General features: G+C 71.5%; 212 protein-coding genes and 1 tRNA gene (2 of these 213 cut by a window edge). 111 read left to right on the top strand and 102 right to left on the bottom strand.

What is annotated here, in order from left to right:
• From G3576_RS06660 to G3576_RS06640, 5 genes are all read right to left on the bottom strand, one after another.
• A protein-coding gene (locus G3576_RS06660; protein ID WP_164693570.1) for an ABC transporter ATP-binding protein crosses the window boundary here: on the bottom strand, positions 1-159 show its 5' end (the start). The gene continues 963 nt to the left of window position 1, outside the view; 159 of the gene's 1,122 nt are visible here — the first part of the coding sequence; the start codon lies at positions 157-159; its stop codon lies beyond the left edge, outside the window.
• Between the two features lie 10 nt (positions 160-169).
• Positions 170-1,189 (bottom strand): putative 2-aminoethylphosphonate ABC transporter substrate-binding protein, encoded by a 1,020-nt coding sequence (locus G3576_RS06655; RefSeq protein WP_164693569.1) that lies wholly within the window; start codon positions 1,187-1,189, stop codon positions 170-172.
• Positions 1,190-1,294: 105 nt separating this feature from the next.
• Entirely contained in the window at positions 1,295-2,086 is a 792-nt protein-coding gene (gene phnX, locus G3576_RS06650; RefSeq protein ID WP_235951551.1) for a phosphonoacetaldehyde hydrolase, read from the bottom strand.
• On the bottom strand, positions 2,083-3,192 hold the full coding sequence (locus tag G3576_RS06645; protein ID WP_164693567.1) for a TIGR03364 family FAD-dependent oxidoreductase: 1,110 nt from the start codon (positions 3,190-3,192) through the stop codon (positions 2,083-2,085). The genes phnX and G3576_RS06645 overlap by 4 nt, the downstream gene beginning before the upstream one ends.
• Before the next feature lie 43 nt (positions 3,193-3,235).
• Positions 3,236-6,103, bottom strand: a complete 2,868-nt coding sequence (locus G3576_RS06640; RefSeq protein WP_164693566.1) for an FAD-dependent oxidoreductase — start codon at positions 6,101-6,103, stop codon at positions 3,236-3,238.
• Between the two features lie 68 nt (positions 6,104-6,171).
• Between G3576_RS06640 and G3576_RS06635 the strand changes: the two genes are divergently transcribed.
• From G3576_RS06635 to hydA (G3576_RS06620), 4 genes are all read left to right on the top strand, one after another.
• Positions 6,172-7,083 carry a dihydrodipicolinate synthase family protein gene (locus G3576_RS06635; protein WP_164693565.1) on the top strand — a complete coding sequence of 304 codons (912 nt, stop codon included), beginning with the start codon at positions 6,172-6,174 and terminating at the stop codon, positions 7,081-7,083.
• Between the two features lie 28 nt (positions 7,084-7,111).
• Positions 7,112-7,933, top strand: a complete 822-nt coding sequence (locus G3576_RS06630; RefSeq protein ID WP_164693564.1) for an ABC transporter substrate-binding protein — start codon at positions 7,112-7,114, stop codon at positions 7,931-7,933.
• A 61-nt stretch (positions 7,934-7,994) separates the two neighbouring features.
• Positions 7,995-8,684, top strand: coding sequence for an amino acid ABC transporter permease (locus G3576_RS06625; RefSeq protein WP_164693965.1), 690 nt, complete (start codon positions 7,995-7,997; stop codon positions 8,682-8,684).
• A gap of 10 nt (positions 8,685-8,694) precedes the next feature.
• Positions 8,695-10,161, top strand: a complete 1,467-nt coding sequence (gene hydA, locus G3576_RS06620; protein WP_164693563.1) for a dihydropyrimidinase — start codon at positions 8,695-8,697, stop codon at positions 10,159-10,161.
• A gap of 71 nt (positions 10,162-10,232) precedes the next feature.
• On the opposite strand, the gene G3576_RS06615 is transcribed toward hydA (G3576_RS06620), so the two are convergent.
• From G3576_RS06615 to G3576_RS06595, 5 genes are all read right to left on the bottom strand, one after another.
• Entirely contained in the window at positions 10,233-10,664 is a 432-nt protein-coding gene (locus G3576_RS06615; RefSeq protein WP_207622694.1) for an NUDIX hydrolase, read from the bottom strand.
• A gap of 148 nt (positions 10,665-10,812) precedes the next feature.
• Positions 10,813-12,378: an AMP-binding protein gene (locus tag G3576_RS06610; RefSeq protein WP_164693562.1), complete on the bottom strand. Its 1,566-nt coding sequence runs from the start codon at positions 12,376-12,378 to the stop codon at positions 10,813-10,815.
• The gene (locus G3576_RS06605; RefSeq protein ID WP_164693561.1) at positions 12,375-13,115 is read right to left on the bottom strand and encodes an enoyl-CoA hydratase/isomerase family protein; all 741 of its coding nucleotides are present in this window, start codon (positions 13,113-13,115) and stop codon (positions 12,375-12,377) included. The genes G3576_RS06610 and G3576_RS06605 overlap by 4 nt, the downstream gene beginning before the upstream one ends.
• Complete coding sequence (locus G3576_RS06600; protein ID WP_164693560.1) at positions 13,112-14,293, bottom strand: CaiB/BaiF CoA transferase family protein; 1,182 nt, start codon at positions 14,291-14,293, stop codon at positions 13,112-13,114. Before G3576_RS06600 ends, G3576_RS06605 begins: the two co-directional genes overlap by 4 nt.
• Positions 14,290-15,255: an NAD(P)H-dependent flavin oxidoreductase gene (locus G3576_RS06595; protein WP_207622693.1), complete on the bottom strand. Its 966-nt coding sequence runs from the start codon at positions 15,253-15,255 to the stop codon at positions 14,290-14,292. The genes G3576_RS06600 and G3576_RS06595 overlap by 4 nt, the downstream gene beginning before the upstream one ends.
• Positions 15,256-15,343: 88 nt before the next feature.
• Here G3576_RS06595 and G3576_RS06590 point away from each other — a divergent pair, with 88 nt between their 5' ends.
• Positions 15,344-16,297 (top strand): Bug family tripartite tricarboxylate transporter substrate binding protein, encoded by a 954-nt coding sequence (locus tag G3576_RS06590; RefSeq protein ID WP_164693559.1) that lies wholly within the window; start codon positions 15,344-15,346, stop codon positions 16,295-16,297.
• A gap of 67 nt (positions 16,298-16,364) precedes the next feature.
• On the opposite strand, the gene G3576_RS06585 is transcribed toward G3576_RS06590, so the two are convergent.
• The 7 genes from G3576_RS06585 to G3576_RS06555 are packed head-to-tail and all read right to left on the bottom strand — an operon-like array spanning position 16,365 to position 22,355.
• A complete protein-coding gene (locus G3576_RS06585) occupies positions 16,365-16,988 on the bottom strand; it encodes a carboxymuconolactone decarboxylase family protein (RefSeq protein WP_164693558.1) in 624 nt (207 codons plus the stop codon).
• Positions 16,985-17,887, bottom strand: coding sequence for an amino acid ABC transporter permease (locus tag G3576_RS06580; protein WP_164693557.1), 903 nt, complete (start codon positions 17,885-17,887; stop codon positions 16,985-16,987). The genes G3576_RS06585 and G3576_RS06580 overlap by 4 nt, the downstream gene beginning before the upstream one ends.
• Positions 17,887-18,732, bottom strand: coding sequence for a transporter substrate-binding domain-containing protein (locus G3576_RS06575; protein ID WP_164693556.1), 846 nt, complete (start codon positions 18,730-18,732; stop codon positions 17,887-17,889). Before G3576_RS06575 ends, G3576_RS06580 begins: the two co-directional genes overlap by 1 nt.
• Positions 18,733-18,756: 24 nt before the next feature.
• The gene (locus G3576_RS06570) at positions 18,757-19,569 is read right to left on the bottom strand and encodes an amino acid ABC transporter permease (protein WP_207622692.1); all 813 of its coding nucleotides are present in this window, start codon (positions 19,567-19,569) and stop codon (positions 18,757-18,759) included.
• Entirely contained in the window at positions 19,566-20,177 is a 612-nt protein-coding gene (locus G3576_RS06565) for a phosphohydrolase (protein ID WP_164693555.1), read from the bottom strand. The genes G3576_RS06570 and G3576_RS06565 overlap by 4 nt, the downstream gene beginning before the upstream one ends.
• 8 nt (positions 20,178-20,185) lie before the next feature.
• Positions 20,186-21,169, bottom strand: coding sequence for an isopenicillin N synthase family dioxygenase (locus G3576_RS06560; RefSeq protein ID WP_207622691.1), 984 nt, complete (start codon positions 21,167-21,169; stop codon positions 20,186-20,188).
• A gap of 22 nt (positions 21,170-21,191) precedes the next feature.
• The gene (locus tag G3576_RS06555; RefSeq protein WP_164693554.1) at positions 21,192-22,355 is read right to left on the bottom strand and encodes an NAD(P)/FAD-dependent oxidoreductase; all 1,164 of its coding nucleotides are present in this window, start codon (positions 22,353-22,355) and stop codon (positions 21,192-21,194) included.
• Positions 22,356-22,357: 2 nt separating this feature from the next.
• Between G3576_RS06555 and G3576_RS06550 the strand changes: the two genes are divergently transcribed.
• A complete protein-coding gene (locus G3576_RS06550) occupies positions 22,358-23,146 on the top strand; it encodes a creatininase family protein (RefSeq protein ID WP_164693553.1) in 789 nt (262 codons plus the stop codon).
• Here the strand turns inward: G3576_RS06550 and G3576_RS06545 are convergent.
• The gene (locus tag G3576_RS06545) at positions 23,131-23,523 is read right to left on the bottom strand and encodes a Rid family hydrolase (protein ID WP_164693552.1); all 393 of its coding nucleotides are present in this window, start codon (positions 23,521-23,523) and stop codon (positions 23,131-23,133) included. The genes G3576_RS06550 and G3576_RS06545 overlap by 16 nt on opposite strands.
• Positions 23,520-24,320 carry a transporter substrate-binding domain-containing protein gene (locus G3576_RS06540; protein WP_164693551.1) on the bottom strand — a complete coding sequence of 267 codons (801 nt, stop codon included), beginning with the start codon at positions 24,318-24,320 and terminating at the stop codon, positions 23,520-23,522. Before G3576_RS06540 ends, G3576_RS06545 begins: the two co-directional genes overlap by 4 nt.
• 106 nt (positions 24,321-24,426) lie before the next feature.
• Here G3576_RS06540 and G3576_RS06535 point away from each other — a divergent pair, with 106 nt between their 5' ends.
• Complete coding sequence (locus G3576_RS06535; RefSeq protein ID WP_164693550.1) at positions 24,427-25,191, top strand: amino acid ABC transporter permease; 765 nt, start codon at positions 24,427-24,429, stop codon at positions 25,189-25,191.
• Between the two features lie 111 nt (positions 25,192-25,302).
• Here the strand turns inward: G3576_RS06535 and G3576_RS06530 are convergent, their stop codons facing one another.
• Positions 25,303-26,268, bottom strand: a complete 966-nt coding sequence (locus G3576_RS06530) for a Bug family tripartite tricarboxylate transporter substrate binding protein (protein ID WP_164693549.1) — start codon at positions 26,266-26,268, stop codon at positions 25,303-25,305.
• Positions 26,269-26,360: 92 nt separating this feature from the next.
• Between G3576_RS06530 and G3576_RS06525 the strand changes: the two genes are divergently transcribed.
• Together G3576_RS06525 and G3576_RS06520 are read left to right on the top strand one after the other, a co-directional pair.
• On the top strand, positions 26,361-27,272 hold the full coding sequence (locus G3576_RS06525) for an ABC transporter substrate-binding protein (RefSeq protein ID WP_164693548.1): 912 nt from the start codon (positions 26,361-26,363) through the stop codon (positions 27,270-27,272).
• Positions 27,272-28,231, top strand: a complete 960-nt coding sequence (locus tag G3576_RS06520) for an ABC transporter substrate-binding protein (protein ID WP_164693547.1) — start codon at positions 27,272-27,274, stop codon at positions 28,229-28,231. Before G3576_RS06525 ends, G3576_RS06520 begins: the two co-directional genes overlap by 1 nt.
• On the opposite strand, the gene G3576_RS32520 is transcribed toward G3576_RS06520, so the two are convergent.
• The gene (locus G3576_RS32520; RefSeq protein WP_164693546.1) at positions 28,232-28,984 is read right to left on the bottom strand and encodes an IclR family transcriptional regulator; all 753 of its coding nucleotides are present in this window, start codon (positions 28,982-28,984) and stop codon (positions 28,232-28,234) included.
• A gap of 80 nt (positions 28,985-29,064) precedes the next feature.
• Here G3576_RS32520 and G3576_RS06510 point away from each other — a divergent pair, with 80 nt between their 5' ends.
• From G3576_RS06510 to G3576_RS06490, 5 genes are all read left to right on the top strand, one after another.
• Entirely contained in the window at positions 29,065-31,242 is a 2,178-nt protein-coding gene (locus tag G3576_RS06510; RefSeq protein WP_164693545.1) for an acetate--CoA ligase family protein, read from the top strand.
• Entirely contained in the window at positions 31,239-31,958 is a 720-nt protein-coding gene (locus G3576_RS06505; protein ID WP_164693544.1) for an enoyl-CoA hydratase/isomerase family protein, read from the top strand. The genes G3576_RS06510 and G3576_RS06505 overlap by 4 nt, the downstream gene beginning before the upstream one ends.
• On the top strand, positions 31,942-33,090 hold the full coding sequence (locus G3576_RS06500) for an acyl-CoA dehydrogenase family protein (protein ID WP_164693543.1): 1,149 nt from the start codon (positions 31,942-31,944) through the stop codon (positions 33,088-33,090). The genes G3576_RS06505 and G3576_RS06500 overlap by 17 nt, the downstream gene beginning before the upstream one ends.
• On the top strand, positions 33,087-33,863 hold the full coding sequence (locus G3576_RS06495; protein WP_164693542.1) for an enoyl-CoA hydratase/isomerase family protein: 777 nt from the start codon (positions 33,087-33,089) through the stop codon (positions 33,861-33,863). The genes G3576_RS06500 and G3576_RS06495 overlap by 4 nt, the downstream gene beginning before the upstream one ends.
• A gap of 92 nt (positions 33,864-33,955) precedes the next feature.
• Entirely contained in the window at positions 33,956-34,231 is a 276-nt protein-coding gene (locus G3576_RS06490) for a hypothetical protein (RefSeq protein ID WP_164693541.1), read from the top strand.
• 9 nt (positions 34,232-34,240) lie between these two features.
• Here the strand turns inward: G3576_RS06490 and G3576_RS06485 are convergent, their stop codons facing one another.
• From G3576_RS06485 to G3576_RS06450, 8 genes are all read right to left on the bottom strand, one after another.
• The gene (locus tag G3576_RS06485; RefSeq protein ID WP_164693540.1) at positions 34,241-34,849 is read right to left on the bottom strand and encodes a hypothetical protein; all 609 of its coding nucleotides are present in this window, start codon (positions 34,847-34,849) and stop codon (positions 34,241-34,243) included.
• Positions 34,846-35,766 (bottom strand): NAD-dependent epimerase/dehydratase family protein, encoded by a 921-nt coding sequence (locus G3576_RS06480; protein WP_164693539.1) that lies wholly within the window; start codon positions 35,764-35,766, stop codon positions 34,846-34,848. The genes G3576_RS06485 and G3576_RS06480 overlap by 4 nt, the downstream gene beginning before the upstream one ends.
• Complete coding sequence (locus G3576_RS06475) at positions 35,714-36,691, bottom strand: Bug family tripartite tricarboxylate transporter substrate binding protein (protein WP_164693538.1); 978 nt, start codon at positions 36,689-36,691, stop codon at positions 35,714-35,716. Before G3576_RS06475 ends, G3576_RS06480 begins: the two co-directional genes overlap by 53 nt.
• Positions 36,692-36,754: 63 nt before the next feature.
• Positions 36,755-37,165 carry a GlcG/HbpS family heme-binding protein gene (locus tag G3576_RS06470; protein WP_164693537.1) on the bottom strand — a complete coding sequence of 137 codons (411 nt, stop codon included), beginning with the start codon at positions 37,163-37,165 and terminating at the stop codon, positions 36,755-36,757.
• Between the two features lie 5 nt (positions 37,166-37,170).
• Complete coding sequence (locus G3576_RS06465) at positions 37,171-37,929, bottom strand: D-glutamate cyclase family protein (RefSeq protein WP_164693536.1); 759 nt, start codon at positions 37,927-37,929, stop codon at positions 37,171-37,173.
• Positions 37,922-38,698, bottom strand: coding sequence for an SDR family oxidoreductase (locus tag G3576_RS06460; protein WP_164693535.1), 777 nt, complete (start codon positions 38,696-38,698; stop codon positions 37,922-37,924). Before G3576_RS06460 ends, G3576_RS06465 begins: the two co-directional genes overlap by 8 nt.
• Positions 38,689-40,119: a dihydropyrimidinase gene (gene hydA, locus G3576_RS06455; RefSeq protein ID WP_164693534.1), complete on the bottom strand. Its 1,431-nt coding sequence runs from the start codon at positions 40,117-40,119 to the stop codon at positions 38,689-38,691. The genes G3576_RS06460 and hydA (G3576_RS06455) overlap by 10 nt, the downstream gene beginning before the upstream one ends.
• Before the next feature lie 8 nt (positions 40,120-40,127).
• Positions 40,128-41,144 carry an ABC transporter substrate-binding protein gene (locus G3576_RS06450; protein WP_164693533.1) on the bottom strand — a complete coding sequence of 339 codons (1,017 nt, stop codon included), beginning with the start codon at positions 41,142-41,144 and terminating at the stop codon, positions 40,128-40,130.
• Between the two features lie 118 nt (positions 41,145-41,262).
• Between G3576_RS06450 and G3576_RS06445 the strand changes: the two genes are divergently transcribed.
• Both G3576_RS06445 and maiA read left to right on the top strand, forming a co-directional pair.
• Complete coding sequence (locus G3576_RS06445) at positions 41,263-41,991, top strand: GntR family transcriptional regulator (RefSeq protein WP_164693532.1); 729 nt, start codon at positions 41,263-41,265, stop codon at positions 41,989-41,991.
• A gap of 53 nt (positions 41,992-42,044) precedes the next feature.
• Positions 42,045-42,695: a maleylacetoacetate isomerase gene (gene maiA / locus G3576_RS06440; protein ID WP_407926102.1), complete on the top strand. Its 651-nt coding sequence runs from the start codon at positions 42,045-42,047 to the stop codon at positions 42,693-42,695.
• A 3-nt stretch (positions 42,696-42,698) separates the two neighbouring features.
• On the opposite strand, the gene G3576_RS06435 is transcribed toward maiA, so the two are convergent.
• From G3576_RS06435 to G3576_RS06400, 8 genes are read right to left on the bottom strand one after another with little or no spacing between them, the layout of a single operon-like run.
• Positions 42,699-43,490 (bottom strand): fumarylacetoacetate hydrolase family protein, encoded by a 792-nt coding sequence (locus tag G3576_RS06435; protein WP_164693531.1) that lies wholly within the window; start codon positions 43,488-43,490, stop codon positions 42,699-42,701.
• Between the two features lie 16 nt (positions 43,491-43,506).
• A complete protein-coding gene (locus G3576_RS06430; protein ID WP_164693530.1) occupies positions 43,507-44,298 on the bottom strand; it encodes an ATP-binding cassette domain-containing protein in 792 nt (263 codons plus the stop codon).
• Positions 44,291-45,268: an ABC transporter ATP-binding protein gene (locus G3576_RS06425; protein WP_164693529.1), complete on the bottom strand. Its 978-nt coding sequence runs from the start codon at positions 45,266-45,268 to the stop codon at positions 44,291-44,293. Before G3576_RS06425 ends, G3576_RS06430 begins: the two co-directional genes overlap by 8 nt.
• On the bottom strand, positions 45,265-46,134 hold the full coding sequence (locus G3576_RS06420) for an ABC transporter permease (protein ID WP_164693528.1): 870 nt from the start codon (positions 46,132-46,134) through the stop codon (positions 45,265-45,267). Before G3576_RS06420 ends, G3576_RS06425 begins: the two co-directional genes overlap by 4 nt.
• Positions 46,131-47,138, bottom strand: a complete 1,008-nt coding sequence (locus tag G3576_RS06415) for an ABC transporter permease (RefSeq protein ID WP_164693527.1) — start codon at positions 47,136-47,138, stop codon at positions 46,131-46,133. The genes G3576_RS06420 and G3576_RS06415 overlap by 4 nt, the downstream gene beginning before the upstream one ends.
• A 22-nt stretch (positions 47,139-47,160) precedes the next feature.
• Positions 47,161-48,741 carry an ABC transporter substrate-binding protein gene (locus tag G3576_RS06410; protein WP_164693526.1) on the bottom strand — a complete coding sequence of 527 codons (1,581 nt, stop codon included), beginning with the start codon at positions 48,739-48,741 and terminating at the stop codon, positions 47,161-47,163.
• An 11-nt stretch (positions 48,742-48,752) separates the two neighbouring features.
• A complete protein-coding gene (locus tag G3576_RS06405; protein WP_235951549.1) occupies positions 48,753-52,568 on the bottom strand; it encodes a hydantoinase B/oxoprolinase family protein in 3,816 nt (1,271 codons plus the stop codon).
• Between the two features lie 13 nt (positions 52,569-52,581).
• The gene (locus G3576_RS06400) at positions 52,582-53,352 is read right to left on the bottom strand and encodes an IclR family transcriptional regulator (protein WP_164693524.1); all 771 of its coding nucleotides are present in this window, start codon (positions 53,350-53,352) and stop codon (positions 52,582-52,584) included.
• Between the two features lie 125 nt (positions 53,353-53,477).
• Here G3576_RS06400 and G3576_RS06395 point away from each other — a divergent pair, with 125 nt between their 5' ends.
• The 5 genes from G3576_RS06395 (at position 53,478) to G3576_RS06375 (ending at position 58,510) form a co-directional block, all read left to right on the top strand.
• The gene (locus G3576_RS06395; protein WP_164693523.1) at positions 53,478-54,458 is read left to right on the top strand and encodes a magnesium transporter CorA family protein; all 981 of its coding nucleotides are present in this window, start codon (positions 53,478-53,480) and stop codon (positions 54,456-54,458) included.
• Positions 54,459-54,460: 2 nt separating this feature from the next.
• A complete protein-coding gene (locus G3576_RS06390) occupies positions 54,461-55,291 on the top strand; it encodes a class I SAM-dependent methyltransferase (RefSeq protein ID WP_164693522.1) in 831 nt (276 codons plus the stop codon).
• Positions 55,292-55,322: 31 nt separating this feature from the next.
• A complete protein-coding gene (locus tag G3576_RS06385) occupies positions 55,323-56,687 on the top strand; it encodes an MmgE/PrpD family protein (protein WP_164693521.1) in 1,365 nt (454 codons plus the stop codon).
• A gap of 50 nt (positions 56,688-56,737) precedes the next feature.
• On the top strand, positions 56,738-57,436 hold the full coding sequence (locus G3576_RS06380) for an SDR family oxidoreductase (protein ID WP_164693520.1): 699 nt from the start codon (positions 56,738-56,740) through the stop codon (positions 57,434-57,436).
• A gap of 99 nt (positions 57,437-57,535) precedes the next feature.
• The gene (locus G3576_RS06375; protein ID WP_164693519.1) at positions 57,536-58,510 is read left to right on the top strand and encodes a Bug family tripartite tricarboxylate transporter substrate binding protein; all 975 of its coding nucleotides are present in this window, start codon (positions 57,536-57,538) and stop codon (positions 58,508-58,510) included.
• Between the two features lie 177 nt (positions 58,511-58,687).
• Here the strand turns inward: G3576_RS06375 and G3576_RS32205 are convergent, their stop codons facing one another.
• Together G3576_RS32205 and G3576_RS06365 are read right to left on the bottom strand one after the other, a co-directional pair.
• Positions 58,688-58,903, bottom strand: coding sequence for a DUF1289 domain-containing protein (locus tag G3576_RS32205; RefSeq protein ID WP_164693518.1), 216 nt, complete (start codon positions 58,901-58,903; stop codon positions 58,688-58,690).
• The gene (locus G3576_RS06365) at positions 58,900-60,246 is read right to left on the bottom strand and encodes an FAD-dependent oxidoreductase (protein WP_164693517.1); all 1,347 of its coding nucleotides are present in this window, start codon (positions 60,244-60,246) and stop codon (positions 58,900-58,902) included. The genes G3576_RS32205 and G3576_RS06365 overlap by 4 nt, the downstream gene beginning before the upstream one ends.
• Before the next feature lie 277 nt (positions 60,247-60,523).
• On the opposite strand from G3576_RS06365, the gene G3576_RS06360 reads away from it, so the two are divergent.
• Positions 60,524-61,489, top strand: coding sequence for a Bug family tripartite tricarboxylate transporter substrate binding protein (locus G3576_RS06360; RefSeq protein WP_164693516.1), 966 nt, complete (start codon positions 60,524-60,526; stop codon positions 61,487-61,489).
• A gap of 65 nt (positions 61,490-61,554) precedes the next feature.
• Here G3576_RS06360 and G3576_RS06355 read toward each other — a convergent pair whose 3' ends face one another.
• The 12 genes from G3576_RS06355 to G3576_RS06300 all read right to left on the bottom strand — a co-directional run bounded on the left by G3576_RS06355 (position 61,555) and on the right by G3576_RS06300 (position 74,335).
• Entirely contained in the window at positions 61,555-63,504 is a 1,950-nt protein-coding gene (locus G3576_RS06355) for an oxidoreductase (RefSeq protein WP_164693515.1), read from the bottom strand.
• Between the two features lie 118 nt (positions 63,505-63,622).
• Positions 63,623-64,591: an ABC transporter ATP-binding protein gene (locus G3576_RS06350; RefSeq protein WP_164693514.1), complete on the bottom strand. Its 969-nt coding sequence runs from the start codon at positions 64,589-64,591 to the stop codon at positions 63,623-63,625.
• Positions 64,591-65,472: an ABC transporter permease gene (locus G3576_RS06345; RefSeq protein WP_164693513.1), complete on the bottom strand. Its 882-nt coding sequence runs from the start codon at positions 65,470-65,472 to the stop codon at positions 64,591-64,593. Before G3576_RS06345 ends, G3576_RS06350 begins: the two co-directional genes overlap by 1 nt.
• Positions 65,469-66,410 carry an ABC transporter permease gene (locus G3576_RS06340; RefSeq protein WP_164693512.1) on the bottom strand — a complete coding sequence of 314 codons (942 nt, stop codon included), beginning with the start codon at positions 66,408-66,410 and terminating at the stop codon, positions 65,469-65,471. The genes G3576_RS06345 and G3576_RS06340 overlap by 4 nt, the downstream gene beginning before the upstream one ends.
• Before the next feature lie 112 nt (positions 66,411-66,522).
• A complete protein-coding gene (locus G3576_RS06335) occupies positions 66,523-68,085 on the bottom strand; it encodes an ABC transporter substrate-binding protein (RefSeq protein WP_164693511.1) in 1,563 nt (520 codons plus the stop codon).
• 50 nt (positions 68,086-68,135) lie between these two features.
• The gene (locus tag G3576_RS06330) at positions 68,136-69,257 is read right to left on the bottom strand and encodes an NAD(P)/FAD-dependent oxidoreductase (protein ID WP_164693510.1); all 1,122 of its coding nucleotides are present in this window, start codon (positions 69,255-69,257) and stop codon (positions 68,136-68,138) included.
• A 5-nt stretch (positions 69,258-69,262) separates the two neighbouring features.
• Positions 69,263-70,615 carry an NAD(P)/FAD-dependent oxidoreductase gene (locus tag G3576_RS06325; RefSeq protein WP_164693509.1) on the bottom strand — a complete coding sequence of 451 codons (1,353 nt, stop codon included), beginning with the start codon at positions 70,613-70,615 and terminating at the stop codon, positions 69,263-69,265.
• Positions 70,612-70,887 carry a (2Fe-2S)-binding protein gene (locus G3576_RS06320; protein ID WP_164693508.1) on the bottom strand — a complete coding sequence of 92 codons (276 nt, stop codon included), beginning with the start codon at positions 70,885-70,887 and terminating at the stop codon, positions 70,612-70,614. Before G3576_RS06320 ends, G3576_RS06325 begins: the two co-directional genes overlap by 4 nt.
• The gene (locus tag G3576_RS06315; protein WP_164693507.1) at positions 70,884-71,579 is read right to left on the bottom strand and encodes an SDR family NAD(P)-dependent oxidoreductase; all 696 of its coding nucleotides are present in this window, start codon (positions 71,577-71,579) and stop codon (positions 70,884-70,886) included. Before G3576_RS06315 ends, G3576_RS06320 begins: the two co-directional genes overlap by 4 nt.
• A complete protein-coding gene (locus tag G3576_RS06310; RefSeq protein WP_164693506.1) occupies positions 71,572-72,558 on the bottom strand; it encodes an ABC transporter ATP-binding protein in 987 nt (328 codons plus the stop codon). The genes G3576_RS06315 and G3576_RS06310 overlap by 8 nt, the downstream gene beginning before the upstream one ends.
• A gap of 44 nt (positions 72,559-72,602) precedes the next feature.
• Complete coding sequence (locus G3576_RS06305; protein WP_164693505.1) at positions 72,603-73,610, bottom strand: Gfo/Idh/MocA family protein; 1,008 nt, start codon at positions 73,608-73,610, stop codon at positions 72,603-72,605.
• The gene (locus G3576_RS06300; protein WP_164693504.1) at positions 73,607-74,335 is read right to left on the bottom strand and encodes an enoyl-CoA hydratase/isomerase family protein; all 729 of its coding nucleotides are present in this window, start codon (positions 74,333-74,335) and stop codon (positions 73,607-73,609) included. Before G3576_RS06300 ends, G3576_RS06305 begins: the two co-directional genes overlap by 4 nt.
• A gap of 166 nt (positions 74,336-74,501) precedes the next feature.
• Between G3576_RS06300 and G3576_RS06295 the strand changes: the two genes are divergently transcribed.
• The 6 genes from G3576_RS06295 to G3576_RS06270 all read left to right on the top strand — a co-directional run bounded on the left by G3576_RS06295 (position 74,502) and on the right by G3576_RS06270 (position 81,334).
• A complete protein-coding gene (locus G3576_RS06295) occupies positions 74,502-76,040 on the top strand; it encodes an acyl CoA:acetate/3-ketoacid CoA transferase (RefSeq protein ID WP_164693503.1) in 1,539 nt (512 codons plus the stop codon).
• The gene (locus G3576_RS06290) at positions 76,037-76,474 is read left to right on the top strand and encodes a MaoC/PaaZ C-terminal domain-containing protein (protein WP_164693502.1); all 438 of its coding nucleotides are present in this window, start codon (positions 76,037-76,039) and stop codon (positions 76,472-76,474) included. Before G3576_RS06295 ends, G3576_RS06290 begins: the two co-directional genes overlap by 4 nt.
• A gap of 89 nt (positions 76,475-76,563) precedes the next feature.
• The gene (locus G3576_RS06285; protein WP_164693501.1) at positions 76,564-77,562 is read left to right on the top strand and encodes a TRAP transporter substrate-binding protein; all 999 of its coding nucleotides are present in this window, start codon (positions 76,564-76,566) and stop codon (positions 77,560-77,562) included.
• Positions 77,563-77,626: 64 nt separating this feature from the next.
• Complete coding sequence (locus G3576_RS06280) at positions 77,627-78,145, top strand: TRAP transporter small permease (protein WP_164693500.1); 519 nt, start codon at positions 77,627-77,629, stop codon at positions 78,143-78,145.
• Complete coding sequence (locus G3576_RS06275) at positions 78,142-79,461, top strand: TRAP transporter large permease (protein WP_164693499.1); 1,320 nt, start codon at positions 78,142-78,144, stop codon at positions 79,459-79,461. Before G3576_RS06280 ends, G3576_RS06275 begins: the two co-directional genes overlap by 4 nt.
• A gap of 112 nt (positions 79,462-79,573) precedes the next feature.
• Positions 79,574-81,334, top strand: a complete 1,761-nt coding sequence (locus G3576_RS06270; RefSeq protein WP_164693498.1) for an ABC transporter transmembrane domain-containing protein — start codon at positions 79,574-79,576, stop codon at positions 81,332-81,334.
• Between the two features lie 6 nt (positions 81,335-81,340).
• Here G3576_RS06270 and cysK read toward each other — a convergent pair whose 3' ends face one another.
• On the bottom strand, positions 81,341-82,339 hold the full coding sequence (gene cysK, locus G3576_RS06265; protein WP_164693497.1) for a cysteine synthase A: 999 nt from the start codon (positions 82,337-82,339) through the stop codon (positions 81,341-81,343).
• Positions 82,340-82,477: 138 nt separating this feature from the next.
• Between cysK and G3576_RS06260 the strand changes: the two genes are divergently transcribed.
• Positions 82,478-82,930: an RrF2 family transcriptional regulator gene (locus G3576_RS06260; protein WP_164693496.1), complete on the top strand. Its 453-nt coding sequence runs from the start codon at positions 82,478-82,480 to the stop codon at positions 82,928-82,930.
• On the opposite strand, the gene cobA is transcribed toward G3576_RS06260, so the two are convergent.
• Positions 82,890-83,714, bottom strand: coding sequence for a uroporphyrinogen-III C-methyltransferase (gene cobA / locus G3576_RS06255; RefSeq protein ID WP_328728550.1), 825 nt, complete (start codon positions 83,712-83,714; stop codon positions 82,890-82,892). The genes G3576_RS06260 and cobA overlap by 41 nt on opposite strands.
• A gap of 231 nt (positions 83,715-83,945) precedes the next feature.
• Here cobA and G3576_RS06250 point away from each other — a divergent pair, with 231 nt between their 5' ends.
• Genes G3576_RS06250 through G3576_RS06240 form a run of 3 tightly spaced genes read left to right on the top strand, consistent with a single transcriptional unit; the run spans position 83,946 to position 86,447 of the window.
• Positions 83,946-84,263, top strand: a complete 318-nt coding sequence (locus G3576_RS06250) for a DUF2849 domain-containing protein (protein WP_164693495.1) — start codon at positions 83,946-83,948, stop codon at positions 84,261-84,263.
• 5 nt (positions 84,264-84,268) lie between these two features.
• The gene (locus tag G3576_RS06245; RefSeq protein ID WP_164693494.1) at positions 84,269-85,960 is read left to right on the top strand and encodes a nitrite/sulfite reductase; all 1,692 of its coding nucleotides are present in this window, start codon (positions 84,269-84,271) and stop codon (positions 85,958-85,960) included.
• Complete coding sequence (locus G3576_RS06240; RefSeq protein WP_164693493.1) at positions 85,947-86,447, top strand: DUF934 domain-containing protein; 501 nt, start codon at positions 85,947-85,949, stop codon at positions 86,445-86,447. Before G3576_RS06245 ends, G3576_RS06240 begins: the two co-directional genes overlap by 14 nt.
• Before the next feature lie 233 nt (positions 86,448-86,680).
• On the opposite strand, the gene G3576_RS06235 is transcribed toward G3576_RS06240, so the two are convergent.
• Both G3576_RS06235 and G3576_RS06230 read right to left on the bottom strand, forming a co-directional pair.
• On the bottom strand, positions 86,681-88,645 hold the full coding sequence (locus G3576_RS06235; RefSeq protein ID WP_164693492.1) for a methyl-accepting chemotaxis protein: 1,965 nt from the start codon (positions 88,643-88,645) through the stop codon (positions 86,681-86,683).
• A 68-nt stretch (positions 88,646-88,713) separates the two neighbouring features.
• Positions 88,714-89,445 carry a GntR family transcriptional regulator gene (locus tag G3576_RS06230; RefSeq protein ID WP_207622688.1) on the bottom strand — a complete coding sequence of 244 codons (732 nt, stop codon included), beginning with the start codon at positions 89,443-89,445 and terminating at the stop codon, positions 88,714-88,716.
• A gap of 52 nt (positions 89,446-89,497) precedes the next feature.
• Here G3576_RS06230 and tcuA point away from each other — a divergent pair, with 52 nt between their 5' ends.
• Positions 89,498-90,895, top strand: a complete 1,398-nt coding sequence (tcuA, locus tag G3576_RS06225) for an FAD-dependent tricarballylate dehydrogenase TcuA (RefSeq protein ID WP_164693491.1) — start codon at positions 89,498-89,500, stop codon at positions 90,893-90,895.
• Positions 90,882-92,027, top strand: coding sequence for a tricarballylate utilization 4Fe-4S protein TcuB (gene tcuB, locus G3576_RS06220; protein ID WP_207622687.1), 1,146 nt, complete (start codon positions 90,882-90,884; stop codon positions 92,025-92,027). Before tcuA ends, tcuB begins: the two co-directional genes overlap by 14 nt.
• Here the strand turns inward: tcuB and G3576_RS06215 are convergent.
• The 5 genes from G3576_RS06215 to G3576_RS06195 are packed head-to-tail and all read right to left on the bottom strand — an operon-like array spanning position 92,024 to position 96,471.
• A complete protein-coding gene (locus tag G3576_RS06215; RefSeq protein WP_164693490.1) occupies positions 92,024-92,740 on the bottom strand; it encodes a hypothetical protein in 717 nt (238 codons plus the stop codon). The two genes, tcuB and G3576_RS06215, sit on opposite strands and share 4 nt — an antisense overlap.
• Before the next feature lie 4 nt (positions 92,741-92,744).
• On the bottom strand, positions 92,745-93,377 hold the full coding sequence (locus G3576_RS06210; protein WP_164693489.1) for a biliverdin-producing heme oxygenase: 633 nt from the start codon (positions 93,375-93,377) through the stop codon (positions 92,745-92,747).
• The gene (locus G3576_RS06205; RefSeq protein WP_164693488.1) at positions 93,374-94,291 is read right to left on the bottom strand and encodes a methyl-accepting chemotaxis protein; all 918 of its coding nucleotides are present in this window, start codon (positions 94,289-94,291) and stop codon (positions 93,374-93,376) included. The genes G3576_RS06210 and G3576_RS06205 overlap by 4 nt, the downstream gene beginning before the upstream one ends.
• An 18-nt stretch (positions 94,292-94,309) precedes the next feature.
• Complete coding sequence (locus G3576_RS06200) at positions 94,310-94,621, bottom strand: STAS domain-containing protein (RefSeq protein WP_164693487.1); 312 nt, start codon at positions 94,619-94,621, stop codon at positions 94,310-94,312.
• Between the two features lie 11 nt (positions 94,622-94,632).
• Positions 94,633-96,471 carry a GAF domain-containing protein gene (locus tag G3576_RS06195; RefSeq protein ID WP_164693486.1) on the bottom strand — a complete coding sequence of 613 codons (1,839 nt, stop codon included), beginning with the start codon at positions 96,469-96,471 and terminating at the stop codon, positions 94,633-94,635.
• Between the two features lie 261 nt (positions 96,472-96,732).
• Between G3576_RS06195 and G3576_RS06190 the strand changes: the two genes are divergently transcribed.
• The 21 genes from G3576_RS06190 to G3576_RS06090 all read left to right on the top strand — a co-directional run bounded on the left by G3576_RS06190 (position 96,733) and on the right by G3576_RS06090 (position 113,084).
• Positions 96,733-97,506, top strand: coding sequence for a hypothetical protein (locus tag G3576_RS06190; RefSeq protein ID WP_164693485.1), 774 nt, complete (start codon positions 96,733-96,735; stop codon positions 97,504-97,506).
• Positions 97,507-97,511: 5 nt separating this feature from the next.
• The gene (gene gvpN, locus G3576_RS06185) at positions 97,512-98,483 is read left to right on the top strand and encodes a gas vesicle protein GvpN (RefSeq protein WP_235951547.1); all 972 of its coding nucleotides are present in this window, start codon (positions 97,512-97,514) and stop codon (positions 98,481-98,483) included.
• Positions 98,483-98,821: a hypothetical protein gene (locus G3576_RS06180; RefSeq protein ID WP_164693483.1), complete on the top strand. Its 339-nt coding sequence runs from the start codon at positions 98,483-98,485 to the stop codon at positions 98,819-98,821. The genes gvpN and G3576_RS06180 overlap by 1 nt, the downstream gene beginning before the upstream one ends.
• A gap of 12 nt (positions 98,822-98,833) precedes the next feature.
• The gene (gene gvpO / locus G3576_RS06175; protein ID WP_164693482.1) at positions 98,834-99,091 is read left to right on the top strand and encodes a gas vesicle protein GvpO; all 258 of its coding nucleotides are present in this window, start codon (positions 98,834-98,836) and stop codon (positions 99,089-99,091) included.
• A 4-nt stretch (positions 99,092-99,095) separates the two neighbouring features.
• The gene (gvpJ, locus tag G3576_RS32770; protein WP_164693481.1) at positions 99,096-99,386 is read left to right on the top strand and encodes a gas vesicle protein GvpJ; all 291 of its coding nucleotides are present in this window, start codon (positions 99,096-99,098) and stop codon (positions 99,384-99,386) included.
• On the top strand, positions 99,383-99,916 hold the full coding sequence (locus tag G3576_RS06165; protein WP_164693480.1) for an Hsp20/alpha crystallin family protein: 534 nt from the start codon (positions 99,383-99,385) through the stop codon (positions 99,914-99,916). The genes gvpJ and G3576_RS06165 overlap by 4 nt, the downstream gene beginning before the upstream one ends.
• Entirely contained in the window at positions 99,913-100,677 is a 765-nt protein-coding gene (locus G3576_RS06160; RefSeq protein WP_164693479.1) for a GvpL/GvpF family gas vesicle protein, read from the top strand. Before G3576_RS06165 ends, G3576_RS06160 begins: the two co-directional genes overlap by 4 nt.
• A 7-nt stretch (positions 100,678-100,684) precedes the next feature.
• On the top strand, positions 100,685-100,927 hold the full coding sequence (locus tag G3576_RS06155) for a gas vesicle protein GvpG (RefSeq protein WP_164693478.1): 243 nt from the start codon (positions 100,685-100,687) through the stop codon (positions 100,925-100,927).
• On the top strand, positions 100,924-102,990 hold the full coding sequence (locus tag G3576_RS06150) for an AAA family ATPase (RefSeq protein WP_164693477.1): 2,067 nt from the start codon (positions 100,924-100,926) through the stop codon (positions 102,988-102,990). Before G3576_RS06155 ends, G3576_RS06150 begins: the two co-directional genes overlap by 4 nt.
• On the top strand, positions 102,987-103,967 hold the full coding sequence (locus G3576_RS06145) for a J domain-containing protein (RefSeq protein WP_164693476.1): 981 nt from the start codon (positions 102,987-102,989) through the stop codon (positions 103,965-103,967). The genes G3576_RS06150 and G3576_RS06145 overlap by 4 nt, the downstream gene beginning before the upstream one ends.
• Positions 103,967-104,710: a GvpL/GvpF family gas vesicle protein gene (locus G3576_RS06140; RefSeq protein ID WP_164693475.1), complete on the top strand. Its 744-nt coding sequence runs from the start codon at positions 103,967-103,969 to the stop codon at positions 104,708-104,710. The genes G3576_RS06145 and G3576_RS06140 overlap by 1 nt, the downstream gene beginning before the upstream one ends.
• The gene (locus G3576_RS06135; RefSeq protein ID WP_207622686.1) at positions 104,703-104,924 is read left to right on the top strand and encodes a gas vesicle protein; all 222 of its coding nucleotides are present in this window, start codon (positions 104,703-104,705) and stop codon (positions 104,922-104,924) included. The genes G3576_RS06140 and G3576_RS06135 overlap by 8 nt, the downstream gene beginning before the upstream one ends.
• Positions 104,921-105,226 (top strand): gas vesicle protein K, encoded by a 306-nt coding sequence (locus G3576_RS06130; RefSeq protein WP_207622685.1) that lies wholly within the window; start codon positions 104,921-104,923, stop codon positions 105,224-105,226. Before G3576_RS06135 ends, G3576_RS06130 begins: the two co-directional genes overlap by 4 nt.
• A gap of 12 nt (positions 105,227-105,238) precedes the next feature.
• The gene (locus tag G3576_RS06125; protein WP_164693474.1) at positions 105,239-108,046 is read left to right on the top strand and encodes a hypothetical protein; all 2,808 of its coding nucleotides are present in this window, start codon (positions 105,239-105,241) and stop codon (positions 108,044-108,046) included.
• A 100-nt stretch (positions 108,047-108,146) separates the two neighbouring features.
• Positions 108,147-108,623: a hypothetical protein gene (locus G3576_RS06120; RefSeq protein ID WP_164693473.1), complete on the top strand. Its 477-nt coding sequence runs from the start codon at positions 108,147-108,149 to the stop codon at positions 108,621-108,623.
• Positions 108,623-109,132, top strand: coding sequence for a hypothetical protein (locus tag G3576_RS06115; protein ID WP_164693472.1), 510 nt, complete (start codon positions 108,623-108,625; stop codon positions 109,130-109,132). Before G3576_RS06120 ends, G3576_RS06115 begins: the two co-directional genes overlap by 1 nt.
• Positions 109,110-109,652, top strand: a complete 543-nt coding sequence (locus tag G3576_RS06110) for a hypothetical protein (protein ID WP_164693471.1) — start codon at positions 109,110-109,112, stop codon at positions 109,650-109,652. Before G3576_RS06115 ends, G3576_RS06110 begins: the two co-directional genes overlap by 23 nt.
• Positions 109,653-109,808: 156 nt before the next feature.
• On the top strand, positions 109,809-110,027 hold the full coding sequence (gene gvpA, locus G3576_RS06105) for a gas vesicle structural protein GvpA (protein ID WP_164693470.1): 219 nt from the start codon (positions 109,809-109,811) through the stop codon (positions 110,025-110,027).
• 17 nt (positions 110,028-110,044) lie between these two features.
• Positions 110,045-110,803, top strand: coding sequence for a hypothetical protein (locus G3576_RS06100; RefSeq protein ID WP_164693469.1), 759 nt, complete (start codon positions 110,045-110,047; stop codon positions 110,801-110,803).
• A 66-nt stretch (positions 110,804-110,869) separates the two neighbouring features.
• Positions 110,870-111,478, top strand: coding sequence for a glutathione S-transferase family protein (locus tag G3576_RS06095; RefSeq protein ID WP_164693468.1), 609 nt, complete (start codon positions 110,870-110,872; stop codon positions 111,476-111,478).
• 19 nt (positions 111,479-111,497) lie between these two features.
• On the top strand, positions 111,498-113,084 hold the full coding sequence (locus G3576_RS06090) for an ABC transporter substrate-binding protein (protein ID WP_164693467.1): 1,587 nt from the start codon (positions 111,498-111,500) through the stop codon (positions 113,082-113,084).
• 7 nt (positions 113,085-113,091) lie between these two features.
• Here the strand turns inward: G3576_RS06090 and G3576_RS06085 are convergent, their stop codons facing one another.
• From G3576_RS06085 to G3576_RS06050, 8 genes are all read right to left on the bottom strand, one after another.
• A complete protein-coding gene (locus tag G3576_RS06085; protein WP_164693466.1) occupies positions 113,092-113,550 on the bottom strand; it encodes a MaoC family dehydratase in 459 nt (152 codons plus the stop codon).
• 124 nt (positions 113,551-113,674) lie between these two features.
• Positions 113,675-114,442 carry a 3-ketoacyl-ACP reductase gene (locus G3576_RS06080; RefSeq protein WP_164693465.1) on the bottom strand — a complete coding sequence of 256 codons (768 nt, stop codon included), beginning with the start codon at positions 114,440-114,442 and terminating at the stop codon, positions 113,675-113,677.
• The gene (locus G3576_RS06075) at positions 114,439-115,569 is read right to left on the bottom strand and encodes an acyl-CoA dehydrogenase family protein (protein WP_164693464.1); all 1,131 of its coding nucleotides are present in this window, start codon (positions 115,567-115,569) and stop codon (positions 114,439-114,441) included. Before G3576_RS06075 ends, G3576_RS06080 begins: the two co-directional genes overlap by 4 nt.
• Positions 115,570-115,614: 45 nt before the next feature.
• Positions 115,615-116,913 (bottom strand): MATE family efflux transporter, encoded by a 1,299-nt coding sequence (locus G3576_RS06070; RefSeq protein WP_328728533.1) that lies wholly within the window; start codon positions 116,911-116,913, stop codon positions 115,615-115,617.
• A gap of 55 nt (positions 116,914-116,968) precedes the next feature.
• On the bottom strand, positions 116,969-117,943 hold the full coding sequence (locus G3576_RS06065) for a Bug family tripartite tricarboxylate transporter substrate binding protein (protein ID WP_164693463.1): 975 nt from the start codon (positions 117,941-117,943) through the stop codon (positions 116,969-116,971).
• Positions 117,944-118,034: 91 nt separating this feature from the next.
• Complete coding sequence (locus G3576_RS06060; protein ID WP_164693462.1) at positions 118,035-119,015, bottom strand: Bug family tripartite tricarboxylate transporter substrate binding protein; 981 nt, start codon at positions 119,013-119,015, stop codon at positions 118,035-118,037.
• 52 nt (positions 119,016-119,067) lie between these two features.
• The gene (locus tag G3576_RS06055; protein ID WP_164693461.1) at positions 119,068-119,796 is read right to left on the bottom strand and encodes an aspartate/glutamate racemase family protein; all 729 of its coding nucleotides are present in this window, start codon (positions 119,794-119,796) and stop codon (positions 119,068-119,070) included.
• 19 nt (positions 119,797-119,815) lie between these two features.
• Positions 119,816-120,175 carry a hydroxyisourate hydrolase gene (locus G3576_RS06050; RefSeq protein ID WP_164693460.1) on the bottom strand — a complete coding sequence of 120 codons (360 nt, stop codon included), beginning with the start codon at positions 120,173-120,175 and terminating at the stop codon, positions 119,816-119,818.
• A 370-nt stretch (positions 120,176-120,545) separates the two neighbouring features.
• On the opposite strand from G3576_RS06050, the gene G3576_RS06045 reads away from it, so the two are divergent.
• Together G3576_RS06045 and G3576_RS06040 are read left to right on the top strand one after the other, a co-directional pair.
• Positions 120,546-121,376 (top strand): Bug family tripartite tricarboxylate transporter substrate binding protein, encoded by an 831-nt coding sequence (locus G3576_RS06045; protein ID WP_164693459.1) that lies wholly within the window; start codon positions 120,546-120,548, stop codon positions 121,374-121,376.
• A 19-nt stretch (positions 121,377-121,395) separates the two neighbouring features.
• A complete protein-coding gene (locus G3576_RS06040) occupies positions 121,396-122,298 on the top strand; it encodes a BMP family ABC transporter substrate-binding protein (protein WP_164693458.1) in 903 nt (300 codons plus the stop codon).
• On the opposite strand, the gene mscL is transcribed toward G3576_RS06040, so the two are convergent.
• Together mscL and G3576_RS06030 are read right to left on the bottom strand one after the other, a co-directional pair.
• Positions 122,299-122,739: a large conductance mechanosensitive channel protein MscL gene (gene mscL / locus G3576_RS06035; RefSeq protein ID WP_164693457.1), complete on the bottom strand. Its 441-nt coding sequence runs from the start codon at positions 122,737-122,739 to the stop codon at positions 122,299-122,301.
• A gap of 68 nt (positions 122,740-122,807) precedes the next feature.
• Positions 122,808-124,118: a M20 family metallopeptidase gene (locus G3576_RS06030; RefSeq protein ID WP_164693456.1), complete on the bottom strand. Its 1,311-nt coding sequence runs from the start codon at positions 124,116-124,118 to the stop codon at positions 122,808-122,810.
• 205 nt (positions 124,119-124,323) lie between these two features.
• On the opposite strand from G3576_RS06030, the gene G3576_RS06025 reads away from it, so the two are divergent.
• From G3576_RS06025 to G3576_RS06000, 6 genes are read left to right on the top strand one after another with little or no spacing between them, the layout of a single operon-like run.
• Positions 124,324-125,871, top strand: a complete 1,548-nt coding sequence (locus G3576_RS06025; RefSeq protein WP_164693455.1) for an ABC transporter substrate-binding protein — start codon at positions 124,324-124,326, stop codon at positions 125,869-125,871.
• Between the two features lie 7 nt (positions 125,872-125,878).
• The gene (locus tag G3576_RS06020; RefSeq protein ID WP_164693454.1) at positions 125,879-126,820 is read left to right on the top strand and encodes an ABC transporter permease; all 942 of its coding nucleotides are present in this window, start codon (positions 125,879-125,881) and stop codon (positions 126,818-126,820) included.
• Entirely contained in the window at positions 126,817-127,698 is an 882-nt protein-coding gene (locus G3576_RS06015; protein ID WP_164693453.1) for an ABC transporter permease, read from the top strand. Before G3576_RS06020 ends, G3576_RS06015 begins: the two co-directional genes overlap by 4 nt.
• Positions 127,691-128,653 carry an ABC transporter ATP-binding protein gene (locus tag G3576_RS06010; protein ID WP_164693452.1) on the top strand — a complete coding sequence of 321 codons (963 nt, stop codon included), beginning with the start codon at positions 127,691-127,693 and terminating at the stop codon, positions 128,651-128,653. The genes G3576_RS06015 and G3576_RS06010 overlap by 8 nt, the downstream gene beginning before the upstream one ends.
• Positions 128,650-129,615 (top strand): ABC transporter ATP-binding protein, encoded by a 966-nt coding sequence (locus G3576_RS06005; RefSeq protein WP_164693451.1) that lies wholly within the window; start codon positions 128,650-128,652, stop codon positions 129,613-129,615. Before G3576_RS06010 ends, G3576_RS06005 begins: the two co-directional genes overlap by 4 nt.
• Positions 129,612-130,301: a glutathione S-transferase gene (locus G3576_RS06000; protein ID WP_164693450.1), complete on the top strand. Its 690-nt coding sequence runs from the start codon at positions 129,612-129,614 to the stop codon at positions 130,299-130,301. Before G3576_RS06005 ends, G3576_RS06000 begins: the two co-directional genes overlap by 4 nt.
• A gap of 163 nt (positions 130,302-130,464) precedes the next feature.
• Here the strand turns inward: G3576_RS06000 and G3576_RS05995 are convergent, their stop codons facing one another.
• Positions 130,465-131,982: an ABC transporter substrate-binding protein gene (locus G3576_RS05995; RefSeq protein ID WP_328728529.1), complete on the bottom strand. Its 1,518-nt coding sequence runs from the start codon at positions 131,980-131,982 to the stop codon at positions 130,465-130,467.
• A gap of 40 nt (positions 131,983-132,022) precedes the next feature.
• Between G3576_RS05995 and G3576_RS05990 the strand changes: the two genes are divergently transcribed.
• From G3576_RS05990 to G3576_RS05925, 14 genes are all read left to right on the top strand, one after another.
• The gene (locus G3576_RS05990; RefSeq protein WP_207622684.1) at positions 132,023-133,171 is read left to right on the top strand and encodes an NAD(P)/FAD-dependent oxidoreductase; all 1,149 of its coding nucleotides are present in this window, start codon (positions 132,023-132,025) and stop codon (positions 133,169-133,171) included.
• Positions 133,155-133,457 carry a (2Fe-2S)-binding protein gene (locus G3576_RS05985; protein WP_164693448.1) on the top strand — a complete coding sequence of 101 codons (303 nt, stop codon included), beginning with the start codon at positions 133,155-133,157 and terminating at the stop codon, positions 133,455-133,457. Before G3576_RS05990 ends, G3576_RS05985 begins: the two co-directional genes overlap by 17 nt.
• Positions 133,454-134,803, top strand: a complete 1,350-nt coding sequence (locus G3576_RS05980; protein WP_328728528.1) for an FAD/NAD(P)-dependent oxidoreductase — start codon at positions 133,454-133,456, stop codon at positions 134,801-134,803. The genes G3576_RS05985 and G3576_RS05980 overlap by 4 nt, the downstream gene beginning before the upstream one ends.
• Positions 134,800-135,915: an NAD(P)/FAD-dependent oxidoreductase gene (locus G3576_RS05975; protein ID WP_164693447.1), complete on the top strand. Its 1,116-nt coding sequence runs from the start codon at positions 134,800-134,802 to the stop codon at positions 135,913-135,915. Before G3576_RS05980 ends, G3576_RS05975 begins: the two co-directional genes overlap by 4 nt.
• 149 nt (positions 135,916-136,064) lie before the next feature.
• A complete protein-coding gene (locus tag G3576_RS05970; protein WP_164693446.1) occupies positions 136,065-138,425 on the top strand; it encodes a DUF3141 domain-containing protein in 2,361 nt (786 codons plus the stop codon).
• Positions 138,426-138,541: 116 nt separating this feature from the next.
• Positions 138,542-138,754 (top strand): hypothetical protein, encoded by a 213-nt coding sequence (locus G3576_RS05965; protein WP_164693445.1) that lies wholly within the window; start codon positions 138,542-138,544, stop codon positions 138,752-138,754.
• Positions 138,755-138,837: 83 nt separating this feature from the next.
• Entirely contained in the window at positions 138,838-139,767 is a 930-nt protein-coding gene (locus G3576_RS05960) for an ABC transporter substrate-binding protein (protein WP_207622683.1), read from the top strand.
• Entirely contained in the window at positions 139,764-140,846 is a 1,083-nt protein-coding gene (locus tag G3576_RS05955) for an ABC transporter permease subunit (RefSeq protein WP_164693444.1), read from the top strand. The genes G3576_RS05960 and G3576_RS05955 overlap by 4 nt, the downstream gene beginning before the upstream one ends.
• A complete protein-coding gene (locus G3576_RS05950; RefSeq protein ID WP_164693443.1) occupies positions 140,843-141,778 on the top strand; it encodes an ABC transporter ATP-binding protein in 936 nt (311 codons plus the stop codon). Before G3576_RS05955 ends, G3576_RS05950 begins: the two co-directional genes overlap by 4 nt.
• The gene (locus G3576_RS05945) at positions 141,775-142,482 is read left to right on the top strand and encodes an ABC transporter permease subunit (RefSeq protein WP_164693442.1); all 708 of its coding nucleotides are present in this window, start codon (positions 141,775-141,777) and stop codon (positions 142,480-142,482) included. Before G3576_RS05950 ends, G3576_RS05945 begins: the two co-directional genes overlap by 4 nt.
• A gap of 59 nt (positions 142,483-142,541) precedes the next feature.
• Positions 142,542-143,480 carry a 3-hydroxyacyl-CoA dehydrogenase gene (locus G3576_RS05940; protein WP_164693441.1) on the top strand — a complete coding sequence of 313 codons (939 nt, stop codon included), beginning with the start codon at positions 142,542-142,544 and terminating at the stop codon, positions 143,478-143,480.
• A gap of 127 nt (positions 143,481-143,607) precedes the next feature.
• A complete protein-coding gene (locus G3576_RS05935; RefSeq protein ID WP_164693440.1) occupies positions 143,608-144,531 on the top strand; it encodes a BKACE family enzyme in 924 nt (307 codons plus the stop codon).
• A 9-nt stretch (positions 144,532-144,540) separates the two neighbouring features.
• Positions 144,541-144,936, top strand: a complete 396-nt coding sequence (locus tag G3576_RS05930) for a hypothetical protein (protein ID WP_164693439.1) — start codon at positions 144,541-144,543, stop codon at positions 144,934-144,936.
• On the top strand, positions 144,933-145,727 hold the full coding sequence (locus G3576_RS05925) for a hypothetical protein (RefSeq protein ID WP_164693438.1): 795 nt from the start codon (positions 144,933-144,935) through the stop codon (positions 145,725-145,727). The genes G3576_RS05930 and G3576_RS05925 overlap by 4 nt, the downstream gene beginning before the upstream one ends.
• Positions 145,728-145,733: 6 nt before the next feature.
• Here G3576_RS05925 and G3576_RS05920 read toward each other — a convergent pair whose 3' ends face one another.
• Genes G3576_RS05920 through G3576_RS31215 form a run of 5 tightly spaced genes read right to left on the bottom strand, consistent with a single transcriptional unit; the run spans position 145,734 to position 150,009 of the window.
• Positions 145,734-146,198, bottom strand: coding sequence for a GNAT family N-acetyltransferase (locus G3576_RS05920; protein WP_164693437.1), 465 nt, complete (start codon positions 146,196-146,198; stop codon positions 145,734-145,736).
• A gap of 43 nt (positions 146,199-146,241) precedes the next feature.
• Positions 146,242-147,219: an ABC transporter ATP-binding protein gene (locus G3576_RS05915; RefSeq protein ID WP_164693436.1), complete on the bottom strand. Its 978-nt coding sequence runs from the start codon at positions 147,217-147,219 to the stop codon at positions 146,242-146,244.
• Positions 147,216-148,178, bottom strand: a complete 963-nt coding sequence (locus tag G3576_RS05910; protein ID WP_164693435.1) for an ABC transporter ATP-binding protein — start codon at positions 148,176-148,178, stop codon at positions 147,216-147,218. Before G3576_RS05910 ends, G3576_RS05915 begins: the two co-directional genes overlap by 4 nt.
• Complete coding sequence (locus G3576_RS32515; RefSeq protein WP_328728523.1) at positions 148,175-149,035, bottom strand: ABC transporter permease; 861 nt, start codon at positions 149,033-149,035, stop codon at positions 148,175-148,177. Before G3576_RS32515 ends, G3576_RS05910 begins: the two co-directional genes overlap by 4 nt.
• Entirely contained in the window at positions 149,032-150,009 is a 978-nt protein-coding gene (locus tag G3576_RS31215) for an ABC transporter permease (protein ID WP_207622682.1), read from the bottom strand. The genes G3576_RS32515 and G3576_RS31215 overlap by 4 nt, the downstream gene beginning before the upstream one ends.
• 83 nt (positions 150,010-150,092) lie before the next feature.
• Between G3576_RS31215 and G3576_RS05900 the strand changes: the two genes are divergently transcribed.
• From G3576_RS05900 to G3576_RS05885, 4 genes are read left to right on the top strand one after another with little or no spacing between them, the layout of a single operon-like run.
• Positions 150,093-151,682, top strand: coding sequence for an ABC transporter substrate-binding protein (locus tag G3576_RS05900; protein ID WP_164693433.1), 1,590 nt, complete (start codon positions 150,093-150,095; stop codon positions 151,680-151,682).
• The gene (locus G3576_RS05895; RefSeq protein WP_164693432.1) at positions 151,679-152,386 is read left to right on the top strand and encodes a creatininase family protein; all 708 of its coding nucleotides are present in this window, start codon (positions 151,679-151,681) and stop codon (positions 152,384-152,386) included. Before G3576_RS05900 ends, G3576_RS05895 begins: the two co-directional genes overlap by 4 nt.
• Positions 152,371-153,390, top strand: coding sequence for a ketopantoate reductase family protein (locus G3576_RS05890; protein WP_164693431.1), 1,020 nt, complete (start codon positions 152,371-152,373; stop codon positions 153,388-153,390). The genes G3576_RS05895 and G3576_RS05890 overlap by 16 nt, the downstream gene beginning before the upstream one ends.
• Positions 153,387-154,763, top strand: a complete 1,377-nt coding sequence (locus G3576_RS05885) for a M20/M25/M40 family metallo-hydrolase (protein WP_164693430.1) — start codon at positions 153,387-153,389, stop codon at positions 154,761-154,763. Before G3576_RS05890 ends, G3576_RS05885 begins: the two co-directional genes overlap by 4 nt.
• On the opposite strand, the gene G3576_RS05880 is transcribed toward G3576_RS05885, so the two are convergent.
• The 12 genes from G3576_RS05880 to G3576_RS05825 form a co-directional block, all read right to left on the bottom strand.
• The gene (locus tag G3576_RS05880; protein ID WP_328728522.1) at positions 154,760-156,145 is read right to left on the bottom strand and encodes a bifunctional serine/threonine-protein kinase/universal stress protein; all 1,386 of its coding nucleotides are present in this window, start codon (positions 156,143-156,145) and stop codon (positions 154,760-154,762) included. The genes G3576_RS05885 and G3576_RS05880 overlap by 4 nt on opposite strands.
• Before the next feature lies 1 nt (position 156,146).
• A complete protein-coding gene (locus G3576_RS05875) occupies positions 156,147-156,887 on the bottom strand; it encodes a metallophosphoesterase family protein (RefSeq protein WP_164693428.1) in 741 nt (246 codons plus the stop codon).
• Positions 156,888-156,970: 83 nt separating this feature from the next.
• Positions 156,971-157,870: a dihydrodipicolinate synthase family protein gene (locus G3576_RS05870; protein WP_164693427.1), complete on the bottom strand. Its 900-nt coding sequence runs from the start codon at positions 157,868-157,870 to the stop codon at positions 156,971-156,973.
• Positions 157,867-158,373, bottom strand: a complete 507-nt coding sequence (locus tag G3576_RS05865; protein ID WP_164693426.1) for a gluconokinase — start codon at positions 158,371-158,373, stop codon at positions 157,867-157,869. Before G3576_RS05865 ends, G3576_RS05870 begins: the two co-directional genes overlap by 4 nt.
• Positions 158,370-159,347, bottom strand: coding sequence for a phosphogluconate dehydrogenase (NAD(+)-dependent, decarboxylating) (gene gnd, locus G3576_RS05860; RefSeq protein WP_164693425.1), 978 nt, complete (start codon positions 159,345-159,347; stop codon positions 158,370-158,372). Before gnd ends, G3576_RS05865 begins: the two co-directional genes overlap by 4 nt.
• A gap of 65 nt (positions 159,348-159,412) precedes the next feature.
• Positions 159,413-160,333, bottom strand: coding sequence for an MBL fold metallo-hydrolase (locus G3576_RS05855; protein WP_164693424.1), 921 nt, complete (start codon positions 160,331-160,333; stop codon positions 159,413-159,415).
• A gap of 54 nt (positions 160,334-160,387) precedes the next feature.
• Positions 160,388-162,682, bottom strand: coding sequence for a xanthine dehydrogenase molybdopterin binding subunit (gene xdhB, locus G3576_RS05850; protein ID WP_164693422.1), 2,295 nt, complete (start codon positions 162,680-162,682; stop codon positions 160,388-160,390).
• Positions 162,682-164,079, bottom strand: a complete 1,398-nt coding sequence (locus tag G3576_RS05845) for a xanthine dehydrogenase small subunit (RefSeq protein WP_207622681.1) — start codon at positions 164,077-164,079, stop codon at positions 162,682-162,684. The genes xdhB and G3576_RS05845 overlap by 1 nt, the downstream gene beginning before the upstream one ends.
• 39 nt (positions 164,080-164,118) lie before the next feature.
• Positions 164,119-166,491, bottom strand: a complete 2,373-nt coding sequence (locus G3576_RS32190; RefSeq protein WP_164693421.1) for a calcium-binding protein — start codon at positions 166,489-166,491, stop codon at positions 164,119-164,121.
• A gap of 123 nt (positions 166,492-166,614) precedes the next feature.
• Positions 166,615-169,086: a calcium-binding protein gene (locus G3576_RS05835; protein WP_164693420.1), complete on the bottom strand. Its 2,472-nt coding sequence runs from the start codon at positions 169,084-169,086 to the stop codon at positions 166,615-166,617.
• Positions 169,087-169,197: 111 nt separating this feature from the next.
• Positions 169,198-172,500: a maltose alpha-D-glucosyltransferase gene (treS, locus tag G3576_RS05830; protein WP_164693419.1), complete on the bottom strand. Its 3,303-nt coding sequence runs from the start codon at positions 172,498-172,500 to the stop codon at positions 169,198-169,200.
• Between the two features lie 337 nt (positions 172,501-172,837).
• On the bottom strand, positions 172,838-173,638 hold the full coding sequence (locus tag G3576_RS05825) for a response regulator transcription factor (RefSeq protein WP_164693418.1): 801 nt from the start codon (positions 173,636-173,638) through the stop codon (positions 172,838-172,840).
• A gap of 229 nt (positions 173,639-173,867) precedes the next feature.
• On the opposite strand from G3576_RS05825, the gene G3576_RS05820 reads away from it, so the two are divergent.
• The 3 genes from G3576_RS05820 to G3576_RS05810 all read left to right on the top strand — a co-directional run bounded on the left by G3576_RS05820 (position 173,868) and on the right by G3576_RS05810 (position 177,174).
• Positions 173,868-175,016 (top strand): response regulator, encoded by a 1,149-nt coding sequence (locus tag G3576_RS05820; protein ID WP_164693417.1) that lies wholly within the window; start codon positions 173,868-173,870, stop codon positions 175,014-175,016.
• A gap of 72 nt (positions 175,017-175,088) precedes the next feature.
• Positions 175,089-175,904, top strand: coding sequence for a hypothetical protein (locus G3576_RS05815; RefSeq protein ID WP_164693416.1), 816 nt, complete (start codon positions 175,089-175,091; stop codon positions 175,902-175,904).
• 37 nt (positions 175,905-175,941) lie between these two features.
• Entirely contained in the window at positions 175,942-177,174 is a 1,233-nt protein-coding gene (locus G3576_RS05810) for a glycosyl hydrolase family 8 (protein WP_164693415.1), read from the top strand.
• A 28-nt stretch (positions 177,175-177,202) separates the two neighbouring features.
• Here the strand turns inward: G3576_RS05810 and araD are convergent, their stop codons facing one another.
• Positions 177,203-178,933: an L-arabinonate dehydratase gene (gene araD / locus G3576_RS05805; RefSeq protein ID WP_164693414.1), complete on the bottom strand. Its 1,731-nt coding sequence runs from the start codon at positions 178,931-178,933 to the stop codon at positions 177,203-177,205.
• 145 nt (positions 178,934-179,078) lie between these two features.
• On the opposite strand from araD, the gene G3576_RS05800 reads away from it, so the two are divergent.
• The 21 genes from G3576_RS05800 (at position 179,079) to hemN (ending at position 209,747) form a co-directional block, all read left to right on the top strand.
• The gene (locus G3576_RS05800) at positions 179,079-180,362 is read left to right on the top strand and encodes a glycosyltransferase family 4 protein (RefSeq protein ID WP_164693413.1); all 1,284 of its coding nucleotides are present in this window, start codon (positions 179,079-179,081) and stop codon (positions 180,360-180,362) included.
• A 150-nt stretch (positions 180,363-180,512) separates the two neighbouring features.
• A complete protein-coding gene (rfbC, locus tag G3576_RS05795) occupies positions 180,513-181,115 on the top strand; it encodes a dTDP-4-dehydrorhamnose 3,5-epimerase (protein WP_164693412.1) in 603 nt (200 codons plus the stop codon).
• Entirely contained in the window at positions 181,115-182,023 is a 909-nt protein-coding gene (gene rfbD / locus G3576_RS05790; RefSeq protein ID WP_164693411.1) for a dTDP-4-dehydrorhamnose reductase, read from the top strand. Before rfbC ends, rfbD begins: the two co-directional genes overlap by 1 nt.
• Positions 182,020-182,898, top strand: a complete 879-nt coding sequence (gene rfbA / locus G3576_RS05785) for a glucose-1-phosphate thymidylyltransferase RfbA (RefSeq protein WP_164693410.1) — start codon at positions 182,020-182,022, stop codon at positions 182,896-182,898. The genes rfbD and rfbA overlap by 4 nt, the downstream gene beginning before the upstream one ends.
• On the top strand, positions 182,898-186,362 hold the full coding sequence (locus tag G3576_RS05780; protein ID WP_164693409.1) for a glycoside hydrolase family 99-like domain-containing protein: 3,465 nt from the start codon (positions 182,898-182,900) through the stop codon (positions 186,360-186,362). Before rfbA ends, G3576_RS05780 begins: the two co-directional genes overlap by 1 nt.
• A 576-nt stretch (positions 186,363-186,938) precedes the next feature.
• The gene (locus G3576_RS05775) at positions 186,939-187,502 is read left to right on the top strand and encodes a calcium-binding protein (RefSeq protein ID WP_164693408.1); all 564 of its coding nucleotides are present in this window, start codon (positions 186,939-186,941) and stop codon (positions 187,500-187,502) included.
• A gap of 171 nt (positions 187,503-187,673) precedes the next feature.
• Positions 187,674-189,767: a glycosyltransferase gene (locus G3576_RS05770; RefSeq protein ID WP_164693407.1), complete on the top strand. Its 2,094-nt coding sequence runs from the start codon at positions 187,674-187,676 to the stop codon at positions 189,765-189,767.
• Positions 189,768-190,091: 324 nt separating this feature from the next.
• Complete coding sequence (locus G3576_RS05765) at positions 190,092-191,414, top strand: glycosyltransferase family 4 protein (RefSeq protein WP_164693405.1); 1,323 nt, start codon at positions 190,092-190,094, stop codon at positions 191,412-191,414.
• A 10-nt stretch (positions 191,415-191,424) separates the two neighbouring features.
• Positions 191,425-192,087, top strand: a complete 663-nt coding sequence (locus tag G3576_RS05760) for a hypothetical protein (RefSeq protein WP_164693404.1) — start codon at positions 191,425-191,427, stop codon at positions 192,085-192,087.
• Positions 192,087-193,826 (top strand): ATP-binding cassette domain-containing protein, encoded by a 1,740-nt coding sequence (locus G3576_RS05755; RefSeq protein WP_164693403.1) that lies wholly within the window; start codon positions 192,087-192,089, stop codon positions 193,824-193,826. The genes G3576_RS05760 and G3576_RS05755 overlap by 1 nt, the downstream gene beginning before the upstream one ends.
• Positions 193,823-195,508, top strand: coding sequence for an ATP-binding cassette domain-containing protein (locus G3576_RS05750; RefSeq protein ID WP_164693402.1), 1,686 nt, complete (start codon positions 193,823-193,825; stop codon positions 195,506-195,508). The genes G3576_RS05755 and G3576_RS05750 overlap by 4 nt, the downstream gene beginning before the upstream one ends.
• A complete protein-coding gene (locus G3576_RS05745; protein WP_164693401.1) occupies positions 195,505-196,857 on the top strand; it encodes an HlyD family type I secretion periplasmic adaptor subunit in 1,353 nt (450 codons plus the stop codon). Before G3576_RS05750 ends, G3576_RS05745 begins: the two co-directional genes overlap by 4 nt.
• Before the next feature lie 25 nt (positions 196,858-196,882).
• Positions 196,883-198,082 carry an FAD-dependent oxidoreductase gene (locus tag G3576_RS05740; RefSeq protein ID WP_164693399.1) on the top strand — a complete coding sequence of 400 codons (1,200 nt, stop codon included), beginning with the start codon at positions 196,883-196,885 and terminating at the stop codon, positions 198,080-198,082.
• A 101-nt stretch (positions 198,083-198,183) separates the two neighbouring features.
• A complete protein-coding gene (ugpB, locus tag G3576_RS05735; protein WP_164693398.1) occupies positions 198,184-199,530 on the top strand; it encodes a sn-glycerol-3-phosphate ABC transporter substrate-binding protein UgpB in 1,347 nt (448 codons plus the stop codon).
• Between the two features lie 83 nt (positions 199,531-199,613).
• The gene (gene ugpA, locus G3576_RS05730) at positions 199,614-200,495 is read left to right on the top strand and encodes a sn-glycerol-3-phosphate ABC transporter permease UgpA (protein ID WP_164693397.1); all 882 of its coding nucleotides are present in this window, start codon (positions 199,614-199,616) and stop codon (positions 200,493-200,495) included.
• Between the two features lie 160 nt (positions 200,496-200,655).
• The gene (gene ugpE, locus G3576_RS05725; protein WP_164693396.1) at positions 200,656-201,552 is read left to right on the top strand and encodes a sn-glycerol-3-phosphate ABC transporter permease UgpE; all 897 of its coding nucleotides are present in this window, start codon (positions 200,656-200,658) and stop codon (positions 201,550-201,552) included.
• Positions 201,552-202,616, top strand: a complete 1,065-nt coding sequence (gene ugpC / locus G3576_RS05720) for a sn-glycerol-3-phosphate ABC transporter ATP-binding protein UgpC (protein WP_164693395.1) — start codon at positions 201,552-201,554, stop codon at positions 202,614-202,616. The genes ugpE and ugpC overlap by 1 nt, the downstream gene beginning before the upstream one ends.
• A gap of 37 nt (positions 202,617-202,653) precedes the next feature.
• Positions 202,654-203,613 carry a bifunctional helix-turn-helix transcriptional regulator/GNAT family N-acetyltransferase gene (locus G3576_RS05715; RefSeq protein WP_164693394.1) on the top strand — a complete coding sequence of 320 codons (960 nt, stop codon included), beginning with the start codon at positions 202,654-202,656 and terminating at the stop codon, positions 203,611-203,613.
• A gap of 11 nt (positions 203,614-203,624) precedes the next feature.
• On the top strand, positions 203,625-205,802 hold the full coding sequence (locus G3576_RS05710; protein ID WP_164693393.1) for a glycosyltransferase: 2,178 nt from the start codon (positions 203,625-203,627) through the stop codon (positions 205,800-205,802).
• Between the two features lie 300 nt (positions 205,803-206,102).
• Positions 206,103-208,100 carry an ATP-binding protein gene (locus tag G3576_RS32510; protein ID WP_164693392.1) on the top strand — a complete coding sequence of 666 codons (1,998 nt, stop codon included), beginning with the start codon at positions 206,103-206,105 and terminating at the stop codon, positions 208,098-208,100.
• 285 nt (positions 208,101-208,385) lie between these two features.
• Positions 208,386-209,747 (top strand): oxygen-independent coproporphyrinogen III oxidase, encoded by a 1,362-nt coding sequence (hemN, locus tag G3576_RS05700; protein ID WP_164693391.1) that lies wholly within the window; start codon positions 208,386-208,388, stop codon positions 209,745-209,747.
• A gap of 232 nt (positions 209,748-209,979) precedes the next feature.
• On the opposite strand, the gene G3576_RS05695 is transcribed toward hemN, so the two are convergent.
• The 10 genes from G3576_RS05695 to G3576_RS05650 form a co-directional block, all read right to left on the bottom strand.
• Positions 209,980-210,993, bottom strand: a complete 1,014-nt coding sequence (locus G3576_RS05695) for a calcium-binding protein (protein WP_164693390.1) — start codon at positions 210,991-210,993, stop codon at positions 209,980-209,982.
• A gap of 377 nt (positions 210,994-211,370) precedes the next feature.
• Complete coding sequence (locus tag G3576_RS05690) at positions 211,371-212,126, bottom strand: cache domain-containing protein (RefSeq protein ID WP_328728509.1); 756 nt, start codon at positions 212,124-212,126, stop codon at positions 211,371-211,373.
• 113 nt (positions 212,127-212,239) lie between these two features.
• The gene (locus G3576_RS05685) at positions 212,240-212,617 is read right to left on the bottom strand and encodes a response regulator (protein WP_164693388.1); all 378 of its coding nucleotides are present in this window, start codon (positions 212,615-212,617) and stop codon (positions 212,240-212,242) included.
• A 120-nt stretch (positions 212,618-212,737) separates the two neighbouring features.
• Positions 212,738-213,112: a gamma-glutamylcyclotransferase family protein gene (locus tag G3576_RS05680; RefSeq protein WP_164693387.1), complete on the bottom strand. Its 375-nt coding sequence runs from the start codon at positions 213,110-213,112 to the stop codon at positions 212,738-212,740.
• Entirely contained in the window at positions 213,099-214,511 is a 1,413-nt protein-coding gene (gene pgmG, locus G3576_RS05675; protein ID WP_164693950.1) for a phosphoglucomutase/phosphomannomutase PgmG, read from the bottom strand. Before pgmG ends, G3576_RS05680 begins: the two co-directional genes overlap by 14 nt.
• Before the next feature lie 166 nt (positions 214,512-214,677).
• The gene (galU, locus tag G3576_RS05670) at positions 214,678-215,547 is read right to left on the bottom strand and encodes a UTP--glucose-1-phosphate uridylyltransferase GalU (protein ID WP_328728507.1); all 870 of its coding nucleotides are present in this window, start codon (positions 215,545-215,547) and stop codon (positions 214,678-214,680) included.
• Between the two features lie 230 nt (positions 215,548-215,777).
• The gene (locus G3576_RS05665; RefSeq protein WP_164693385.1) at positions 215,778-216,467 is read right to left on the bottom strand and encodes a J domain-containing protein; all 690 of its coding nucleotides are present in this window, start codon (positions 216,465-216,467) and stop codon (positions 215,778-215,780) included.
• Complete coding sequence (locus tag G3576_RS05660; protein ID WP_207622680.1) at positions 216,467-217,165, bottom strand: VWA domain-containing protein; 699 nt, start codon at positions 217,163-217,165, stop codon at positions 216,467-216,469. The genes G3576_RS05665 and G3576_RS05660 overlap by 1 nt, the downstream gene beginning before the upstream one ends.
• A gap of 25 nt (positions 217,166-217,190) precedes the next feature.
• Positions 217,191-217,874 carry an endonuclease/exonuclease/phosphatase family protein gene (locus G3576_RS05655; RefSeq protein WP_164693384.1) on the bottom strand — a complete coding sequence of 228 codons (684 nt, stop codon included), beginning with the start codon at positions 217,872-217,874 and terminating at the stop codon, positions 217,191-217,193.
• Positions 217,874-218,431 (bottom strand): hypothetical protein, encoded by a 558-nt coding sequence (locus tag G3576_RS05650; protein ID WP_164693383.1) that lies wholly within the window; start codon positions 218,429-218,431, stop codon positions 217,874-217,876. The genes G3576_RS05655 and G3576_RS05650 overlap by 1 nt, the downstream gene beginning before the upstream one ends.
• A 75-nt stretch (positions 218,432-218,506) precedes the next feature.
• Between G3576_RS05650 and G3576_RS05645 the strand changes: the two genes are divergently transcribed.
• The 4 genes from G3576_RS05645 to argC all read left to right on the top strand — a co-directional run bounded on the left by G3576_RS05645 (position 218,507) and on the right by argC (position 221,481).
• Positions 218,507-218,983, top strand: a complete 477-nt coding sequence (locus G3576_RS05645; protein ID WP_164693382.1) for a hypothetical protein — start codon at positions 218,507-218,509, stop codon at positions 218,981-218,983.
• Positions 218,968-219,702, top strand: a complete 735-nt coding sequence (locus tag G3576_RS05640) for a metallophosphoesterase family protein (RefSeq protein WP_164693381.1) — start codon at positions 218,968-218,970, stop codon at positions 219,700-219,702. The genes G3576_RS05645 and G3576_RS05640 overlap by 16 nt, the downstream gene beginning before the upstream one ends.
• A gap of 223 nt (positions 219,703-219,925) precedes the next feature.
• Positions 219,926-220,507, top strand: a complete 582-nt coding sequence (locus tag G3576_RS05635; RefSeq protein WP_235951544.1) for a GNAT family N-acetyltransferase — start codon at positions 219,926-219,928, stop codon at positions 220,505-220,507.
• Complete coding sequence (gene argC, locus G3576_RS05630; protein WP_164693380.1) at positions 220,504-221,481, top strand: N-acetyl-gamma-glutamyl-phosphate reductase; 978 nt, start codon at positions 220,504-220,506, stop codon at positions 221,479-221,481. The genes G3576_RS05635 and argC overlap by 4 nt, the downstream gene beginning before the upstream one ends.
• A 211-nt stretch (positions 221,482-221,692) precedes the next feature.
• On the opposite strand, the gene G3576_RS05625 is transcribed toward argC, so the two are convergent.
• Together G3576_RS05625 and G3576_RS05620 are read right to left on the bottom strand one after the other, a co-directional pair.
• Positions 221,693-223,972, bottom strand: coding sequence for an NADP-dependent malic enzyme (locus G3576_RS05625; RefSeq protein WP_164693378.1), 2,280 nt, complete (start codon positions 223,970-223,972; stop codon positions 221,693-221,695).
• 55 nt (positions 223,973-224,027) lie between these two features.
• Positions 224,028-224,666: a calcium-binding protein gene (locus G3576_RS05620; protein ID WP_164693377.1), complete on the bottom strand. Its 639-nt coding sequence runs from the start codon at positions 224,664-224,666 to the stop codon at positions 224,028-224,030.
• Between the two features lie 187 nt (positions 224,667-224,853).
• Between G3576_RS05620 and G3576_RS05615 the strand changes: the two genes are divergently transcribed.
• Both G3576_RS05615 and G3576_RS05610 read left to right on the top strand, forming a co-directional pair.
• Positions 224,854-225,522: a glutathione S-transferase family protein gene (locus G3576_RS05615; protein WP_164693376.1), complete on the top strand. Its 669-nt coding sequence runs from the start codon at positions 224,854-224,856 to the stop codon at positions 225,520-225,522.
• Complete coding sequence (locus G3576_RS05610; RefSeq protein WP_164693375.1) at positions 225,522-226,013, top strand: VOC family protein; 492 nt, start codon at positions 225,522-225,524, stop codon at positions 226,011-226,013. The genes G3576_RS05615 and G3576_RS05610 overlap by 1 nt, the downstream gene beginning before the upstream one ends.
• A 62-nt stretch (positions 226,014-226,075) precedes the next feature.
• On the opposite strand, the gene G3576_RS05605 is transcribed toward G3576_RS05610, so the two are convergent.
• A tRNA-Leu gene (locus G3576_RS05605) sits at positions 226,076-226,158 on the bottom strand; it runs 3 nt beyond the window's last position.

Raw genomic sequence — 226,158 nt, 5'->3', positions numbered from 1 at the left:
GAGGAAGGAGATGAACTCCCCTTCCTGCACCCGGAGGCTGACATCCTTCAGCGCGACGAAGGTGCCGAACTGCTTCCCCACCGCCGCGATGTCGAGATAGGGATCCTGCGTCGCCGCGCGGCGCAGACCGCCCTGGAGAAGCGTGTCGAGGGCGGTCATGCGTCCTGTCTCAGCGCGGGGCCGACTTGCCGTCGAAGCGCTGCGACCATTCGCGCAGGATTCGGTCGCGCTGCAGCGCCGTCTCCCGGAAGTTCACATTGACCAGGCGCTGCGCGAATTCCGGCGGGTAGTTCCGCACCGTCGCATCCACCCCCGGCATGGCGAGCAGCGCGTAGAAGCGGCCATACTGTTCCATGGCGGGGCGGGAGACCGCGAAATCCGCGAGCCGCTTCGCCGCATCCAGGTTGCGCGTGCCGCGCATGATGGCGGTGCCTTCGAGGTCGAAGCCCACGCCATCGGTCGGGATGATGACCTCGATGGGCGCGCCCTGGTTGCGGAGCGTGACGGCGCGCATGTCGAGCGAGATGCCGACCCCGTATTCGCCGCGCGCCGCGTTGTTGCAGGGGGCGCTGCCGGAATGGGTGTAGACCTGCGCATTCTCATGCAGGCGGGTCATGTAGGACCAGGCATTCGCCTCCCCCATCGAGCCGATCCAGCCGGCGACCGTCAGGAAACCGGTGCCGGAGGAGGAGGGGTTGGGCATGGCGACCTGGTTGCGGAAGCGCGGGTCCAGCAGATCCGCCCAGGTGGAGGGCCGCGGCAGGTTGCGTTGCGCGGCGACGGCCGTGTTGAAGCAGATGGTGGAGACGAAGGCGTCCATGCCCGTCCAGGTCATCGGGCTGCGGTCGCTGCGCATGTTGGGGCGGAGCGCTTCGGCGCCGGCGGGGGTGTAGCCCTCCAGCATCTCGAGGCTTTCCATCTGCAGCAGCGAATAGACGGAAAGGCCCCAGACGACGTCGGCGCGGGGGTTCTGGCGTTCGGCGATCAGGCGGGCGGTGATGACGCCGGTGCTGTCGCGCACCCAGACGATCTCGATATCCCGCACCGCGGCCTCGGCGGCGGCCTTGAAGGGGGCAAGCTGTTCGTTTTCCAGCGCGGTATAGACGGTGAGGCGCGTCCGGGACTGGGCCTCCGCCTCGGCGAGCTGGAGGGCGGCCAGGAGGCCGGCGGCAATCAAGGCGAAACGCATGCGGGTTGGGTCCTTCCCTGGCGTGCGTTGCCTGCCCTAGCCGCGATCTGACGTCGCTGTGATGACGATACTGTTTCAGTTCGGTGTCAGGCGTCAATCAGCGCGTCAGGGGGCCTCGCCGGCCGCGATCCGTTCCTCGATGGCGGTGATGGCCCAGGGGAGGTCGGCGATGCTGTCGATGACGAGGTGAGCGCCGGATTCCACCAGTTCCGCGGTGGCGCGGGCGCGGATCGCGTCGCGCTCGGCCTCCGTCAGCGCGGCGAGTTCCTCGGCGGAGAGCCCGGCGATGTTGCCGGAGAGCGCCAGGCCCACGGTCCAGGTGCCGGCGGCGCGGCCTTCCCCGATTCCGGGCGGCGTGTCGTCCACCTTCACCACGGCGGCGGCGGGCCAGATGCCCATCTCCGCCATCACCTTCCACATCTGCAGCGGTGCGGGGCGGCCGGCGGCGAGGTCGCCGGCGCAGACCATGATCTCCGGCGTGAAACCCTGCGCGGCCGCGAGGGGCGCCAGGCGCTGCATGATGGGGCGGGTGTAGCCGGTGGTGGAGCCGATGCGGATGCCGCGTTCGGCCAGCGTGGCGAGGGTCTCGGCGGCGCCGGGGATCAGGGCGGAATGGGCCTCGACGGCGGCGATGTTCAGGGGCTCGAAGACCTCGAAGATCGCCTGGACGTCGGATTCGTCGAAGTCCCGGCCATGCTTCGCGCGCCAGGATTCGTTGACGGCGGCGCCGACCATGCGGATGTGGTCGGCCTTGGCCATGCCCATCGGCCCGCGCGCATCGGCGATGGAGATGGTGACGCCGAAATGCGCGAAGGCGCCGACGAAGGCGCCCATGGGCGCGCGGCTGCCATGGTCCAGCACCGTGCCGGCCCAGTCCAGAACAACGGCCTTGATCATGCGGGCAGACCCCATGCGGTGAAGACATCGGCGGCGAGGCCGAACGCCGTGGAAGCGCCGGTGCCGGAGGTGACGGAGACGAGCATGACGCCCGGGGCGACCTCCTCGAAGAAGGCGTCATCGGGGCCGGAGGGATAGACACCGATCCAGCGGTCGATGGTGGGCGGCGGCGTGCCGAGCACCCTGGCGTATTCGTCGAGGATCAGCGCATCCACCGCTTCCGGCTGGAAGGGATCGGGGGTGGGGTCGTAGTGGTGGCTGTCGCCGACCACCAGCGAGCCATCGGCCGACTGCACGACGATGAGGTGCACGCCATTGTCGAGATGCGGCTGCTGGTCGCGCGCCAGTTCGGCCCGCAGCGCGGGCAGCGAAGGGCAGCCGTGGTAGCCGCGGTAGCGATGCAGGCCGAGGTCGCTCATCACCGCCGCCGGCAGTCGCCAGCCGGGATCGGCGAGCCGCAGCATGTGCAGCTTGCAGAGCGTGACCTGGCGCTTCGCGAAGGCGTCCGGGAAAAGGCTGACGAGGTCCGTGCCGGGGCAGACGGCGATGCGGTCGGCGTGGAGCGGTCCCTGCGGCGTTTCGACGCGGCCGGTTTCCACCGACAGCGCCGCGCGGCCCGGGAAGAAGGTCACGCCCTGGGTCGCAAGCCAGCTTCGCAGCTTCGGGATGGCGTCGCGGCTTTCGACGCGGAGTTCGTGCGGCGAGTGCAGCGCGGCCAGCACGGCGCCGTCCTGGCGGAGCGGTTCGGGCAGCGCGTCGCGGCGCAGCACGGTGCAGCCCTCCCCCATCGGGCCGGCGGCAAATTCCTCGATGACGGCGACGGCTTCGGGTCGGCGCGCGGCCATCAGCGTGCCGCGATGGATGACGGGGATGCCGGCCTTCGGCGCGACATCGGCCCAGACATCGCGGGCGTGGCGGGCGCGGCGCCAGGTATCCGGCGCACCCTGGCCGGTGACGGTGACGAAGCCGAAGTTCCGGATGGAGGCGCCATTGGCCCGCACGTCGCGGTCCAGCACCCCGACGCGAAGCCCGGCTTGCGCGCCCTTCAGCGCATGGGCGAGCCCCACGATGCCGTGGCCGATGACGAGGAGGTCGAAGCGATTCATCCGCACAGCATCGGCACGCCTTCGCAACCGCACAAGCGACAATTCAGAAACGGTTGGGGGAGAAGACCCGGGGCGCGGCGCCGCGGCCGCGGATGCCATCGGCCACGAGTTGCCCGACAACGGGACCGAGCGTCCAGCCATTGAAGGTGACGGCGTGGTGCAGCCCGGGCACGCGGGCATCGGCACCGATGATGGGGCCGGGTAGCTGGACGTTCACCCCCGTCCAGGCGCGGATGACATGCAGCCCCGCCAGCGCCGGCAGCACGGTGCGCGCGACGTAGAGGTTGCCCTCGATCGAGGCGCGGAGGTTGCGCGGCCGGCCGGCGCTGTCCGTCACGCCAGGCCAGGCGCCGCCGATCACCAGGTGTCCCGCATCGCCCTGCTTGACGGAGAGATGGCGGCCGGAATGCAGCACCAGGTGGCGCATGATCTCGCCGCCCGCAGCCTCAGTCGCCATCACCTGCTGCACGGCCGCCTTCACGGGGATGGGCGCGCCCAGCATGGCGCCGAGCTGCGCGGCCCAGGGGCCGGTCGCGTTCACCACATGGCCGGCGCGGATGCGAAGGCCATCGGCGGTGTCGGCGGTGAAGTCCGTGCCGTCGCGCTCGATCGCCGCGATGGCGGTGGAGGCGCGGAGGCGCGCGCCGGCCCGCGTCGCGGCGCGCATCAGCACGGAGAGGCCGCGCAGCGGGTCCATCTGGCCCTCATCCGGGCAGAAGGCGGCGCCCGCGAAACCGGGCGCGAGGTAGGGCGCCATGGCGTAGAGCTCGTTCGGGCCGAGCATGTCGGAGGCGACGCCGAACTGGCGCTCCATCGCGACCTTGTCGGTCAGCGCCCGCATCTGCTCGGCCGTCTCGGCCAGCATGATGCCGCCTTCGGTCCGGATGCCGAGATGTTCGCCGGAGTCGGCGGCGATGGCGCGCCAGAGGCGGATGCTCTCCGGGCCGATGGCGAGGACCTGCGCCGCCGCGCTCTCCGGCCCCTCCGCTGCGCCGGCGCTGTCATAGGCGTGGAGCTGGACATGGAGGCTGCCGGCATTGGCGGTGGTCGCGCCCTGGCCGGGCTCCGCGCGTTCCACGACCAGCACGTCGAGGCCATCCCGCGCGCAGGCCAGCGCGGTGGAGAGGCCGAGGGCGCCGCCGCCGACGACCAGCACGTCGCAGCTCAGCGTCTCGCCGGTCGGCGGCTTGCGGGTCGCAGGGGCGGTGGGGCCGGGATCGGCGGAGGGGCCCTCGCTCCATTCCGGCTTCTCCATGGCGAGTGCGATGGCGGGCACGGGCTTGAGCGGCGCGCGGGGGGCGGCGAAGCCCGCTTCCTCCGAGGCGCCGACCAGGCGGGCGACCGTCGCGCCGCACATGCGGCCCTGGCAGCGGCCCATGCCGGCGCGCGTCGCCTTCTTCACCGCCCCCAGCGAGCAGGCGCCCTCGGCCTTGGCGGCACGCAGCGTGCCGGCCGTCACTTCCTCACACCGGCAGACCAGCGTGGAGTCGGCGATGGCGGTGACATCGAAGGCGGGCACGGCGAAGAAGCGCCAGAGCGCATCCTGGAAATCGACGGCGCGGGCAAGGGCGCGGCGGGAGGCAGTGTCCTCCGGGACATCGGGCAGCAGGTCCCGCGCAGCGGCGAGCCCAGCGAGGCGGCCGCGGGAGAGCGCGATGCGCGATCCGCCGATCTGCGCGCCATCGCCGATGGCGAAGACGGTGGGGAGGCTGGTGCGGCCGTCGTCATCCGTGACCGTTTCCAGCCGTCCCAGGCCAGAATCGGTGAAGCGATGGGCGCAGCCGAGCGCGCGGGCCAGGCCGGTCTCTGGCTGGAAGCCGAGGTTGAGGGCCAGCGCATCGGCCTCGATGGTGATCTCGCCGCCGGGGGTGGCGGCGCGGAGGCGGGCGAAACGCCCCTCCCCTTCCGCGGCGACGGGCGTGGCGCCCCAGATCAGGGGCACGCCGGCGCGCTTCAGGGTCGCGAGGTAGCGGGCGCCATCCCAGGCAAGGTCCGGCGCCTTCGCGGCGAGGCGGAGCGCCTGGCGCCAGGCGCAGAAACCGGGCTTCGGCGCGGCTTCCAGCACCGCCGCGACCTTCACGCGGCCCTCCACCAATTCGCAGGCGAGTTGGAGGTTCAGCGGGCCGTTGCCGGCGATCACCACGCGCTCCCCGGGCGAGACGCGGTTGGCACGGGCCAGGGTCTGCAGGCAGCCCGTCGTCATCACGCCAGGCAAGGTCCAGCCCGGAATCGGCACGGGGCGTTCATGCGCACCGGCGGCGATCACCAGGCGGCGCGGGCGGAACAGCACGTTGCGGCCTTCCACCAGCGCGGCGACCTCGTTGTCGGAGAAGCCTCCCCAGACGGTGGCGCCGAAATGGAAGGTCACGCCGGCGGCCTTCGCGCGGTCCCGCAGCGCGTCACCCTGGCGGAACTGGCGGTCCGGGGCAGCGTGCCTGTGGCTCTTGGCCAGCGGCTTGAGGTACTGGCCACCGGGGGCATCACGCTCATCGAGGGCGATGACGCTGGCGCCGGCTTCCGCCGCGGCGATGGCGGCGGCGAGGCCCGCGGGGCCGGCGCCGACCACCAGCAGGTCGCAGCCGCGCTGCTCCGCCTGATGCTCGGCCACAGGGGCCAGCGGCGCGGGGCGTTCGGGGGCGGCGCGCTCCACGCGCATGCCGGGCTCCACCTTCGCCAGGCAGGCGCGCTGGTTGGCGCGGCCATCGATGGTGACGAGGCAGTCGAAGCAGGCACCCATGCCGCAATGCAGCCCGCGCGGCGCGCCGGATGCCGTATACCGCAACACCATCTCGCCAGCGGCCGAGAGCGCGGCCGCGACGGTTTCCCCGGGCAGCGCGGGAATCGGGCGGCCGTCGAAGGTGATGCCCACGGCTTCGGCAGCGGGCGGGATGTCCGGATGGGTCAGGCGCATGGAGTGGGCTTGATGCTTTCGCGGAAACTGGGCTGGATGGCGCCCACTTGAGACATGGGAGTCATTCGATGGCCGGCGAGCCTTTTCGCGGCTGCTACACCGTCCTGATCACGCCCTTCACGGAAGATGGCAGCGCCGTCGATGTCAAGGCGCTGGAGCGGCTGGTGGAATTCCAGATCCGCGAAGGTATACGCGGCCTGATCCCGCTGGGCTCCACGGGCGAGTTCCTTTCCGTCTCGCCCGATGAACGCACGCAGATCGTCGAGACGGTGGTGAAGACCGCGCGCGGCCGCGTGCCCGTGCTGATCGGCACGGGCGCCGAGGATACGCGGGAAGTCGTGCGCACCTCCAAGGAAGCGGAAGCGCTCGGCGCCGATGGCGTGATGATCATCCCGCCCTTCTATTCCGTGCCGACCTTGCCGGAGCTGATGCACCACTACGACACGGTGGCGAAGGCGATCGGCATTCCCATCATGGTCTACAACAACCCCGCCACGGCGAATGTGGACATGACGGCCGCGATGCTGGCCGAGATCTCCCGCATCCCGAACTGCAAGTATGTGAAGGAGAGCACGCTGGAAGTGACCCGCGTGCGCGACATCGTCGATCTCTGCGGCGACCGGATGGAGGTCTTCGCCGGCGTGCTCGGCTATGAAAGCGCCTGGCTCGGCGCCATCGGCTGGGTCGCGGTGTGCAGCAACCTCGCGCCGAAGCTGAGCACGGACATGTTCCATGCCGCCGCCTTCGACAAGGACATGGACAAGGCGCTGCCCCTCTATCGGAAGCTGATGCCGCTGCTGCCCTTCGTCGGCGGCCCGCGCTACGTCAGCGGCACCAAGATGGGTTTCAAGCTGATGGGCATGGGCATGGGCGATCCGCGCCCGCCGCGGCTGCCGCTGCCGGGGGCCGATACCGCCGCCCTGTCGGCCGTGCTGCAGAAGATGGGCCTGCTTTCCGAGGGCGCCCGCCAGGCCGCCTGAATCGACCGTTCAAACAGGGAGAACTCACATGCGTCGCCTTCTTCTCGCCGCGGCCCTCGCCGCCTTCGCGACACCCGCCTTCGCCCAGACCCCGGCCTGCACGCCGCGCGTCGCCGACAGCGAACTCATCAAGCCGCGCACGCTGGTGATGTCGATCAACCCGACGCTGCGGCCGCTGCAATATGTCGATGCCCAGGGCCAGCTGCAGGGCCTGCGCTTTGAGTTGGGCGTGGAGATCGCGCGCCGGCTCTGCCTGACGCCGGAATGGGTGCGGATCGAGTTCAGCGCCATGATCCCGGGCCTGGCCGCGCGGCGCTGGGACATGATCAACACCGGCACCTTCTACACGGAGGAGCGCGCGCGCATCATGCAGATGCTGCGCTACGAGAACCAGGCGATCGCGATCAGCGCCGCGCGTGGCAACCCGCTCAACATCCGCAGCGTCGATGACCTGGCCGGCCGCACCATCGGCGTGGAGCTTGGCGGCTTCGAGGAAGCGCGTACGCGCCAGATCAGCACGGAACTGCAGGCCAAGGGCCTCCGCCCGCTGAACATCCGCACCTTCGACAATTTCGCGGTCGCCTTCCAGGCGCTGCGCGCGGGCCAGGTGGAGGCGGTGACGAATGTCGACGCCGTGGCCGCCGAATACGACCAGCGCGGCGAATTCTCCCGCGTGCTGAACGGCCTCTATCCCAGCCCGGCCAGCTTGAACTTCCGCAGCCGCGTGCTGGCGAACGAAGTGGCGAAGGTGATGACGGAGATGCGCGCGGATGGCTGGTATGACCGGCTGTTCGACCGCTACGGCGCCAGCAAGTGGACCGGCGCTTTCGAGATCGTCGGCCCGAACTGAGAACTGCCCCCGGCCCCGCGTCCCGCGGGGCCGGCTTCACTGAACAGCAGGGAGCCTTCCCATCCATATCTGGTCCTGGTCGGGTTTCCTCGACTACCTCTTCAATGCCTATCTCCTGGAAGGCGCGGTCACGACGCTGTGGCTGACCGCGGCCTCCCTCTTCTTCGGCCTGCTGCTCGGCGTGCTGATCGCCCTGATGCGCCTGTCCGGCAACAAGGTGCTGGCGGCCATCGCGGGCTTCTATTGCTGGATCTTCCGCGGCACGCCGCTGCTGGTGCAGCTGCTGATCATCTATACGGGCCTGCCGCTTTTCGGCATCCGCTTCAGCGTGACGACGGCGGCGCTGCTGGGCCTTGCGCTGAACGAGGCCGCCTATCTCAGCGAGATCGTGCGATCGGGCATCTCCGCCGTCAGCGCGGGGCAGCGGGAGGCGGGCCTCGCGCTCGGCCTGTCCCGCATGCAGGTCTTCCGCACCATCACCTGGCCGCAGGCCTTCCGCATCATCATCCCGCCGCTCGGCAACAGCGTGAACGGGCTGCTCAAGACCACCTCCGTCGCCAGCGTGATCTCCATGGAGGAGTTGCTGCGGCGGACGCAGATCCTGATCCAGGAGAAGTTCCTGGTGCTGGAACTCTTCATCGCCGCCGCCTGCTGGTACCTGGTGATGACCACGGCCTGGGAACTGGTGCAGCGGCAGCTCGAGAAACGCTACGGCCGCGGCTATGCCGGCCATGCAGCAGACCGACGATAGGAGGTTCACGATGAGCACCTACGACATCGCCATCCGTGGCGGCCAGGTCGCCACCAGCTTCGGCGTCACGCGCTGCGACATCGGCATCAGGGATGGCCGCATCGCCGCGATCGCGGAGAGCATCTCGGACGCCGCGCAGGTGATCGACGCCGGCGGGCTGCTGGTGCTGCCCGGCGGCGTGGACAGCCACTGCCACATCGAGGAGACGTCGCGCGGCGGCTACACGATGAGCGACGGCGAGCCGCAGGTCACGGTGAATGAGGAAAGCTTCGTCACCGCCTCCGCCAGCGCCTTCGCCGGCGGCACCACCAGCGTCGTCTGCTTCATCCCGCAATGGAAGGGCTTCGGCGTCTGGGAACGCTACGTCGATGCCCGCAAGCGCGGCGAGACGGGCATGCTCGACTTCGCCTTCCACCAGATCATCAGCGACCCGACCGACACCGTCCTGAAGGACGAGGTGCCGAAGCTGGTGGCGGAGGGGGTGCGCAGCCTCAAGGTCTTCCTGACCTATGAGCCGCTCCATCTGAGCGACGCCGAATACATCAAGGTGCTGCTGACGGCCCGCGAGCATGGCTGCCTCGTCACCGTCCATTGCGAGAACTACGACGCCATCGGCTGGCGCACCCGCGCGCTGCTGGATGCCGGGCTGACCGGGCCGAAATATCATGCCTGGTCGCGGCCGCGCGTCGTCGAACGGGAGGCGACGCATCGCGCCATCGCGCTGGCGGAACTCGTGGACCAGCCGATCCAGGTCTTCCACGTCTCCTGCGAGGATGCGGCGGAGGAGATCGCCCGCGCCCAGGCGCGCGGCGTGAAGGTGTGGGGCGAGACCTGCCCGCAATACGTGACGCTGACCGCCGCCGACATGGACCGGCCGGGCTTCGAGGGCGCGAAGTTCATGTGCTCGCCCTCCCCCCGCGACACGGCGGAGCATGCGCGGATCTGGGAGATGATCCGGCGCGGCACGCTCGACGTCGTCTCCTCCGACCATTGCGGCTTCAGCTACGAAGGCACGAAGGGCAAGGGTTCCTCCGGCCGCGATGCGAGCTTCGAGAAGATCCCGAACGGCATCCCGGGCCTGGCGGCGCGGCTACCGATCATCTTCAGCGAGGGCGTCTCCAAGGGCCGCATCTCCATCGAGAAATTCGTGGAGCTGACGAGCACCAACCCGGCGCGGCTGATGGGGCTCTATCCGCGCAAGGGCGCGATCCAGCCGGGCGCGGATGCGGACCTCGCACTCTGGGATCCGAAGAAGAAGGTCACGATCACCAACGCGCTGATGCAGCACGCCATCGACTACACGCCCTATGAGGGGCTGGAAGTGACGGGCTGGCCGGTGACGACGATCCGGCGGGGCGAGGTGGTGATGCGGGACGGCAAGGTGCAGGCGGAGCCGGGGACCGGGCGCTTCCTGCCGCGCGGGCCCTACGACATGGTGAAGCCGCGGGGGATCACGCCGGAAGGGTTCGGGGCGTAGGCAGAAGACGGGGGAGCGCTGCTCCCCCGTGCCCCCTCGCCAGGGTCCAGGGGGACCCTGGACCGCCGGATTTACGGGGCGGCGAGGCTGCGCAGGAGCCTGGCGAGGTCGGGCTCCAGGACAAGCGCCGCCGCGGCTTCGGGGCGGAACAGGCGGCGTTCGCGCTGGTGGCGCTCCGGCCACTCCGCCAGCAGGCGGGTCACGCGGTAGCGGAAGACCAGCACCTCGCAGGGCAGCAGCACGCCATTCGCCTTGCGCTTGTCATAGGCGTAGGTGCCGAGCGGGTCGGGATCGGCCTCCCCCTCCAGCCCCGCCTCCTCGAAGGCCTCCCGCGCCGCGCTGACATGCGGCGCCTCACCAGGTTCGACCCAGCCCTTGGGGACCACCCAGCGGCGCGTCTCCCGGCTGGTCACCAGTACCACGCGCAGATCGCCCGGGGCGCCCGTCAACGGCACGGCCGCGCATTGGCGACGCAGATCGCCCGCGGCCCTGCCGCCCATCATCACGCCATCCGGCATCGCCAGCCCCGTTCCCCAACCAGGCCGGGGGTGAACCCCGTTGATTTCACATGGAGAATCATGGGCCCCTTGTGAAGGGCGGATTAACGGGATGGCGCGCTTTAGGTATACAAGGGGCAAATTCATGCAGATGTCACGAAGCCAGCCCCAGCGCCTCCAGCGCATGGGCGCGCAGCTTCACCTTCTGCACCTTGCCGCTGGCCGTCATGCCGATGGCCTCGAAATCCTTCACGATGCGGAGGTGCCGGGGCAGGCGGAAATTCGCGACCTGGGGCTTGAGCCAGGCGAGGAGATCCGCGGCCTCGATGCTGGCGCCATCGCGCAGCTGCACGAAGGCGGCGCAGACCTCGCCCAGACGCGCATCGGGCACGCCGACCACCTGGGCCATGGCGACGGCGGGGTGGGAGGAGAGGACTTCCTCGACCTCGGCGGGGGCCACATTCTCCCCACCCACGCGGATCACGTCCTTGATGCGGCCCACCATGCGAAGCCGGCCATCGCCGTCGAGGGTGCCGAGGTCGCCGGTGCGGAGGAAACCGTCGGGGGTGAAGGCCTTGGCCGTGTTGTCGGGGTCATTGAGGTAACCCTTCATGACGGACCAGCCCTTCACCTGGATCTCCCCGGCGGTGCCGGGCGGCAGGGGGGCGAAACTCTCGGGGTGGGCGATCCGGACCTGCAACCCTTCATGCGGCACGGCGCCGCCGGCGATGCGGGCGGCGACGGGCTCGCGGTGGTCAGAGAGAGCGACATTGGGCGACGCCTCGCTGAGGCCATAGGCCCAGCAGAGGTCACGAACGCCCATCTCCTCCACGATGCGGCGCATCGTCTCCGGCCCCGCCGCGGCCCAACCACCGCGAAGGTGGATGCGGGCGCGGTCGAAGGCGGGATGGGCGAGCATGAGCTGGAAGATCGCGTCATTGCCGGAGGTGACGGTGCAGCGCTCGCGCTCCAGCAGGGCCAGCGCCTCGCCCGCCTCGAAGGTCGGGGGCGTGACGAGGGTGGCGCCGGTGACGAGGCAGACGAGGAGCGAGAGGGTCGAGCCCGCGACGTGGAAGAAGGGGCGGCAGTTGAGGTAGCGATCCGCCGCGCCGACGCCGAGTTTCGCGGCGCAGACGGTGGCGTTGCGGAGCATGTTGTGATGCGTCAGCAGCACGCCCTTGGGATGCGCCGTGGTGCCGGAGGTGTATTGCACGAGCAGCGGATCGTCCGCCGCGACTAGCGCGATGGCAGCGTTCAGCGCCGCTTCGGGTGCCTGCTGCGCGCGGAACACGTCCCAGGATTCCTCGCCGCTGACGATGATGTGGGCGAGGTCGGGGAGTTCCGGCGCCACCTGGCGCACCGCCGCGGCGAAATCGATGCCGAGGAAGGTCCCAGACAGCAGCACGGCCTTGCAGCGCGCGCGGGACAGCGCGAAGGCGATCTCCGGCGCCTTGAACCGCGTGTTGATGGGCACGGTCACGGCGCCGATGAGTGCGCAGGCGTAGAAGCTGCTGACCCAGCGCGCATCGTTGGCCATGAGGAGGCCCACGAAGTCGCCCTTGCCGATGCCGCGTGCCAGCAGGCTGCGGGCGATGGCGCGCGCCTCGTCGCGCAGTTGCGCCTGGGTCAGGCGCGCGTCGCGGGCGACCACGGCCTCCGCGTCGCCGCGATCCCTTGCGTTGGCGTCGAGGAAGTCGGCGAGGCGCTTCGTCCAGCTCATGAGCCGAAGCCTGCCATGGTCTTGCGCCACTCCGCGGCGGCCAGGCTTTCCTCGATCGCCAGCAGTTCTGTCGCGAGGGCACCGCGCGGGTCGCGTTCCAGCCCCTCATCGATGCTGCGCTTGGCCAAAGCGAGGCCGGTGGCAGGCGCCTTCAGGATGGTCGCGGTGATGTCCGCGAGTGCGGCCTCCAGCGCTTCGGGCGGGAGGAGGCGCGTGACGAAACCGGCGGCCAGCGCTTCCTCCGCCGTCAGGGTGCGGCCGGTGAACATCATGTCCTTGGCCAAGCGCTTGCCGAGGATGCGGGGGAGCCGCTGCGTCGCGCCCACCGTGCCCCACAGCGCCTCGGGCGTGCGGAAGCTGGCCTTGGGGGTGGCGATGATGAAGTCGCAGGCGCCGGCAATCTCGACGCCGGAACCGATGGCGGGCGCTTCCACCACGGCGATGGAGGGCATGGGCAGGCGCTCGATCAGGTCATACGCCAGGAAGCCCTTCACGCGGCGGGCGCGGACGGCGTCGTCGCTCATGCCCTGCCGCTCCTTGAGGTCCGCGCCGGCGCAGAAGACGGGGCCATTGGCGCGGATGACGACCAGCTTCGCAGCCTCCGCCATCGCGCGACGGCAGGCGGCGGCGAGCGCTTCCGCGAGGGCCGTGTTCAGCGCGTTGCGGGCGGCGGGGCGGTTTAGCGTCAGCGTCACCAGGCCATCGGCCGCGTCGTAGAGCAGGACGGCATCGGTCATAGGGCGGATTCCTCGCGCAGCGCGGCGATGCGGGCGGCGTCATAGCCGAGTTCGGAGAGGATGGCGTCGGTATCGGCGCCGAGCGCGGGGGCGGGGCGTGGCGCGGGGTCGTCGAAGCCGTCGAAGCGGAAGGGCAGGCGGAGCGCGGGGTGCGTCGCCTCGCCATGCGCGACATCGGCGATGCAGCCACGAGCCTGGACATGCGGGTCGGCGACGACCTCGTCGAGCGCGAGCACGGGGCCGTTCGGAACGTCGACGGCATCCAGCGCGGCAACCGCCTCCGCGCGGGTCATCGCCTCCATCGCCGTCGTCATCGCGGCCATCACCCGGTCGCGCTGCGCCAGGCGGCCGGCATTCGTGCCCAGCGCGGGATCGGCCAACAATTCCTGCAGGCCGAGCGCAGTGCAGAGCGGCGCCCAATGTTGGTCGCTGGCGGTGATGTGCAGGAAGCGGCCGTCGCGGCAGCGGAAGCTGGCGGTCGGCACGCGGCCCGGATGCTCCGTGCCGAGGCGCGGCGGCACCTCGTTCAACGCAAACAGCCGCGCGGCCGCGATGGTCAGCAGCGCGACCTGGCCGTCCAGCATGCTGAAATCGACATGCGCGCCCTGCCCCGTCGCATCCCGCCCGCGCAGTGCCGCGAGCAGCCCGATCGCGACCCACAAGCCGGAGGTCAGGTCGGCGACGGGAAGACCCGGTTTCACCGGGCCGCCGCCACGCTCGCCCGTCAGGCTCATCAGCCCGCCCATGGCCTGGAAGACCGTGTCGTAGCCCTTGCGCTTCGCATAGGGACCGGTCTGGCCGAAGCCGGTGCAGGAGAGATAGACGAGGCGCGGGTTGACCTCCTTCAGCGAGGCGTAGTCGAGCCCCCGCCGCTTCAGCGCGCCGGTCGGGAAATTCTCGACGACGACATCCGCGCGCGCGGCGAGGTCGCGGATCACCTGGCGCCCGCCTTCCTTGCGCATGTCCACCGTGATGCTGCGCTTGGCGCGGTTGCAGGCGAGGTAGTAGCCGCTGACGCCGAAGTCGAAGAAGGGCTCGAAGCTTCGCGTCTCGTCGCCGGCGCCGGGCTGTTCCACCTTGATGACCTCGGCGCCCATCTCCGCCAGCAGCATGGTGGCGAAGGGGCAGGCGAGGACGCGGGAGAGGTCGAGGATGCGCACCCCTTCCAGCGGCTTCATGGCGAGGCCCCCGCCAGGCGGAGGCGCATCGCCTCGGCCTCCTGCACCAGGCGGCCCATCAGTTCCTCCGCGCCCGGGATGTCGTCGATCAGCCCTGCGGATTGGCCGGCCTCCGTCTTGCCGTTGGCGACGTCACCGTCCAGCGCGGCGTCCTTCAGGGTGCGGGACTTGAACATCTCGTCCAGCGTCTCCTTCGTCGCCCCCGCGCGCTCCGCGGCGGCCATGGCGGCGGAGAAGTCGTTGCGGAGCTGGCGGATGGGCAGGCCCTGCTTGCCGACCAGGGCGGTGTCGGCGATGCCGGCCTTGAGCACCGCCTGCTTGTAGGCGTCGTGGACCGTCGCCTCCCGCGTCATGAGGAAGCGGGTGCCGAGCTGCGCGCCCTCCGCGCCCAGGGCGAAGACCGCGCAGATGCCGGCGCCATCCGCGATGCCGCCGGCGGCGATGACGGGGATGGTGACGGCCTTCACCACGGCGCGGACCAGCACGAGCGTCGAGACCTCATGCGGCGGCGGGTGGCCGCCGGCCTCCCCGCCCACGACGATCAGGGCGTCCACGCCGGCCGCTTCCGCCTTCACGGCGTGTTCGGGCGCGGCGACGACGTGCAGCCACTTCGCGCCGAGGCGCTGGAAGCGCTCGACATGGCCGCGCGGGCCGCCCTGGCTGCCGATCATCACCGGCACCCGCTCCGCCGCCGCGATGTCGAGGAACTCGGCCGATCGCTTGTTGTAGAGCGGCACGTTGACGGCGAAGGGGGCGTCGGTGCCGGCGCGGACGGTGCGGATGGCGGCGACCAGGTCATCGGGCCGCATCGGCCCCGCCGCAATCACGCCGAGCCCGCCCGCCCGGCTGACCGCCAGCGCCAGGGCGGGGCTCGAAGACGCCCAGCTCATGCCGCCCTGGATGATCGGATGGCGGATGCCAAGCAGGCGCGGCAGGCGGGATCGGAACCCCATGCGGTCCATCGGGCGAGGTCTTTCCGGTAGGCTCTTGTGGGTTTCGGCGATATTGGTTGATATTGTCAACCGTCAGGGAGGAACGCCAATGATGCGCATGACCCGCCGAGCCTTGGTGGCTGCCGCCGCCACCCTGCCCTTGCCTGCCCTGGCGCAGGCGCCCTGGCCCAGCCGGACCATCCGCTTCATCGTGCCCTTCGCCCCCGGCGGCCCGGTGGAGGTGCCGGCGCGCTTCCTGGCGGACCACCTCGGCCGCGCGCTGGGCCAGACCGTGCTGGTGGAGACGCGGCCTGGCGCGGGCGGCTCGATCGGGGCGCGGGAGGTGGTGGCGACGAACGATCCGCACACGCTGCTGGTCTCGACCTCCGGTGTCGCCATCGCGCCGGCGCTGATGCGGAATCCGGGCTACGACCCGCTGGGCGACCTGGTCCCGATCACGGTGATCAGCGACGCGCCGATGGTGATCATGACGCGGCCGGACCATCCGATCCGGGACTTGGCGGACCTGGTCGCGCGCGCGAAGGCGCGGCCGGATGGCATCACCTATGGCACCTCCGGCGTCGGATCGACCACGCATATGGGCGGCGCGCTGTTTGCCACCCGGGCGGGGATCGAACTGCTGCACGTGCCCTATCGCGGCGCGGCGCAGGCGACGACGGCGCTGCTGTCCGGCGACACGGATCTGGTGGTGGCGGGCACGATCGATGCGCTGCCGCATCTGCGGGACGGGCGGCTGCGCGCGCTCGGCATCACCAGCGGGGAACGCAGCGCCGCGCTACCGAACGTGCCGAGCCTGTCGGAGGTGGTGCCAGGCTTCGACCTCTTCATCTGGTACGCGATGTTCGGGCCGCGCGGCACGCCGCCGGCCGTCGTGGACCGGCTGGTCGCGGAGATGGCGCCGCTGGCGCGGGGCAACATCCTGGCCACGCGCATGGAGGAAAGCGGCGCCAAGCTGCTGCTGGACGGGCCCGCGCGGCTGGCGGAGCGGATGCGGGTGGAAGTGCCGCAGTGGCGGGAGGTCGCGACGCGGGCGCGCATCAGCGCGGAGTGAGGAACAGGGCGGGTGGCCCCCCCTCACCCAACCCTCTCCCCCCGTCGGGGGGAGAGGGCTTCAAGCGTCAGTGGTGTTCCCAATCGTCGAGTGAATCGGTGTTGGGCGGCGAGGTGCCGAGGATGTCCCCGGCCGTCGTGACGCCGAGGCCGTTCAGCAGGCGGTTGGAGTAGTTGAAGTAGGCGCAGACCTGGTTGGCCTCCAGGATCTCCCCGTCATTGGCGCCCGCCTCCCGCAACGCGGCGATGTCGGCCTCCACCATGCCCTGCGGGTCGAGCGTCAGCTTGCGGACGTAGCGCAGCAGGGCGAGTTCCTTGCCGTCGAAGACGCGTTCCGGCTGGGCCGCGGCGAAGGCCTTGTAGATGGCACCGGCGCGGGCCTCGTCCTTCAGCAGCCGCGACAGGCCGGCGAAGTGGTGCGCCACGGAATAGTCGCAGCGGTTCGACAGGCTGGTGTAGACGGCCAGGCATTCCAGGAACCAGACGGGCATGGAATTGCCGGTGTGGTGCAGGACGGATTTGTAGAGCGCGCTGTGCCCTTCCATCGTGTGCGGCCGCAGGCTGTGGGCGCGCATCACGTTGTCGATCTTGCCGCCCGGGCCCTTCACGCGGTCATAGAGCGTCCGCAGGTAGCCCTCGCTTTCGTCGTAGGGCACCAGGCGGATCCAGGCGGGGTTGGTCTCGTCGGTCATGTGGTCCTCTGGGCGAAGCGCCGTTCCAGCCGCGCGGCGGCGGCGGAGAGCAGGGCGCAGATGATGAAGTAGAAGAGCGCGACGATGAGCCAGGTCTCGAAGACCCGGTTCGTCGTGGCGGCGACCTCGGCGCCCAGGAAGCTCAGATCCTGGATGGAGACGAGGGAGATGATGGAGCTGTCCTTCACCAGGCTGATCCCCTGCCCCGCCAGCGGCGGCACCACGCGCGCCACGGCCTGGGGCAGGATCACCAGGCGGAACAGCCGGAGGCGCGAGAGGCCGAGCGCCTGCCCGGCCTCCCACTGCCCGCGCGGCAGGGACTGGATGCCGGCGCGCACGATCTCCGCGACATAGGCGCCCTCGAAAAGGCCGAGGCAGAGGATGGCGGCGATGACACCGGCCGCCTGCTGGGGCGGGCCGAAGAACCAGCCAATCAGGCGCAGCGTCTCCGCGTCCTGCCGCCGGATCCAGTCCTCGATGCCGAGCGCGGGGACAATCTGCGCGGTGACGAAGAAGTAGAAGACGAAGATGAAGACCAGGGGCGGGATGTTGCGGATGGTCTCGACATAGGCGCCGGCGATGAGGCGCGGCAGCAGCGCCGTCGCGCTGCGCGCGATGCCCATCAGCGTGCCGACCACGGCGGCGACGATCGCCGCCCAGAAGGAGACGCGGAGCGTCGTCATCACGCCCTGCAGCAGCAGGTTCGCGACCCAGGCGCCGGAGGCATCCTGCCGCGCCACGAAGCCCAGCACGGGGCCGAAGTTCCAGCGATAGTCCAGCGCCGCGCCGGCGCGCCAGGCGAGGAAGCCCAGCGCGCCGACGACGATCGCCAGCAGGGCAGCGTCCAGCAGGCCGAAGCGCGGGGTGCCCCGCGCGAAAGGACCTCCTGGACGGTTCATTAGCCCGGGACCTGGTCCCGCCATTCGCGGTTCTGGAACCAGTAGGCCTGGCGTTCCTCCAGGAAGCCGTCGAGCTGGCGCGACGCGATCCAGTTGTTGAGGAAGTTCAGCGCATCCGGGTCGCCCTTGCGCACCGCCATGCTGTCGATCTGGCGGGCGAGCGGCTGCGGGAAGGGGCTGAACAACGCGGCCTCATTCTCCAGCACCGCGAAGCGCGGGCGGGGCATGGAGCCGACCATGCCATGGGCGCGGCCGTTCACGACTTCCAGGATGGATTGCGCATCGTCGTCGAACTGCCGGAAAGTCGCGCGGGGGAAGAGGCGCTGCGCGGCGGCCAGCGCCGAGGTGCCGCGGCGGCCGCTGATGGTGACGTTGGGGCGGTTCCAGGCCTCCATCGTGACCATGCCCTCCGCCAGGCGCTTGCTGGCGGCGAGGTCCACGCCGGAGGCGGAGTAGGAATTGGTGAAGTTGGCGGAGAGGTTGCGCGCCGCCGTCACCGTCATGCCGCCAATGATCATGTCGAAGCGCCCGGCCAGCAGCGCGGGGACGATGCCGTCCCAGGCGGTGGGGACGAATTCCGGCCGCACGCCCATATCCTGCGCCAGGCGCGTCGCGACGTCGATCTCGTAGCCGATGAGCTCCCCCGCGCGGTTGCGGAAGGCCCAGGGCACGAAGGTGGACATGCCGACGCGCAGCGTGTTGCGGCGCTTGATCTCCTCGATCACCGAGGACGCGGCCAGCGCGGCGCGGGCATCGGCGCCCTGTGCCTGCGCCGTGCCGGTGATGGACACCGCGGCGCCGGCCGCGGCGGCGGGGGCCAGGAAGCGTCTCGTGATCCAACCCATCGTCTCTCTCCTTCTTGGTGTCGTTCAGGCGGCGGTGCCGCGCAGCCGGCGTTCCAGCCCCTGCACGGCGAGCGACAGCGTGACCGTGACGCATAGATAGAGCGCGGCGACGGTCAACCAGATCTCGAAGGTCATGAAGGTGTCGCTGATGACGTTCCGGCCTTCATTGGTCAGGTCGAAGATGGCGATGACGCTGACGATGGCGGAGTGCTTGATCAGCGACACGCCGAGCCCGGCGAGCGGCGGCAGGATCACGCGCAAGGCCTGGGGCAGCACCACCAGGCGATAGGCCTGGGCGCGGGAAAGACCCAGCGTCCATGCGGCTTCCCATTGCCCGAGGCGCACGGCCTGGATCCCACCCCGAAAGATCTCGGCGGCGAAGGCGCCTTCGAAGATCGCCAGCGCCAGCACGCCGGCCCAGAAGCGGTCCATGCCGAGGATCGGGGCCAGGATGAAATAGACGATGTAGAGCTGCACCAGCAGCGGCGTGTTGCGGATGGCCTCGACATAGGCGAGCACGATCCAGCGCCCGGCGATGGAGCCCGAGAGCCGCAGGATCGCGGCGCCGAGGCCGATGATGATGGTCAGCAGCAGCGCGATGGCGCTGATCTCCAGCGTGACGACCAGGCCCATCAGCAGGGGGCCGGGGAAGAACTCGCCCTCGAAGACCTGGAACAGGTATCGCGGCACGCGCTGCCATTGCCAGTTGTAGCCCATGCCCGCCGCGCCGGAGACGACCAGCCAGACCAGCGCCCCGGCAAAGAGCGCGAATTGGGCGAGGTCGAGCAGGGCGCGGCGGCGGCCCTGCCATCGCGCCGCGGCGGGCGGCGGCCTCACGGCAGGTGCAGGCGCCGTGGCGGGCGCGCCAGGATGCGCGCGACCATGGGGGCGAAGACGGAGAGCGGCGCCTCCGGCAGGCCGGCGGCGATGGTGGTGATGTCGTAGCGCTCCACGAACTCCGCCGTGGCGGCGAAGTGTTGGTGGCCGCGCCAGCGTTCGCGGGCATCCGGGTCCACCGCCTCATCCGGATGGTCGTGGCAGTGATGGGCCTGGAAGATCTGGTGGCGTTCCAGGATCCAGCGGCTGGCCTCGCTGACATAGGGCGCCAGCATGGCGGCGGCGAAGGCGCCGTGGCTGGTCGGGCAGATGGTGAAGCCGACATCGTGGAAGAGGGTGACGACGACGTATTCCTCGTCCCGCCCATCCTGCAGCGCCGCCGTCGCGGCCTGCAGGCTGTGACGGTAGTTGTTCACCTGGTAGCCGAAGCCGGGATCGGCGGCGGTCGATTCCAGCAGGCGCAGCGCATGGGCGGCCTGCTGCCCGGCATCGAAGACCCGGCGCTGGCGAGCCAGCAGGTCCCAATCGGCGCGCTGGAAGGCATCGAGGCTCGGGGCCTCGACATAGCGCCAATCCGGCTGAAGCAGGGGGGAACGGTCCGCCGCCATCGCCAGGGTCAGCCCGTCGGCGCCCGGTAGCGGAAGGCCTTGTCGAAGCGGCCCACCACCCATTCCCCGCAGGCCACGGGCGCGTGCTTCGCCTGCGTGGGATCGTCCAGCAGGTCGCGCGGATCGACCACGGTGTGGAAGCCGGGATCGTAGAAGACGGCGAGGCTCTGGCGCGCGCGGCCGGAGGTGTTCACCACGCGATGCGGGTTGGAATGGAAGCGGTCATTCGTCCAGCGATGCATGAGGTCGCCGATATTGACGACGAAGGTGCCCTCGATGGGATGCGCCATGACCCATTCGCCCGCGGCGTTCAGCACCTGCAGCCCGCCGGTATTGTCCTGGTAGAGGAAGGTCAGCCCGCCGTAATCCGTGTGGGGCGCGACGCCGAACTGGTCCTGGCCGAGGTCGGGCGGCTGCGGCGGGTACCAGATGAGCGATCCGCGCGCCAAGGGACGGGCGAAGCGTTCCGCGAAGAAGCCGGCATCGCGGCCGAGGCTCAAGGCGAGCCCGCGCAGCACGGATTGGCCGAGCCCGAGCACCGCCTCGTAATAGGGATAGACGGTGTCGCGCAGCGCGGGCAGCGCTTCGGGCCACTGGTTCGGGCCCATCAGCGGCGTGCCGGCGGCGACCTCCGGATCATCCTCCGGCAATTCGAGGCCGAAGACGAAGCTTTCCTTCAGATCGACCTTGGCGCCCGTATACATCTTCGCGCCGCCATGGCCGATCCAGCCGCGGTGGCGCTTGTTCACCTTCACCGCGGCCTTCGCCTCCTCCGGCAGGGCGAAGAAGTCCCGTGCGCGGGCGAAGACGCTGTCGATCAGCGCCTGGGGAATGCCGTGGTTGGCGACGTAGAAGAAGCCGATGCGCTCGCTGGCCTCCCGCATGGCGCGGCCAGCGGCGGCGCTGGCTGCGGGGTCGCCCGCCACCAGGCCGGCGATGTCGATGACGGGGATCTCGCTGACGGCGATCGGCTTCGCGGTCGCATAGGACATGGTGACTCTCCTCTGCGGCGCATCATCCGTCGGAAGCGGCGTGGCCGCCAGCCCAGAGCGCGAGTTCCTCGCGCGTCACGTGTCCCTCCACCGCCGCCGCGAGGCCCAACGCCATCAGCGGCGCCAGCTTGAAGCCATGGCCGGAACAGGCGCTGGCGAGCGTCACGCCGGGGGCGACGGGGCGCAGCACGAAACGGTCCCCCGGCGCCATGGTGTAGAGGCAGTGGCGCGCCGCGATCAGGCGGTAGCGGTCGAAGCCCGCGATGGCGCGGGCGCCGGCATCCAGCAGCGCGGCGACGCGCGAGGCCCGGGGCGGATCGCGCGGTGCGGTGGGATCGACGGTGAGGGAGGTGTCGTAATCCCCGATCTTGAGCCGCGTGCCCGCCCGAGGCGGCAGCACATAGACGCCGCCGGTCGGGTGCCCAGGCAGCCGGCAGAGCAGCATCGGCGCCTCCTCCCACAACCCTGGCGGCGGTCCCAGATAGGCCACGGTTTGCAGAGACGCCCGCAGCCCGAAGCGCCGCGCGGCCTCCGGCAGCAGGGTCAGCACGCCAGCGCCGGCGGCGACGATCGTGGCGTCGGCGGCGACGCGCGTGCCATCCGCCAGCACCGGACCGCCTTCGGGGCAGGCGGCGACATGGGTGTGGGAGCGGAGGTCGGCGCCGAGGCGGGGCAGCAGCCGCACCAGATCCATCAGGATGGGGGCGGCCAGCAGCATCCCCGATCCCCCCACTTCCATGGCGCGGATGACGCCATCGGGGTTGAGGACGGGGATGGAGGCGGGGTCGAGTTCCGTGAAGGGCAGGCCGTGGCAGGCCTGGGTGCGGGCGACGGCGCCCTGCCAGGGCGTCTCCTCCCGCAGCGCATAGATGGCCCGCGTCGGCACCAGGCGGTCCTGGCCGGTCTCCGCGAAGATCGCCCGCCAGGCGGCGAAGGCGGCCGGCATCATGGCGGCGTAGCCTTCCATGGTGCCGTAGGCGTGACGGATGATGCGCCCCTCATCGGCGGAGGAACTGGCGGGGTTGGGGATCAGGCCGCCATCGAGGACGGTCACCCGGTGGCCGCGTCGCGCCAGCGCCCAGGCGGTGGTCAGGCCCAGGATGCCGGCACCGACCACCGCGATGCGCAGCGGGCGGTCCGTGCGATCCTGCGGGGGTGCCGCGATTCGGCGTGTCAGGGAGTCCATGGATGCGTCTCGACCGGATGAGCGTCTCGGCGCTGGAGGCGCGCTTCGCCGCGGGCCAGCGGGGCATCATCCTCCCGCTCGGCAGCCTGGAACAGCATGGCGCGCCGGGGCTGCTGGGGACGGATGCGATCTGCGCGCAGGCGGTGGCGGATGGCGCGGCGGCGCGGGCGGATGGCGTCAGCGCGCCGGTGCTGGCCTATGGCCAGGCGCAGTTCCATCTGGGGCGGGCGGGGACGGCGAGCCTGCGGCCCTCCACGCTGATGGCCGTGCTGGTGGATGTCATGACCAGCCTGGCGCTGGGCGGCTTCACCCGGGTACTGTTGCTGACCGGCCATGGCGGGAACATCGCGCCGGCGCAGGCCGCGGTGCAGGAGGTGATGGCGGAGGTATCGATGGGGCGCCTCGCGCTGCCCGCGCCGCTCACCGTCAAGCTGCGGGCGTGGTGGGAGGGGCCGCGTCTCATCGGGCTGCGGCGGGCGTTGTACGGGGACCGAGAGGGCTTCCATGCGACGCCGTCCGAGGTCGCGATCGCCATGGCGCTGCACCCGGAGGCGGCGCCGGAAGGCTGGCCCACCTTCCGCCCCCTGCCCGCCGACCCGCTGCATGATGCCGGCGGCGACCGGCATCTGGACGCGGCGCGCCACCGCGCGATGTTCCCGGATGGGCTGATCGGCAGCGATCCGTCGCTGGCCCGGGCCGAGCATGGCCACGCGCTGCTGGAGGCCGCGACCGCCGATGTGGCGGAGGTCTTCGCGGCGTTCCAGGCGGCGCCGGATCATGCGGCGCGGTAGGCGGTCGCCTCCACCTCCACCGTGATCCCCGGGGCGAAGAAGCTGCTCATGTAGATCCAGCCGAGCGCAGGGCGGATAGTGGAGAAAACCTCCCCATGCGCGCGGCCGCTTTCCTTCCAATGCTCGGGATCGACGACGTAGATGCGGGTCTTCACCACATCGGCCATCGTCATGCCCACGGCCTCCAGGCTTTCCCGGATGATGTCGAGGCAGAGGAGCGTCTGGCGGTAGACATCGCCGGCGTGCAGCACCGTGCCATCCGGCGCGCAGGGGCTGCAGAGCGCCGTCTCCGCATAGGGCCCCACGCGCACCGCCCGGCTGTAGCCGCAGGCGACCTCCCAGGGCCGGTCGGTGGCGTGAGATTGCCGAGGGCTCACCCCTGCGACACGCCCCAGCGCGTGTTGATCTCCTCGAAGAAGCCGCTGGCGGTGCGGATGGTGATCCAGGCGTTGAGGAAGTTCGTGAACACCATGTCGTTGACCGGCGCCAGGAAGGCCATCGGGATCGGGTTGCGCGGCGTGTTCTGGAAGATGGCGACGAGGTCCGGGTATTCCTTCGTGAGGAAGGCGGCCTCGATCAGGGAGGACATGGTCGCGTCCACCCGGTTGCCGAGCAGTTCCTGCCAGTCCCGCGCCGGGCTTTCCACGCGACGCAGCGTGGCGCCGGGCAGCGCGGACTGCACCCAGGTCTCCATGGTGGTGCCGAGGTTCACGCCGATGGTGACGTTGCGCTGGTTCAGCGCGTCCCAATTGGCGAAGCGGTTGGCATCGCGCCGGCGGACCAGCGGCACGAAGGCGTTGCGGCCCCAGGGGATGGTGAAGCTGGCGGCCATGGCGCGGGGGACGGACATGGAGGTGCCGGTGAAGACCACGTCATACTGGTCCGCCTGCAGCCCGTTGATGAGCGTGCGCCAATCCGTCGCGATGAATTCCGCGCGCACGTTCATGTCGCGGGCCAGCTGGTTGCCGGCATCGATCTGGTGGCCGCGATACTCCCGGCTGGCGGGGTCGCGGAAGCTCATCGGGTTGAAGTCGCCCGTCGTGCCGAAGCGGATGCGGCCCGAGGACTGGATGGCCTGGAGGCGGGAGGCCCCGGCCGCCTGGGCGCTGGCCTGGCCGGGCATCGCCACGGCAGCGGCGGCCGCGGCAGCGGCGGGGAGGAAGCGGCGTTGCATGGGGGGTCTCCTGAGCAGCAAGCGGGCTTGCTTTGAAAGATGAGGGTGCGACAACGGTTGGCCAGGTGCAACGGGTGCGCCGGGATTCGATGGGACACCGCATCGCATGAAACTCCAGGCGCGCGCCACCATCCTTCTGCTCGTCGCCCTGCCCCTGCTCGCGGGTTGCGGGGGGAATTGGGGTTGGCACGTCGTCGATCCCCGGGATTCCCGCGGCCAGGCCAACCTCTCCTTCATGCTGTCGGGCTTCTGGGCGACGGTCTCGCTCAGCCTGGCGACCATGCTGCTGTCGGTGCTGCTGGGCCTGGCCGTCGCGATGATGGGCATGGCGCGGTACCGCGTTCTGCGCTGGACCAACCGCGCCTATGTGGAGCTTTTCCGCGCCATCCCGATCCTGGTGATGATCCTCTGGGTCTTCTACGGGCTGCCGGTGGTGCTCGACATCAGGCTCGACGTCTTCGTCGCCGCGATGCTGGCGATCGCGATCTGCGATAGCGCCTTCGAGGCGGAGATCTTCCGCGCCGGCATCCAGTCCGTGGAACAGGGGCAGCGGGAGGCGGCGATGGCGCTCGGCCTGTCGCCCTGGCAGCGCATGCGCTTCGTCATCCTGCCGCAGGCAATCCGCCGCGTGCTGCCGCCGATTGCCAACCAGTTCATCTACGTCGTGAAGATGTCCTCGCTGGCCAGCGTCATCGGCTACCAGGAGCTGACGCGGAAGGCGAATGAGCTGGTGGTCACGGTGTTCCGGCCGCTGGAGCTCTACACCATCCTCATCCTGGAATACCTGGTGCTGATCCTGCTGATCTCCTTCGCGGTGCGCTGGCTGGAGAAGAAGATGGGCGCCGACCAGGGCGTGCGGCGGGTTGGGTGATGATGGCGGCGCCTCGTCAGTAGCGGCTGGCGCGACCCCCACCCCAACCCTCCCCCGCAAGCGCGGGGGAGGGAGTCCATCAGCGCCATCGAAGACCGGCGCTTCGCAGGGCTACTTGTCCACCGCATCCGCGGCGATGATCATCGGCCGCCAGAGTGCGATCTGGTCGGCGACGAAGCGCGGGAAGTCGGCAGCCGCCATCGGGGCGTAGTAGTTGCCGATGGTGGCGAATTGCGCGGTGGTGGCGGCGCGCGCGCAGATCTCGGCCAGGCCGCGTTGCAGGCGATCCGCGATGGCGGGCGGCAGGCCGGCGGGCGCGCTCAGCCCGTGCCAGTTCTTGATGACCAGGTCATGGCCCAGCTCGCGGAAGGTCGGCAGGTCCGGCGCGGCGGGGATGCGATCCTCCGCGGCGACGGCAAGGCCCACCAATTGCCCGGCGGCGATGGCGGGCAGGCTGCTCACGATGCCCTCGAAGTTCAGCTTCACCACGCCCGTCGTCAGGTCGATGCGCAGCGGCCCCGCCCCGCGATAGGGCACATGCACCATGTCGATCCCGGCGCGGAGGCAGAAATTCACCCCCGTGATGTGCCCGATGCTGCCGATGCCGGAGGAGCCGAAATTGATCGTCCCCGGTGCCGCCTTCGCCTTCGCCACCAGCTCCGCCAGGCTGCGCACGCCGAGCGAGGGATGCGCCACCGCGCCGCCGAAGGTGCTGCCGAGATAGGCGACATGGGAGAAATCGCGCAGCGCGTCGTAGGTGATGCGCGGGAACATCGTCGGCGCGATGGTGAAGGGCGCGTTGTTGGACAGCAGGAAGGCGTGACCGTCCGCGGGTTCGCGCTTCAGCGCCTCCGCCGCCAGCATGCCGCCGGCGCCGGGCCGGTTATCCACGACGAAGGACTGGCCGAACATCTCCGCCATCTGCGGCGCGATGACGCGGGCGACGAAGTCGCTCGACCCGCCCGGCGGGAAGGAGATCAGGATGCGCACCGGGCGTGCTGGCCAGGCGGGCTGGGCGTAGGCCGGCGCGGCGAGAGTCGCGGCTGCGGCACCCAGAAGGACCCTGCGGCTGGTCATCGGCACGGCTCCGTCGCGTTCGGTATGGGCCTTGCATGCCAGTCCCGTGCCACGCCTTCCCTCCCCCGATGACGAGGTCCCGAAGACCGCTCATGCCGCGCCTGTCCCTGCTGCTGAATGCCGGCTTCTCGGGCCCCCAGGCCTGGCTGCTGCTGGCCATCCGGCGGGGCTATCTCGGCGATGTCGCGCTGGACCTCAGGCCGGGGACCGGCGCCTGGAACGCGGCGCCGGGGCTGGTCGCGGGCGGGCATGACCTCGCCTATGGCGACGTCCATTCCTTGATGGCGGTGGCCGCGCGGCAACCGGCGGTGGCACCGATCGGCTTCTTCGCCGTGCACACTGCCTCCCCCTGCGCCATCGCGGTGCCGGCGGCGGGGCCGGTGGCGGGCCCTGGCGACCTGCCGGGGCGGCGGGTCGTCGGCCATGCCTCCGACGTCGCGCGGCATCTCTTCCCCGCCTATGCGGCGGCCTGTGGCCTCGATCCCGCCAGCGTCGAGGTGCCGGTGGCGGAGGGGCCGATGGCGGCGCTCATCGGCCGGATGCAGGCCGGGGAGGCTGCTGGGCTCTTCGGCTATGTCAGCACCATCACCGCGGCCATCGGGGCGGAGGCCACGCGGGCGCTGCGCTTCCTGCGCTACGACGCCGCGCTGCCGGACAGCCTGGGGAGCGTCGTCATGGCCTCCCGGCGCGTCGTGGCGCAGCAGCCGGAGGCGCTGCGGGCTCTCGCCGCCGGCTTCGCGCGCGGTCTGCGGGAAGCGATCGCGGAGCCGGAGGCCGCGATGGAGGCCGTGCTGTCCTTCGCCCCCGCCGCCAACGCCGCCGCGGAGCGCCTGCGCTGGGAGACGACACTGGCCGTGGAGATGGCCGGCCCCGCCGCGCCGCGGCCGGGTGGCGTCGATCACGGACGCCTGGCCCGGTCCTGCGCCGGATTCGCGCGCAGCCTCGGCCTGGCGCCGCCCGATCCCGCCCGCCTCTTCACCGATCGCTTCCTGGGAGACGCCTGATGCGACGCCTCCGCATTCGCCTAAATGCCGGCTTCTCCGGCCCCCATGCCGGCTTCCTGCTGGCGGAGGAGATGGGGCTGCTGGCGCAGGCCGGGATCACGGCGGAATGGCAGCCCGGGAATGGCGCGGCCGCCGTCATCGCCGACATGGCGGAGGATGTCTGCGACCTCGCCTATGGCGACCTTTCCGCCCTGGTCATGCGGCTCGGCCACAGCGCGCCGGGCAGCGGGCCGCAGGCGGTGTTCATCGGCTTCAACCGCACGCCGCTGACCATCGCGGTACCCATCGCCGGCGGCGCGCGGCATCCCACGGACCTCGCGGGACGGCTGCTGACGGGCCATGCGCGGGATGCCGCGCTGCTCGCCTTCCCGGCACTGGCGCGCGTGGTCGGGCTGGATGCCAGCACGGTGCGCATCCAGCCCTCCGAGGCGACGCTCGCGGAACAGGTGCGGCAGATGATCCTCGGCGATGCCTCCGATGGCGTCTTCGGCTTTGCCAACACCATCATCGCCTCCCTGGAAGGGGCCGGGCTGAACCTGGCGGGGTCGATCCGCTTCCTCGACTACGCGCAGTGGCTGCCGGACCTCTACGGCAACGCGCTGGTGGCGTCGCGCCACCTGGTGGAGCGGGAGCCGGAGGTGCTGCGCGCCCTGGTCGATGCGGTGGCGCGCGGCTTTGCGGCGGCCGTGGCGGACCCCGATCGCGGCGTGGAGGCCGTGCGCCGCGTGGCGCCCGCCATCGACCTGCGGATCGAGACCAAGCGCTGGCGCGGCACCATCGCGCGGGAGATGGCGCATCCCGAAGGCGCGATCCTCGGCCTGGGCGATGCCCACCCCGCGCGCCTGGCGCAGGGCATCGCGCAGCTGGCCGAGGCGCTGTCCCTGCCCCGCCGGCCGGGTGCGGCGGAGGTCTTCACGCCGGACTTCCTGCCGCCGATCGAGGCCCGGCGGGGACGCTGATCACGCGGAGTCCAGCGCCGGCGACAGGCTCGCGGCCAGCGCCTTCACCGCCTCCGCCACCGGACCCGCCAGCAATTCGGGCGTGACGACGGAAACGGCCCCCCCGCAATTCAGCGCCATCACGCGAGCGCCATCCGCGGAGACGATGGGCACGCCGATCGAGTTCACGTCCGGGTGCGCGCGGCGGAGGTTCAGCACGAAGCCGTGCCGCGCATGGTTCTCGAGCGCGGCCTCGATCTCCGCCCGTGTCGCCGCATCCAGCCGCGCCAGCACGGCGCGGCGTTCCGCCGCGCCCGTGCCGGCCAGATACGCCCAGCCCAGTGCCGTGGTCGCGATGGGCAGGGTGGCGCCGACGGTGAAGGAGAGCCGCAGGATGGTCGGCGCCTCCGCCCGCGCCACGATCAGCATCATGTCGTCCTGCCGCGTGGCGAGGGACAGTTGCACGCCGAAGCGGTCCGCGATGCGCTGCATGCCGGGCTGCGCGGCTTCCGCGATGCCACCCTTGGCCAGCGCGGCATAGCCCAGCGACAGCAGGCCATAGCCAGGCCGCAGGCGCCCGGGGTCGCGCCCCGCCACAAGCACGCCCATGCCCTGCAGGGTGTGGCAGAGACGCCAGACCGTGGACTGCGCGAGCCCCGTCAGCGCCGCGATCTCCGTGGTGCCGAGCTCCGGCCGCGCCGCAGTGAAGCAGCGCAGCACGGCCACGCCGCGGGCGAGCGCGGTGACGAATTGCCGGTCCTTCTCCGCCTCCACCCTGCCCCCCGTTCCGTGATGCTGCGCCGCATGGCCAGGCCGTTGACGCCGGGCGGGCACGGCGCGAGGCTTCACCCACGATGCAAATAGCCAATCCGCACAGCGAATTCAAACCCGGGCCACTGGCCGCCCACGGCTTCCCCGATCTCCGACGATTCTTCGCGCCGAAAGCCGTCGCGCTGCTCGGCGCGACGGAAGATTTGAGAAAGTTCGGCGGGCGCTGCCTGCGGCAGATGCTGGATTTCGGCTTTTCCGGTGACGTCTTCCCGGTGAACCCGAACCGGGAGACGGTGTTCGGCCGGCCCTGCTTCCCGAACCTCGCCGCCCTGCCCGCGCGCCCCGACCATGTCGGCATCGTGCTGCCGGCCAGGGCCTGCATCGAGGCGGTGGCGGAATGCGGGCGGCTGGGCATTCCCTTCGCGACGGTCTTCTCCGCGGGGTTCGGGGAGCTGCCGGGCGAGGAGACCCAGGCCGCGCAGGCGGAGCTGGTGCGCGTGGCGCGGGCCGGCGGCGTGCGGATCATGGGGCCGAACTGCAACGGGCTGATCAACTTCACCGACGGCTTCGCCCTGACCTCCACGGCCACGATCAGCGGGCCGCGGCGCCCCGCCGGCGATATCGGCGTGGTGGGGCAGAGTGGCGGCGCGGCGCAGGTCAACGTGATGTGGCGCGCGCAGGAGATGGGGCTCGGCATCTCCTGCCAGGTCAGCAGCGGCAACGACGCCGACATGGATATCCTGGACTATGCCGGCTTCATGCTGGAGGACGCGCATACCCGGGTCGTGCTGATGCTGGCCGAGCGGATCAAGGATGGCGCGCGGCTGCGCCTGCTGGCGGCGCGCGCGGCGGAGCTGGAGAAGCCGATCGCCCTCGTGAAGTTCGGGAGGACGGAAGCGGGCGCGCGCGCGGCGGCATCCCATACCGGCGCCATCACGGGATCGGATGCGGTCTTTGACGCCGCGGCACGGCAGCTCGGCCTGATCCGGGTGAATGATGCGCGCGAACTCTACGAGGTCGCGATGCTGCTGCGGCGCCGGCAGCGCCCGGCGGGGCATGGTGCGGCGGCGCTGGCGGTCTCGGGCGGAAACCTGGTGGCGCTGACGGACCAGGCGGCGGGGCTCGGCATCGCCTTCCCGCCCTATGCGGCGGAGACGGCGGCGAAGCTCAGGACGCTGATCCCGGGCTTCGCCGCGGTGAACAACCCGACCGACCTGAGCGCTGGCGCCATCGGCAGCAAGGACACCTTCGCCAATGCGGCGCGCATCATGCTGGAGGACCCGGCGGTGGATGCGCTGGTGCCGGTGATCACCATCGCGCCGAATGACGATATCCGCGCCATCACGGCGCTGTCGGAGGAAGCCGACAAGCCGGTCGCCATCCTCTGGACCGGGCGCTCCGCCGCCGATCCCACCCTGACGCCGGAGGTGCTGGTGCGGGAGGGCCATGCGGTGTTCCGCGACCCCCTGCCCTGCGCCCAGGCGCTGGCGCGGAGCATGGATTGGGCCGCCTTCCTGCGCCGCCGCTCCGCGCCGGCCGCGCGGCCGGAAGGCCTGGATGCGGCGCGGGCGCGGGCCTTGCTGGCAGCCGCCCCCGCCGGCGCACTGAGCGAAGCGGCATCGCGCGCCGTGCTGGCCTGCTACGGCCTGCATGGGCCGCGGGAAGACGTGGCGAGGACGGCGGAGGACGCCGTGGCGCAGGCCGCGCGGATCGCCAGCCCGGTCGCGCTGAAGATCCTGTCCCCGGACATCCCGCACAAGACGGAAGCCGGCGGCGTGCTGCTCGGCGTGCAGGGTGAGGACGCCGTGCGCAGCGGCGTCGCAGCGATCCTGGCCAGCGCCCGCGCCTACGCCCCGGCGGCGCGGATCGAGGGCGTGCTGGTGCAGGAGATGGTGACGGGCGGGCAGGAGATGCTGCTCGGCGTGACGCGCGACCCGAGCTTCGGCCCCGTGCTGACCATCGGCTTCGGCGGCACGCTGGTGGAAGTGCTGCGCGACGTGACCTTCCGCCTGCCCCCGATCTCGGTCGCGGAGGCGACCGAGGCATTGGAATCGCTGCGCCTCGCGCCGCTGCTGCATGGCCATCGCGGCGCGCCCGCCTGCGACATTGCGGCGCTGGCGGATGCCATCGCGCGCTTCTCCTGGCTCGCGACCGATCTCGGCGACCTGGTGGCGGAGATCGACGTGAACCCCATCGCCGTGCTGCCGCAGAGCGTGCGGGTGCTGGACGCGCTGATCGTGACGCGGGACGCTGCGGCATGACCCTTCTGATCGACGACCTCGATGGCGGCGTGCGCCGCCTGACCCTGAACCGGCCCCAGGCCGCCAATGCGCTGTCCCGCGCACTGCAGGACGCGCTGGTGGCGGCGCTGCAGGATGCGGCGGGCGACCATGCGGTGCGCGGCGTGCTGATCACCGGCGCGGGCGGCCGCGTGTTCAGCGCGGGCGCCGATCTGCGGGAGGATCTCGGGCTTCCGCTGCTGGAGGCTAAGAAGCTGCGCCGCGCGCTGCTGCTGCGGAGCATCCTGGCCGTGCTGGATTGCCCGAAGCCCGTGGTGGCGATGGTGCGGGGCAAATGCGTCGGCGGCGGCGCCATGCTGGCGCTGATGGCGGATGAGGTGATTCTCGAGACAGGCGCATCGGTGAGCATGCCGGAGATCGCGCTGGCCATGCCCTCCCCGCTCGGAATCACCATCATCCAGGCGCGGGGCGGACGGCAGGCGGCGCATCGGCTGATGCAGGCGAACCGGCCGATGGATGCCGAAACAGCGCTGGCCTGCAGCATCGCCGATGACGTGCAGGACGATGTGGCGCTGGATGCTACGGCGGCGGCGCGGGCGGCCGCGCTGGGTACGCTCGATCACGCCGCCTATGCCACCAACAAGGCCTGGCTGAACGGCCCGCTGCGCGCGCGAATCATCGCCGCCGCGGCCGCCGCCGAAGCCGCCCATTCGCAGGTCCATGACGATGCGCACTGAACTCTCCCCCGAACTCGCGGAGCTGCGCGGCCCGATCCGCCGCTTCGTCATGGAACAGCTGGAACCCATCGCGGCGCGCATCGATGCGGAAGGGGAGATCCCCGACGCCGCCTGGGACCTGATGCGCGGCCAGGGTTGGCTCGGCATGCTGCTGGCGGAAGCGGATGGCGGCGGCGGTGCCGACCTGCCGACCTACTGCCTGGTGATGGAGGAAGTGGCGCGCAGCCATCGCTGCTTCACCCTGCTGCTGGACGCGACCAGCGGCCTCACGCCCATCGCCATCGCGCGCCACGGCACGGCTGCGCAGAAGGAGCATTGGCTGAGGGGCCTCGCGACCGGGCGGCTCCGCGCCGCCTTCGGGCTGACGGAACCCGGCGCGGGATCCGATGCCGCGGCCATCACGACGCGCGCGACGAAGGTCGAGGGCGGCTGGAAGATCGAGGGCCGCAAGCAGTGGATCAGCGGCGGCCATGCCGCCGACGTCGTGATGGTGATGGCCGTCACCGATCCCGCCAAGCGGGCGCGCGGCGGCATCGGCGCCTTCCTGGTGCCGCGGGGGACACCGGGCTTCGACGTCACGCGCATCGACACGACGATCGGGTCGGAGGCGATCAAGCTCGGCGAGCTGACTTTCACGGATTGCGTGGTGCCGGATGAGGCGCTGCTGGGCGATCCCGGCCAGGGCTTCGCCATCGCAATGGGGTCGCTGAGCAATGGAAGGCTTGGCGTTTCCGCCGCCTGCGTCGGCGCGGCGGACCGGCTGCTGGAGATGTCGATCGCGCACGCCAAGGACCGCAGCACCTTCGGCCAGCGCCTGGCGGACCGGCAGGCCATCCAGTGGATGCTGGCCGACAGCAAGGCGGAGATCGAGGTTTCACGCGCCTTCCTCTACGAGACCTTGCGCAAGGCGGCGGCGGGGGAGGAGCTCGGCAATTTCGCCGCCATCTGCAAGCTCCAGTGCAGCGAGATGGTGGGCCGCGTCGCCGATCGCGCGGTGCAGATCCATGGCGGCGCCGGGCTGATGCGCGGCGTGCCGGTGGAGCGTTTCTACCGCGACGTTCGCCACTACCGCGTCGGCGAAGGGGCGTCGGAAGTGCTGCGCATGGTGATCGCGCGGGAGCTGGTGAAATGACCACCGTCCTCACCGAGACGCGCGACCAGATCGCCTGGATCACGCTCAACCGGCCGGAGGCGATGAACGCGCTCTCCGTGCAACTGCGCGCCGAACTCGCGGCGGCGCTACGCGCGGCGGAGGCCGATCCCGAGGTGCGCGTGGTTGTGCTGCGCGGCGCGGGCGACCGCGCCTTCTGCGCCGGCGCGGACATCAAGGAATTCGTGGAAGTCCCCTCGCCGCCGGCCTATCGCCAGGCGCGCGTGCCGGAAAGCTGGATCACGCCCTTCGACCTGACGCGCAAGCCGATCGTCGCCAGCATCCATGGCTATTGCCTCGGCGGTGGGCTGGAGGTGGCGCTGGCCTGCGACATCCGCATCGCGGCGGAGGATGCGCAGTTCGGCCTGCCGGAAACCGGGCTCGGCATCATGACCGGCGTCGGGGGATCGCAGCGCCTGCCGCGTATGGTGGGGCTGGCGCAGGCGCTGGACATGATCCTGACGGGCGACCGCATCGATGGCGTCCGCGCGCGGGAGATCGGGCTGGTGACGCGCGTGGTGCCGCGTCCGGACCTCGCTGCGGAGACGGAGGCGCTGGCCCTGCGTCTCGCCGCACGCCCGCCCATGGCGATGGCCTTCGCGAAGGAAGCCGTGCGCGCCGCGCAGGACCTGCCGCTGCGGGATGGCATGCGGCTGGAGATTGACCTGATCACGCATCTCCTGAACACGGAAGACCGGCTCGAAGCCGCGCGCGCCTTCCGGGAGAAACGAAAACCGCATTTCACCGGCCGCTGACGCGGGCCCGATACGGGGAGGAGGCCGACAATGCCGAGATGGCGGTGGCGGATGAGGCAACGGGAAGCATAGGCCGGCGCCTGCCGTGGCAGATGCACACTCGTGCAGCGGTGGAGCTGGACGGCGGCTCCGCCGTGGTGCGCCAGGGTGCGGCGGTGCTCCATGCGCGCGTGCTGGAACCCGCCGACGCCATGTTCACCCTGGACAGCGCCGCACGACCGCCACCGGAGAACCCGAATGCCGGGATCCAGCGCCCCGCGGTGGAGGTCGTGGGCTCGGCGCGGATCCTGGTGGCCTTCTCGCCCGGCGTGCCGTCGGCGGAGGCGGTGCCGGCACCGGCGCGGCGGGCGCTTTCGGCCTGTGCATGAAGGGAGACATCAACCCTGCAGGCCGGATGTCCGCAGGCGCTGCCACTCATCCTCCGGCACGAAACGGACATCGCCGGCAGTCGATTCGAACCAGCCATCCAGCTGCTGCCGCAGCCGCCTCAGGCGTCCGTGCCAGTCCTGCAGCGTCCTGAGCCAGACCTCGTGGCGCCCCGGCATCCGCAGGCAGTAGGCCGGTGGCCAGTAATTCTCCTGATCGGCCCAATCCTGGAACTGCCCCTCGATGCCCGCGGGCCAACGCAGCGCCAGCGCGGAGTGGCTGATCTCATGGATAAGGTCGAACAGGGCGAGGCGCGGGTGGCGCGTCGCCAGATCCCGGCGTATCGCCTCCCACGCCTTCCAGGCGGCGACAGGGCTTGCAGCAGCGCGACGGGGCGCGCGGCTGGCCGCGTTGATGACATCGTAGAACGCGGCCGGGTCATGCGGATCGACCCAGCCGAACGGCAGGCGCTCCGTGATCGCGAAGTCGTGGGCCGCCAGCGCGAGGGTGGTGAAGCGCTGACATTCGGCCTCGCTGCCCGGTGCGAGGACGAGGAAGCTGGCAACGGCACTGGCAAGGTGGGCTTCATAGGCAACACGCGCCTGATGCGGCCCGATCATGCGGCAGCCGGGCGAAGGATGGCGCGGAAATCTGGATCGGCGAGGTCGGCGGAGAAGGCCGGAAACCGCGTCACGAGCCGCCTTGGCCAGCCCGAGACCAGCGCCTCCACCGCCGGGTCCGGCGCGAAATCGACCAGGGCGCGCGCGGGCACGCCCTCCGCATCCAGCGCCGCCACCGCCACGGCGCCGCTCACGGCGAGCGACGGCACGTGCAGCAGCCGCGCGGGCAGGTCGCGCGCCAGCGCAGCCCGGCAGGCCATCGCCACGCCGGCGCGGACGCTGGCGATGGGAAGCGCGTGGTCCGGGCCGAGCGGCGCGGTGAAGCGGGCGCCGCGGCGGGCATGGGCGACCAGGTCGCTGATGAAGCCCGCACCGGGCGGGCCGCTGCGCGTGGTGCGCAGCACGGAGATCGGCAGGCGCAGCACGACCCCATCGGCATCCCCGCGCCGGGACGCATCGGCCAGCAGCGCCTCCGCCACCAGTTTCGTCATGCCGTAGGTGGAGGCGGGGCGTGGCGGGCTGGCCTCATCGGGCTCGGCCTCGCCGCCGCCGAAGACGCCGATGGAGGAGAGCAGCACGAAGCGCGCGCCCTGCGCGAAACGCAGCGCGGCACGGGTGCCCTCCACATTGATCGCCCAGGCCTCGTCGGGATCGGCCTCGCTCGCCTGGGTGGTGATGGCGGCGGCATGGATCACGGCGCCGAAGCGCGTGCCGGGCGGGAAGGCCTCCGCGATGCGGGCGATGTCGCCTGCCACGACGCCGGGTGCCGCCACCCGGTCGAAACGCGTCACGTGGGCGCCGGATCGCTCCAGCGCCGTTGCGATGCAGCCGCCGAGGAAGCCGGCGGCGCCGGTGACGAGGACGCTATTCAGCCGTGACGTTCGCGCTACGCACGACCTCCGCCCAGCGCTGCACATCCTCCGCCAGGAAGGAGGCGAAGGCCGCGCCCTCCCGCAGGTTGGGCGACATGCCGAGGCGGATGCACTCCGCGCGCACGCTCTCCTTCCGCATGGCCTGGGCGGCCAGCGCCCGGTAGCGCGCGACGGCGGCTTCCGGCACGCCGGCGGGGGCGAAGAAGGCGAGCCAGGCATCGGCCTCCACGCCCTGCACACCGGCCTGGGCGAGCGTCGGCAGTTCCGGCAGGTGCGGGGATCGGTTGGGGGAGGCCACGGCCAGCGCCCGCACCCGCCCGGCCTGCACCTGGGTCAGCACGGTCGGCGTGGTGGCAAAGCTGGCGTCGATATGCCCGCCAAGCAGGTCCTGCATCAGCGGCGCCGATCCGCGATAGGCGATGTGGTTCATCTGCAGGCCGGTGCGGGCGCGGAACAGCTCCAGCGTCAGATGCGCCGCCGATCCCTGCCCCGTGGAGCCGCAATTCAGTCGGCCCGGCTGGGCGCGCAGCAGGTCGAGGAACTCCGGCATGCTCCGCGCCGGCAGGTCGTTCTTAACCACCAGGATGTGCTGCAGATCGACCAGCAGCGCGATCGGCGTGAAGTCGTTGATGGGGTGGTAGCCGCCGCCCTGCGGGATCAGGGAGATGTTGGTCGCATGCGTCTGGTTGGTGCCGAAGACGAGCTGCGTGCCGTCCTTCACCCCCTGCGCCACGCGGCGCGTGCCGATGGCGCCGGCGCCGCCGCCGACATTCTCCACCACCATGGGCTGGCCGAGATCGGCGGAGAATTCCTGCGCCATCATGCGGGCGATGAGGTCGGTCGGCCCGCCCGCGGGATAGGGCACGACCAGCGTGACGGGCCGGGGCGGCACCCATGGCGCCTGCGCAAGCGCGGGTGTGGCAAGGGCGGCGAGGCCCGTTCCGGCGATCAGGCGGCGGCGCGACAGCATGGTTCCTCCCGGGGTTTCGGCGTGCGGCCGCACCCTGGCGAAGCCGCGCCGCGCCCGCAAGGGCTACCCGAACACGGCCTTGATGGCGGCCTCTGCCACTTCCTTGTCCTGGTCGCCAGTGCCCGAGCCCACGCCGATGCCGCCGACGACCGCGCCATCGATGATGATCGGCACGCCGCCCTTGAGGTTGGTCATGCGCCCTTCCGTCGCGATGGCGAGCTTGATCTCGAGGTCGGGACCCATGCCGCCGGTGGCGCGGCCGGTGGAGGCGGCGGTTTCCGCCTTGCGGCGCGCGGATTCGATCGACAGCACGCGGGCGCCATCCATGCGGATGAAGGACAGCAGGTTGCAGCCCTCATCCACCACGGCGATGCATTGCGGCTGGCCCATGGCCGTGGCGTGGTCGGCGGCGGCGCGGATCAGGGCGATCGCGGCCTCATGCGTCAGCTTCGTCGCGGTGCGGGTCAGCGCCATGGGGTCTATCCTTCGGGAAGGTCGGTCACCAGCATGCAGCCCGGCGCATGCGTGGCGTAGTAGGTCAGGCCGGAGGCTTCGAGCGCCGTCAGCGCCGTCAGGCCGCAGGCCCAGAAGAGGCATTCCTCCCCGGGTTCGGGCAGCAGCGCCTCCCCCCAATCCGGCCTGGTGATGTCGAGGATGCCGAGATGCGCGGGATGGCCGCGATGGATCGGCGCGCCATGGCTGCGCGGCAGGCGACCGGTGATGAAGGAGACGCGGCGCACGTCATCGGCCGCGAAGGGGCGCATGGAGACGACGAGGTTGCCGCTGAAGCGCCCCGCCGGCACCGCCGGGATCCAGGTGCGGAACAGCGGCCCCTGGATGCCGAGTTCCACATGCCGCATGCGGATGCCGGCGCGGGCCAGCGCCGCCTCCGCCCCGAACCAGCAGCCGATGGCGACCGCCACCATGTCCTTCCGCCAAGCGGCCATCAGGTGTTCGACCGGGGTCGCCACGCCGTCGCGGTAGAGCATGTAGCCCGGCAGGTCGGTCCTGATATCGAGGTCCAGGCCCAGTTCCGGCAGCCGCGGATCGCCCTTCCTGCTGACGGCGAGCAACGGGCAGGCGGCTGGATTCTCCTCGCAGAAGCGGACGAATTCCTTCGCCGCTTCCGCCGGCAGCACCACCAGGTTCGCCTGGACATACCCCCGGGCCCGGCCGACGCTGAGCCCGCGATATCCCCCCCGCACAAGCTGGCGAAACGCCAGCCCGGTTTCAGACATGACGAATGAAGCCCCCATCCACGCGCAACACCGTGCCCGTGACATAGGATGCGGGGGCGGAACAAGCAAAGGCCGCCATGGCGGCGACCTCCTCCGGCCGCGCATAGCGGCCCAGCGGTATCTGCGCCCAGGACCGGGCGCGGACTTCGGCCTGGCTGATCCCCTCTCGCGCCGCGGCGGCGGCATCGGTCAGGTGGACGCGTTCGGTGCCGACGCGGCCGGGCATCAGGATGTTCACCGTGACGCCCTGCTTCGCGACCTCCGCCGACAGGGTCTTCGACCAGGCGATGATGCCGGCGCGGATGGCATTGGAAATGCCCAGCACCGGCAGCGGCTGCACCGCACCGGTGGAGACGACGGTCAGGATGCGGCCCCAGCCGGCGTCGCGCATCGCGGGCAGGAAGAGGTCCGTCAGGCGATAGACGGAGAGCGCCATGGACTGGAAGGCCTCCGTCCAGTCCTTCGGATCGCGCCCCGCCGCGCCGCCATAGGCCGGGCCGCCGGTGTTGTTCACGAGGATATCCGGCGCGCCGAACTGCGCCGTGACGCGGGCCGCGAAGGCGTCGAGGCCGGCAGTGTCCATCAGGTCCAGCGGGAAGGCCATGGCGCCCTCGCCGAGCATCGGGAGAGCTTCCGCCATCGCGGCCTGGTCCCGCGCCGCGATGGCCACGCGCGCGCCCTCTGCCGCCAGCGCCTGCGCGATCGCCAGGCCCATGCCGCGATTGCCGCCAAGCACCAGCGCCCGGCGGCCGCGAATGCCTAGCTCCATGACCGCGGCCCGAAGGCGGAGGAGACGGATTGCTCGATGAAGCGCCCGCGGCCTGGCCTGGCGCGCAACTCGCCCTGTTCCACGATCATCTCCCCGCGTGACAGCACGCGTTCGGGCCAGCCGGTGACGACCATGCCCTCCCACGGTGTGTAGTCCACCTCATGATGCAGCAGGTCGTTGGTGATGGTCACGCGGCGTTCGGGGTCCCAGATCGCGATGTCGGCATCGGCGCCGACCGCGATGCGGCCCTTGCGGTCCAGCGCGTAGATCGCGGCGTTGTTCGCCGCCGTCAGCGCCACGAAGCGCGGCAGGGAGATGCGGCCCGCGACCACCCCTTCGCTGAACAGGATCGGCAGGCGGGTTGCCAGCCCCGGCACGCCATTGGAGACCTTGCGGAAGGGCGCGTTCGGCCCGGCGCGCAGCTTGCCCTCCCCGTCTAAGCGATAGGGCGCGTGGTCGCTGTTGAAGAGGTCGAAGGTTCCGTCCTCGATCCCCCGCCAGCAGGCGGCCTGGGATGCCGTGTCGCGCGGCGGCGGGCTGCACATGACCTTGGCGCCGAGCATGTCGGGCTGGTCGAGGTCCTGTTCCGTCAGGGTCAGGTATTGCGGGCAGGTCTCCGCGATCACCGTGACGCCGCGGGCGCGGGCGCGCCGGATCTCCTCCAGCGGCTCGGCGCCGGAGACATGCACGATCACCAGCGGCACGCCGGCGATTTCGCCCAGCGTCAATGCGCGATGAGTCGCCTCCCGCTCCACCGGCAGCGGCCGCGATGTCGCGTGGAAGCGCGGCGCCGTCTGTCCGCGCCGTTCCAACCGATCCGCGAGCCAGCCGATGATCTCGTGGTTCTCGGCATGCACCAGCACCACCGCGCGTTGGTCCCGCGCCACTTCCAGCACATCGAGGATCTGCGTGTCGGACAGGCGCATCGCCTCATAGGTCATGTAGACCTTGAGGCTGCGGTGGCCCCGCGCGATCAGCGCCGGCAGCTCCTGGCCCAGCACCTCCGGCCTCGGGTCCGCCAGCACCAGGTGGAAGCTGTAGTCGAGGAAGGCGTTGCCCTCGGCGCGGCGATGGTAGTCCTCCACCGCCGCGCGGAGCGAAGCGCCGCGATGCTGCACGGCGAAGCTCAGCGTGCAGGTGGTGCCGCCGAAGGCGGCGCTGCGCGTGCCGGAGAGGAACCCATCGGCCATGCGGGCACCGGCCGAGGCCAGTCCCGGCGCCTGCACCTGGTCGATATGCACATGCGCATCGATGCCGCCCGGCAGCACCAGCCGGCCGGTGGCATCGATCACACGCTCCGCATCGCCCAGGCGATCCGCGATGGCGGCAATCACGCCATCCCGGATGCCGATATCGGCGCGGAACACATCGGCCGCGGTGGCGACAGTGCCGCCGCGGATCACCGTATCGAAGCGGGTCATGGGCTTCGCTAGGCCGGCAGGCGGCGGATGTCCATCGACGGCAGGAAGGAGGGATCGAAGACATCGGCCGGCGCGATCGGCGTCGTCAGCCCGAAGGCGCGGGAGACGGTGGCGACGGAGGTGGCGAAGCGGTCGGCGCGCACCCCGCCCATGCCATCGGCGCGGCTCTCCTCCGTCGTCATCTGCTTGGCGATCAGCCAGCGCAGCTTCTCCGTCTCCAGCGCCACATCGGTCAGCGGTTCCTTGCGGCGAAGGGCCGCGATGGCGGCGGCGGGATCGGCGGCGGCGGCCTGCCAGCCCCGCGCGGCGGCGGCGGTGAAGCGGCGCACGGCGTCCGGATTGGTCTCCAGCATGCGCTTGGAGGCCAGGATGCCGTTGCCGTAGAGCGGCAGGCCGGTATCGGCGAAATACTGGAAGCGGATGTCCTCCGGCTTCGCGCCGGCGCGGACCAGGCCGAAATACATGGTGCTGTCGAAGCCGAGGATGGCGTCCACGTCGCTGCGCATCAGGAAGGCCTCCCGCAGGCGCAGGTCGCCATACTGCCAGCGGACGCTGGCGGCATCGATGCCGGCCGTCGCGGCAAAGGCCGGGAAGATGCGATAGGCGCCATCGGTCAGCGCGGCGCCGATCCGCTTGCCGGCGAGATCCCGCGCTGTCGCGATGCCGGCGCGGGGGAAGGAGGCGGCGGAAAGCGGGCTGCGGTAATAGACCATGTAGACGCAGCGCGCGGCGCTGCCCGGGTTCTTGGCGTTGAACTCCAGCAGCACGTTGATGTCACCGATGCCGAACTCATAGGTGCCGGAACCGACGCGCGTCACCGCCTCCCCCGATCCGCCGCTGCTGTCGAAGGTGCAGCGCAGCCCGGCCTCGCGGAACCAGCCGCGTTCCTCGGCCAGGAAGAAGGCGGCGTTCGACCCATCGAAGGGTGCGGCGAGGGAGACCTTCACCTCCAGCGCCTGGGCGCGGACGGCGCCGGCGGCCAGGATGGCAGGGGTGGCGAGCAGCAGGGAACGGCGGGTCGGCATGGGGGTTGCTCCTCGGGATGGCGAGGGGGGTGCTGCAACCGCCGTGCCAGCCCCGGATTGCCGCGAAACCCGATCCCGCGCAGGATTGTGCGCAATCCCGTGCGCGAAGGAGCGGCAGATGGCGGGCGACCCGCATCGCCTGGTGGGCGTCATCAACGCGGCCAACCGCCCCAGGGCGGAGGATGCCGATGCGGTCCACGCCCATCTCTTCGAGGCGATCGTGGACCAGCGCCTGCCGCCCGGCGCCAAGCTGACCGAGCAGTCGCTGGTCGAGACCTTCGACCTCGGCCGCCGCGCCATCAACGACGCGCTGAAGCGCCTGGTCTGGGAGCGGCTGGCGGTGGCGCCGCCCAATCGCGGCGTCTTCGTGGCCGCCCCGGATGCGGAGGAAGCCCGCGCCATCTTCGCCGCCCGCCGCGCCATCGAGGGCGGCTGCGTGGAGGCCGTGGCCCGCCGCGGCAGCGCCGCCGACGCGAACCTGCTGCTGGAGAACCTGGCGGAGGAACACCGCCTGCGCCGCGCGGGACGGGTGCGGGAGGCGATCCGCCTCTCCGGCGGCTTCCACACCCTGGTCGCGCGGCTCTCCGGCAACCCGATCCTGGAGGAACAGGTGCGGCTGCTGGTGGCGCGCACCAGCCTGGTGGTGGCGCTGTATGAGGACCGCGCGGGCCTGGCCTGCTGGCATGACGACCATGAGGAGCTGGTGGCGCTGATCCGCGCGCGCCGGCACCGTGCGGCGGTGACGCTGATGCAGAAGCACCTGGCGGATATCGAGCGCGGGTTGCGCCTGGACCGCCCCTCCACGGAGGGGATCGACATCCGCCTGATGCTGGCCCGCTCCCCTTGACGCCAGCGCGGGGTTCCGTGGGAGGCTGCCCGCAACACGGAGGAGACCGCGCGATGGATGGGCTGGTGCTGCAGGGATACTTCCGCTCCTCCGCCGCGTGGCGGGTGCGGATCGCGCTGAACCTGAAGGGGCTCGGCTTCGCGACCGTCGCGCGGCATCTGCGCAAGCGCGAACAGGCGGCGCCGGACTATGTCGCGAAGAACCCGCAAGGGCTGGTGCCGGCGCTGGAGGTGCCGGGCCAGGGCGTGCTGACGCAGTCGCTGGCCATCATCGAGTGGCTGGAGGAGACGAAGCCCCTGCCCCCGCTGCTGCCGGCCGACCCCTGGGGCCGCGCCCGCGTGCGGTCACTGGCGCAGATCGTCGCCTGCGACATCCACCCGATCCAGAACCTGCGCGTGCTAGCCTATCTCAAGCACGAGCTGGGGCAGGAACAGCCGGCGATCGACGCCTTCGCGCGCCACTGGATCGAAGCCGGGCTTGCGGCGCTGGAGGCGCGCCTGGCGCGGGAGGCCGAGACGGGCCGCTTCTGCCATGGCGATGCGCCGGGCCTGGCCGATCTCTGCCTGGTGCCGCAGCTCGGCAATGCCAGGCGCTTCGGGGTGGAGCTGTCCCCCTACCCTACCGTGCTGCGCATCGAGGCCGCTTGCGCGGCGTTGCCGGCCTTCCAGGACGCCACGCCGGACAGGCAGCCCGACGCGGAGTGAGCCTCAGCCGACGCTGTTGCGCAGCACGCCGACGGCATCGACCTCGAATTCCAGCGCATCGCCGCTGCGGAGGAAGCGCGGCGGCTTCTGGGTGGCGCCGGTGCCCTCCGGCGATCCCGTCGCGATCACGTCGCCGGGCACCAGCGGCGTGATGGTGGAGAGGTAGGCGATCAGCGCGGGGATGCCGAAGAACATCGCACCCGCCTTGCTGTCCTGCACGACGCGGCCGTTGAGCCGCGTGCGGAGCGTCAGGTCCTGCCAGTCGCTGACCTCGTCGCTGGTCACGACCCAGGGGCCGATGCTGCCGGACTCGAAAAAATTCTTTCCTGCGGTGACGCTGTGGGCCTGCCAGTCGCGGACGGAGCCGTCATTGAGGATGGTGTAGCCGCCGACATGCTCCATCGCATCGGCCTCCGCGATGCGATGGCCGCCGCGGCCGATGACGACGGCCAATTCGCATTCATAGTCGAACTGGTCGGAGACGCCCGGCAGCCGCAGTGCCTGCCCCGGCCCGACCAGCGCCGCCTGGTGCTTGATGAAGTAGGAGACATTGGCCGGCCCCTTCACCTCTCCGCCGAGGGGATGCGGCTTCGGGTAGTTGAGGCCGATGCAGAAAAGCCGGGCATCCGGCAGCGGGTTCAGCAGGGTGATGGCCGAAAGGCGGTAGCGCGGGCCGTTGGCGTCGGTGCAGGCCATGGCTTCCGCCATGGTCTCGGCTGGCAGGGCGACGACTTCCGCGCCCTCCAGCAGCCCATAGCGCGCGGCGCCGCCGGTCGAGAACCGCAGAAGCTTCATCGTCCCCTCCTCTGTCTCAGTCGGGCACCACCACTTCCGGCATGGCCGCCAGCAGCGTGCGCGTCACCTCATGCCGCGGCGCATCGAAGATCGTGTCCGTCGGCCCCTGCTCCACCAGCTCGCCCCGGTGCAGCAGGGCGACACGGTCGCAGATATAGCGGATGACGGAAAGGTCATGGCTGATGAAGAAGTAGGTCAGGCCGAGCCGGGCCTGGAGATCGACCAGGAGGTTCAGCACCTGCGCCTGCACGGAGACATCGAGCGCGCTGGTCGGTTCGTCCAGCAGCAGCAGCGCGGGCTCCGTCACCAGCGCGCGGGCGATGCCGATGCGCTGGCGCTGGCCGCCGCTGAACTCATGGGGGTAGCGGTGCAGGTGCTGCGGACCGAGCCCCACCTGCGCCAGGATGCGCGCCGCGCGCTCCGTCCGGCCGCGCGAGTCGAGGCCGATGGCGGCGCGGTGCACCACCAGCGGCTCCGTCACGATGTCATGCACGGACATGCGCGGGTTGAGCGAGGCGTAGGGGTCCTGCCAGACCACCTGGATGCGCGCGCGCAGCCGACGCATGGCGGCGGGAGAGAGGCGCGCCATGTCCTGGCCCTCGAACAGGATGCGGCCGCTGGTCGGCTGGTCCAGCCGCAGGATGCAGCGCGCGAGCGTGGACTTGCCGGAGCCGGATTCACCGACCAGGCCGAAGCTCTCGCCCTTCGCGACGGTGAGCGAGACATCGCGCAGCGCCGTCACCGGCGCGGATTTCCGTAGCAGCCCGCCGCGCATGAAGGTCTTGGTCAGGCCCTCAATCTCAAGCATGGGCAAGCACGCAGGCGACGCGATGGCCACCCTCCACCGCGACCGTCGCAGGCAGCGTGGCGCAGGCCGCGCTTGCATGAGCACAGCGCGGCGCGAAGCGGCAACCGGGCGGTGGCGCCAGCAGATCCGGCACGCTGCCGGCCAGCCCCTGCAGCGCGCCACGCGCGACATGGCGCGTGGGGATCGCGGCCAGCAGCGCCTGGGTGTAGGGATGCGCGGGCCGGCGGATCACCTGCGCGACGCGGCCGCTCTCCACGATATTGCCGGCATACATGACGGCGACATGGGTACAGCTTTGCGCCACGACGCCGAGATTGTGGGTGATGAGCATCACCGCCATCCCGGTCTCCGCCACCATGCCCTTCAGCAACGCCAGCACCTGCGCCTGGACGGAGACATCGAGCGCGGTGGTGGGTTCATCCGCGATCAGCAGCGATGGTTGCCCGATGAGCGCCATGGCGATCAACACGCGCTGGCGCATGCCGCCGGAGAACTGGTGCGGATAGTCGTCGAGCCGTGAGGCCGCGTTGGGGATGCCGACCTTGTCCAGCATCCGCGCCGCCAGGTCCCGTGCCGCGACGCGCGTGGTTCGTTCGCTGTGGCGCGCTGCGGCGAGCGCGACATCGACCAGCTGGTCGCCGATGCGGAAGCTCGGGTTGAGGTTCGTCGTCGGGTCCTGGAAGATCATCCCGATGCGGCGGCCGCGCAGCTTCCGCAACTCGCTCTCCGGCATCGAAAGCACATCCTGCCCCTCGAACAGGATGCGGCCGGCGCGGTAGCGCGCGGGCGGCGTGGGCACGAGGCGAGAGACGGAAAGCCCGGTCAGCGACTTGCCGCAGCCCGTCTCCCCCACCACGCCCCAGATCTCGCCGCGATTGATGGTGAGGTCGATGCCGTTGAGGACATGCGCCTCTCCGTCGAAGGACTGCATGCCGAGGTGCAGGCCCTGTATCTCCAGCAGCGCCGTCATCGCCGCGCCCTCGGATCGAAGAGGTCGCGCAAGCCATCGCCGAGCAGGTTGAAGCCGAAGACGGCGACGAAGATCGCCATGCCGGGCGCCAGCGCCATCCACCAGAAATCCGGCATGTAGCCCCGCGCGACGGAGAGCATGGCGCCCCATTCCGGGGTCGGCGGCCGCACGCCGATGCCGATGAAGCCGAGCGAGGCGACGGTCAGGATCGCGAAGCCCATGTCGAGCGACATCTTCACGATCACCGGCGTGGCCACGTTGGGCAGGATGTGACGGAACAGGATGCGCGCGCCGGAAGCGCCGATGGCGCGGGCGGCGGTGACGAACATCTCCTCCTTCCGCGCCATGACCTCCGCGCGCACAAGCCGCGCATAGCCGGGCCACCAGGACAGCGCGATGGCGAAGACCATGTTGGCCATGCCGGCGCCCAGCGCCGCGGCCACCGCCATGGCCAGCATCAGGCCGGGAATGGTGAGCTTCAGGTCGGCCAGGCGCATCAGCACCTCATCCACCCAGCCGCCCGCATAGCCGGCGATGGCGCCGATCACGGTGCCGAATGCGGTGCCCAGCAGCACCACCGCGAGCCCCGCCACGATGGAGACTTGCGCACCGGCCATGACGAGGGACAGCACATCCTGCCCGACCTCATTCGTGCCGAAGGGATGCGCCAGCGAGGGCGGACGGAAGCGCGCCGCGGTGTTGACGCTGCCCGCGACATGCTCCGGGAAGGGCGCGAGCCAAGGTCCCGCCACGGCCAGCAGCAGCAGCCCCACGACCATCACCAGGCCGAGCACGGAGAGCCAGCTGCGGGAGAAGCGATAGGCAGCGCGCCGGAGGGCCTGACGCGGGGCGACCGTCGCGCTCATTCCACGCGCACCCGCGGATTGACCAGGCCCTGCGCGACATCGACGAGCAGGTTGGAGACGACGAAGATGGTGCCGATCACCAGCGTCACGCCGATGACCGGCATGAAGTCCTGCGACACCACGGATTTCGTCGCGTAGAGGCCGATGCCGGGCCAGTCGAACACCGTCTCCACCAGCACCGTGCCGCCGAGCAGCCAGCCGAAATAGAGGCCGATCACCGTCAGCGTCGCCGCCACCGCGTTGCGGCTGACATACTTGAACAGGATCAGCGAGCGGGAGAGGCCGAGCGCGCGTTCCGTCAGCACATAATCCTGCTGCAGCACCTCCAGCGTCGAGGCGCGCATCATGCGCATGATGGTGGCGAGCGGCGAGAGCGACATGGCGAGCGCCGGCAGCAGCAGGTGCTGGCAAGCCACGCCGAAGGCATACAGATCACCGGCCATCAGCGAATCGATCGTCAGGAAGCCCGTCACCCAGGGTGGCGGATCCTCCGTGATCGGGAAGCGGCCGGACAGCGGCAGCCAGCCGAGCCACATGGCGAAGCCCAGCTGCAGCAGCAGCCCGAGGAAGAAGCGCGGCATGGAGATGGCGCCGAGAGCCGCGACGCGCGACACCGCATCCGGCCAGCGGTCGCGCCACACCGCGGTGGCAAGCCCCATCGGCAGCCCGACCGCGACCGCGATGAACATCGCAGCGAAGACGAGTTCCAGCGTTGCCGGCAGGAAGGCCGCGAGGTCCTCCGCCACAGGCCGGCGCGTGAAGATGGAGACGCCGAAATCACCACGCAGCAGGCCCGACAGGTAGCTGCCGTATTGCGTCAGCAGCGGGCGATCCAGGCCGAATTCGCGCGCGACATCGGCGATCTCCGCCGCGCTCGCATTCGGCCCGGCGGCCAGCGCCACCGGGTCGCCCGGCAGCATCCGGCCGATGATGAAGACCAGCACCGTGAGCCCGAGCAGCACCGGCACCGTCAGCAGCAGGCGCCGCAGCAGGAAGCGGATCATGCGGTGCTCCCTGCCGCCTGCCTCATCGCAGCGACAGCCCCGCGACCTCGATCGCGTTGGACGCGACGGGGACGAAGCGGAAGCCCTGGACATTGTCGCGCAGCGCCAGCTTGCGGCGTTCCAGCACGCCGAAGATGTCCGGCGCATCCGCCACCACCTTCTCCTGGAACTGGCGATAGATGGCGATGCGCTTCGCCTCGTCCGGCTCCGACCGCCCGGCCTCGATCAGCGCATCCACTTCCGGGCTGTTATAGACGGCGTTCTGCCAGTTGCCGTTGCGCGACGAATGGTAGGCGGCGAAGGCGATGTTGTCGGGGTCGCCGTAATTGGCGGTCTGGTAGACCGGGAAGAGGTCCGGGAAGGTCTCGGGCGATCGGCAGGCCGCGACCATGTCCGGCCAGTTCATCGGGCGGATTTCCAGCTCGATGTTCAGCTGCTTCAGGCTGTCGAGCATGATGAGCGCCCAGCGCCGCTGCTGGTCCAGACCCGCGACATGCACCATGGTCAGCTTGATGCCGCCATTCGGGCTGCGCGAACGCGCCAGGTGTTCCCGCGCTTTCGCCAGATCCGTGCGATAGACGGCAAGGTTCGGATCATGGCCGAGGATGCCGTTGGGGAGCGGGCCGACCATGAGGTCCGCATAGCCCGCCGCATCCGCGATGGCCTGGTAGTTGGTGGCGTAGCTGATCGCCTTGCGCAGCTCCACATCCATCAGCGCGCCATGCCGCGTGTTGAGCTTGATGGAGAAGGTGCGATACTCCGGCTCAATCACGCGGACGATGCCGGGACGGTCGCGCAGCGCGTCCATGTCCTCGCTGGTCAGGTCGACGGCGATATGCGCCTCGCCGCGCTGGAGCTGCAGGCGCTGCGTCGCCGTCTCCCGCACGATGCGCCAGATGGCGCCGGTCAGATTGCCGCCGCCGGGCTTCCAGGCATTGGCCACGCGCTCGAGCTCATAGAGGTTGCCGGCCTCCGCGCGGCGGACGCGGAAGGCGCCGGAGGAGGCGAGGTTGGAGCGGAGGAAGGTCTGGCCGTCATCGCTGCCGAGATTGGCCTCGACCTGCTTCTTGGAGACGATCCAGGCCCAGGGCAGAACCTGCAGGAAGGCCGAGAAGGGCTTCGCCAGCGTGAAGCGAACGGTGCCGGCATCCACGGCCGTGACGCCCTCCGGCGTCACGACGCCCTGGATCATCCAGGCATTGCCGCGGTTGAGGCGAATGAGGCGGTGGAAGGAATAGACCACATCCTCCGCCGTCACTGCGCTGCCATCCTGGAACTTCGCCGCCGGGTCCAGCTTGAATTCGTAGGTCAGGCCATCGGCGGAGACGGTCCAGGAGGCCGCGAGATGCGGCACCGGGCGCGGCGGATTGCCCTCCACCCGCACCAGGCTGTCATAGGTGTTCCGCAGCAGCATGCTGGCGGAATAGCCCGTCGCGATATGCGGATCGAAATTCGGGATGTCCTGGTTGGACGCGATCACCAGGATTCGCCGGCCGCCCTGCTGGGCGAAGGCACCCGCCGGCAGCGCCAGCGCGCCGAGTGCGCCCGCAGCCGTCGCCAGCAATGCGCGCCGCGACAGCGCGGCGGAAATCGGATCGATCATGCCCCTCTCCTTCACGCGGCCGCTTCCGCCGCCATCGCCTTCCCATAGTCCCGTTGCGCCGCCTGCGGCGAGACGAAGCCCAGCGCCACGTCCCGTGCCAGCTGCGCCGGATCACGCTGCGCAGGGTCGCCATAGCCGGCGCCGCCTGCAAGGGTGAGTTCGACGATTTCGTCGGTGCGCGTCAGTTCCACGAGCTGCCCCGTGCCGCAATCGCGCAGTTCCCGTCCCTCGGCATCCAGCACGCGGCCCTGCGCGCCGCCGCCCGGCAGGCCGCCGGCCAGGCCCGGGATCGGGTTGCGCACGCCCTCGGGATAGACGGAGACCAGCGTCGGCCGCCCGTCATCGAGCCGCTTGCGCAGCCGCACGCTCTGGCCGAGCCCGCCACGGTGCCGCCCGGCGCCGCCGCTATCCACATCGAAGCGCTTGCTGATCACCAGCACCGGCACGCGGCTTTCCAGCAACTCGATCGAGGTGTTGGAGGCCGAGGTCGGCCAGAGCATGGTGGAAAGCCCGTCGCCGCGATCCGATCCGCCCTGCCCGCCGCCGCAGAACAGCATGTCCGAATAGAAGCGCCCCGACGCGTCCTGGCCGTAGATCGTCGCCGCCACCGCGAGGCCCGTGAAGGCCTGCACCTGGCGCGGCGCCGCATCTTCAAGCGCCCGGAAGATCACCGGCGCCAGGTACCAGCCCGTGCGCGTGCGGATGTTCACCGAGGCCGGCTTGGTGCAGTTGAGGATCGATCCCTCGGGCGCCAGCACCGTGAAGGGACGGTAGCAGCCGGCATTGCCGCGCACACCCGGTGTCAGCATGCATTTCAGCGGATAGGTCGCATGCGCCGCCGTGTAGTTCATGGTGCAGTTCAGCCCGCCCTGCGCCATCTGCGGCGGCGCGCCGGCGAAGTCGATCACCATCTCGTCGCCCTTCACCGTGATGGCGACGGGGTATTCGACCAGCTTGCCGAAGGGGTTGTTGCAGATGGTGGAGCGGTAGGTGCCGTCGGGCAGCGCGCGGATGGCGTCGCGCATCGCCTTCTCCGACAACCCCTGCACCACTTCCGCCAGCGCGCCCAGTTCCTCCATGCCGTAATCGTCCATGAAGGACAGCAGCCGCTCCGCGCCGATGGCGTTGGCGGTGATGAAGGAGTTCACGTCGCCCACGACCTGGTCGCCGTTGCGCACATTCTCGGCGAGCAGGCGGAACAGAGTCTCGTTGGGGCGGCCTTCCTCCACCAGCTTCATCGGCGGGATCTGGAAGCCTTCCTCATAGATCTCCCGCGCCCGCATCGAATCCTTCGTGCCGCCGATGTCGGAGACATGGCCGACCGTGCCCATCAGCCCCACCAGCACGCCCTGGCGGAAGACCGGCGTGACCACCGCGATGTCGAAGAGGTGCCCGGCGCAGAGCCAGGGATCGTTGGTGACCAGCACGTCGCCGGGCTTCAGCGTCTCCGCGGGGTAGCGTTCCAGCAGCGCCTTCACCGCGCGCGGCAGCGTCAGGTTGAAGACCGGCATGGCACGCGGGCTGTGGGCCAGCGGTTCGCCGCGATGGTCCAGCAATTCGCAGGCGAAGTCCTGGCTTTCGGAGATCACGAGGGAGAAGGCCGTGCGGCAGACCGTCAGCCACATCTCCTCCACCACGTTCACCAGGCGGGACCACATGATCTCGAGCCCGATGGGATCGGCGGCGATGCGGCGCACCGCTTCCGCCCGGTCCATCGTCGCGGCCACCAGCGTCGCGGCGGCGCGCGGCTGGGCAACGGCGATGCGGAGGTTGAGGCTGCCATCCACCGTCACGCGGTCGCCCGGCGCGATGATGGTCGTGCTCTCCCGCTCCTCGATGATGGCGGGGCCTTCCACGACCTCGCCGGGGCGCAGCGCGTAGCGGTCATGCACCGTCGCCTCCGTCGCGCCATCGGCGAACCAGGCGCGGCGACGGCCCTTGAGATGCGTGGTGGCGGCTCCGCCGGCGGCGCCGGCCAGCGGCAGCACCGGCGTGGGCCCGGCGGAGCGGACACGGAAATTCACCGCTTCGATCCGCGCGCCATCGGGCACCATGGTGTAGCGCGCCGAATAGGCGCGCGCGAAGCTCTCCCGGATCGCCGGCAGCGAAGCCGCGTCGATGCGGCCGGCCGGCAGCTTCACGCTGATGTCGTGCATCTGGCCGACCAGGCGCATATCGGCGCTGCGCTCGACCACCACGTCACCCGCGGCGATGCCAGCCTCCGTGAGGCGCGCGCGGCCCTCCTCCTCCAGCGCGGCCAGCAACGCATTGATGGCGTCGCTGTCGAAACCGTCGCGGAACTCGCAGCGCAGGCTGCGCGCGCCGTCGAAGGAGAGCGGCGCGGCAAGGAAGCCGAGGGCGGAGGCGGCGCCGGAGGCTGGCGGGACGATCACCTCCGTCACGCCCATGGCGCGTGCAACATCGGCGGCATGGGCGGGGCCGGCGCCACCGAAGCCGACCATGGCGTAGTGGCGCGGGTCCTTGCCCTTCTCCACCAGGTGGACGCGGGCCGCGGCGGCCATGCTCTCCACCACCACCTTGTGGATGCCCCAGGCCGCTTCCTCGATGGAGAGGCCGAGCGGCGTGGCGACGGTGGCGACGGCGCGGCGCGCCGCCTCCAGATCGAGCGTCATCCGCCCGCCGAGGAAGAAGCCGGGATCGTAGTAGCCGAGCACGAGATTGGCATCCGTGACGGTCGGCTTCGTGCCGCCCATGCCGTAGCAGGCGGGGCCGGGGTCCGATCCCGCGGAATGCGGGCCCACCTTCAGCAGCCCCACCTCGTCGATCGCGGCGATGGAGCCGCCGCCGGCGCCGATCTCGATCATCTCGATCGCTGGCGCCTTGATCGGCAGGCCCGATCCGCGCGTGAAGCGCTGCAGCCGCGCGGCTTCCAGCAGCGGCGCCACTTCCGCGCGGCCATCCTCGATCATGCAGGCCTTGGCCGTCGTCCCGCCCATGTCGAAGCTGATGACGTCGGGCTTGCCCGCCAGCGCGCCGAACAGCGCCGTCGCCAGGCCCCCGCCGGCGGGCCCGCTTTCCAGCAGCCGGATCGGCACCTCGCGCGCCGTCTCCAGCGAGACGAGGCCGCCCGCGGAATGCATCAGCCGCAGCGGGCCGTCATAGCCGCGGGCCGAGAGCGCGCCATGCAGCCGCGCCAGGTAGCCCTGCATCAGCGGCTGGACATAGGCATTGGCGCAGGTGGTGACGATGCGCTGGTATTCGCCCATCTCCGCCACCACGCCGGACGACATCGATACCGCGATGCCGGGATGCCGCGCGCGGATCAGCGCCGCCGCCTCCCGCTCATGCGCCGGATTGGCATAGGCATGCAGGAAGGCCACCGCGATGGCCTGGCAGCCCGCGGCGACCAGCGCATCCGCCGCGCGCTCCACCGCCGCGGCGTCCAGCGCCGTGACGACCGCGCCTTGCGCATCCATCCGCTCCGCGACCTCGAGCCGGAGGTCGCGCGGCACCAGCGGCTGCGGGAACTGAAGGAACAGGTCGTAGATGTCGTAGCGCTGTTCCGTGCCCATCTCCAGGATGTCGCGGAAACCCTCCGTCGTGATCAGGCCGAGCTTCGCGCCGCGACGTTCGATGATCGCGTTCGTGACCAGCGTGGTGCCGTGCACGATCTCGCTGACCTCGGGCAGCGCGATGCCGCGCAGCGCGACCAGCTCCTCCAGCCCCTTCAGCGCGGCCTCGGAGGGGTCATGCGGCGTGGTCAGGCGCTTGTGGAGCGTCACCTGGCCGTCCTTCGCATCGACCAGCACGAAGTCGGTGAAGGTGCCGCCGATATCGAAGCCGATGCGCCAGCGTGCGGTGTCCATGCTCATTCTTCCTTCAGGCGCTGCGCTTCACGAGGCGGTGTGCGGCATCGCCGGTGATGGCGCCGATGCGCGCGGCGCCGTCCAGCAGCGCGCGCGCGATGTCGCGGCGTTCCGCCGCATCGGTCGTGGCGGCGGGGTAGGAGATGCAGAGGCTGACCACCTCCGCCGTCTCGGGTTCCGCCACCGCCACCGCGATGGCGCCGACGCCGGGGTTGCCTTCGTCGTGGGAGGTCGCGTAGCCGCGGCGCCGAACTTCCGCGAGGCGCCGCAACAGATCCTCGATATCCTGCGGTGCATTCGGCGACGGCGGCGTGAAGCCCGCGGCGTAGAGGCGCCGCACCTCCGCATCGCCAAGCCGCGCCAGCAGGCTGCGGCCGGTGGCGCTGGCGAAAGCCGGCAGGCGCCGGCCGATGGAGGAGGCGACACGAAGCGCGTTGCTGCCGGGATGGTCCGTCACCGCCGTCACCTCCAGCCCCGCGCGCAGCGTGACATAGCCCGTATGGCCGCAGCTGGCGGAAACCTCCGCCACCACCGCATCGGCGCGATCGATCAGGGAGGAGGAGCGTCGATAGGCGCGCGCGACATCCACGAGCAGCAGGCCGGGGCGGTAGCGCTTGCTCTCGCCGACATTCTCCAACAACCCGGCGTCCCGCATCGCGCGCAGCAGGCGGGATGCGTTGCTCTTCGGCATGCCGAGCCGGCCGACGAGGTCGGTGACCGTCAGTTCCGTGCAATCGGCGCCGTAGCAGCGCAGGACCTGCGCCGCGCCATCGAGGATCGTCACCGGGCCGCCTTCGGTAGAAGTTCCATTTAATGGAACCAAGGTTGCGGAATACGGAACGCTAGGCCGCTCCGCGGCCCAGCGTCAACCACCTTTCGCCGCCCGGCCGCCGTTCTATGCTGGCGCCCATGCTGCGCACCTTCTCCGCCCTTGATGGCCACCTGCATGTGGAGGAAGACGCTCCCGCGGGTGCGCTTCCCCTGGGCGCGCTGTGGCTCGACCTGCAGAGCCCGACGCCGCAGGAGGAAGCGGCGGTGGAGCGCCTGGTCGGGCTCGATATCCCGACCCGGGCGGAGGCCGCCGCGATCGGGGAGAGTGCCAGGCTCTACATCGAGGAGGGCGCGCTGGTGATGACGGCGGCGGTGGTCGCCGGCGTCTCGGAGGGACGGCGGCCGGTCGCGGCCGATGTCACCTTCGTGCTGACTTCCTCGCTGCTGGTGACGGTGCGCGATTCCGATCCCCTGCCCTTCCGCGCCTTCGTGCAGAAATGCAAGCGGGAGCCCGCGGTGCGGGAACGGCCGGAGACTGTCTTCCTCGCGCTGGTCGAGACGATCATCGATCGCGCGGCGCAGTTGCTGGATGGCGCGCAGGCGGATCTGGAACGCGTCTCGGCGGAGGCCTTCGCGGATGCGGACCGCAAGGCCCGTCGGGTGCCGATCGATTCCCGTATCCTGGTGAAGCGGCTGGGCCGCATCAATGCGCTGGTGGCGAGGCTGCGGGAAAGCCTGCTTGGCCTCGGCCGCATGCTCGCCTTCTTCCGGCAGAATGCGGCGGAAGGGCTGCCGGAATCCGCGATGCGCCGCCTGGCCGCGATGGAGGGCGACATCCGTGCGCTGGCGGAGTTCGACGCGCAGCTCTCCAACGAATTGAGCTTCGTGCTGGAGGCGCTGTTCGGCCTGACCAATGCGGAACAGAACCGCATCATCCGCGTCTTCACCATCGCCTCCGTCCTCTTCCTGCCGCCAACCCTGGTCGGCACGGTCTACGGCATGAATTTCGAGGTGATGCCGGAACTGAAATGGGCCTTCGGCTATCCGATGGCGATCGGGTTGATGGTGGGCTCCGCCGTGCTGCCCTACTGGCTGTTCCGCCGCAACGGCTGGCTCTAGGCGTGGCGCCCAATGATCTTCTCGGCCGGCTGCGGACGAGGCTTCCGGATGGCGCCCGGGCCGCGCTGAACCGCGCGCTCTACGAGATCGCCTATCGCATCCCCGCCGTGGCCGGCAGCGGTTTCTTCAATGGGGGGCTGATGCCGCTCTCGCAGGAGCTGATGGAATTGCCAGGGCTCGGCGGCACGCCTTCCCAGGCGAACCTCTACCACTTCGTGATGCTGGACCAACTGGCCGGGCTGGTGTGGGAACCGGCGCGGCTGCTGGAGATCGGCTGCGGCGCGGGGGGCGGGCTGCTCTATGCGCGGTCGGCCTGGCCGCGCAGCGCACTGACGGGGATCGATGCCAGCGGCAGCGCCGTGGCCGCGGCACGGCGGCGGCTGGGCGAGGCGGCGGGCGTCACGGTGATGCGGGCGCGAGGCGAGGCGCTGCCCTTCCCGGATGGACGCTTCGACGTCGTCATCAGCATCGGCACGCTGACCAATGTCGGCGCCGGTGCCTTCCTGCGGGAGGCGGCGCGGGTGATGGCACCAGGGGCCTTCCTCTCGCTCTCGGCCGGCACGGGATGGAGCGCGGAACACTATGCCGCGATGCTCGAGCGCGAGGGCATGGCGGCCGGGCTGGCGCTGGTCCGCTTCGAGGAGATCACTGCCGGCGCCATGGCGGCGATCGAGGCGGATGCCGAGGCCCATGCGGCGATGATCGCTCGGTTGCCCTTCTTCCTGCGCGGCCAGGCCCGGGAATGGGCGGCGCTGCCGGGCAGCGTGCGGCATGCCCGCTACCTCGCGGGGGCCAGGCGGGACATGGCGGCGGTGTTCCAGCGCGTGGCATGACGGGCTAGCCTCTGCGCAAAGGAGAACGGCCATGGACAACCCCCTGATCCGGCTTGCCGACTACGCGGCTTCCTGGCGCACGGCGCCGATGCCGGCCGAGGTCGAGCATCACGCGCGCCGCGCGCTGCTGGATTGGTTCGCCGCCATGCTGCCGGGCTGCCTGCAGCCGCCGGCGACGCTGCTGGCCTCGGCCCTGGCCAGCGAGCGCGGCGGCGGCGGCGCCTTCTGCTACGTCGATGGGGAGGCCGGGGGCATCCGCCACGCGGCGCTGCTGAACGCCACCGCGAGCCATGTGGTGGAGTTCGACGACATCCATCGCGACAGCGGGTTGCATCCGGGCGGGCCCACCATCGCGGCCGCGCTGGCCGCGGCGCAGGCGCGGGGCGCGTCGATGGAGACGCTGCTTCGCGCCGTGGTGGCGGGCTATGAGGTCGGCGGGCGCATCGGGCTCGCGATCCAGCCGAGCCATTACCGCAACTGGCACATCACCGGCACGGTCGGCACGATCTGCGCCGCCGTCTCCACCGGCGTGGTGCTGGGCCTCGATGCCACGCGGATGGCGCATGCCATCGCGACGGCGGCGACCATGGCGGGCGGGCTGCAGCAGGCCTTCCGGGGGGAGGGCATGTCGAAGCCTTTGCATCCCGGACATGCGGCGGAAGCCGGTGCGCTGGCGGCGCTGGCGGCGTCCGGCGGCGTGACCGGGGCGCTGGACGTGCTGCACGGGCCGGTCGGCTTCGCGGCCGCGACCAGCGAGGATGCCGGCAAGTGGGACCAGGCCCTGGCCGGGCTGGGGGAGGCCGTGCCGCTCATCACCGGCATCACCTTCAAGAACCATGGCTGCTGCGGGCACATCTTCGCGGCCCTCGATGGGCTGGACGCGCTGCGGGCGGCGCATGGCTTCGGCGCCGATGACGTCGCGGCCATCCATGTCGGTGGCTATGGCCCGACCAAGGACATCTGCGACAGGCCGGAAGTCTCGACCGAGCAGCAGGCGCGGTTCAGCCTGCAATACTGCGCCGGCGCCCTGCTCGTGCTGGGCGGCGTGCGGGTCGCGGCCTTCACGCCGGAACGGCTGGCGGATCCGCGCATCCGGGCCGTGATGCCGCGGGTCAGCGTCTCGCTCGACCCGGAACTCGCCAGCGCCTATCCGGCGCGGCGGGCGGCGCGGCTTCGCGTCACGCTCACCGATGGGCGCGTGCTGGACCACTTCCAGCCGACAAGGAAGGGCGACCCCGACGCGCCGCTGACCGATGCCGATCTGGCCGCCAAGTTCCGCGAGCTGGCCGTGCCGGTGGTGGGGGCGCCCCCGGCGGAGGCGCTGCTGGAGGCGCTGACGAAGGGCCAGTCCCTGCCCGGCCGGGTGCCGCTGCTGGCCCGCGCCCGCGCCGCCTGAACCAGCGGCCCGGCGGCCGCGTTGCCGGGCGGCAACCGGAGACGACGAGCATGAAGGATCGCGTGGCGCTGGTGACGGGTGCCGCGCGCGGCATCGGCCGAGGCATCGTGGAACGGCTGGCGCGGGATGGCTTCCGCGTCGTCGGCGTCGATGTCGAGGACGGGCCGCCCGGCCCGGCGCGGATGGTCCGCGCCGATGTGGGCGACCCCGCCGCCGTCGCCGACCTGGTCGCCGGGATCGAGGCGACCGAAGGAAGGCTCGATGCCGTCATCAGCAATGCCGGCATCATGCGGCGCTGCCCGCCGGAGGAGCTGGCGCCAACGGTCTGGGACCAGGTGATCCGCACCAACCTGACGGCGGCCTTCCTGCTGGCCCGCGCCTCGGCGCCCCTGCTGCGACGGCAGGAGGGTGCCATCGTCACCATCGCCTCCACCCGGGCCCGGCAGTCGGAGCCGGATACGGAGGCCTATGCGGCGTCCAAGGGCGGGCTGGTGGCGCTGACCCATGCGCTGGCCATCAGCCTCGGCCCGGCCATCCGGGTGAACTGCGTCAGCCCGGGCTGGATCGCGACCGCCGGCGCGGAATTGCGGCCGGAGGACCACACCCAGCACCCCGCGGGCCGCGTCGGCACGGTGGAGGATGTGGGGGGGCTGGTTGCCTGGCTGGTGGGGCCCGAGGCCGGCTTCGTGACCGGGGCGGAGTTCGTGGTGGATGGGGGCATGACGCGGAAGATGATCTACGCGGAATAGCACGATTGAACGTCGCTGTTTGCGACGTTCTTGATTTTCACCATGCGTCACTGTATCTGCGGGGCCCCGGCGTGATTTGCGCCGGCAGAGGACCCGATCATGACCGCCACCGCCACGCTTCGCCGCCGCTCCCTCCTCGGGCTTGCCGCCGCGGGGCTCTGCGCGCCGGGGCTCGCCCGCGCGCAGGGCTGGCCGGAGCGGTCGATCCGCCTCATCGTCCCCGTGGCGCCGGGCGGCAGCCAGGACATCGTCGCGCGGCTCTCGGCGCGGGCGATCGGGGAGGCGCTGGGGCAGTCTGTGACGGTGGAGAACCTGCCGGGCGGCGGGTCCAATATCGGCTATGCCGCGGCGGCGCGGGCGCCGGCCGACGGCTACACCCTGCTCGCGGGGTCCGACACGCTGTCCATCACGGGCGCGCTGACGCCGCGGCTGAGCTATGATCCGCTGGGCTTCGCGGCGGTGCACCGGACGGTGCGGGTGCCGCAGATCCTGGTGGTGCGGGCGGACCATCCGGCCAAGGATTTCGCCGAGTGGTTCGCGGCCTCCCGCCGCCAGCCGCCGGCGGTGGGCACGCCGGGCAATGGGAGTCTCGCGCATCTGCTGCTGGAACAGCTCTCCCGCGCCGCGGACAGTGCCTGGACCCATGCGCCCTATCGCGGCGGGGCGCTGGCGGTGAACGACCTGCTCTCCGGCCACCTCCAGGGCGTCATGATCAATATCGGCGCGGTCACCGACCATGTCCGCGGCGGGCGGCTGCGCGGCCTGGTGGTCAGCGCCGATGCCCGCACCACGGCGCTGCCGGAGGTGCCGACGCTGGGTGAGCTCGGCCTCGGCGCCATCACCGCGGTGGGCTGGCACGGGCTGGTCGCGCCGGCGGGCACGGACCCCGCCATCATCGCCCGGATCAACGCCGCCAGCCGCGCCGCGGCGAAGCGGCCGGACCTGGCGGAGCGCTTCGCCGGACTCGGCGTGGAGCCGACCGATGAGGGGCCGGAGGTGCTGGCCGCCGCGATCCGGGAGGATGCGACGCGCTATGCCGAGGTGGTGCGGCGGTTCAACATCCGCGCGGAGTGAATTGGGGGCTGTGGCTTTTTTGCCACTAAGCCGATTTAGCCGATTATGCCGTTTATGCGCGTTTAGCACCGATTTTCGAGGCCGCCGGGCTGCCTCCCCAGGGGCGGTCCGGGCGCAATTGGGCCGCTTGGTGGCCTTGAACATACCGGGAACAAAAGCCTCCGCGCAAGCCCCGCGTCAGGCCGGTGGCAGCCGGGGCGTGAGGTCGCCGCGGAGGCCGCGTGCCTCCAGCGCCGCGATGCGGGCGGGCAGTTGCGCCAGCAGGCGGGCCCGCGTGGCGTCCGGCATCCAGGGCCAGGCGCCGATCTCCTCCCCCGTCCGACCGCAGCCGATGCAGTGGCCGGTCGCGCGGTCCAGCACGCAGACCTGGATGCAGGGGGACGGTGCCGTCACGCGCCCGCGGCCGCGCGGCCCGCGAGGAAGCCGAGGGCGAAGCTCTGCGCCAGGCCGTTGCCGGGGATGTAGCCGGCGGTGCCCGTGCCGCTGATGCCGCAGGCGACGCCACCGGCGGCGTAGAGGCGCGGGATCGGGCTGCCATCGGGGCGCAGCACGCGCGCCACCGCATCGACGCGCGCGCCGCCCTGGGTATGGGCGAGGGCGCCGGTGATCTCGGCGGCGTAGAAGGGGGCGGCGATCGGGGCCTTCCAGTTGCGGCGGCCGAAGGGGTCGGTGGCCTCGCCGCGGGCGCAGGCGGCGGCGTGGGACAGGGTCTCGGCCAGCACGGACTCCGGCAGGGCGAAGCGGGCGGCGATCTCGGCCACGGTCTCGCAGCGCGTCATGGCGCCGAGTTCGACGGCGCGGCGGAAGGGGCCGCCGGCCTGGGCGGCCTGCTGCGCGTGTTCGTCCCAGATCTCCACGGCGCGGCCCTCGGGCTGGGAGAGGAGCACGCCCGTCATCTCGCTGGGGCCCATGTCTTCCGCGCAGAAGCGCCGCCCCTCCCGGTTGACCATGACCGAGCCGAGCGCGGGGAGCGAGGCGCCGAAGCGGGGCCGCACCGTGCCGATCAAATGCGGGGAGACGTGGGGCTGGCCCTGATAGGCGTCCATGCATTGCATCTCCGCGCCGAGGTCCGCGCAGATTCGCACGCCGAAGCCGGTGGAGCCGGCGCCGCCGGCATGGACGGCGTGGCGGGCGGGGGGTGCGAAGCGGGCGAGGAGGTCGGGCGCGCCGCCATAGCCGCCGGTGGCGAGGATGGTGGCGCCGGCCTCCACGCGGTGGGTGGTGCCGTCCTGGACGAATTCGGCGCCGGTGATGTCGGGCAGCAGGGCGGTGACTTCCGCGCCCTCGATGAAGGTGAGGTTGGGGAAGCGGGCGAGGGCGGCGCGGAGCAGGGTGTTGAATTCGGCGCCGCTTTCGCCGGCGGTGGCGTGCAGGCGCTTCACCGCGTGGCCGGGCCAGTTGGTGGTGGTGTGGAGATGGAGGGGCACGCCGGCGGGGCCATCGATGAAGTCGGCGGCGGGGGCGGCCTGTTCGGCGACCGTGCGCAGCAGCAGGTCCGGCACGGTGTCGCCGTTCTTGGCGCGGACATCGGCGATGAAGAGGTCCGGGCTGTCCTCGATCCCGAGTTCGCGCTGCCAGCGCGTGCCGGGGGCGGAGAAGAGGCCGCCGGAGGTGGCGAAGGTGGAGGGCTGGCCGGAATCGAGCAGGAGGGTCCGGGCGCCGTGGTGGGCGGCGGCAAGGGCGGCGACCAGGCCTGCGGCGCCGGCACCGGCGACAAGGACGTCATGCGTGTTCATGGCCGCGACCATCGCGCGGGTTGGCGGTGGTGTGAAGGCGGCTGGAGACGGTCCAGGGGCGGTTCGCCCCTGGTGGGTGGGGTGTGGGGAGGGCAAGGCCCTCCCCACTGATCTGAAGGCGGTAAGTGACTGATCTGTTTGTGGTAGCGCTGCTATCACTGGTGACGCGGACCCCCACCCCGGCCCTCCCCCGCAAGCGCGGGGGAGGGAGCTTCAGGCGCTTGACAGGCGGCGCGTGGGCCGGCGGACTGCCGCCGCCAACCGGGGGTGCCTGACGATGTTTCGACGCAGCCTGCTTGCCGCCAGCCTTGCCGTGCCCGCGCTGAAGGGGGCCTTCGCGCAGGGGAGTTGGCCCGATCGGCCCGTGCGGCTGGTCAATCCCTTCACGCCGGGCTCGGCGGTGGATGTCGTGGCCAGGCTGATCACGGCCGATCTGTCGGAGCGGCTCGGGCAGCAATTCCTGGTGGACAACCGGACCGGCGCTTCCGGGAACATCGGCACGGAGTTCGTCGCGCGGGCGCGGCCGGATGGGCAGACGCTGCTGGTCGGATCGCCCGGGACCATGGGGATCAACCCCTTCCTGTTCCGCACCCTGCCCTATGACGCCACGCGGGATTTCGTGGCGGTGTCGCATACCGTGTCCTTCCCCCAGGTCGTGGTGGTGAACCCGAGCGGGCCGATCCGCAGCATCGGGGATCTGGTGGCGGCGGCGCGGGCCAGGCCGGGGACGCTGAACTACGGCTCCTCCGGCGCCGGCTCGACCTCCCACCTCGCGGTGGAGCTGCTGCGGGCGGCGACGGGGATCGACATGGTGCATGTGCCGTTCCGCGGCGGCAGCCAGGCGGTGCAGGCGGTGATGCAGGGGGAGGTGCAGGTGGCGGTGGAGGGCTTGCCCTCCCTCCCCGGCTTCCTCTCGGGCGGCCAGCTGCGGCCGATCGGCGTCACCTCCGCCGAACGCTCGCCCAAGATTCCCGAGGTGCCGGCGGTGGCGGAGACGGTGCTGGGCTTCGATGCCGCGGCGTGGGTGATCATCTTCGCGCCGACGGGGACGCCGGCGCCCTTCATCGAGCGCCTGTCGGCGGAGATCGCGACTTCCCTCAACCGGCCCGGCGTGCGGGACCGGCTGCTGGATCTGGGGGCGACGGTGGTGGGCAGCGACCCCGCCACCACGACGGCCTTCCACCGGCGGGAGCTGGAGAAGTGGAAGCGGGCGGTGGAGCTGTCGGGCGCGCGGGCGGATTGAGCGACCGCGCGGTCAGGGAATAACGGCGGCGCGTCGCCGGATTGGGTGAACGCGCGGTCGGGGAATCAGGCGGCCTCCCCGGCCGCCTGGCCTTCGCGGACAGCGGACATCATCAGGCGGGGGGCGAGGGCATCGCCCACCGCCCGCACCTTCACGCCGGCGGCCTGAAGCGGCGCCATGAGGTCGTCGCGCGGCGTGCGCGGCGTGGCATGGGCGAAGAGGGTGACGCCGGGAATCTCGGTTTCCGCCCCCGTCAGCAGATGGCGGAGCGTGAGGGCGCCGCGCGAGAGGCGGATGGGTTCCTGGCAGGTCATGATCCAGACCTTGGCGGCGGCCAGGCGGCGATGGATGGCCTGCATGGTGAGCACCGGGCTGTCGCGCGCGATCACCTCCCGCGGCGTCACCAGCATGACGCGGTCGTAGCGGGACGCGATCAGCAGCGTGGCGTCATAGGCGCCGGAGGTCGCATCCATGTCGAAGACCACGGCGAGGCTGCCGCGGCGGGCGGGATCGGCGAGCAGCGCCTGGCTGGCGGCGCGGATGTCGAGCGCGGCGCCGTCCTGGTCCGTGAAGCCGGGCGGCGGGACCATGGTGGCGCCGGTGGCCAGCACCACGGCATCGGGGCGCAGCGCCAGCACGTCATCGGCCGTGGCGGGGGCGCCGAGGCGGCAATCGACGCCGGCGGCACGGGCGCGCCGCATGGATTGCGCGACGGCGAAGCCGATGTCGCCGCAGCCGGGCAGGCGCGCATGCAGGGCGGCGGCACCGCCCTGCCCCGTGCCGAGGAGGGTGACGGCGTGGCCGCGCTCGGCGGCGGCCGTCGCGGCCTGGAGGCCGGCCATGCCGGCGCCCACGACGACGACGCGCTTGGCAGCAGGCGCGCGGGGCACGGCGGGGGCGGCATCGCGCGGCGTGCCGATATGCGGGTTCACGGAACAGGCGATGGCGGCGCCGCGATGGATCTCCCCCCAGCAGGTGTTGCAGTGGATGCAGGGGGTGATAGTGGCGGCCAGGTTGGCCTCCGCCTTGGCGGGCCAGAAGGGGTCGGCCAGCAGCGGGCGGGCCAGCATGATGAGGTCGGCCGTGCCGGTCGCCAGCAGGTCCTCCGCGATGGCGGGGGTGGGCACACGGCCGATGAAACCGATGGGCACGGGACCGGCGGCATCCCGCATCGCCGCGACGAGGTCGCGATAGGGCGCGACGGGATCGTGCATGTCCGGCGCGTGGCGATGCAGCGCCCAGCCATGGGCGTGGCTGCCCTGGCTGAAGGTCAGCACGTCCGGGGGCGCATCGGCGACGATGGCGGCGACGAGGCGCGCGGCCTCCGCCTGGTCGATGGAGCCGGGGACGAAGTCATGCGCGGGCATCTTCAGCGCGACGACGAAGCCGGCGCCGCAGCGATCCCTGATGGCGCGGAGGATGGCGCGGGTGAAGCGCGTGCGGCCGGCGACGTCGCCGCCCCAGGCATCGGTGCGGCGGTTGGTGACGGGGGAGAGGAACTGGAGGGGGAGGAAGCCATGGGCGGCGGAGACCTCCACCCCAGCGAAGCCGGCGCGGAGCAGGCGGTGCGCGGTTTCGGCGTAGTCCTCGACCAGGCCCTCGATCTCCCCGGATGTGAGGGTGCGGGGGACGGTCCAGGACATGCCGTCCGCGACGGGGGAGGCGCCGACGGAATCGAGGCCCCGGGCGCCGTGATGGGCGCTGCCGCCATGCCAGAGCTGGCCGATGGGGAGCGCGGCATGGCGGGCGATGGCGGCCGCCAGCTTCTCCAGGCCCGGGCGGGTGGCGTCGTCATAGGCGGCGATGCGGACGGGGGTGGCGGCGGAGGGGGCCGCGCAGAGCGCCTCCGTGATGACCATCGCGGCGCCGCCGGCGGCGCGGGCGGCGAGGTGGTTCACCAGCGTGTCGGTGACGCGGCCGCCCGCGGGGAAGCGCGTGGACATGGCGGCATAGGCGATGCGGTTGCGAAGCGTGCGGCCGGCGAGGGTGATCGGGGTGAAGAGGGTGCTCGGCATCGTTCTTCTGTCCTGGACGGGCAGGACGATGCCGGGTGGGGGTGCGGGTGGCAATGCGGGGGGGTTGCGCCGTCCCCCACCCTGCCCTCCCCCGCAAGCGCGGGGGAGGGTTGCGTCATCAGCCATGCAGGTGGCAGGCGACGCCGCCCTGGCCGGGGCCGGCGCTGGTCCAGGCGGGCATGTCGCGCGAACATTGCGGCATGGCGTGGATGCAGCGGGGGTGGAAGGGGCAGCCGGGGGGCGGGTTCGCCGCGGAGGGAATCTCCCCGATGATGCGGGGGAGCACGCCGCGGCGGGAGGGGTCCGGGATCGGCGAGGCGTCGCGCAGCATCTGGGCGTAGGGATGAAGCGGGTTCGCGAGGACGCGCGCGGCGGGCCCCTCCTCCACGATGCGGCCGAGATACATCACGGCGACGCGGTCGCAGAACCAGCGGATGACGCTGAGGTCGTGGCTGACGAACAGGAAGGACAGGCCGCGACGCTCCCGCAATTCCTTCAGCAGCAGCAGCACCTGCGCCTGGACGGAGACGTCGAGGGCGGAGACGGGTTCGTCAGCGACGATGAGTTCCGGCTCCACCGTCAGCGCGCGGGCGATGCCGATGCGCTGGCGCTGGCCGCCGCTGAATTCATGCGGGAAGCGGTCGAGGGCGGCGGCGGGGAGGCCCACCTCCTCCAGCAGCGCGCCGGCGCGGCGGCGGGCTTCCGCGCCGGTTGCGATGCCGTGCACCTGCATGGGCTCCATCAGGGCGGAGCCGATGGATTGGCGCGGGTCGAGCGAGGAATAGGGGTCCTGGAAGACGATCTGCATGCGGCGGCGCAGCGCCTTGAGCGCGGGGCCGCGGGCGGCCAGCACATCCTCCCCCTTCCAGCGCACGCTGCCGCCATCGGGCTCGATCAGGCGGAGCAGGGCGCGGGCGGCGGTGGATTTGCCGCAGCCGGATTCGCCGACCAGGCCGAAGGCCTCGCCGGGGTTGATGGTGAAGGAGATGTCCTCCACCGCGCGGACCGTGACGGTCTTCGGCGTCGGGAAGCCCTTCTTCGAGACGAAGTGCTTGCGGAGGTTGGTGACCTCGAGGACCGGCGCCATCACTCGTTCCGCAGCTTGGGGTCGGTGGCGTCCCGGAGGCCGTCGCCGACCATGTTGAGGCCGAGCACCAGCAGCAGGATGGCGATGCCAGGGAAGATGGCGAGCCAGGGGGCGTCGAGGATGTTCTCGAAGCCGTCGCGGGTCATGCCGCCCCAGGTCGGCGTCGGCGGCTTCACGCCGAGGCCGATGAAGGAGAGGGACGCTTCGACGCGCACGGCGGTGGCGAGCCAGAGCGTGCCCATCACCATCACCTCCGACAGGATGTTCGGCAGGATGTGGCGGAACAGGATGCGGGTGTGGCTGAAGCCGAGCGCGCGGCCGGCCTCCACGAAGGCGCGTTCCTTCAGCGCGAGCACGGGCGCGCGGGCGACGCGGGCGAAGGGGGCGATGGCCGTCAGCGCGATGGCGACGACGAGGTTGACGAGGTCCGGCCCCAGCAGCGCCACGACGATGAGGCCGAGGATCAGCGAGGGGAAGGACAGCAGCACGTCCATCACCTGCATGACGAAGAGGTCGAACTTCCCGCCGATATAGCCGGAGACCAGGCCGATGGCGCCGCCGATGACCATGGCGGCGGCGATGGCGCCGAGCGAGACGGTGAGCGAGATCTGCGCGCCCCACATGAGGCGGGAGAGGATGTCGCGCCCGAACTGGTCGGTGCCGAGCCAGTAGTCGGCGGAAGGCGGCTGCAGGCGGCTGATGATGTCCTGCTCGGCGGGGTCATGCGGCGCGAGCCAGGGGGCGAAGACGGCGGCCAGCACGATGGCCAGGCAGATCAGCACGCCGGCCAGGGTGGTGGGGTTGCTGCGCGCCTTGCCGAGTGCCCGCTTCCAGGCGGGAATGGCGGCGGGGGCGACGAGTTCGGCTGCCGTGTCGCTCATGCCTGCTTCACCCGCGGGTCGAGGATTCCGTAGAGCAGGTCGGTGACGAGGTTCACCACGACGATGAGGAAGCAGTAGATGACCATCAGGCCCTGGAGCATCGTGTAGTCCCGCTGGTTCAGCGCGCCGACGATGATCTTGCCGAGGCCGGGACGGTTGAAGACGATCTCCGTCAGCACGGAATTGCCGAGCAGGATGCCGACATAGAGGCCGACGACGGTGACGATGGGGATGGAGGCGTTGCGCAGCCCATGCACCCAGACGACGCGGCGCCAGGGCACGCCCTTGGCGCGGGCGGTGCGGATGTAGTCTTCCCCGAGTGATTGCAGCATGGCGCTGCGCGTCACCCGCGTGATGTAGGCGGCCATGACGAGGCCGAGCGTGATGGCCGGCAGGATCAGCTTGTGTAGCCGGTCGCCGTAGTCTTCGAGATTGGCTGACCCGATGACGGGAAAGATCCGCCAGTGCAGCGCGAAGGCCAGCAGCAGAAAAATGCCGGAGACGAAGACGGGGAAGGAGAGTCCGATCAGGGAGAGGATGCGCGCGCCGACATCGATGATGCCGTTGCGGTGCAGCGCGGCCCAGATGCCGACGGGCACGCCGACGATGATGCCGAAGATCATCGCCGCCACGGTCAGGTCGATGGTGTGGGGCAGAACGGACGCGACCTCCGCCATGATCGGGCGGTTGGTCACCATGGAGTTGCCGAAATCGCCCATCAGCGCGTTGCCGATGAAGCTCAGGTATTGCGACCAGAGCGGTGCGTCGAGGCCGAGGCGGGTGCGGAGTGCCGCGATCGCCTCCGGCGTCGCCTGGTCGCCGAGGATGACGAGGGCGGGGTCGCCCGGGACGATGCGGACGATGACGAAGACGAGCGTCAGCACCGCGATCAGCGTCGGGATGGCGGCGAGGAGACGGCGGAGGATGAAGCCGATCATGAGGTGGGATGCACCGCGGACTGCGCAGCCCCCCTCACCCCACCCCTCTCCCCCCGTCCGGGGGAGAGGGAGTCGAGGCGCGTCGGGCGCAGGGGCGCGCGGTGCACCATGATCACCGGATGCGGGTCGCTTCGGTGATGAGCGGGCCGAGGGACATGCTGCCCTTCAGCTCATAGCCATAGTCCACGTTGTCGCGGCGGGCGAAGACCAGCAGGGTCTCCAGCAGCGGCACGCCGCAGACATTCTCGATCAGGATCTTCTGCGCCTCGGCCCAGAGGCGGCGCTGCTCCTCGAGGTTCGTGGAGACCCGCGCCGCGTCGATCTGGCTGTCGGCCTGGTCGCAATGGGAGAAGTTCGTCACCGCCGTCGGCGTCTGCACGCGCGAACGGCCGTGGTAGAACTGCGTCAGGTAGATGTCCGCCACCGGGAAGCGCGCGGCGGAGTAGTAGACCAGCGGCGAGAGGTCCTGGCGGATCTGCTGGTGCCAGGTCGCGTGCTCCACCACCTGCAGATCGAGCGTGATGCCGGAGCGGCGCAGCTGCTGCTGCACCACCTGCATCATGGTCAGCATCTCGGGCAGCTGGGTGTGGATGACACGGATCGTCAGGCCGTTGGGATGCCCGGCCTCCGCCAGCAGCGCGCGGGCGCGGTTGCTGTCAAAGGGCAGCAGCGGCGTGGCGTTGGAGAAGCCGAGATAGCCGCGCGGCACCAGGCTCTGCGCTTCCCGCGTCACGTCCTGGCCGCGGAAGCGGACCAGCTCCGGCCGGTTGACGGCATGGGCGAGGGCGCGGCGCACGCGGATGTCGTTGAAGGGGGGCTGGCGGGTGTTGAGGTTGAGGATCGCCAGCTCACCGGGCTCGAAGACATCGACGACGGTGTTCGGAATCTGCCGCGTGCGGTTCAGCCAGGTCTGGTCCGCGCGGCCGTAATTCACGTCCAGCTCGCGGTTCTGGTAGGCGAGGTCGCGGGAGGCGTCGGAGGGGATGAAGCGGTAGGAGATGCGGGCAAGCTGCGGCGCCCCGCGGAAATACTGCGCATGCGCCACCAGCTCGGCGGACTGGTTCGGCGTCACGCGGTCCAGCGCGAAGGGGCCGGTGCCGATCGGGTTGCGGGCGAAGGCGTCGCCGCGTTCCTGCACCGCGCGGCGGCTGACGATGTAGCCGCCGGAATAGTTCGTCAGGATGCCGAGCAGGCTCGGGACGTTCTCCCGCAGCGTGATGCGGACGGTGTGGCTGTCCACCGCCTCGATGTTCTCGAAGGCGCGGAAGTCGGCGGCGAAGGCGGAGCTTGCGGCGGTGCCGGATTTGCGCAGGCTGAAGACCACGTCCTCGGCCGTCAGCTCCCCGAAGCCGCCATGGAACTGCACGCCGCGGCGGAGATGGAAGGTCCAGGTCTTGCCGTCCGCGCTGCTCTCCCAGCGCTCCGCCAGGTCGGGCTCGATCTCGGAGGGATCGATGGAGCCGGGCTTGAAGCGAACCAGGCCGTTGAACATCCAGGCCACGACCACGCGGTCGATGGTGGAGACGGCGAAATGCGGGTCGAGCCGCCCGACATCCTGCGCCGCCATGCCGACGCGCAGCGTCTGGCCTTGCGCCTGGGCTTCCTTCGGCACCGTGCCGATGACCGCCGCCAGCGCCATGACGCTGCCGAGCAGCGCCGCCTTCAATCCTCGCATTGCTTTCGCCTTCCCCGTCCCAGTCGATGGCCCCTTCGGGGCCGGATTATTCAGGCCGCTACAGACTGCACCTGGAAGCGCCCGATGTCGAAGGCGTCCAGCGGCACGTCGGTGCGGCCATCCATCACCAGTTCCGACAGCACGGCGCCGATGCCGGGCCCGGTCTGGAAACCTTCGCCGCAAAGGCCGAAGGCATGCAACAGGCCCGGCGTCGTATGCGACGCGCCGATGACCGGAAACCTGTCGGGCATCTGCCCATCGGTGCCGGACCAGGACCGGATGATCATGGCATCGCGCAGCGCGGGCAGCACGGCGATGGCGCGCTGCATCGCGCCAAAGGCGGCCTGCGGCGTGGGGCGGACGCGCAGCGCCGTCTCGTCGCCCTCCCCATGGCCGCCGCCGAAGATGACGTTGCCGCGGGGAATCTGGCGGAGGTAGAGGTCGCCGCCGACGACGCCCAGGCTGTTGCGGAGGAAGTAGGGCAGCGGCTCCGTCACCAGCATGTTGGGGTGCAGCGCCTCCACCGGCACGGGCTCCCCGAAGCTCGCCGCGACCTGGCCGCCCCAGAAGCCGGCGCAGTTCAGCAGCCAGGGGGCGCGGAATTGCTGGCCATTGGCCGTCACGTGGAACAGCGCGCCGTCATGCGCCATGGCCGTGACGGCGTGATGCTCGCGGATGGAGGCGCCGGCCGCCTTGGCGGCGCGGGCCAGGGCCGGGGCCAGCAGGCGGGGATTGGCGCTGCCATCCTCCTCCATCAGGCTGCCGGCGATGACCGTGTCGCTGAAATAGGGGTGCTGGTCGCGGATGGCGTTGCGGCCGATCATGCGAGGGCGCAGGCCGAATTCGGCGGCCTTGGCGTTCCAGTCCAGCAGGGATTGTTCCTCGGCCTCGCTGCGGGCGAGCTTGAGGTGGCCGCAGGGGTCGAATTCGGCGTCGGTCCCGGTCAGTTCGGGCAGCCGCGCCCAGATGGCGCGGGACTTGATGGCGAGCGGCAGGCCGGCGGGGTGGCGGCCCTGCTGGCGGACGCCGCCGTAATTCGATCCCGTGGCCTGGCTGCCGACCAGGCCGCGTTCCAGCAAGATGGTCGGGACGCCGCGGAGCGCCAGGTGCAGGGCGGCCGAGGTCCCTGCCCCGCCGCCCCCGATGATGATGACCTCGGCGTCCTGCTGCATCCGGCCTACTGAACGGGTATGGGTTTCACGGGGGGCTGGCCGCGCAGGCGGCCGACCTCATCGACCTTCACGCCCAGCGCATCGGCCAGGACGGCGGCGGCCGGCGGGCCGCAGAGGCGGCCCTGGCAGCGGCCCATGCCGACGCGGGAGAAGGCCTTGGCGCGGTTCATCTCCGGCGCCTCGGCGGCCGCCGCGGCGCGGAGTTCGCCGGCGCTGATCACCTCGCAGCGGCAGACCGAGACCTCGTCGGCCATCTTGGCCGCGAGCTTGGCGGGATAGGGGAAGGCGCGGTCGAGCGCGGCGCGGAAGCGGGCTTCCGTCCGCAGGCGCCCGTCGAGGTGGTTGGTGAGCGCGGCGTCGGACGGCAGGTGGGCATCCGCCAGCAGGGCCAGCGCCGCGCGGGCGCCGGCGAGTTCCGCGACCTCCGCGCCGCCGATCCCGGCGCCGTCGCCGGCCAGGAAGACGCCCGGCACGGGGGTGCGGCCGGCGGCATCGCGGCGGGGCACCCAGTTCTGCTGCTTCGTGTCGTAGTCGAAGGGCACACCGGCCAGGTCGGCCAGCTGGCTTTCCGGCTTGAGGCCCCAGCCCAGGGCCACGGCGTCGCAGGGGGTGACGTGTTCGCGCCATCCGCTGTCGCGCCAGCGCAGCGCGGTGACGGCGGTGTCGCCTTCGATCGCGATGGGCGTCGCGTCCTCGGCATAGGGCACGCCGGACAGGCGCAGGCGGAGGTCCATCAGCACGCCGCGCAGGAAGGTGGGCGCGTTCCAGAGCAGGCCGGAGGTCTCCCAGGCCTTCTGCAGGAAGGGGGTGGTGTCCAGCACCAAGGCGGGCTTGGCGCCGGCCTTGATGTATTGCAGGGCCGTCAGGATCAGCAGCGGGCCGCTGCCGACAAGCACGGGGGACATGCCGATGCCCACCCCCTGCGCCTTGAGGGCGACCTGCGCGCCGCCGAGGGTGGTGACGCCGGGCATGGTCCAGCCGGGCATGGGCACTACGCGGTCCACCGCACCGGTGCAGAGGATGAGGGCGTCATAGGCGATCTCGCCCTGCTGGCTGCCGCCCGTCAGGGTCTGCAGGGTGCGGGCTTCCGGCCGGATGTTCCAGACCAGCGTGTCGGGCCGCCAATCCGTGCGGGGCTTCATGGCATCGAGCGTGGCGTGCAGGCGCTTCGCGCGGCCGGAATCGGCGCCGTAGAGGCTGGCGGCGTCCCGCTTGAACCCGGCGGGCGGGCGCTGGGTGATGCGGCCGCCCCCATCGGGGCTTTCCTCGATCCAGATCGGGCGAAGCCCCGCCCGGACCAGTTGTTCAACCGCGCGGATGCCAGCGGGGCCGGCACCAACCACCACCACAGTCTTCATCGACGGATCACCCTCATTCCAGGTTCCGCCAATGTGGTGCAGGAACGCCGGATTCCAGAGCCCTCCACGAGAACCCAGCAATCCTGGCAGGCGCCCATCCAGCAGAAGCCGGCCCGGCCGCCATCCCCGAATTCGCTGGTGCGGACATGGGTCAGGCCGCCTGCCAGCATCGCCGTCAGCAGCGTATCGCCTTGTTTGGCCACGATTTCGGCGCCGTCCACGGTGAAGGCGATGGCCGGCCGGTCCTGGTCCACCAGGCGCGTGACGGTCATGCCAGCGCCTCGAAACGGCAATTAACCTTGATCTCTCCGACCGTCGCGGAATTGGGCAGGCGCAGCACCGTCTCCACCAGCACGGCCACATCCTCCGGCCGGCTCATGGCTTCGCGGGGCCACTTGGCGCGGGCGGTCATGTCGGTGGCGACGAAGCCGGGGCAGACCGCGGTGGCGCGGATGCCGTGTTCCCAGCCGAGGCGCCTCACCTCCTGCGTCAGGGCCACCACGGCGAATTTGCTCATGGCGTAGCCCAGATTCTCATTGGCGACGCGCTTGCCGGAGAGGGAGGCGAGGTTGACCACCCTGCCCTGCCCGCCGGCGACGAGATGCGGCCAGGCGGCGCGGATCAGGCGCATCGGCCCCTTCACATTCACCCGCCATTGCTGGTCGATGGGCGCCTCGTCCTCATCCAGCAGCCGGCCCATGGGGTTGATGCCGGCGGCGTTCACCACGGCGTCGATGCGGCCGAAGCGGGCCATGGCGGCGGCGACCCAGGCTTCCGAGGCGCCCTCCTGCTCCGCATCCCAGGGGTGGAGCATGAGGTCCGGCCCGGCGGCGAGCTTGCTGGCGCTGCCCCGGATGCCGGCGGAGACGAGCCAGCCGGAGCCATGCAGGCGGCGCAGGATCTCCCGCCCGATACCGCGGGTGGCGCCGGTGATGAGGACGACCCGCCCGACAGGATCAAGCACTGGCGAAGACCTTTCCTGTGGCGACGTGGCAGCGGGCGGCGTGGCCGGGTGCGGTCTCGGCGAGGACCTGTTCCTGCTCGCAGCCCGCGCGGCGCTGCGGGCAGCGCGCGGCGAAGCGGCAGCCCGGCGGCATGGCATCCAGCGGTGGCACACGGCCCGGGATGGCCGAGAGCGCCTGGCCCGCGGCATCGAGGCGCGGGATCGCGGAGAACAGCGCCCGCGTATAGGGATGCTGGGGGCTGGCGAAGATGGCCTCGACCGGGCCCTGCTCCACGATCTCCCCGGCATACATGACGGCCACGCGGTCCGCGATCTGCGCGACGACGCCGAGGTTGTGGGTGATGAAGACCACCGCCATGCCGTATTTCGCGCGGAGATCGGCGAGCAGGCCGAGCACCTGCGCCTGGATGGTGACGTCGAGCGCGGTGGTCGGCTCATCCGCCAGCAGCACGGCGGGCTCGCAAGCGAGCGCGATGGCGATCATCACGCGCTGGCGCATGCCGCCGGAGAACTGGTGCGGGTATTCCGAGAGGCGCGTGGCGGCGGAGGGGATCTTCACCTCCTCGAACAGCTCCCGCGCACGGGCGAGGGCGGCCTTGCGGTCCAGGCCGCGATGCAGGCGCAGCGCCTCCGCCACCTGGTCGCCGACGGTCATGACCGGGTTCAGGCTGGTCATCGGCTCCTGGAAGATCATCGCCATGCGGTTGCCGCGGATGGCTTCCAGCTGCTTCTCGCTGAGCCCCGCGATGTCCTGCCCATCCAGCACGATGCGCCCGGCGGCGACGCGGCCATAGGGCGGCTGCACCAGCCCCATGACGGACAGCGCGGTGACCGACTTGCCGCAGCCGCTCTCGCCGACCAGGGCCAGCGTCTCGTTCCGCGCGAGCGTCAGGGACAGGTCCCGCACGGCGGGGTGCCACTGGCCGGCGATGCGGAATTCGGTCCGCAGGCCGATGAGTTCGAGGGCCGGTCTGTCCATCGCGGCCACGTTGAACCAGCCCTGCGCAGGCTTCAAGACGGTGACTAGAGCGTGACGAAACTTCCCTCTCGCGCGCTGCGCAGGATGGCCTCGATCGTCCGCTGGACGGAAAGACCGGAGGCGCCGCTGTTGCTGGGTGGACGTTTTGCCGCGATGGCGTCCAGAACCTCCGCGATCATAGAACGGTGGGGGCCGTGGTCGAAGGCCATCGGGTCCGCGCCACCGCCGCCGGCGAGGCCGCGGTCCAGGATCTCGACCGGCTGGCCCTTCAGGTGGAGTTCGAGGCGTTCGGCGACGAGGACGGCACTGCCGCCGGTGCCGGCGATCTCGATGCGTTCGGGGAAGCCGGGCTCCGCGACCGTGGTGGCATCCAGCACGCCGATGGCGCCAGAGGCGAAGCGGAGGGTCGCGGCGGCGATGTCCTCCGTATCGATGGACCGCAGCGGGCTGGTGACGGCCAGCGCCGCCAAGCGGTCCACGGGGCCGGCGAGGTGCAGCAGCAGGTCGAGGGTGTGGATGGACTGCGTCAGCAGCACGCCGCCGCCGTCGCGCGCCTTCATGCCGCGGCCGGGCTGGGCGAAATAGGCGGCATCGCGCCACCAGCGGATGGAGGCGGAGCAGGAGAGGAGCTTTCCGAGCGCGCCGGAGTCGATGGCCTGCTTCAGGCGGAGCGAGGCGGGGCGGAAGCGGTGCTGGAACACCACCGCCAGCGTGATGCCGGCAGCGGCGTCGAGCAGGCGCTGGGCGCGCTCCGCGGTGATCTCCAGCGGCTTCTCCACCAGCACATGGCGCCCGGCGGCGGCGGCGGCCTGGACCATGGGGAGATGCGCGCCCGGGGGTGTCAGCACCAGCAGCAGGTCGCTGGCGGCGATCACCGCATCCAGGCTGTCGAAGACCGGCACGGACCAGCGCGTGGCGAAGGCCGCGCGGCGCTCGGCGCTGGGGGAGAAGCCGCCGGCGAGGCGAAGCCGGCCCTCGGCCTCCAGGTCGCGCAGCGCCAGCATGTGCGGCTGCGCGGCCATGCCGAGGCCGATCAAACCGACGCGGATCATGGCGTGCTCCCTTCGCGCAATGCCGCCAGGCAGAGCACATTCATCTCGTTCTCATAGGCAAGGCCGGCGGAAAGCGGCGCCTCCATCGACTGGCGCACCGCGGCCTTCACCGCCTGCACGGCGACGGGGGAGAAGCCCGCCAGCTTCCGGCAGAGGGCGAGCGCGGTGTCGGTCAGCGCGTCCTCAGGGACGAGTTGTTCGACGAGGCGGAGACGATGGGCCTCCTCGGCCTCGATCGTGTCGCCGGTCAGCAGCAGGCGCATGGCCTGGCCGGTCCCGATCAGGCGCGGCAGCAATTGGGAGGCGCCGCCGCCGCCGACCCAGCCGCGCGTGACCTCGGGGAAGCCGATGCGGGTGGAGGGGGCGGCCAGGCGGATATCGGCGGCCAAGGCCAGTTCGAAGCCGCCACCCAGCGCCCAGCCCTTCAGCGCTGCGACGACGGGCTTGCGGATGGACCGCACGGCGCCGGGATAGTCCGGGCGGTGGCGGAAATCCCAGGCGGTCCGAAAGGCCTCGATGGCCTTGAGGTCCATGCCGGCGCAGAAGGCGCGCGGGCCGGCGCCTTCCAGCAGCACGGCGCGGATCGTGCCGTCCGCGTTGATCGTGCGGGCGTGGTCGGCCAGCTGCTCCGCCATCGCATTGGTGATGGCGTTGTGCTTGGCGGGGCGATCCAGCGTCAGGCGCGCGACCACCCCTTCCCGATGCAGCAGGACCTGCCCGTCCATCCGTTTCCATCCCCGTTGTCGCGGGATAGCCTACAGCACGATCTGTCCGAATGGACAGATCTCGTGCTGTAGAAGCTGTTGTTTCTAAAGCACGAAATCGGTTCACACTGATTCAGTGTGAACCGATAGTGCTTTAGCGGCAAATCACTCGGAGGGAATGGGCGGGATGCGCAGGGTCTCGGCGGCGCAGGCGGCTTCGCTGGTGCGGGATGGCGACACGCTGCTGATCGGCGGGTCGGGCGGCGGGCATGCGGTGCCGGATGCGCTGCTGGCGGCGCTCGGCCAGCGCTTCCGGGATGAGGGGCTGCCGCGTGGCATCACGGCGCTGCATCCGGTGGGGGTGGGCGATGGCGGCAGTCGCGGCCTAGGGCACCTGGCGCAGAAGGGGCTGCTGCGGCGCAACATCGCGGGCAGCTTCGTCAACAGCCCGCCGGTCGGGCGCATGGCGCTCAACGATGAGATCGAGGCCTGGTCCCTGCCGCAGGGGGCGCTGTCGCAATTGATGCGGGAGATGGCGGCGGGGCGGATGGGGCTGTTCACCAAGACCGGGCTGCACACCTTCGTCGATCCGCGCCTGCAGGGCGGGCGGCAGAGCGCCTCCGCGACGGAGGATCTGGTGACGCTGGAGGTGGTGCGGGGCGAGGAGATGCTGTTCTACAAGCCCTACCACATCGACATCGCCTTCCTGCGCGGCACGACGGCGGATGAGGATGGCAACGTCTCCATGGAGCAGGAGGCGGTGACGCTCGAGATGCTGAGCGAGGCGCAGGCGACGAAGCGCTGCGGCGGCATCGTGGTGGTGCAGGTGAAGCGCATGGCGGCGCGCGGCACGCTGCATCCGAAGATGGTGAAGATCCCGGGCATCCTGGTGGATCTGGTGGTGGTGGAGCCGGCGCAGGAGCAGACCTTCCTGGTGCCCTATTCCACCGCCTATTCGGGGGAGCTGCGCATCCCGCTGGATGACATCCCGGTCCTGAAGCAGGATTCGAGAAAGGTGGTGGCGCGACGGGGGGCGCTGGAATTGTTCCCGCGCGCCATCTGCAACCTCGGCTCCGGCATCTTCACCGGCATCGCGAATGTGGCGGCGGAGGAAGGGTGCCTGGACGCCATCTGCCTGACCAACGAACAGGGCAATGTCGGCGGCGCGCCGGCGAGCGGCGGGGATGCGGGGGCGGCGATGAACCCGGACGCGCAGCTCGACCAGCCCTACCAGTTCGACTTCTACGATGGCGGGGGGCTGGACCTGGCGTTCCTCTCCTTCGCGGAATTCGATGCGGCGGGAAACGTCAATGTCTCCCGCTTCGGGGACAAGCTGATCGGGCCTGGCGGCTTCATCAACATCAGCCAGAATGCGAAGCGCGTGGTGTTCGGCGGCACGCTGACCGCCGGCGGCAAGCCCAAGGCGGTGGCGCAGGTGGAGCAGATCACCTTCTCCGGCGCCTATGCGCGCGCGCGCGGGCAGCCCGTGCTGTACGTGACGGAATGCGCGGTGTTCCGGCTGGGGGATGCGGGGCCGGAGCTGGTCGAGATCGCACCGGGGCTGGCGGTGGAGGACATCGCGGGGCGGATGGGATTCCGGCCCAGCGTCGCGACCGACCTGCGGGCGATGGATGCACGGCTTTTCGCGGCAGGGCGCATGGGGCTGAAGGCGGAGATCGCGGCGAAGCCCGGCAAGCAAGTGAACCCAAGGCTGGCGGCGCTGTGATCCTCGGCATCGAGGCGGGCGCCACGGAGAGCTTCACCAAACCGGTGACGGAGCGCGACCTGCTGCTGACCGCCGAGATCACCGGCGACCACGACCCGCTGCATGTGGATGAGGCCTATGCCGCCCGCACCGCCTATGGCCAGCGGATCGCGCATGGGGCGCTGGTGCTGGGGCTGTTGTCCTCCACCGCGTCGCGGATCGCGCACCGCGCCATCGCGGGCGGGGCGGAGGGCGTGCCCGTCTCGCTCGGCTATGACCGCGTCCGCTTCCTGGCGCCGGTCTTCGTGGGGGATGTGCTGACGGCGCATTACAGCGTGGAAAGCATCGACCCGGCGCGCGGCCGCAGCGAGGCGGCCTGCGAGGTGGTGAAGGCCGATGGGACGCGCTGCCTGGTGGCGCGGCATATCCTCAAATGGGTGACGGAATCCCGGTAACTGGGCGGTTCCCAAGCGGGCCGGGACCGCGCTAGCCTCCCTGCCACGAGCCGGGCGGATGACCCGGCCGAACAATGGGGAGCTTGTCCATGGAACGTCGCGCCTTGCTCGGCGGCATCGCCGCTGCCTCCGGCCTGCTGGCCGCACCGAATGTCGTCATCGCCCAGGCCCCGATCACGCTGAACGGCGCCAGCCAGTTCAATGACGAGCACGTCTTCAACCGCTGCATGACGCGGTTCGAGGAGCTGGTGAAGCAGTATTACGGCCGGCCCATCAACTTCGTGATGCACAAGAACAGCTCGCTGGGGCTGGAGAAGCAGTTCTTCGAATACATGTCGGCCGGCCGCGCGGTGGACTACGCCATCGTCAGCCCCGCCCACATGTCCACCTTCAGCCGCGCCGCCCCCTTCATCGACGCGCCCTTCCTGTTCCGCGACCTCGCGCATTGGAACACGGTGCTGGACCAGGACCTGTTCAAGCCGGTGGCGGATGAGGTGGCGCGGCGCGCCCGGGTCGAGCTGATCGGCTATGCCGGCGGCGGCATCCGCAACATCTTCTCCTCCCGCCCCGCCCGCAACATGGCGGAGCTGCGCGGGCTTCGCGTGCGCGTGCAGGGCGCGCCGATCTGGTCGCGCACCTTCCAGGCGATCGGCATGGCGCCGCAGGTCATCGCCTACAACGAGGTCTACAACGCCATCCAGAACAACGTCATCGAGGCCGGCGAGAACGAGGCCGCCGGTGTCGAGCAGATGCGGTTCTTCGAGGTGGGGCCGAACCTGCTGATGACGCAGCACGCCATCACCATCCGCCCGCTCTGCTTCTCCTCCCAGACCCTGGCGCGGCTGCCGCGGGAGCTGCAGGAGGCGATCCGCCGCGCGGGGCGGGAGGCCGGCGTCTTCGGCCGCCAGACGGAGAGCCAGGAGGATGAGCAGAAGGTGGCGGCGCTGGAAGCCGCGGGCCGGCTGCGGCGAATCCCCTTCACGGAGCGTGCGCAGATGAACGCCGCCGTGCTGCCGGTGATGGCGGCCTATGCGCGGGAGATCGATGCCGAAGGCATCCAGACCCGCATCAACGCCATCACGTCGTAAGGCGATCCGCGGGGTGGCGCGTGCCACCCCGCTTCCTGCCCTGCCCCTTCAAGGAATACACCGCATGGCGCCGCATTCCGGCGTGCGTGGCGCCCTGCGCCGCTTCAACCAGTTCTACGCCCGCTTCCTCGAATGGCTGCTGGTCTTCTCGGTGGCCAGCATCATCCCGCCCGTCGCGCTGCAGATCTTCGCGCGCTTCACCGAATTGCTGCCGCGCTACATCTGGACGGAGGAGGCGAGCCGCTTCCTGCTGGTCTGGACCGTGATGATCGGCGCCATGGTCGCGATCCGGGAGGGGACGCATTTCACCGTCGACTTCTTCCCCAACCTGAAGGGTCGCCAGCGCGCGGCGGCGGACCTGCTGGCGGGCTTCTTCGTCGTGGTCTTCGCGCTGGTCTTCGTCTGGTGGGGCTGGGAATTCACCGACAGCGCCTGGTACCGCATCAGCGAATTGGCGGAACTGCCGCTCTGGACCATCTACATCGCCTGGCCTGTCGCCGGCGTCACCTTCCTGATCTTCATGGCCGAGCGCATCTGGGATGACCTGGCGGTGCTGACCGGTGCCGAGGAACCGCGCGCATGATGGCCTCCACCCTTTCGGCCGGGCAGGCCGCGGCCTTCCTGTTCGGCGGCTTCTTCGGGCTGCTGTTCCTGCGCGTGCCGGTGGCCGTGGCGCTTGGCCTCGCCTGCCTGCCGCCGCTGCTGCTGGAGGATCGCCTCTGGCCCATGATCATGGTGCAGGAGACGTTCAACGGCTTCAACAGCTTCATCCTGATCGCGGTGCCCTTCTTCCTGCTGGCCGCGAACCTGATGAATATCGGTGGCATCACCGACCGGCTGGTGCGCTTCTCCCGCGCCATCGTCGGCCACATGCCGGGCAGCCTTGCGCAGATCAATGTCGTGCTGTCGATCTTCTTCGCGGGCATCTCCGGCAGTTCCACCGCCGATGCGGCGAGCCAATCCAAGATCTTCATCGATGCGCAGCGGCGGGAGGGGTATGATGACAGCTTCTCCGTCGCCATCACCGCCGTCTCCGCCGTGCTGGCGGTCATCATCCCGCCCTCGATCCTGATGATCGTCTGGGGCGGCGTGCTGACGGTCTCGATCGGCGGGCTTTTCCTGGCGGGCGTGCTGCCGGGGCTGCTGATCGGCGTGGCGCAGATGGCGACCGTGCATGTCTATGCCAAGGCGCGCGGCTACCCCACCTACACGCGGGCGACGCTGAAGGAATTCCTCGCCTCCTTCATCGTCTCCGTGCCCGCGCTGATGACGCCCTTCATCATCATCGGCGGCAAGATCTTCGGCTGGTTCACGGCGACGGAAGCCGCCTGCATCGCCGTGCTCTATGCCGGCGCGCTGTCCATCTTCGTCTATCGGGAGATGGACCTGAAGGGGCTGAAGACCGCCTTCATGGATACGGGCAAGCTGTCCGGCATCACGCTGTTCTGCGTCGGCACCGCTTCCGCCTTCGGCTGGCTGCTGGCCTACTACAAGATTCCGGAGGCCATGCTGTCCGGCGTCATCGCCTGGGACATGGGGCCGGTGCTGACGGGCTTCTTCATCGCCGCCGTCTTCCTGATCGTCGGCTGCTTCCTGGATGCCATCCCGGCCATCATCATCGTCGGCACCATCCTGCAGCCCATGGCGGAGCATGCAGGGCTGCATCCCATCCACTTCGCGATGATCTCCATCATGTCGCTGGCCTTCGGTCTGGTGACGCCGCCCTATGGGCTGTGCCTGATGATCGCCTGTTCGGTGGCGGGAATCCGGATCACGGATGCGCTGAAGGACACGATGATCATGCTGCTGCCGATGTTCGGGATCCTGGCGCTGCTGATCCTGTGGCCGGACATGGCGCTGCTGCTGCCGCGGCTGATCGAGCCTGATTTTCTGAAATAGGTTTGCTCGGGGTGGGGGAGCCTCCCTCACCCACCGTTGGACGCATGCGTCCAACCCCCCCTGTGGGGGGAGAGGGCTTTCCGACCGGCGGGGGAAGCGCCACCTTGGGCGGGTGAACACCTCCTCCCCCGCCCGCGCGCCGATCACCTCGCTGCGCCTGCTGCTGCCGCAGCTTCGCCCCTACCTGCCCCGCGCCATCGGCGCCGTCGTCGCGCTGCTGCTGGCGGCGGCCATGACGCTGGCGATCGGCCAGGGGCTGAAGGGGCTGATCGACAACGGCTTCAGCGGCGGGGCGGAGGGGCTGGACAGCGCGGCGCTGGTCATGGGGGGCATCGTCGCCGTCCTCTCGGTCGCGACCTCCGCGCGGTACTACCTGGTGTCATGGCTGGGGGAGCGGGTAGCGGCGGACCTGCGCCGGCGCGTCTTCGACCATGTGCTGTCGCTCTCGCCCTCCTTCTTCGAGACGGCGCGGACGGGCGACATCCTGTCGCGGATGACGGCCGACGTGGCGCTGCTGCAGTCGCTGATCGGCTCCGCCATCTCCATGGGGCTGCGCAACGCCATCACCGGCGCGGGGGCGCTGGTCATGCTGGTCGCGACCAGCGCCAAGCTCGCGGGCATCATGCTGGTGGTGCTGCCGATGGTGGTGGTGCCGCTGGTGCTGTTCGGGCGGCGCGAACGCCGGCTTTCCAAGACCGCGCAGGAACGCGTGGCGGATCTGGCGGCGACGGCGGAGGAAGCGTTGAACGGGCTGCGCATCGTGCAGGCCTTCACGCATGAACCGCAGGACCGCCGGCGCTTCGCGGCCGAGGTGGAGCGTTCGGTCGCCGCGGCGCTGCGGCGCATCGCATCCCGCACCGCGCTGATCCTGGCCGTCATCCTGTTCGGCTTCGGCGCCATCACCTTCAGCCTCTGGGTCGGCGGGCGGGATGTGGTGGAGGGGCGGATGACGGGCGGCGACCTTTCCGCCTTCGTCTTCTACGCCATGCTGCTGGCAAGCTCGAGCGCGACGATGAGCGAGCTGTGGGGGGAGATCCAGCGCGCGGCGGCGGCAGCGGACCGGTTGCTGGAGATCCTGGCCGCGGAGCCTGCCATCGCCGCGCCGCCAGTGCCCGTGGCGCTGCCCGTGCCGGCGGCGGGGCGGTTGGCGTTCGAGGAGGTCAGCTTCCGCTACCCGACGCGGCCGGATGCGGCGGCGCTGGACGGGTTCTCCCTGGCCGTCGAGCCCGGCGAGACGGTGGCGCTGGTCGGGCCCTCCGGCGCCGGCAAGACCACCGTCTTCCAGCTGCTGCTGCGCTTCTACGATCCGCAATCCGGGCGCGTGCTGGTCGATGGGGTGGATGTGGCGCGGGCCGATCCGGCGGCGCTGCGGGCGCGGATCGGCATCGTGCCGCAGGATGCCGCGATCTTCTCGGCCTCGGTCGCGGAGAACATCCGCTACGGGCGGCCGGATGCCAGCGATGAGGAGGTGCGCCGGGCGGCGGAAGCGGCGGCGGCGGATCGCTTCATCGCGAGGCTGCCGCAGGGCTACGAGACGCATCTCGGCGCGCGGGGCGTCACGCTGTCGGGCGGGCAGCGGCAGCGCATCGCGATCGCGCGCGCCATCCTCCGCGATGCGCCGATCCTGCTGCTGGACGAGGCGACGAGCGCGCTGGATGCGGAGAGCGAGCAGGCGGTGCAGCAGGCGCTGGAGGCGCTGTCGCGCGGCCGCACCACGCTGGTGGTGGCGCATCGCCTGGCGACGGTGCGCAACGCCGACCGGATCGTGGTGATGGAGGCCGGGCGGATCGTCGCGATGGGCACGCATGAGGCGCTGGTGCGCGAAGGTGGGCTCTATGCCCGGCTCGCGGCGCTGCAGTTCGGGGAGAATTGACGTGCGTCAGATTCCCTCGAACAGGCGCGTGCTGAGGTAGCGTTCGGCGAAGCTGGCGGCGATGCCGATGACGAGGCGGCCCTGCATCGCGGGATCGCGCGCCACCTCCAGCGCCGCATGCAGCACGGCGCCGGAGGAGATGCCGATGGGCAGCCCTTCCTCCCGCGCGCAGAGGCGGGCGGCGGCCAGCGCCTCCCGCTCCGACACGCGCATGACGGAATCGAGGCGTTCGAGTTCGAGAACGGAGGGGCGGAAGCCGGCGCCGATGCCCTGGATGTCGTGCGGGCCGGGTTCCTCCCCGGACAGCACGGCCGATTCGGCGGGCTCCACGCCGATGATGCGCAGTCCCTCGCGTCGCGGCTTGAGCGCGCGGGCGATGCCCGTCAGGGTGCCGCCGGTGCCGACGCCGCCGATGATGGCATCGACCTCGCCCGCGGTGTCGGCCCAGATCTCCTCGGCCGTCGTCGCCTCATGCACCGAGGGGTTGGCGGGGTTGTCGAACTGCCGGGGCATCCAGGCGCCGGGGGTGGCGGCGATGATCTGCTCCGCGCGCTGGATGGCGCCGGCCATGCCGCGGCGCGCGGGGGTGAGTTCGAGTTCCGCGCCCATCAGCTTCATCATCTTGCGGCGCTCGATGCTGGCGCCGTCGGGCATCACGACGATCAGGCGATAGCCCTTGGCGGCGGCGACGAAGGCCAGCGCGATGCCGGTATTGCCGGAGGTGGGTTCGACCAGCGTGGAACGCCCGGGCGCGATCAGGCCCTCCCGCTCCGCGGCCTCCACCATGGCGAGGCCGATGCGGTCCTTCACGGAGCCGAGCGGGTTGAAGAATTCGAGCTTGAGGGCGAGGCGGGCGGCCAGGCCTTCCTTCGCCTCGAGACGGGGGAGCCGGACGATCGGCGTATTGCCGACGATGTCGAGCACGCTGCCATGGATGCGGCCCCCTTGGAGGGAGGCTGACGGGCCGGCGGCAGGGGCGGGTTTCCGGCTGGAACGGTCGGGCATGCGGGGAAGCCTTCGGCGGTGCGCGGCGTTTCGGGGGATGTTCTGGCCCGCCCTCGGCCGCCTGTCCATGGCAGGGCTGGAAAATCACGCCAGGGCAATGTAGATAACGCCATCTCCAACGCGCGGGAATCGAGAAAAATGCTGCTCCGCCAGGATCGGATCATGACGGCGATCGCCGTGATGCTGGATGTCGGCTTCCACGCCGGGCGGGGCGGCGAGGTGACGGGCGGCGCCGATGTGGCGGAGCGGATGGGCGCGGCGCGCCGGGGGATCGAGCCGGTCTTCCAGGCGCTGTCCCGCACCGGGCTGCTGGACAGCGTGCGCGGCCCGAAGGGCGGCTATCGGCTCGGGCGCCGGCCGCGCGACATCAGGCTGATCGAGATCGTCAGCGCCGTGACGGAGGAACCGGAGGCGATGCCGGGCGACCTGACCGGGAAGCTGCAGGTGGCGGTGGTGGCGCCGCTGTGGCGGGAGCTGGAGGATGGGCTGCGGGAACGCCTGGCGGGGCAGACGCTGGACGACCTGCTGAAGCGCGCCCAGGCCGCCGGGCTCAAGCGGCCGACGACGGAGCCGCTGAACTTCGCGATCTGACGGCCGCCGGCACGGCGGCGCCGAGTCCGAGCGCCGCGACCTCCCCGATCACGACCAGGGCCGGCGTGGGCAGCCCGGCGCGGCGGGCATCGAGGGTGCAGGTGCCGAGCGTGCTGTGCAGGACCCGCTGATCAGGCGTCGTCGCCTGGGCGATGATGGCGACCGGCGTCGCGGCGGGGCGGCCGCCGGCCAGCAGGCGGAGCGCGATCTCATCCAGCCGCGACAGGGCCATGAAGGCGGCGATGGTGCCGCCGAGATGCGAGAGGGCGTCCCAGTTCACGGCGCCCGGCAGGTCGCCGGCCTCGTCATGTCCGGTCACGAAGGTGACGGCGCTGGCGACGCCGCGATGGGTCAGCGGGATGCCAGCCGCGGCGGGGGCGGCAATGCCGGCGGTGACGCCGGGGACGACCTTCCAGGGGATGCCGGCGGCGTCCAGCGCCTGCGCTTCCTCCCCGCCCCGGCCGAAGACGAAGGGGTCGCCGCCCTTCAGGCGGACCACACGCAGCCCGGCGCGGGCGCCGGCGATGAGGCGGGCATTGATCCTCGCCTGGGTGACGGGCGCGGCACCCTTGCGCTTGCCGACGGGGACGATCTCCGCGCCTGGGCGCACGAGGCGCAGCACCGCGCGGCCGGGCAGCGCATCATGCAGCACGAGGTCGGCGCGCTTCAGCGCCTCCGCCGCGCGAAGGGTCAGCAGGCCGGGATCGCCGGGGCCGGCGCCGACCAGCCAGACCTCGCCGGGCATCGGGCCCTGGGCCGGGCCGAGGGCGGAGCGCTTATCCACGGTTGACCATCGCTTTTCACCAGACAGGGGCGGGAGAACACCATACTCCAACACGATCGCCAATAGGGTCTTTGGGCGATGTATGACAGCCAATACGCACCAGCGGGGAAATTTTTTGGCATTTCGCGATGATACCGCGCCGCCGAGCGTTGATTACGCTTCTGGCGCGCGTTAATTAGCGCGGGCCACGCCAAGCGCGGCGCTCCGCGCGCCCCAGAGAAGGAAGCCACCATGGCCGCACCGGCGAAGACCCGCCCCGCCACCGCCCCGCTGGTGGTCACCGCGAATGATCTCCGAACCGGCCGCGTGGTTTGGCTCGGTGCCGGCGGATGGGTGGCGGAGGTCGCCGCGGCGCGGATCTTCCCGCCGGAGGAGGTCGCCGCCGCGCTGGCGCTGGGCCAGGCCGCGGAGAAGGCGCGGATGGTGGTCGGCGCCTATGCGGTGGAGGTATCGCCCGGGCCGGTGCCCGTGAAGTTCCGCGAAAGGCTGCGCGCCGCCGGGCCCTCGGTGGATGCAGAGCCGCGCCCGGCCCTCCAGCTGGCGTCCTGACCCCCATGGACCAGATCACCCACGCCATCCCGCCCCATGCCCGCACCTATCGCTACGACGAGGTGGACCGGGACTTCCTGGCCGCGCGCATCGCGGAGTTCCGCGACCAGGTGGCGCGGCGCCTGTCCGGCGAGCTGACGGAAGACGAGTTCAAGCCGCTGCGGTTGATGAACGGCCTCTATCTGCAGCTGCACGCCTACATGCTGCGGGTCGCCATCCCCTATGGCGTGATCGATGCGCGGCAGATGCGGCAGCTCGGCGTCATCGCCCGGCGCTGGGACCGCGGCTTCGGCCACTTCACCACGCGGCAGAACATCCAGTTCAACTGGACGAAGCTGGAGGATGTGATCGACATGCTCCAGGCCCTGGCCGATGTCGACATGCACGCGATCCAGACCAGCGGCAACTGCGTGCGCAACGTCACCACCGACGAATTCGCCGGCGCCGCCAAGGACGAGATCGTCGACCCGCGCGTCTATGCCGAGATCCTGCGGCAATGGTCCACGCTGCACCCCGAATTCACCTACCTGCCCCGCAAGTTCAAGATCGCCATCACGGGGGCGCCGCATGACCGCGCGGCGATCCAGGTGCACGACATCGGCGTGACGGCGAAGCGCAACGAGGCCGGCACCATTGGCTTCGAGATCTGGGTGGGCGGCGGGCTCGGCCGCACGCCGATCATCGGCACGAAACTGTTCGACTTCGTGCCGGAAGCCGACTTCCTGAAGACGATGGAAGCGGTGCTGCGCGTCTACAACGCGCTCGGCCAGCGCGACAACATCTACAAGGCGCGCATCAAGATCCTGGTCCGTGACCTCGGCGACGAGTTCCGGCGCCTGGTGGAGGAGGAACTCGCGGCGATGCCAGCCGGGCGCTATCGGCTGGAGCCCGGCATCGTAGCCGCCATCCGAGCGCATTTCGCGCCGCCGCCTTTCGCGGACCTGCAGGACGACCCGCCGCGCTACCGCCGCGCGCTGGAAGCGGACGCGGCCTTCGCGGCCTGGGCGCGGAACAGCACGCATCCGCACAGCGCGCCGGGCTATGTCTCCGTCGTCGTCTCCCTCAAGCCGATCGGTGGCATCCCGGGCGATGCCTCCGCCGACCAGATGGAAGCGATCGCCGAACTGGCCGAGACCTTCTCCTTCGGCGAGATCCGCGTCAGCCATGTGCAGAACCTGGTGCTGCCGCATGTCCGGCAGGAAGATCTGCACGCGCTGTGGAAGGGGTTGCGGCAGCATGGCCTGGCGACGCCGAATGTCGGGCTGATCAGCGACATCATCGCCTGCCCCGGGATGGATTACTGCGCGCTGGCCACCGCACGCAGCATCCCTGTGGCGCAGCGCATCAGCGAACGCTTCGCGAGCCTCGACCGGCAACTCGACATCGGGACGCTGCACGTCAACATCTCCGGCTGCATCAACGCCTGCGGGCACCACCATGTCGGCCATATCGGGCTGCTCGGCGTCGATAAGCGCGGCGAGGAGGTCTACCAGATCACGCTCGGCGGATCGGCAACCAACGATGCGACGATCGGCGAGCTGATCGGCCCTGCCTTCAGCTACGACAGCGTCGTGGACGCCGTGGAAACGCTGGTGCGCACCTATGTCGCGCATCGCGAACCCGGCGAGCTGTTCAAGGACACCTACCGCCGCATCGGGCCGGCGCCCTTCAAGGAAGCCCTCTATGCCCCTGCTTGACGGCGGCGCGCTTCGTCCCGACCCCTTCGCCACCATCGGTGACGACGACGCCCTGCCGGAAGGCGCGGCGCTGGTGAGTCTGGCGCGGCTGACCCGCGACGGCGAGGCGCTGGCAGGCCGCAACGCGCCCCTCGGCGTGGCGCTGCCGCCCGATGCCCATCCTGACACCCTCCGCCCCTGGCTGCCGCGCCTGGCGCTGGTGGCGCTGAGCCTCCCGAAACACCGCGACGGCCGCGCCTTCACCCAGGCCCGCGCCCTTCGCGAATACCACGGCTACACCGGCGAAATCCGCGCCACCGGGCACGTGATCCCGGACCAATACGCCGCCCTGCTGCGCTGCGGCGTCTCCTCCATCGAGGTGCCCGCCGACACCGACGCGAGGACATGGACCCGGATGCGGGACATCATCCCCCTCGCCTACCAGCCCTCGCAATCCGGCGACGGCCCGCCGGACCTGCTGCGGCGACGGGTGGGGTTGCGCGGGTGATTGCAGGGGGACGCCGTCCCCCTTCACCCCCTGCAAAGGGGCAGCGGCCCCTTTGATCCCCCTTCAATCACTGGGTGATGGGAGGGGCACGGCGCGCGTTCCCGGCCAGCGGGACCGCCTTGCCCCTCCCATCACCCAGTGATGCAAAAGCCTGGGGTCCAGGGGCCCGCTGGCCCCTGGCAAAGGGGGTGCGGGGGAAACGGCGTTTCCCCCGCGAACCACCCACGCCGCCCTCACCCCGCGCGCAGCCGCGCCGACAGCCCCGCCAGGTTCTCCTGCAGGCGGCGTTCCTGGGCGCCGACGGCTTCGCCGAGGGTGATGACCTGGCGTGCGGCCTCGCCGAGGCTGGTGGTGCCGGCGGAGACGGCGGCGACTTCGGTGGTGACGCGGGCGGTGCCTTGCGCGGCCTGCTGGACGCTGCGGGCGATTTCCTGGGTGGCGGCGCCCTGCTGGTCCACCGCGGCGGCGATGGCGGCGGCGATGCTGTCCAGCGTGCCGATGATGCCGGCGATGCCCTGGATGGCGCTGGCGGAGGCCAGGGCCGATTGCTGCATGGCGCCGATCTGGCGGCTGATGTCGTCGGTGGCCTTGGCGGTCTGGGTGGCGAGGGCCTTCACTTCGGATGCCACCACGGCAAAGCCCTTGCCGGCGTCGCCGGCGCGCGCGGCCTCGATGGTGGCGTTGAGCGCGAGGAGGTTGGTGCGCGCGGCGATGTCGGCGATGAGTTGCACGACCTGGCCGATGCGCTGGCTGCCTTCCGCCAAGCCGCCCACCGTCTGGTCCGTGCGGCGGGCTTCCTCCACCGCCTGGCGGGCCGTGCGGGCGGCTTCCGCGACCTGGCGCGTGATCTCGGCGACGGAGGCGGAGAGTTCCTCGGTCGCCGCGGCGACGGTGGAGACTTCCGCGGCGGCCTGGCCGGCGCCTTCGGCGGCACGGCCGGCGCGGTCCCCGGCGGCGCTGGCGCGGTGGCCGAAATCGACGCCGCTCTCGGCGAGCGCGTCGGAGGCGCCGCGCAGTGCCGTGGCGACGGCGCCGATCTCCGAATCGAGCTGGCTGGCGATGGAAAGTGCCGCCTGCCGCCGCTGGGCTTCGGCGGCATCGCGCAGCCGGTCCTGTTCGGCGCGCAGGCGGGCGGCTTCCTCCGTGGTGGCGCGGAGCGTCTCCGCGGCACGGGCGATCTCACCGAGTTCGTCGCCGCGGTCACGGAAGGGAACGGGGGAGGTCGTCTCGCCTTCCGCGATGCCGTGCAGGCGGCGGGCGATCTGCGTCATGGGGCGGCGCACGCCCTCCGCCAGCCAGATGGCGGCAGCGCCGGCGCCGAGCAGCAGCAATGCGAGGGCACCGATCAGGGTGAGGCGCTTCGCCGCCGCGGCTTCCGCCATGGCGGTGGTGTCCTGCCAGAGTTCGATCACGCCGACGATCTCGCCGGCGAGGCTCCGCAGCGGTTGCGCACGGGCGACGCCATCGCGGCCGTCGAGCGGGACGTCGCGCGTCACCACCTCTCCGGCCAGGGCGGCCTGCAAGGCTTCTGGCGGCAGCAGGCCGCCGCCCTGGCGGCTGGCGCCGAAGACGACGAGTCGGTCGCCGGCGGTACGGTGGAGGATCACCTGCGCGCCGGTCTGGCGGTGCAGCCGTTGCGCGATGGTGGGGCCGAGCGAGAAGCCCGCATCGACGGCGGCGATCACGCGGCCCTCATGCCGGATCGGCACCACGGCGAGCACGCTGATGTTCTCCCGCCCCGGCTCGATGCCCGCGGCGGGGCGGCCTTCCGCGAAGGCGCGCTGGATCGTCTCCCGCCGCGGCACCATGCGGTCGCCATGCGCTTCCGGCGTATGGGCGCGGGCGAAGGCGATGCCGGGGGGCAGCACGACGTTGACCAGGCCGGGGCCATAGGCCTCCGTCAGCGCGCGATGGGCGGGGGTGAGGATGGCGAGCGTCGCGGCGCGGTCATTGGCCAGGACGGCGCGACGGAGGTCGGGGTCGCCGGAGAGCGCGGTCGCGATGCCGAGCGCGATGCGCCCTTCATCCTCGATCGCGCTGCCGAGGCGTTCGGCGACGGCGTCAACCATGACCTGTTCGTCGATCGCGGCCTGGCGGGACTGGAGCCAGAGGGCGAAGCCGCCCATGGCGGCGCCGGAGACGAGCGCCGCCCCCCCGATGGCAGCCAGCAGGCGCATGCGCAGCGACAGGTCGGGCATGGAACACTCTCCGTTTGTGTAGACATTCCAGGAGAGTTGCTGACGAAGCGTTATCGGTCGGGCGGGGGCTAGACGCCGCCCGGCGCCGCGTAGGGCACGCCGACGGTGCGGACCAGCCAGGCCAGGCGGTGGCGCTGCGCGGCCTGGGCATGGGCGCGGGCGGCGGCTTCCGCACCATCGCCGTCCCGCGCCTGGAGGGCGGCGAGGATGGCCTGGTGCTCGGCATGGGCCTGCTGGGCGCGGCCGCCGACCGTCAGCAGGGTGGGCAGCAGGGCCATGGTGGCGCCGAGCTGTTCCAGGCTGCGCAGCAGGTAGCGGTTATGGGCGGCGAGGTAGAGCAGGCCATGCAGGCGCTGGTTGGTGGCGGCCAGCGCCTGGGCATCGTCGAAATGCCGGGGCTCGGAGGCGACGAGTTCGGCCATGGCGCCGATTTCCGTCGCGCTGGCGTGCTGGGCGGCGAGGCGCGCGGCGGCACCCTCCAGCACTTCGCGCATCACATAGAGTTCCACGACCTGCGCGTGGTCGGGGCGCGTGACCGTCAGGCCACGGCGGGCCTCATGCGTCAGCAGCCCCTCCGATTCCAGCCGCGCGATGGCCTGGCGGACGGGCGTGCGGGAGACGCCGAAGCGGGCGGCGAGGTCCGTTTCCGTCAGGCGCAGCCCGGGCGCGAGGGTGCCGTCCCGAATCGCGGCGCGGATACGCGCATAGGCTTCCTGGCCGAGGTCCCGGCTGGGCTGGGGCATGTCCATGCCGCGCTTGTAGCCCAGGCCGCGGCCTGATTGGAACGACCATCTGGACATCTCTGGATACCATTGGATACAAGAACGCCCAGAAGCTGGTCGAGGGGCCGCCATGCCCGATTTCTCCCGAGTCTATGACGTGCTGGTGGTGGGGGGCGGCAATGCCGCGCTCTGCGCCGCCATCACCGCGGCGCGCGCGGGCGCGAGCGTGATCCTGTGCGAGGCCTCCCCTCCCCCGCTGCGCGGCGGCAATTCGCGGCACACGCGCAACCTGCGGACCATGCATCCGGGCCCGACCCAGGTGATGACGGACAGCTACCTGGAGGAGGAATACTGGGACGATCTGCGGCGCGTCACCGCGGGCAAGACGGATGAGGCGCTGGCGCGCATGTGCATCCGCGCGAGCCAGCATGCGCCGGACTTCCTGGCGAGCTGCGGCGTGGTGTTCCAGCCGAGCCTGTCGGGCACGCTGTCCCTGTCCCGGACCAATGCCTTCTTCCTCGGCGGCGGCAAGGCGCTGCTGAACGCGCTGTACCGGGAATGCGCGCGGCTCGGCATCGTCACGCTGTACGACACGGAAGTTCAGCACATCAAGGTGGAGGAAGGCTGGGCGACGGAGGCGGTGGTGAGCCATGCGGGCTTCCCCGAGCGCATCCGCTTCAAGGCGCTGGTCGCGTCCTCCGGCGGCTTCCAGGCGAACCGCAACTGGCTGCGGGAATACTGGGGCGACGCGGCGGACAATTTCCAGATCCGCGGCACGCCTTATGCGCAGGGCACGATCCTGAAGGATTTGCTGGCGCAGGGCGTGCAGGAAGTGGGCGATCCCACGCAGTTCCACGCGGTGGCGAATGACGCGCGGGCGCCGATGGAGGATGGCGGGCTGGCCATGCGGCTGGACTGCGTGCCCTTCGCCATCGTCGTGAACCGCAATGTCGAGCGCTTCTACGATGAGGGCGAGGATGTCTGGCCGAAGCGCTATGCGATCTGGGGCCGCCTGATCGCGCAGCAGCCCGGCCAGGTGGCGCTGGCGGTGACGGACAGCCAGGCGGTGATGAATTTCCTTCCCTCCGTCTATCCGCCCTACAAGGCGGACAGCATCGCGGGGATCGCTGCGCAGGCGGGGATGGATGCGGCGAAGCTGGAGAAGGTGGTGGCGGACTACAACGCCGCCGTCGTGCCAGGCACCTTCACGCCGATGACGCCGGACGACTGCCGGACGGAGGGGCTGACCCCGCCGAAAAGCCACTGGGCGCGGCGGATCGACAAGCCGCCCTACTACGCCTATCCGCTGCGGCCCGGCATCACCTTCACCTTCCTCAGCGTGAAGGTGGACGACAAGGCCCGCGTGCTGATGGCGGATGGCAAGCCTTCCGGGAACATGTTCGCCAGCGGCGAGATCATGTCCGGCAACATCCTCGGCCAGGGCTACCTGGCGGGTTTCGGCATGACGCTGGGCACGGTCTTCGGCCGCCTGGCCGGTGAGGGAGCGGCGAAGCATGTCCGCAACTGAGATGAACAAGCTGGACGCGCTGCTGCGCGAGGCGACCGTGACGGAAAGCGACGCCTACCAGGAAGCGCGGCGCCAGATGGCGGTGTGCAATGCCTGCCGGTATTGCGAGGGTTATTGCGCCGTCTTCCCCGCCATGGCGATGCGGCGGGAGTTCGAGACGGCGGATCTCACGCACCTCGCCAATCTCTGCCATGGCTGCAAGGGGTGCTACCACGCCTGCCAGTACGCGCCGCCGCATGCCTTCGGCATCAACATCCCCGCCACCTTCGCGACCATCCGGCAGGAGAGCTACGCGCAATATGCCTGGCCGCCGGCGATGGGGCGCGCCTTCGAGAAGAACGGGACGATCGTCGCGGGTGTCGCGACGCTGTTCGTGACGCTGGCGCTGCTGCTGGCGGTGGCGCTGGTGGATCCGTCGAAGCTCTGGACGGCGCAGACGGGCACGGGCGCCTTCTTCCGCATCATCCCGCTCTGGCTGATCAACGCGCTGGCCGGCGCCAGCTTCGGCTTCGCGATCCTCGCCATGGCCATGGGTGCGATCCGCTACTGGCGGGGCACGGGGGGCCTGGGTGGCCCGCTGACGCCGGCGCCGGCGGCGGAGGCGGCGGTGGATGTGCTGACGCTGCGCAACCTCGGCGGAGGTGGGCATGGCTGCAACGACGTGGATGACAGCTTCGCGCAGCAGCGGCGCTGGCTGCACCAGGCGATGTTCTACGGCTTCATGCTGTGCTTCGCCGCGACGACGACGGGCGCCATCTACCACCATGTCTTCGGCTGGAAGTCACCGCACGCCTTCTTCAGCCTGCCGGTGCAGCTCGGCACCTGGGGTGGCGTGCTGCTCTGCATCGGCACGGCGGGGCTGATGCGCGTGAAGGTGATCACCGATCCCGTGCCGGTGGCGCGCAAGCTGATGGGTGGCGAGTATGCGATGCTCGGCCTGCTGTTCCTGATCGGATCGACGGGGCTGCTGCTGCTGGCGGTGCGCCACACCGGCGCCATGGGCTTCATGCTGGCGCTGCATTTCGGCCTGGTGCTGTCCTTCTTCGCCGTGCTGCCCTACAGCAAGATGGTGCATGGCGTGTATCGCGGCATCGCGCTGCTGCGGAATGCGCGGGAGCGTCGGGCGGGTTAGGCGACGTCCGCCGGGACCGGCACCGGCGGGAAGAGGCATTCGGCGATGAAGGCATCGGCGAGGTCGGCGCCGATGCAGCCGGCCAGCATCCGCCGGGTGCGATCGTTGCGGCACTGTCCTTCGATGTAGCGGGTTTGCGCCGCGGCCATGGCCCCGCGATCGCAGCGCCTGGCGGCGGGCGCCGCCACCAGATGCTCCAGCGCCGCGCGGCCGAGTTCGATGCCCCGGTCGAAGGCCAGTGCATCGGAGGGGCGCACCGCGAGGACGTGGCGGGAGAAGATGGCGGTCCATTCGGGCAGGACCCGTGCGGCGCCGAGGCCGCCACGCATCGGCGCGAGGCCGTCGGCCCAGGCCTCGATCAGCGGATCGGCCCCCGGCACGGTCGGCGACAGGTCGAGGAAGCAGCCCGTGGCGCGGTCCTGCCCGGCGATCACGTCGAAGCCGTAGATCGGCAGAGCCTCATGCAGATGCGGGAAGGCGCAGGCATGCAGCACCGCGATCTCGCCCTCGATGGCGAAGTATTCGACATGGAGGCGGCGCAGCGCGGGCGTCGTCACCACCGTGTTCCGCCAGGCGATGGGCCGCCGCAGCGTGCCGGCCTGCTCCGCGCGGGCCAGCCAATCCGGCATCGGGCGGGGAGTCGCGCCCGGTATCGCGAGGGCCATGGCGGCGAGCGCATCCGCCGCCTCTTCCAGGCGCCGCAGCAGGGTCATGGCGTCAATCCGCTGCCATCCAACGATCGAGCCTGTCGAAGGCGCGGCGGGCGGCGGCGATGACGGCGTCGGGATCGAACTGTGCGGCATCGGCACCGGCATCCAACGCCAGGCGGAAATCGCGCCACAGCGTGCCGGTTTCCGGTCCATAGGGCACGACATGGGCCGCGCCGTCGGCGGCGCCGATGCCGAGCGTGGCGCGCAGGTGGCGCGCGATGAGCTGCCCACCCAGCGTCGAGCCTTCCAGCACATAGAGCGCGCCCAGCGCCTGTTCCACGCTGCGGATGGCCAGCGCCTCGCACCGCGGCAGCGCCGCGATATCGGCCGGCGTGAAGCCGAGCGCGACGAGGTCGTCGGCCAGCGCCACACGGCGGTTGAGGCGGCGATGCAGTGCCAGACAGGCCGGCAGGCGATGCGCCATGGCTTCCAGCGCTGCCTCCAGCGGCGCGTGGTGGCCGTGCAGGCGTGCGACGAGGAGGCGATACTCCGCCATCGTCAGGTCGGGCGCCATGAGGCGCGAGAAGCGCGAATTGGCCTCGATCCGCTCATGCTCCGCCCGGGTTTCCTGGCGCAGCCGCAGCGTCAGCGGCGGTGTGGCAGTCAGCGGCGGGGCTTCGGCCAATGCGATGGACATCATGTCAGCGCCTTCTGCGTTTCGATCGTGGCCGTCAGCAGCCCCTCGCGGTTGCGCACCACGCCCTCGGCGGAGACGGTGAGGGTGTCGAGCGAGCGGGTGAGTTGCACATAGGCCTCCCCCGTCTCGCTGATCGCGAGTTGCATGCGGGTGATCACGTCATTCACGCCGGCCATCATGCCGGCGGCGTCCACGGTCTGCTGGCAGCCATCGCCGATCTTCTCGGCGAGTGAACGCTGGCGGTTGAGCAGGTCCGTCAGCGTGGCGGTGGCGCCGTGAACGGCCTGGACGATGGCGCCAAAATTCGCCTGCACGCCGCGCGTGGCGGCCACCAGTTCCCGCAGGCGGGATTCGATATTGGCGCTGAGCGTCCCGGCCTCCCCGGCCAGCACCTTCACCTCCTGCGCGATCACCGCGAAGCCGGCGCCATGCTGGCCGGCGCGCGTCGCCTCGATGCGTGCATTCAGCGACAGCAGGTTGGTCTGGGCGGAGATCTTGTTGATGCCGCGCAGGAACTCGCCGATCGTCCCGAAGGTGGAGACCAGCGCCTCGATCGAGGTTGCGCCCTCCGCCGCGCGGTTCTCGGCATCTGCTGCCTGCGCGCGGGCGGCATCGGTCAGGCTCGTCATCTCCTGCGTCGAGGCCAGCAGGGCCTGGCCGGCTTCCTGCGAGCGTTGCAGGAAGTCCGAGGTCTCGGCGGCGCTGACGGAGAGCGAACAGGCCTCCATCATCGTGCCCTCGAGCGTGTTGGAGAGCTTGGCGCCGGCATCCCGGATGACGGCAACCTCCTCCAGCACGCGGGAGGACAGGAAGTCGAGCCGGGAGAAGTCCTTCTCACCCTCCGGCCGGGGCTTGCCGCGGCGATCTTCCATCGCCTCGGCCCCGGCTTCGGGCTTGATCATCCCCATGCCGTCCATGACGGACCTCCGGATCCGCTACTGGATCTGCAGCACCTTGCCGAGATTGGCCTTGTGCATCAGCGACAAGACCGCCGGGTTGGCATTGACGATGCCGACCGACTTGTTCTTCGACTTCGCCGTGTGGCTCAGCATCATCAGCATGCCGGCGCTGGCGGCCTCCATGCTCTGCACGCCCGCGAAATCGAGCCGGATCTGCGTGACGGCACCGTTCGCCAGCACGGGTTCCAGCTGCTGCTTCAGTGTCACCTGGCTCATGCTGTCGAGCACGCCGCGCAGCGTGACGGAGGCCTGCGAACCGCTGGCCTGGACGGAGACATTGATGGACATGGCGGGTCTCCTCAGGCCACGGAGTGCCAGCGGCTGGCGGGGGCGGCGGGAAGCGTGGCCGGCAGGGTGCCGGCGCCGCGCGACGCGAAGGGATCGGCATCGCTGCGCGCATCGACCACCACCGGATCGCCGGGCAGATCCGAGGCGGGGGCGGAGACGCCGCGACCCTGGCGGGCCCAGATCTCCCCGATCGCGCTCGCGAATTGCGCCGCGAGCAGGATCTCCTGGTCCAGCCAGGGGCGGGAGGCGCCGGCGAGCGGTGCGCGATGCGCGGCGAAATCGTCGCGGGACCTGAACATCTTCTCGCTGTTCAGCTCCGCCGCGGTCGGCGGGCGGCCCGCCCAGGTGGCATCGATGACGCGCTCGCGGCGGAACCACATGATCATGTCGCCGCGATTGCCGATGGGGGCGGCGAGCAGGCCGCTTGCCACCGCGCGAAGCTCCGGCCCCGCCGGCGTGTAGTCGCCCAGCGCATCGGTGGCGAAGACGCGCCATTCGGCACTGTCGAAGCTCGGCAGGCGGGAGCCGAAGAGGGAGGCGATGCCGCGCACCGTCAGCGCATCCGGAGTCACGCCGACCAGATGGACATGGCCCGCGGGGCCGGCGCGCAGCACGGCGGCGCCATCGGCATCGGCCAGGCGCAGCAGGTCGGAGGAGAAGCGATCCTCCGCGCGGCCCGCCGCCGCGACTTCGACGCCACTGATGGAGACGTAGGTCGGCGCCAGTGCCGCGACGTGGCGTGACACCGCATGCATGGCGTGCAGCCGCGCGCTGGTCAGGTGGTCGCCGCGCATGGCGGCGGCCGCGGCCAGCATGGCCTGGCTGCCATCGACCGTCGCGATCATCTCACCGCTCAGGCGCTGGCGATCGGCGATGCGGGCTTCCTGGCCCTCCAGCTCCACGAGGCGGGAGGCGAACATCATCGACAGCTGCTCGATCACCACGCGGCTGTCGTAGTTGAGGAACTTCTCCTCCTTGTTGTGGACGACGAAGAGGCCCCAGACATGGCTGTCGATGTTGATGGGGAAGATGATGTTGCTGCCGACGCCGAGATTGCGGTTGTAGCCGTTGTCGCAGGGATGGATGCCGCGCAGCCAGCAATCCGTCATGTCCACGGCATCGCCGCTCAGCACGGGCTCTCCGCCGCCGCCCATGGTCAGCAGCGGCACGGAGCCGCGCTGGGTCGGCTTCTGGCGCGTCTTGCCGGTGCGCAGGATCTCCTTCGCGTTCTCCGGCACGTCGGAGGCGGAGAAGTGGTAGCCGAGGAAGGAATGCGGCAGCTGGCTGTTCGGCGCGTGATGCTCCGCGGCGACGACGCCATGGCCGTGGGAGAGAAAGCGGTAGAGCTTCACGCGGTCATAGCGCGTGACGAAGTGCATCATCTTCGCCGCGGCCTCGAACAGGCCCTGCACCGTGGTCTGGCGCGATACGGCATCGAGCGCGGTCGCCACCATCGTCTGGTAGTCGTGCTCGGCCTCCACATAGGGCTCGATCTCGATGAAGAGCCGGCCGTCGCGGATGTGGCAGATGGCCTCGAAGCGCCTGCCCTGCGCCATCAGGGGCGTCGGGTTGTCGAAGTAGCGGCGGCCGGGGCGGAGGATCTCCGCGAGACGCGCCAGGCTCTCCGCATCGCGGAAGGCCGCCGTCGGCGCGTGGCCGAGCACGGCCTGCGGCGCGATGCCCAGGATCTCCTGCACATTGGCGCTGACATGCTCGACGATGCCGGTCTCCGGCACCACCACCATCATCACGCCGTGGGGCTGGACGGTGCCGATGCGCGCGAGGGGCAGCGTATCGTGTTCGCAGGGCGCCGGGCGCCCGTTCCAGACATGTGCTCGGATGCTCGCCATGCGTCGGCTTCCCTTCTCGGACCGGCCAGGTGGAACGCCCAGCGGCGCCGCACCCATGCCAGGCGTGATTGCCTGGCAACCCGTCACCGACGGTGGCAGCGATCATCATGGCGCGAGGAGGCTTAAGGATCGGTTCCTCGCGGCGGGACGCTGACGGGGCGCGCGTGAAATTGCGGCAAAGCGAGGGCAACCTTGCCTGTATCGGCAGCATCCTGCCGCGCCGCGTGTCTTCACGAAGCCGAAACCACTGCGCTGCTAGCCATGCTGCTAGGCCCGGCGATCCTGACGGGCCGCAAGTGGCAGGAGGCCACGGCGCGCATGGAATACGGCACGCGGAGCATCCGGTCCGCCGGGCAGGGAAGCGGCAGCGTGGAAGTCACGCTGCCCCCGGCCTTCCGCGGCCTCGCGGGCCTTCCCTGCCGCGTGGCGTTGCGTGACGGGCTGCGGCCGGAACTGGTGCTGCAGCCGGACCTGGCGGCGGCGCGCGCGGCCTTCGGTCGGCTCTGGGCGCTGCTGGCGGAGGCGATGGGGATTGAAGCTTCGGTGCCTCTGCCATTGGCGGAATGCGCGCTGACGCTGTGGCCTGCCGCCGAAGCGGGTGTCGGCGTGCCGCGCCTGGCCTGGGCGGATGGCATCGCCATCGCCGGTGCGGCGCCGCATCCGGCCTCCGCCGTGGCGCGCAGCGTGGCGGCGCTGGCGGCGCTGGCGGCACGGCGGCGCGGCGTGGCGCCCATGCTGGTGGAGGATTTCGGCGCGGCCGCCGGGCATGCGCTGGCGGGCGTCACGCTGCATCCCGCGCGGCAGGCGGCCTGCGACATCGCCGCCGCGCTGCTGGCGGGCAGCGGCTTCGAGCCTGACGCAGCGCTGGCGCTGGCGGCGGAGGATGCGGGCAGCGCCGCCTTCCGTGCCGCCGCCCTGCCGCGGCTGCAGCGGCTGCTGGACCAGCACCTGGAATGGACGGACGACCCCGCGCGGCATGCCGCGATGGTGGCGGCCTGGCGGCGCGGCGTCGCGCTGGAACTCAGTGGAGCATGAAGAGCATGGCGCGTCCCCAGACCGCGACTCCCCAGGCGGCGTCTCCGGAGATGGAAGGCCTGCTGCAGCTGCAGCCCGGCCCGGACCATGTGCGCACGCCGGCGACGGAAAGGCTGGCGGCACGGGCGCTGGCCTATCTCGATGCCGGGTTTCCCGTGCATTTCCGGGGGCCTGCGGGCAGCGGCAAGACCAAGACGGCGCTCGACCTTGCGGATCGTCTGGGGCGCCCCGTGCTGCTGCTGGTCGGCGATGCGAGCTTCGACACCGCGGCGCTGGTAGGGCGTGAATCCGGCAGCCGCACGCGCCGCGTGGTGGACCGCTACATCACCAGCGTGATGAAGGTGGAGACGGAGACCGTGCCGGTCTGGCTGGACCGCGCCCTGACCGTCGCCTGCACCGAAGGCTGCACGCTGGTCTATGACGAATTCAACCGCGCGCCGCCGGCGGCCAACAACGTGCTGCTGACGGTGCTGGAGGAACGCGTGCTGGCGCTGCCCAAGGCGCGCGGCAGCGACACGGCGATCCGCGTGCATCCGAACTTCCGCGCCATCTTCACCTCCAACCCCGAGGACCATGCGGGGACGGAGGAGGCGCAGGACGCGCTGCTGGACCGCATGGTGACCATCGACCTCGATGGCTTCGACCGCGACACGGAAGTGGCGATCGCGGTGGCGCGGTCGGGGCTGGATCCCGAGCAGGCGGGGCGGATCGTCGATCTCGTCAGGGATTTCCGCATCTCCCGCGAATGGACGCGGCGGCCGACCTTGCGCGCCTCCGTGATGATCGCACGGCTGACCAAGGCGCAGGGGATCGAGGCTTCGGCCGAGGAGGAGCGCTTCGTGGAGATCGTGCTGGATGTGCTGGGCAGCCGGGTGAAGCCTTCGATCGCCGGCGTGCCGGACCCCAAGCACCGGCAGATGCTGGTGCGGCTGGTGGAGCATTTCTGCGGGCCGCGCCTGGCCGGGCAGGCGGTGTGATGGCCCGCCCGCGCAGCAGCCTTTCGACATCGCTGCCGCGGCCGCGGCGCCAGGGCGTGGAGACGGCGCTGGAAGGCGCGGCGACGGAATTCGCGCTGCTGTCCCAGCGGCGGTCGCGCCTCTCCCGCCAGCTGGAACTGCTGCGGCGGCAGCATGACGCGGCAGCGACGACCATGGCGCAGGTCATGTCACGCATGGCCGTGCTCGCGGACCGCATCGGCGTGCTGGTGCCGGCCGAGGAAGCCGCACCGTCCCTGAAAGCCCGGCCACAGCCCCAGGCGGAAAAGCCGCCGCCCGCCCCCGCGCCGCGCCGCCGCGGCGTGACGATGACCTATTGAGGAATGATCGCCATGGAACTCACCGATATCGTGGAGACGGCGAAGCGGCAGATGACGGTGATCACCGGCCTGCCGGCGGATACCGTCGCGCGGCTGGACCCGGCCGAGGATGGCTGGGCGGTCGCCATCGACATGCTGGAACACCGCGCCATCCCGCGCACGCATGACCTGATCGCGGCCTTCGAGGTCACGCTGGACAATGGCGGGCGGATCCTGCGCTGGAAGCGCACGGGGCGGTTCCAGCGCGGCCAGGCGCGCGAGGAAGCCTGATCCCATGCAGCACGCGATCGGGGGCTCCTCCCTCGCCGACATCCTGGAGCGGATCCTCGACAAGGGGATCGTGGTGGCAGGCGACATCTCCGTCAGCCTGGTGGGCGTGGAGTTGCTGACCATCCGGGTGCGGCTGGTCGTCGCCTCGGTCGATCGCGCGCTGGAAATGGGCATCCGCTGGTGGGAGGCGGATGCGGCGCTGACCGGCCAGACGCAGAAGCTGACGCAGGAGAATGCGATGCTGGCGGAACGCGTGGCGCTGCTGGAGAAGCGGCTGGCGGGGGTCGGCGCATGAGCGGCGCGCGCGGGCCACGGCGGCCGATCTCCGTCGCGCGGGCCATGTCGGAACAGGCGCGGGGCGACCGCGCGGCGATCGATCCGGTCGCCTCCATCACGGGGATGATGGAAGGGCTGAAGGGGCTGGCGGAAGGGCTCGGCAAACTGGCGGAGCAGGCGAAGGGCGCCGAGGGCGAGCCGAAGGTGAGCTTCGGCTATTCCATCCGCACGCTGGATGGCGAGGTGTCCGGCAGCAGCACGCGGCGCGAGTCCGCGCCGGAGACGGTGGCGCCGGCGGCGCGGGAGCCGCTTGTCGACATCTTCGAGGAAGCGGATGCCATCCTGGTGGTGGCGGAAGTGCCGGGCGCCGACGCCGATGGCGTGTCCGTCATGTTGCGCGACGGCGTGCTGGCGATCAGCGCCACGGGACGCGCGCGCTACCAGCGGCGCGTGACGCTGCCGGCGGCGGTGGTGGCGGAAGGCATGAGCCACGCGCTGCGCAACGGCATCCTGGAAGTGCGCATCCCGCGCGCGGAGACGGGCGCGTGAGCGGCGGGCTCTGGCTCTACGGCATCGGCATGGCCGCGCCAGGTGGTGCGCCACTCGGCGAGGGTGTCGCGGGCGCGGCGGTGGAGGCGATGGATGCGGCGGGCTTCGTCGCGCTGGTCTCCCAGGCGCCGGCGGAACGTCCCGCGCCGACACGGCGGCACATGCTGACGCATACCGCGGTGCTGGAACGCGCGACGGCGGCGGCGGATGTGCTGCCGGTGCGCTTCGGCACGGTCGCGCCCTGCGCGACGACGCTGGCGCGGTGCCTGGCGGTGAACGCGATCAAGCTGCGCGACGCCATGGCGGGGATCAGCGACTGCGTGGAGCTCGGGCTGCGCGTGTCGTGGCGCGAAGGCGTGATCTTCGAGGAGATCCTGGCCGCAGAACCCGCGCTGCGTGCGATGCGCGACCGCCTGGCGACGCGGCCGGCGCAGGACAGCTACCAGGACCGGATCGAGCTGGGCCGGCGCGTGGAAGCGGCGCTGGCGCAGCGCCGCACGCGCGAAGCGGCGGCGCTGGATGCGGCGCTGGCGCCGCTGGCGGCGCAGATGGTGGCGCTGCGCGAGGTGGATGAGGGCATGATCGCCAACCGCGCCTTCCTGGTGCGGCGGCGCGACGAGCAGCGCTTCGATGCCGCGGTGGCGACGCTGGAAGCGACGCAAGGCACGCGGCTGCTGTTCCGCTATGTCGGACCCGTGCCGCCCTTCAACTTCGTCTCGCTGCGGGCCGAATGGTTCGGCGCGCCGGCGCAGGCGGCGTGAGGCGACGATGGGCCTGCTCCGCACGCTGCTGACGCTGCCGATCAGCGCCCCCATCGCCGGCGTCGGCTGGGTGGCGAAGCAGGTGGCGGAAGCGGTGGACCAGCAATGGCACGATCCCCGCCGCGTGGAGGCCGCGCTGCTGCTGCTGGAACGCAAGCTGGAAGCGGGCGAGATCACCGAGGAGCAGTTCGAGGCGGCGGAGGCCGAGCAGCTGGCGGAACTCGCGGCGATCCGGGCGGCGCGGGGATGAGCGGACTCACGCTCGGCGTCATCGGCGCGCAGATCGACGACGCCAATCGCGGCATTGCGCGGCTCGATCCGGACGCGATGAAGGCGCTGGGCTGCCGTATCGGCGATGTGCTGGCGATCGAGGGCAAGCGGGTCGCGCATGCGCGGGCACTGCCTCTGCCGCCGGCGGCGCGGGGCGGCGGGCGGATTGCGCTGGATGGCGTGACGCGCGGCAATGCGGCCGCGGCGCTGGGAGAGGCCGTGACGGTGCGCGCGGCGGGCGATGTGCCGCGGGCGTTGCGCGTGACGCTGGCGGGGCCGGCCATCAAGCCCGGGCTGATCGCGCTGGGGCGCGTGCTGGAGGGGATGCCGCTGGCGGCGGGCGACAGCCTGCGTATCGCCCTGCCCGGCGGGCGGGAGGCGGAGCTCCGCGTGCACTCCGTGCAGCCCGACGGCCCCGCCATGGTGGATGCGACGACGGCGGTGGCGATGGAAGGCGCGGCGGCGCCGGAAGCCACGGGGGCCGTGCGGTATGAGGATCTTGGCGGGCTGTCGCGCGTGGTGGAGCGGATCCGGGAGGTGGTGGAGCTGCCGCTCCGCCATCGCGACGCCTTCGCGCGGCTCGGCATCTCGCCCCCGCGCGGCGTGCTGCTGGTGGGGCCTCCGGGCACGGGCAAGACGCTGATCGCGCGCGCCGTCGCGACGGAAAGCCGCGCGGCCTTCATCGCGGTGAACGGGCCGGAGATCATGGACCGCTACTACGGCGCCAGCGAGGGCGCGCTGCGGTCGGTGTTCGAGCGTGCGCGGAAGGAAGCGCCCGCCATCATCTTCATCGATGAGCTGGATGCGATCGCGCCGCGACGCGATGGGCTGTCCGGCGAGAAGCAGGTGGAGAAGCGGATCGTCGCGCAGCTGCTGACCCTGATGGATGGGCTCGGCGGGCGCGGCGACGTGGTGGTGCTGGCGGCGACGAACCTGGCGGACAGCCTCGACCCCGCCCTGCGGCGGCCGGGGCGCTTCGACCGCGAGATCCGCGTCGATCCGCCGGATGAGCAGGGGCGGCGGGAGATCCTCGGCGTGCATACGCGCGCCATGCCGCTCGGCGGTGATGTCGATCTCGGCGTGCTGGCGGGGCTGACGGCGGGGTATGTGGGCGCGGACCTCGCGGCGCTGTGCCGGGAAGCGGCGATCGCGGCGCTGCGGCGCGCGGGGGCGCTGGAGGCGGCGGAGATCGCGCCGGGCCTCGCGGTGACGCAGGCGGATTTCGCGGAGGCGCTGGCGGGCATCGTGCCGAGCGCGCTGCGCGAATCCCACCTCGAGATGCCGCGCGGCGGCTGGGACGATGTGGCGGGGATGGAGGCGCTGCGCGGCACGCTGGAACGCGCGGTGCTGTGGCCGCTGCGCCATCCCGGCGCCTTCGCCCGGATGGGGCTGCGGCCGCCGCGGGGCGTGCTGCTGCATGGCGCGCCGGGCACGGGCAAGACGCTGCTGGCGCGCGCGCTGGCGGCGGAGGCGGGGATCGCCTTCATCGCGGTGCGCGGCGCGGAACTGCTCTCGCCCTGGCAGGGCACGTCGGAAGCGGCGCTGCGGCGGGTGTTCGACCGCGCGCGGCAGTCCCGCCCCTGCCTGGTGTTCTTCGATGAGATCGACTGCATCGCGGGGCGGCGCGGCGGCGGCGATGGCGCGACGGTGGAGCGCATGGTGGCGACGCTGCTGGCGGAACTCGACGGGATCTCAGACCCGCCGGGGATCGTGGTGCTGGGGGCGACAAACCGCGCCGATGCGATGGACCCCGCGCTGCTGCGGCCGGGGCGCTTCGACCTGGTGGTGCGGATGGAGGCGCCGGGGCTCGCGGCGCGGCGGGCGATCCTCGGCCTGCATGCCGGGCGGATGCCGCTGGCGGACGATGTGGACCTGGATGCGCTGGCGCTGGCCAGCGAGGGGATGGTGGGCGCGGACCTCGCGGGGCTCTGCCGCCGCGCGGCGCTGGCGGCGATGGCGGAGGCGGCGGACCCGATGGGTGCCATGGTGGCCGCCGCGCATTTCGCCGCCGCCCTGACAACGACACGGGAGGATGCGGCATGACGGTGGCGTTGCGGATGCTCGGCATCGCGCCGGGCGGGGATGCGGGCGCGCTGCTGGCGCGGATGGAGGCGCTGCCGGGCCCGCCCATGGCGCTGCTGCGCGCGGGCGGCATCGCGGCCTTCCTGCAGGAGGCGGATGCGCCGGCGCAGGCGCTGCTGCTGGCGAAGGATCGCGCGGGGCTGCTGAAGAAGCTGGCGGCGTTGCAGCGGCGGCTGGAGGCGGGCTGCATGGCGGGGCCCTTCCTGCCCGCCGATCCGGGTGCGGCGACCTTGCCGGCGGAAACCTGGCCGGCGCTGCTGGCGGCGCAGGCGGAAGCGGCGGCGCGGGCGCTGGCGGATCATGGCGGCACGCATCAGTGGGACGTGATCCTGCGCTGGTCGCCGGACCGCGTGCTGGGGCCGGCGCGGGACCGCCTGCAGGGGCTGGGGCGCGCGGCGCTGGCGGCGACCGTCTCCGGCCTGCTGGCGGAAGCGCGGATGGCGCGGCTTGCGGCGCTGCGGGCCGCCTTGGCGCCGCGCGTGCTGGCGGTGGCGGAGGCGCCGCCGGTGGCGGAGGACACGGCCATCGGGCTGACGGTGCGCGTGCCCGCGGGCGGCGAGGCCGCGATCGAGGCGGCGCTGTTCGCCATGCCGGGCGAGTTGACGAAGGAGGTGGCGGCGGACCTCCGCGGGCCGCTGCCGCCGCTCTCCTTCGCCGCGGTGCGCGTGGCGGCGGTGCCGGCGGATGCGATTGACCGCGCCTGGAGCCTGCTGGAACTGCCGGAGGCGGTGGCGCCGGCGGAGTTGCAGCGCCGCTGGCGCGGCCTGGCGGGCCGGCTGCATCCCGACCAGGCCGGGCGAGACGCCGACCCCGGCCGCTTCGCCGAAGCCGCCGAGGCCTATCGCCTGCTGCACAGCCTGGCGGGCGAGGGCGAGGTGCGGCGCGCGGCGCTGGCCGGGCGCGATGCCTGCCGGCTGCTGCTGCCGGAGGGGCTGTGATGGACGCGCTCTACGCCTATGCGGTGCTGCCGGCGGATGCAGCGCTGCCCGGCGATGCCGCCGCCATCCTGCCGGGTGCGGGCTTCGCCCTTGTCCGGGCGGGCGGCTGCGCGGCGCTGGTGAGCCCGGTGCCGCGCGCGCCCTTCGAGGCCGGGCCGGCCACGCGGGCCAACGACCCGGCCTGGGTGGCGGAACGCGCGGCGGCGCATCATGCGGTGGTGGCGGCGCTGCCGGGCGCGGTGCTGCCTCTGGCCTTCGGGGCGCTGTTCTCCGGCCCCGGGCCGCTGGCGGAATGGCTGGCGGCGCGGGAGGCCGCGCTGAGGGCGGCACTGGCGCAGGTCGATGGCTGCGCGGAATGCACCGCGAAGCTGGAGGAGGACCCCGCCCGCCACGCCGCCTGGCTGGATGCGCATGACGAGAACCTGCGCGACCTGGCGCGGCGGGCGAGCGAGGCCTCGGCGGGGACGGCCTTCCTGCTGGCCCGCACGCGGGAGAAGCGGCTGGCGGAAGCGCGCGCGGCGCGGGCGGCGATGATGGCGCGGGAGGTGGCGGCGCGGCTCGGCCGGCATGCGCATGTCATGCCGGAGGCGATGACGGCGCTGGTGCGGCGGGCCGATCTGCCGGCGCTGATGGCGGAGTTGGCGGCGACGGCCCGGGAATTGGCGGAAAGCGGGATCGCGCTGCGGCTGGTCGGGCCCTGGCCGCCCTATGCCTATGCCCGGGCGGCGATCGCCCATGCGTGACGGGCTGAAGGAACCGCTGCCGCCGCTGGGCGGGCAGCCGCAGGCGCTGGTGGATGTGCTGGACCGGCTGCTGGACACGGGCGTGGTGGTGGATGGGCAGATCGTGCTGTCGCTGGCGGGTGTCGATCTCGTGCATGTCGGGCTGCGGGCGCTGCTCGCCTCCGTCGATCGCGCGGCCTGCCTGACGGCGTCGCGACCGGAGGGGATCGGATGATCGGGTTGCACGAAACGCCGGTGCGGGAGGCACCTCCGCTGGCACGCATCGCGCTGGATCCCGCCACCGTCGAGCAGGATCTGGCGCGGCTGGTGCTGACGCTGGTGGAACTGGTGCGGCGGCTGATGGAAGGCCAGGCGCTGCGGCGACTGGAAGCGGGCACGGTGACGGCGGAGGAGGCGGAGCGGCTCGGGCTTGGCCTGATGCAGCTGCGCGGCGCCGTGGAGACGCTGTGCGCGCGGCTGGATATCCGGCCGGAGGAACTGAACCTCGATCTCGGCCCGCTGGGCCGTCTGCTCTGAAGGGCAATGCCGATGCAGCTTCCCGGCGGGATGGAATTGGGGCGCTGGCTGGCGGGCGCGACGGCGCTGGCCAGTGCGGGGCTGCTGGGCTGGGCGGTGCTGCGGCCGCAGCCGGTGATGCCGGCGGGGGCGCCCATGGCGGCGGCCGATCCGGCGGCGCTGGTGGCGGCGCTGACGGCGGGGGATCGCGGCGCGCTGGTGGAAGACCTCCGCGGCGTCGCGGCGCTGCTGCAGGGGGCGGAGCTGCCTTTGGCCGCCCGCGTGGCGCGCGCGCGGCTGGAAGCGGTGGCGGCGGCGGAGGACCGGCGGGCGCAGGAAGCGCCGCCGGCGCTGGTGCTGACGTCACTGGTGCAGCGGCTGGATGGCACCGTCGCGGCGCTGCGGGAACAGGGGCGATCCGGGCCGGTGGACCTCCGCCTGCTGCTGGCCGCGGGGCTGGCGCTGGCGGCGGCGCTGGCCGCGCTGGCGGGCGGCGCGGCGCGGGATGCGCGCGGGGATGAGGAGGCCGGGGAGCGGGCCGCGCTCGGCGGTGCGCTGGCGCAGGCGCAGGACGCGGCGCGGATGATGGAGACCATCGCCAAGGGGGCGGAGGCGCGGCTGGTCACCTCTGCCGCGCGGATCGACCGGTCCAGCGAGGCGCTGGAGCCCCTGCAGGCGCGGCTCGATGCGGTGATGGCGCGGCTGGAGGACGCCGGAGGCGCCGCGCCGACGCTGGAGGCGTTGCGGGCGGAGGTGGCGGCGCTGGCGGAGGTGATGGCGGAGCAGGCCTCCATCGCGCGCGCGGCGCAGTCGGCGATGGGCGGCCTGGCGGCGGAGATCGCGCCGCTGGCCGGCCAGGCCGCGCAGGCGCGGGCGGAGATGGCTCGGATCTCGGAGGGCACGGAGGCGCGGGCGGAGGCCACCGCGCTGCGGCTGGAAGCGCGCATCGCGGCGGCGACGGAGACGGTGGCGGCCGAGGTGCTGCGCCAGGGCGAGGAGGCGGCGGCGCGGGTGGAAGGCACGCTCAATCCCCTTGCGACCCGGCTGGAGACGGTGGTGGCGAGCGGGCGCGTGGAGCAGGCCGGCCGCGCCGCGGCGCTGGAGGAGACGCTGGCCGCGCTGCCGGCGCAGATCGACGAACGCGTGCGGGAGGCCTTGGAGCCGAAGCTGGAGGCGAACCGCATCGCGCTCGCCGTCGCCTCCGAAAGGCTGGAAGCGGGCATGGTGGCGCTGCCGGCGCTGGTCGGCGACCGGGTGGAGACGGCGCTGCTCTCGGCCTCCGCCACGCAGGGGGCGGAGGTCTCGGCGGCGGTGGCGGAACGGCTGGCGGAGCGGGTCGGCGCCGGGCTTTCCGCGCTGCCGGGTGCGATCGCGGACCGGGTGAAGGCCGGGCTGGCGACGGCGACGGCGGCGCAGGGGGTGGCGGTGGCCGATGCCGTCTCGGCCGTGGTGACGGAACGGCTGGAGGCAGGGCTGGCGGCGCTGCCGGGGGCCATGGCGGCGCAAGTGCAGCCGGCCATCGCGGCCGCGGCGCTGCAGGCGGAACAGGCGGCGATGGCGCTGGAAGCGGGGCTGGCGGAACTGCCGGAGGCCGTGGCGGCGAAGCTGGAACCGGCGATCGCGGCGGCGAGCGGCGGGCTGCCGGAGGCGGTGGCGGCGCGGCTGGAGCCGGCCATCGCGGCGGCGACCGGCGGGCTGCCGGATGCGGTGGCAGCGAGGCTGGAGCCGGCCATCGCGGCGGCGACCGGCGGGCTGCCGGAGGCCGTGGCGGCGAAGCTGGAACCGGCCATCGCGTCGGCGACCGGCGGGCTGCCGGATGCCCTGGCGGCGCGGCTGGAGCCGGCCATCGCGGCGGCGACCGGCGGGCTGCCGGAGGCGGTGGCGGCGCGGCTGGAGCCGGCGCTGGCCGCTGCGGCCGGGGTGCCGGCGGATCAGGTCGCGGCCACCCTGGCGGACCGGCTGGAGGCGGGGCTGGCCACGCTGCCGGAGGCCGTCGCGGAACGGGTGGCGGCGGCGGGGATGGGGGAGCGGCTGGAAGCCGGCCTCGCCGCGCTGGACGCCCTGCCGGCGCGGGTCGGGGAGGTGCTGGACCAGCGTCTGGAAGACAATCTGGCAGCGCAGGCCGTGACGCTGTCCGCCGCGGTCGGGGATCAGCTCGCGGGGCTGCCGGGGCAGGTGGCGGACGCCATGGCGGCACCGGCCGCGCGGCTGGACGGCCTGGCGGAGGCCACGGCGGCGGCGGCGGCCGAAGTGAAGGGGGCGGCGCAGGACCTGGCCGCGCGGCTGGCGCAGCGGGCGGAGGCGCAGGCGGCCGAGAATGCGCGCGCGACCGGGGAGCTGGTGTCGCTGGCGACGCAGCTGGCCCAGGCCGCGGGCACGGCGCGGGAGCGGATGGAGGAGAGCGCCGGCGCGGTGGAAGCGGCGGCGCGGCTGCTTCATGAGGCGGCACGCCCGGGGCAGGAAGTGGTGGCGGAGCTGGCGCGCCAAGTGGTCACGCTGCGCGACATCGCCACACCGCCCCCGGCGGAGGGCGCCGCGGGGCGGTTGCAGGCGGCGCTGGCCGGCACGCCGGCGCCGGCCGCGCTGCAGCAGGCGCTGGAGCATCTGGGTGCGGTGGGGCGGGAAGCGGCCGCGCTGCTCGCGGCGGCCGAGACGCTGGCCGAGGCCAGCAGCGGCCCGGCCCCCCCTGCCCTGCCCGCGGCCTTCGGCGCGGAAACGCCGGCGCTGCTCGACGGGCTCGGCACCGTCATCGGCCAGTTGCAGGCGGTGGCGACGGCGCTCGCCCTGGCCAGCGATGCGGCGGAGGCCGGCCCCACGCCAGCGGCGCGGGCGGCGGCTTAACCGCCGCTTCACCGGGGCGGGTGTAGGCGGAAGGGTATCGCGACGCTCGCCGACAGCGTCGTGCCAGGCCCGGCCCCGGCCGGGCGACAGGAGGTTGGCGATGATGTCAGTGGCGATCCACGGCGCGGCGCCGGAATCGGGGCCGCCTGGGGCGGTCGAGCCCGTCACGCTCCGGGTCAGCGGCGCCAAGCCGGTGCGGCTGCGCGGGCACAAGCTGACCGAGGGCCATTCCCGCGCGGCGGGCTGCATCGCCTGGCATGAGGTCGAGATCTGGCAGCTGGAGAATTCGCGGGAGATCGCCGTGGCGCTGCGGACGCGCCGGCCGGGTGGCGAGGCCGCCGACCTGCATCGCGCGGAGCTGTTCCCGGATCTGGCGGAGGCGCTGGACTGGCTGGAGGGCTTCGACCCCGTCGCCGACCTGACCGTGGATTTCGACGCCGGCGACCGGCGGCTTTCCGCCGTGGAGGTCGCGCTGCGCGCCGCCGCGCTGCGGGGGCGGGCGGAGGTGGTGACGCGCGAATGGCGAGCGCTGCTGGGCGAGGTGCTGTTCGTGCTGGATGCGGAAGCGCCGGCGTGATGATGGCGGAGGAAGCGTCCGGCTTCGACTTCGTGCTGCTGCCGCGTCACGGTCGCCGGCCGCTGGGCTTCCAGGGCCGGCTGCTGGCGCGGATGGAAGCGGCGCCGCCGGACCTGCCCGTGGATTCCTGCGTCACGCTGCATGAAGCCGCGACGGGTGGCTTCGTCTGCGCCATCCGCCACCGGCTGCGCGATGCCGCGGGGGCGGAGGAACGCTGCTACGCGCTGGCAGCGGATGATGCGCCGACGCTGCTGCGCTTCCTGCACCTGCATGACCCGCTGCGCGACCTGCCGCCGGCGGCGCTGGTGCCACAGGCCGCGGGCACCGCGCCGAGCCGCGCCGCACTGGCGGAGGCCGCGACGATCGCGCCCCGGCTGCGCGCCGTATGGCGTGACCTGCTGGCGGCGAGCTTCGGGCCCCTCGCCGGCCCGGAACCAGACCAAGGCCCGACGGCATCCCGCCGCCCTGCCCCTGAGGAGGACCACGATGAACGTCATCAACGTGCATGAGCCGATCGGCGTCTACGAAGCCTATGGCGTGGAGGAGCCGGTGAGCCTGCGCGATCCCGCCCCTTCCTTTGCGCGCGCGGGCCTGGCGCGGAGCGAAAGGCAGGCAGCGAGCGGGAGCTTCACGCTCCGCCGCAGCGGCGCGCGTCCGCTGGCCTTCAACGGCCGCCTGCTGAGCCGCCACAGCGGCGAACGCGCGGGCGCGGCGCAGTGGCATGAACTGAGCCTCTATGAGACGGAGGAAGGCCGCTTCGTCGCCGATATCCGCGTGCTCGGCGAGACGCATGGCAATGCGGGGCAGTTCCATGTTGAGACCTTCAACGAGCTGGAGGATGCGCTGCGCTTCTTCGAGAACCACGATGCGCGGCGCGACGTGGTGAGCGACATCCCGATCGAGGATGCGGGCCTGTCGCCGGCGGAGCTGATGGTGCATGCGGCGACGCTGAAGGTGCGCGTGGCGGAAGCGCAGTCGGGCTATCGCGCCGTGCTGTCGGCCTTCCTGACCGCGATGCATCGTCACTGAGATGTCGCCCATCGCGAATTCTTGCGTTGACGGTGCCCGCGTGAACCGTTCCGCAATCAGGCGCGATGAGAATGGCGGATGTCGCCACCGCGAAGCGGGCGGCGAGGCGCCGTCCCCGATCTCCGGGCAGCGCGCAACCCAACATGGAGTCGCCCGATGACCATCAACAAGAGCCTCGCCTCCTCCTCCCTGGCCGAGGTGATCGACCGCATCCTCGACAAGGGCGTCGTCGTCGACGCCTTCATCCGCGTGGCGCTGGTGGGCATCGAGCTCATCGCCGTCGAGATCCGCGCGGTGGTGGCCTCCGTCGAGACCTACCTGAAGTATGCCGAGGCGGTGGGCCTGACGACCGACCCGGCCGCGGCCGCGGCCTGACGCGCACCGCGCGCGCGATGACGGGGGAACGGGAACAGGCGGCGCGCGGCCTTGGGGGCCGCGCGGCGCTGGAAGCCTACCGGGCCGCGCGCGTGGCCCAGCGCGGCGACCTGCGCGCCGCGCTGAGGGCGAACCGGGAGGCGCTGCGCGCCGCCCGCGTCGCGCCCGGCGCCGCGAAGGTGCCGGAGGATGAGGCGGTGGCGGTCGCGGAAGCGCCTGCGCCACCCGTGATGGCCGTGGCGCCCGCGCCACGGTCGGTCTTCGCCAGCCTGGTGGAGGCGGAGCGCGGCCTGGCACCGCCGGAGCCCGTGGTGGCGGAGGAAGCGCCGGCTCTCGAGGAGCCGACGGCGGTGGCCGAGGAAGCGCCACCGGCTGACGCCGCGGCATGCGAGACGCCGATCGTCGAGCCGCCCCCCGAAGAACCCCCCGCTGCCGAGCCCATCATGGTGGAAGCGGCGGCGGCAGAGGCGGCGATGGAGACCGTCCCGGACGCCGTCGAGGTCATCGAGGTGACGGCGGAAGCGCCGCCGAGCATCGACCTGATGGTGGAGCCGGCCATCGAGATCGCGGTGGAAGCGCCGCGTGCCGTGACTGACCTTTCGGCCATCCGCGAACTCGGCCCCGGCATGCGCCACCGGCTGGCGCAGATCGGCTACCACAGCTGCGAGGACCTGGCGGCGGCGGATCCCGCAAGGCTGTCGCAGCAACTGGGCGAGGTCAGCCGGCTGCTGCGGCCCGAAAGCTGGATCGCCGCGGCGCGCGCTGCCACCGCCTGACGGCGCGCCGCTTGCATAGTCCCATCCCGTGATGGCAGGGTCCCGCGGCAACGCCACGGGGCCCGCATGCTGCATTTCTACGGATGGGCGACGCCGAATTCGCAGCGCGTCTCCATCATGCTGGAGGAATGCGGGCTGACCTACGCCGTCACCGGCGTGAACATCCGCGCCCGGCAGCAATTTGCGCCGGAGATCCTGGCACTGAACCCCTACGGCAAGATCCCGATCCTGGTGGAGGATGGCCGCGCGATCTTCGAGAGCGGTGCGATCCTGCTGCACCTCGCGGAGAGGCATGGCGTGCTGTGGGGGGAGGATCGCACCACGACGCTGTCCTGGCTGATGGTGGCGCTGACCTCGCTCGGCCCCTTCACGGGGCAGGCGCATCACTGGACGGAGCTGGCGCCGGAGAAGCCGGAGGCGGCGCGGGCACATACGGTGGCGCTGGTGGATCGCGTCTATCGGCTGCTCGAGGGACGGCTGGCCTCCGTGCCGTATCTCGCGGGTTGCGATTGCAGCATCGCCGACATCGCGGCCTACCCCTGGGTGGCGAAGCATGGCTGGGCGGTGCGCGATCTTTCCACCACGCCGTATCTTTCGGCCTGGTTCGCGCGAATGGGCGAACGGCCCGCGGTGCAACGCGGCATGCGCGTGCCGGAAGGCGCGCGCCTCGAATGACGACCGGGAGAGTGACCCAATGAAGAAGACCTGGCTGGCGGCGGCGCTCGCGCTGATGGCGGGGGCGGCATCGGCGCAGACGCTGCCGCCGGAGCGCGTGCTGCGGATGGTGCCGAATGCGGACCTCCAGACGCTCGATCCCATCAACACGACGGCCGGCGTCGTCTCCTCCCACGCCCAGATGATCTACGACCAGCTCTTCGGGCGGGATGCGGAGCAAAGGCCGCAGCCGCAGATGGTGGGGGCGTGGAGTGTCTCGGCCGATGCGCTGACCTGGCGCTTCACGCTGCGGGATGGGCTGGCCTTCCATGACGGCGCGGCGGTGACGGCGGAGGATGTCGTGGCCTCGCTGCGCCGCTGGGGCGCGCGCGATCCGCATGGCCGGCAGATCATCGCCATCACCGCGAGCCTGGCGGCGGAGCCCGATGGCAGGACGGTGGTGTGGCAGCTGCGCCGGCCCTATGCGCTGATGCTGGACGCGCTGTCGAAGCCCGCGGGCAACATGCCGGCGATCATGCCGGCGCGCATCGCCGCGGCCGATCCCTTCACCGCCATCCGCGACACCATCGGCAGCGGGCCCTTCATCTTCGTGCGCGAGGAATGGGTGCCGGGCAGCACCGTGGTCTATCGCCGCAACCCCAACTACGTGCCGCGGCGGGAGCCCGCTTCGGGCACGGCGGGCGGCAAGGTCGCGCATGTCGATCGCGTTGAGTGGCTGAACATCGCCAATGCGCAGACCTCGGCGCTGGCGCTGATCCAGGGGGAACTCGACTACATCGAGAGCCCCGGCGTGGATTTCCTGCCGCTGCTGCAGCGGAGGGGGATGCGGATCATCCGGACCAACACGCTCGGCGCGCCGGGCATGATCCGCATGAACCACATCCACCCGCCCTTCAACGATCCGCGCGCGCGGCAGGCGCTGATGCAGCTGGTGAACCAGGAGGAATTCCTCCAGGCGATGTTCCCGGACTCCTCGCTCTACCAGGTGTGCCACGCCTTCTTCGTCTGCGGGTCGCCGCAGGAGACGAATGCGGGCGTGCCGGCGGGGCTGGGATCACCAGCGGCGCGGGAGCGGGCGCGGGCGCTGCTGCGGGAGAGCGGCTATGACGGTTCCCCGATCGTCATCATGGACCCGACCGACAACCCCTTCATGCATGCGGCGACGCTGGTGCTGGCGCAGCAGATGCAGGCGGTGGGGTTCCGCACCGATGTGCAGGCGACCGATTTCGCCTCCATGGCCGGGCGTCGGGCGAACCGGCGGCCGCCGGCGGAGGGCGGCTGGCATATCGGGCTGACCTTCTGGAACGGGCTCGGCGCGAGCGATCCCGTGGGCAATGTGCCGATGGCGGCGAGTTGCGACGCGGCCTGGCCGGGCTGGCCCTGTGACGCGGCGCACCAGGCGCTGATCGATGCCTTCCCCTACGCCGCCAGCGCGGAGGAGCGGAAGCGCATCCTGGATGAGCTGCATGCCAGCGCCTACCGGCTGGTGCCCTATGTGCCCTTCGGGCAGTGGTACCTGCCCTCCGCCGTCAGCCCGCGGGTCAGCGACGTGCTGGCGATGCCGGGGATCATCATCGCCTGGAACATCCGGAAGGCGGCGCGGTAGCGTCGCCTCAGGGGGCAGCGCGGGTGTGGACCATCAGGTCGTTCTCGCCGCGCTGCACTACCTCATTCTTCTGGTTCAGCAGGTCGAAGCCCAGCGTGACGATGCCGCGCGCGGGATTTCTCGTGATGCGCTTCGACAGGACGGTGATGCGGGCGGCGATGCGGTCGCCGACCAGGATCGGACCAGCGAAGCTCCATCGCCAGTTCAGCGAGACGATGGCGGCGAACTTGATGCCTGCGCGGTTCTTGAGCCCGTCGCACAGCGCGAGGCCGAGCAGCCCATGCGCGACGCGGCCGGGATAGCCCAGCGCGCGGGCATAGTCGTCATCCATGTGGATGTCGAAGAAGTCGCCGGTGAGGCCGGCGAAGGCGACGATATGCGCCTCCGTCACCACGATGCCGCCGGTCTCGAACGCCATGCCGATGGTGGCGTCCTCGAAGCGCAGCAGGGAGGGATCGATCTTCATTTTCTCCTGCCCTCAAACGCCGGGCGCGGCCTCCGGCCGCTTGGCTTCGCCGCACAGGCGGCGGCGCCCGTTCGGGCGCTCGGCCAGCTGCGCCGGCCGCCAGCCATCGGCTCCGCCGCTGGCCTCAAAGCTTGTGCATGTGCAGGCCGCCATCGATGTGGAACGCATCCCCCGTGCTGAAGGGGATCGCCCCGCTGACCAGGCCGGCGATGGCGTTGCCGACATCCTCCGGCTGGCCCCAGCGACGGATGGGGGAAAGGCCGTCGGCGATGCGCTTCTCGTATTTCGCGACCACCGGCGCCGTCATGTCCGTGCGGATCACGCCGGGGCGGATGTCGAAGACGGGGATGCCGTCTTCCGCCAGGCGGAAGGCGTAGCAGCGGGCGACCATGCTCACCGCCGTCTTGCTCGCCGTGTATTCGGTGCGGTCGGGGGACGCCATCAGCGCATTGGCGGAGGAGACGAAGACGACGGCGCGCGGGCCACGTTCCGGCGCGCCCGCCTCCACCATGCGCCGCGCCACCGCCTGCGTCACGAAGAAGGGCGCGCGGGCGTTGATGTCCATGCAGCGGTCCCAGCTTTCGGGCGAGACCTCCAGGATGTCGCCGCGCTGCATGGCGCCGACGCCGGCATTGTTCACCAGCGCCTCCAGCCCACCCCCTTGCGCCCAGGCCCAGGCGACCATGGCGCTGACGGCATCGAGGTCCGCGACATCGCAGAGCGTCCAGTCGAAGCGCCCGCCGGCCTGTTCCACGGCGGCGGCGGTTTCCGCGAAGCCGTCCTCGCCCAGGTCGCAGCCCAGCACGTCATAGCCCTTGCGGGCGAGTGCCACGCAGGACGCGCGGCCGATGCCACGGCGCGCGCCGGTGACCAGCGCAACCGGGCGGGTCATGCGAATATCTCCCTTGCCATGATGACCCTCTGGATCTGGTTGGTGCCTTCGTAGATCTGCGTGATCTTGGCGTCGCGATAGAGGCGTTCCACCGTCACGCCGCGGATGTAGCCGGTGCCGCCATGGATCTGCACGGCATCGGCGCAGCGCGCCACGGCGGCGTCGCTGGCGAAGCACTTCGCCATGCTGGCTTCCAGCGTCACGCGGCGGCCGGCATCCATGCCGCGCGCGGCGTCGCGCACCATCAGCCGCGCGGCGTGCAGGTCCTTCGCCATGTCGGCGACCATGAAGCGGATGGCCTGCTGTTCCGCGATCGGCCTGCCGAACTGCACGCGCGCCTTGGCGAAGGCGATGCTCTCCTCCAGCGCGTTGCGCAGGATGCCGGTGGCCAGCGCGGCGATGCCGATGCGGCCCTTGTCCAGCACCGACATCATCAGGTGGAAGCCGCGGCCTTCCGGACCGAGCAGCGCATCGGCGCCGAGCTTCACGCCGGTAAAGCGCAGCCCGCCGACGGGCGAGGCGCGCTGGCCCATCTTGTGCTCCGCCCGCAGCCGCTCCACGCCCGGTGCCGCCAGGTCCACCAGGAAGATCGACATGCCGCGATGGCCGGCAGCGGGATCGGTGCGGGCGAGCACGGCGGCGAAATCCGCGCGCGGCGCCATGTGGATCCACATCTTCTCGCCATCCAGCACCCAGCCGGTACCGTCCCGGCGTGCGGTGGTGCGGAGGTTGGCGAGGTCCGACCCCGCCTCGGCCTCGGTCAGCGCATAGGCGCAGCGGATGTCGTAGCGCAGCAGGGGCGTCAGGTAGCGCGCGCGCTGCGCCGCCGTGCCGTGGTCCCCGAGCAGCGTGCCCAGCAGTTCCACCAGGCCGACCTGGTCCGCCACGCTGGCATAGCCGCGGGCCAGTTCCTCCATGACGATGGCATAGGCCTCGACGCCGGCCTCCGCGCCGCCCATCGCCTCCGGCACCGTGATGCCGAGCAGGCCGAGCGCGGCGAGCCGGCGGTAGAGATCGGCGGGGAAGGCCTCGGTCTCGTCGAGCTCGGCGGCGCGGGGCGCGACCTCGGCCTCCGCGAAGCGGCGCGCGGTGTCCCGCAATGCATCCAGCGCTTCCTGGTCCGGCACGCGCCGCGTCTCCCCCGATGTTGCGGGCAGGATGGCGCGACGCGCCTATCCGCGCCAGTGGCCGGGGCGGATGCTGGCGGCGATGACGGCGCCATAGGCGGTGATGCCGAGCGCCACGCCGATGAAGTGGCCCGTGAGGTCGAGGCCCAGCGGATGCGCCAGCAGCCAGCCGCCGCCGACCGCGAGGCCGAAGCGGGAGAGCGCGGCCGCCAGCGGCCAGCGCATCCGCCCCGCCCCCTGGGAGGCGAAGTAGAGCGCCATGCCGAGCCCGAAGCCGCCATAGGCCGGCCCTATGATGCCGAGCGCCTGTTCCGCCACCGCCACCACGGCCGCATCCCCGCTGAACAGCCGCGCGAAGAAGCCGGGGAAGATCGCCACCACCACCCCGATCGAGAAGGCGACGCCGAAGGCCATGGCGCCGCCCGTCCAGGCGATGCGCCGCGCCTCCGCCCAATCGCCAGCGCCGACAGCGCGGCCGACCAGCGCCGTCAGCGCCGATCCAACCGCGAAGACCAGCGGGATCATCAGGAATTCGAGCCGCGCGGAGATGCCGTAGCCCGCCACCACCGCGGGACCGCGCGGCGCCAGCTGGGCGGTCACCAGGATCGTCGTCATGTTGGCGATGCCGGCGATGACGCAGGCGACCAGGCCGACCGAGAGGATGCGCCAGAACATGACGCCGGAGGGACGGACGCGAAGCGTCGGCCGGAAGCCCGCGCCGCCGCGCCAGACCACCACCATCATCGCCAGCGAGGCCAGCAGGAAGACGCCGCCGAAGGCCGCGCCAAGGCCCGCGAGGCCCATGCCGAAGGGCTCCGCCAGCAGCCAGCCGATCGGCGGATAGGCCGCCCAGGCGATGACCAGCACCCGCGCCGCCAGCGCATGCCGGCCGCCACCGCGCAGGACGGAGGCCAGGGTATTGGCGAGCCAGGAGGGCACGGCGCCAAGGCCGAAGAGCCACATGGAATAGCCAGCCGCCGCCTCCGCCGCCGCGGGTCCGCCGACCAGGCCCAGCACGGCGTGGGGAAAGACCGCGAGCGGGATGGCGAAGCAGAGGCCCGCCAGCACGGCGATCAGCCCGGCATGCAGCACCAGCACCGCCGCCTGGTCCGGCCGCCCGCTGCCGAGGCTGCGGGCGATGGCGGAGACCACGCCGCCGCCCATGGCGCCGCCCGACATCATCTGCATCAGCAGCGCGAAGGGCAGCACCACGGCCCAGCCCGCCAGCGCCGGGGTGCCCTGCCGCGCCGCCAGCCACATTTCCACGAGCTGCGCGCCGGCCTGGAGCGCGGAGCCGAGCGCGGTCGGCGCCGCCAGCACCAGGATCGAGCGGAGGCGCGTCACGGTGATGGCCGCGCGCCGCCAGGGGCGGATCGTCCACGATCCGCAGGCGAGGGCGTCACTCCGGCTTCACGCCCGCCTTCTGCGCGACGTCCCGCCACCGCGCGAGTTCGGGTGCCAGGATGGCGCGGAATTCCTCGGGGGTGCTGATGATGGGGCGCATGCCCTGGGACGCGATGCGGTCCGTGAAGGCGGTATCCGAATAGATGCGGCGGATATCGGCGGCCATGCGCTGCGTGATCTCGGCGGGCGTGCCGGCGGGGACGACGAAGCCGAGCCAGCCGCTGGCCTCGTAGCCCGCGAAGCCGAGCTCCGCCAGCGTCGCCACATCCGGCAGCAGCGGGTCGCGCGTTCGGCCGGTGGTGGCCAGTGCCCGGGCCTGGCCCTGGCGCACGGCGGCGACGATGGAATTCAGCGTCGTCATCGTCATGTCCACCTGGCCGCCCAGCGTATCGGTCAGCGCCTGCGGGCTGCCGCGATAGGGGACATGGGTGATGTCGATGCCGGCGAGCTGCTTGAAGAACTCGCCCGCCATGTGGCCGGAGGTGCCGGTGCCCGGCGTGGCGTAGGTCAGGATCCCGGGCCGCGCGCGTGCGGCGGCCACCACATCGGCCACGCTCTGGAAGGGCGATTGCGCGCGCACCACCAGCGCATTGTCGTTGGAGCCCACCAGCGCCACGGGATCGAAGCCATTGATGGGATCATAGGGCAGCGCGGGATTGATGGCGGGGCCGATGGCGAGGACGGAGGAATTGGCCATCAGCATGGTGTAGCCATCGCGCGGCGCGCGGAAGGCGGCTTCCGTGCCGATGATGCCGGCGGCGCCGGCGCGGTTCTCCACCACGACCGGCTGGCCCCAGATGTCCGACAGGCGCTGCGCATAGGCGCGCGCCAGCGTGTCCGTACCGGCGCCGGCGGGAAAGGGCACGATGATGCGCACGGCGCGCGTCGGCCAGGGTTGGGATTGCGCACGCGCCAGGGTCGGCGCGGCGAGGGCGGCGATCAGCATCAGGCGGCGTGGCAGGCGGGGCATGCGCGTCACCTCTTCCGTTGTGGGCGCATGCTGCCAGCGGGATGGCACGGCGCGAAGGGGGCGGCGCGAAGGGGGCGCCGCCCGCGCCTGATCAACTCGGCTGGACGCCGGCTGCGCGCACCACCGGGCCCCAGCGATCGGCTTCCGCGGCGACGAAGGCTGCGATCTCATTCGGCGATGGGTTGCCGAGCGAGACGACGCCCACGCTCTCCAGCCTCTCCTTCACCGTGGGGTCGTTGAGGCCCTGCTGCAGCACCTCATTCACCCTCGCCGCGATGGCGGGGTCCATGCCGGCGGGGCCGGCCATCAGGAACCAGTTGGTGGCGACGGCGCCGGGGAAGCCGGCCTCCCCCACCGTCGGCACGTCCGGCATCGCGCTGATGCGCTGGGCGGAGGAGACGGCGATGCCGCGCAGCAGCCCGCCGCGGATCGCGCCCGCATTGGCGCCGGACGTGTCCCAGAGCGAGGTTGTGTTGTTGCCCAGCACGCTCTGCTGCGCTTCCGCGGCGCCGCGGAAGGGCACGTGCAGCATGCGCACGCCGGCCTGCATGCCCCACATCACGCCCGTGAGGTGGCCGAGCGAGCCGATGCCGGAGGAACCGAAGGACACTTCCTCCGCGCCGCGCGCCGCCAGCGCGCGATACTGCGCCAGGTCCCGGATGGGGCCATCGCCCTTCACGGCGCAGACGATGGGCGCGCCGCCGAGCATGCCGATCCAGGTGAAGGCGCGCTTCGGGTCATAGGCCAGGTTGTTGAAGAGGAAGGGTGCGACGGAGAGCGGCCCGGTGTTGGAAACGAGCAGCGTGTGGCCATCCGGCGCCGCGCGCGCCGCTTCGCCGGTGGCGAGCGTGCCGCCGGCGCCGGCCCTGTTCTCCACCACGAAGGGCCGGCCGAAGGCGCGTTCCAGCCGGTCCAGCAGCGGGCGGATGATGAGGTCGCTGGTGCCGCCCGGGGCATAGGGGTTGAGGATGCGGACGGGCCGGTTCGGCCAGGCGCCCTGGGCATGGCCGAAGCGCGGCGCGGCCAGGGGGGCGGCGGCGGCGAGCAGCAGGGAACGGCGGCGGAGGATCATGCTTGGCTTCCGGTGTTGGTTCGCGGCCGGAAGGGCAGCAAGCCGCGTGCCGCTACCCCGCGTAGAGGCCCGCCAGCCCCTCCCCGAAGCCGGTCAGGGTGCGCGGACGTGGCGGGGCCGCGGCATGCGGTGGCGCCAGGCCGACCAGGGCCTCCGCCAGGCGCACCGCGGCAACGGTACCATCGATGAGGGGGACGGCGACCTGGGAAGCTATGGTGGGGGCGAGGCCGGCGAGCGGTCCGCCGGCGAGGATCACCGCCTCCGCGCCGTCCTGCTCCACCGACTGGCGGCAGAGATCGACCAGCAGCGCGGCGCGTTCCTCCGCCACCAGGCCCGGGTCGCCGGCGAAGGCGGGGCCCATGCGGAAGCCGGCGCAGCGGGCGGTGAGGCCGTGATGGGCCAGCACATCCTCGAACATCGGGCGGAGGGCCGCGGTGAAGCTGACGATGCCGAAGCGGCGGCCCATCATGCAGGCGGCGTGGAAGGCGGCCTCGCTGATGCCGATCACGGGGACGCCCGCCAGTTCCTTCGCGGCATCGAGGCCGGGATCGCCGAAGCAGGCGATGATGGCGGCGTCGTAGCTGCCGCGCCGGGCCGCCAGCGCGGCGAGCGTCGCGGGCCCGGCCACCAGCCAATCCGCGCGGCTGACGATGAGCGGCAGGCCGAAGGGGGCGGAGACGGCCTCGATGATCGTGCCGGGCCGTGCGGCGGCGCGGGATGCGGCGGCGATGCGCGCGGTGACGCTCTCCGTCGTGTTGCTGTTGACGACGAGTAGCCGCATGGCCCGAGCCCCTGCCTGTTCAGGCGCCTCTGTAGAGCGAGAACCCCCAGGGCGTGAACTTGATGGGCAGGTGGTAGTGCAGGGCCGCGTCGAAGACGCGGAAGCGGAAGGGCACCACTTCCAGGAAGGGTGGCGGCGGGCGTTCGGCGGTGGCGGCGAAGAAGGCGCCGAGGTGGAAGAGCACCTCATGCACCCCGGCCTCGATCCCCTCGCCTGTCTTCACGGGATGGTCGAGGGCGCCATCCGGACCGAGCACGCCATCGGCGAGAACACGCCTTTCGCCATCAGGCATCAGGCGATGGATCTCGACCCGCATGCCGGTGCCGGGACGCCCATGCGCCACATCCACGGCGTGGATGGAGATGCCGCCGGCACTCATGAGGCGGCTCCTCCGTGATCGGCCACCGAAGCGCGGGGCGGGCAGGCTCGGTACGGGGAGTGGCTGATCATCATTGAATAAAACCCTAGCACCCGGCCTGACCTGTCCGCCAGCAATCACTATCGTACCCTTACACTTTCCGATGTCAGTGAATCATGACAGGCGGTCATGGTCCCGGCATGAGGTTTGCCGGGCAGCGGCGGCACCCGGAGTCTTGCCCATGCGCCGCCGCCAACTGCCTTTTATTGCAGCACTTGCCGCTCCGTTCCTGCCCATTCCGGCGTCGGCGCAGACCGCCGAATGGCCGGGCCGGCCCCTTCGAATCATTGTCACCTTTCCTCCTGGCGGGTCGTCAGACATTGTCGCGCGGGTGCTGGCCGATGTGCTGTCGCAGCGCCTGCCGCAGCGCGTGCTGGTGGACAACCGGCCGGGCGCGGGCGGGACGCTGGGCGCGGCCTATGTCGCGAGCCAGCCGGCGGATGGCTATACGCTGATGCTGTCCAACACCGCGCCGATCGTGATGTCGCCCCCGATCTATCCGAGCGTGAGCTACGACCCGGTCGGGAGCTTCACCCACATCGCCTATATCGGGGCGACGCCGCTGGTGGTCGTGGTGAATCCCCGGCTGGTGCCGGCGACCGATCTGGCCGGGCTGGTCGAATGGGTGAAGGCGCAACGCGTGCCGCCGGGCTACGGCACCTCCGGCGCCGGGTCGGTGGCCCACATCTTCGGCGAGCAGTTCATGGCCCGCACGGGCGCGCAACTGACCCATGTGCCCTATCGCGGCAGCGCGCCCATGCAGGCGGACCTGCTGGGCGGCGCCATCCCGCTGTCCTTCGACACGCTGCCGCAGAATGTGGAGAACATCCGCGCCGGGCGGCTGCGCGCCATCGCCATCACCGCGCCGGCGCGGCAGGAGATGGCGCCGGAAGTGCCAACCACGGCGGAAGCGGGCTTCCCGGGCCTGCTGGCGGAGAACTGGCTGGGCCTGGCCGGTCCGCGCGGCCTGCCGCCCGCCATCACGCAGAAGCTCCATACGGAGACGATGGCGGCGCTGGCGAACCCGACCGTGCGCGCGCGCATCGACGAACACGGCATCGCGATGCGCGCGATGACGCAGCCCGAATTCACGAGCTTCGTGGCGGAGGAGGTGCGGGTGGTCGGCGGCGCGGTGAAGGCACTCGGCTTGACGGCGCAATAGGGGCGCGGGAGGTGTGGGCATGAGCACACCCCCCCGCGTCACCGCGATCTTCTTCGGCCGTCCCGGTGGAGGCGCCTTCAATGCCGCGGGCATCGCGGGGCTGCGCCGCGCGGCGGCGCGAATGCCCGTCTCGGTCACGGAAGCCTGGCAGGCCGATCCCGCGCAGCGTGTGGCGTCGGTGGAGGCGGCGGCGCGGGAGAGCGACCTCGTCATCGCCCATGGCGGCCAGGGGGAGGAGGCGGTGCGGTTGGTGGCGCCGGCTTTCCCGAAGGTCGGCTTCGCGGTGACGCAGGGCCGCATCGCGAGTCCCAACATCGCCTGCTTCGAGGTGCTGCAGGAGCAATCGGCCTTCCTCGCCGGCGCGCTGGCGGGGTGGTGGATCACGCGGGGCGTGGCGGCACATCTGTCCGGCGAGAAGGTGCCGCCGGGACTGCGCGGACGCGCAGGCTTCGCGGCGGGGCTCAGCCATGCAAGGCCGGATGCGAGGCTGCTGACTGGCTTCTGCGGCAACCAGCATGATCCGGCGCTGGCGCAGGCCTGGACGGAGGCGCAGGCGCAGGCGGGGGCGGAGGTGCAGTTCCAGATGCTGGATGCCGGCCGCCCCGGCGCCATCGCGGCCGCGCGCCAGGCCGGCCTGCGCTGCATCGGCAACGTCCATGACTGGACGGCGGAGGATGCGGTCTTCCTCGCCTCCGCCATCGCCGACAATGGCGTGACGATGGAAGCCGCGATCGGCGCCTTCCTGGCCGACCGATGGGAGGACCGGCGCATCGGGCTGGAGGATCCGGCGGCGGTGCGCCTGGCCTATGCCGCCGATGTGGCGCCGGAACTCACCGCGCGCTGCGAGGCGCTGCGGATCGCGATCCTCGGCGGCGCCGTCGAGGTGCCGGAGCATTGGGCCGGCGAGGAATGGAAGCCCTGATCAGGGCTTCTTCCGCAACTCCTCCAGGATATCCGCCAGCAGCTTCTCGCTGGGCGTCGGCGGCTTCACCGCTTCCTCCCGGATGCGGAGCTTCGTCAGGATCCGCAGCAGCCAGAAGATCGCCATCGCCACGATCAGGAACTTGATGATGGCGTTGATGAAGCGGCCGATGGCGAGCACCGCGGCGCCGCCTTCGCGCGTCGCCTCCAGGCTCGGCCGGCGTTCGCCGGTGAGGACGACGAAGAGGTTGGAGAAGTCGATGCCGCCGATCAGCAGGCCGATCAGCGGATTGATCAGGTCCTCCACCAGGCTGGTGACGATGGTGGTGAAGGCGGCGCCGATGACGATGCCGACGGCCAGGTCGATGACGCTGCCGCGCATGATGAAGGCCTTGAACTCGCGCAGCCAGGCGGGTTCGGCGATGGGCATGGGCGGCAGCATCGGTGGTCTCTCCCCGGTTCCGCCGCCAGCATGCGCAAGCGACGGCCCCGGGAGGAAGCGGAAAACCGTCAGGCGGCGCCGCACCACCCCGCGATCAGCGCCGCGACCACGGCGACGCCGCGGCGGTAATCCGCGACATCCACCCATTCGTCGCGACCGCCATTCTGCGTCAGGTCGCCGCAAAGCGGGCCGAGGCCGACGCAGGGGATGCCCGACTGCACCATGGGATTGCGGATGTCGGAGGAGGTGTGGAGCGGGTTGATGTGCGGCGCCGTGCCCGTGCCGCGCTGCACGGCGGCCGAGGTCTCGATCCAGAGAGGATGATCGAGCGTGACTTCCGCGCCGGTGACGCCGGAGAGGAAGGTGACGTCGAGGGCGAGGTCGGGGTCGGCGGCCTTCGCCTCCGCCAGCGCGGCCTCGACCTCGGCCTGCACATCGGCGAGTTTCTCCCCCGGCGGGAAGGCGAGCGCGCAGGAGAGTTGCACGGCCGGCGGCACGCGCGCGGCGCGGCCATCGCCAAGCGTCTTGAAGTCGCCGACGAGAAGATTGGTGCTGCGGCCGATGGCGGCGTCGAGGGCGGGGTGGTGCACGCGCGCGCCGCGCTTCGCATCGAGCGCGGCCAGCGCCGCCAGCACCTGCTGCGCCTTCATGATCGGGTTGACCGCGGTATGCGCGAAGGCGGCATGGCCGGGTTCGTTGGTGTCGGGCAGGCGGCCCTTCACGACGATGCGGAAAATGAGCTGGCCGGAAGCGAGCGCCTTCACTTCCCGCATGCCCACACCGGATTCGGCGGGGTGGAGATAGACGGCCGCATCGGCATGGACGCCGCCATGCAGCAGCGCATGCACGCCGCGCGCGTGGCGCTTGGACGGCGTGCTGGCCAGGATGACATCGCCCTTCGGCTTCACGCCGGCGGCGAGCACGGCGCGCAGCGCCTCCACCATCGTGGCGACGCCGGCCAGGTCATCCGCCACGCCCCAGCCATGGATGCGGCCCTGGTCGATCTCGCCCGCCAGCGGGTCATGCACCCAGCCATGCTGGGGCTGGAAAGGCTCCCCATCGGGATGGGCGAAGAAGATCACGCTGCGGCCGCCGCCGCTGCCGGGGAAGCGCGCCAGCACGGCCTCCCGCTCCTCTGCCGCCATGGCGGCATCGCTGGCGAATTCCTCCTTCAGCACGACGGAGGCGGGCTTGTAGCGGCGCTTCTCCACGACGCAGCCGAGTTCCTCGCACGCCGCGGCGATGCGGGCCTGCACGGCTTCCTCGCCCTGCGCCTGCAGGCGGATCAGGTCGCGCAGGAATCCGACCGCCGCTTCGCCATGGGCTTCCGCCGCCTGGTCCACCTTCGTCGCGATGCTGTCCATCTTGCCTTGCTTCATCCTTGTCTCGGGCGCCGATGGTTCAGCGCGCCGCGCGTCTCGTCAACATTGCGGGGTTGCGATGGATTGCGGCTTCTGTCCATCCTCCCTGCCACCGAAGCGCGGCATGAGATCGCGTCACGGCAAGGGAGATATGTCATTCGATGTGATCGTAGACCGTGACCGCGATGCGAACATCGCGCGCGGCCTGGCAGGGGGTTGGGCGATGGACACGATGATCGGCCGGCGCGGTGCGCTGGCAGGACTGGCGGGCGTGCTGGCTTCCGCATCGCTGCCGCGAAGCGCCGGCGCGCAGCCTCGCGGAACCGTGACCGCCTCGCTGCTCGGCAACCTGCCGAACATCCATCCCTGGCATGTCGGCAATGTGGAGACGGCGGCGGCGAATCTGCTGGGCTTCTCCAACCTGGTGAAGATCGGCCCGGATGGCACGCTGGTGCCGGACCTCGCGGTGGCGCTGCCGACGATCAGCAGTGACGGGCTGAGCTACACCTTCGAACTCCGCCGCGACGTGCGCTTCCACAATGGCGACCGGCTGACGTCCGAGGATGTGCTCTATTCCTTCGACAAGTATCTCAGCACCGGCCGCCGGCGCGGCAACCTTCGCCGCTTCATCAAGAACGTCGAGAAGGACGGCGACTACGTCGTCCGCTTCACGCTGGGCGATCCCTGGACCGGCTGGATGCGGCTGCTGGGCTATGAGGCCGCGATCGTGCGCCGCGGCACCGATGTGGTGAACGAGGGCGCGACGGGCGAGAACCTGTATCGCGGCAGCCGCACCGCGGGCAGCGGCCCCTTCATCCCGAAGAGCTTCCAGGCCGATGTCGCCGTGGAGTTCGAGGCCTTCCCCGAGTATTTCGGCGGCGCGCCGGCGACGGCGGGCATCCGGCTGGTGCGCATCCCCGATGCGGCGACGCAGCTGGCGAATCTTCGCGCCGGCAGCGTCGACATCATCAGCAACTGCCCGCCCAAGGACTTCGCGCCGACGCGGCAGATGCGCGGCTTCGCGGGCGCCAGCCGGCCTTCCGCGGGCATCTTCTACATGCCGATGAACGTGGCGAAGCCGCCCTTCGACAACATCCATCTGCGCCGCGCCGTGTCCTGCGCCATCGACCGCGAATACATCTGCGACGAGATCTATTCCGGCCTGGTGACCGCGAGCGCCCTGCCCGCGACGCCGCAGGAATTCTGGTACGAGGCCGACCTGGCCAACCAGCTGAAATACGATCCCGACCGCGTGCGCTTCCACCTGCGCCAGGCCGGCATGCCGCGCGGCTTCACCTTCGAGGCGATCGTGCCGGTGCCCTCCGCCTATGTGGAGGCGCGCGAGGCGGCCGTGGTGATGCAGGCGAACCTCGCGGAATTCGGCATCCGCATGAACATGCGCCAGACCGACTTCGTCAGCATGTACCGCAGCGCGCAGAACGGCGACTGGCAGTGCTTCCCGCATGCCTCCATGCAGTCCTCCATCGAGGACTACCTGATCTGGAACAACTACCACAAGGACGGCAACCAGGCGCAGTGGATGGGCTACCGCAACCCCGCCTATGACGAGGCGGTGATGGAGAGTTTCCGCCATCTTGACCCGGCGCGGAAGCGCCCGTCGCTGCGGAAGGTGACGGAGATCCTGGTGGATCATTGCCCGGCGCTCTGGATCGGTCGGCTGAATGCCTATCATCTCTGGCGCGCCGACATCTCCGGCTTCGCGCCGCGCTACTCGCACTTCATGGATCTGACGACGGTCAGGAAGGGCTGATCGCGACTTGGGTCGGTTCCTTCTCGGCCGCGCGGCCACGCTCGCGCTGGTGCTCTTCGGCGCCAGCGTGCTGATCTTCATCATCGTCCGCGCGCTGCCGGGCGACCCCGCCATCGCCATGATGACCAGCAACGCGACGCCCGCCGAGATCGAGGCGATGCGCCGCGCCATCGGGCTGCATCTGCCGCTGTGGCAGCAATACGCGGTCTGGGTGGGATCGGCGCTGACGGGCGATCTCGGGCGGTCCTTCATGTATTCGACGGGGGTCAGCGGGCTGATCGCGGATCGCTTTCCCGTCACGCTGCATGTCTCCCTGATGGCGTTGGCCATCGCGCTGCTGATCGCGGTGCCGGCGGGCGTCTTCTCCGCCACCAACAAGGGCGGCGCGGTGGATCACTTCTGGCGGGTCTTCGCGATGATCGGCATCTCCATGCCGGTCTTCTGGCAAGGCCTGCTGATGATCATGCTCTTCGCCGTGACGCTGGGCTGGCTGCCGCCGGGGGGCTACCAGCCGCCCTCCGCCGGGATCGGCACGACGACGGCGCATGTGATCCTGCCGGCCATCTGCCTCGGCACCGCCTATGCCGCGACCATCACGCGCATGCTGCGGTCATCGATGCTCGACGTGCTGGGGCGGGAACACATCGCCGTCGCGCGCGCGCATGGCGTGCGGGAAGCGACGATCATCTGGAACGACGCGCTGCGCAACGCGCTGATCCCGACGCTGACGGCGGCCGGATTCTCCTTCGGCTACCTGCTGGCGGGCGCGGTGCTGACGGAGGTGATCTTCAACCTGCCGGGCATGGGGCGGCTGCTGTATGAGAGCATCCTGTCGCGTGACTATCCGCTGGTGCAGGGGCTGGTGCTGCTGAACGTCGCGGTCTTCGTCATGATCAACTTCGCCATGGATGCGCTCTACGCGATCCTCGACCCGCGCATCCGCCGATGAAGCGCCTGGTCGCCGTGATGCGGCGCGATCCCCTCGCGCTGCTGGCCTTCCTCTTCCTGCTGGTGCTGGTCGTCGTCGCGATCTTCCCGGAGCAGGTCGCGAGCTTCTTCCCCAACCGCCCGAGCCGCCAGCGCCTGCTGCCGCCCAACGCCACCTTCTGGTTCGGCTCCGACCAGTTCGGGCGGGACATTTTTTCGAGATGCGTGCACGCGACGCGCGTCTCCCTGACCGTGGGGTTGACCACGGTGGGCATCGCGATGGTGGTGGGCGTGCCGCTCGGCGCCATCGCGGGGTTGCGGTCGCCGGGCTGGACGGATGCCGCCATCATGCGGGTGATGGACATTCTCATGGCCTTCCCGCCCATCGTGCTGGCCATCGCCGTCGTCGCGGCGCTCGGCACGCAGGATCTGGAGATAGGGCCGATCACCATCCCGCACATCACCAAGGTCATGCTGGTGATCGGGCTGCTCAACGCGCCGAAGGTCGCGCGCATCGTCCGCGCCGCGGTGCTGGTGGAGCGGAACGAGCAGTATGTGATGGCGGAACGCGCGGTCGGCGCCGGCGATGCGCGTATCCTGTTCCGCGACATCCTGCGCAACTGCGTCTCCCCCGTCGCGGTCTATGCCACGCTGCTGGTCGCGACCTCCATCCTGACGGAGGCGTCGCTCTCCTTCCTCGGCCTCGGCATCCAGCCGCCGGAACCCAGCTGGGGCGGGATGCTGGCGGATAGCCGCACCTACGTCATGTCCGGGCAGTGGTGGCTGACGGTCTTCCCGGGACTGCTCATCTTCCTCACCGTCGTCGCCTTCAACCTGGCGGGCGATCTGCTGCGGGACGTGCTGGACCCCGCGCAACTGACGAGGCGCGGCGATGCCTGAGCCGCTCTTCGAGGTCCGCCACCTGGTCACGCGCTTCCGCACGGAAGGCGGGGAAATCCGCCCCTCCCGCGACGTCTCCTTCCACGTCGCGGAGGGCGAGGTGCTGGGCCTGGTCGGCGAATCCGGCTCCGGCAAATCGGTCACGGCCCGCGCCTCCATCCGGCTGCAGCAGCCGGAGAGTGCCACCATCGGCGGCGAGCTGCTGTTCCGCGGCCGCGACCTGCGTGCCATGGCAGCGGAGGACCTGCGAGGCCTGCGCGCGAAGCAGATCGCGATGGTGGTGCAGGACCCCGCGGCCGCGCTGAACCCGGTGATGACCATCGGCGACCAGCTGACGCGCATCCATCGGCTGCATGGCGGCAGCGAAGAGGCGGCGCGCGAGGCCGCGCTGGCGCTGCTGAAGCGCCTGCGCATCGCGGAGCCGGAAAGCCGCATGGCGGCCTATCCGCACCAGCTCTCCGGCGGCATGCGCCAGCGCGTGCTGATCGCGCTCGCGCTGATCTGCCGGCCCGCGCTGCTGATCGCGGACGAGCCCACCACGGCGCTCGACGTGACGGTGGAGGCCGAGATCCTCGCGCTACTCGATGAACTCCGCCGCGAGCTCGGCATGGCGATGCTGATGATCAGCCACAACCTCTCCGTCATCGGCCGGCTCTGCGACCGCGTCGCGGTCATGTATGCCGGGCGCATCATGGAGGAAGGGCCGACGCGGGCGCTGCTGGCGGAGCCGCGCCATCCCTACACCCAGGCGCTGCTTGCCGCCGTTCCGAAGGGCTCCAAGGCCGATGGCCCGCTGCCGGCCGTGCCGGGGGAACCGCCGGACCTCGCCCATCTGCCGCCCGGCTGCCCCTTCCAGGCGCGCTGCCCCGGCGCCGCGCCCGAATGCACGCAGGACCAGCCGTTGCGGGAGATCGCGCCAGGCCGCCGCGCCGCCTGCTGGAGGGCCTCGGCATGACGGCGCCGCTGCTGCGCCTCGACGGCGTCTCGAAGCACTATGCCACGCGGCCCTCGCTGCTCGGGCGCGTGCTGCCGAACCAGCCCATGGTGCGGGCGGTGCAGGATGTCTCGCTCTCCATCGCGCCGGGGGAGATCCTGGGGCTGGTCGGCGAGTCAGGCTCCGGCAAATCGACGCTAGGCCGCGTCGCGCTGCTGCTGGAACCGCCGACCAGCGGGACCGTCGCCTTCGACGGCGCGAACCCCGCCTCCGATCTGCACGCCTTCCGCCGCCGCGCCCAGATGGTGTTCCAGGACCCGGCCTCCTCGCTCAACCGGTCGCTCACCATCGAGCGCATCCTGGACAGCCCGCTTTCCGTCCACCGCTTCGGCAATCGCGCCGAACGCCGCGTGCGGATCGCGGAGTTGCTGGAGCTTGTCGGCCTTCGCCCCGAGATGGCGCGGCGCTATCCGCATGAACTCTCCGGCGGCCAGCGCCAGCGCGTCGGCATCGCGCGCGCGCTGGCCATCGAGCCCGCCTTCATCGTGCTGGACGAACCCACCAGCGCGCTCGACGTCTCCATCCAGGCGCAGGTCGCGAATTTGCTGGTCGAGTTGCAGCAGCGGCTGTCGCTGACCTACCTCTTCATCAGCCACGATCTCCGCCTGGTGCGCTGGCTCTGCGACCGGATCGCGGTGATGTATCTCGGGCGCATCGTGGAAATCGGGCCGGCGGAGACGCTGTGGAACGCGCCGCTGCATCCCTACACCCGTGCGCTGCTCAACGCCGTCACGGCCGAGGACCTGCGCCCGCCGGAAGCCGCCGGCGACGTGCCCTCCCCCATCCGCCCGCCGCCCGGCTGCGCCTTCCATCCGCGCTGCCCCATGGCGGGCCCGCGCTGCGCGCAGCACGCGCCGCGCGCCACCACCACCACGGACGGCGTCACCACCGCCTGCCATTTGCACGACGGAGGCGTCGCATGATGAAGCTCATCATCGGGGGGAAATGGTCCTCCACCTGGACCATGCGCGGCTGGCTGGCCTGCAAGCTCTCGGGGTTGGAGTTCGAGGCCGAGACCCTCTTCCTCTCGCGCGACGACAGCAAGGCGAAGCTCGCCGCCATCTCGCCGACCGGGCTGATCCCGATCCTCTTCGACGGCGACCTGGCCATCACCGATACCTGGGCGATCGCGGAATACCTGTGGGAGAAGGCGCCGGGCTGCGACATCTGGCCGAGCGCCCTTCCCGCCCGCACCGCCGCGCGATCCTCCGCCGGGGAGATGCACGCGCATTTCGTCGAGCTTCGCGCCGCCATGCCGATGAACCTGGTGAAGCGCTGGCCCATCGCCAACGGCGTCCCCTCCAACGCCAAGCTGCTCGGCCGGCCCGGCGTGGCGGCGCAAGTCGCGCGCGTGCAGGAATCCTGGCGCCAGACGCGCGCGAAATGGGGCGCCGGCGGCCCCTACCTCTTCGGCGAACGCTTCTGCTTCGCGGATGCGATGTGGTCGCCCATGGCCACCCGCTTCCGCACCTACTCCGTGCCGCTGGCCCCCGACGCCCAGGCCTACGCCGACGCCGTCCTCGCCCACCCCTTCGTCATGGAATGGATCGACGGCGCCCACGCCCAGGCCCGCGAGATCGGCTGGGAGGCCTGCGCGGCGTTCCCGTGACGCGGGTGGGGTGAGGGGCGGTTGCCTCCGGAGAGGGGCTGCGCGCCCCTCTCCGGACCTCTCCCGCGCCAGGAGGCAACGGCCTCCTGGACCGCGAGGTTATCGGCGGGTGAAGGGGTTCGGGGAAGGGGCGGAGCCCTTTCCCCGAAAGGCCACCCGCCCCTCACTCCACCCGAGTCTGGAACGTCACCGCCGGTCCCAGGTTGAGGGCGCCGGTCAGGGCGTAGCCGAGGTTCACGGTGGAGCGCCGCACCCAGACCTGCTTGAGGTCGAAGAGGGGCACGCTGCAGCCGGCGTCGAGGATCTTGCGTTGCGCGGTGGCCCAGAGGTCGCGTTGGCGGGCCTCGTCCGGTTCGGCGCGGGCGGCGTCGATCTCCTCGTCGGCGGCGCTGCAATGGGCGAAGTTGAGCGACATGGTCGGCAGGCCGGGCGCGCTGCGGGAGTGGTAGAACTGGCTCAGGTAGCTGTCCGCCACGGGGTAGCGCGCGGCGCCGTAGAAGGTGAGCTGCGACAGGTTCTCCCGGATGCGGGCGTGGTAGGTCGGGTGCTCCACCACTTCCATCTCCAGCCGGATGTTGGCGCGGCGGAGTTGCGCCTGCACGACTTCCATGATGGGGAGCTGGGAGTTGATGGAGGAGACGACAGCGCGCAGCGTGATGCCGTCACGGTGACCCGCTTCCGCCAGCAGGGCGCGGGCGCGGGCGGGATCGGCGGCGAAGCGTGGCAGGTCCTGGGTGGTGCCGAGGTAGCCGGGCGGCACGGGGCTGACCCAGGGGGTCGCGACATCGAGGCCGACGAACCGCGCGATGCCGGGCACGTCGATCGCGTGCTGCAGGGCGCGGCGCACGCGCGGGTCCGTGAGGGGTGCGGACCGCGTGTTGATCAGCAGGGTGCGGAATTCGCCGGGGGAGAAGACCTCGACGACGGTGTTGGGCTGCGCCTTCATGCGCTCGACCCATCGCTGTTCGCGGCGGCCGCTGATCATGTCGAGTTCGCCGGCGGTGTAGGCGAGTTCGCGCGTGGCGTCGGAGTTGATGAAGCGGATGTCGATGGCGCGCAGCGCCGGGCGGCCGCGCCAGTGGTCGTCGAAGGCGACCATGCGGGCCTGGGCGCCTGAATTGCTCGCCAGGCGGAAGGGGCCGGTGCCCTGCTGGTAGCCCGCGGCATCGGCGCGGCGTGAGACGATGAGCCCGCCATGGTAGTTGGCGAAGAGGCCGTGCGCGCCGGCCACGGGTTCGCGCAGCGTGACGCGGATGGTGCGAGCATCCACGACCTCGACGCCCGTCATGGCAGCATAGTCGCCGGCGAAGCTGCTGCGCCGCGCATCGGCGGCGCGGCGCAGCGAGAAGGCGACGTCCTCCGCCTCCAGAGGGCTGCCATCGTGGAAGCGGACGCCCGGGCGCAGGTGGAAGGTGAAGGTGCGGCCATCGGCGGAGCGTTCGAAGCGCTCGGCGAGGTCGGGTTCGATGGCGGCGGGATCGGCGCTGCCGGGCGGGAAGCGCAGCAGCCCGTCATGGGCCCAGGACATCGGCGCCTTGTCCTGGGACGCCGTGGCGCGGTGCGGGTCCGTGGTGCCCATGGTGTCGGCGATCATGCCGACGCGCAGCGTCTGCGCCGTTGCGGGCGTTGTTGCCATCAGCGGCAGTGTTGCCGCCAGCGCCAGCCAAGCCTTCGATGTCACCGCGTTCTTCCCCGCCCTTGATGGCTTGCAGGATGGGGCCATGCGGGCCACGCTCGCAACCATGGAACGCTTCGACGTCGCGGTGATCGGTGGCGGCATGGTCGGCACGGCCATCGGCTATGGCTGCGCGGCACTCGGCGCGCGTGTGGCCGTGCTGGATGAGGGCGATGGCGCGCTGCGGGCGGCGCGGGGCAATTTCGGCCTGGTCTGGGGCCAGTCCAAGGGCGATGGCATGCCCGCCTATGGCGACTGGACGCGGCAGAGCATCCGGCTGTGGCCGGAGCTGGCGGCGCGCGTGTCGTCCCTGGCGGGGCGGGACGTGCATTATCGCGCGACGGGCGGGCTCGGCTTCTGCCTGGATGAGCAGGAGCTGGAGGCGCGCACCAACTTCGTGAGGCGCCGGCACAATGACGGCCACGCGACGCTGCGCATGCTGGACCGGCGGGAGCTCCGCGAGTTGATGCCGGGATGCCCGCTGGGGCCGGAGGTGCTGGGCGCGAGCTTCGATCCCGCCGATGGCCATGCCGATCCGCTGGTGCTGCTGCAGGGCATGCAGGCGGGGCTGCTGCGGGCGGGCGGGCAGCACCGGCCGGGGGCGCGGGTGACGGGGATCGAGGGGGTCGCGGGATTCTGGCGCGTGGCGCGCGCGGATGGCAGTGCGGTCGAGGCGCGGCGCGTCGTGGTCGCGGCGGGGGTGGCGACGACGCCGATCGCGGCCATGGTCGGGCTGGATGTGCCGGTGCGCCCCGTGCGCGGCCAGAACATCGTGACGGAGCGCCTCGACCCGATCCTGCCCCTGCCCGCCAGCGCGCTGCGCCAGACCGGGGATGGCACCATCCAGATCGGCGTGACCAACGAGGATGATGGCAGCTTCGAGATCGCGACGACGACCGCCGCACTGGCGCGCATGGCGGCGCGGGCCATCCGGGTGCTGCCGGCGATCAGGACCGCGCGCATGAACCGCGCCTGGGCGGCGCTGAGGCCGATGACGCCGGATGGCTTCCCGGCCTATGCGGAAAGTGGCACGCATCCCGGCTGCTTCGTCGCCACCTGCCATTCCGGCGTCACGCTGGCCGCCGTGCATGCGGGGCCGCTGGCGGCGGGGATCCTGGCCGGGCGGCTGCCCGACTTCGCCAACGAGATGCATCCGGAGCGCTTCCGGGGGATGACCCATGTTTCGTCGCACTGAACCGACCGACTGCACCATCCGCTGGGAGGGCCGGGACATTCCGGCCCGCGCCGGGGAGAGCCTGGCGGTGGCGCTGCTGGCCGCCGGTGTCGCCGCCTTCCGGCAGACGCCGGTGACGGGGGCGGAGCGCGGGCCGCTCTGCCTGATGGGCGCCTGCTTCGATTGCCTGGTGGAGTTGGACGGTCAGCAGAACGTCCAGGCCTGCCTGGCGCCGGTGCGGCCGGGCATGGTGGCGGCGATGCAGCGCGGCGCGCGGCATTTCGACCTGGCGGAGGACGCGGCGTGACGCAGGTGGATATCCTGGTCCTCGGCGCCGGCCCGGCCGGCATGGCGGCGGCGACGGAGGCGCGGGCGCGCGGCTTCTCCGTGCTGGTGCTGGACGAGAATGCGCGGCCGGGCGGGCAGGTGCATCGCGCGGTGGAACAGCGCGAGGCGAAGGACGGGCAGGACCGGGATGGGGCGAAGCTGGCCGCCGCCTTCCGGGCCTGCGGCGCCGACTACCGGCCGAACGCCACGCTCTGGGCGGTGGAGCCCGAGGGCAAGGTCTTCTGGTCCGAGGGTGGTGCGGCGCGCAGCGCCCGTGCCCGGCGGCTGATCCTCTGCGCCGGCGCGACGGAGCGGCCGGTGCCCATCCCGGGCTGGACGCTGCCGGGGGTGATGACGGTCGGCGCCGCGCAGATCGCGCTGAAGACGGCGGGGCTGCTGCCGGAAGGAAAGGCGTGGATCGCGGGCCAGGGACCGCTGCTGTGGCTCTATGCCAACCAGGTCGTGGCGAAGGGCGGCAGGGTGGAGGGGATCGTCGACCTCTCCCCGCCCGGCGGCCTGGCGCGGGCGGCCTGGCACCTGCCGAATGCGCTGCGGGCGCCGGAATACCTGGTGAAGGGGCTCGCCTGGCAGCAGCGCATCCGCAATGCCGGCATCCCGATCCGCCGCGCGACCAGGCTGGTGGCGGAAGGCGATGGGCGGCTGGAGCGCATCGTCATCGATGGCTGGTCGCGCTCCGCCGAGCTGCTGCTGCTGCATGATGGCGTCGTGCCCAACACGCAGGTGACGCGCGCCATCCCGGGCTGCGCGCATGACTGGGATGCGGCCCAGCGCTGCTGGAAGCCGCGCCTCGACGACTGGGGCAACACGACGGTCGAGGGCGTGATGGTCGCGGGTGATTCCGGCGGCATCGGCGGCGCCAGGGTGGCGGCGTTGGCGGGGCGGCTCGCGGCGATCGAGGCGGCGCGGGCGCTGGGGAAGCTCACGGCCGACCAGCGCAACGCGGAGGCCGGGCGCATCCGGCTGGAATGGAAGCGGCAACGCGCGCCGCGGCGCTTCCTCGACGCGCTGTTCCCGCCCTTGCCGGAAGCCGCGATCGCAGACAGCACCATCGTCTGCCGGTGCGAGGAGGTGACGGCGGGGAAACTGCGCGGCGCCGTCGCGCTGGGCTGCCTCGGCGCCAACCAGACCAAGGCCTTCACGCGGGCGGGCATGGGGCCTTGCCAGGGGCGCATCTGCGGGCCAGCGGTGCATGGGGTGATCGCGACCGCGCGGGGCGTCGATCCCGCCACCGTCGATCCCTTCCGCACGCGCTTCCCGACCAAGCCGCTGACGCTCGGCGAACTTGCGGCGCTGGCGGCGGAGTGAGGAAGGCCGTCGTCATCGGGGGCGGGCTGCACGGCCTCTCCACCGCGCTGCATCTGCAACGCACGCCCGGCTGGCAGGTGACGGTGCTGGAGCGCCGGCATGTCGGGCGGCATTCCTCCGGCGTGAATGCGGGGGGCGTGCGGCGGCTGGGCCGCGACCTGCGGGAGATCGCGCTCTCCGTCGTGGCGGCGGAGATGTGGGCCGGGATCGAGAAGATCGTCGGCGATGATTGCGGCTTCCGCGCGACCGGCCAGGTGAAGGTGGCCGAGAGCGCGGCCGACATGGCGAAGAACGAGGCCCGCGTCGCCGCCGTGCGGGCGCTCGGCTGGAATCATGAGGAGGTGGTGGACGCCGCGGAGGCACGGCGCCTGCTGCCGGCCGTGGCGCCCCACGTCGTCGGCGCGCTGGTGGTGCGGGATGACGGCTCGGCCGACCCCATGCGCACCGTCATGGCCTTCCGCCGCACGGCGGAACAGGCGGGGGTCAGGATCGTCGAGGGTGTGGCCGTGACCGGCCTTCGGACCACGGGCGCCGGCACGATCATCGTCGAGACCGACCAGGGCGCCCACGAGGCCGAGCGCGTGGCGAATTGCGCCGGCGCCTGGGCGACGCGGGTGGCGCGCATGGTGGGGGAGGAGATCCCTTGCGGCGTGAAGGCCAGCATGATGATCGTGACGGAGCGCCTGCCGCGCTTCTGCGAGCCGACGGTCGGCGCGACCTCCCGCTCCCTCTCCTTCAAGCAGGTCGCCAATGGCACCGTCGTGATCGGCGGCGGCCACCAGGGGCGGAACGACGTGGCGGCGGAGACCTCGACCGTGCTCTTCGGCAGCCTGGCCCATGCCGCGCGGATCGCCTGCGAGCTGTTCCCGGTGATGCGGGGCGCCCGGATGGTGCGGAGCTGGGCGGGGATCGAGGCGCGGACCGCCGATGAGGTGCCCATCATGGGGGAAAGCCGCGCCCTGCCCGGCCTGTTCCACTCCTTCGGCTTCTCCGGCCACGGCTTCCAGCTGAGCCCGGCGGCGGGGGCCGCGGTGGCGGAGCTGATGGCGCGGGGGGCCACCAACCTTCCCATCGCGGCCTTCCACCAGGACCGCTTCAGGCCGGCGGCCTGACCCGGCCGGGTCGGGTTTCCTGGAATTATATTGCAGCGCAACACATGTCGCGGCAGAAGCGGCCATGCTGGCGAACCGGCGGCGGCATGCCCCCGTTGGAACGGCACGAGCCCGGCATGGCCGGACGCCAGACGGCAAGGATGACCAAGATGAGCACGGCAACCACCCCGCCTGGCACGCGCCCCGCGCCCGACCTGATGGCGCGCGGCATGGACACCATGGCCCGCTTCATGGACCAGGCGCGCCAGATGGGGGATGTGGCGGCACGGCAGATGGCGGCCCTGGCGCCCGCGATGCGCCCCACCTTCGCCGCGCCCGGCGAGCGGTCCCCGGCCGCGGCGCTGATGGGCAAGTCGCCGATGGCCCTGGCGCAGGACGCCATGGCCTATGCGGTGGACGCCACCCAGCGCTCCATCCTGTTCTGGGACACGATGCGCCAGGCCGGCAACACCTTCGTGGAGCATGAGAAGGCGGGCTGCCCGCCGGTGCTGGTCTTCGACTGGGACATGGTGGTGGATGGCCGCACCCTGCCCCGGCGCTGCAACTACGCGCTGGTCAGCATCAAGCCGCCCGCGGGCTTCAAGCCGACCGACCCGGCCATGCGCCCCTTCGTCATCATCGATCCGCGGGCCGGCCACGGGGCGGGCATCGGCGGCTTCAAGTCGGACAGCCAGGTCGGCGTCGCGCTGCGCCGCGGCCACCCCGTCTATTTCGTGATCTTCTTCCGCGACCCGGAGCCCGGGCAAACCATCCTCGACATCACCAGCGCGGAGGCGACCTTCCTCCGCACCATCCATGAACGGCACCCGCAGGCGCAGAAGCCCGTGGTGATCGGTAACTGCCAGGGCGGCTGGGCGGTGATGATGCTCGGCGCCTCGGAGCCCGATCTGACGGGGCCGCTGGTGCTGAACGGCGCCCCCCTCTCCTACTGGGCCGGCGAGAAGGGCCGGAACCCGATGCGCTACACCGGCGGGCTCGCGGGCGGGTCCTGGCCGGCGGCGCTGATGGCCGACCTCGGCAACGGGACCTTCGACGGCGCCAACCTGGTGGCGAATTTCGAGAGCCTGTCGCCGGGCAACACCTGGTTCCGGAAGTACTACAACCTCTACGAGAAGGCGGACACGGAGGCCGAGCGCTTCCTGGAGTTCGAGCGCTGGTGGGGCGGCTACTTCCTGATGACCCGGGACGAGATCCGCTGGATCGTCGAGAACCTGTTCATCGGCGACAAATTCGCCCGCGGCGAGATCAGCGCCGGCAAGGGCGCGTCCTTCAACATGCGGGCCGTGAAGTCGCCGATCGTGGTCTTCGCCTCCGCGGGCGACAACATCACGCCGCCCGGCCAGGCGCTGCGCTGGATCGCCGACGTCTATCGCGACGAGCAGGAGATCAAGGCGCTCGGCCAGACCATCGTCTACCTCGTGCATGACGATATCGGCCATCTCGGCATCTTCGTCTCCGGCAAGATCGCCAACAAGGAACACACGGAGATCGCCAATACGCTCGACCTGATCGAGAGCGTGGCGCCGGGTCTCTACGAGATGCGGATCACGGGGGCGGAGGGCACGGGGCTCAATGCCGGCTACCAGGTGGAGCTGGTGGAGCGGAGCGTGGCCGACATCCGAGCCGTGAGCGGGGAGGCGGAGAACGAGGCCTTCCCGGCCGTCGCGCGCATCTCTGCCCTGAACCAGATGGCCTACGACACCTTCGCGAGCCCCGTGGTGCGGCAATTCGCCACCGAGCGCACGGCCGAGATGCGCCGGCAGATGAACCCGATGCGGGCGCGCCGCTACATGGTCAGCGACCAGAACCCCGCCATGGCGCCGCTGGCCGGGCTGGCGGCGGCGGTGAAGGAGAACCGCGCGCCGCTGACGCCGGACAACCCCTTCCTGGCGCTGGAACGGGCCTGGGCGGATGGGGTGGAGCAGTCGATCGACCGCTGGCGCGACCTGCGCGATGCCTGGCAGGAAAGCGCCTTCCATGCGGTCTATGGCACGCTGGCGGCCTTCGGCGTGGCGAATGACGCGGTGGTGGAACCGGCCGAGGCCGTCGCGGAGGCGCTGGGCGACCTGCCCGATGTGCGCGCTGCCCTCGCCCGCATCGCGGAAGGCGGATACGCCGAGGCGGTGGTGCGCATGATGATCCTGCTGGCCAAGGCCCGCGGCGGCGTGCGGCGCAACCGCCTGGAACGGTCCAACGCGCTGCTGACCGGGGAGGAGCCCTTCGCCTCCCTCTCCTCCGCCGCGCGCCAGGCGCTGATCCGGGAGCAGACGGTGGTGGTGGAGATGGCGCCGGAGGAGGCGCTGGCGACGCTCCCGGCGCTGCTGCCGGACCCCGCCGACCGCATGCGCGCGCTGACCACGGTCGGCGACGTGGCGGGGCCGGAGGAGGAGATGGGGGAAAGGGCGCAGGCGATGCTGGCGCGGCTGCGCGCCGTGCTGGCGCCGCCCCCTGCCCTGCCCGCACCGCAGGCGCCCGAGGCCGCGCGGCGGCACGGCCGACCGAAGCGGTAACCCGGGCGCGGAACATTGTCGGGTTGCGTCGACGATTCACGAAGACGCAACCGCGACAGGCCACTCTGGGGCCAGAGGCCGCGAAAATCACGGCGAGACGGCAAGAGGGCCATCCCATGACGCCGAAAAACAACGGCCACGCGCGCGCGCGGGCCGCCCGCGAGATTCCAGCCCCCGAATTCATCGCGGCATCGCTGCTCACCTCCGACACCGGCTCCGAGATCCATCTGATGGCACGCGACGGGCGGCTGATGCGCCTCTCCGCGGATGCCGAAACCGCACGGTCCGCGATCATCGGGCTGTGGAAGGCCCTCGACAGCCAACGCTGAGCGCACGCCGCCCGCGCGACTGTGTCTGGACAGTAACCGCCACGGCCCGACATGCGATGCTCCTGGCAGCGGGAGCAGCGGAGATGGCGGTCATGCGGAACTGGGGACGGCGCGGGCTGGGGCTGGCGGCGGCGGGGCTGGTGGCCGCGCCGCGGGTCGGGATGGCCCAGGGGACGACCCAGGGTCGGGAGGGGCGGATCACCGTCGCCTCCAAGATCGACACGGAAGGCGCGCTGCTCGGCAACCTGATCGTGCAGGCGCTGCGCCGCGCGGGGCTGACCGTGGAGCCGCGGCTGTCGCTCGGCCCGACGCGGATCGTGCGCGGGGCGCTGCTGGCCGGGGAGATCGACCTCTACCCTGAATACACGGGCAACGGCGCCTATTTCTTCGAGCGGCTGGAGGACCCGGCCTGGCGCGACGGCGACCAGGGCGCGGCGCTGGTCGCGCGGCTGGACCTGGAAGCCAACCGGCTGGTCTGGCTGGACCGCGCGCGGGCCAACAACACCTGGGCCATCGCGGTGCGGCGGGATGTGGCGCAGCGGGAGGGGCTGACCACGCTGGAGCAGTTCTTCGCGAAGGCGGGGCAGCTGCGCCTCGCGGCCTCCGCCGAATTCGTGGAAAGCCCGGTGGCGCTGCCGGCCTTCGAACGCGCCTATGGCGCAACCTTCCCGCGCGACCGAATCACCATCCTGCCCGGCGGCGACACGGCGGTGACGATGCGCGCGGCGGCGCAGGGGCTGTCCGGCGTCAATGCGGCGATGGTCTATGGCACGGATGGAGCGATCCAGCCGCTGAACCTCGTCGTCATGCAGGACAACAAGCAGGCGCAGATCGTCTATGAGCCCGCCCCCGTGGTGCGGCAGGCGGTGCTGGAACGCTTCCCCCAGATCCGCACCGCGCTGGCGCCGGTCTTTGCGGGGCTGACGCAGGAGGTGCTGCAGCGCCTGAACGGCCAGGTGGCGGTGGAGGGGCGGACGCCGGAGGCGGTGGCGCGGGCGCATCTCGGCACGTGATCCCCGCGCTGGTTGCGATCGCGGCGCTGCTGCTGCCCCTGCCCTTCCTGGGCGTGGCGCCGAACCGGCTGCTGCCGGGGGAAGGCGTGACGGCGATCGCGGCGCTCGGGCCCTGGGTCGCGCTGCCGGTGGCGCTGCTGGCGCTGGGCGCCTGGCGGCGACTGCCGGGCTGGGTGGGCGCCGCGAGCGCCGGGCTGGCGGCGCTGGCGCTGCTGGGGCTGGCAGGGATGGCGGCCGGGGAACGGTTGGCGGACCTCGCCCCCGCCGCGCGGGCCAGCTTCGGCGCCGGGTTCTGGGTGGCGATGGTGGGCGCGTTGGCGCTGGTGGCGATGCGCGGCGCCTGGATGGGCGTGGCGGTGGCGGCCGGCGCGGTGCTGCTGCTGGCGGGCGGGTGGCTCGACCAGCTTTCGCTCGTGGTCGAGGGGCGCGCGCGGGCGGAGGCGCTGCGCGGCGCGGTGCTGACGCATCTGGCGCTGGCGGGTGCGGCGCTGGGGCTCGCTTTGCTGGTGGCGGTGCCGCTGGCCTGGGCGGGATTTCGCCAGCCGCGGCTGGGGGCCGCGCTCGGCGCGGCGCTGGCCGGCGTGCAGGTGGTGCCGGCCATCGCCCTCTTCGCCCTGCTGATCCCGCTGCTGGCCGCCCTGCTGCGCGCGGTGCCGGCGCTGCGCGACCTGGGGCTCGGCGCGGTAGGCTGGCTGCCGGCGGTGCTGGCGACCGCCGCCTACCTGGCGCTGCCTCTGTGGCGCAGCGTCTCCGGCGGCCTCGCCTCCGCCGATCCGGCGGCGGTGCAGGCGGCGGAGGCGATGGGCATGACGGAGGGCCGCATCCTGGCCGAGGTGCGGCTGCCCTTGGCGTTGCCCGTCTTCGCGGGCGGGCTACGGGTGGCTGTGGTTCAGGCGATCGGGCTGGTGACGCTAGGTGGCCTGGTCGGGGCGGGCGGTCTTGGCGCGCTCGTCTTCGAAGGTCTCGCGCAATTTGCCACGGACCTGATGCTGCTGGGTGCGTTACCCATCCTGCTGCTGGCGCTGGCGGCGGATACGCTGGCGCGGGCGGCGGAAACCCGCCTGGGGAGGCCCGCATGATCGCGCAACCCGTCATTGCCATCGAGGGCGTGACCGTCCGCTTCGGGGGCACCGAGGCGCTGCGGGATGTGACGCTGCATGTGAATGCGGGCGAATTCTGCGCGCTGGTGGGGCCCTCGGGCTCCGGCAAATCGACGCTGATGAAGCTGGTGAACCGGCTGGTCGTGCCGAGCGCCGGCGCGGTGCGGGTGCGCGGGCGCGATGTGGGGCAGGAAGCCGCGCCGGTGCTGCGGCGGTCCATCGGCTATGCCATGCAGTCCGTGGGCCTGTTTCCGCACCGGACGGTCGCCGACAACATCGGCACCGTGCCGCGGCTGCTGGGCTGGGACGCCGCGCGCATCGCGCGCCGCGTGGAGGAATTGCTGGCGCTGCTGCGGCTCGATCCCGGCATGGCCACGCGGCTGCCGCGGGCGCTGTCCGGCGGCCAGGCGCAGCGCGTGGGCATCGCGCGCGCGCTGGCCGCCGATCCCGACATCCTGCTGATGGACGAGCCCTTCGGCGCCGTCGATCCCATCACGCGGCGGGAATTGCGCGCCGAGATGCGGCGCATCCATGCGGAGACCGGCAAGACCATCCTGCTGGTGACGCATGACCCGGAGGAGGCGCTGGAACTCGCCACCCATGTCGTGGTGCTGCGGGACGGCCGGATCGAGGCCGATGGCGCGCCGGCCGAGTTGGTGGCGCCGGATGCCGCGCCCTTCGTGCGGGACCTGCTCGGCGGCGGGCAGCCCGGGCTGCGCTGGCTGTCCCTGCTGCCGGCCCGCGGGGCGCTGGACCCCCGCCCGGCGCCGGCGGGCGCGCCGGTGCTGGCAAGGGATGCGAGCCTGGCGGATGCGCTCTCCCGCCTCGCGGAGTCCGGCGACGAGGCGGTGGCGATGGAGGGCGAGGCGGGGTCGGTGCGGGCCGAGGGCATATTGGGCGCGCGGCGATGATCCGGCTGCGCCGTGGCCTGCCGGCGCTGCTGCTGGCGGTGGCGCTGGCCGTGCTGGCGCTGCCCGGTGTCGCATCCTGGCTGATGGGCGGTACGCAGGGGCCCTACCCGGTGGCACGGCTATGGGCCTTGGCGCTGGACCATGCGGCGCTGTCGCTCGCCGGCGTGCTGCCGGCGGCGCTGATCGGCCTGGCGCTCGGCGTGGTGGTGACGCGGCCGGGTGGGCGCGGGCTGCGCGGCGCGGCGGATGCGGCGGCGGCGGTGGCGCAGGCGGTGCCGCCCGTCGTCGTCGTGGCGCTGGCCGTGCCCGCCTTCGGCTTCGGCTGGGCGCCGACGGTGCTCGCGCTGATGCTCTACGGCATCATGCCCGTGTTGCGGGCCACGGTCGGCGCGCTGGAGGCCGTGCCGCCGGAGACAAGGCTGGCGGCGGAGGCGGTGGGGCTCTCCCCCGGGCAGGTCCTGCGGGAGGTGGAGTTGGCGCTGGCCTGGCCGCTGGTGCTTGACGGGTTGCGGGTGGCGCTGGTGCTGGCGGTGGCGACGGCGGCGGTGGGGGCGCTGGCCGGGGCGGCGACGCTCGGCACGCCCATCGTCATCGGGCTGCAGAACCAGAACGCCGTGCTGGTGCTGCAGGGCGCCGCGGCGACGGCCTCCCTCGCCTTCCTGGCGGAGGCCCTGCTGCTGATGGCGGTGCCGGCGCGGGAGTAAGGTTGCGGCCCGGCCCGCGCGGGGTATCGTGACCCCCAAGCATTCGGGGGGGCGGCCGCATGGCGCGCAGGATGGCGGTGGTGGGGGCGGGGCTGATCGGCCGCGCCTGGGCGATGGTCTTTGCCCGCGCCGGGTGGGAGGTCGCGCTCCACGACCCCGTGGCCGCGGCGCTGGAGGCCGCGCCGGCGCTCTGCGCCGAGGGGCTGGCGGAGCAGCACCGCCAGGGCCTGTGCGAGGATCCCGCCGGCGCCGCCGCGCGCATCCGCGTGGTGCCGGCGCTGGCCGAGGCGCTGGAAGGCGCCGAATACGTGCAGGAGAACGGGCCGGAACGCGTGGGCGAGAAGATCGCGATCTTCGCGGAGCTGGACCGGCTGGCGGCGCCCGACTGCATCCTCGCCTCCTCCACCAGCGGCATCCCCTGCTCCGCCTTCACGGAGAAGCTGGCGGGCCGGGCGCGCTGCCTGGTCGCCCACCCCGTGAACCCGCCGCATCTGGTGCCCGTGGTGGAGTTGTCCGGCGCGCCCTGGACCTCCGCCGAGACGATCGCCGCGGCGCGCGCCATCCATGACAGCGTGGACCAGGCGCCGATCACGGTGCTGAAGGAGATCGAGGGCTTCATCCTCAACCGCCTCCAGGGCGCGCTGCTGGCGGAGGCCTTCCGGCTGGTGCAGGAGGGCTATGTGACGCCGCGCGACCTCGACGTGACGGTGGCGGAGGGGCTCGGCCTGCGCTGGTCCTTCCTCGGCCCCTTCGCGACGATCGAGCTGAACGCGCCGGGCGGCATGGCCGATTACTGCTCGCGCTATGCGGGGCTGTTCCAGCGCATGATCGAGAAGCCGCCCTCCCCCGCCGTCTTCGGGGCGGAGGGCTGTGCCAAGGTGGTGGAGGCGTGGGGCGAGACGCCGTCGCGCGAGGAGATCGCGGCGCGGAGCGCGCGGCGCGACAAGCGGCTGGCGGCGCTGGCCGCGCATAAGCGGAAGCAGGAGAAGTCGCTGTGACCGTCGACGTTCAGTACAGCATGCGGATTGCGCTCTCGCGCAATCCGAGCGGCCGAATGGCCGCCGCCGCCTATGCGGCGAAGCCAAGCCGGCGGAGCCGGCGCCCGGCGTTTGAGGGAATGAAGCAATGAGCCGCAAAGTCATCATCACCTGCGCGGTGACGGGCGCGATCCACACGCCCTCCATGTCGCCGCACCTGCCCGTGACGGCGCAGGAGATCGCCGATGCCGCGATCGGCGCGGCGGAGGCGGGTGCCGCCATCGTCCACCTCCATGCGCGCGATCCCGTGGATGGCCGGCCGGACCAGACGCCGGAGGCCTTCGCGCCCTTCCTCCGCATCATCAAGCAGCGCACCGACGCCGTGCTGAACCTGACGACGGGCGGCGCGCCCACCATGACGATCCAGCAGCGCGTCTCCCCGGCCGCGACCTTCCGGCCGGAGGTGGCGTCGCTGAACATGGGGTCGATGAATTTCGGCCTGTTCGGGATGCTCAACCGCTTCAAGAGCTTCAAGCATCAGTGGGAGGCCGACTACCTCGCCAACAAGGACATCGTTTTCCGCAACAGCTTCGCGGATATCGAGTACATCCTGACCACCTGCGCGGAGAACGACACGCGCTTCGAGTTCGAGTGCTACGACACCGCGCACCTCTACAACCTGAAATACTTCCTGGACCAGGGGCTGGTGAAGGCGCCGCTCTTCATCCAGACGGTCTTCGGCATCCAGGGCGGGATCGGCGCGCATCCCGAGGATGTGCTGCACATGAAGCGCACCGCGGACCGGCTGTTCGGTGACCAGTATCGCTGGAGCGTGCTGGGCGCGGGCGCGTCGCAACTGCGCATCGCGGCGATGGCGGCGGCGATGGGGGGCAATGTGCGCGTGGGCCTCGAGGATTCGCTCTGGGCGGGGCCGGGGAAGCTCGCGGAGAGCAATGCGGAGCAGGTGCGGCTCGCGCGGCAGATCATCGAGGGCTTGGGCATGCAGGTCGCGACGCCGGATGAGGCACGGGAGATCCTGAGCCTCAAGGGCGGCGACAAGGTCGCGTTCTGAGGGAGCGCCGTGCCGATCGAGCCCGAGCCCTTTCCCTGGGCGTGGCGCCTCGCCTTCGCGGCGATCCAGCTTGTGATCGCCACGGTCGCGTTGCTGGCGTGGCGAGGCGGGCAGGCGCGCGATCCGCGACACGGCGCCGGGCTGCGGCTGGTGGCCTGGCTGTGCGGGCTCCACGCGCTGGCCGTGCTGTGCCTGGCGGCGGGCTATGTCGTCGCACCTTCCAGCCCGGGCATCTGGCGGCTGCCCGTCTATCTCGGCGTCCTGACGGTGGTGGGGGTCGCGTCCTTCCTGCCGCAGGTCGCGCTGATCGGGGATGACGCCGCGCGGGTGCAGAGCTTTCGCTGGATCCTGCCGCTGCATCCCGTGGGATGCCTGATCCTGGCCGTGGCGGCGGTGGCGCTGTGATCGCGCGTGGCCTGGGTTCCGGCCGGGTGTGGCTGGCGGCGCTGATGGCGATGCTGGCGACCTTCCTGCTGCTGATCCCGCTCGCGTTCGTGACGCAGCAGATCGTCCCGAGCGTGATGCCGCCGGCCTTCGAGGAAGCCTGGACCATCACGGCCGATCTGCTGGAGGTCGCGCTGGTCGAGGGCTGCAAGCTCGCGGCGCTGTGGTGGCTGCTGCGACGGGATACCGGGCGCTGGTTCGCGCTTGGCATCGCCTATGGCACGCTCCTCGCCTGCTGGGAGCTCCAGCACCTCGTCGGCGCCGCGATCCGCTTTCCGCGCTTCGTCACGCCATCCTTCGGCTGGGGCATCGCCTTCGCCGCGACCATCCTGCTGCATGGGACGCTCGGATTGCTGGCGCAGGGCCTGGCGCGGGTGCGCGCCTGGTGGGGCTGGGTAGGGGCGAGCGTGATGGGCTTCCTGCTGCTGGCTTGGCAATCGACCCTGATGCGGTTCGTCCCTGTCGAGCGCCTGGAGGGGGTGGACGAACGGCACCTCACCTGGCTGGCCTTCGGCGTCGCGACCTGGGCGGTGTACCGGCACGGGCCGCGGCACCTGGCGGTGCTGTGCCTGGGCGTGGCCTTGGCGGCGGTGATGCTGTTCGCCGTGCTGCACCAGGTGGTGCCGCTTGACGGCGTGCGGCGCGGCGATCCCGTCGCGGTCGCGGTGGTGATGCTGGGGATCGGCTTCCTGGCGGCGATGGTGGCGCAACGCAGCGTGCTGCCCTGGATGCGGGGCGCGCCACGGGCCTGACGCTGGCTACGCCGCGCCCCGCGCGAGCGCCTTGGCGAAGATGACCTTGGCCTCGCCCGCCTTGTAGTAGTCGCGGATGCGGCCTTCCTCTGTGAAGCCGAGCGCGCGGTAGAAGCCGCGCGTCGGTTCGAACTCATCGAGGCCGGAGGTCTCGACCAGGAGAAGGCGCACGCCCGCCGCGCGCAACCGCGCCTCCACCTCGGCGACGAGCGCGGCGCCGATGCCCTGGCGCTGGCGATCGGGATGGACCGCGATCAGCAGCAGGTTCCAGGTGCCCTCCGTCATGCGCTCGGCCGCGGCATAGGCGAGGGCCGTGGTATCCGCGGTCGTCAGCCACAACTCCGCGGGCGCCTCGCCGCGCAGATGCGGCGCCGCCATGTCGTCCAGCATCGCGCCGGGAAAAAGGCCCGTGGCATCGATCACAGCGCGCAGCGGCGCGAGGTCATTGGCGGTGAGCGGTCTGATGGTCATTCCAGGCTGCTTCGCCGTCATGGGGGAAACGGTTACGCCGCGCTCACGCGCGATGGCAGGCCACCAGCGTGCCGTCATCCCGCGCCGTCAGCGCCGGACGCTCCGCGCGGCACAGCGCCGTCGCCTTCGGGCAGCGCGGGTGGAAGGCGCAGCCGCTCGGCGGTGACAGCGGCGAGGGCAATTCGCCCGCGATGGGCTTGAAATTCGCCACGTCATCGATGGACAGCCGCAGCTTCGGCACGCTGTCGAGCAGGCCCTGGGTGTAGGGATGGCGCGGGCTCGCATAGACCTTCGCGGCGCTGCCAGCCTCCACGATGCGGCCGAGATACATGATGGCGACGCGGTCGCTGACATGGCGGACCACGGACAGGTCGTGGGAGATGAAGAGGCAGGTCAGGCCGAGGTCGCGCCGGAGGTCGAGGAACAGGTTCAGGATCTGCGCCTGGATCGAGACATCGAGCGAGGCGACGGGTTCGTCGCAGACCAGCACATCCGGCTGCATGGCGAGCGCACGCGCGATGGCGACGCGCTGGCGCTGGCCGCCGGAGAACTGGTGCGGGAAGCGCGTGGCGAAGGCGGGGTCGAGCCCGACACGCGCCAGCCACTCCGCCACCATGCGCGGTGCCTCCGCGCGGGTCGTGAGGCCGTGGGTGACCGGGCCTTCGGCGATGCTGTCGCCGATGCGCATGCGCGGGTTCAGCGACGCGAAGGGGTCCTGGAAGACGGTCTGGATGCGCGTCGTGGCCTTGTGGCGGCCCTTCATCGGCGCGGCACCGGCGACCATCACGCGGCCCTCGGTCGGCGGCATGATGCCGGCCAGCATGCGGCCGAGCGTGGATTTGCCGCAGCCGCTCTCGCCGACGAGGCCCAGCGTCTCCCCGGCCGTCACGCTGAGGGAAACATCCGTCACGGCATGCACAGCGCGGCGATCCACCTTGGCGCCGAGCGCGCCCGCGATGCGATCGCCGATCGAGAGGCGAGGGGAGAAGCGCTTGGTGACGCCTTCGGCCTGAAGGATCATGAGGCCTCCAGCGGATGGTGGCAGCGCACCAGGCGGCCCGCGGTGACGACATCGGGCGGATCGGTCGCGCAGGTGGCATCGGCGCGCGGGCAGCGCGGTGCGAAAGGGCAGCCGGGCGGCAGCGAGAGCAGGGAGGGCGTGGTGCCGGGGATCTGGTTCAGCTTCTCGCCCGGCCGCGCCATGGCGGGCAGGCTGTCCAGCAGGCCGCGGGTGTAGGGGTGGCGCGGGGCGCGCAGCGTCTCCCCGACCGCGCCGGCCTCCACGATGCGGCCGGCATACATGACCAGCACGCGATCCGCGAGGGAGGAGACGGTGGCGAGGTCGTGACTGATCCAGACCAGCGCGGTGCCCGTCTCCTTCGCCAGCGACTTCATCTCCGCCAGGATCTGCGCCTGGATGGAGACATCGAGCGCCGTCGTCGGCTCATCAGCGATGATGAGGTCGGGGCCGTGCAGCAGCGCGGTCGCGATGGCGACGCGCTGGCGCATGCCGCCGGAGAATTCGTGGGGATAGGCGTCGAGCCGCGCGGCGGCGTCAGGGATGCCGACGCGCGTCAGCGTCCGCGCCGCCAGGTCGCGCGCCGCGGCTTCGCTGGCCCGGCCATGGGCGCGCACGGCCAGCGCCATCTGCTGGCCGATGGAGAGCACGGGGTTCAGCGTCGCGGCCGGGTCCTGGAAGACCATGGCGATGCGTTTGCCGCGCAGGGCCCGCATCTCCTGCGCCGGAAGGCCGACGAGTTCACGGCCCTCGAACCTGATGGAGCCGCCCGCGATGCGCCCGGGCGGATCGACCAGGCCGATGAGGGAGAAGCCGGTGACCGATTTGCCGGAGCCGCTCTCCCCGACCAGGCCCAGGATCTCGCCCTTCGCCAGCGAGAAGGACACGCCCTCCACCGCCTTCACCACGCCGGCGCGGGTGAAGAAATGGGTGCGGAGGTCGCGGACCTCGAGAAGGCTCATCGACGCAGTCTCGGATTGAACTGGTCGCGGATCTGGTCGCCGACGATGTTGATGGCGACGATCAGCAGGATCAGCGCGATGCCGGGATAGACGGAAATCCAGGTGCGGCCGCTCATCATGTACTGGAAGCCATTGGCGATGAGCATGCCGAGGCTGGGCTCGGTCGGCGGCAGGCCGAGGCCGAGGAAGGAGAGCGTCGCCTCCAGCGCGATGGCGTTGGCGACCTGCACGGTGCCGACGACGATCAGCGGCGGCAGGCAGTTGGGCAGGATGTGGCGCAGCACGACGCGCCAGCTCGGCAGCGGCGGCGCATGCGCGGCCTCCACATAGTCCTTCTGGCGCTCCGCGGTGGCGGCACCATAGGCGGTGCGGGCGAAGTAGGCGTATTGCGCGGCGACCAGGGCGATGATGAGTTGCGACTTCCCCTGCCCCAGCACCGCCACCAGCACCAGGGCCAGCAGGATGGCGGGGAAGGAGAGCTGGAGGTCCACCACGCGCATGATCGCGGCCTCCACCCAGCCGCCGGCATGGGCGGAGAGGATGCCGAGCGTCGCGCCGATGGTCATGGCGACCAGCCCCGCCGCGATGCCCATCTGCAGCGAGATGCGCAGCCCATGGATGATGGCGGAGAGCAGGTCCCGCCCCTGCGCATCCGTCCCCAGCCAATGGACATAGCCGTTGGAGCCGACGAAGCCCGGGGGCCTGCGCGCATCCATCAGGTCGAGCGAGGCGAGGTCATAGGGATCCTGCGGCGTGATCCAGGGCGCCAGCAGCGCCGCCAGCACGACCAGCACCACCACCGCCAGCGCGATGACGGCGATCCAATTCTCCCGGTACTCCCGCCAGAACGCCTTCACGACGCGCGCCCCCCGCGGCGGAGCCGCGGATCGAGCAGGGCGTAGGAGAGATCGACGACGAGGTTGATCGTCACGAAGAGGAAGGCGACCAGCACGAGGTAGGCGACCATCACGGGACGGTCGAGCGAGGTGATGCTGTCGATGATCAGCTTGCCGACGCCAGGCCAGGAGAAGATCGTCTCCGTCACCACCGCGAAGGCCAGCGTGGAGCCGAATTCCAGGCCGAAGACGGTGACGAGCGGGATGGAGATCAGCCGCAACACGTGGCGGCGGAGGATGGTGAGTTCGGACAGACCGGCGGCGCGGGCGAACTTCACTGTATCCGTCAGCATCACCTCCCGCGTGCCCGCCCGCGCCAGGCGGATCATCATCGCCAGCTTGAAGAGGCTGAGGTTCAGCGCGGGCAGGATGAGGAAGGTCAGCCCCTCCCGCGTCAAAAAGGACCATTGCACGCCGAGGAATTCGGCCGTGGGGCCGCGATTGCCGGCGGGCAGCCAATCCAGATGCACGGCGAAGAACAGGATCAGGATCAGGCCGACCCAGAAGGTGGGGACGGAAAAGCCGAGGACGGAGACCGCCATGATGCCGCGCGCCGCCGGGCTTTCTGGCTTGTAGCCGGCATAGATGCCGAGCGGGATGCCGATGAAGGCGCCGATCAGCACGGAGGCCAGCGCCAGTTCCAGCGTCGCCGGCAGCCGCGCCAGCACCAAGTCGATCACCGGCGTGCCGAAGACGAAGGATCGCCCGAAATCGCCGGAGAGCAGCCGGCCAAGGAAGGCCAGGTATTGCTGCCAGAGCGGCAGGTCGAGCCCGAAGGATCTGATGGCCGCGGCACGGATGTCCTGCGTCGCGTCCGGGGAGATCAGGACGTCGATCGGGTTGCCGATGGCGTATACGCCAAGGAAGACCAGCGCGGACATCGCCAGCATGACGAGTCCGGCCTGGAGCAGCCGCTGGATGATGAAGCCGAGCATTCGCGTGAGTATCGGGGCATGGACAGCGGACGCAAGCCGTTCCTAGCATGGTCCCGCAGGAAGCTTCCCCCGGAGACACGCCAATGAGCCGCAAATTCGTCCATCTTGCCCTCTCCGCGACCATGGGCGCGATGCTCGCCGGCGCGGCCGGTGCGCAGACGCTGACCATGGGCGTCCGCGCGGGGCCGGAATCGATCGATCCGCACTACACCGCGACAGGCACGCATAGCGAGGCGCTGAAGCATGTCTTCGACACGCTGACGCATTCCGGCCCGCAGCTGCAGATCGAGCCGGGGCTGGCCGAATCCTGGCGGCCGATCGATGCGACGACCTGGGAATTCAAGTTGCGCCGCGGCGTGAAGTTCCATGACGGCAGCGACATGACGGCGGAGGATGTCGTCGCCTCGATCCGGCGGATGCAGACGCTGTCGGGCCCGAATCCGACGCGCATCTATGTGCGCCGCATCGTCGATACGCGGATCGTCGATCCCTACACGCTGCACATCATCACGGGCGGTCCCTCCCCGACCCTGCCGAACGATTTCATCCGCCTCTTCGTCGTTTCCGCCCGCGCCACCGCGGGTCTGACGCCGGAGAACAGCAACGAGGCCTTCAACAGCGGCCGCGCCGCCATCGGCACCGGCCCCTACCGCTTCGGCAGCTGGACGCCGCGGGAGCAGTTCACCGTGGATCGCTTCGACGGCCACTGGTCCGGCCGGCCGGCCTGGGCGCGGCATGTGCGGCGCGAGATCCCGAACGACGCCAACCGCGTCGCGCAGCTCCGCACCGGCCAGGTGGACATGATCGTCCGCGTGCCCGCCGCCGATGTCGCGACGCTGGAGCGTGACCGCACGCTGTCGGTCGTGAAGGCCGATACCGTCTATGTCTTCAACTTCCAGTTCGACTTCCGCGAGAACACGCCGCAGGTGACGGCGCGGGACGGCTCTCGCCTGGCCGCCAACCCCTATCGCGACCCCCGCGTGCGGGAGGCGATCGACCTGGCCATCGATCGCCGTGCTTTGGCGGAGATCGCGATGGAGGGCATGGGCACGCCGCAGGGGCAGATGGTCACGCCCAACATCTTCGGCTTCAACCCGGCCCTGCCGATTCCGACGCCGAACCTGCCCCGCGCGCGGCAATTGCTGGCGGAAGCGGGTTTCCCCAATGGCTTCCGCATGGTGCTGAACTTCAGCAATGACCGCCTGCCGGGCGACCGCGGCGTCGGTACCGCGCTCGCGCAGATGCTGGCGCGGATCGGGATCGAGGTGCAGGCGGCGGGCCAGCCCGCGGCCGTGATCTTCCCTGCCCGCGCGCGCGGCGAGCTGTCCAACATCATGGCGGGCTGGGGCACGCTGACGGGCGAGGCCAGCTACACCTATTCCTCCAACGCCCATACCAACGACCCGCAGCGGCGCCTCGGCGCCTTCAACTGGCATGGCTATTCGAACCCGGAGATGGATCGCCTGATCCAGGCTTCCGAGTTCGAGCTTGATGACGCCAAGCGGCGGGAGCTGCTGCAGCAGATCGGCGCGCTGTTCAACCGCGACCGCGTCTCCCTGCCGCTGGCCTCGGTCGGCTCCGCCTGGGCGATGCGGCGGGACCGCGTCTCCATGCCGTCCGGCCGGGCGGATGAGGAGACCTATGCCTGGGACGTGACGCCGGCCGCGCGATGAGAATCGCCGACAGCAACTGGATGGAGATCGAGGCGTATCTGCGCCTCGATGATCGCGTCGTGCTGCCCTTCGGCAGCACGGAACAGCATGCGCAGCTCTCGCTCTGCACCGATGCGATCCTGGCGGAGCGGGTGGCGGTCGAAGCCGCCGCGCCGCTCGGCGTGCCGGTCTATCCGGCGATGCCCTTCGGCCTGGCGCCCTACTTCGCGGCTTTCCCGGGCAGCGTGAGCCTGCGCGTGGAGACGCTGCTGGCGGTGGCGCGGGACCTGATCGAGAGCGTGGCGCGGGTCGGCTTCCGCCGCATCCTGCTGGTCAACGGCCATGGCGGGAATGCGCCGGTCGGCGCGATGGCGCAGGAGATGATGACGGAGCGGCCGGAGCTCTCCATCAAGTTCCACAACTGGTACAACGCGCCGCGCACCTGGGCGACGGCGATGGCGGCCGATCCCTCCGCCAGCCATGGCAACTGGTTCGAGAATTTTCCCTGGACGCGGCTGCCCCATGCGAAGGCACCGGAGGGCGTGAAGCCGCGGCCGGACCTGGCGGTGATGAAGGCGAGCGGGCCCGCGACGGTGCGGGAGATACTGGGCGACGGCGCCTTCGGCGGCCCGTGGCAACTGCCGGATGACGTGACGCAGCGCATCTGGGACGAGGGCGTGGCCGAGACCCGCGAAGCGCTGGAGGGACCATGGGCGACCCGATAGTCATCTGGGGCGCGGGCGCCATCGGCGGCACGCTCGGCGCCTATTGGGCGCGGGCGGGGCACGAGGTGCTGCTGGTCGATACCGTCGCGGAGCATGTCGAGGCCTGTCGCACGCGCGGCCTGCACATCTTCGGCCCCGTCGAGGACTTTCTCCAGATTATCCCCGCCGTGACGCCGGCGGAACTCACGGGCACCTATTCCCGCATCGTGCTCGCCGTAAAGGCTCAGGCGACGAAGGACGCGCTGCCGATGCTGGCGCCGCATCTGGCGGCCGATGGCTATGTCTTCTCCGCCCAGAACGGGCTGAACGAGGTGGAGATCGCGGAGGCCGTGGGCGCGGAGCGCACCATGGGCTGCTTCGTCAACTTCTCCGCCGACTGGCACGGGCCGGGCGAGATCCTCTACGGCAGCCGCGGCTCCGTCGTGGTGGGGGAGATCGATGGCAGCATCCGCGACCGCACGCGGGCCATGTTCGAACTCTGCAAGCTGTTCGAGCCGGATGCCATCCTGACGGACGACATCTGGGCCTATCTCTGGGGGAAGATGGGCTATGGCGCGATGCTCTTCGCGACCGCCTTGAACCACGACAGCATGACCGAGAACTTCGCGGACCCCGCCCGCATGAAGGCCTGGCTGGCGCTGGGGCGGGAGGTTGTGGCGGTGGCGCTGGCGCGCGGCGTCACGCCGCGCGGCTTCGGCGGCTATGACCCCATGGCCTTCGCGCCGGGCCGGCCCGATGCGGACGCGATCGCGGTGGTGCGGTGGCTGCGGGAATTCACCTCGCAATCCGCCAAGACGCATAGCGGCATCTGGCGGGACCTGGCGGTGCGCAAGCGCAGGACGGAGGCCGCGTCGCAGCTCAACATCACGCCGCGGCTGGCGGCGGAGCATGGCATCGCCACCCCTGCCCTTTCGGCTGTCGGGCGCCTGATCGCCGATATCGAGGAAGGAAGGCGGGAGCAGTCGCAGGAGACCTTCCAGGCGCTGCTGGACGCGATCCCGTGACCGATGCGGTGCTGGCCCGGCTGCTGGCCGGGCAGGAAGGCTTCGTCGCGCGGCTGGCGGAACTCGTCGCCTGCCAGTCGGTCTCCACCGATCCCGCCTATGCCGCCGGCATGGCGCAGGCGCGCGCCTGGTGGATCGCGCGGCTGACGGCGATGGGGTTCGAGGGCGCGCGGGAGCTCGCCGCCGGCGGCCACCCCGCCGTGACGGCGCGCTGGCATGGCGCGGGGGCTTCGGCGCCGACGCTGCTGGTCTATGGCCATTACGACGTGCAGCCGCCCGATCCGGTGGAGGCCTGGAGTTCCGCCCCCTTCGTGCTGGCATCGCGCAACGGGCGCCTCTACGGGCGCGGCGTGTCCGACGACAAGGGCCCGTCGCTGCTGGCGATGGAGACGCTGGGCGCTTTCCTGGCCGAGGAAGGGCGCCTGCCCTTCAACGTGACGGTGCTGCTGGAGGGGGAGGAGGAATGCGGATCGGCCTCGCTGGCCCGAATCCTCGACGAGAATCGCGATTGGCTGCGCGCCGATGCGGTTCTGTCGGCCGATGGCGCGCGCTGGCGGGCCGACCTGCCGACCATGACGGTCGCGACACGCGGCAACATGGCGATGGAGATCACGCTCCGCACCGCCGCCAAGGACCTGCATAGCGGGCGCTATGGCGGGGTGGCGCCGAATGCGCTGCACGCCATGGCACGGCTGGTCGCGACCTTGCATGACGCGGAGGGCAACATTCTCGTCGAGGGATTCGCGGAGGGCGCCGCGCCGGTCACGGATGACGACCGTGCGGCACTGACGACGATTCCCTACGACGTGGCGGCGCACGACGCCTCGATCGGCATCGCGCCGAGCGGGCGGGATGTCGCTGGTTTTCTTGAGAGGCTCTGGCTGAAGCCGACACTCGACGTGAACGGCCTATGGGGTGGCTACACGGGCGCGGGCGGCAAGACGGTGATCCCGGCCGAGGCACACGCGAAACTCTCCATGCGCATCGTGCCGGGGCAGCAGCCGAAGCGTGTCGCGGCGGCGGTGGAGGCGCATCTGCGCCGCCACTGCACGCCCGGCGCCACGCTGACGGTGAAGGCGGCGCGGGACGGATCGATCGCCACCGCCGTGGCGGGTGACCATCCGCTGCTGCTGGCGGCGGAAGCGGCGCTGGAGGCGACGACGGGGCGCAAGCCGCTCCGCGTGCGAATGGGCGCGACCCTGCCGCTGACGGATATCGTCAGCCGGGTGCTCGGCATCCACACCGTCATGTTCTCCTTCGCCACGGCGGATGAGGATTTCCACGCGCCGGACGAGAATTGGCGGGAAAGCGCGATGCCGGAGGGCTTCGCGGCCTGGGTGGCGCTGGTGCGGCGGTACGGCGCGCGGGGCTAGCCCCGCGCCCGCACCACCGTCACGCTGCAGGGCGCTTCCGCCGCGAGTTCGGCGCTGACGCTGCCCATCACCTTACGCTTCAGCGATGCCGCGCGCGCGCCCATCACCAGGTGGTCCACGCCGTTCATGCGGACATAGTCCAGCAGGGCATTGGCGGGGTTCACGGCCTCCAGCACGTGGAAGGTGATCCTCCCTTCCGGCAGGCCGAGCGGCGCGGCCCAGTGCTTCAACTCCACCAGACGCTGCACATGCTTGTTGCGGCCGAAATCATCCAGCGTCGTGTCCAGCGCGATGCGGTTCTGCCGCAGCACGTTGAGGCAGGCGAGGCGCGCGCCCGGCATGGTCGCCAGCAACCGCCCCACCGTCGCCCGCAGCGTCGTGGCCAGCGCGTCGTCCTGCTCCGTCACATCGACCGCGACGGCCAGGATCGGCGCATCCTCCACCGTCGCCTCCGCCACGCGGTCGAAGCGCACGCGGTGGTCGGGGTGGAAGCGGCGGCGCAGCGTGGTGGCCCAGCCATCCCGGCGCTGCTTCGCGGCGCGCGCGGTCAGCGCCACCTGGTCGGGATGCCGCAGGTCGAAGGCGAGTTGCGCGGCCGTCGGGTGTCGTCGCTCCGGGCGCACCTCCAGGCAGCGCAGGATGATTTCCTGCAGCCAGTCCGGGCATTCGGCGCGGCGCGCGCGGGGCGGCGGCGGGTCCCACCACAGGCGCCGCTGCAACCCCTTCAGCCGCTGCGGATCGCCGAAGGGCCGCGTGCCTGTGACCAGGAAATACAGCATGGCCCCCAGCGCAAACAGGTCGCTGCGCGGGTCGGACCGCACGCCCATCACCTGTTCCGGCGCCATGTAGGGCGCGGTGCCATAGGGCAGGCGGAACTCCTCCTCCATCAGGTCCGGCAGTTGCGCGTGGCGGGAGAGGCCGAAATCGACCAGCACCGCCTCCCCCGTCTCGCGCATCAGGATGTTGGAGGGTTTCACGTCGAGGTGCACGACATGCTGCCGGTGCAGCGCGTCCAGCGCCTCCGCCACCTTCGCGCCGATACTGGCGACGTCATCGATGGGCAGCGGCAAGGCGTCGATCAGCGGCAGCAGGCTGCGGCCGGGGATGCGTTCCATCACCAGATAGGGCTGCCGGTCGAAGCCGCCGCTGGCCACGAAGCGCGGCACATGCGGGCCCGTCAGGCGCGGCAGGATCATCTGCTCCATCTCGAAGCTGACGATCGCCGCGGGGTCCTCGCCCTCCGCCAGGCGGGGCACCTTCATCAGCAGGGCCTCGCCATGGTCGGGATGCGTCACCTGCCAGAGCGCCGCCATGCCGCCGACATGCAGCAGCCGCCCGATGGCGAAGCCATCGAGGACCTCGCCCTCCTGCAGCCGGACCACCTCAGCGGCCCCGCAGCAGGCGGGTCGCGAGGCTTTCGGGCAGGCCGGCCTGGCGGACCTTCTCGCTGGCGGCCAGCACGTCATAGGGCACGCGGTGCAGCGTGACCTCGCTGGTGGCGACGTCGAAGAGATGCCAGGCTGCGGCGGGGTCGCCATCCCGCGGCTGGCCGACGGCGCCGCAGACCACCTGCCAGCGGCGCGGCCGCAGCAGCGGCACGGCGACGCCAGTGACGGGCTTGAAGGGCACCAGCTTCGCGGTCGCGGTCAGGCCGTAGATGGCGGGCGCATGCACATGGCCGCAGAAGACCAGGCGCGCCGTGCAGCCCTCCAGGCTGCGCCGCGCATCCTCGGCATCCCGCACATACACCCAGCGATCGGGGGCGGAGGCATCGGCATGGACATAGAGGCGATCCTCCTCCTCCGCCTCCATCGGCAGGGCGCCGAGGAAGGCGCGATCCTCGGGCGCAAGAGCGTCGCGCGTCCAGGCGATGGCGGCGGTCGCGTCGTCATTCATACCGCCGCGGGGATGGGCGGCAGCCTCGTCATGGTTGCCGCGGATGAGGATGGCGCCCTGCCCGGCCAGTTCCCGCGCCTTGGCGATCACCCAGCCAGGATCGGCGCCGTAGCCCACAAGGTCGCCCAGGATGACGATCCGGTCCGCGCCCTTGCGGGCGACGTCGTCGAGGCAGGCCTCGAAGGCTTCCCGGTTGGCGTGGATGTCGGTCAGCAGCGCGATACGCATGGCGAACTCCTCCGGCCCCGGGGATCAATCCCGCGGCGGACGCCCTGGCGGCTTGCTTCCTCCGGGGCGATCAGACCACGGGATCACGCGCCGGGATAGGGGCCGAGTGCATCGGCAAAGCGCCGCGCGCAGGCCAGGCCGAAGGGGGTGGGGGCGAGGGAAGGCGTGCGCTCGATCACCTCGCCCAGCCCCATGCGCCAAGCCGTCACGCGCTTGCCGTAGCAGAGGAACATGGCGACGCCCTGCATGGCGAAGGCGATCAGCGGCAGGATGCGCCGGTACTCGCGCTCCGCCGCTGCCTCGTCGCCCGCGACGAAATGGTTGTAGATGGCCGCCTGGATGTCGGCGCATTCGGGGGCCGGGATCAGCCCCGCGCAGCCCGCGCGGAGGCAATCCACCAGCTCCATCCCGGCGCGGCCGTTGAAGACGGTGATGCCGCCCTTCGTCACCTCGATCAGTCGCTGGACATCGACGGCGCTGTCCTCCGCCTTGATGAGCGTAACGTTGCCGTGGTTGCGGGCGAGAGTCGCGACGCCAGCGGCGGAGAGGCCCACGCCGATATAGGCGGCGGCGTTCTGGATGCCGATCGGGATGGCGCTGCGGCGGGCGACGAGGTCCGCGACCTCCCCGTACCAGGCGATGTATTCGGCTTCCGGCAGGCCGCGCACGGGTGGGGGCTGGAGGATGCACCAGGCGGCGCCGAGGCCGGCGGCCTCCACCACGAAATCCGCGGCCTCCCGCGCCGTGGCTTCGGCGACCGTGACGGCGAGGGGCACGCGGCCGGCGATCTCCTCCGCCGACCAGCGCACCACGTCGCGCTTCTCGGCGGGGGAGAGCTTGTTGACCTCGGTCGCGAGGCCCAGCACCGCGATGCCATGCGCGCCGCCGGCCAGGCAGCAGCGGATTTGCTTGCGCATCGCGGCCTCGTCCAGCCGGCCATCGGCGCCGAAATAGGCGTAGAGGATGGGGTAGATGCCGTTCATGGCGGGGCAGCCTCTTGCAGGGCGTTGATGGCGGCGGTGGCGAGCGTGGCGGGGGCGGGGCCGACATCGAGGGTGATGGCGGCTTCCTCGGGCGCCGGCGGCTCCAGCGTCGCGAACTGGCTGGCGACGAGGCTCGCGGGCATGAAGTGGTTCTGGCGCGCGGCCTGGCGGGCGGCGACGAGGGCGGGATCGCCGGTCAGGAAGACGAGGCGGAGGTCGGGCGCCGCCTGGCGCAGCGCATCGCGATAGGCGCGCTTCAGCGCGGAGCAGGTGACGACGCAGCCGCGGCCGCGATGCGCTGCCAGATGCGCGCCGATGGCGGCGAGCCAGGGCCAGCGGTCGTCGTCGTTCAGCGCCTCGCCCCGGCTCATCTTGGTGATGTTGGCGGCGGGGTGGAAATCATCGGCATCGGCGAAGGGCAGCCCCAGCGCGGTGGCGATGGCCTGGCCGATGGTGGACTTGCCCGCACCGGAGACGCCCATGACGACGACGAGCGGCGTCATTTCGGCTCCAGGTGGCCGCCGAAGGCGTTGCGCATGGCGGAGAGCGCGCGGTCGGCGAAGGGACCGGACTGGCGCGAGCGGAAGCGGGCATAGAGCGCGGCGGAGAGGACGGGCGCGGGCACGGCGGATTCGATCGCGGCCTGCACGGCCCAGCGGCCCTCCCCACTGTCGCCGACGCGGCCGGAATAGGTCGAAAGCTCCCCATCCGCGGCCAGCGCCTGCGCCGTCAGGTCCAGCAGCCAGGAGGCGACAACGGAGCCGCGGCGCCAGGCCTCCGTGATCTCCGGCACGTCGAGCGCCAGGCGGTGTTCGGGCGGCAGGGTCTCGCTGCCGGCCTGTTCCAGCAGTTCCAGGCCCTCTGCCATGGCCTGCATCATCCCGTATTCGATGGCGTTGTGGACCATCTTGGTGAAGTGCCCGGCACCGTTCGGGCCGCAATGGACATAGCCGTTGGGCGGGCGCGGATCGGCATCCGGGGCGCGGCCAGGGGTTGGGGATGCGGCGGCCTCGCCGGGGGCGAGGGCGGCGAAGATGGGGTCTAGGCGACGGACGGGCGCCTCCGGCCCGCCGATCATCAGGCAGTAGCCGCGTGCCAGGCCCCAGACGCCGCCGGAGGTGCCGATATCCAGCATGTCGATGCCGTGGTCGCGCAGCAGCGCCGCGCGGCGGATGGCGTCCTTCCACATGCCGTTGCCGCCATCGATGGCGACGTCGCCGGGGGAGAGCAGCGTGGAAAGCTGGGCGATCGCGTCCTCGGTCGCGGCGCCGGCGGGCAGCATGACCCAGACGGCGCGGGGCGCGTCGAGGCGGCGGACGAGGTCGGCGAGGTCGGTGGCAGGCTCCGCGCCCTCCGCCGCCAGGGTCGCGACGGCGGCGGGGTCCCGGTCCCAGACGACGGACGAAATGCCCGCGCGGGCGAGGCGGCGAACGAGGTTGGCGCCCATGCGGCCGAGGCCGACCATGCCGAGACGCATTCTGGGGTGTCCTCCCTGGGTGTGACGGAGAGGATGCGGGGGCGAGGCGGGCCGGGCAAGCCGCCCTACCCCAGGCTCGCGCCCCGCTTCGGCGTCACGGGGATTTTCAGGTACCGCACGCCATTCGCCTCCGCCGCCGGGAAGCGGCCCGCACGGATGTTCACCTGGATGGAGGGGAGAAGCAGCGTGGGCGCGGCGAGGGTCGCGTCGCGGGCGGTGCGGAAGGCGATGAAATCCTCCTCCGTCATGCCGTCCTTCACATGCGGGTTCTGCGCGCGCTGCGCGGCGACGCTGGACTGCCAGGCGAAGGCGTCGCGGCCAGGCGCCTTGTAGTCGTGGCAGATCCACAAGCGGGTTTCGGGCGGCAGGGACAGGATCCGCTTGATCGATCGGTAGAGCGTGCGCGCATCGCCGCCCGGGAAGTCGGCGCGCGCCGTGCCGGCATCATGCATGAAGAGCGTGTCGCCCACGAAGACATCGGCGGGCTGGTTGGACCGGGCCTCCGGCGCCGCGCCGATCTTGTAGGCGACGCAGGCCGGCGTGTGGCCCGGCACATGCAGCACCTCCACCTGCAACGTCCCCAGCGCGAAGGTTTCGCCATCGGCGAAGAGGTGGTCGAAATCGCCGCCCTCCGGCAGCACATCCTGCAGCGCGAAGACGGGGCGGAAGATGGTCTGCACCTGCTTCACCCCCTCCCCGATGCCGATCCGCGCGCCGGTGCGGGCCTTGATCCAGGGGGCGGCGGTCAGGTGGTCCGCATGGACATGCGTCTCCAGCACCCAGTCGATGGTGATGCCCTCGGCCTCGGCGGCCGCCAGCACGGCGGCGGCGGAGGCGGTATCGGCCTCCCCGCTCCGGTTGTCCCAGTCGAGGACCGGGTCCACCACGGCGCCACGCCTGGTGGCAGGGTCCCAGACCAGGTAGGTGACGGTGTTCGTAGCCCCGTCGAAGAAGGGACGGATGGCGGTTGCCGTGTTGTCGGCCATGGCTTGCTCCCCGCGCTCGGCCGGGGAGCATAAGCCTCTCCGTGGTGGTGCGCGCTACCCCTTCGCGCGGATCGCCATCAACACACGCTCCGGCGTCGCGGGCAAATCGAGGCCCTCCACCCCGATCGCGTCCTTGATGGCGTTGGCGACGCTGATGGCCAGCAGCAGCGGTGGCTCCCCCACCGCCTTGGAGCGGAAGATGGTCTCGCTCCGCGCCGGCGCGCCTTCCAGCAGGCGGACGGAGAAGGCGGGGGGCACGTCGCGGGAGCCCGGGATCTTGTAGGTGGAGGGGCCCACGGTGCGCAGCCGCCCGCCCTGGTCCCACCACAGCTCCTCGCAGGTCAGCCATCCCATGCCCTGGACGAAGGCGCCCTCGATCTGGCCGCGATCGACGGCGGGGTTCAGGCTGCGGCCGCAATCCTGGACGATGTCGGTCCGCAGGCAGCGATGCTCGCCCGTCAGCGTGTCCACCACCACCTCCGACACGGCGGCGCCGTAGGAGAAGTAGAAGAACGGGTTGCCCCGCATCGCCTTCGGATCCCAGTGGATGTCGGGCGTGCGGTAGTAGCCGGTCGAGGACAGCGAGACCCGTTCCAGGAAGCAGAGTTTCGCGAGTTCGCCGAATTCGAGGAAGCGGTTGGACCCCGCGCGTTCCGCCCAGACGCGGTTGTCCGCGAAGACCACATCGGCGGGCGCGATGCCCCAGCGCGTGGCGGCGACATCGGCCATGCGGTCGCGGATGGTCATGGCGGCATTGTGCGCGGCCCAGCCATTCAGGTCGCTGCCGGTGCTGGCGGCGGTCGGCGCGGTGTTCGGCACCTCCGCCGTGGAGGTCGCAGTGATGGCAACGCGCTCCAGATCCGTGCCGAAGACGTCGCTGACGACCTGGGCGATCTTGATGAAGAGCCCCTGCCCCATCTCCGTCCCGCCATGGTTCAGGCGGATGGAGCCGTCGGTATAGACATGCACCAGCGCGCCGGCCTGGTTGAGGTGCATGATGCCGAAGGAGATGCCGAAGCTCAGCACCATGCTGCCGAGGCCGCGGCGGAGCGTCGGGTGGCGGGCGTTGAAGGCGGCGATCTCGCCGCGCCGGCGATCCCATTCGCTGTCGCGCTTCGCCTCCGCCCAGACGCGGGCAATCAGGTCGCCCTCCACCTTCTGGCCATAGGGCAGTTCGTCGCTGTTGCCGCCGCTGCCGAGGAAGTTGCGCGCGCGGACCACGTCGGGCGGCAGGCCGCAGGCGGCCGCCACGCGGTGCACCACATCCTCCATCAGCAGCGCGCCCTGCGGGCCGCCGAAGCCGCGGAAGGCGGTGTGGGAGACGGTGTTGGTCTTCACCGCGCAGCCCGTGATCTCCACATCAGGAACGTCGCAGCAATTCACGGCATGGGTGATGGCGCGGAACACCACGCCGCCCGACATGTCGAGGCTCCAGCCCCCATCGGCGGCCAGCAGCGCGCGCAGCGCGGTGATGCGACCCGACCCGTCGAAGCCCGCGGTCCAGCGATAGAGGAAGGGATGGCGCTTGCCCGTCGCGATCATGTCCGCGCGCCGCGCCAGGCGGAGCTTCACGGGCCGGCCGGTGGCGCGCGCGCCGAGTGCCGCGGCGGCCGCGACCCAGCTCGCATTGCTCTCCTTGCCGCCGAAGCCGCCGCCCATGCGCCGGCAGGTGACGGTGACGCGGTTGTAGTCGCAGCCCAGCACGCGGGCGACGACATGCTGGCCCTCCGACGGGTGCTGGGTGGAGGAGACCACCGCGATGTCGCCATCCTCGCCGGGCGTCGCGACCGCGATCTGGCCCTCGAGGTAGAAATGCTCCTGCCCGCCGGCGCGGAACTCCGCCTCCATCCGGCGCGGCGCGGCGGCCAGCGCGGCGGCAACATCGCCTCGGCGCATGGTCTGCGGCGCGACGACGTATTGCTGTCGTTCCAGCCCGGCCTCGATGGACAGCACGGGGTCGAGCGGCGCGATCTCCGCCCGCACGGCGGCGGCGGCGCGGAGCGCCTGGTCGCGCGTGGTGGCCAGCACCATGGCCAGGGGCTGGCCGGCAAACTCCACCAGCGGATCGGCGAAGAGCGGCTCGCCCGATCCGGCCGCGGCGATGTCGTTCTTCCCCGGGATGTCGCGCGGGCCGAGGATGGCGACGACGCCCTCCATCGCGCGGGCTTCGTCCAGGTGCAGGGCGGTGACGGTGCCGTGGGGGATGGTGGAGAGCACCAGCGCGGCATGCAGCGTGCCGGGGGCTTCCGAAGCGTCATCGGCGAAGCGGGCCTCGCCGGTGGTGTGCTTCAGCGCGCTGTCGTGGCGCAGCGCGGCGCCGGCGCCGCGGCGGGGAAGCGAGCCGTCCATCACACCACCTCCATGATGTCGGCGGGCATGTCCGGTTGCGTGGCGCGGAGGTGCAGGCGGCGCAGGAGCCCCTGCGCGACCAGGCGGCGATACGCCGCGGTGCCGCGCCAATCCGACAGCGGCGCGATGTCCTGCATCAGCGCCTCCGCCGCGTCGTTGACGGCACCCTCGTCGAAGGCGCGGCCGATCAGCGCGGCCTCGGCACGGGCGGCGCGGGCGACGGTGGGGCCGACGCCGCCGAAGGCGAGGCGCGCCTCCGCCACCATGCCGCCCTCGATCCGGACCAGCAGCGCGGCGCCGACCGTCGCGATATCCTGGTCGTGGCGCTTACTGATCTTCTCGCAGGCGAAGAGCGCATCGGGCACCGGGCGCGGCAGGGTGACGGAGAGGATGACTTCGCCGGGGGCCAGCGCGTTCTTGCGATAGCCCAGCAGGAAATCGGCCACGGGCAGGGTCCGCGTGCCGGCCTGCGAGGCGAGGGTGACGGTGGCGCCCAGCGCCAGCAGCGGCGGCAGCGCATCGCCGATGGGGGACGCCGTGCCGAGATTGCCGCCGAGCGTGCCGAGGCCCCGGATCTGCCTCGACCCCAGCCGCGCCAGCAGGGCGGCATAGGGGCCGAAGCCGGCCTCCCGCCGGAACAGCGCCAGCAGGCGGGCATAGGGGACGGCGGCACCGGCCTCGATGGCACCAGACGTCGCTTCAAGCCGGTGCAGTTCCGGCACGTTCAGCAGGCAGATGATGGCGGGGGGCTTCTCCCGGTGGTCGGAGACGCGGAGCCCGAGGTCGGTGCCGCCGGCCAGCAGCCAGGCCTCCGGATGGGCGGCGCGGAGCGCCAGCAACTCGGGCAGCGTGGCGGGAAGGTGGAAGACCTGGCCCGGCGCCTCGAACCGCGCGGGGGCGGGGTCCGGCAGGGCGGGCGCCGGGGCGCCGTCATCGGCCAGGGTCTCGAAGACCTCCAGGATCGGGCGGTAGCCCGTGCAGCGGCAGAGATTGCCGGCGAGGGCCTCATGCACCTCGCCGCCCTCCCGCGCATGCGCCCAGGCGGTCATGACGATCCCCGGGGTGCAGAAGCCGCATTGCGTGCCGTCGCTCTCGGCCATGGCGCGCTGGATCGGGTGGGGCGCGCCGTCCGGGCCGCGCAGCCCTTCCACCGTGCGGATGGCGCGGCCCTGCATCTGGCCAAGCATGGCGAGGCAGCCGTTGATCGGCGTGCGGGCGCCGCCCGCCTCCTCCAGCACCACGGTGCAGGCGCCGCAATCGCCCTCCGCGCAGCCCTCCTTCGTCCCGGTCAGGCCGCTGGCACGCAGCCAGTCCAGCACGGAGGTGGTGGGGGAGGTCCCGGCCGGCAGGGTCACCGGCCGGCCATTGAGGGTGAAGGCGATGAAGGTCCCGATCATGCCCCCGAGTTAAGCAAACCCCGGGCCGGGCGTAAGCGGTCAGACGAAAATCAGGTCATCGGCGCCGAGAGCGGTGACACCTTGGAGAAACATCCCCTCCCCACCCGGCGCCCGCAATTCCAGCCCGGGCATGTTCCAGTAGGAGGTCGCGACGCGCGTCACCTGGTTGGCGGCGAGGCCGCTGATCTCGATCCGGTCTGTGCCGGGGGTGAAGTCCACCACCCAGTCCCATCCATCGCCCCGCGCCCAGGCCACCGTGTCCTGCCCGGCACCCAGCGTCATGCCGTCATGGTCGCGACCGCCCACCAGGCGGTCATCGCCGTCGAAGCCCTGGAGATCGTCGGAGCCGTCCCCGCCGGTCAGGGTATCGTTGCCGGAACCGCCGCGGAGGTTGTCGGCGCCCGTGCCGCCAGCCACGAGGAGGCCGGCCGATGGCGGCGGCGGCGCGACGGTGCCGCCGCCGGACCAGGTGACGTCGGCGGCGCTGAAATTCGTGACGCCCTGCAGGAAGATCGAATCGCCCCCGGCCATCAGGATGTCGGTGCCGACCATCCCCCAATAGGTGGCGGTGCGGATCGTGGCTTCCGATGCCGCATAGCCCGTGACCTCGATGCGGTCCGTGCCGGGGGTGAAGTCCACCACCCAATCGGGGCCGTCGCCGCGGGCGAAGACGACGGTGTCGGCGCCGGCGCCCAGCGTCAGGCCATCATCCCCGCGGCCGCCCGCCAGGCGATCATCGCCATCGAAACCCTGGAGGTCGTCGCTGCCATCCAGCCCGTTCAGCGTATCGGCGCCGCCGGCACCGCGAAGGTTGTCCACGCCCGAGCCACCATTCACCAGCAGCCCCGCGACCGGGCCCATCGGCACCAGCGTCTGCCCGCCGCCGGACCAGGTGACGTCGGCGGCGCTGAAATTCGTGACGCCCTGCAGGAAGATCGAATCCCCGCCAGCCATCACGATGTCCGTGCCAACCATGCCCCAATAGGTGGCGGTGCGGATCGTGGCCTCGGATGCCGCATAGCCCGTGATCTCGATGCGGTCGGTGCCGGGGGTGAAGTCCACCACCCAGTCGGGGCCGTCGCCGCGGGCGAAGACGACGGTGTCGGCGCCGGCGCCGAGCGTCAGCCCGTCATCGCCCCGGCCGCCCGCCAGCCGATCGTCACCCTCGAAGCCCTGGAGGTCGTCGGCGCCGGCGCCGCCGTCCAGCGTGTCGTTGCCCGCGCCACCGCGAAGATTGTCGATGCCGGGCCCGCCTTCGACGAGGATGCCGATGACGGGGGTGGGCGGGGCAGGCGGCGTGCCGGTGCCGCCGGAACCACCACCGGGTGAGAGGCCCGCGGCCGGCACCCAGATGGGCAGGCCCTGGTCGTCATAGACCGCATTGCCGCGCCCGCTGCCATCCGCGCCCGCCAGCCGGCCATAGCCGAAGCCGTAATGCAGAAGCCCATTCGCCGGCAGCGGGCCGGAGAAGGTGACCAGCAGCGTATCAGCGTCCTCGATCACCGCGGCGGTGCCAGTGACGGTGCCAGCGCTGCCGACGACGGACCAGCCGACGCCCCGCGCCGCATCGGCATCCAGCGCCCGGAAGCCGCCGGCGCGGTCATGCGCGACATCGATGCGCAGCTGGTTGGCGCCGACCGGGGTGGCGGCGACGACTTCCGGCCCCTCATCGGCAATGTCGCCGCCGGCGGTGGCGATGGGGGAGCCCGCCTTCGCATAGGGCGCCAGCGATTCCGCCACGGCGCGCGCGACGCGGAGCGCCGTCTGCATGGCGTCCTCGGCATCGATGTGGCCGCCGCCATACCAGCCCGCGGCATCGCCATCGGCATCGATGTCCAGCATGCGGGCAGCGATCGCGGCGTTGAAGCCGGGCTCCGCGGCCAGCAATTCCATGCCGCGGCGGATCGCGTTGTGGCCTTCCGTCGTGCCGTAATAGGGCATGGCGGAGACGAAGAGGTAGGGCGTGGTCGCCGCGTCCTGCCCGCCCAGCGCGGCACGCGTCGCCGCCGCATCGAAGCGCAATGCGGAGACCCATTGCTCGGTCGTCAAGCTGGTGTTCGCGCTGTCGTATTCGCTGTGCAGGAAGACGATCGCGGTGGGATCGTCCCGCCGGCTGGCGGGCAGGCTGGCGATCTCGTTCAGCAGCGCCTGTTCGCGCCCGGCGATGGTCCAGCCCTGGCGCCAGTCATTGTTGCGCGGCGTCAGCCAGTCGCCGATCAGCGCCGTGCCGCCGAAGGCGGTGCTGCTGTTCAAGTCGCTGCTGTCATAGACGATGTTCACGCGGTCCGCGCCGCCGGAGAAGCCGAGCAGGCGGCTGACTTCCGCCTGTATCGCCGCGCGGCCGGCATTGCCGTTCGCCTCCATCATGAGGATGGAGTTGGACTGGCCCCGGACCAGCACATTCACGTCCATGGCGCGCTCTCCCCGGCGTCAGCCCCGGTGCTGACGACGTGGTAGCGATAGATTGTATACTATTGTGAGGCCGCTCACGAAACCGAGAGCAGCGATCACGAATTCATTGCAAAATCGCCTCAATTACGCGAAGACGAGATCGGCGCTGGTCAGGGCCGTGGTGACGCCCTGGAGGAAGATCTCGTCCCCCGCGGTGCCGAGGTCGATCGCCAGCCCCGCCATGCCCCAGCGCGTCTCCACCGCCTGGACCATCTCGGAAGCGCCATATCCCTCCAGCCGCAGCTTGTCCGTGCCGCGGGTGAAATCCACCACCCAATCGGCCCCGTCGCCGCGCGCGAAGACGAAGAGGTCCGCACCGGCACCCCCTGTCAGCCCGTCATCCCCCTGCCCGCCGCGCAGCACGTCATTGCCGCCCAGGCCCTGCAGGTCATCCGAGCCCGCGCCACCCTGCAGGTAGTCGGCACCCGTGCCGCCCTTCAGCCAGTCATCGCCCGCCGTGCCCGCCACCGTCGCCGTCGTCGCCGGTAGTGCCATCACGGGGGCCACCACCGGCGCACTGCCCGAAGCGAAGCTGCCGGACAGGCCAAGCTGATTTGCCGTCACCGCGCCCACGCCCTCGAGGAACAGCGAGGTGCCGTCCGACAGCGTCAGCTGGAAGCCCGAGACGCCCGCGACCACCGCGACCTTGCCCGTGATCTCCGCCGCCGTGACGCCGGACAGCACCACCTTGTCCGTGCCCAGCGTGAAATCCGTCACCCGGTCCTGCCCATCGCCCTTGGCGAGGTAGATGCGGTCCACGCCCGCGCCGGTGGTGATGACGTCGTTGCCCGCCTGGGCGCGCATCTGGTCATCGCCGTCGCCGCCGATCAGCAGGTCGTTCCCGGCGCCGCCATAGAGCACGTCGTTCCCTGCGCCGCCGGACAGCGTGTCGTCGCCATTGTTGCCCTGCAGGTTGTCATGCCCCGCCCCGCCGGACAGGCTGTCCGGCAGCGTGCCGCCCTTCAGCGTGTCGTTGCCCGTGGTGCCCGCCAGCACCAGGCCGGAAGGCGCCGTCACCGGCACGTCCTTCAGCACCAGGTCGCTGGCGCCGAGCGCCGTGACGCCCTGGAGGAACAGCTTCTCCCCGTTCGGCAGCAGCACATCCAGGCCGGCCATGCCCCAGTAGCTCGCGGCCTTCGTCGTCACCTGCGCCGCCGTGAAGCCGTGCAGTTCCAGCTTGTCCGTGCCGGGCGTGAAATCCACCACCCAGTCCACGCCATCGCCCTTGGTGAAGACCACCGTGTCCGCGCCGCTGCCGAGCGTCAGGCCATCATCGCCGCGGCCACCCTCCATACGGTCATTGCCGGCCCCGCCATGCAGGTCGTCATCGCCGGCGCCGCCGGTGACCGTGTCTGCGCCTGCGCCACCGACCAAGGTGTCGTTCGCGGCCGTGCCGGCCAGCGTCAGGTTCGTCACCGGCGTGGGCGTCGTTGGCCTGGGCTGCGTCGGCGTGGTCGTCGTGCCGATCTTGAGCCCATCCGCCGCCACCCAGATCGGCAGCCCCTGGTCGTCATAGACGGCATTGCCGCGGCCCGACCCGTCGGCGCCGGCGAGCCGGCCATAGCCATAGCCGTAGAACAGCGTGCCACCGGCCGGCACGGGGCCGGAGAAGGTGAGCAGCAGCGTATCGCCATCGACCAGCGAGGCGGCGCTACCCCAGACCGTGCCGCCGGGGCCCTGCACGCACCAGCCCACACCCTTGGCGGCATCGGCATCCAGCGCCTTGAAGCCGCCGGCCTGGTCATGGGCGACGTCGATGCGCAGCTGGTTGGTACCCACCAGCTCGGCGCGGATCACCTGCGGCCCCTTGTCGGCGATGTTGCCGCCGGATTGCGCGACAACGGAGCCCGGCTTCGCGTACTCCGCCAGGCTTTCCGCGATGCCACGCACGGCGCGCGCCACGGTCTGCGCGGCGTCGCCGGCATCGATGTGGCCACCGCCATACTCGACGGTGCGCGGGTTGTTGTCCCAGTCATCCGTCGTCGCATCGATATCCTGCATGCGGGCGACGATGCTGGCGTTGAAGGACGCGTCGGCGGCCAGCTGTTCCATGCCGCGCCGGATCGCCTGGTGGCCTTCCTCCGTGCCCCAATAGGGCATGGCGGAGACGAAGTTGTAGGAGACGGTGGCCGCGGTCTGGCCCAGCGCCGCGCGCACCAGCGCCGCATCGTAGCGCACGGCGGAGACCCATTGCTCCGTCGTCAGGGACGCATTGGCGCTATCGTATTCGCTGTGCAGCCAGAGGACCGCCGTGGGGTCGTCCCGCTGGCTGGCCGGCATGTCCGCGATCTCGTTCAGCAGGGCCTGTTCCAGCGACCCCACCTGCCAGCCGCCGCCCGCCGGCTTCAGCCAGTCCCCGATCAGCGCGGTGCCGCCGAAGGCCGTGCTGCTTCCGGCGTCGTAGCGGTCATAGACCAGCGTCACCGTGTCCTTCACGCCATCGAAGCCGAGCAGGCGCTCGACCTCCTTCGTGATGGCGCCGGCGCCGGCCCAGCCATTGCTTTCCATCAGCAGGATCGCGTTGGACTGGCCGCGGACGAGCAGGTTGATGTTCATGGCGGGCTCCCTGGACCGGATGCAGGGACGCCGCTGAGGGATGACGCGGCGCCGGCGCCTCACGGGAATGAGAGGCGCCGCGCTCACGTCTAAGTGTATACTTTAATCACGTCAAGGTGAATTTTCCCGTGCTGGTTGCATCGGTTCCGCCGGCGGCACCAGCCGGTCGAGCACCGCCGCCAGCCCCAGCACCGGCACCGGCAGCCAGGCCGGACGGTTGGCCAACTCGTAGCCGACCTCATAGGCCGCCTTTTCCACCAGGAAGAGGTCGAGCACCGTCGCCGCCCCGGCAGGCGGCGGCCCGGCCTCGGCCTCCCAGGCCGCGCGGTAGGCCGCCAGGAAGGCCGCCTCCGCGGCGGCGCGCCAACGCGTGATCAACGCCTCGCGCCGCGTGGAGGAGGCGGCGGTGGCGGTGCCGCTTTCCTCCGTCGCGGCGGCGACCGCCGCGGCGTAGTCCAGGCTGCGCAACAGCCCGGCCACGTCCCGCCAGGGGCTGGATTTGGCGCGGCGCGCCGCCAGCGGCCGCGCGGGTTCGCCCTCGAAATCCAGGATCACCGCATCGCCCGTCGCGACCAGCACCTGGCCCAGGTGGAAATCGCCATGGCAGCGGGTGGCGGACAGCCCGGCCGGGTCCGGGCACAGCGCGGCGATGGCCTCCACCAGACGCGCGCGATCCGCCACGAGCCGACGTGCGGCTTCCGCCGCCGCACCGGGTGGCAGCAGGCCCGGCCGGTCCAGTCGCGCGAGAGCCCGGTCCAGGCTTGTCGCCGCCTCCGCCGCCCAGCCCCGCGCGACCGCCTCATCCACCGGCAGCGGGGCGAAGTCGGGGTCATCCGATGGACGGGCGAGCACGAGGTGGAGTTGCGCCAGGCGCCGGCCGATGGCCTCCGCCACCGGCAGGTAGCCGGCCAGCGGGTCTTCCGGCTCGGCCTCCGTCAGGGCCGCGTCGTCCACGCTGCGGGCGAGCCAATCCAGCGTCCAGGCCCAGGCATCGCCCTGGTTGCGGGCAAAGGCCTGCAGCAGCATCAGGGTGTGGGGCGTGCCATCGGGGGCGACACGCACCACCTCTCCGAGCAAGGCGGGCGTGCCGGGATAGGCGGCATCGGTGAGGTGCCGCGCCATCTCCGCTTCCGGATGCAGGCCGGGCTGGACGCGGCGAAGCAGCTTGAGCACCACCGCCTCCCCCAGGATTACCGTGGTGTTGGACTGCTCCACGCCAAGGCGCCGCACCTCCGGCGTTTCCGGCAACGCGACCTCCGCGAGAGCCGGCGTGCCGCGGAACTGGACCTCGCCCTCCGGCGTCGCCAGCACGCGGCCCGCCAGGCAGGCGGCCAGCACGGCGCGGGCGAAGCCGTCGGTCGCCACCGCATCCGTCAGCATCCCGATGCGGGAGCCGTGGCGCAGCCGGGACAGCGCGAGCTGGCCGGCGGGCTTGGCGGCCTCCTCCTCCCCGATCCGGGCCAACGGCAGTGCCCAGCCTTCCCCGGCCGCCTCCACCTCCGCCAGCAGGATCGGCTCCGGCCCCGTCTGCAGGGGCACGGCATAGGTGAAGCGGGCGGCGAGACCGCCGGCCGGCACGTCCTTCGATCCGAACCACCGGCGCCGCGGCAGCCAGGCGGGCAGCACCTCCCGCTCCAGCACGTGGCGCGCCTCGGCGGGCAGCCAGTCCCCGCCGGGGCGGCCGACCAGGGTGCGGAGCTCGGGCAGCGGTTCCGGCGGCGGCACGTGCCAGGCCGGCAGCGCCGCGCCCTCCGCCAGCAGGAACCAGTGGAAGGCATAGGGCGGCAGCGTCAGCTGGTAGGGCAGCGGGCCGATCGGGGGAAAGGGCGTCCCGCCCAGCATCTCCACCGGCACCCGGCCGAGATGGGCGGAGAGGTCGAGTTCCACCGCCTGGGCGGCGCGGGAGAGGTTGAAGACGCAGAGCGCGACCTCCCCCTCCCATTCCCGCAGATAGGCCAGCACCTTGCGGTTCCCGGGGTAGAGCAGGCGCATGGCGCCGCGGCCGAAGGCGCGGGTGCGGCGGCGCACCGCCAGCATCCGCCGCGTCCAGTTCAACAGGCTGTGGCTGTCCCGCGCCTGCGTCTCCACATTGACGGCCTGGAAGCCATAGGTCGCGTCCTGGATGACGGGCAGCACCAGCGCGGCCGGATCGGCGCGGGAGAAGCCGCCATTGCGGTCGGGCGACCACTGCATGGGCGTGCGCACGCCGTCGCGGTCCCGGAGGTAGACGTTGTCGCCCATCCCGATCTCGTCGCCATAGTAGATGACGGGCGTGCCGGGCATGGAGAGCAGCAGCCCGTTCATCAGCTCGATCCGCCGGCGGTCACGCTCCATCAGCGGCGCCAGGCGGCGGCGGATGCCGAGGTTGATGCGCGCACGCCGATCCGCGGCATAAACGGACCAGAGCGTGTCGCGCTCCGCATCCGTCACCATCTCCAATGTCAGCTCGTCATGGTTGCGCAGGAACACGGCCCACTGGCAGCCCTCCGGGATGTCGGGCGTCTGACGCAGGATGTCGGTGATGGGGAAGCGGTCTTCCTGCGCGACGCCCATGTACATGCGCGGCATCAGCGGGAAGTGGAAGCACATGTGGCATTCGTCGCCATTGCCGAAATAGGCCTGGACGTCCTCCGGCCACTGGTTCGCTTCCGCCAGCAGCATGCGGTTGGGGTAGTCCGCATCCAGCGCCGCGCGGATGCGCTTCAGGATGTCATGCGTCTCCGGCAGGTTCTCGTTGTTCGTGCCGTCGCGCTCCACCAGGTAGGGCACGGCGTCGAGACGGAGCCCGTCCACGCCGAGGTCGAGCCAGAAGCGCATGACGCGCAGCACCGCTTCCAGCACGCGCGGGTTGTCGAAGTTCAGGTCCGGTTGGTGGCTGTAGAAGCGGTGCCAGAAATAGGCCTTGGCCACCGGGTCCCAGGTCCAGTTCGACTTCTCGGTATCCAGGAAGATGATGCGCGTGCCGTCGTAGCGCTTGTCGTCATCGGACCAGACGTAGAAGTCCCGCTGCCAGGATCCGGGCGGGGCGTGGCGGGCGCGGCGGAACCAGGGGTGTTCGTCGCTGGTGTGGTTGATGACGAGTTCGGTGATGACCTTGAGGCCGCGCGCATGCGCTTCCTGGATCAGCCGCTTGAAGTCGCGCAGCGTCCCGTAATCCGGATGGACGGCGCGGTAGTCGCTGATGTCGTAGCCATCGTCCCGGCGGGGCGAAGGGTAGAAGGGCAGCAGCCAGATCGCGTCCACGCCGAGGCCCGCGGCGTGGTCCAGCCGCGCGATCAGCCCGGCGAAATCGCCGATGCCGTCATCATTGCCGTCCATGAAGGATTTCGGATGGAGCTGGTAGATGACCGCGTCGCGCCACCAGAAGGGCTCCCGCGCGGCATCCTCTTCCTGCTTCCTGCGTCGCCTCGGCATCCAGATCCCCCTTCGGTCCGGGGGGGCCAACGCCCCGGGCGGCGTGCCGTTCCGGTTGCAGGCGCGACCCTGACCCGAAAGGGGCGAACATCCTCACCAGAATTGTCACCGGAATGTTGAGCGGTTTGTCGTCGGCCGGCCCGATTGTCGTCGCGATGCCGGCTTCGGGGGGTCTGGCGGCGCGATTGTCGTCGCGGGCGGCTGCTGTGGCGGAATTGTCGTCCTTGCGGCAGGCAGGCGGGCGCGGATGGCCCGGATTTGTCGCGCCGTGTCGCCCCGAGGGCGACGTCGCACAACCCCGGCGATACCTTCAAGTTATTGAGGCGTCGGCGAAAAATCAGGAATTCGGGAAGCCGATGAAGACGTAGCCGACCTGACGAATGGTGACGATGCAGCGCTCGCCGAGCTCCGGCGCCAGCTTCTGGCGCAGGTGGAGCACGGCGTTGTCCACGGCGCGGTCGCCGGGGCGCCAGGGGCGACGGAAGACCAGCTGGGTCAGCGCCTCCCGCGTCTGCACCTCCCCGGGCTGGGCGGCCATGACGGCGAGGAGTTCGAATTCGGCCGTCGTGAGGTCCAGCACGGTCCCATCCGGCCGCAACAGCCGGCGTTCCACCGGCTGCAGGCGCCAGCGATCGCGCCGCGGCGGCGGCGCGGCCGCATTGCCGGGGCGACGGATGCGGGCGCGCAGCCGCGCCACCAATTCGCGGCCGGAGACCGGCTTCACGAGGAAGTCATCCGCGCCGAGCTCGAGGCCCAGCACGCGATCCGTCTCCTCCCGGTTGCCGGTGACGATCAGGATCGGCGCATCGGTGCGGGCGCGCAGTTCCGGCAGGTGCGGCAGCGTATCCACCGGCCCCAGGCGCTGATCGAGGATGATCGCGTCCGGTCGCTGCGTGTCGAGGATGGCGAGCGCCGCGGTGAAGGAATTGGCGACGAGCGTGCGCAGGCCGTAGCGCTGCAGATAGGCCGCCATCTCGTCCGTCAGTTCGCGCTCGTCATCGGCCAGCAGGACCAGTGGCGTCAACGCCGCACCGGGCAACTCCGTCGCCAGGGCCGGCGCGGCCTCCGCAAAGGTCGCCTGGCGCTCGGCGAAGCCGCGCGCCATGCCACGAGCCGCGTCCCCTGTCCGCGATGTCATCCTTCGTCTCCCCAGACGCAGGATGTCTCCGCCGACGGAGACCCTCCTCGACGTTTACGTTTACCGGAAGACGGATGATGACGTCGAGAGCACGTCTCAGTCGCTGGGAGAATAGTTAATACCAAAGGCGACAACACGACGACGCGTCCCCGTCTCAATCATCGGCCCGTCACCACGGGGCGGCCCGCACCACCGGCCCCCGCCCCACGATCCAGGACGGAGCCGCAGCATGACCGTGCCGAACTTCCCAGGCCGTGCCCCTGATCGCCTGGCGCTTCCCCGCGGCGCGGGCTTCTCCCTGCCTCGTGGCGCCGCCACCGGCGAGGCCCTGTCGGTGCTGATCGTGGATGACGAGGCCGAGGTGCGGGAGGAACTGACGGTGGCGCTCGGCCGGCGCGGATGGTCCGTGCTGTCGGCCGGATCGGCGCGGATGGCGCTCTGCCTGCTGGCCAGCCGGCCCGATGTGGGCGCGCTGGTCACGGATGTCCGGATGCCGGGCATGGACGGCATCGCGATGGCGGAAGCGGCGCTGGCCGGACGGCGCGAAGCCGAGGCGCTGGAGGTGCTGCTGGTCACCGGCTACGCCTCCGTCGCCCAGGGGCTGGCGGCCAGCCGGATCGGCGCCTTCGGCGTGCTGCACAAGCCCATGCGCGGCGCCGACCTGGCGCAGCTGGTCGCCGATGCCCTGGCCAGCGCGGCGGGGCGCCGGCGCGCAGCGCGGTCCGGGCAGGAGGAGAGCGTCCACCGCGACCTCCCGCCCCGGCCGAGCTATGCCCAGCCGGCGGCGGCGATGCTGCCTCTGGCGGAGCGCCAGGCCCTGTCGCCACTCGCCGCCGACCCTGCGCTGGCCACCGAGCGCCGCGCCCAGCCCCGGCCCGGCCTGGATGAGGGCTCCGACGGAAGGCTGGTCGAGAAGCTGGCGGACCGGCTGGCCGATGTGCGGGCGCTCGAGGATGGGCTCGCCCTGCCGCGTCCCAGCCCGGTTTCCGCCCATGCCCTGATGAGCCAGGTCGCGACGCAGCTGCGGTCCCAGGGAGCGCATTGTTCGCGGCGCATCACGCTGCAGCCCGATGCCGACCCGGCCTTCGAGATCGACGCAGCGCGCCTGCTGCAGGCGATCGACCTGCTGGCCCGCCGCGCCTTTGGCGGGCAGGCGGGCACGGCGGAGCTGTCGCTCGATGCCGGCGCGGGCCAGGCGCGGCTCGACCTGCTGCTGCGGCCGGAGAAGGCCGAGCCGGTGGAGCCCGAACCGCAGCCGGAGCGCGGCCTGCCGGTCGCCGTCGCCCGCCGGCTGGTGGCGGCGCTCGGTGGAAGGCTGGATGCCTGGACCATTCCGACCGGCGGATTGCGGGCGCGCCTCGTGATCCAGGCCGGGTAGCCCGCCGGCCCCACACCACGGGGCCCACCCCACCCCATCCCCACACCGCCGATGACGACGAGGGAGAACCCCATGTTCGCCGACGCCCTTTCCATGCCTGCCGTCCAGGCTGCCGCGCAGCCCTCCATGAACGCCGCCGCCCTGCCGGATGCCACGCGCCAGGCCGCGCCGGCCAGCCGCCCGACCTATGGCCGGCGGCGGTCCGACGGCCCGCGGCTCGGCTGGGCCGAACCGCCGCCGGGCGATCGCCGTGTCCAGCTGCCCATGCCGCGGGCGGGGTCGGAGACCGGGCTGCAGGCGATGATGCAGCGGCTGCGGGGCGCCATGGCCGCAGTGCTGGACGCCGCGGGGCGGGAGGAAGCCGCCCCCATCACCGTGACGGCGTGGGACCAGGAACCGCCGCAGCCCTCCCTCTTTGCCCTGGTCGAGGCGCTGCTGACCGACGCCGTGGGCGCGGCGGCGGAGACGCCGCTGGCGGTGGCGCCCTACCCCGTCCGCATCCTGGCCTGGGACCTGGTGGCCGCGCTGGCGGATCAGGGGATCCGTTGCGGGCTGCGGAACCTGGCACCCATGGAGCAGGCCTGCCTGGTCGATCCCGCGCGGCTGCTACGGGCGGCGGAGCTGCTGGCCCTGCATGGCCAGGCGAATTGCGCCGGGCCGGCACGGGCGGAGCTGTCCGTCACGGCGGGCCAGGACGGCGTGGTGATGGACCTCGTCGTGCAGCGGGTCTCGGTCGGCACGCTGGAGGCCGGGCACCGCTCGCGCCTCGTCCGTGAATTGCCGATGGCGATCGCCCGCCGCCTGATCCAGGCGCAGGGCCATCGGATCGACATCTGGGCCCCGCCCGGCACCGGGCTCCGCGCCCGCATCGGCTTCCGCGCCGCCTGACGCGCGCCTCCCCAACGACATCCCGAGGATCCTTGCCATGCTCAGCGAAGCCCTGACCCTGCCTGCGCAGGATTGCGCCCTCGACGCCGCGCAGGAGCGGCCCCTCTCTCCCCTCACCCGCCGGCTGGTCCTGGCCGGCGCCACCGCCGCCCTGGTGCTGACGCCCGCCTGCGGCGCCGCGACCAGCGGGGGCGAGGAGGCGACGGGGCCCGACGACCCCGCCGCGCAGTACCGCGCCTTCCGCGATCGCTACGTGCTGAATGACGGGCGCGTGGTCGATACCGGCAACCAGGGCATCAGCCACAGCGAGGGCCAGGGCTATGCCATGCTCTTCGCCGAGGCCTTCGATGACCGGCCGACCTTCGACCGCGTCTATCAGTGGACCCGCCGCACGCTGCGGCGCCCCGATGGCCTGCATTCCTGGCGCTTCCGCCCGGACCAGCGGGTGCGGGTGGATGACCCGAACAACGCGACGGATGGGGACCTCTACATCGCCTGGGCGTTGCTGCGCGCCGCCGATCGCTGGCGCGATGCGGAATACCGGCGCGACGGCATCGCCATCGGCCAGGCCGTGCTGTCCCGCCTGGTGGTGGAGGTGAATGGCCGCATGGTGCTGCTGCCGGCGATGCAGGGCTTCAACCACAATGACCGGGTGGTGGTGAACCCGTCCTACTACGCCTTCCCCGCGCTGTTCGCGCTGAGCCGCGCGGTGCCCGACCGGGCCTGGCAGCGGGTGATGGGCGATGGCGTGCAGATGCTGCGCGGCATGCGCTATGGCCGCTGGGGCCTGCCGGCGGATTGGGTGGAGATCGCGCGCGGCCATGGTGGCCAGGCGCGCCCGGCGGCGGGGTGGCCGACCCGCTTCAGCTATGACGCGGTGCGCGTGCCGCTTCACCTCGCCTGGGCCGGCATGACCGATGAGCCCGCGGTGCGCGCGGCGAACAATTTCTGGAACGACCCCGGCTTCTCCATCCGCCCGGCCTGGACGGATCTCCGCACCGGGCAGGTGGCGCCCTATGCCGCGCCATCCGGCATCCATGCGGTGGCGGAGGTGACGACGGCCACGGGCTGGCACCGCGGCATCTCCAAGCAGCTGCCGAGCGTGGCACGCAGTCCGGACTACTACTCCGCCGCGCTCGCCATCCTGTCCCGCATCGCGCTGCGGGAGAATCCGCGCAACCTGATGGCGGGTGGCCCGCCGCCGGCGCCGGTGCCGGCCCCGCGCAATACGGTGGCGGGCGGCATCCGGCGGCTGTGGAACGGGGCGTGACCCTGCGCCCCGCTCCGTGGCGCTCCCGTCAGTAGATGTCGGGCTCCGGCGTCGGCGCGCCGGCTTCCAGGAACCGCAGGTCACAGCCCTCATCGGCCTGCGTGACCTGGTCGAGATACATGGACGTCCAGCCGCGCTCGTAGCGGCGCACCGGCGGCGTCCAGGCGGCGCGGCGGCGCTCCATCTCCGCCTCATCGACCAGCAGGTCGAGCTTGCGGTTCGGCACGTCGAGGCGGATGAGGTCGCCATCCCGGACCAGCGCCAGCGGCCCGCCGACATGGGATTCGGGCGCGACATGCAGGACGCAGGTGCCGTAGCTGGTGCCGGACATCCGGGCATCGGAGAGCCGCACCATGTCCCGCACGCCCTGCTTCAGCAGCTTCTGCGGGATCGGCATCATGCCCCATTCCGGCATGCCCGGCCCGCCCTGCGGGCCGGAGGAGCGCAGCACCAGCACGCTGTCGGCCGTGACATCGAGATCGGGGTCATCCAGCCGCTTCTTGAGATCCGCGTAGTTGTCGAAGACCACCGCCGGCCCGGTATGCGTCAGCAGCTTCGGATCGGCGGCCGAGGTCTTGATGACCGCCCCCTTCGGCGCGAGCGTGCCCTTCACCACCGCGAGCCCGCCTTCCGCCTGGATCGGCCGGTTGAGCGGGCGGATCACGTCGTCGTCGAACACCTCGGCATCCGCGATGTCCTCGCCCATCGTGCCGCCGGAGACCGTCTTCGCCGTCAGGTCCAGATGCGGGGACAGGCGCTTGAGGAAGGCGCGGCTGCCGCCGGCGTAGAAGAAATCCTCCATCAGCGCCTCCCCCGCATTGGGGCGGAGATTGGCGATCAGCGGCACGCGGCGGCTGATGGTGTCGAAGCGCTCCAGATCCAGCTCCAGACCCGCGCGGCGGGCCATGGCGATGATGTGGATGATGGCGTTGGTGGAACCGCCGAAGGCCATGGTGGCGGCGACCGCATTGTCCACGCTGCCCTGCGTCAGCATCGCGGCCGGCGTCAGATCCTCCCACACCATGTCGACGATCCGGCGGCCGGAATCGGTCGCCATGCGGGGGTGGTTGGCATCCGGCGCGGGGATGGAGGAAGCGCCGGGCAGCGTCAGGCCCATCGCCTCGCAGGCCAGCATCATGGTGGCGGCGGTGCCGGCCGTCATGCAGGTGCCGAAGGACCGGGCGATGCCCGTCTCCATGTCCTTCCACTGGGCTTCGGTGATGTTCCCGGCCCGCAGCTCCGCATTGTACTTCCAGACGTCGGAGCCCGAGCCCAGCGTCTTGCCCCGCCAGTTGCCGCGCAGCATCGGGCCGGCGGGGACGAAGATGAAGGGCAGGCCCATGGACAGCGCGCCCATCACCAGGCCCGGCGGCGTCTTGTCGCAGCCGCCCAGCAGCACCAGGCCGTCGCAGGGCTGGCTGCGGGCCAGCTCCTCCGTCTCCATCGCCAGCATGTTCCGGTAGAGCATGCTGGTGGGCTTCATGTACTGCTCGGTCACGGGATGCGCCGGCAGTTCCACCGGGAAGCCGCCGGCCTGCCAGACGCCGCGCTTCACCTCCTCCGCCCGCGTGCGGAAGTGGAAGTGGCAGGGGCTCAGTTCGGACCAGGTGTTGATGATGCCGATCACCGGCTTGCCGCGGAAATCGGCCTCCGAGAAGCCCATCTGCAGCATGCGCGACCGGTGGCCGAAGGCGCGGAGGTCATCCACCCCGTACCAGCGATGGCTGCGAAGTTCGTCCGGCCGCTTGCGTGTGCCCATGATGCTGCGGATCCCCCCTTGGTCGATCGGCCGCACCCTGCCATCCGTCGCGGGGGCCGACCAGCCCGACCGGGCTCGGCGGGGTCGGGCGCTTGACCGGCACCGGATGGTCGCCCACCGTTCCGATACCGACGCCGGAGAGAGAATGGCCGCGCTCCCCCTGAAACGCCCCCTCCGGGTGATGTTCATCCACCAGAATTTCCCGGGCCAATACGCCCATCTCGCCCCTGCCATGGCGAAGCGGGACGGCGTGCAGGTCTGGTGCGTGGGGGAGAAGCCTGGCTACGAAGCGCCCGGCATCACCTACCTCGCCTATGGCCCGCCCAAGGGCGCCGGGGAGCAGACGCATCGCTACCTCCGCCCCTTCGAAGGCTCGCTCCGCCGCGGGCAGCACCTGGCCAATGCGCTGGTCAAGGCGCGGGATGCCGGCGTGCGGCCGGACATCATCGTCTGCCATCCCGGCTGGGGAGAGGGGCTGTTCCTGAAGGACGTCTTCCCGCAGGCGCGCACCCTCTATTACTGGGAGTTCTTCTACAACGCGGTCGGCCAGGACATGGGCTTCGACCCGGCCCAGCCGCTGACGCTGGACGATGCGGCGCGAGTGCGGGTGCTGAATTCGGCGCAGCTCGTCTCCCTCCAGGTGGCGGATTGGGGCGTCTCCCCGACGCGCTGGCAATGGAGCCGCTACCCCGCCTGGGCGCGCCGGCGCATCTCGGTACTGCACGAGGGGGTGGACACCGAGCGCTGCGCGCCGCGCGCCGGCGCCGTCTTCCGCACTCCCGAAGGGCGGGAATTCCGCCGGGGCGACCCGGTGATCTCCTATGTCGCGCGCAACCTCGAGCCCTATCGCGGCTTCCCGAGCTTCATGCGCGCCCTGCCCCGGCTGCAGCGCGAAAGGCCGGATCTGCATACGGTGATCGTGGGGGGCAACGAGGTCTCCTACGGCAAGAAGCCGGCGGGGGCGGAGAACTGGAAGGCGCTGATGATGGAGGAGCTGGGCGGGCAGCTCGACCTTTCCCGCATCCACTTCACGGGGCGCGTGGCGCATGACGCGCTGCATGACCTGTTCCGCGTCACGCAGGCGCATGTCTACCTGACCTATCCCTTCGTGCTGTCCTGGTCGATGCTGGAAGCCATGGCCTGCGGCGCTCTCGTGGTGGGCAGCGACACGGCGCCGGTGAGCGAGGCGATCCGCCACGGCCATAACGGGCTGCTGGTGCCCTTCTTCGATCCCGACGCCATCGCCCGCACGGTGCTGGCCGTGCTGGCGGACCCGGAGGCCCATGCGCCGCTGGCCGCGGCCGGGCGGCAGAGCGTGATCGACCGCTACGACCTGAAGACGATCTGCCTGCCCCGCCAGGTCGAATTGCTGGAGACCATCGCGGCCGGGGGCGAGCCCGCGCCGGAACCCGATGCCGGACGGTGGTGAGGCGTCTTGCCGCACGAAGCCGTCGCTGACGGAAATGAAAGCATTTCTGTTCCATCCAGCATCGGCCGGCCGCCGGCTGGCGGCCTTTCGCGGGGCTCTACCTTGGATTATGGAGGGGCGCGAGATTTCAGCCCCAAGGGGATCACGGCGATGCTGGATGAGCTGCGCGCGCCGGCCACGGATATTCGCCGCGCCGGCAATGTGGAGGCGCAGGGCTTCGGCATCGCCGGGCCGCTGCTGCTGACCGTCCGCCGTTTCGAGGATTCGCGGGGCGTCTTCATCGAGACCTACAACCGCCGGGATTTCGAGGCGGTGGGGATCGCGGAGGAGTTCGTCCAGGACAACCAGTCCCTCTCCGTCCATCGCGGCACGGTGCGCGGCCTGCATTTCCAGGTGCCGCCGGCGCCGCAGGCCAAGCTGGTGCGGGTGCTGCGGGGACGGATCCTGGACATCGCGGTGGATCTCCGCGCCGGCTCCCCCACCTTCGGCCAGCATGTCGCGGCGGAGCTCTCGGCCGAGAATGGCCTGATGTTCTACATCCCCGTCGGCTTCGCCCATGGCTTCGCGACGCTGGAGCGGGATACGGAGGTCGCCTACAAGGTCTCCGCCCTCTATGCGCCGGGCTGCGACAAGGGCATCGCCTGGGACGACCCCGCCCTCGGCATCGACTGGGGCATCGATCCCGCCACCGCGCGGCTTTCCGACAAGGACCGCGTGCTGCCGCGCCTGGCCGATATCGGGCCCTGTTTCTGATGCGCCTCCTGGTCGCGGGGCGGGAGGGCCAGGTCGCGCGGGCGCTGGCCGCGCGCTTCGCGGGGCATGAGGTCATGGCGCTCGAGCCGCCGGCCCTCGACCTGACCGACAGGGCCTCGATCGAGGCGGCGATGCAGGCGGCCGCGCCGGAGCTGGTGGTGAACGCCGCCGCCTATACCGCCGTGGACCGGGCGGAGGATGATGCGGCGCTGGCCTTCGCCGTGAACCGCGACGGTGCCGCCAACCTGGCCGCCGCCGCGGCGGCGCGCGGGCTGCCCTTCATCCATTTCTCCACCGACTACGTCTTCGATGGCCGCAAGGGCGCACCCTATACCGAGGCGGACGCGACGAGCCCGCTCGGCGTCTATGGACGCAGCAAGGAGGAAGGGGAGCGCGCGGTGCTCGCCGCCAATCCCCGCAGCGCCATCCTGCGCACGGCCTGGGTCTGCAGCCCGACCGGCGGCAATTTCGTGAAGACGATGCTCCGCCTGGCGGCGGAGCGGGACGCGTTGCGCGTGGTGGCCGACCAGCACGGCGCGCCGACCTTCGCCGCCGACCTGGCCGATGCGGTCTTCGCCATGGCGCCGCGCCTGCTGGCCGCGGCGGCGGGCGACGAGGGCTTCGGGATCTTCCACCTCTCCGGCGCGCCGCACACCACCTGGCACGGCTTCGCGAGCGAGATCCTGGCGCAGGCGGCACTGCGCGGGCATCGCCATCCGCCGGTGACGCCGATCGCCACCAGCGACTATCCCACGCGCGCCACGCGGCCGGCGGATGGGCGGCTCGACTGCACCAAGATCACGCGCGTGCACGGCATCGCGCCCGCGGATTGGCGCGCCTCGCTCGCGCGCTGCCTGGATGAACTGATCGGCCCGCCGAGTGCGGGGTTGAAGGAAGGCGCGCCATGAAGGGCATCGTCCTGGCCGGAGGATCCGGCACGCGGCTGCATCCCGCGACGCTCGCGGTCTCGAAGCAGCTGCTGCCCGTCTTCGACAAGCCGATGATCTACTATCCGCTCTCCGTGCTGATGCTGGCGGGCATCCAGGAGATCATGATCATCTCCACGCCGCACGACATGCCGCTGTTCCAGCGGCTGCTCGGCGATGGCGCGCGCTGGGGGCTGCGCTTCGACTACACGGTGCAGGAGAAGCCGGACGGCATCGCCCGCGCCCTGACGCTGTCCGAGGAATTTCTCGCCGGCGCGCCGAGCACGCTGGTGCTGGGCGACAACCTCTTCCACGGGCACGATCTGGAAGCGCGGCTGAAGGAGGCGCGGGACGCCGCGAACCACGGCGCCGGCGTCTTCGCCTATCGCGTCGCCGATCCCGAACGCTACGGCGTGGTGGAGTTCGATGGCGAAGGCACGGCGCTGAGCCTGGAGGAGAAGCCGAAGGCGCCGAAATCCAACTGGGCGGTCACCGGGCTCTATGTCTATGACGGCCGGGCCCCGGCCATCGCGCGCGGCCTCAAGCCCTCCGCGCGCGGGGAGCTGGAGATCACGGATCTGAACCGCGCCTATCTCGACGAGGGGTCGCTCCGCGTCACGCGGCTCGGCCGCGGCTATGCCTGGCTCGATACCGGCACGCATGACAGCCTGCTGGAGGCGGGCGAGTTCGTCCGCGCGATCGAGAAGCGGACGGGGCAGAAGGTGGCCTCGCCGGAGGAGATCGCCTGGCGCATGGGCTTCATCGATGCCGAGCAGCTGCGCGCGCTGGCGAAGCCGCTGCGCAACAGCGGATATGGCACCTATCTCGAAGGCCTGCTGGCGCGCGAGGACCAGTGATGGAAGCCGCGCCGGCTGAGGATGGGCTGGCGCCGGATATCCAGGCGCTGGCGGATAGCGGCATCCTGGATGCCGAATGGTATGTCGCCAACAACGCGGATGTCGCGCATGCCGGGGAAGATCCCGCGCTGCACTTCCTGACGCGCGGCTGGCGGGAGGGTCGGCGGCCGAACTACTACCTCGACCCCACCTGGTACCTGGCGCAGAACCCCGATGTGCGCGACGCCGGCTTCGATCCCGTCCTGCACTACGTCATGCATGGCGATATCGAGAACCGGCAGCCCGGCCCGCATTTCGACCCGGGCTGGTACCGCGTGCGCCACGGGCTGGACCCCGCGGAGCCGGCGCTGGCGCATTACCTGCGCAGCCGGGCCTATGGCGCCTCCCCGATCCCGGAATTCGACGCGGAATTCTACCTCTCCACCTATCGCGACGTGGCCCGCGCCGGCGCCGATGCCTTCGAGCATTACGTCACGCTCGGCTGGCAGGAAGGACGCGAGCCCTCCCCGGATTTCGAGAGCCGCTACTACGTCAAGCGCCACATGGGCGGCCAGGCGACGATGGCGCCGCTGCTGCATTGGCTGGGACACCGGCACGAACCCGGCGTGCATCCGCGCATGCCGCAGGAAACGCCGACCATCCCGCGCATGGTCAAGCGCAACACAAGGCCGGGCGAGGATTTCGAGGAGGCGAAGCCCCTGCCCGACGGCGCGCGCCCGCGCGCGAAGGTGCTGACCTACTACCTGCCGCAGTTCCACGCGATTGCGGAGAACGATGCCTGGTGGGGCAAGGGCTTCACCGAATGGACCAACCTGCCGCGCGCCCTGCCCCGCTTCGCCGGCCACTACCAGCCGCGCATCCCGCGCGACCTCGGCCCCTATGCGCTGACGGACATGAACGTCATGCGCCGCCAGATCGAGATGGCGAAGCGCGGCGGCGTGCATGGCTGGATCTTCTACTGGTACTGGTTCAACGGCCACCGCCTGCTGGAGAAGCCGGTCAACGCCTTCCTCGATGACCGCAGCCTCGACATGCCCTTCGCCCTGATGTGGGCGAACGAGAACTGGACGCGGCGCTGGGACGGCGCCGAGAACGACGTGCTGATGAGCCAGGACTACCGGCCGGAGGAGGAGGCCGCGCTGATGGCCGAACTCGTCCGGCATTTCCGAGACCCGCGCTACATCCGCGTCAATGGCCGCCCGCTGCTGATGATGTACCGCGCGGGGCTGATGCCGGAGCCGAATGAGATCGTGGCGGGCTGGCGGAAGCGCTTCCGCGACGACCATGGCGAGGACCCTGTCTTCGTCATGGCGCAGAGCTTCGACGACATCGACCCGCGCGAGGTCGGCTTCGACGCCGCCATCGAATTCCCGCCGCACAAGGTGACGAAGCGCGCGATGCCGATCAGCGCGTCGCTCGACTACCTCGATCCCGACTTCACCGGCACCGTCTTCAGCTATGACGACATCGCGCGCGTGTCGCTGGAGGAGCCGGAGCCCGACTACCCGCTGATCAAATGCGCGGTGCCGGGCTGGGATAACGACCCGCGCAAGCAGGGCACCAACACCGTCATCATCCACGGCTCCACCCCCGCGACCTATGAGGCCTGGCTGGGCGAGCTGGTGGAGCGCGCGGCGGCCAAGCCCTTCCTGGGCGCGGAGCCCTTCGTCTGCGTCAATGCCTGGAACGAATGGTGCGAGGGCGCCTACCTCGAGCCCGACCTGCATTACGGCCACGCCTTCCTGAACGCGACCGCGCGCGCCGTCGTGGGCCGCGCGGCGCAGGAAGCGCCGGCGCTGCTCGTGGTGGCCGGCGATGCGGAGGAGCGGGAGCCGACGCGGCGCCTGATAGGGTCCATCCAGGCGATCGCACGGCGCAGCGGGCTTCGGGTGGAAGTGCTGCTGCTGGCGGGCGGACCGCTGGAATCCGATTTTGCGCGGCTCGGCCCGGTGACCGTCGAATCGACGGCGCCCGAGGCTGCGCTCGACGCAGCGCGCGCGGCGGGGCTGCGCCATGCGGTCATGGATGCCGAGGCGGGATCGCGTCTTGCCCGGGCGGCGGAGCGCGCCGGCATCCGCACGACGATCCTGCTGGAGGAGATGCCGGCGACGCTGCGGGAACGGGGCCTTTCGGGCGGGCTGCGCGCCGCGCTGGGCCATGTCGCCGCCTGCCTGGTGCCCTCCGCGGCCGTGCGGGATTCGCTGGCGGAGGAGTGGCGCGGGTCGGTGGAGCTTGAGGTGCTGGAACCCGGGCTCGCCCCCCTCCCGCCGCCCGACCCGGCCGCGGGGACATCGGCGCGGGAGGCGCTGGGCCTCGCCGCCGGCGATCCGCTGCTGCTGGGCGCGGGGCCGGGCGACCTGCGGCACGGTATCGACCTGTTCCTCCAGCTGTTCCGGCGGCTGCGGGCCATCCAGCCGCGGCTGGCGGCGGCCTGGGTCGGGCCGCTCGATCCGACGATCCGCGCCTGGATGGGCAGCGAGATCGCGGCGGCGGCGCGGGAGGGGTTCCACCTGGTGGAGCATCTGGCGCATCCCGGCGCCCTGCTCTCGGCCGCCGATCTGCTGGCGCTGACGGCGCGGGAGGCCCCCTTCCCGCTGCTGGCGCAGGAAGCGGCGAGCGCCGGCCTGCCGATCCTGGCCTTCGAGGGTGCTGGCGGCGCGGCGGCGCTGGCCCGCGACTTCGGCGGCGCCGCGGTCCCGTTCGGCGACCTGGAGGCGATGGCCACGGCGGCGGCGCGCCTGCTGGACCCGCCGGCAGGCCCGGCGGCGCGCCTGGCACGCCACCGGATGGCCTGCGAGCGCTTCGAGGAAGGCCGCTACGCACAGGCGCTGCTGGCGCGCCTGCTGCCAGGGCTGCCCGAGGTGGCGGTCGCGGTGCCTGGCCAGGGGCGCGGCCGCATGCTGGCCAGCCGACTCGACGCCGTCTTCCGCCAGGATCTGCCGGTGGCGGCCGTACTGGTGCTGGAGGATGGGGCCGATCCGCTGGTGGCGGCCGGCATGGCGGAAGCAGCGGAGCGCTGGCACCGCCATTGCCGCCGGATCGAGGCGCCGGTGCCGTCCTGGCACGCCCTGGCGGAGCGCACGCTGGCGGAGACCGAGGCCGCGCTGCTGTGGCTGGCGGATCCGGATGTGGCGCCGGGCGGCGCCTTCCTGCGCCTGGCGGCCGGGGCGCTGGACGCCGATCCGACCGCGCCCTTCGCCGCGCTCCGCGACGGCACGGGGGCGGCGGTGCCGGGTGCCGTGCTGTGGCGGCGGTCGGCCCTGGCGCAGGCCCTGGAGGCACGGCCGCTGTCGGAGTCGGCAGCCCTTGCCGGGCTTCAGGGCGCTGCGGTGGATCATGTCGCCATGCTGCGGCTGCCTGGCGCGCCGGCGCCGATGATGGAGGCGGCGCCAGCGCCGACGATGAAGGCGGCGCCAGCGCCGATCGAGGCGGCGCCTCGGCGGCGACGGGGCCGCGGCCAGTAGCGAGACGTCACGATCCGCGCATGCGGTCATCACGTGATCCGTTCATACGGACGTCATGAATGACGGGCATGCCTTGGAGACTGTTTGAGAAGGCTGGCGGGTCGGCTTCGATGGGTTGTTCCGCCCCTGGTTCGTCGCCGGACCTGCCGATGCGGCCAGCACCGGCCGCGCCCGGCTACTGCCAGGGACGACACATCCCTTGCGAGCCCTCAGCCGCCGGCACTCGCAAACCGTCTGGTGGCGTGCAGGACGTTCGACAACGCGGTTCCTGCCACGGGTGAAGGCGCGGGCCGGGGAAACCGGATCGCGAATACAGCTGAATCACGCGATCGTGAGGATTCCGGAGACGCTCTCGTCCTCGTTATCGCCCAGGTAAACATGGATGGGATGTAATATTTTGTATTGCTTGTCCAATATTCTAGCCTGGCTTTAGAATCAGGCGGTTACGAGGCCTCCGCCTTGTATGATTTGGTCAGGCAATGTTCTGGTTTTTGTTGACTTCGCAGTCGAATAGTTCCACATCAAGCAATGTAGAAGGCGCATTGACCGCTACTGGTCAGCTGCCTGGAGGTGTCGATGTCCGGTTTCGCGTCGGTTTATGGCGGCGGTAGCGACGATGTCACGACAGGCAGCGGCGACGACACCATCGTGTCCGGCGGCGGCGACGACACCGTCTTCTCGGGCTCCGGCGACGACATGGTGCTGGCCGGCTCCGGCAATGACGAGGTCCTTCTCCGCAGCGGCGACGACACCGCCTATGGCGAGAATGGCGACGACACGCTGAATGGCGGTTCCGGCGACGACTCGCTGTCCGGCGGGCGTGGCGACGATTTCCTGGTCGGCGGCAGCGGCGACGACGGGATGAATGGCGGCACGGGCGACGACGTCTTTGCCTTCGACGATGGCTTCGGCCATGACCTCATCCTGGGCTTCACCATCGGCACCGATACGCTGCAGATCACCAGCGGCATCAACGGTTCCAGCGTCGCGGCGCCGGCCGACCTGATCTCCGGCGGGCATGTCGGCGCCGACAGCTTCGGCAATGCCGTCATCACGCTCGGCAGCGATACCATCACGCTGCATGGGATCTCGGTCTCCGACCTCACGAGCAACATCGACACGATCGTCCAGGTGGTGTGAGCCAAGGGCGCGTGAGCGCCCGCCGGCCGCCCCATCGCTGCGCGCGGATATCGTTCCCGGACCGCCTTCGCGCTTGCGGATGATCACATTCGCGTCATTGATACTGGCCATGAAGAGGGCCGATCCGTGACCACCCCCCCGACAGAACCGGCCGTCCCGGACCCGGCCGGCTTGACGTGGTGGGTGCGCCTGGGCGCGGAAGCGGTGATGATCGTGCTGCCCGGCGGCCGCGGTCCCACCCCGCCCGCCGAGTTGCGGCTGGATGAGGGCGCACCGTTCCGCCCGCTGTCCCAATTGCCGGTGCCCGAGGGCCTCGGCGGCGGTACCATCCTGCTGCAGCGCGCTGGCAGGGCCGCGGCGATCGATGTCCGCCTGGGCGGCGATCCCTGGGTGGCGCTGGGGCCGCCGAAGCCGCTGGAGGCGCTGCGCCCCCTCATCGCCAAGGCGCCACGGCTGCTGGCGCTGCTCGCCGCCAAGGCTGCCGGCCCGCTGCGCGCCGCGTCCGATATGGCGCTGGCAGCCGACCTGATGGCGCTGGCCCGTCCCCTCGCCCAGTCGGCGGCGGAGGCGGTGCGGCCGGTCGTGCTGCTCGGCCAGGGTCGCAGCCTGTGGCGGATCGATGCCGGCGGCTGGCTGGTCACGCCGCAGGGCATGGCCCGCGTGCCGGAGCCCGAGGGCGGCCTCGCCCCGCTGCCCGCCGGGGCTGCCGGCGGGATGTTGCTGGGCGACGGGCCACCGCTGCTCCTGCCCACCCAGCCTCCCTCCCCGCCCACGCTGGTGGAACTTGCCCGCCAATCGGCAGGCCCGCAGCGCGGGTTGCTGCGTCAGGCCTTCATCGCGCTGCGGCGGCATGTGCAGGAACCCTGGTGCCGCGACGCCGTGCGGGATGCTCAGGTGCTGGCCATGGCGCCGCCCCGCGCCGCGGCCGAGACCGCCAATGCCGTCGGCGCCGCGGTGGATCGCGCCATCGCCGACCATGGCGGCGGCGTCTTCCTGGTGGGCTGGCTGCACGACCCGCTGCGGCTGACGCGTGGCCTGACCCTGCGCGGCCCCTTCGGCGCCATCCCCGTGCCGCCGGAGCGCATCTTCCGCGTCAGCCGCCCGGACGTCGTCAAGAAGTTCGAGCAGGCGCCCTTCGGCGATGCCGATCCACGCCCCGGCTTCGTCGTGCATGTCCCGGATGCCGGCCCTGGCCCGGTGGCGCAGTGGCGGGTGGAGATTGCGCTCGGCTCCGGCGATGCCATCGAACTTGTCGCCGGCCCCGCCTTGCTGCCCGCCGCGCAGGCGCGGGAGGCAGTGCTGCGCAGCGTCAATCCGCTCGATGTCGGCCCGGCAATGCTGGACGAGGTGCTGGCCCCCGCCGCCGCCCGCCTCCACGAAGCCGCCTCCGCCGACCCGGTGGGGCAGGAGGTGGTGCAGATCGGCCCCCGCCCCGCCAGGCCAAGCGTGTCTTTCGTCATTCCGCTCTACCGGAACCTCCGCTTCATCCGCCACCAGGTCGCCGCCTTCGCGCGGGATCCGATGCTGCGCGACGCCGAGATCATCTATGTGCTGGACAGCCCCGAGCAGCGGGGGGAGGCCGAGCACCTGCTGCGCGGCACCTGCGGCCTGGCCGGCATCGGCGTGACGCTGGTGCTGCATGGCCGCAATGCGGGCTACGCCACCGCCTGCAACAGCGGCGCCGCCATCGCCACCGCGCCGCTGCTGCTGATGCTGAATTCGGACGTGGTGCCCGACCGGCCGGGCTGGATGGCGCCGCTGCTCGCGCGGCTCGACAGTGATCCGCGCATCGCCTGCGTCGGTCCGAAGCTCATGTTCGATGACGGGTCGCTGCAGCATGCCGGGCTCTACTTCGCCCGCGGGCCGGGGAATGACTGGTTCAACTGCCACTACTTCAAGGGATTTCCCCGCCACTACCCCGATGCCAACCGGGCGCGGGAGGTGCCGGGCGTGACCGGCGCCGCCATGCTGATCCGGCGCGAGGCCTGGGATGGCGTCGGCGGCTTCCATGCCGGCTACATCGTCGGCGACTACGAGGACAGCGACCTCTGCCTGCGGCTCCGCCAGGCCGGCGGCACGATCTTCTACGAGCCGGCCGCGGAACTCTTCCACTTCGAGCGCCAGTCCATCGCCCAGCATGGCGGCTACGCCGGCACCGTCGCCGCCGCCTATAATCGGCGGCTGCACCACCAGCGCTGGGACCGCACGATCGAGGCGCTGATGGAGGGCTTCTCCCGCGTCGGGGAGACCTTCGCGGCGGCGTGACGTGCCTCATACCAACGGCCGCTTGCAGCGACTCGTTGGTATTGATTTTTTTTGACCTCAGGCGTCGTGCCCAAGGCACGCCTGCGGCGTGACGGGCGCGCGCTCCGCGCGCTTGGCTCGCCGCACAAGCGGCGGGCCGCATTCGCGGCCTCGGCCGGCTTCGCCGGCCGCAGGTCACGCATTGATGCCGTTGGTCTCGCTACGCCCGGAACAACCCGGACGGGCGTCGATTGTCGTATCCCCCTTCCCGCGGACATGTTTTTGCGGCATCGGGGCGAAGAGCCTCGCCTGCTGATCCACCGAAGGTGCTAGCGTCCCCGAACCATGCGCCTGCTCGTCTTCTGCCATAACCACCCCGACCTGCAGCCCGGCGGCACCGAGGTGGTGGCGCGGGGGCTCTTCCGCGAACTGCGCGACCGGCATGGGGTGGAGGGGCTGTTCCTCGGCGCCGTCACCGGCCAGCACCGCGAACGCCGCCCCGGCACGCTGTTCCAGGCCGCGGGGCGGCAGGCCGATGAGATGCTGGTCTGGCTCAGCCATTTCGACCGCTTCCACCTGGCGCAGCTGGATACCTGGGGGCTGCAGGAACTCGGCCCCTTCGTCGCGGGCTTCCAGCCCGACATCATCCACTTCCACCATCTGCTCTATTTCGGGCTGGAGACGCTGGACCTCGTCCGGCGCGTCGCACCGAAGGCGAAGATCGTCGTCACGCTGCACGACTTCTTCGCGATCTGCCCGCAGGAAGGCCAGCTGCTGACGGTGGATGGGCGGCTCTGCCCGGGCCCCTCGCCCGATGGCTGCCGCCGCTGCTTCCCGGGGCGCGGCGGGACGGACCTGGTGCTGCGGGAGCTCGGCGTGCGCGGCGCCTTCGCGGGCGTGGACCTCATCCTCTCGCCGTCCGAATTCCTGCGCGGCCGCTTCATCGAGGCAGGCTGGGACCCCGCGCGGATCGAGGTGCTGCGCAACGGCATCGCGCTGGGCCCGGCCGCGCCGCATCGCGCGGCGCCGGAGGGGCGACGTGACCGCTTCGGCTTCTTCGGCCACATCAACCGCTTCAAGGGGTCCATGGTGGCGCTTGGCGCTTCCGCCCGGCTGTCGCGACAGGGCGTGGCGCACGACCTGGCCCTGCATGGCGGGACCGCCTGGCAGCCCGACGAATTCCTGGGCGAGTTCAAGGCGGCGCTGGAAGCGGCGCCGGATGCGCGGCACCACGGCCTCTACACCGCGCAGGACATGCCTTCGCGCATGGCGGCGGTGGATTGGGTGATCATGCCCTCCATCTGGTGGGAGAATGCGCCGCTGGTCGCCATGGAGGCCTTCCGGCACGGCCGCCCCGTGATCTGCGGCGGCGTCGGCGGCATGGCGGAAGCGGTGCGGGACGGCGTGGATGGGCTGCACTTCCCGATCGGCGATGCGACGGGCCTCGCTGCCGTGATGCGTCGTGCGGCGGAGGAGCCGGGGCTGTGGGAGAGACTCGTGGCTGGCATCACGCCGCCGCGGCTGATCGACCAGGCGGCGGCCGAGCATCTGGCGCTGTATCGCCGCCTGCTGGCCCCGCCGGCCGCGGCGGCGCCCCCACCGCCGCAGGCCGTGACCCTGGCGCCGCGACGCAAGGCGGGGGGCGAGGCGCTTGTCCGGGCAGGCTGAAACCCGCGCCGTGCCGGAGATCCGCGGCTTCATCGATGGCCTGACCGGCAACCAGATCGATGGCTGGGCCTTCGAGCCCGCGCATCCGACCGAACGCGTGATCGTCGAGCTGCGGCTGGATGGCCAGGCCGTCGCGACGACGGTCGCGGACCGGCACCGGACGGATCTCGTGCGGGCGGGCATCGGCGATGCCTTCCACGGCTTCCGCTTCCCCCTCAAGCCCGCCTGGGCCGAACGCCGGTCGGAGCTTTCGGTGGTGGCGCGTGGCGCCGAGGGGGGCGAGACGCCGCTCCAGCTCTTCCGCCGTCCGCCGCCGCCGGAAGCGCGCGCCGCCGCGCCCGCCGTGCCGCCGCCCGCCAGCCCGCAGGTCATCAAGGCGATCGAGCAGCTGGTCGCCGGCCAGCGCGCGCTGGAACAGCGGTTGCAGGAAGTCGCCGCCCGCGCGCCGGCCGAAGCCACGGCCACGATGCCGGAGGATGCGGAGCAGCGCATCGCGGTGCTGGAGGCCTGGGTGGCGCGGCTGGATGAACGGCTCGCCGCCTTGCAGGCGGAAACGCCGGCGCCGCGCGCGGGCCGGTCCGGCCCGGATACCTGGCAGGTCGTGCTGATGGCGCTGCTCGGCCTGACCAGCTTCGGGGCGCTGACCGCCTTCGCGCTGATCCTGGCGCTCTGATGGCCATGCGGCGCCTGCCCGGCCCCTCGGCGGCCCCCGTGCCGGGCGCCGCGCCGCTCGCCGCGCGCGGCGTGATGGAGGTGGCGCGGGCGGAAATGGGTGTCGCCATGCGTTTCACCCTCTGGCTCGGCATCGTGCTGGCGCTGGCGGGGTTCGGCGTCACCGTCAGCAAGATGATGATCTGGCAGGTGGTGCTGCCCACGGGGAATCCCTGGACGCTGTCGGGCCTTGCCATCCTGCTCTGCATCGCCATCGCCATGAATGTGGCGCTGGACCAGCTGCGGGAGGTCGGGCTGCTCGCCGTCTCCCACCGCTTGGCGCGGCGCATGGCGGCGCCGCTGGTGATGGCGGCGGCGCAGCAGCCCGGCCGGTCCGACATCAGCGCCGGCCAGGCGCTGCGGGATGTGGAGGAGCTGCGCCGCAACGTCGCCGGCCCGGTGCTGACCGGCGTGGTGGATGCGGTGATCGTGCCGCTGCTGATCCTGCTGCTGCTCTACTTCCACTGGGCCTTTGCCGTCTTCGCCCTCGCGCTCTGCCTCATCGCCGCGATCCTCTCCCTGGTCGGCGAGAGGCTGACGCGCCGCGCGCTCATCGCCTCCAACGACGCCCATGCGCAGACCAGCGGGCTGGTGGCGGATGCGATGCGCTGCGCCGAATCCGTGGAGGCGATGGGGATGCGCCAGGCGCTGGCCACAAGCTGGGAAGCGCGGATGGAGGAGAGTGCGACGGCGCTGCGAGGGGCGCAGAATGCCGGGCGCTGGATCGGCGCGGCTCTGGCGACCGTATCGGGCATCGGCACCGGCGGCGCGCTGGTGCTGGGCACGGTGCTGGCAGCGAACGGTGCCAATATCGGCATGGGGGCGCTGGTCTGCATGCTGACCATGTCGCAGATCCTGGGCCCCTTCACCCGGCTGGGCGGGGCCGTCACCGACTGGGCCGATGCGCTCGCCGCCTGGCAGCGCCTGCAGGGCCTGTCGCGCGCCGATCGCGGGCCGGACAACGCCATCGCCTTCCCCTGCCGGGAGGGGCGGCTAGTGATGGAACGCGTCAGCTTCGCCCATCGCGGCGCCCCCCGCGCCCTGCTGCGGGACGTGCAGCTGGTGGTGGAGCCCGGACGCGCGGTCGCCATCTCCGGCACCGCGGGCGCGGGCAAGACGACGCTGCTGCGCATCGCCGTCGGCATGGTGAAGCCCTCCGCCGGCGGCTGCTTCCTGGATGGCCAATCCACCAGCCAATGGCAGCGGGAGGATTTCGCCCGCCATGTCGGCTACCTGCCGCAGGACCCGCTGCTGACCGACGGCACGGTGGCGGAGGCGATCGCGCGGCTTGCCGCGCCGGACATGCAGGCGGTGATGGAAGCGGCGCGGCTGGCCGATGCGGCGGCCATGATCGCAGGGCTGCCGATGGGCTACGCCACGCCGATCCGGGCGGAGGGCCCGCTTTCCGCCGGCCAGCGGCAGCGCGTGGCGCTGGCCCGCGCGCTCTATGGCCGGCCGAAGCTCCTGGTGATGGATGAGCCCGCCGCCTTCCTGGATGCGGAGGGCGAGCAGCGCCTGGTCCGCCTGATCCGGCGCCTGACGGCCGAGGGCATGGGCATCCTCTTCACCTCCCACCGCCCGGCGCTGCTGGCGGCGGCGGACCGCGTGCTGGTGCTGCGTGGCGGGCAGCTGGCCCCTGCCCCGCTCACCCCCGCCATCGCCGGCCCGGCGCCGCGCCGCCCTGCGGGGGAAGCCGCGTGATCCGCGCCGGCAGCGTGGCGGGCGATATCGCCCAGGCGCTGGCCCGCGCGCCGGCCTTCAGCGGCGTGCTCGGCACCGCCTTCGGCCTTTCGGTCGCGCGCCAGGCCTGCCTGCTCGGCATGCCGCTGCTGACCATGCACATCTTCGATGGCGTCATCGAGGGCGGCAACCTCGACACGCTGACGGTGCTGGCGCTGGCCTTCTTCGTCGCGCTGGTGATGGGCGGCGTGATGCGGGCGGTGCGCGCGATGCTGATGGCGGCGCTCGCCGAAAGCCTGGCAAGGCGCCTGACGGTGGAGGCGCTGGAAGCCGCGGTGCGCAGCGCGCTGGCCGGCAGCCGCCGCCCGGGCCTGGCCGCGCTTCAGGATACGGCGGAGCTGCGCCGCTTCCTCGGCGGCGGCACCATCGCCGATCTCTTCGACATGACGGCGACGCCGATCGGGCTGCTGGTGCTGTGGATGCTGCACCCGGTCTACGCGACCATCGCCTTCATCGCCTGCCTCACCATCGGCGTGCTGGGCGTGGTGCTGGACCGGACGACGCGCGGCATGATGCGCAGCGCCTCCGACCGCCAGGTGAAGACCTCGGCCGAGTTGCAGGGCCGGCTGCGGCAATCCGACATGCTGGAAGGGCTCGGCATGCTGGGCCCGGTGGTGCGGCGCTGGGAACCGGCGCAGGCCGCGGCGCTGGCGGAGGGCGACCAGGCGCAGGCCCGGGCGCGGGCGGTGCGCGGCATCACCGAATTCTCCTCCTACTTCGCGCAGGGGACGGTCGTGGTGGCGGGCGTGATCCTGGCGACGCACCACCAGGTCTCGCCGGGCAGCATCATCGCGGCGACCATGCTGGCCAATTCCGCTACCTCCCCCATCGCGCGCGTCGTGCTGTCCTGGCGCGACTGGGCGTTGGCGGCGCTGGCCTGGCGGCGGCTGCAGGAATTGTTCGCGGACCACGCGGCGCCCGCGCCCACGCCGCCCGCCGCCGAGGGGCCGCCCGGCCTCTGGCTGCGCGACATCACCTGGACGCCGCCGGAGGGCACGCGGCCGGTGCTGGAGGGCACCACCGTCTATTGCCCGCCCGGGACCATCACCCTGGTGCTCGGCCCCAACGGAACGGGCAAGTCCTCCCTTCTCCGCCTGGCGCTCGGCCTGATGGAACCCGATTCCGGCAGCGCGGTGCTGGAGGGGCAGGATACGCGGCACGTGGCGCGGGAGGTGATCGGCCCCCGCATCGGCTACCTGCCGCAGGATGTGCAGCTGCTGGATGGCAGCGTGCTGCGGAACATCGGCCGTTTCGGGCCGGAGGATGCGGAAGCCGTCGTCGCCGCGGCGCGCATGGCCGGGGCGCATGACATGATCGGGCGCCTGCCGCTGGGCTATGCCACGGAAGCCGGGCCCACCGCGGGGCTCTCCATGGGCCAGAAGCGGATGGTGGGCCTGGCCCGCGCCTTCTACGGCAACCCGGCCCTGCTGGTGCTGGACGAGCCCGAGGCGGGGCTCGACAAGCAGGGGCGGGAGGCCGTTCTGGCCGCCGTCCAGGCCGCTCGGGCGCAGGGCGCCGCCTGCCTCGTCGTCAGCCATGATCCCGGCCTCTGGCGCGGCCAGGTGGACCAGCTGCTGCGCCTCGCCCCGCGCGGCGCCTGGACGGTGGAGGCGCCGGACCAGCCGGCGGCACGCAGCGCATGAGCACGGCACGGCTTTCCGGCCCGAAATCCATCCCGCTGAGCTTCGCGGAGGCCGACCAGGCCGCGCGGATGCCGAGCGTGCGGCGCATCGGCCTGGCCGCGCTGCTGCTGCTCTTCGTGGGCTTCGGCGGCCTGCTGCTCTGGGCCGCCATCACGCCGATCGAGCGCGCCGTGGTCGCGCGCGGATCGCTGGTGGCGGAGGGGCGGCGCAAATCCATCCTGCTGAGCGAGCCCGGCATCCTGCAGCAATTGCTGGTGCGGGAGGGGGAGCGCGTGCAGGCGGGCACGGTGCTCATGCGCCTCGACCCCACCACGGCGGAAGCGGCCGCGGCGCAGGCCCGCGCCCAGGCGCGGGCGCTCGCGGTGCGGGTCGAAAGGCTGCGCGCCGAACAGCAGGATGAACGCCGCTTCGTGGCGCCCCCGGACATCCTGCGCGCGGCGCAGCGCGACCCGGGGCTGGCCAATATCATCGCCTCCGAACAGCGGCTCTTCACCGCGCGCTGGCAGGCCTATGACAGCAACCTCGCGGTCTATGAGCGGCGGGTCGCGGTGCAGCGGGAGCAGTTGCAGGCGACGGCCGCGCAGCGAACCTCGGTCGCCAGCCGCATCGGCTCCGTCCGCACCGACCTCGCGGGCCAGCGGCCGCTGGCGCAGCAGGGCTTCGCGCTGATGAGCCGCGTCAGGGAGCTGGAGCGGATGGAGGCGGAGCTGGTCGGCACCGCCGGGTCGCTGGCGGCGCAGGAAGCCCAGTTCCGCCAGGCGATCGCCCAGGCGGAGGCGGAGATGGCGACCTTCCGACTGACCCGCGCCCAGGACATCGCCCGCGAGTTGCAGGACAACCAGCAGCAGCTGATCGATGCCGAGCAGCGCGTGCTGGCTGCCGAGAACATCCGCAGCCGCCGCGACCTGGTGGCGCCGGAGCCTGGCATCGTCACCGACATCCGCTTCGTGACGCCGGGCAGCAGCATCAGCGACGGCGTGCCCGTGCTGGACCTGCTGCCGCTGGATGACCGGCTGGTGATCGAGGCGAAGGTGCTGCCGACGGATGTCGAGCAGCTGCAGGTCGGCAGCCGCGTGAATGTGCGCCTCTCCGCGCTCCGGCAGCGCACCACGCCGCTGCTGGCGGGCCGCCTCACCTACGTCTCCGCCGACCAGCAGACGGACCAGCAGGGCAACCAGTTCTTCCTGGCGCGGGCGGAGATCAACCCGAGCGAGCTCGCCGCCATCCCCGGGCTGCAATTGCAGGCGGGCATGCCGATCGAGCTCTTCGTGCTGGGGGAGACGCGGAGCGCGCTCGCCTACATGGTCTCGCCGATCCGCGACTCGCTCCGCCGCGCGTTGCGGGATTGAGGAGCCCGGGGCAGTCTGCGCCCCCATGAAAGACCGCATTGCCATCGTGGGGGCCGGGCCGGTCGGCCTCGTCCTCGCCCTTCGCCTGGCCACCCTCGGTGTCCCCTCCATCGTGCTGGAAGCGGAGGCCGATATCAGCGAGGCGCTGCGCGCCAGCACCTTCCACCCGCCATCGCTCGACATGCTGGATGAACTGGGACTGGCCCAGCCGCTGATCGCGCAGGGGCTGGTGACGCCGACCTGGCAGATCCGCCGGCATGAGGATGGCGCGCGCGCGGTCTTCGACCTCTCCGTCCTGAAGGACGACACCGCCCATCCCTACCGGCTGCAGGCGGAGCAGTGGAAGCTCTCCCGCCTCATCCTGGCGAAGCTCGCCGCCGAGCATGCCGGCGCGGTCGAGATCCGCTTCGGCTGCAAGGTGGAAGGCGTGGCGCAGGAAGCGGATGGCGTGACGCTGACGGGCAGCGGCTTCGAGCCGCTCCGCGTGCCCTACGCCGTGGGCTGCGACGGCGCGCGCAGCGCGGTGCGCCAGGCCATGGGGATCGACTTCCCCGGCGACACCTACCCCGAGACCACCATCCTCGCGACCACCACCTTCCCCTTCCACGAGGTCTTCGACGGCCTGTCCAACGTCAACTACATCTGGACGCAGCACCCGGCCTTCAGCGGCACCTTCAGCCTGCTGCGCGTGCCCGGGAAATGGCGCGCCAGCCTCTACCCCGCGCCCGGCGAGACGATCGAGCAGGCGCTGGAGCCCGACGCGATCCAGCGCAAGCTCCAGGCCATACACCCGAAATCCGGCGACTACGATGTCCCGGACCTCCGCCCCTACCGCATCCACCAGCGGATCGTGGAGACCTACCGGGTCGGCCGCCTGCTGCTGGCCGGCGATGCCGCGCATCTGAACAGCCCGTCGGGCGGCATGGGCATGAATGGCGGCATCCATGACGCGATGGAACTGGCCGCGACCCTGCTGCCGGTGCTGCGGCGGGAAGCGCCCGATTCGCTGCTCGACCGCTACACCCGCCGCCGGCAGCCCATCGCGAAGCGGGAGATCATCGCCCAGGCCGACCGCAACCGGGCCCGGATGCGGGAACAGGATCCGGCGAAGCGCGCCGCCCTGCTGGCGGACCTCCAGGCCGTTGCGGGCGACCCCGTGCGCGCGCGGGACCACCTGCTCAAATCCTCGATGATCGCGGGGCTGCGGGCGGCGGCGGTCGAGTAGGCGCCGCAACCCCTTCACCGGGCTGTCATATAACTGTAAAACAGCTGCAACGCGGGCCGTCTACGTGCCCGCCGTCAACGTTTCACGGGGAGAGTGACACCATGTTCCGCCGCACCGCCATGGCGGGCGCCTTCGCGCTCGCCGCCAGCCTCGGGCTTCCTGCCCAGGCGCAGGCCCAAACGGAAATCCAGTTCTGGCACGGCCTGACCCAGCCCCTGGGCGGGATGCTCGAGCAGATCGCCGCCGACTTCAACGCCAGCCAGAGCCAGTACCGCATCCAGGCGACCTTCCGCGGCTCCTACCCGGAGACGATGGTGGCCGCGATCGCCGCCTTCCGCGCCGGCCAGGCGCCGGGCATCGTGCAGATGTTCGAGGTGGGCACGGGCACGATGATGGCCGCGGGCCGCGCCATCAAGCCGGTGCACGAGTTGCTGGCCGAGACCAATACGCGAATCGACTTCCAGGACTACCTGCCTGGTGTCCGCGGCTACTACAGCCTGCAGGACGGCCGCATGATGTCGATGCCCTTCAACAGCTCGACCGCCGTCGTCTTCTACAACAAGGACGCCTTCCGCCGCGCCAACCTGAACCCGGATGCCTTCCCGGAGACCTGGGAGGGCGTGGAGGCCGCGGCCCGCGCGCTGAAGGGCGCCGGCCATGCCTGCCCGATGACCACCGCCTGGCCGACCTGGCTGATGGTCGAGCAGTTCAGCGCCATCCACAACATCCCCCTTGCCAGCCAGGGCAACGGCATGGGCGGGCTGAATGCGGAGCTCCGCATCAACAACCCACTGATGACGCGCCACATGAACAACCTCGTCGCCTGGCAGCGCGAGGGCCTGTTCCGCTATGGCGGGCGTGACGGCGCCGGCGACGCGCTGTTCCCGAATGGCGAATGCGCGATGATCTTCGCCTCCTCCGGCCTGCGCGCGCGCATCCAGCGGGAAGCGCAGTTCCAGTGGGGCGTCGGCATGCTGCCGGTCTACCAGGGCACGACGCCGATCAACTCCATCATCGGCGGCGCCAGCTTCTGGGTGATGAACCGCGGCCCGAACGCGCCGCGCAGCCAGGCGGAGCTGCAGGGCATCGCCGCCTTCTTCGCGCATCTCGCGCGCCCGGAAGTGGCGGCCAAGTGGCACACCGACACGGGCTTCCTGCCGGTGACGCGCACGGCCTATGAGCGCGTCCGCGCCAGCGGCTTCTACAACGAGCCGCGAAACGCCGGCGCCGACGTCCCCATCCAGCAGATGCTGCGCGGTGGCGGGCAGATGACGGAGAACTCGATGGGCATCCGCCTCGGCGGCTTCGTCGAGATCCGCACCATCATCCAGGAGGAGATGGAGCGCGCCTTCCAGGGCCAGCAGACCGGCGAGCAGGCGCTGAACAATGCGGTGCAGCGCGGCAACGTCGTGCTGCGCAACTTCGAACGGCAGAACCGCGGCGGCTGACGCCCCCGGCGTGAGCTGGCGGGGGCGGGCAGCGTGCCCGCCCCCTTCTTGTTGATGGACCCTGGCACGGCGGGAGGCGCGGCTTGCGCAAGAAGGTGATCTTCAAGGGCATCGCCCTGCCCTGGCTGCTGCTGCTGCCGCAGCTCGTCATCACCGGGGTCTTCTTCTTCTGGCCCGCCGGCCAGGCGATCTACGGCTCCTTCCTGCGGGAGGACGCCTTCGGCCTGTCGCGCGATTTCGTCGGGCTTGAGAATTTCCGCGACGTGCTGGCGGACCCGAACTACCTCGCAGCGGGGTGGAACACGGTCGTCTTCTCCTCCTCCGTCGCCATCGGCGCGCTCGGCGTCGCGCTGTTCCTGGCGGTGCAGGCGGACAAGGCGATCCGCGGCGCGGATGCCTACAAGACGCTGCTGATCTGGCCCTATGCCGTGGCGCCCGCGGTGGCCGCCGTGCTGTGGCTGTTCATGTTCCATCCGCAGATCGGCCTTTTCGGCCGCGCGCTGAACGGCATCGGCATCCGCTGGGACTACCAGGTGAACGGCAACCAGGCGATGCTGCTGGTGATCCTCGCCGCGGCGTGGAAGCAGGTCTCCTACAACTTCATCTTCTTCCTGGCGGGGCTGCAATCCATCCCCCGCGCCGTGCTGGAAGCCGCCGCCATCGATGGCGCGCGCCCCTTCCGCCGCTTCTGGACCATCATCTTCCCGCTGCTGGCGCCGACCTCCTTCTTCCTGCTGGTGGTCAACATCGTCTACGCCTTCTTCGACACCTTCGGCACGATCCATGCGCTGACCAAGGGCGGCCCGGGCCAGGCGACCTCCACGCTGATCTACAAGGTCTATGTGGATGGCGTGCAGAACCTGAACTTCGGCGCCTCCGCCGCGCAGAGCGTGATCCTGATGGCGATCGTGATCGGCCTGACGGCGGTGCAGTTCCGCTTCGTCGAGCGGAAGGTGCATTATTGATCATGCCCTCAAACGCCGGGCGCGGCCTCCGGCCGCTTGGCTTCGCGCAGGCCACTGTTCAGGCAGGCGGCGCTGCTGGTTTGTGCGCGGGCCGCGTTCGCGGCCTCGGCACGCCTGAAGTGCGGCGTGCCGGCGCTACTCGCCTTGATGGGATATTGCCATGCTGACCGCCGCGGATGACGCCGCCCTCGCCCGCGCGACCGCGCGTCGCCAGGCGCGCTCCCGCCTGCTGGCGCATATCGTGCTGGCGCTGGGCGTGCTGGTCTTCGCCTTCCCGATCTGGCTGACGCTGGTGGGGTCGAGCCATGACGCCAACACGATCGGCCGCGGCGACGTGCCGCTGTGGTTCGGCGCGCAGGCCATCACCAACTACATCAGTGCCTGGACCACCGGCGGCAGCGCGGTGCGCACCACCGGGCAGGTGCCCGCCTGGCTGATGCTGTGGAACAGCCTCAACATGGCGGTGATGATCGCGGTCGGGAAGATCGTGATCTCCCTCCTCTCCGCCTATGCCGTGGTGTTCTTCAGCTTCCCCGGCCGCATGGTGGCCTTCTGGCTGATCTTCATCACCCTCATGCTGCCGGTCGAGGTCCGCATCATCCCGACCTTCGAGGTGATGGTGAATCTCGGCCTCATCAACACCATGGCGGGGCTTGTCGTGCCGCTCGTCGCCTCCGCCACCGCGACGCTGCTGTTCCGCCAGTTCTTCCTGACGATCCCCGACGAATACGTGGAAGCCGCGAAGATCGACGGTGCCGGGCCGCTCCGCTTCTTCAAGGATGTGGTGATGCCGCTGTCGGTGACGAACATCGCCGCCCTCTTCGTCATCCTCTTCATCTATGGCTGGAACCAGTATCTCTGGCCGCTGCTCATCGTCTCCGACAAGGACCTGGAGACGGTGGTGGTCGGCATGTCGAAGATGATCGGCACCTCCGACAGCCAGAACGAGTGGAACATCATCATGGCGACCGCGGTGCTGGCCATGCTGCCGCCCGTGGCCGTCGTGGTCTTCATGCAACGCTGGTTCGTCAAGGGCCTGACGGAGACGGAAAAGTAATGGCCACCCTCACCCTTTCCGCCGTCCGCAAGCAGTTCGGCAGCACCCAGGTGCTGCACGGCATCGACCTCGAGGTCGCGGATGGCGAGATGATCGTCGTCGTCGGCGCCTCCGGCTGCGGCAAGTCCACCCTGCTGCGCATCGTGGCGGGGCTGGAGACGCCCTCCTCCGGCATCGTGCGCATCGATGGCCGGGACGTGACGGCGCTGGAGCCGGCGGATCGCGACATCGCCATGGTGTTCCAGAACTACGCGCTCTACCCGCACATGTCGGTCTTCGAGAACATGGCCTATGGCCTGAAGATCCGCGGCATGCCGATGGCGGAGATCAAGCGGCGCGTCGCGGAAGCCGCGGAGATGCTGGAGATCGGGCCTCTGCTGGAACGCAAGCCGCGCCAGCTTTCGGGCGGCCAGCGTCAGCGCGTGGCGATGGGCCGCGCGGTGGTGCGGGAGCCCAAGCTCTTCCTCTTCGACGAACCGCTCTCCAACCTCGACGCCAAGCTCCGCGTGCAGATGCGGGCCGAGATCCGGCGCCTGCAGATGCGCCTCGGCGTCACCAGCCTCTTCGTCACGCATGACCAGGTGGAGGCGATGACGCTGGGCGACCGCCTGGTCGTCATGCATGCCGGCCGCGCCGCGCAGGTGGCCTCCCCCATGGAGGTCTGGGGAAGGCCGGCCGATACCTACGTCGCGGGCTTCATCGGGTCACCGGCGATGAACTTTCTCAACGCCACGCTGGCGGCGGGCGGAACGGCCGCCACGCTCAAGGCAGGCCCGACCATCGCCTTCGCCGATGGCCCGCGCGCCGGCGCGGATGGCACCGCGCTTACCATCGGCATCCGGCCGGAGCATGTGGCGGTGAGCCCGGACGGCCTGCCGCTGACCGTGGATCTGGTGGAACCGCTGGGCTCCGAGACGGTGATCCATGGCCACCTGCCGGGTGGCGAGGGGCTGGTGGCGCGCCTCCCGCTCGCGGCCGGCGACATCGGCGCGGTGCTGCCGCTCGCGCTGCCCGCCGCCGCCTTCCACGTCTTCGATGCGGCGGGGGTCAGGCTCGGCGGCTGATACTTGCCAAAAGCAAGTATTTCGATACGGTGGGGGCATGTCCGATGCTCCCGCTGCTGATCCCGTCGCCGCCATCCGCCGCTTCAGCCGCTTCTACACGCGGCGCATCGGGCTGCTGCATGAACGCTACCTCGGCACCAGCCTGAGCCTGCCGGAGGGTCGGCTGGTCTGGGAGCTGGCGGATCGCGGCACGGCCGCACCCGGTCGGCTTGCCGCCGAACTCGGCCTCGATGCCGGCTACCTCAGCCGCCTGGTGAAGGGGCTGGAGGAGCGCGGCCTGATCGCCCGCCGGCCCGACCCCGGCGATGCGCGGTCGTCCCTGCTCAGCCTGACGGCGGCCGGCCAGGCGGCCTTCGCCACCATCGATGGGCAGTCGAGGGCGGAGGTGGCGGGCCTGGTCGCGGGTCTCTCCCCCGATGACCGGGACCGGCTGGTCGCGGCACTCGGCACGGCGGAGCGCCTGCTGGGTGGCGCCCCCGCGCCCTTCCTGCTGCGGCCGCCGCGGCCTGGCGACATCGGCCATGTCGTCAGCCGCCATGGCGCGCTCTACGCCGCCGAATACGGCTTCGACGCGACCTTCGAGGCGCTGGTGGCGGAGATCGCCGCCGGCTTCATCCGGGACTTCGATCCGGATCGCGAGGGCTGCTGGATCGCGGAACAGGGCGGCGCCGTCATGGGCTCCGCCTTCCTCGTGCAGCAGGACGCGGACACGGCGAAGATCCGGCTGGTCTATGTCGAGCCCTCCGCCCGCGGCGCCGGGATCGGCGCGGCGCTGGTGGAGGCCTGCATCGCCTTCGCCCGCGCGCGGGGCTACCGGCGCGTCACGCTCTGGACCCAGTCGATCCTGGTCGCGGCGCGGCGCCTCTACGCCCGCGCCGGATTCCGCCTGGTGGAGGCCACGCCGGGCCACGCCTTCGGGCAGGACCTGGTGTCGGAGGTGTGGGGCCTCGATCTCGGGCACGGGTCGGTGATGGCCGCTCAACCATTGCCGGGCTAGACTCTGGCGCGATGAGGATCCCGAAGCCCACGCCGGAGGCGCTGCGCGCCGAGGGCGACGCGATGCGCGACCAGCGCCGATGGGCGGAGGCCGAGGTGGCCTACCGCGCCTATGTCGCACAGCGGCCGCGGCACTGGGAGATCATCGTCCAGCTCGCCCATTGCGTGAAGGAGGCGGGCGACCCCGAAGGCGCGCTGGCGCTGTACCGGCAGGCGGAGGCGCTGGCGCCGCGCCACTTCGACCCGAAGCTGCAGATCAGCCATGTGCTGCGCATGCTGGGCCGCGGCGCGGAGGCGTCGGACGCCGTCGCGGAGGCCCTGGCGCTGGCACCCTACAACCTGGTGCTGAAGCGCGCCGATGCGCTGCTGCGGCACCGCCGCGACCCGGCGGATGACGGCGCGGTGCAGCCCCTGCCGCCGCGGCCCGGCGGCGCGCCGACGCAGCTGGCCTTCGATGTCAGCGACCTGCTCGCCTATCTGCGGGAGGCGCGGACGCCGACGGGCATCCAGCGCGTGCAGATGGGCATGCTGGGCGCCATGCTGGGCACGCCGCGCGGGCCGGACCGGCCTGAGCTGCTGCTGGTCGCCTACGAACCCTCCACCTGGCGCTGGTGGCATGTGGAGGAAGGTGCCTTCCGGGCCGTGCTGGCGCTGGCCCGGCTGGGCGCGCGGGCGGATGACCCGGCCTGGCGGGCCGCGACCGCGACCCTCTGCAACGCCGATGCCCGGCCGGAGGCGCCGCTGAAGCCGGGCGCGACGCTGACGAGCCTCGGCAATGCCTGGGGGGTGGAGGATTTCTTCCGGGGGCTGCGCATGCTGCGGGCCCGCACCCCGTTCCGCTACGTCGCCTTCGTGCATGACTGCGTGCCGCTGGCCATGCCGGAACACTGCCTCGACATCACCGTCCGGCTCTATGGCCGGTGGTTTGCGGCGCTGTCGCTGCATGCGGATGCGCTGCTGGCGAATTCGGAAAGTACGCTCGCGGATATCCAGCGCTTCGCGGCGCCGCTCGGCCCCGGGCTGCCCGCCACGGTGGTGCGGCTGGCGGCGGAGGGGCTCGGCCCCCCGGCGGAGGCGAATGCCGCGCGCGCGGCGGCGGAGGCGCTGCCCGCGCCGCTGCCCGGGGAGCGCTTCGTGCTCTTCGTCGCGACCCTGGAGTCCCGGAAGAACCACCTGATGGTCTTCCAGGCCTGGCTGGCGCTGATCCGCCAGCTGGGCGCGGCCGCGGTGCCGCGCCTGGTCTGCGTCGGCAAGCCGGGCTGGCATGCCGAGGCGGCGCTCGGCCTGCTGGAACGCTCGCCGGCGCTGCGCCGGCAGGTCTCCGTGCTGCACGACGTGTCGGACCTCGCGCTGGCCGGCCTCTACGCGCGCTGCGACTTCACCATCTACAACTCCTTCCATGAGGGCTGGGGCCTGCCGGTCAGCGAGAGCCTGGCGGCGGGCAAGCTCGCGGTGGTGCCGGCGCAATCCGGGCTGCTGGAATCCGGCGCGCCGGGCGCGGTCTTCTTCCCGCCGCAGGATGAGCCGGCGCTGGTGGCGACGCTCGTGCGTCTCGTCACCGACCCCGGTCATCGCGCGGCGCTCGAGGCCCGCATCGACCGGCAGGCGGCGGGCCGAAGCTGGGGGCAGGCGGCGGCGGAGACGCTGGCCGCGCTGATGCAGCCCGCGCCCGCCCGGCCGGAGCCCTTCCTGCCGCTCGGCCAGCGCCTGCCGCTCGGCACCGGCGGCCCGCCCGCCGCGACCAGCGCGGTTGCCTGGGCGGAGCGGGTGCGGCAGGGCCTTGGCTGGTGGTGGCAGGAAGCCTGGGGCTGCTGGACACGGGACGGGGTGGCCCGGCTGGCGCTGCCCGCCGATGTGCCGGCCGGCACGGCGATGCGCGTGGTGCTGGAGCTTCGCGGCCCCCCTGGCGGGATCGCCCTTCGCCTCCGGCTGCGCGGCGCCGGCGGGGAAGGATGGCGGCGGCTGGCGCTCGCCTCCGGGCAGGTCCTTGCCTGCGTGCTCCAGGGCATGGCGGGGCCGGGCGGGCTGGTGGTTGAGATCGATGCGGGCGATGGCGTGAAGCTCGGCGACCGGGGCAACCGGATTGTCGGCGCCGGCGTGGTGGCGCTCATGGCCTGCCGGGAGGATGACCTGGCCGCGCGGCTCGTCGCCCTGGAACGGGCGGAGGGCGTGCTCGAAGGCGCCGGCTGAAACAACTTGCTTACTTGTCGTGATGCACGAAAGACACGCATCACTTGCCGTGAACGTAACGTTCGGGCGTTTCGGCTTGCATACGATGCCAGAGCGTGACGCGTGACCTAGCATCCCGGTCGAATCGACATGCAATGCGCGCCGCTGGCGGCGTGGGCCGTGCCGGTTCGACAGGCTCGGGGGCTTCCCCCATCGAGAGGCGGCGGTCCCATCAGGCGCGAAAGGCAGTCCGCAGCGACAGGACAGGGGGGCCCCCGGGGGAGCCACGGGAGGGGCCGCGGCCTTCTGGTGGGCGTGGCCGTGGCTGCCTTCGCCCTGGGCGCCGCCTGGCTGCATGGGGACGCCCGCGGCGAGGCCCGCGGCACCACGGCCATCGCCACGGCTGAACGCGCCGCGCGCGCCGCGCGGGCCCTGGTCTCGCTGCCGCTGGAGGGGCTGGCCGACGCGCTGGGCGCCGCGGAGCAGCGGCAGCAGGCGGTGGCGCGCGGCGACCGGCCGGCGCAGCTGGTGGCGGAGCGGCTGCTGGCCGAGGCCATGCGGCGTGACGCGCTGCAATTCGCGGCGGTGACGGATGCGCAGGGGCGCATCGTCTGGTCGTCGCACCCCCCGCTGGTCGGACTCTCCCTGGCGGAACGGGAGAGCTTCGCGCTGCATCGCGGCGGACGGAGCGAGCCGCTGATGGCGCCCGCGCTGCTCGACCTGCCTGGCGGGCCGCGGAGCCTGCTCGCGACCCGCCCGCTGGCCGATCCGCGCGGGTTCGTGGGCATCGCGGTGGCGGCGATCGACCCGCGGCGGCTCGACCGCGCCCTCGGTGAGGCGGCGGTGCTGCCGGGGCTGCGGCTGGCGCTGCTGCGGGCCGATGGCATGCCGCTCGCCACCGGCGGCATCCCGCTGCCGGCCCCGATCTGGCCCCTGCCCGCCCCGGGCACGAGCGCCAGCCTGCGCCCGGCGGCGGAGGGTCTGCCGGCGCTGGCGCTGGCCAGCACGCCGGCCGGGGGGGACCTGCTGATGCTGGCGGCGCTGGAGGACCAGGCCAGCGAGCCGGCCTGGGTGCTCCCCCTGCTGGCCGTCATGGTCGTCGCCGGCGCGGTGGGCGTGGCGCTGCTGGCGCGCCCCCGCCCGATCCCCACGCCCGCCGGCGCGGCGTTGCAGGATTCGCTGCCCGCCGTCGCCTACCGCGCCCTGATCGAGCCCGGCGGCGGCATGCGGCTGGTCGAGGTCGGGCCGGCGGTGGAGCGGCTGACGGGCTGGACAGCGGAGGCCGCGCTGCGCCCGGGCTGGCGGCAGCGGGGCATCGACATGCAGACCCTGCCGCTCGGCCCCGACCTGCCCGACCGGCTGCGGCGGGAAACCCAGGCCAGCGCCGAATACCGCTTCCGCCGGGCCGATGGCGCCTGGATGTGGCTGCGGGAGACCACGCGCGTCACCGGCCGCGGCGCCGCGGGCACCGAGGTTTCCGGCGTGCTGGAGGACATCTCGGCCGAGCGGGAGCTGGCGCTGCAGGCCGCGACGGCCGCCAAGTTCGCCACGCTGGGTGAGATGGCGGCGGGGCTCGCCCATGAGCTCAACCAGCCCATCGCCATCATGTCGCTGGCCGCCGAGAACGCCGCGGAGGCGCTGGAGGCCGGGGAGGACGGGGTGGAGGAGGCGCTGACGCGGCTCCGGCGGATCATGGCCCAGGCCGACCGGGCCAAGGCCATCGTCACCCAGCTCCGCGCCTTCTCCCGCGTCGATGTCTCGGCGCTGGAGGCGATCGACCTCGGCGCGGCGGTGCATGGCATGATGGTGCTGGCCGGCCAGGCGCTGCGCGATGCGGGGGTGCAGGTGCAGCTGCGCCTGCCCGACATGCTGCCCCCGGTGGTGGGCCAGGTAATCCTGGTGGAGCAGGTGTTGCTGAACCTGGTGCTGAATGCCCGCGACGCGCTGCTGGAACGCCCCGCCGAGCGGCGCCGGCTGCGGATCGAGGCCGAGACGGGACCGCTGGCGGATGAGGTGACGCTGCGGGTGCGCGACAGCGGCCCCGGCCTGGCGCCGGAGGTGCGGGAGAAGCTGTTCGAGCCCTTCTACACCACCAAGCCGCCGGGGCTCGGCACCGGGCTCGGCCTGTCCATCTCCCGCACCATCATGCGCGGGATCGGCGGGCGGATCACGGCGGAGAACGTGGCGGAGGGCCAGGAGGCGGGGGCGGAGTTCACCCTGGTGTTCCGCCGCGCGCCGCTGACGGCACCGGAGGAGGAGGCCGCGCCGCCGGCCACGCGGAACCCGGCGCCGGCGCCGCGCTGGCCGGCCGCGACCTGACCGCCATGGGGCTAAAGTGCGTCTAGCCGTTTAAGCCGTTTAAGCCGCTTTAGTGCATTTAGTCGCGATTCAGCGGGCCGCTTTTGGACACATTCCTGGCCCGCCCGATCACGGCGGCGGGCCCGCGTGCCGGCTGGCCAGGCGATGCCCGCACCTCTCCCGCTTGATGGTCTGAACATAGCAAGAACAAAATCCTTCCGGCAAGCCGGGATCGTCGGTGCGAAATCCGCCTTGAACTTGATCCGCCGCAAGGCGCCGAAGCTTGCCCTGGGGGGAGGATGGCGCATGGACGCGCTCCCCCCCTCCCGCCTCCCCCCTTCCCGCGCCGCCCTGGCCCGCTACGCGCGCCAGAACCTGCCGCGCTACACCTCCTACCCCACGGCGCCGCACTTCAAGGCGCTGGAGGAGGCAACCTACCGGGAATGGCTCGCCGCCGTGGCGCCGGGGGACCGGCTCTCGCTGTATCTGCACATCCCCTTCTGCAAGTCGCTCTGCTGGTATTGCGGCTGCCACACCAGCGTGACGCGCAGCGTGGCCCGCACCAGCCGCTACGCGCAGGGGCTGCTCGCGGAGGCGACGCTGCTCTCCGCCGCGCTGCCGGCCGGTGCGCCGGTCGAGTCGCTGCATCTCGGTGGCGGCACGCCCTCCGCCCTCGGCGCGGAGGCGCTGGAGGCCGTGATGGAGGGGCTGCGGCGGCGCTTCGCCTTCGAGGGCGACGCGGAGTTGTCCGTCGAACTCGACCCGCGGCTCCTGGATGACGCCATCGTCGCCATGCTGGCGCGGCAGGGCTTCACCCGTGCCAGCCTCGGCGTGCAGGACATGGCGGCGGAGGTGCAGACGCTGATCGGGCGCATCCAGCCACCCGCCCTGGTGCAAGGGGCGGTTCAGAAGCTGCGGGCAGCCGGGATCAAGGGGATCAATTTCGACCTGATGTACGGCCTGCCGGGCCAGACCACGGCGCATGTGGAGGCCAGCGCCCGCTTCGCCGCGGAAGCCGGGGCCGATCGCGTCGCGGTCTTCGGCTATGCCCATGTGCCCTGGATGAAGCCGCACCAGAAGGCGATCCCGGAGGACCGGCTGCCCGACGCCATGGCCCGGATGGACCAGGCAGAGGCGGCGGAGCGCGCGCTGCTGGCGGCGGGCTATGTCGCCATCGGGCTCGACCATTTCGCGCGGTCGGAGGACCCGATGGCGGTCGCCGCACGGTCCGGCGCGTTGCGGCGCAACTTCCAGGGCTACACCACGGACCGCGCGCCGGTGCTGGTCGGGCTCGGCGCCTCCGCCATCGGGTCGCTGCCCCAGGGCTATGCGCAGAACCTGGCGGATGAGCGGGGCTGGCTGGCGGCGGTGGAGGCAGGCCGCCTGCCCATCGCGCGCGGCCTGGCGCTGACGAAGGAGGACCGGCTGCGCCGCGGCATCATCGAGGCAGTGATGTGCGACCTCTCGCTCGACCTCCGCCGCGTGCCGCTGAAGGTGTGGCGGGATGCGGAGGCGCGGCTGGAACCGCTGGTGGCGGATGGGCTGGCAGCGGTGGAGGAAGGAAGGCTGGTGGCGACGGAGGCCGGGCGGCGCTTCGTGCGCCACATCGCGGCGGCCTTCGATGCCTATCTCGGCGGCGGGCCGGCGCGGCACAGCGCCGCCGTGTGAAGCACGGCCGGTTCACGCCGCGGGCGCGTGAACCGGTCGCCAGTCAGAGACTGTTTGAGAACACCGGACGGGTCGGCTCCGCGGGTCTTTTCCGCCGCCGCGTTGTGCCGGAGGCACGCCTCCAGCGTGACAGCGAACTTGCCGATGCAACCAGCATCGGCTGCGTCCGCTTCCTGGCAGCGACGAAAAATCCCCTGCGGATACTCAGCCGCTGGCATTCTCAACCGGTCTCTCAGCGCAGCAGGATCGATTCCAGGCCGCTGAACGCGATGCGCCCGACCTCCGCGCCGGTCCAGGGATCGGTCAGCACGATGGTGCCGGAGGGGACGTCGAGGGGGATGGTGTAGCTGCCATCCCCATGACTGGTGTAGTTGCCGTGCCAGGCGACGGCGCCGTTGGCGTCGTAGACGGTCACGCCATCGATGTAGAGCGCCGGAATCTGCAGCACATCCTGGCCGGCGCCGCCGTCGATCGTGTCGTTCCCGTCGCCGGTCTGCCAGGTGATGACGTCGTTGCCGCTGCCGCCTGACAGGAGATCATGGCCGGCGCCGCCCGTCAGCGTGTCGTCGCCCTCGAAGCCATGAAGGCTGTCGTCACCGGCCCCACCATCGATACGGTCGTCGCCGGCGCCGCCGGTGACCAAGTCGTGGCCATCGCCGGCCTCGATCCTGTCATGGCCTTCCATGCCATGCACGATGTCGTCGCCGTCGCCGGCCCGCACCGTGTCATCGCCCTCCTCGGCACGGACCACGTCGTTGCCGCTGCCGGCGTCCACCAGGTCGTTGCCGCTGCCGGCCGACAGGGCGTCATTGCCGGCGCCGCCCGTCAGCGTGTCGTGACCCTCGTCGCCACGAAGGGTGTCATTGCCGGCGTCGCCATCGATCCGGTCGTTGCCGGCGCCGCCCACGACCAGGTCGTTGCCGGCGCCGGCGTTCACCACGTCGCTGCCGTCTTCGCCATAGACGCTGTCATGGCCCGCGCCGGCCAGGATGCTGTCATCGCCGTCGCCGCCGTCGACGACATCGTTGCCGTGGCTGCTGAGGATGGTGTCGTTGCCGCCATGGCCATCCACCGTATCGTTGCCGGCGGCGGTCTGGATGCGGTCGGACTCCGCGGTCCCGTGGACCGGCAGGTTGAGGTCGTCGAAGACGATGCGGATATTGGCGCCTCCCGCCACCGCTTCCAGCGCGTCCTCGTCGAGCGGCACCAGCGTCGCCGCGGAAGAATTGGAGCGGTCCTTGACCATCAGGACGGGTTCCCTTGGCGACGTGGCATCGGGGTGATCGGGGTCCGGGGTTGAGGCACGTCGGGCGGCGCCGCGATGGCGAGGCCATGGGCGACGCGCCCATGCGTGCGCGCCTGAAGCGGGGCCGGCCTTTCCGCCACCATGACGGCTTCAACACGCCCCCGGACCTGGCCGTGGTGAAGCTGTTCCTGGCACGGAGGTCGTAGCATTGTCAGCCCTCGCTCGAAAGTCGTGCAGGGCACTGCAACCCTGTCGTGGGCTGACATGGACCACGCGGGCGGCCGCCAAGCCAATCGATGCTGCCTCTGGCCTTGATCGGCTGCGCCTTTCCCGGTGGCCTTCCACATCGAAGCGGCCTGGCCTGTGCGCCCTTCCGCTCAGCCTCTGCTGCGCAGGGTGCCGGCGGGAAGGCCGACCACGCGCCAGCCGAGGCTCGGTGCATCCTGCGCCTGGAGGACCAGGGAGAGTGGCGGGCGGGGACTCGCCGTCAGCCACTGGCCTTCGGGGCCGAACAGGACGTTGCCCTCCTGCGACAGCAGCGCCACCTGCGCGCCCTGCGGGATGGGGGCGCTGGCGATGATCGCGGTCACCCAGCGCCAGTCGACATGCGACCCCAGCACGCCCACCACCTGCCCCGCCGCGTTGCGGAGCGGCGTGGTGAAGTCGATCAGCCGCAGCGGTTCGTCCCGCGGGTCCCGCCGCAGCGCCGTGACCAGAAGCTGCGCGCCATGCACGTCGCCCGCGTAGTTCCGCGTGCGGCCGGCCTGGAACCAGGGCCTGGCGGAGACATCGACGCCTTCCAGCACGGCCCCGCTGGCCGCGATGACCTTGCCATCGCGCGCATTGGCGACGCCGATCCAGATGGTGTGCGGTGCCGCCTGCTGGGCCGTGCTCATGATGCGCCGGAGCTCGGCCGCCGGCTGCGTCGCCTGGCCGCGCTCGACCTCCGTCTGCACGGCACGCAGCCTTGCCCATTGCCGGTCGAGTTCACGCGCCAGCGCGGTGGCGGTGAGCCGCGCTGCCACCTGGAGCGAGTCCTGTTCGGTCGCGAACGCGCTTCGGCAGGGGGTGACGGAAAGGGCAGCCAACCCGCTGAGCCGCAGCGCCGCCCGCCGCGGCAGTCCCGTCACCATGATCGACCTACCCGAGAAACCTTGCGAACACGGGAAGGTTACCGGCCCGGGCGGCGATCACACAACCATTGGACGCTGGCGGAACGGTGCCGCGCCGGAAGGTGTGAAGGCCCTCAGGCCGGCGTGCAGATCCGGCCGAGCATCGCGGTCAGCTCGCTGGGGTCGTAGGGCTTGGCCAGCACCATCGCCTGCTGATGTCCGGCGGGCAGGCCCGAAGCGCCATAGCCGGTGGCGATGACATAGGGGATGCCGCGGGAGGCGAGCGCATCGGCGACGGGGGTCGAGGTCTCCCCGGCCAGGTTCAGGTCCAGCACGACGGCGTCGGGGCGCTCTGCGTCGAGGAAATTCATCGCCTCCTCCACCGTGGCGGCAGGACCGATCACGGAGAAGCCGGCATCGAGCAGCGCATCCTCGACCAGCATGGCGACCAGCGCCTCATCCTCCACCACGAGGACGCGTCGTCCATCCGCCGGCATTTCCAGTCCCTCCATCCCCATCATGATCTCTGCCAACGCACCGCGGACGCTACCGTTTCACCATGCACGCGAAGGGGGGCGAGGCGCCAGCACCGAGCGCGTGATTGACCCGCTCACTATTTCGCGTGTTTCGCGTCACCAGCCTGGGAAGGTTTGCCAGTCGCGGCCGGCGGCCGCCAGGGCGGGGGCGGCGATCCAGGCAAGGGCCGCCACGCGGCCGCGCGGCCCGAGGGGCCGCACCGGTCGCAGGCGATAGGCCGCGCCCTCATAGGCGCGCAGGCGACGAAGCGGCGCGCCGAAAAGGGTGACGACCAGGCCGCGCACGGACTGGCGCCGGGCGCGGATCAGCGTGGGATAGGGCTGGCGGCGCAGCGCGACGCGCTTCCAGCCCGGGAGCGTGGCCGGGACGCCGCGCAGGCCTCGGCGACCCGCGCGGGCCGCCAGGATCGCGGGGTCCAGCAGCGTGCCGTAGAGGAAAACCGGCACGGGGCCGGCGTCAGTGGCCCGCATTCTCCCCGGTGAAGTCGGGGGCGGCGAGGCCGGAGGCCTGGAGCTGGGCCGCGATGCCGGCCTTGAGACGTTCCAGCCCGGCTTCGCTCTTGGCCTCCGCACGCGCGACCAGCACGGCCTGGGTGTTGGAGGCGCGGAGCAGCCACCAGCCATCCTCGGTCAGCACGCGGACGCCGTCCACGTCCTGCACCTTGGCGCCTTCGGCGGCCAGGCGGGCCTTCACCTCCGCCACCACATCGAACTTGCGCGTGTCCGGGCAATCGAAGCGGAGTTCGGGGGTGTTGATGACCTGCGGGAGGGCGGCGCGGACGTCCGACAGCTTGCCGGACATGCGGGCGACGATGCCGAGCAGGCGGATGGCGGAATAGGGGGCGTCGTCGAAGCCGTACCACTTGTCCGCGAAGAAGATGTGGCCGGACATCTCGCCCGCCAGCGGGCTGCCGGTTTCCGCCATCTTGGACTTGATCAGGCTGTGGCCGGTCTTCCACATCAGGGGGGTGCCGCCGGCCTTGGCCACTTCGTCGAACAGGACCTGGCTGGCCTTCACATCGGCGATGATGGTGCCGCCGGGCTTGGACTTCAGCACGTCCCGCGCGAGGACGATCAGCAGCTGGTCGCCGAAGAGGATGTGGCCTTCATTGTCCACGACACCGATGCGGTCGGCGTCGCCATCGAAGGCGATGCCGAGGTCGGCGCCGTTCTTCGCGACCTCCGCGATGATCTGCTCGAGGTTCTTGGCGACGGTCGGGTCCGGGTGGTGGGCCGGGAAGGTGCCGTCGATGGTGCCGTTGATGACGTAGTGGGTGCCCGGGAGCTTCGCGACCAGGCGCTTGGTGATCTCGGCGCCGGAGCCGTTGCCGGGGTCCCAGACCACCTTCAGGGCGCGGTCGCCGCCATCCCAGTCCTGCAGCATGCGGGCGATGTAGTCCTCGGAGACATCGACTTCGCGGTCGGTGCCGACGGCGGTGGGGACGACATCGCCCTCCGCCGCCATGCGGCCGATCTCCTGGATCTGCGGGCCGTAGAAGGGCTTCTTGCCCAGCATCATCTTGAAGCCGTTGTAGTTGGGCGGGTTGTGGCTGCCCGTCACCATGATCGCGCCATCGGCCTTCAGCGCGTAGGAGGCGAAGTAGAGCATCGGCGTCGGCCCGCAGCCGATGCGCAGCACCTCCAGCCCGCAGGCGCGGAGCCCGGCGACGAGCTGGGCTTCGAGTTCCGGCGAGGAGAGGCGGCCGTCATAGCCCACCGCGACCTTCGTTCCCTGCGCGCGGGAGACGATGGAGCCGAAGCAGCGCCCGATGGCGAAGGCGTCCTCCGGCTTCAGGGTTTCGCCGACGATGCCGCGGATGTCGTATTCGCGCAGCGAGGTGGGGTCGAAGCGGTGGTTGAAGGCCGTCATCGGCATGGGATTCCCTGGCTCGAACCATTGTCACGGGCGCTGGCGGACCGCGAAGCGGGCCGAGCGGCCGAATGGCCGCCGCGGCTGGTGCCGCGAAGCCAAGCGGCGCGGATGCGCCGCGCCCGGCGTCTGAGGGGCGTTGACGCGCTGGCGTCAACGCACATCGCTAAGCATACTTCTTGATGATCGACTGCATCGCCGGCGCCATGTCGGGGCGCGACAGCGCGAAGGCGACCTGCGCTTCCAGGTAGCCGGCCTTGTCGCCGCAATCGAAGCGCCGGCCCTCGTAGCGCAGCCCGTGGAAGGGCTGGGTGCCGATCAGCTTCGCCATGCTGTCCGTCAGCTGGATCTCGCCGCCCGCGCCCTTCTCCATCTTGGAGAGATGGCCGATCACCTCCGGCATCAGCACGTAGCGGCCGATGACGGTGAGGTTGGAGGGCGCTTCCTCCTGCTTCGGCTTCTCGACCAGGCCCTTCACCTCGACCAGCTTGCCCGCCGTCTCGCCCGGGGCGATGACGCCGTAGGAGGAGACGCGCGCCATCGGCACCTCCTCGATCGCGACGACGTTGCCGCCGGTCTCGTTGTAGGCATCGGCCAGCTGCTTCGTGCAGGACACGTCGCAGAGCATCAGGTCGTCCGGCAGCAGGATGGCGAACGGGTCGTCGCCGATGAAGGACCGCGCGCACCAGATGGCATGGCCCAGGCCCAGCGCCGCCTGCTGGCGCGTGGAGACGATGGAGCCCGGCGGCAGCGCCTGGGCGCGGAGCATGTCGAGCTCCTTCGTCTTGTTGCGCTCGGTCAGGGTGCGTTCCAGCTCATAGGCCACGTCGAACTGGTCCACGAGCATGGTCTTGCCGCGGCCGGTGACGAAGCAGAACTGCTCGATCCCCGCGGCACGGGCTTCCTCCACCGCATACTGGATCAGGGGCTTGTCCACGACGGGCAGCATCTCCTTCGCCATCTGCTTGGTGGCGGGGAGGAAGCGGGTGCCGAGGCCAGCGACGGGGAGGACAGCCTTGCGGAGCGGCTTGCGCACGTGTGGGCATTCCTTGGGCGGTGATGCGCGAAGCCATGCCATGGACGGCGGATAGCGTCCACCGTCTCAGAGACCGATTGGGAACGCTGGCGGCTGAGGGTTCGCGAGGGATTTTACGTGCTGGGAAGGCGCCGGGCGCGGCCGATGCTGGTTGCATCGGCAAGCCCGGGAACGCACCCAGCGCGGAAAAGCCCAGCGAAACCGACCCGCCAGTGTTCCCAGACGGTCTCCTACTCCGGGAGGAGGAGGTCCCGCGCTTCGTTCAACCGGGCGGCGAGCCAGTCGGAACCGCCCTGGTCGGGATGGGCGCTGCGCATCAGGCGGCGATGGGCGGCCTTGATCTCGGCAGGCGTGGCGCCTTCGGCGAGGCCCAGGATCTCCAGCGCCTCCGCCCGCGTCAGGGGGCCGGATGGGCGGGGCGGCGGGGTGTCGCGCCATTCGGGGTGGGCGCGGTCCAGCCAGGCTTCCAGCAGGGGCACGCCATCGGGGTCCAGCGCCGCGAGTTCGGCGAGCAGCGCCAGGGAGGCGGCGAGGTCGAGATCGGCCAAGTCCTGCCCGGCGAAGCGCCCGGCCTTCACCCGGCCGGTCATGCGGCCGCTGTCATGGTCGAGCGTCATGGCCAGCGCCTCGGTCTCCACGTCGGAGGCCTGGCCGGGCGCGGCGGTGCCGCCGCGGGCGAAGGTGGCGGCGGCGCGCCTGCCCTTCCACCAGCGCCAGGCGGCGGGGGCCAGCAGGGCGAGGGCCCAGAAGAACTGCGCGCCGCGGCCGGTGGCGAGCATCAGCAGGATGAGGCCGATGCCGAGCCCGGCGCCGCCCCAGACCAGGGCCGACTTCACCTGGCCGGGCTTCGCGGCCACGAAGAGCTGCGCGAGGCCGAGGAGGGCGACCAGCGCCAAGGCACCGAGGGCCAGATAGGCCATCAGGCGGGGGCGGGCAGCTGGCCCGCGATGCCGCGGGCGGCGGGGCTGGTGAGCCTCGCCAGCGCCCGCCGGCCACCGGCGGCATAGACGGCGACGGCACGCAGCAGGTCGCGCAGCGCCTCCGCGCTCGCGGCATCGAAGGGGGCGAAGGCACCGCCGGAGAGCTTCGCCATCTGGCGAAAGGCATTGCGCGCGACGGGGTGCTGGCCCTCCAGGAAGCAGAAGAGCGGCAGGCCGCGCAGGCCGCATTCGCCCGCGAGGTGGCAGGCCTCGTCCACATCCTCCTCGAAGGCGTCGCCGATGAGGATGACGGCGTTGACGCGTTCCGCCTTCGTCGCGGCCAGCGCATGGCGGAGCGTGCGGACGATCTGGGTATGGCCGCCGAGGCAGGTGACGCCGGCCATGCGGCGGGCGAGGTCCGGCGCGGAGGTCAGGAAGGGGGTGGCCGCGAATTCGCCATGGCCGCGGAAATAGGCGAGCGACACGGTGAGGCCGCCGGTGTCTCGCACGGCGTGGAACATCTCCGCCTGGAGGTGGCAGGCGCGGTCCCAGGTGGGCTGGCGGCTGGCGGTGGCGTCGATGGCGAAGATCAGCCGGCCCGCGCGACCGGGCGCCACCGCCACGGCGGGCATGGACGCCACCTTGTCGAGAAAGGCGGCGACGGCGGCGTTGCCGGGCTTGGCGGGCAGGTTCGGCATGGCGGGAAGATGGTCCCGCGTCGCCCTAGCCGGAAGGGGTGAAGCGCGCGACCAGGGGCAGATGGTCGGAAGCGCGGCGCGCTGCGCGCGTGGCATGGGCCGAGACCTCCGTCACCAGCCCCTGCGGGTGGCACAGGATATGGTCCAGCGGCAGCAAGGGGCGGAAGGCGGGAAAGCTCGGCACCAGGGCGGGGTGGCCGAAGGCCGGCGCCAGCACGGCGAGCGCGCTGCCGCCGGGGCGCCATTCATTGAGGTCGCCCATCAGCAAGGTCGGCAGGCCGGGCTTCACCGCGGCCAGCAGCGCAGCCGCCTGGGCGCGGCGGCGCGTGGGCCCGAGGCTCAGATGGGCGCAGAGCAGGCGGAAGGGCCCCTCCCCCAGGTCCAGATCGGCCTGGATGCCGCCGCGCGGCTCCCACCCGCCAAGGCGCAGCCCGCGCGGGCCACCGAGCAGCCGGGCGTCCCGCCGCACCAGCAGGACATTGCCGCGCCAGCCCTGCTGCAGGGGATCGACGCGGAGCGGCACCAGGCCGGTCGCGGCCTCGATCGCCTCGGCGTCCAGCATGGCGTCCTGCCGGCGGAGGTGGTGCTGCGCCTCCTGCAGCACCATCAGGTCCGGCGCGATCTCCGCCACCACCGCCGTGATGCGGTCCGGCCGGAAGCGGCCGAAGGCGGCGCGGCCGCGATGGATGTTCCAGGTGGCGACGCGCATCAGCCGCGCCCCCGCCACAGCGCCGCGCCGCCTACCGCGCCGGCGGCGGTCAGGATGATGTCGGAGACGGTATCGCGGGTGTTGCCGATGATGCCGAGCACGGCCTCGAAGGCTTCCCAGCCGAGTGCCAGGGCAAGGCCGAAGGGCAGGCCGAGCCAGGCCATGCGGCGGCGGGTGCGGGGGACGCCATCGGCCAGCACCAGGCCGGCGAAGACGGCGCCGGCGAGCAAGCCGGAGACGAGGTGGACGACCTCGTCATAGGGGTTGGCGCCATGGAACCAGTTCAGCCCATAGCCCGGCGTGCTGAGGATGGTGGCGAGGACCGGTGCGGCATCGAGGCCGCGTGGCAGGCGGCGCAGCCGCATCGGCAGGTGGGACATGCGTTCCCGCGGCGGCAGGATGACGCCGAGCAGGCCGAGGATGCCGGCCGCCGTGCCGAGGGCGGCGCTGCGCTTGTCGAGCATCCAGAGCGTGAGGGCGACACCGGCCAGCGCGGCCAGGCTGATCCAGGCGAAGGGGGAATGGTGGCGGAGGTCGTCACGAGTCAGCAGGGCCATGCGCCGTCAACGCCGCCGCTTCCGCCGGGCTTCATGCGCCGGTAGGAACGAAAACGTGCCGGCAGGAATCGGGGCGTGGCGGGCTGGGTTCGGGTGAGCGAGGCGGAGGCGGAGGCACACCGGCTGTTCGGGCTGGGTGGCTGGCTGCGCGTGATCTCCGCCCTGATGGTGCTGGCGGTGCCGGGCGGCGTGGCGCTGACCTGGCAGCAATGGATGCCGCTGGCCGGCGGCGGGATGGCGTTGGCCTCCAACCTGGTCGCGCTGCTGGTGCTGGGCGCGCAGATTGGCATGGCGGTGCTGTGGTTCCGGCGCTGGCCCGGCTTCCGGCCGGGCTATGCGGTCTTCGCCGTGGTCGGCACCGCCGGGCTGGCGCTGGTCGATCTGGCGATCGGGCCGCCGCCCGGCCCGGCCAGCGCGGACCCGACCGGCGACCTGGTGCTGGAGGTCGCGTTCCATCTGGCCTTTCTCGGATACATGCAATTCAGCCGGCGCTTCCGCGTGACCTTCGAGCGGCGCGTCCGGCCAGCGGAGGTTCCATGCGTCTCGGCGTGATCGCGGATATCCATGGCAACGTGCTCGCGCTGCAGGCTGTGCTGGGCGCGCTGCGGCAGCGCGGCGTGACGCAGGTGGTGGACCTTGGCGACGTCGTCTCCGGCCCGCTCTGGCCGGCGGAGACGCTGGCGCTGCTGCGGGACGCCGGCATTCCCTCGCTGTGCGGCAACCATGACCGCTGGGTGGCGGAGGGCCGCGGCGGGGCCTCCGACGCCTTCGCGCGGGCGGCGCTGACCGCGGAGGACGCGGCGTGGCTGGGTGCGCTGCCGATGCATCTCCGCCCCCTGCCCGGCGTGCTGGCCTTCCATGCCCGGCCGGCTGATGACGACGCCTATCTGCTGGAGGATGTCGCCGAGGGGCGGATGGTCCCGGCGCGGGTTGCCGAGGTGGCGGCGAGGCTGGGGGCGACGGCGGAGACGCTGATCCTCTGCGCCCATAGCCACCAGCCGGCGATCCGGCAGCTGCCGGATGGGCGCGTGGTGGTGAACCCCGGCAGCGTCGGCATGCCGGCCTATGAGGACCCGACGCCGCCGGCGCATCTCTGCGAGACCGGCGCGCCCCAGGCCCGCTTCGCGGTGCTGGAGGTGGAGGCGGGGCGGCTGGTATCGGCCGACCTCGTGGCGATCGCCTATGACCACGGGGCCGCGGCCGCGCGGGCGGCGGCGAATGGGAGTGCCAAATGGGCGCGGTGGCTGGCGACGGGCGAGGCGGCACCGTGACGCAACCGCGTTGACAGACACGAAGGCTGGTCCCTACCGTCGCGCGCATGCGTGACCTCCGTCTCCGCACCGCCGATCGACGCCGTCGCTGTTCCCCAGCGGCGGCTTTCGCAGCTGCGTGCAGACAGGCCCCGGCAAGGTCCGCCCCCTAGCGGCCCATCACCGAGACGGCATCGGCCCGCATCTCCGAACCCCCGCAGCCCCTGGCTTCGGGGGTTTTTTGTTGCCCAGTTCCCAGGAGACCACCGTGCAGGACAGCGGCTTCGCCGACCCCACCCCGCCCCGCGAACCCGACGATGCCGGGCATCGGACGATGCGACGCGCCACCGCCGGCGATGCGGCGACCGTCCGTGCCGTGACCCGCGCGGCCTATGCGAAGTGGGTTCCCCTGCTGGGGCGGGAGCCCTTGCCGATGACCGTCGATTACGACGTCGCGCTGCGCGACCACCGGGTGGATCTGCTGCTGATCGATGGCGACGTCGCGGCGCTGATCGAGATGGCGCCCGCGCCCGACCACCTGCTGGTCGTCAACGTCGCGGTCGCGCCCGCGCACCAGCATCGCGGTCACGGCCGCGCCCTGCTGGCGCATGCGGAGGAGGTCGCGTGGTCGCTCGGCCTTGGCGAGATACGGCTCTACACCAACGCGCTCTTCGCCGAGAACCTGCGTCTCTACCGCCAGCTCGGCTACCGCGTGCAGCGGGAGGAGGCGCATCCGCGGCTTGGCGTCGCGATCCATATGGGCAAGCGCTTCGGCAGCGCCGAGGCCGCGACCTGCACTGAATCCAGCAACGGGGGCCAGCCATGAGCATTCGCGTCGGCATTGTCGGGATCAGCGGTTTTGGCGGCGGCGAGGCGCTGCGCCTGATCGCAGGCCATCCCTCCTTCGAACTCGTCTACGCCGCCGGCGAGGGCAGCGCGGGCAGTCGCCTGGCGGATCGCTTCCCGGGTATTCCGCCCCGGCTGGCCGGGCTGGTGATCCAGAAATGGGCCCCCGCGGCCCTGCCGCCGCTCGACCTGCTCTTCGCCTCGCTTCCCACGGGCGCATCGGCCGAGGGCCTGGCCCGCGTGGCCGGGAGCGTGAAGATCGTCGATATCGGTGGCGACCATCGCTACGCCGAGGGTTGGACCTACGGCCTGGCCGATGTCTGGCCGGACGAGATCACGGGCCAGACCCGCATCGCCAATCCCGGCTGCTTCCCGGCGGCGACGCTGACCGCCCTGGCGCCGCTGCTGGCCGACCGGCTGATCGAGCCCGGCAACATCATCATCGATGCCAAGACCGGCATCTCCGGCGCCGGACGGGGCGGCGCCGACAGCCGGTTCGGCTATGCCGAGAGCAACGAGAACCTCCTGCCCTATGGTCTGCTGAAGCACACCCACATGCCCGAGATGGCGCGGACCATCGAGCGGCTGGGGGGCGGCAGCGCCGCGGGGCTGGTGTTCACGCCGCACCTCGTGCCGATGACCCGCGGTGTGCTGGCCACCATCTACTGCCGGGGCAGCGCCACCACGGATCAGTGCCTGGATTCGGCGCGCCGCTTCTATGCGGGGCGCGCCTTCATCCGCGTGACCGACAAGCCGCCGCAGACCAAATGGGCGACCGGATCCAACCTGGCCTTCGTGAGCTACGCGGCCGACCCGGCGCGCAGGCTGGTGATCGCGATGGGGGTGGTGGACAACCTCGGCAAGGGCGCGGCCGGCCAGGCCGTGCAGAACGCGAACCTGATCTGCGGCCTGCCGGAAACCGCGGGGCTGGAGGGCGCGCCCGTCTGGCCCTGAGGCCCATCGGCCCACCCTGGACCAGGATGGGCCGATCCGCTGCGTCGGGGCCATGGGCTGCGGCGGCCGGCTAAAGCACTATCCGATCAAGCTCGTTCAGCTTGATCGGATTTCGTGCTTTAGAAACAATAACTTCTAGAGCACGAGATCCGTCCAACTGGACGGATCGTGCTCTAGGCCGCCCGCCGCAGGCTCACCGGGCCCGTCGGAATCACCCCTGGGCCAGCATCCCGTTCGCCTGCGCGGCCGCCAGCGCCGTCATGTTGACGATGCCGCGCGCGGTCACGCTCGGCACCAGCACATGGATGGGCTTGGCCATGCCGAGCAGCATGGGGCCGACCTGCAGCCCCTCCCCCGCCGCCTTCAGCAGGTTGAAGGCGATGTTGGCGGCGTCGAGGCTCGGCATCACCAGCAGGTTCGCCGCATCGGTCAGCGTGCTGTCGGCGACCGCGCGGTCGCGGATGGCCGGGACCAGCGCGGCGTCGGCGTGCATCTCGCCATCCACCTCGAAATCCGGGGCGCGGTCGCGCAGCAGGCGCAGCGCTTCCCGCATCTTGCGGGCGGAGGGCGCGCCGGAGGCGCCGAAGCTGGAATGCGACAGCAGCGCGGCCTTGGGGGCCAGGCCGAAGGCGCGGATCTGCTCGGCGGCCAGCAGCGTCATGTCCACGATCTGCTTCGCGGTCGGGTCCACCGTCAGGTGGGTGTCCACGAAGAAGAGGTGGCCGTTGGGGACGATGAGGGCGGAGAGGGCATAGACGCGGTCCACCTCCGCCCGCTTGCCGATGACGTCGAAGGCGTGGTGCCAGTGGCGGAACCAGTCGCCGGTGCCGCCGCAGAGGCAGGCATCGGCAAGGCCCGCTTCCAGCAGCAGCGCGGCCGCGACGGTCGGGCGGTTGCCCACGCGCCGGCCGGCGGCATCGGGGGGGATGCCGCGCCGCCCCACCTTCTCCTGGTAGAGTTTCACCAGCGGCGCGAAGGTGGCTTCATCGGCGGCCGGGTCCATGATCCGGACGGACTCGGAGAAATCCATGCGCAGGCCCATGGCGCGGGCCTTGGCGGCGATGACGTCGCGGCGGCCGATGACGATGGGCTCGGCCAGCCCTTCGTCCAGCACGGTCTGCACGGCGCGGAGCGTGCGTTCATCCTCGCCCTCGGCGTAGACCACGCGGGCCAGGCGCTTGCGCGCGGCCTCGAAGACCGGGCGCATGAGGTTGCCGGAGCGGAAGACGAAGCGCTCCAGCTCATGCCGGTATTTCTGCATGTCGGCGATGGGGCGGCGGGCGACGCCGGATTCCATCGCCGCCTTGGCGACCGCGGGCGCGATCTCCAGGATCAGGCGGGGGTCGAAGGGCTTCGGGATGATGTAGTCCGGCCCGAAGGTCGGCGCGCTGCCGCCATAGGCCGCGGCCACGACCTCGCTGGCTTCCATCCGGGCGAGCGCCGCGATGGCGTCGGCGGCGGCGACCTTCATCGCCTCGTTGATCGTGGTGGCGCCGGCATCCAGCGCACCGCGGAAGATGAAGGGGAAGCAGAGGACGTTGTTGACCTGGTTCGGGTAGTCCGACCGGCCGGTGGCGACGATGGCGTCCGGCCGCGCGGCGCGGACGGCCTCCGGCAGGATCTCGGGCTCCGGATTGGCCAGCGCCAGCACGAGGGGCTTGGGCGCCAGGAGCGGCAGCCATTCGGCCTTCAGGATGCGGGGCGCGGAGAGGCCGAGGAAGACATCGGCGCCAGGCAGCGCATCCTGCAGGGTGCGGGCGTTGGTGTCCTGCGCATAGGCGGCCTTGTAGGGATCGGTGTTGGGCCGGCCCTTCCAGACGACGCCGTCGATGTCGCAGATCGTCACGTTCTCCCGCTTCAGGCCCATGGCCACCAGCAGGTCGAGGCAGGCAATGGCCGCGGCCCCGCCGCCGGTATTGACGACGCGCACATCCTCCAGCCGCTTGCCCTGCAGCAGCAGGCCGTTGCGGGCGGCGGCCGCGACGATGATGGCCGTGCCGTGCTGGTCGTCATGGAAGACGGGGATGTTCATCCGGGCGCGGAGCGCGCGCTCGATCTCGAAGCACTCGGGGGCCTTGATGTCCTCGAGGTTGATGGCGCCGAAACTGGGTTCGAGGACGGCCACCGCATCGATGAATTTCTGCGGGTCGCGTTCCTCGACCTCCAGGTCGATGGAATCGATGCCGGCGAACTTCTTGAAGAGGACCGCCTTGCCTTCCATGACGGGCTTGCCCGCCAGCGCGCCGATGGCGCCGAGGCCGAGCACGGCCGTGCCGTTGGAGATGACGGCGACGAGGTTGCCGCGCGTCGTGTAGTCCCAGGCCGCGTCGGGGTCCTTCGCGATCTCCTCGCAGGCCGCGGCGACGCCGGGGCTGTAGGCCAACGCCAGGTCGCGCTGGGTTGCCATGCGCTTGGTGGGCTCGACGCTCAGCTTCCCGGGGCGCGGGAGGCGATGGTAATCGAGGGCGGCTTTGCGGAAGTCTTCGTCCATGGAAGGGTTGTAGCGCGGCCCCGCCGCACCGCGCTACCGGTTGCCTCGCCCGCCCTCAGCGGTTGGCGAAGTTGGTCATCGGCCCGACGGTCAGGCGCTCCAGCTCGCTGAAGCGCAGCGTCTCCCCGCCGATGGTGAGGGTGCCGGTGACGCCCGTCAGGTTGATGGCCCCGTTCTCGATCCGCGGGGTGGCGGAGCCGGCGTCGGTGCGGATGCCGGCGAGCAGGGCCTGGAGGGTCAGGGAGGTATCCTCGATCACGAGGACATCGGTACCGGCGCCGCCGATGATGGTGTCGTTGCCATCGCCACGGGTCCAGTGGAACTGGTCGCTGCCGCCGCCCGAGACGTTGACGCCATCGCCATAGAGCAGGTCTGCGCCGCGACCTCCCACGATGATGTCGCTACCGGCCCCGCCCCCCATCGTATCGTTGCCCTCGCCCCCCAGCATCGTGTCCTGGCCATCGTCGCCGCTGAGGTTGTCGTTGCCGGACTGGCCCGCGATGCTGTCATTGTCGCTGCCGCCGGTCACGGTGTCGTTGCCGCCACCGGCCAGGATGGTGTCGTTGCCACCCTGGCCGAAGATGAGGTTCGGGGCGTCGCTGCCCCGCACGCTGTCATTGCCGCCGGAGGTGGCGCCGCCGGTGACGGCGCTCAGCGCCCCTTCATCGAGCGGCGTCACGGTCTTGTCGGTCATGGATCCTCACTGCCTTTCGCGGTTGGGTGGGCGATTTGAACCCGGATCGGTTCGAGGCACCAGAAGGGCCAGTCGATGGCGGCCATCGGCACTGCCTCTGGCCCCGGGGCGGGTTCGTCCTTGGCAGGGGATGCAGAGGCGGGCGATACCGCGCTGGCACCCCGGGTCCAGGAGGGAATGACTGTCCATGCGGCTGTATCACTTCAACGGCTCCACCACCTGTCGGCCGGTCGAGATGTTCGCGGCCGAGGCGGGGATCACGCTCGACCTCGTGCCGGTCGATTTGATGACCGGGGAGCATGTCGGGCCGGGCTATACCGCGAAGAACCCGACGCAGCAGGTGCCGACGCTGGAGGATGGCGACTTCCTCCTGACGGAGAATGCGGCGATCCTCCGCTACCTCGCCACGCTGGCGGACAGCCCGGCCTATCCGAAGGACCCGAAGGCGCGGGCGCGGGTGGATGAGCAGCTGGACTGGTTCAACACCGGCTTCTCCCGCGAATTCTGCTACGGCGCGATGTATCCGCGCATCCTGCCCTACCTGGCCTTCCCGGACCCGGCGGTGCAGGCGGCGGTGGAGGCGCGCTGCACGGAGAAGGGCAGCCGCTTCATGCGCATCCTGAACGACAGCATGCTGAAGGATCCCGGGCCGTTCCTCGGCGGTGCCGAGCCAAACCTGGCGGACTACATGGGCGTGGCCTACGCGACGCTGGGGGAGATGGCGCGCTTCGACTACTCGCCCTATCCAAGGGTGCAGCGCTGGATCGCCGCCATGAAGGCGCGGCCGGGCTGGAAGGCCGGGCATGCGGGCTGGGAAGGCTGGCGCGACCACGTCCTGTCGCAGGTGGCCGCGTGATGGGCGCGATCCGGGGCTTCCACCACATCGCCTATCGCTGCCGGGATTCCGAGGAGACCCGGAAATTCTACGAGGAGTTCCTCGGGCTGGAACTGGCGGAGGCGATGCCGATCGGCACCACCGCCACCGGGCGCACGGCGCAGGTGCTGCACACCTTCTACCGGCTGGCCGATGGCAGCTACCTCGCGTTTTTTGAGGTGCCGGAGAGCCCCTTCGACTTCCACAACCAGCATGATTTCGACCTGCACCTGGCCATGGAGGTCTCCATGGAAACGCTGGAGGCGATGCTGGCGAAGGGGCGGGCCTCGGGGGTGGAGACGCGGGGGCCGTCCGACCACGGGGTCATCAAGTCCATCTACTTCCGGGACCCGAATGGCTACGTGATCGAGCTGACGGCCAAGACGCCGGAGCATGATACGGCGATGGACCCGCGGACGAATGGCGCGCGGGCGAAGCTGGCGGCCTGGCAGGCGGCGAAGGCCCAGGGGTAGGAACGGCAAAGGCCCCGTCCGGTGTCCCGGCGGGGCCTTTGGCATGAGGACCATCGCGAAGATGGTGCGGTCGAGAAGATTCGAACTTCCACGGGGTTGCCCCCACCAGCACCTCAAGCTGGCGCGTCTACCATTCCGCCACGAC

The organism is Falsiroseomonas algicola (genome assembly GCF_011040385.1).
GTDB lineage: Bacteria > Pseudomonadota > Alphaproteobacteria > Acetobacterales > Acetobacteraceae > Falsiroseomonas > Falsiroseomonas algicola.
The sequence above is the reverse complement of the archived record's forward strand: the minus strand, read 5'-3'. Positions and strand labels throughout refer to the sequence as shown.

Coding starts and splice junctions, on each gene's coding strand:
- G3576_RS06655 (WP_164693569.1), bottom strand. CDS start 1,189: ATGCGTTTCGCCTTGATTGCCGCCGGCCTCCTGGCCGCCCTCCAGCTC.
- phnX (WP_235951551.1), bottom strand. CDS start 2,086: ATGATCAAGGCCGTTGTTCTGGACTGGGCCGGCACGGTGCTGGACCAT.
- G3576_RS06645 (WP_164693567.1), bottom strand. CDS start 3,192: ATGAATCGCTTCGACCTCCTCGTCATCGGCCACGGCATCGTGGGGCTC.
- G3576_RS06640 (WP_164693566.1), bottom strand. CDS start 6,103: ATGCGCCTGACCCATCCGGACATCCCGCCCGCTGCCGAAGCCGTGGGC.
- G3576_RS06635 (WP_164693565.1), top strand. CDS start 6,172: ATGGCCGGCGAGCCTTTTCGCGGCTGCTACACCGTCCTGATCACGCCC.
- G3576_RS06630 (WP_164693564.1), top strand. CDS start 7,112: ATGCGTCGCCTTCTTCTCGCCGCGGCCCTCGCCGCCTTCGCGACACCC.
- hydA (WP_164693563.1), top strand. CDS start 8,695: ATGAGCACCTACGACATCGCCATCCGTGGCGGCCAGGTCGCCACCAGC.
- G3576_RS06615 (WP_207622694.1), bottom strand. CDS start 10,664: ATGATGGGCGGCAGGGCCGCGGGCGATCTGCGTCGCCAATGCGCGGCC.
- G3576_RS06610 (WP_164693562.1), bottom strand. CDS start 12,378: ATGAGCTGGACGAAGCGCCTCGCCGACTTCCTCGACGCCAACGCAAGG.
- G3576_RS06605 (WP_164693561.1), bottom strand. CDS start 13,115: ATGACCGATGCCGTCCTGCTCTACGACGCGGCCGATGGCCTGGTGACG.
- G3576_RS06600 (WP_164693560.1), bottom strand. CDS start 14,293: ATGAAGCCGCTGGAAGGGGTGCGCATCCTCGACCTCTCCCGCGTCCTC.
- G3576_RS06595 (WP_207622693.1), bottom strand. CDS start 15,255: ATGGACCGCATGGGGTTCCGATCCCGCCTGCCGCGCCTGCTTGGCATC.
- G3576_RS06590 (WP_164693559.1), top strand. CDS start 15,344: ATGACCCGCCGAGCCTTGGTGGCTGCCGCCGCCACCCTGCCCTTGCCT.
- G3576_RS06585 (WP_164693558.1), bottom strand. CDS start 16,988: ATGACCGACGAGACCAACCCCGCCTGGATCCGCCTGGTGCCCTACGAC.
- G3576_RS06580 (WP_164693557.1), bottom strand. CDS start 17,887: ATGAACCGTCCAGGAGGTCCTTTCGCGCGGGGCACCCCGCGCTTCGGC.
- G3576_RS06575 (WP_164693556.1), bottom strand. CDS start 18,732: ATGGGTTGGATCACGAGACGCTTCCTGGCCCCCGCCGCCGCGGCCGGC.
- G3576_RS06565 (WP_164693555.1), bottom strand. CDS start 20,177: ATGGCGGCGGACCGTTCCCCCCTGCTTCAGCCGGATTGGCGCTATGTC.
- G3576_RS06560 (WP_207622691.1), bottom strand. CDS start 21,169: ATGTCCTATGCGACCGCGAAGCCGATCGCCGTCAGCGAGATCCCCGTC.
- G3576_RS06555 (WP_164693554.1), bottom strand. CDS start 22,355: ATGGACTCCCTGACACGCCGAATCGCGGCACCCCCGCAGGATCGCACG.
- G3576_RS06550 (WP_164693553.1), top strand. CDS start 22,358: ATGCGTCTCGACCGGATGAGCGTCTCGGCGCTGGAGGCGCGCTTCGCC.
- G3576_RS06540 (WP_164693551.1), bottom strand. CDS start 24,320: ATGCAACGCCGCTTCCTCCCCGCCGCTGCCGCGGCCGCCGCTGCCGTG.
- G3576_RS06535 (WP_164693550.1), top strand. CDS start 24,427: ATGAAACTCCAGGCGCGCGCCACCATCCTTCTGCTCGTCGCCCTGCCC.
- G3576_RS06530 (WP_164693549.1), bottom strand. CDS start 26,268: ATGACCAGCCGCAGGGTCCTTCTGGGTGCCGCAGCCGCGACTCTCGCC.
- G3576_RS06525 (WP_164693548.1), top strand. CDS start 26,361: ATGCCGCGCCTGTCCCTGCTGCTGAATGCCGGCTTCTCGGGCCCCCAG.
- G3576_RS06520 (WP_164693547.1), top strand. CDS start 27,272: ATGCGACGCCTCCGCATTCGCCTAAATGCCGGCTTCTCCGGCCCCCAT.
- G3576_RS06510 (WP_164693545.1), top strand. CDS start 29,065: ATGCAAATAGCCAATCCGCACAGCGAATTCAAACCCGGGCCACTGGCC.
- G3576_RS06505 (WP_164693544.1), top strand. CDS start 31,239: ATGACCCTTCTGATCGACGACCTCGATGGCGGCGTGCGCCGCCTGACC.
- G3576_RS06500 (WP_164693543.1), top strand. CDS start 31,942: ATGACGATGCGCACTGAACTCTCCCCCGAACTCGCGGAGCTGCGCGGC.
- G3576_RS06495 (WP_164693542.1), top strand. CDS start 33,087: ATGACCACCGTCCTCACCGAGACGCGCGACCAGATCGCCTGGATCACG.
- G3576_RS06490 (WP_164693541.1), top strand. CDS start 33,956: ATGCACACTCGTGCAGCGGTGGAGCTGGACGGCGGCTCCGCCGTGGTG.
- G3576_RS06485 (WP_164693540.1), bottom strand. CDS start 34,849: ATGATCGGGCCGCATCAGGCGCGTGTTGCCTATGAAGCCCACCTTGCC.
- G3576_RS06480 (WP_164693539.1), bottom strand. CDS start 35,766: ATGTGCAGCGCTGGGCGGAGGTCGTGCGTAGCGCGAACGTCACGGCTG.
- G3576_RS06475 (WP_164693538.1), bottom strand. CDS start 36,691: ATGCTGTCGCGCCGCCGCCTGATCGCCGGAACGGGCCTCGCCGCCCTT.
- G3576_RS06470 (WP_164693537.1), bottom strand. CDS start 37,165: ATGGCGCTGACCCGCACCGCGACGAAGCTGACGCATGAGGCCGCGATC.
- G3576_RS06465 (WP_164693536.1), bottom strand. CDS start 37,929: ATGTCTGAAACCGGGCTGGCGTTTCGCCAGCTTGTGCGGGGGGGATAT.
- G3576_RS06460 (WP_164693535.1), bottom strand. CDS start 38,698: ATGGAGCTAGGCATTCGCGGCCGCCGGGCGCTGGTGCTTGGCGGCAAT.
- hydA (WP_164693534.1), bottom strand. CDS start 40,119: ATGACCCGCTTCGATACGGTGATCCGCGGCGGCACTGTCGCCACCGCG.
- G3576_RS06450 (WP_164693533.1), bottom strand. CDS start 41,144: ATGCCGACCCGCCGTTCCCTGCTGCTCGCCACCCCTGCCATCCTGGCC.
- G3576_RS06445 (WP_164693532.1), top strand. CDS start 41,263: ATGGCGGGCGACCCGCATCGCCTGGTGGGCGTCATCAACGCGGCCAAC.
- maiA (WP_407926102.1), top strand. CDS start 42,045: ATGGATGGGCTGGTGCTGCAGGGATACTTCCGCTCCTCCGCCGCGTGG.
- G3576_RS06435 (WP_164693531.1), bottom strand. CDS start 43,490: ATGAAGCTTCTGCGGTTCTCGACCGGCGGCGCCGCGCGCTATGGGCTG.
- G3576_RS06430 (WP_164693530.1), bottom strand. CDS start 44,298: ATGCTTGAGATTGAGGGCCTGACCAAGACCTTCATGCGCGGCGGGCTG.
- G3576_RS06425 (WP_164693529.1), bottom strand. CDS start 45,268: ATGACGGCGCTGCTGGAGATACAGGGCCTGCACCTCGGCATGCAGTCC.
- G3576_RS06420 (WP_164693528.1), bottom strand. CDS start 46,134: ATGAGCGCGACGGTCGCCCCGCGTCAGGCCCTCCGGCGCGCTGCCTAT.
- G3576_RS06415 (WP_164693527.1), bottom strand. CDS start 47,138: ATGATCCGCTTCCTGCTGCGGCGCCTGCTGCTGACGGTGCCGGTGCTG.
- G3576_RS06410 (WP_164693526.1), bottom strand. CDS start 48,741: ATGATCGATCCGATTTCCGCCGCGCTGTCGCGGCGCGCATTGCTGGCG.
- G3576_RS06405 (WP_235951549.1), bottom strand. CDS start 52,568: ATGGACACCGCACGCTGGCGCATCGGCTTCGATATCGGCGGCACCTTC.
- G3576_RS06395 (WP_164693523.1), top strand. CDS start 53,478: ATGCTGCGCACCTTCTCCGCCCTTGATGGCCACCTGCATGTGGAGGAA.
- G3576_RS06385 (WP_164693521.1), top strand. CDS start 55,323: ATGGACAACCCCCTGATCCGGCTTGCCGACTACGCGGCTTCCTGGCGC.
- G3576_RS06380 (WP_164693520.1), top strand. CDS start 56,738: ATGAAGGATCGCGTGGCGCTGGTGACGGGTGCCGCGCGCGGCATCGGC.
- G3576_RS06375 (WP_164693519.1), top strand. CDS start 57,536: ATGACCGCCACCGCCACGCTTCGCCGCCGCTCCCTCCTCGGGCTTGCC.
- G3576_RS06365 (WP_164693517.1), bottom strand. CDS start 60,246: ATGAACACGCATGACGTCCTTGTCGCCGGTGCCGGCGCCGCAGGCCTG.
- G3576_RS06360 (WP_164693516.1), top strand. CDS start 60,524: ATGTTTCGACGCAGCCTGCTTGCCGCCAGCCTTGCCGTGCCCGCGCTG.
- G3576_RS06355 (WP_164693515.1), bottom strand. CDS start 63,504: ATGCCGAGCACCCTCTTCACCCCGATCACCCTCGCCGGCCGCACGCTT.
- G3576_RS06350 (WP_164693514.1), bottom strand. CDS start 64,591: ATGGCGCCGGTCCTCGAGGTCACCAACCTCCGCAAGCACTTCGTCTCG.
- G3576_RS06345 (WP_164693513.1), bottom strand. CDS start 65,472: ATGAGCGACACGGCAGCCGAACTCGTCGCCCCCGCCGCCATTCCCGCC.
- G3576_RS06340 (WP_164693512.1), bottom strand. CDS start 66,410: ATGATCGGCTTCATCCTCCGCCGTCTCCTCGCCGCCATCCCGACGCTG.
- G3576_RS06335 (WP_164693511.1), bottom strand. CDS start 68,085: ATGCGAGGATTGAAGGCGGCGCTGCTCGGCAGCGTCATGGCGCTGGCG.
- G3576_RS06330 (WP_164693510.1), bottom strand. CDS start 69,257: ATGCAGCAGGACGCCGAGGTCATCATCATCGGGGGCGGCGGGGCAGGG.
- G3576_RS06325 (WP_164693509.1), bottom strand. CDS start 70,615: ATGAAGACTGTGGTGGTGGTTGGTGCCGGCCCCGCTGGCATCCGCGCG.
- G3576_RS06320 (WP_164693508.1), bottom strand. CDS start 70,887: ATGACCGTCACGCGCCTGGTGGACCAGGACCGGCCGGCCATCGCCTTC.
- G3576_RS06310 (WP_164693506.1), bottom strand. CDS start 72,558: ATGGACAGACCGGCCCTCGAACTCATCGGCCTGCGGACCGAATTCCGC.
- G3576_RS06305 (WP_164693505.1), bottom strand. CDS start 73,610: ATGATCCGCGTCGGTTTGATCGGCCTCGGCATGGCCGCGCAGCCGCAC.
- G3576_RS06300 (WP_164693504.1), bottom strand. CDS start 74,335: ATGGACGGGCAGGTCCTGCTGCATCGGGAAGGGGTGGTCGCGCGCCTG.
- G3576_RS06295 (WP_164693503.1), top strand. CDS start 74,502: ATGCGCAGGGTCTCGGCGGCGCAGGCGGCTTCGCTGGTGCGGGATGGC.
- G3576_RS06285 (WP_164693501.1), top strand. CDS start 76,564: ATGGAACGTCGCGCCTTGCTCGGCGGCATCGCCGCTGCCTCCGGCCTG.
- G3576_RS06280 (WP_164693500.1), top strand. CDS start 77,627: ATGGCGCCGCATTCCGGCGTGCGTGGCGCCCTGCGCCGCTTCAACCAG.
- G3576_RS06275 (WP_164693499.1), top strand. CDS start 78,142: ATGATGGCCTCCACCCTTTCGGCCGGGCAGGCCGCGGCCTTCCTGTTC.
- cysK (WP_164693497.1), bottom strand. CDS start 82,339: ATGCCCGACCGTTCCAGCCGGAAACCCGCCCCTGCCGCCGGCCCGTCA.
- G3576_RS06260 (WP_164693496.1), top strand. CDS start 82,478: ATGCTGCTCCGCCAGGATCGGATCATGACGGCGATCGCCGTGATGCTG.
- G3576_RS06250 (WP_164693495.1), top strand. CDS start 83,946: ATGGCCGCACCGGCGAAGACCCGCCCCGCCACCGCCCCGCTGGTGGTC.
- G3576_RS06245 (WP_164693494.1), top strand. CDS start 84,269: ATGGACCAGATCACCCACGCCATCCCGCCCCATGCCCGCACCTATCGC.
- G3576_RS06240 (WP_164693493.1), top strand. CDS start 85,947: ATGCCCCTGCTTGACGGCGGCGCGCTTCGTCCCGACCCCTTCGCCACC.
- G3576_RS06235 (WP_164693492.1), bottom strand. CDS start 88,645: ATGCCCGACCTGTCGCTGCGCATGCGCCTGCTGGCTGCCATCGGGGGG.
- G3576_RS06230 (WP_207622688.1), bottom strand. CDS start 89,445: ATGTCCAGATGGTCGTTCCAATCAGGCCGCGGCCTGGGCTACAAGCGC.
- tcuA (WP_164693491.1), top strand. CDS start 89,498: ATGCCCGATTTCTCCCGAGTCTATGACGTGCTGGTGGTGGGGGGCGGC.
- tcuB (WP_207622687.1), top strand. CDS start 90,882: ATGTCCGCAACTGAGATGAACAAGCTGGACGCGCTGCTGCGCGAGGCG.
- G3576_RS06215 (WP_164693490.1), bottom strand. CDS start 92,740: ATGACCCTGCTGCGGCGCCTGGAAGAGGCGGCGGATGCGCTCGCCGCC.
- G3576_RS06210 (WP_164693489.1), bottom strand. CDS start 93,377: ATGATGTCCATCGCATTGGCCGAAGCCCCGCCGCTGACTGCCACACCG.
- G3576_RS06205 (WP_164693488.1), bottom strand. CDS start 94,291: ATGGACGGCATGGGGATGATCAAGCCCGAAGCCGGGGCCGAGGCGATG.
- G3576_RS06200 (WP_164693487.1), bottom strand. CDS start 94,621: ATGTCCATCAATGTCTCCGTCCAGGCCAGCGGTTCGCAGGCCTCCGTC.
- G3576_RS06195 (WP_164693486.1), bottom strand. CDS start 96,471: ATGGCGAGCATCCGAGCACATGTCTGGAACGGGCGCCCGGCGCCCTGC.
- G3576_RS06190 (WP_164693485.1), top strand. CDS start 96,733: ATGCTGCTAGGCCCGGCGATCCTGACGGGCCGCAAGTGGCAGGAGGCC.
- gvpN (WP_235951547.1), top strand. CDS start 97,512: ATGGCGCGTCCCCAGACCGCGACTCCCCAGGCGGCGTCTCCGGAGATG.
- G3576_RS06180 (WP_164693483.1), top strand. CDS start 98,483: ATGGCCCGCCCGCGCAGCAGCCTTTCGACATCGCTGCCGCGGCCGCGG.
- gvpO (WP_164693482.1), top strand. CDS start 98,834: ATGGAACTCACCGATATCGTGGAGACGGCGAAGCGGCAGATGACGGTG.
- gvpJ (WP_164693481.1), top strand. CDS start 99,096: ATGCAGCACGCGATCGGGGGCTCCTCCCTCGCCGACATCCTGGAGCGG.
- G3576_RS06165 (WP_164693480.1), top strand. CDS start 99,383: ATGAGCGGCGCGCGCGGGCCACGGCGGCCGATCTCCGTCGCGCGGGCC.
- G3576_RS06155 (WP_164693478.1), top strand. CDS start 100,685: ATGGGCCTGCTCCGCACGCTGCTGACGCTGCCGATCAGCGCCCCCATC.
- G3576_RS06150 (WP_164693477.1), top strand. CDS start 100,924: ATGAGCGGACTCACGCTCGGCGTCATCGGCGCGCAGATCGACGACGCC.
- G3576_RS06145 (WP_164693476.1), top strand. CDS start 102,987: ATGACGGTGGCGTTGCGGATGCTCGGCATCGCGCCGGGCGGGGATGCG.
- G3576_RS06140 (WP_164693475.1), top strand. CDS start 103,967: ATGGACGCGCTCTACGCCTATGCGGTGCTGCCGGCGGATGCAGCGCTG.
- G3576_RS06135 (WP_207622686.1), top strand. CDS start 104,703: ATGCGTGACGGGCTGAAGGAACCGCTGCCGCCGCTGGGCGGGCAGCCG.
- G3576_RS06130 (WP_207622685.1), top strand. CDS start 104,921: ATGATCGGGTTGCACGAAACGCCGGTGCGGGAGGCACCTCCGCTGGCA.
- G3576_RS06125 (WP_164693474.1), top strand. CDS start 105,239: ATGCAGCTTCCCGGCGGGATGGAATTGGGGCGCTGGCTGGCGGGCGCG.
- G3576_RS06120 (WP_164693473.1), top strand. CDS start 108,147: ATGATGTCAGTGGCGATCCACGGCGCGGCGCCGGAATCGGGGCCGCCT.
- G3576_RS06115 (WP_164693472.1), top strand. CDS start 108,623: ATGATGGCGGAGGAAGCGTCCGGCTTCGACTTCGTGCTGCTGCCGCGT.
- G3576_RS06110 (WP_164693471.1), top strand. CDS start 109,110: ATGAACGTCATCAACGTGCATGAGCCGATCGGCGTCTACGAAGCCTAT.
- gvpA (WP_164693470.1), top strand. CDS start 109,809: ATGACCATCAACAAGAGCCTCGCCTCCTCCTCCCTGGCCGAGGTGATC.
- G3576_RS06100 (WP_164693469.1), top strand. CDS start 110,045: ATGACGGGGGAACGGGAACAGGCGGCGCGCGGCCTTGGGGGCCGCGCG.
- G3576_RS06095 (WP_164693468.1), top strand. CDS start 110,870: ATGCTGCATTTCTACGGATGGGCGACGCCGAATTCGCAGCGCGTCTCC.
- G3576_RS06090 (WP_164693467.1), top strand. CDS start 111,498: ATGAAGAAGACCTGGCTGGCGGCGGCGCTCGCGCTGATGGCGGGGGCG.
- G3576_RS06085 (WP_164693466.1), bottom strand. CDS start 113,550: ATGAAGATCGATCCCTCCCTGCTGCGCTTCGAGGACGCCACCATCGGC.
- G3576_RS06080 (WP_164693465.1), bottom strand. CDS start 114,442: ATGACCCGCCCGGTTGCGCTGGTCACCGGCGCGCGCCGTGGCATCGGC.
- G3576_RS06065 (WP_164693463.1), bottom strand. CDS start 117,943: ATGCCCCGCCTGCCACGCCGCCTGATGCTGATCGCCGCCCTCGCCGCG.
- G3576_RS06060 (WP_164693462.1), bottom strand. CDS start 119,015: ATGATCCTCCGCCGCCGTTCCCTGCTGCTCGCCGCCGCCGCCCCCCTG.
- G3576_RS06055 (WP_164693461.1), bottom strand. CDS start 119,796: ATGCGGCTACTCGTCGTCAACAGCAACACGACGGAGAGCGTCACCGCG.
- G3576_RS06050 (WP_164693460.1), bottom strand. CDS start 120,175: ATGAGTGCCGGCGGCATCTCCATCCACGCCGTGGATGTGGCGCATGGG.
- G3576_RS06040 (WP_164693458.1), top strand. CDS start 121,396: ATGAGCACACCCCCCCGCGTCACCGCGATCTTCTTCGGCCGTCCCGGT.
- mscL (WP_164693457.1), bottom strand. CDS start 122,739: ATGCTGCCGCCCATGCCCATCGCCGAACCCGCCTGGCTGCGCGAGTTC.
- G3576_RS06030 (WP_164693456.1), bottom strand. CDS start 124,118: ATGAAGCAAGGCAAGATGGACAGCATCGCGACGAAGGTGGACCAGGCG.
- G3576_RS06025 (WP_164693455.1), top strand. CDS start 124,324: ATGGACACGATGATCGGCCGGCGCGGTGCGCTGGCAGGACTGGCGGGC.
- G3576_RS06015 (WP_164693453.1), top strand. CDS start 126,817: ATGAAGCGCCTGGTCGCCGTGATGCGGCGCGATCCCCTCGCGCTGCTG.
- G3576_RS06010 (WP_164693452.1), top strand. CDS start 127,691: ATGCCTGAGCCGCTCTTCGAGGTCCGCCACCTGGTCACGCGCTTCCGC.
- G3576_RS06005 (WP_164693451.1), top strand. CDS start 128,650: ATGACGGCGCCGCTGCTGCGCCTCGACGGCGTCTCGAAGCACTATGCC.
- G3576_RS06000 (WP_164693450.1), top strand. CDS start 129,612: ATGATGAAGCTCATCATCGGGGGGAAATGGTCCTCCACCTGGACCATG.
- G3576_RS05990 (WP_207622684.1), top strand. CDS start 132,023: ATGCGGGCCACGCTCGCAACCATGGAACGCTTCGACGTCGCGGTGATC.
- G3576_RS05985 (WP_164693448.1), top strand. CDS start 133,155: ATGTTTCGTCGCACTGAACCGACCGACTGCACCATCCGCTGGGAGGGC.
- G3576_RS05970 (WP_164693446.1), top strand. CDS start 136,065: ATGAGCACGGCAACCACCCCGCCTGGCACGCGCCCCGCGCCCGACCTG.
- G3576_RS05965 (WP_164693445.1), top strand. CDS start 138,542: ATGACGCCGAAAAACAACGGCCACGCGCGCGCGCGGGCCGCCCGCGAG.
- G3576_RS05960 (WP_207622683.1), top strand. CDS start 138,838: ATGGCGGTCATGCGGAACTGGGGACGGCGCGGGCTGGGGCTGGCGGCG.
- G3576_RS05950 (WP_164693443.1), top strand. CDS start 140,843: ATGATCGCGCAACCCGTCATTGCCATCGAGGGCGTGACCGTCCGCTTC.
- G3576_RS05945 (WP_164693442.1), top strand. CDS start 141,775: ATGATCCGGCTGCGCCGTGGCCTGCCGGCGCTGCTGCTGGCGGTGGCG.
- G3576_RS05940 (WP_164693441.1), top strand. CDS start 142,542: ATGGCGCGCAGGATGGCGGTGGTGGGGGCGGGGCTGATCGGCCGCGCC.
- G3576_RS05935 (WP_164693440.1), top strand. CDS start 143,608: ATGAGCCGCAAAGTCATCATCACCTGCGCGGTGACGGGCGCGATCCAC.
- G3576_RS05920 (WP_164693437.1), bottom strand. CDS start 146,198: ATGACCATCAGACCGCTCACCGCCAATGACCTCGCGCCGCTGCGCGCT.
- G3576_RS05915 (WP_164693436.1), bottom strand. CDS start 147,219: ATGATCCTTCAGGCCGAAGGCGTCACCAAGCGCTTCTCCCCTCGCCTC.
- G3576_RS05910 (WP_164693435.1), bottom strand. CDS start 148,178: ATGAGCCTTCTCGAGGTCCGCGACCTCCGCACCCATTTCTTCACCCGC.
- G3576_RS31215 (WP_207622682.1), bottom strand. CDS start 150,009: ATGCTCGGCTTCATCATCCAGCGGCTGCTCCAGGCCGGACTCGTCATG.
- G3576_RS05900 (WP_164693433.1), top strand. CDS start 150,093: ATGAGCCGCAAATTCGTCCATCTTGCCCTCTCCGCGACCATGGGCGCG.
- G3576_RS05895 (WP_164693432.1), top strand. CDS start 151,679: ATGAGAATCGCCGACAGCAACTGGATGGAGATCGAGGCGTATCTGCGC.
- G3576_RS05890 (WP_164693431.1), top strand. CDS start 152,371: ATGGGCGACCCGATAGTCATCTGGGGCGCGGGCGCCATCGGCGGCACG.
- G3576_RS05875 (WP_164693428.1), bottom strand. CDS start 156,887: ATGCGTATCGCGCTGCTGACCGACATCCACGCCAACCGGGAAGCCTTC.
- G3576_RS05870 (WP_164693427.1), bottom strand. CDS start 157,870: ATGAACGGCATCTACCCCATCCTCTACGCCTATTTCGGCGCCGATGGC.
- G3576_RS05865 (WP_164693426.1), bottom strand. CDS start 158,373: ATGACGCCGCTCGTCGTCGTCATGGGCGTCTCCGGTGCGGGCAAGTCC.
- gnd (WP_164693425.1), bottom strand. CDS start 159,347: ATGCGTCTCGGCATGGTCGGCCTCGGCCGCATGGGCGCCAACCTCGTT.
- G3576_RS05855 (WP_164693424.1), bottom strand. CDS start 160,333: ATGGCCGACAACACGGCAACCGCCATCCGTCCCTTCTTCGACGGGGCT.
- xdhB (WP_164693422.1), bottom strand. CDS start 162,682: ATGGACGGCTCGCTTCCCCGCCGCGGCGCCGGCGCCGCGCTGCGCCAC.
- G3576_RS05845 (WP_207622681.1), bottom strand. CDS start 164,079: ATGATCGGGACCTTCATCGCCTTCACCCTCAATGGCCGGCCGGTGACC.
- G3576_RS32190 (WP_164693421.1), bottom strand. CDS start 166,491: ATGGACGTGAATGTGCTGGTCCGGGGCCAGTCCAACTCCATCCTCATG.
- G3576_RS05835 (WP_164693420.1), bottom strand. CDS start 169,086: ATGAACATCAACCTGCTCGTCCGCGGCCAGTCCAACGCGATCCTGCTG.
- treS (WP_164693419.1), bottom strand. CDS start 172,500: ATGCCGAGGCGACGCAGGAAGCAGGAAGAGGATGCCGCGCGGGAGCCC.
- G3576_RS05825 (WP_164693418.1), bottom strand. CDS start 173,638: ATGACATCGCGGACAGGGGACGCGGCTCGTGGCATGGCGCGCGGCTTC.
- G3576_RS05820 (WP_164693417.1), top strand. CDS start 173,868: ATGACCGTGCCGAACTTCCCAGGCCGTGCCCCTGATCGCCTGGCGCTT.
- G3576_RS05815 (WP_164693416.1), top strand. CDS start 175,089: ATGTTCGCCGACGCCCTTTCCATGCCTGCCGTCCAGGCTGCCGCGCAG.
- G3576_RS05810 (WP_164693415.1), top strand. CDS start 175,942: ATGCTCAGCGAAGCCCTGACCCTGCCTGCGCAGGATTGCGCCCTCGAC.
- araD (WP_164693414.1), bottom strand. CDS start 178,933: ATGGGCACACGCAAGCGGCCGGACGAACTTCGCAGCCATCGCTGGTAC.
- G3576_RS05800 (WP_164693413.1), top strand. CDS start 179,079: ATGGCCGCGCTCCCCCTGAAACGCCCCCTCCGGGTGATGTTCATCCAC.
- rfbC (WP_164693412.1), top strand. CDS start 180,513: ATGCTGGATGAGCTGCGCGCGCCGGCCACGGATATTCGCCGCGCCGGC.
- rfbD (WP_164693411.1), top strand. CDS start 181,115: ATGCGCCTCCTGGTCGCGGGGCGGGAGGGCCAGGTCGCGCGGGCGCTG.
- rfbA (WP_164693410.1), top strand. CDS start 182,020: ATGAAGGGCATCGTCCTGGCCGGAGGATCCGGCACGCGGCTGCATCCC.
- G3576_RS05780 (WP_164693409.1), top strand. CDS start 182,898: ATGGAAGCCGCGCCGGCTGAGGATGGGCTGGCGCCGGATATCCAGGCG.
- G3576_RS05775 (WP_164693408.1), top strand. CDS start 186,939: ATGTCCGGTTTCGCGTCGGTTTATGGCGGCGGTAGCGACGATGTCACG.
- G3576_RS05765 (WP_164693405.1), top strand. CDS start 190,092: ATGCGCCTGCTCGTCTTCTGCCATAACCACCCCGACCTGCAGCCCGGC.
- G3576_RS05755 (WP_164693403.1), top strand. CDS start 192,087: ATGGCCATGCGGCGCCTGCCCGGCCCCTCGGCGGCCCCCGTGCCGGGC.
- G3576_RS05745 (WP_164693401.1), top strand. CDS start 195,505: ATGAGCACGGCACGGCTTTCCGGCCCGAAATCCATCCCGCTGAGCTTC.
- G3576_RS05740 (WP_164693399.1), top strand. CDS start 196,883: ATGAAAGACCGCATTGCCATCGTGGGGGCCGGGCCGGTCGGCCTCGTC.
- ugpB (WP_164693398.1), top strand. CDS start 198,184: ATGTTCCGCCGCACCGCCATGGCGGGCGCCTTCGCGCTCGCCGCCAGC.
- ugpE (WP_164693396.1), top strand. CDS start 200,656: ATGCTGACCGCCGCGGATGACGCCGCCCTCGCCCGCGCGACCGCGCGT.
- ugpC (WP_164693395.1), top strand. CDS start 201,552: ATGGCCACCCTCACCCTTTCCGCCGTCCGCAAGCAGTTCGGCAGCACC.
- G3576_RS05715 (WP_164693394.1), top strand. CDS start 202,654: ATGTCCGATGCTCCCGCTGCTGATCCCGTCGCCGCCATCCGCCGCTTC.
- G3576_RS05710 (WP_164693393.1), top strand. CDS start 203,625: ATGAGGATCCCGAAGCCCACGCCGGAGGCGCTGCGCGCCGAGGGCGAC.
- hemN (WP_164693391.1), top strand. CDS start 208,386: ATGGACGCGCTCCCCCCCTCCCGCCTCCCCCCTTCCCGCGCCGCCCTG.
- G3576_RS05695 (WP_164693390.1), bottom strand. CDS start 210,993: ATGGTCAAGGACCGCTCCAATTCTTCCGCGGCGACGCTGGTGCCGCTC.
- G3576_RS05690 (WP_328728509.1), bottom strand. CDS start 212,126: ATGGTGACGGGACTGCCGCGGCGGGCGGCGCTGCGGCTCAGCGGGTTG.
- G3576_RS05685 (WP_164693388.1), bottom strand. CDS start 212,617: ATGGAGGGACTGGAAATGCCGGCGGATGGACGACGCGTCCTCGTGGTG.
- G3576_RS05680 (WP_164693387.1), bottom strand. CDS start 213,112: ATGCGGGCCACTGACGCCGGCCCCGTGCCGGTTTTCCTCTACGGCACG.
- pgmG (WP_164693950.1), bottom strand. CDS start 214,511: ATGACGGCCTTCAACCACCGCTTCGACCCCACCTCGCTGCGCGAATAC.
- G3576_RS05665 (WP_164693385.1), bottom strand. CDS start 216,467: ATGGCCTATCTGGCCCTCGGTGCCTTGGCGCTGGTCGCCCTCCTCGGC.
- G3576_RS05660 (WP_207622680.1), bottom strand. CDS start 217,165: ATGCCGAACCTGCCCGCCAAGCCCGGCAACGCCGCCGTCGCCGCCTTT.
- G3576_RS05655 (WP_164693384.1), bottom strand. CDS start 217,874: ATGCGCGTCGCCACCTGGAACATCCATCGCGGCCGCGCCGCCTTCGGC.
- G3576_RS05650 (WP_164693383.1), bottom strand. CDS start 218,431: ATGGCCCTGCTGACTCGTGACGACCTCCGCCACCATTCCCCCTTCGCC.
- G3576_RS05640 (WP_164693381.1), top strand. CDS start 218,968: ATGCGTCTCGGCGTGATCGCGGATATCCATGGCAACGTGCTCGCGCTG.
- argC (WP_164693380.1), top strand. CDS start 220,504: ATGAGCATTCGCGTCGGCATTGTCGGGATCAGCGGTTTTGGCGGCGGC.
- G3576_RS05625 (WP_164693378.1), bottom strand. CDS start 223,972: ATGGACGAAGACTTCCGCAAAGCCGCCCTCGATTACCATCGCCTCCCG.
- G3576_RS05620 (WP_164693377.1), bottom strand. CDS start 224,666: ATGACCGACAAGACCGTGACGCCGCTCGATGAAGGGGCGCTGAGCGCC.
- G3576_RS05615 (WP_164693376.1), top strand. CDS start 224,854: ATGCGGCTGTATCACTTCAACGGCTCCACCACCTGTCGGCCGGTCGAG.
- G3576_RS05610 (WP_164693375.1), top strand. CDS start 225,522: ATGGGCGCGATCCGGGGCTTCCACCACATCGCCTATCGCTGCCGGGAT.